This is a genomic window from Paenibacillus dauci, assembly GCF_000971985.1.
Classification (GTDB): Bacteria; Bacillota; Bacilli; order Paenibacillales; family Paenibacillaceae; genus Saccharibacillus; species Saccharibacillus dauci.
In genome coordinates this window covers 603,168-815,348 of record NZ_KQ040798.1, presented here as the reverse complement: position 1 = coordinate 815,348, position 212,181 = coordinate 603,168, and the positions used below count along the sequence as shown (strand labels likewise).

Here is a 212,181-nt window from a genome sequence, read left to right as displayed (position 1 = left end):
CAACATACAGGCAACAGCTTCTTCACGTGTCCTAACCTTTTTTTGAAATGTCCTTTACAAAGGGTACAGTTTATACAGCTATCCTCTTCTTTTATTGCGTTGTTTTGAGTACAGTATTTTACCTTATGGCATTCTTTTTCTCAGACCGTGCCCAACCCTATCCTTATAACCCCCATAAACATGCAGAAATAACACCTCCGTTCCCTCTGATTATTGAACAAACAGAGCGGTTTATTGCATACCTCAGCACAAGCGTAATGATTATCATATTAATGTAAGCGCTTTTATAAAATAGAAAAGAGGGATGTAATTGAGAAATAAAGCAAAGCTTCAACGTCGAATGCCTTTTATGCTGCTGAGTATCATCACTTGCCTGGGAACGTTATTTGGTTATGGAGGAGCTTCAGCTGCGCCATCGACGACGATTGTGCAGGATGCTACCCATGGCGTAACCAACAATTTCACTACCCCAGCCGTTACCCAGGATGTCTATACTCATCTGCCGACCATCTATCTGGCAGGCGATTCAACGGTACAGACTTACCGCGAGGCGCAGCGTCCGCAGGCAGGATGGGGGCAGATGATCGGCCAGTATCTGGATGATTCTATTGCTGTCAGCAATCAGGCAATCGGTGGCAGAAGCTCCCGTTCTTTTATCGAGCAGGGACGACTGGATACGATTATCAGTCAGATTCAGCCTGGAGATTATCTGATGATCCAATTCGGTCATAATGATGCTGACCGCAAGCCGGAACGATATACGCCTGTACAAGATTACCGCAACTACCTCAAAGTCTACATCCATGGTGCCCGCAGCAAAGGCGCAACTCCAATTCTGGTCACTCCGGTATCGAGAAGAGACTATAATGCTAGCGGTCAATTCAATGTCAGTTTCCCTGAATATGTAGCAGCGATGAAGCAGATCGCCGCCGAGACGCAGACGCCGCTGCTTGATCTCAGTGCACGCAGTGTGGCCTACTACAATTCGGTTGGTATAGAAGGAACTACTTCTATTTTCATGCATGTACAGCCGGGTCTGTATCCGTATTTCCCAAATGGTGTTGTAGATAATACGCACTTCCAGGAATACGGAGCAATGCAGATTGCCGGGCTGGTAGCTGAAGGCATCCGAGATCTGGGGTTGCCGTTGTCCGAGCATGTGCTGAATCCTGCTTTCAGCGCAGCTCAGTAAAGGTAACCGATCACTCACCCCGTCCTGTCGCAGCATTAGTTAGCAGCTCTACTTGGTTACAGGCAGGACGTATCTAACAAAAAGGGCAGGCCTGTGTGGGTACTATCCTTTTTGCTGCTGCCAGTCTATTCAAATACGTGTACATACCAATAGCAGAAAGTCTGATTTTTATTCGGTAATGTCATATAACATCGGTTCTTTCATTCTTCCTATTCCATCTACGGCTATCCATTATGAATGTATGATTTGCGAATAAATGAATTGTCAGTGCAGGAGAGTATACGTTAAAATACATTTAAAACCACGATATTCACCATTATTCCTGATGACACATTGTATAGGCTGCTTTCTGCCCATTATCTCCTGATAGTATCGTTATGCTCCATCTCTCTATTTATATGAACCTTATCCTGCGTTTCTGTAGTTCCATTCTCTAATCCTACTGTCGGTTCACTGCTGCTTTACTTGCTTACAACAACATATCGATGTTCTCACTATTTAATGAACGTTGTCTGTCTAATCTTCCATTCTGTTAACTATCCATTATATTGATTTATGAAAGAGGGAAGCCCTTGCGTAATCGGTTCTGGAATTCTGTTAATCGTCAGAAAGCTGTTAGCCGTCGAAAAGCTGGTGACCATCGGAAGAATATTAACCGCTGGGGTTCCGTTAACCGCCGATTGGGTCCTGTTGTACTGCTCGGTATTATGATTGTGAGTCTATGGTTTGCGGTAGGGGCTTCTACAGGTACGAGTGCAGGACATGGACGGCCAGTGATTTATATAGCAGGCGACTCTACAGTACAGACCTATACGGATGCCCAGCGCCCACAGGCAGGGTGGGGACAGATGATTGGTCGTTACTTTGACCAGGGAGTTACCTTTCGCAATCACGCGATTAGCGGCCGCAGTACGCGAACATTTATCGAGCAGGGGAGACTGGACACGATTTGGCAGGAAATTCAGCCGGGGGATTATCTGCTGATCCAGTTTGGACATAATGATGCCAATCAGGCGAAGCCGGATCGTTATACACCGGTAGCAGATTACAAGCGTTATCTGCACCAGTACATTCAGGGAGCGCGTGATCATGGAGCCGCGCCGATACTGATTACACCGATGGGGACGCGTACTCCGGATGCAGACGGACGCTTTCAGATCAGCTTCCCTGAGTATGTAGCGGCGATGAAGCAGGTAGCGTCAGATACAGCTACACCGCTGCTGGACCTGAGTGCGAGCAGTGTCGCTTATTATAATTCGATTGGAGCAGAAGCAACCAAGCAGCTGTTTTTGTATACGGCTCCCGGACAATATCCTGCTTTTATAGCAGGCTCGGCAGACGATATTCATTTTCAGGAGTACGGGGCTGATCGGATAGCACGACTTGTAGCCGATGGTATCCGGGCGCTGTCTTTAACGATATCTACCCATGTACAATAAATGTCTGTAGGCTGCACGGATGTGAATATTTTTAATCATCAGCCTGTAGTTCAATTGTCCTTATTAAAAGAATATTATGTTCTTTTATCGTAATTATTTATATGCGATCTGATTATATTGTTTGTGATGCTGCCAGCCGATCCGGTTGGTAGCTTTTATTTTTTGTGACACGAACTTCATCTAACTACGGATGTTTATTCATCTGGGCCAATTTTTGCCATACGATATTTTGCTAAATAGCTATATTTTGATATTCCTGAAAATATACATAAAAAAATAGGTCATTTTACCGATAATAGTACATATCAATGAGATGAAGCGGTAGTGAGTACAAAAGTGCGGATGATTAGTAAAGGCCTGACTAATATCAGCAGTATCCTATCGCCGGTTTGTTATGTATGTTACTCCAAGCCAGTTTGCAAGGCAGATAGCATACCCGTTCCTAGCCGTCCCCTCAACTCTTATGTCAGTCAATATGCCGGGAGGATTTAATAGTGAAAATGTTTAAACTGAATAACTGGAGTCTTAGCACCAAGATGTTGTTACCAGCAGCAATTCTTGTCATTGCGCTGATCGTCTTATCGGTGCTGGCGATCCGTAATATCGATAAAATGGGAGATAAGTTAATTACCTCTCTCTATACTGAAGCCTATCAGATTAATTATCTGGTACTGAATGCCGACCGTGATTATTATCAGGCAAAAATTGCTGAATTTATGCTAACGACGCTTCAAAATCCCAATGAAATTAAAGTTCAACAAGATGATTACAACGAAAATGTAAAGCAGACGTATGACCGTGTACAGCAGGCCAAAGCGATTATGGAGAATAACCATGCTGTATTCGAGAAATATACAGATCCCGAGACCAAAAAAAATGTATTCCAGCTGATTGAAGACTTCAATACCAATTACAACGCATGGAAAGGTCAATTCAACTACGAAGAACGTCGTTATGTGAATTCGACCGAATCCGGAGTGAAATTTGCAGCGTCGCGTCAGAATCTGGATCAAATTGAGAATATCATGGATCAGTACAGCAAGGACGCGATTGGAGAGAGTGCTGCTCTAAGTGGACAGATGCGTCTGGTTACGATTATCGAGCTGGCTGCTATCCTTGTTATTGCTGCACTGCTGATTTTCTTTATCGTACGCAATGTACGCAATCGTACCAAGGATACACTGAAGATGATCCACAAAACAGCGAATTTTGATCTGGCCTATGATGACAGCTATACCCGTTATCTGACAGAGAAAGACGAGTTTGCCGTCATTATTCAGGCACTCGGCGAAGCGAGAAAAGAGTTCAGAACCACTTTCGGTCGTGTAATCGAGGAAAGCCGCAATCTGCAGGGTACGATCCAGATCGTGGATGAAGAAATGAACAAGCTTGAAGGCGGCGTACAGGATATCTCGGCCACAACCGAGCAGCTGTCTGCCGGTATGGAAGAGACCGCAGCTTCTACGCAGGAGATGAATGCCACATCGACAGAGATTGAATCGGCGGTAAACTCCGTAGCGAGCAAAGCCCAGGAAGGTGCCCGCGCAGCCGAAGGGTTGACTGTACGTGCAGCTGATCTGAGCAAACAGTTCAAGCAATCGTACAATACCAGTACAACGACGTACAATCAAGTACGGGACAGTCTGGTACAGGCTCTGGAAGAATCCAAGTCCGTACAGCAAATTAACAGTCTGGTCTCTTCTATTATCGATATTGCTTCACAGACGAACCTGTTGTCACTGAATGCGAGTATTGAAGCGGCACGTGCAGGAGATGCCGGACGCGGCTTTGCCGTCGTGGCGAGTGAGATCAGTAAATTGGCTGAAGATTCCAAAAAAGCAGCCGATCAGATCAATGAGATTACCCAGGTTGTTGTCGGATCAGTAAGCAATCTGTCATCCAATTCCAATGACCTGCTGAATCTGTTCAGTACCAATGTTCGTACCGACTATGAGATGATGCTGTCTTCCGCCGATCAGTATGCTTCCAGTGCCCAGGAAATCGATGATATTGCCAATGACCTGAGCGCTACTTCCGAAGAACTGCTGGCTTCGATCGAGAATGTCGTCAAAGCAATTCAGGAAATCTCGGTTGCAGCCAATGAAGGTGCCGAAGGAACCAGCATGATTGCTGAGAAAACCGATGATATCGTACAACAGACTTCACGCGTAGCCGAGCAGATGAAGCAGTCCAAGCAGGGGATTAACGAACTGGCAGAGTCTGTAGCCAAATTCAAGCTGTAATAGCCTACTTGATACTCATTATCTATTCAGCTGTGAATAGACATGAGAGAGTACGAATCGCAGTATAAATATTGTTTCTGCTGTGGCAAGCCTACAGCAAAGGGAATTTATGAACCATTTATCGAATGATCAACAAGAAGAAGGATGCTCCTATAGCAGGGGCATCCTTCTTTTCTCAATCTTTTCTCAACAAATATTGAAAATCCACTTGATAATAATAATCATTGTTGATAGAATATAAAAAGAAAGAAGGAACTCGGCAAAGTCCCTTCTCATGATGTACAACAAATAGTAAGTATTATTTCTTTTCAAAAGTTTGGCAATCTGTTTCTTGAACTTCAGCAGTTTGTTCTTTTGCAGCAGCGTGACTAACTACAAAAATAGTGTCAGCGGTACATTTGTTTTGTTCCGCCCAGTGAGTGCATGCACTTACTTCACACAATACGTCTTGAGCCATGATGATTCACCTCCTGTGCTCATAATATACAGCATTTGACAGTCTCTTCGGCAAAAGAGGCTGTTTGTCGTTGTTACTTTTTGTAGTAACACTCCCAGTATACAGGACGTATACCGAATTTGGCAAATGCTTTTGTTCCTTTATTCCCCGATAAACGGGCGTATGACCCAAATAATCGTAATATATCGTAAAAAATCCCCTGTTTCTCCATTGTGGAGAGCAGGGGATTTTGTTTTGCTTCATTAATCAAGGTTTTTATTGACTTGTTTGTAATAGTTATTTGCGTAACAGGCTGAGATCGAACTCGGGTACCAGCCCTTCGCGAGCTGCCCGGCCGAGCAGTGCTTCGATCGCCCCGTAGCCGTCTTCACCCAGATTGCGGGTGAATTCATTAACATACAGATTGATATGGGAATCAGCTACGCTGGCATCCATCTCCTGTGCATGCTCCATCACATAATCGCGGGAAGCTTCGGGATGTTCCCAGGCGTATTCGACCGAGGAACGTGCCCATTCGGTAATCTGGGCGATATCCAGTGAACGACGGGCGATAATCGCACCCAGCGGAATCGGCAATCCAGTATCTTCTTCCCACCAGCTGCCCATATCCTGCAGCAGGGTCAGGCCGTAATTCTGATAGGTAAAGCGGGCTTCATGGATAACAAGGCCTGCATCGATCTGTCCATCACGTACAGCAGGCATAATCTGGTCAAATGGCATAACGACTACTTCGCCAATACCGCCAGGTACGTTCTGGGCAGCCCATAGACGGAACAGCAGGTAAGCAGTAGAACGTTCGCTCGGTACCGCCACCTTTTTGCCAGCGAGTGCAGACGCATCGGTCGCTTCGGGATTGGCAGTCAATACGAGTGGGCCACAGCCGCGTCCGAGTGCGCCACCACAAGGGATTAGTGCATAATCTTGCAGTACCCACGGCAGAGCAGCATAGGAGATTTTGAGTACTTCCGGGCCTTCGCCTTCGGCAGCCCAGTTGTTGGTGATATCGATATCTGCATAAGTGACTTCCAGTTCGGGGGCGCCTGGAATCAGGCCATGCACCCAGGCATGGAACACGAATGTATCATTGGGACAAGGAGAAAAAGCTATATTCATATTAGAGCACCTCCGGTAATAGGGAACTTGCTTGTGTCAAAGACTGCAGGGCTTCGGGGATACGCCAGCTGCTGCGGTCACGTGGTCCAACTTTGTTGGAGATCGCCCGGATCTCCAGCACTGGTATATTCATCAGCTGCGCCGCTTCGGCTACACCGAATCCTTCCATGCCTTCTGCCGAAGCATCAGGAATACGCTGGATCAGTGCGGCTGTGGTCTCTGCCGATCCGGTCGTCGTGGATACAGTGAGCACAGGTCCGGTATGTACCATGAGCCCTGCATCACGCATCACAGTCGCCAGACGATCCAGATGGGTAGTGTCCGGGAGGATAACGGATGAGCCAAATCCCAGTTCATCCACGGAAATAAATCCGTGCTCCGGTGTTCCCGAACCCAGATCGGCAGCGATAATCCGATTGGACAGCACAATAGAGCCGGGAGCAGCATGATGCTCGAATCCGCCGCCAATCCCTGCACTAATGACCAGATCATATGATCCTCGTGCCAGCAGCAGCGCTGTACGTGCTGCCGCCGAAGCAGGTCCCACACCAGCGAGCTGAACATCGTACCGTAGTTTATCCTTATCGCTGAGTCCTCTCTGTACCGCTTCGCGTTCAGCTTCGACCGCAGTCATAATAAGTATTCGATTAGATAATGTATTGTCAAGGCGTGAAGCCTCCATATCAGCGTACCTCCTTCAACCATGCTAGCTTTCTTGGACAAGCTTATCTTCTAACGTTACTCCTGTTATAGCAGATTGTAAAGGAAATGAAGCTAACAGAATACTGGCGCAAAAAGAAATAAGCAGGATCGTTCCAGCCGTATGGCAGAAGTTCCTGTTGCTAATTAATATGTATTTTCTTATATAATATACTCAATAATTACATATATGTGACGGCTTCGTGGAATAAAGCTCCGAAATAAACAGTAAGGCACGAACAGGCTGCATACTTTTACCATAAACGGGTAATAGGTTTCAAAATATCCAATTACTCAGACAGAGGTGAAGTGACACCATGAAGATGGATGATCAGCAGAATATTGTGATTCATGTCGATGGACAGTCGGTTGTGGCACAGCCAGGTATGACGATCGTTCAGGCGGTTAATACGGCGCCTGATCTGTATATTCCGCAGATCTGCTATAACGAACAGCTCGGTCCGATCAATACCTGTGATACCTGTATGGTCGAAGTGGACGGTGAGTTGATACGCTCCTGCAGTACCGTGATTACACCGGGAATGCGTATATCAACCCAGAGTCCGCTGGTCAAGGATGCACAGCAGGAATCCATGTCCCGAATTCTCCGCAATCATGAACTCTACTGCACGGTCTGCGATAACAATAACGGTAATTGCGTGGTACATAACACCACGGAAAAGCTGGGTATCGAGCATCAGACCTATCCTTTCCGCAACAAACCCTATGAGATCGACAACACCAATCCATTTTATCGCTATGATCCAGACCAATGTATTCTGTGCGGCCGCTGTGTAGAAGCCTGCCAGGATCTGCAGGTCAATGAGACGCTGTCTATTGACTGGAGCCGGGAACAGCCGCGCGTCGTCTGGGATGATGATGTACCGATCGACCAATCTTCCTGTGTCTCCTGTGGACACTGCGTTACGGTCTGTCCATGTAATGCACTGATGGAATCTTCTATGCTGGGAGAAGCCGGGTTCATGACCAATATCGATAACAAGCTGATGGAACCGCTGATTGATCTGACCAAAGCGGTAGAGCCCGGTTATTCGGGCATTTTCCAGATTTCTGAGATCGAGGCATCGATGCGCAATTCCCGTATTGAGAAGACCAAGACGGTATGTACGTACTGCGGTGTGGGCTGCAGCTTTGAAGTGTGGACCAAAGACCGTCATATTCTCAAAATCGAGCCTTCAATAGATGCGCCGGTGAATGGAGTATCTACCTGTATCAAGGGCAAATGGGGCTGGGACTTTGTTAACAGTGAAGAACGACTTACCCGTCCGTTGATTCGCCAGGGAGACCGGTTCGTGGAATCGACATGGGATGAAGCACTGGCGCTGATCGCGGAGAAGCTCGGCGGTATCAAGGCGCAGCATGGCTCCGATTCGATCGCTTATATCGCGTCTTCCAAATGCTCCAATGAAGAGAACTACATTTTCCAGAAATTTGCCCGTTCGATTATGGGTACCAATAATGTCGATAACTGCTCCCGTTACTGTCAGTCGCCTGCTACATCCGGCCTGATGCGTACGGTTGGCATGGGCGGGGATAGTGGTACGATGGTCGATATCCAGCAATCGGAGCTGGTCATCATTGTCGGTGCCAATCCGGCAGAATCCCATCCGGTACTCGCTACCCGGGTGAAGCGTGCGCATAAGCTGAATGGTCAGAAGCTGATCGTATCGGATATTCGCAAAAATGAAATGGCGGAACGTGCAGATATGCATTTGCATCCCAAACCAGGTTCGGATCTGGTCTGGCTCTCTGCGGTGACGAAATACATTATCGATCAGGGCTGGGAAGCGGCAGATTTCCTGAACAACCGTGTTGAAGGGTATGAGGAATATCGTGAGTCACTCGCTCCATACACACTGGATTATGCAGAACAGGTATCCGGTCTGACCCGTGAACAGCTGATTCGTACAGCAGATATGATCCATGAGTCCGGCTCTGTATGTATCCTGTGGGCGATGGGTGTGACCCAGCATCGCGGTGGTACAGATACATCGACAGCGATCTGTAATCTGCTGCTTGCTACCGGCAACTTTGGTCGTCCGGGTACAGGAGCGTATCCGCTGCGTGGTCATAACAATGTGCAGGGAGCCTGCGATTTTGGTACGATGCCAAGCTATTTCCCCGGATATGAGAAAGTAACTGACGATGCGGTACGTTCCCGTTATGAGCAGGCATGGGGCGTGGAACTGCCGATAGAACCGGGACTGGATAATCATGAAATGGTCGATGCGATCGAAGAAGGTACACTCAAAGCGATGTATCTGTTTGGAGAGGAAATGGCATTTGTCGATTCCAACTCCAACTTTGTGGAAGAAATGTTCGGCAAGCTGGAATTTTTTGTGGTGCAGGATATATTCTTCTCCCGGACAGCACAGTTCGCAGATGTTGTTCTGCCTGCTTCACCAAGTCTGGAAAAAGACGGCACCTTCACGAATACCGAGCGCCGGATTCAGCGTTTCCATCAAGTGTTCGAGCCGATGGGTGAATCCAGACCGGACTGGAGAATTATCCAGGATGTAGCCAATGCTCTGGGAGCTGGCTGGAATTATACCCACCCCGGTGAAATTATGGCGGAAGCAGCAAGCCTTGCTCCATTGTTCGCCGGGGTCAGCTATGATCGCCTGGAAGGATGGAATAGTCAGGTTTGGCCGGTAGAACCGGATGGAAGCAGTACAGAACTACTGTATACCGAGAAATTTGCTTTCCCAAGCGGCAAGGCACGTCTATTCCCGGTCAGCTGGACACTGCCATACGAGCCGGAAGCAGAATATGATCTTCATCTGAATAATGGCCGACTGCTGGAGCATTTCCATGAAGGCAATATGACGTATCAATCCCAGAATATCCGCCACAAAGTACCATCTACATGGCTGGAAGTCTCGCCGGAGCTGGCTGCCGAGCGAGGTATTGAAACAGGTGCCAAAGTGCGGCTCGTATCTCCATATGGTCAGGCCAAGCTGTCGGTCGTTGTTACCGATCGAGTTAAAGGCAAAGAGCTATATCTGCCGATGAATACCCAGAATGCAAGTGAAGCGATCAATCGTCTGACCAGCAGTCATACGGACAAAATTACGCATACGCCGAGTTACAAGGAAATCAGTGTACGGATGGAAGTACTTGAAGATCGGGGTGTATCGCCATTACCGCAGGTTAACCACCGGTTTGCCAAACGTCGTCCGCAGATCAGCGTACGGGTCGAGGACAAGTGGAAGCGTCAGGATTATGAGCCGATAGCAGATACCATTCGGAAGGAGCGTGCCCAGTATGGCCAGAGCCATTAACCGGATTGAACGCCACGAACCGACAGAAGCGGAAATACAGGCCGAATCGCTTACCCAGATTATCAAGGCACTTAGTGAAAATAAGGAAGCGATTCTCAAAACGCTGGATATTATCAAGGAACTGGATAACGCCGGCATGCTCGATATTGCCGGTGCCCTGCTCAAGAAACGGACAGAAGTAGGCGTACATGGAGTAAATCTGATCAACTCCCTGAATATTCCGCCGCTGATCCGCAATGCCTTTACCCTGAGTCAAATGGTCGGCAAGATTGATCCGCTGGAAATGGATCGACTGCTGAATGCACTGGGAAGCGGGTTAAGCCATCTCGGTGAAATGGACCCTGCGAACTCGAAGTATGGAGATTCACGGGATCAGGAACCGCCGGGAATGCTGCATCTGCTCAAAACGATGCGCGATCCGGATGTGCGTACGACGATGGCTTTTGGACTCCAGTTTCTCAAGTCAATGGGCGGCGAGCTGAACAAACCAAAACCCGATCCATCCGATTCTTTTGCTGATCCGCAGCGCAAAGAAAGTGAAACGCACAAGGAAGTATAACGCGATACAGGTAAAAGCAAACCAGCATAGAGGGCATAACAGAAAAAGGACGGATATCAAATGCAGCTCCGGGATGATACAAGGAGCTGCATTTTGGTATGTTCCGAAAGGGAAGTGGATTCCGGGAAAATAGCAGGATGAAGTACAAGCTGGAATAGAAGCTGGAATAGAAGCGCAATATTTTGAACATCAGATCGTGATATAACTGAAGCAGAAGATCATCAAATGCAGTCGGAACATACGAACCAGAAAGAAAGATAGATAGATAAAAGCAATAAACGAGAAATAAGCTACAGCACAAAACGGCAATAATCCGCATAAAGTAGAGTATATGTAATTTGGCAAAAGGAGGCCTACGATATGTCAGCAGATCAGCCCATTTTGTACTACACGTGGTTAAATGATAAACAGTGGCATCTCTATATCGCTGCGACAGTAGACGGGTTATGTTATGTCAGTTCACCGGATCAGCCGCTGGAAGAACTGGTATTGTGGGCGAGTAACCGTTTTCCGGGATACGTATTGGTGGAAGATGGGCAGCACATGGAAGGCTATGCAGCACCTATAATCCAGTATCTGCGTGGAGCAGCAGATGCACTGGATAACGTAAAGCATGATCTAAGGGGAACCCCTTTTCAGCTGGCAGTATGGGAAGCACTAAGCCGCATACCATATGGTCAGACTCTATCGTACTCGGCAGTTGCCGAAATGGCTGGCAGACCCGATGCAGTGAGAGCGGTAGGCGCGGCAATTGGGGCCAATCCTGTCTTGATCACGATTCCGTGTCATCGGGTTATCGGTAAAAATGGCAATTTGACAGGATACCGGGGAGGTATGCCGATGAAGCAGGCACTTCTGCAGCTGGAGCAGTCGGCTGGGAGCACTCCGAATATCGGTAAAGGAACTGTACCATCTAACCCTACTGCCGGTATAACAACCCCTCTTTCTTCTATATAAGAAGAAGCAGGCATGGATCAGATGTTTAAATCGACTTATTATGAATAAAGTATATATCATATCAATAAAGTATCTGGGTGATGTATACATGGGTAACAATACAAAAACCCCTTTGCCGATGATAGACAAAGGGGTTTTTATTTTCTTCAATTCAATGTTATATGAAGTTTGTTTATTATTTATCAAGCCTAATTAACCTTCGATAAAAGCTGTGAATAAGTACTGCAACGTTTAGGAGAAGGTGAAATCTTCAGTAACGATATTAATATACTTTGGCTGCTTGGTACTGTGCAGCGTCTTTGGCAAAGGGGATACTTTTGCCCTTTTGTTGAAGCGATGCATCTACAGTAGCATCCACAGTGACCCATTTACCGTTCAGATAAACTTCATTCCAGGCATGATATTCTTTAACTGCTGATGTAGTTCCCATTACCAGCTTGGCAGGAATACCCTGGCTGCGCAGCATCGCTGCATTCAGAGAAGCATAATCATAGCAGATGCCTTTACGAGAAGACAGTGTCTGCTGCGGATCAGGTACATAGACGGTTGGTAATGCGCTAGCGAGCTGATAATCGTATTTGATGCTGCTTGTAATATAATCGTAGATTGCCTGTGCTTTTTGCTGATCGTTTGCAGCATTTTGAGTTAGCTTGGCTGCGAGTGAAGTAACAGCAGGACTGTTTTTCCAATCGATATTTTGAGTGGAGGCCAGATATACACTGTTCTCATTGCTCAATTGTACCTGCAGCGAATCGGAATATACTTTTTTATAGTTGTTGCCGGATGTATTTTCCAGAACGCTTACCTGATACGTACCACTTCCCAGCTGCAATGGCAACGAAGTATCAGTATGGGAAGAAGAAAGATTGTACGTATAACTGGTATCATTCTTAGTAATCATAACTTTGGTACGTGTATTGGAAGGAGCTTCATAGTGAACAGCGACATAACCCTGATTGGCAGTGGAGCTGTCCAGCCAGCTGGAATCTTCGGCTGCGAATACAGATAATGGAGCTACTGCAAGCAGCGAAATGGTTGTCAAGCAAGTTAGCAAAAGTTTCTTCATGACGACAAATCCTTTCAAAGGGGCTTAGTCGATCAATGAAGGATCACATTAACTCACTGTTATCCGTCGTTTGACTAAACCATTATATTCTATAAAGTGTAATATTTTACAATCCATTCATATAAAAAGAGCCTTTCCGTTCGGTAGCTGGCTGCCAACCCCGGAGGGTAAGGCCCTTTAGCTTTGCGTCCCTATCTTTAGACAGGTTTGCCGTTATCGTGTAAAAGCTCTTAATAAGCAAGTTACATAGCAACAATATGCAAGATATACATATTATTGTGATTTATGGGTAAATAATAAGTTACTGGTTAGTTATAATCTTATAGTACCACAGCGATAATTCGACTAAAAGCGTCAAACAGAAATGTACGCGAAATGAATAATTTGCTATTCATTTATAGGATCATAGACGCGTACCGCATGTACTATAAGACGGTGGGTTGGATTGATTAGTGGGTCGCAGGTCACGAGTGTCAATTCTTCCGACTGATGATCGCTATCGAGTACAGATACTTCAGTGGGTTCTACAATTCGGATGCGATCGACCTGATAATTGTATTGTTGACCGGCAGATTCGATTTGGATCGAGTCACCAACTTTAACTTCGCCCAGACGATTGAATAAACGACCGGTTTTATGAGCGCGATGCGCAGCAACAGCGAAGTTGCCTTTCTGTCCCAGCTGGTCAGTCTCGGAAATATGAACAGCAGCGCTGCGCATATTTTCACGAGTGGCACCTTCTACGATCGGAAGTTCCACATCGATTACCGGGATATGAATCACTCCTAGAATCTCACCGCTTGCTGGTAGTTCTGTCTTACTATTTATATTATCGGCAGCAGCTCCTTCATTTAGTAGAGCATTTACCTCCGAATAGCTATTTTTTAAATTTTTTGTCGTATTCTGATGAGAAACGGCGGCTGTCTGCTCCGCTTGACTCAGAAGACGCTCCTGCTGCCAATCGTCATACCATTCATTTGCCTGAGGATAGATCATCACCAGGATGCCTGCAACGATTAGCATGTACGCCCATTTTTTCATATCTATATTCATCCTCCTGCCTTTGGATTTGTCGAAATTACACAGTTAATTTTAAGAATAACACTATAGGCAGGATATAAAAAGGATAAATTCGATATATATATTAATACCCATATACTGTAATTAAATATACAATATATGGGTATTTTAATCTGATGGATTTAAGAATTTCTGCTGTCTTGAGAGTTTGGAAATCTATTTGTAAAATTCGATATTTTAACTCGATAAGCATAATAACAATGATATAATGCAGATAGATAATAACATTATGATGTTTAAATGAATTGGGCTTATGAGTATAAAAAAGTCATAAAGGCAAAATAAGCACACCAAGAAAATCTACATACATTCAGTCAGCGTAGATACAAAACCAATCTAAATCGTATAGTGAAATGGAGATGGGTGTATGAATACGGGACAGGATAACAACAGCAGGCACACTGGGTCGGAGTCTGCAAAATGGTTCACGGATAGCCGGTATGGATTGTTTATTCATTTTGGACCTTATGCACAGTATGGACGCGGAGAACAGGTGCTGTTCCGAGAACATCTGGATCATCAGGAATATGCCCGGCAGGCGTGCAGCTGGAACCCGGAGCATTTCAACGCTTCGTTATGGGCACAGACAGCCCGCAAAGCAGGAATGAAATATGCATGTCTGACAACGCGCCACCATGACGGATTCTGTCTATGGGATTCACAGTACACGGACTATTCTACAGCCGCTCAGGCATGCGGGCGTGATCTGGTACGTGAATTTGTCGACGCATTCCGGGCAGAAGGACTACATATTGGACTGTATTATTCGTGGATGGACTGGCGGATTCCAGCTTTTTTTGACGGACCGGAGAAAGACCCGGATGGTTGGCAGGCGATGAAAGAATATATGCATAATCAGGTCGAGGAACTGCTGACCCAGTACGGACAGATTGATCACTTCTTCTTTGATGGGGTATGGCCGCGAACAGCAGAGGAGCTGGGCAGTGTAGAGCTGGTACGCCGAATGAAAGAGCTGCAGCCCGGTATACTGGTGAATAATCGGCTGGGTCCGTCGGATGGAACTCGTACTTACGCAGATGGTGGCGCCGGCGCTGGTGATTCGGAAGTGCTGGGTGACTTTGGTACGCCGGAACATCAGATTGTGCCTGATCCGAACCGGTTATGGGAGTCCAACCAGGTCACTACCTGGCGTCTATGGGGATATGCTGCCGGAGAACGCTGGCGTTCTGCAGATATGCTGCTGGATATGCTATGCGAATGTGCAGAGAAAGGCGGTAATCTGCTGCTCAATGTCGGTCCCCAGCCGGACGGCCAGCTGCCGCCGGAATTTGTACAGCGAGCGCTAGAGATTGGGGCGTGGCTGGAAGTGCATGGTGAAGCGATATACAAATCGGATAGTGGTGATCTGACCGAGTTTATTACACGGGGAAGACAGACCATTAGTGGGAACCATCTGTATTTGATTATTCGCTTCTGGGATGGGAAGCCGGAAATACGCCTTGCCGACCTGGTATCGCGAGTAAAACGGGTGACACTGCTCACGACCGGACAGGAGCTGGAATTTGAGCAGCAGGATCAGGTACTATGGATCAAAGGACTTCCCAAAGAGCGTCCTACAGCTCTTTTCCCCGTCATACGAGTGGAGTGTGATGGTGTGCCGGAGAGTAATATATGGGGCAAGCAGCGATTATGGAAAGGCGATCCATCGCGGATTGCGGACTGGGCGAGAACAAGAGGATCATCGGTGTATGTTGATGGAGAGAAGAGATAAGCAAGAGCAAATAGAGTTTCATTTTATAAGATTATTAGAAAAATAAAAGAAACATTATTGCTGTATGCAGTTTGTTGATCCCGCGCTACACTGGTATTGGTGAACAAGGGGGAGATACAAATGGCTGGTGTTATACTGCATGCTTTTATATTGGCACTGGGATTGATTCTGCCGCTGGGTGTCCAGAATGTATTTATTTTTCAGCAGGGAATGGTACAGCGCAGATGGTGGAAAGTGTTGCCGGTAGTGATTACCGCCGGATTATGTGATACGCTGCTGATCAGTCTGGCTATCGGCGGAGTATCGGTCCTGGTGCTGGGACTACCATGGGTCAAAACGGTACTGATGCTGGCGGGAGTACTGTTTCTGATTTACATGGGATATGTGACGTGGAAAAGTGCCGAGACTGTCCGGACAGCCGCGGTAGTAGACGGAGAAGAGCAGCCAAACCAAACGGCAGCTCTGCCCGCGCGCAAACAGATACTATTCGCGCTGTCGGTATCGCTGCTCAATCCGCATGCTATTCTGGATACGATCGGCGTCATAGGAACGAGTTCACTTCAGTATGAAGGTCAGCAAAAGCTGGCGTTTATGTGGACCTGTATTATCGTTTCCTGGCTCTGGTTTGCAGTGTTGGCTGCAGCAGGGATGGCGTCGGGGTATTTGATCGCAGCGGACGCTGGTTCTACTGGCTGAACCGTTGTTCGGCGCTGATGATCTGGGTGATCGCTCTTTATTTGTTAATATCGTTAGTAAGATAGAGTGCCGATCAAGGCTATCGTTAACTTAAAAAGCTGATTTCATCGCTGTCAGACAGTGGATGAAATCAGCTTTTTTGTACATATTTTATGCATGAATGAAGGGGGATCTATCTATGCTGAGTGTGCATCATCCATACAGTTTTCATCCTCTGCATAGGGGACATGCACGACAGCATACAGCGCGAGCAGCAGGATGCTGGCTACCCACTGCTCGCGCTGTATGCTGTGTCTTCCCATTATGGTATCCCTGTCAATTTCTAGACAGTGGCTTTGAATCCCTGGATAAACTCGACGGCCCGCCGGATATCCTGTTCAGGCTGTTGACCGACTTCGCGCTCGATTGTCAGGTAGCCGGTGTAGCCAATATCCTGCAGCGCTGCGAAATAGGCTTTGAAATCGACCTGTCCTTCGCCGAGTGCGACTTCCTGGAAGCCAATACTGCCATCCTCGAACGCTGCGATCTGTTCATGGCTCAGATTGCCGTATACATCATGCGGATTGACCTCGCGGTTGCGAATGCCGTCTTTGACATGGGTATGCACAATATAATCCTTGAGCGTGTATACACCCTGCACCGGATCGTCTCCGGTGACCATAACCATATTGGCCGGGTCAAAGTTTACGGCTACGCCTTTGCTGTCCAGGGAATCGAGGAACTGCTTGAGCCGGGCAGCCGGTTCCGGTCCGGTCTCGATCGCAAAGTAACCACCCATTGAAGAAGCGAATTCGGCCAGTTCATTACAGGCTTTTTGCATAATGGCATATTCGGGCGCATTGGTATCCTCAGGTACGATTCCGATATGAGTCGTTACAATAGGCGTACCCAGTTCCAGAGCGAGTGTGAGAATTTTTTTGGACTTTTCGATTTTCCAGATATTATCCTGTGCGCTATGGAAGCCGTTGCCACCAAAGTCCGCACACAGCGCCGATACTTCCAGCCCCAGTCCATCCAGATACTCTTTGAGATCCAGGCGGCGGTCGATGCCCAGATTATCCGGGTCCATCACGCCTTCGGTAGCCCAGATCTGTACACCGTCTGCACCAACTTCTTTTGCTTTGAGCAGATTCTCGCGAAGTTCCAGTTTGAATGCGTCTGCAATCACGCCAATTTTGCCAAGTTCTGTTGCCATGGAATCACTTCCTTTACAGTTTTGGTAAAAGAAAGACGAGTTTGCCGGTAAACAGGTATTCACGGCAGACTGTCCAGTATGAGGCGATATCCAGCTTGTATCGCTTAGACTTCGTCCCAGATTCGCTGTACATTTTCCATACCGATCCTCGAACCAGTCATGCCGTCTTCCATGCCTTCAAATTCAACCGAAATATATCCGTCGTACCCGGAAGCCTTGATCGTATGCAGAATCTTCCACATATCCAGATCTCCCTGCCCGATAATGGCACCGCGCAGATAGACGCCACTTGTACTGGTGAACCAGCCTGCACCGGGATTGCGATGGGAAGGACGCATATAAAAGTCCTTGATATGCACCATGGACGCAAACGGCAGATTTTTCTGTACGGCAGCTACCGGATTCTCATCTGCACATACAAAATTACCCACATCCAGCGTTGTTTTATAATTGGGGCGATCTACAGCCTGTATCAGAGCCTGTACCCGATCGGCATGCTGGATCAGAAAGCCGTGATTCTCCACACTGGTGGTTATCCCGTAATTGGCAGCGTGATCAGCGACCCGGCGACAGGCATCCGCCAGCCGACCTAGATGGCGGTTAAAATTGGCAATCGACACATCCGGCGAGGACGCTACATCATGACGCATCAGCTTCACGCCCAGTCTGGCGGCGATATCCACTTCGCTAATGACCCGTTCAATCTCGCGTTCATAGGCATCAGGATCATCAGTCAGAAAATTGGCACCGATTGCATAGTTGGACAGCTCAATCCCCTGCTGACGGGCGCGCTCGACGATCTGCATCGTCAGTTCCGGATTCTCGGACAGACTATAGCTGAGCGGCACGATCTCTACATGCTGCCCACCCAGCTCTGCCGTATAATCAATTACATCCAGTACGGTCATCGCACCGGAGCTGAGGGAACCGTGCAGGCTGTACGTGCTAAGTCCCAGCTTCACAGAATCACCTCCCGGCGCAGACGTGCCGATTCATAAATAGCCGTCAGCATCCGCATCATCTGGACGCCATCTTCGACCGGACTGATCGGCTGGCTACCGGTGCGCACACATTCGATAAAGTGACCAATCTCATTCTCGAATGCTCCTTCAAAATGGAAGCCCGGATGATCGGTCTGAGGCTGGATATTCAGCACGGTATTGTACTTTTCAGTCGTGATGGATACTGCAGGATCGACCTCGAATCCGCCCTTGCTGCCATACATGCGGATCATGCCTTCATTTTCCTTGGCATGAAGACTGAAGCTGACGTCTACCATGAGTGACGCGCCATTTTTGAAACGGATCATGACATTCGCCATATCTTCCACATCATTCTTGGTAGCGTCATAATCAGAAGCCTTGTAATGGGACAAATGCTGAATATGGGCACGATTGCCAAGCTCATAATACGTATTACCGCTGACCGAGACCGGTTCGGGACGCCCCATCAGATACCAGCATAGATCAATGACATGGACGCCGATATCGATTACCGGACCGCCGCCGGAGCGTTCAATATCGCTGAACCAGCCGCCAGGATTACCGAAGCGGCGGATATATGAAGCTTTGGCATAATAAATATCTCCAAAATCTCTCTGATCGCTGAAATGCTTGAGCATCTGTGCATTGTCATCATAACGACGTACGAATCCTACCATCAACAGCTTGCCGGATTCACGTACGGCTGCTTCGATCTGATGAGCTTCTTCCATCGTACGACAGAGCGGTTTTTCGACGAGTACATGCTTGCCTGCGCGCAGAGCAGCGATGCTGATCTCGGCATGGGTGTTGTTCCAAGTACAGATGCTGACGGCATCAATCTCCGGATCGGCGAGCAGTTCATTGTAATCGCTATATGCGCGTGCACCTTCATATTTGGAAGCGACGGTTTTGGCACGTTCTTCATTTTTGTCGCAGATACCCAGGATGCTGACGCCCTCATGCTTGGCATAAGGCTTCAGATGATACTCCGAGATGTTGCCGGTTCCAATGACTCCAATACCAATCGTTGTTTTCATATGCAGATTCTCTCCCATTCAGCGGAATATGTAGATTGAACCGATTATATAATCGGACTGCAGGCAGGGTCATGAATGGATTTGCGGTTTATTTGCACAATTGTGCTATCCCTGATTTTTACGTTATAGTTAATGGTGAAAAGAAAACCTACATATGTTGTAATTCCAGCGGAAATCATTGGATGACGTTCGGTAAGCCATGCCTTGTAGAGAGGGCGGGATCGAACGTGATCAGAGGAGGATGGTCCATGAACTGGCCGGTTGATTTGCAGGAACCGATGAGTATGCCTGACCCTTATTTTCCAATCAAGCTGAATTTCTGCAAGTCGTATGAATATGGCCAGGTGATGTTCCCGCATCACTGGCACCGTCATATGGAGTTTCTGTATTTTGAGAGCGGCGAAGCGATCATTGAATGCAATGCCGAGCCGGTGCATGTGCGAGCCGGTGATCTGATTGTGCTGAACAGCAATGATTTGCATCAGGGCACCAGCCTATCCAATCATCTGATCTATTATGCGCTGATTGCCGATCTGAACTCGCTGCAAAGTCCTTCACAAGATGCGGTGGAGACAAGATTTATTACGCCGATGACCCAGAGCAGGCTGCTGTTCCAAAGTCATATTAGTGGAGATCAACGTCTGCAGCGGTGCATGTCGGAGATTGTGGAAGAGTTCCGCAGCCGGGAGATCGGTCATGAATTATCGGTCAAATCGTATATGTACCAGTTATTATCCCTGCTCGTGCGCGGTTATGTCGCCAATGTCTCGGACTGGAAGCATACCGAGCACCGGATGAAGAATCTGGAACGTTTCACACCGATTTTGCAGTATATTGAGGAACATTATGCCGAAGAGATTACGATCGATCGACTTGCCGGATTGGCAGGTCTCAGCCGGTTTCATTTTAGCCGATTGTTCCATGAACTGACCAACCGTACAGTAACCGAATATATTAACCGTGTGCGGATCAACCGCGCGGAGTATCTACTGCTGAATACCGGTATGACCGTATCCGAAGTGGCTATGGCAGCAGGATATAATGATATTTCATATTTCAGTCGTACATTCAAAAAATACCGTAACTTTGCGCCTTCCGAGACGCGGATGCTGCTGTCTTGAGATTAATCCCGGTAGAGATGAGATGATCATCAGTACGAGGGCAGCTGAAGAAATGGCTTGAAGAATTGTGCTAATTCGAAGAAAAATCAGGGGGAAAAAGAAATATGAGTGTGTTAAGTACGTTGTTATGGGGTGGCATGATTTTTCTCGTGCTATCTGTACTGCTGAGCAGTCAGATACTCGGCGGTGGATATGCCAGATGGAATATGGATGAGCAGGCGGCAGAAGCCTATCAGCAGCGCAAAAAAGTACGTATGCGGTGGGCACTTCGCTGTGTACTGGTGGCGATGATTCTATTTGCTGCTGCTCTGCTCGTATACAATCTGTAAACGGATAGACGTTGACAGAATCTGGATAGCCGTATTATGATGTTGACAATTCAAAGGCGCCGATGTTATTCCTGGCAGCCTGCTATATTCAAAATACCAATGAACAGGAGGTCGTGAGCAGATGATGTATAATCCCGTATTGCCCGTAGAGATGACACAATTGGAACAGCTTCATTATGAACAACAGCGTAGTAGCTTGTATTCCAAATATGAGCGATTCACTCACGGACAATTACGGCAACGACAAATCATCCTCACCGGACCTCCAGAGATCGGGTGGCAGTAGAGCTATAGGCTCAGATGTGTACTGCACCCGTGTAGCTATTCTGGAATTACATATGTGAACGATCCTTTGCTTGAGGATATACGTGCATTCAGCGTATATTTCGGCAGGATACGCTGAGCAGATACCGGCCGTGGACTGAAGAGTCCACGGCTTTTTTTGCGCAGTTGGCGAAGTAAGAGCAGGAGAGGAGCAATATACGATGTATTTAACTGTCAAAGCAGCAGGCCCCCATGCCGGGATGATTTCACATCTGCTGGCCAAGAATCCACATAACCGATACGAGCGTAACGAAAAAGGTGCCAGGGTGCGCCTGATCTACTCGGCATTTGCTGAAGAGAAGATTGAATTTACTATTTTTGCTACGCCTGATCCGATCGATCTGGTTAAAGGAAGTCCGGATAGCTACGATATTACCCAGTATATCAATGACCGGGAATTTGTCGTCAGCAGTCTGTTCTGTTCCTATATCCGTCCTGCACTGGGCACAGCATTGAATGGCAAACCCAAAGCGGATTATGCCGATTGGGCGGAACATGTTTTTCCACTGGAAGTGACATTTGGTCCGGTTGCCTCCAATCTGCCGGATGCAGTGATAGAATCGCTGTTTACCGCTCTCGGGTATGAGGTGGATATTGAGCGTGGAGCGGCTGAGTATACCTTTGATCTGAAAAGTCGCAGCAGTGTCAGGAATATACGAGTGAGCGGTCAGGCAACGCTGCAGCAGATGCTCAGACAGTTGTTTATTCTGATGCCGGTATTGGACGATTACAAGCATTATTATATCGGGGCAGAGGAAGTCGATAAACTGCAGCGCTATGGAGAAGGATGGTTGCAGGATCATCCGCAGCAGGAATTGATTATCAAAAGAGCACTGCGATTCGCGCCGCTGATTGCGGATTATCGCAAGCTGGCAGGTGATAAGGTTCAAAAAGCAGCTGTAAACCTACTTGATACAAATACAAATACAAATACAAATACAAATACAAATACAAATACAAATACAAATACAAATACAAAAGATACAGATGCCAACACTTTGCAGCAGCCAGGAAATGAACAAATAACCACAGGAATAACAGCTTCACAACAAGGTGAGGCTAATACGTTATCTTCTTCTGCAGATGTTCAGGAGACGGCTGCACCACCGATACGTCTGAATGAACTGCGTTACCAGGCTATTGTAGATCAGGTAAGCATTTTGCCGAGCCGCCGTAGCGTAGTTGATTTTGGAGCTGGCGAAGGCAAGCTGTCAGTGCGTCTGGCAGGGATTGAGGGAGTCGAGCAGGTCTATGCGGTTGAGCCTTCGGCTTATGCCGGTCTGAGAGCGCTGGAGCGCTTTGGCAAATTGGAGCGGGAAGGACAGCAGATCGTACCCCGTCTGGTGACCGGTTCACTCTTTTACCGGGATGATCAATGGGCAGGACAGGACGTCATCATTCTGTGTGAAGTGATCGAGCATATCAATGAATATCGTCTCCCTCAGGTGATGGCTACACTGCTGGATGAGTATCATCCGGAGACGCTCATTATGACGACGCCGAATCGTGAATATAATGCCGTCTATGAAATGGAAGAGCAGGAGATTCGTCATACGGATCACCGATTCGAGTGGACGCGTGCCGAATGGGCAGACCATTGTCAGGATTGGGTATCCGGACGTCCTTATGAAGTCAGCTTGCATGGTATCGGAGATATCTCGGAAATACATGGACAACCGACCCAAATGGCGGTATTCCGCCGGAAAGGAGCATCATCCCAATGAATGAACAATCCTCAAACAAAACTATCCAGCTGCCTCATGCAGGAATCATTCTGCTGATGGGTGCTTCCAACAGTGGCAAAAGTACCTGGATTCGCTCGTTGATCGAGCAGGGAGTAATCGGTCCACATGAAGCGATCTCTTCCGATCAGTATCGCGCTGTTGTCGGGGATACGGACTATATCGATTGGCGGCGATCATCCCGCGACGAGAGTGAAGTATTGTACCAGCAGTATCGCCTGATCTCGGACAAGGCTTTTCGCGTTATGGAAGAAATTATCCGTTCACGCTGCAGGCTTAATTTGACTACATGGGTTGATGCGACGCATCTGCATGCGGAAGATCGAGCTGTCTATATTGAACTGGGACGCAAATATCATGTTCCTGTCACTATTATTGCACTGGATGTGCCCGAAAGAACCCTACTGGAGCGCGACCGTGAACGTGAGCATGCCCGCGGCCGCCAGCGGGTGAAGCAGCATTATCAGGTATTCCGCAAAAATATATTCACTCTGAAAAGTGAAGGCTTTCGTGCTGTCCATATTCTGAAGCCTCAGGATATGGAATCTGTAACCTTCGAACGAAAAGCGAGTCCCCTGGTTCATGATCTCGGTCAGGGCATCGACATTATTGGCGATATTCACGGATGTTACGAAGAAATGATGGAGCTTATCCAGCAGCTGGGCTATGAGCCGGATACAGACGGAATATATCAGCATCCCGAGGGACGCCAGTTGGTATCGGTTGGTGATATTATGAGCCGTGGTCCTCGCTCGCTGGACACTATGCTGTTCTGGCAGCGTCAAATTGCTGCTGGTCAGGGACGGATGGTTGATAGCAATCACGGCTGGAAAGTAGCTCGTTATCTGGAAGGTCGCAAGGTCACGATGAATCATGGTGACGAGAAATTCGCTGCCGAACTGCAAGATTATGAAGCCGAGCAGGGAATAGAAGCAATGAAGCAGCTGCAAAGTTCGTTAAAAGATATGCTGATGTCGGCTCCCTCGCATCTGGTGTTCCAGCATGATGGTGTTCGCTGTCTGGTCGTGGCCCATGCCGGGATTCAGGATCGTTTTATCGGCAAGCAATCACGGCGCATTGATGATTATTGCCGTTATGGGGATGTATCGGAGATCGGAGAAGGTGGCAAACCTGTTCGCAAAGACTGGTTTACCGACCATACCTCGGGTGAGATTATTGTATGGGGACATGATCCTCGTCCGCAGCCGACGATTGTGAACCGAACGATTAATATTGATCAGGGAGCCGTATTTGGCGGCAGACTGACAGCCTATCGTTATCCGGAGCAGAGCTTTGTGAGTGTAGAAGCGAGGGAAGACTATGCCCAGGACCCGGACAGTCCGTTAATCCGATGGCAAAAGCGCCGCTTTGCTGCGCCGAATCTGCGTCAGTTTATCGATGGATATACTGTACTAACAGACAGCTACGGTGAGATTGCCGTTCGTAGTGAGTTTGTTAAATCGGCACTGGATTCGACTTCCCATTATACAGTGCCGCTGGAGGAACTGGTCTATATTCCGCCTACCATGACGCCACCTCCTGCTCCAGCGGCAGCAGAGGGATATCTGGAACATCCGGCTGAGGCGATAGAATATTACCGCTCCCGTAACGTTACCCGAATGGTAGCCGAAAAAAAGCATATGGGCAGCCGGGCGATTGTGCTGCTGTTCCGCAATGAGCAGGCGGCTGTACCTTATGTGGGACGCCCATTGGCTGGCACTATCTATACCCGTACCGGCAGAGCTTTTTTCCAGACTACAATGGAGCAGATGGTTATTGGACAGCTACACAGTGATCTGGACAAAGCAGGCTATTTTGACCGTTATGATACAGATTGGGTACTGCTGGATACAGAGATCGTACCGTGGAATCTCAAAGCCCGTGAATTGATTGCTTCCCAGTATGCCCATGTATCCGAAGCGGCTGATATGGACCGGAGTTATATATTGGAACGTCTCCATGAAGCCCGTAGCGAAGGACGTGAAGTAGACGACTGGATTGCAGAATGGATGAACCGCAAGACCAATGCGGATATCTTCCGCGAGACGTTCCAGAAATACTGCTGGGATACCGAAGGAACAGAAGGACTGCGTATTGCGCCGTTTCATATTCTTGCTCACAGCAGCGGTTCCCTGATGGATCGCTCGCATGAATGGCATATGCAGCACGCCGCAGAGCTGGCAGAGTGTTCTGTCCTGTTTATGCCGACCGAGTATCGGGTCATGGATATTGAAAATAATCCGGACAGCGAACAGGAACTGATCCGCTGGTGGATCGAGATGACCGAGGATGGACATGAAGGAATCGTACTCAAACCGGAGTATATGACGATGTATGATGGCGATCGGCTGATCCAGCCTGCCATCAAAGTCAGAGGTCGTAAATATCTGCATATGATCTATGGAATGGACTATCTGCAGCCGGAGCATCTCATCAGACTCAAGCAGCGTAAAACCCGTAAAAAAGAACGTCATGCACTAATGGAGTTTGCACTGAGCCTGGAATCTGTAGACCGCTTTGTCCGCAAGGAGCCGCTAGAGCGTATGCATGAATGTGTACTGGCTGCGCTGAGCCTCGAATCGGATGCGATCGATCCAAGGCTTTAATATCAAATGATTCTGAAGGAAGAGAAAGGTGGGAATACAATGGCATTTCAAATTATTGATGGGGTACGTGTGTGGGGAGAACCTGATCCGGGAGCACTCAGTCAGGCGGTTACCTGCTCGCGTACCGGTAATGTGGTACAGACGCTATTAATGGCAGATCATCATAAAGGCTACAGTCAGCCGATCGGTGGAGTGGTCGCTTACAGCGGCCAGATTTCTCCTTCTGGTGTCGGTTATGATATCGGCTGCGGTAACAAGGCGGTTCGGACGAATCTGATGGCTGCGGATATCCGTCCGCAGATCGCCGCAATTATGGACCGGATCGCCGCCAGTATTTCCTTTGGCGTAGGACGTGTAAATCAGCAGCGCGTCGATCACGAACTGTTCGATGATCCGGACTGGGATGTGTATAGGTCTGCCGCCGGTCGTGAAGCTTATGACAAATTAAAGCGCCTGGCGCGTGAGCAACTGGGCACGGTCGGCAGCGGTAATCACTACGTCGATCTGTTCGAAGAAGAAGCAACCGGTCGACTCTGGATCGGCAATCACTTTGGTAGCCGCGGATTTGGGCACAAGACAGCCAGTGGCTTCCTTAATCTGGCTGCCGGACGGGAATTCCTCGGCAAGGCACCGGGTGAACATATGGATCAGCCGCCGGTACTGCTGGATCTGGACAGCGAGCTGGGAGATATGTATTACCGGGCGATGAAACTGGCTGGACGGTATGCTTATGCCGGACGGGATTATGTAATTGATGAATTGTTGAGACTGCTGGGCGCACAAGCAGATTTTGAAGTGCATAATCATCATAATTTTGCCTGGAAAGAACAACATGAAGGCCAGGAGACGATCGTTGTACGTAAAGGAGCTACCCCATCTGCACCAGGACAGCTCGGATTTATCGGCGGCAGCATGGGCGATATCTCGGTTATTGTCCAAGGCAAGGATAGTGACGAGAACCGCGAAGCGCTGTACAGCACTGTACATGGTGCTGGCCGGGTCATGAGCCGTACCCAGGCCGCCGGCAAAATGAACTGGAAAACCCGTACCCGATCTGGTGGTCAGGTGACCCGCGAACAGATGAAAGAAGCAGTATCCAGCTTTGGGGTAGAGCTGCGCGGCGCGGATACGGACGAAAGTCCATTTGCTTATCGCAAGCTGCAGACCGTACTGGATGCGCATAGCGAGACGCTCGATGTACTGCATGTACTCAAGCCGATCGGCGTATGTATGGCAGGGGCAGATGAATTCGATCCTTACAAAGACTGAATAATAATGAAACAGAGTCAGAATCAAGAAATACAGACACATGATCTTTTATTTCGGAAAAGAGCAGAGCGAACGAATGCTTTGTTCTTTTCTTCATAATAAAGAGATATCAGTGAAAAAAACGAAGAGCAGATAACAGATTGATTTTAAGATACTTAAAATAGATAATTTATACGCAATTACGTTATTATTATATGGATAAATTTCAATCGATCTATTAATATAATATTTAGGTGTATATGAAATTGGTTTACAATTTTTACTTTTTGGCTAGTCAACAAGGTTTATCCATGCGATACTTAAAATTGACAAAAGCGAAAAGAAAATCATATACTATTTTTAATTCAATTTAAATGGATATAATTACTATTAGAACAATTTAATACCATACATATTTAGCATTCCTATTGCATGTTCATACATACTAGTGTATTTAGACTGAATATTTAACTTTAATTTAAAGCGCTTCAAATTTAAAACCGTCACATATCCATTTATTTAGAAGATCAAGCATTGTTCAGAAAGGGATGGGGTTTTTGATAAGAAAATCGTTTTATATGTTATGGGGTACACAGACCGTATCGAATATTGCGGATATTGTGTACACGCTCAGTCTGGTAACGCTGGTATTTACAGCGAGTGGTTCATTGCTCACTACGATTTTTATTCCATTGTTCCGGATGTTGTCCAAAATGGTCAGTGGATTGGTAGCACCACTAATCATGTCACGTATCCGTCTGACGTCTATTCTGATTGGTTCACAGTTGGGACAGTTCGTTATCTTTACCGGACTGATCTTTTATCTGTGGCTGAGTCCCGAAGTATCGTATCCGATTATTTTTCTGGCTGTATTCGGAATGTCCTTTCTCGATGGGTGGACTGATCCTGCCCGTAATGCGTTAATTCCTAGATTGGCAGAAGACGAAGGACTGATGAAAGCCAATGGACTGATGTCTGTCAGCGATCAGGTAGTCAAATGCTCGGGTTGGGCACTCAGCGGGGTGATAGTCGCTGTGATTGGTGCGGTTCCGACGATGTGGATCGCGTCGGTTAGTTACTTTTTGGCGATGTTTTTTACTGCCTTTATCCGTGATCCGTATGCCGCTGCAGGGATAGGGAATGTTGATGCATCACCTGAAGCGTTTGGCGCAAAGGGGGCGCTTCGCAAGCCATCGTATGGAGAACAACTCTCCGAAGGCTGGAAAATTCTCGCTACCAATCGGCGTATTCGTACACTGGCGATTGTTGATAATATCGATACACTTGGAGGCGCAGCCTGGCTCGGCGCATTTATTCTGGCTTTTGTCGTGGAAGTGCTGCATCAGGACGCCAGTTGGTGGGGCTTTATGAATACGGTGTTCTTTATCGGCTCGATTGCCGGAGGCGTATTTATTGTAGCCCGTGTCAAAAAGCTGCAAAAAAATGCCTATCTGTGGATGTTGTTTAGCCTGCTCGCTTACGTCATGATCACCTTTTTCTTTGCCTTTAACAGTGTTCCCATGCTGGCGCTGATCCTGTTCGCTGTATCGGGACTGCCTGTACAGATTGCCGGCATCATCCGCCGTACACTGATCCAGCAGAATCTGACACCAGCCGAGACACCAAGTGCTATGTCTGCTCTCAGCGTGCTAAGCAATTTTACTTTTGCAATTGCCATGCTGCTGCTTAGCTGGATCGCCGACCGGTATGGGATGCGGGATATGTATGTGGTAGCAGGTGTAATGACGACTGCCGCTGTAGTGATTGGGTTCGTATATCGCTCGGCATTCCGCGAAGAATTGTCTCCAGCATATGCGTCAGAGGAGAATGTAGTTGTAAATAAAGCCTAAGTGACAGACAGGTTAATGGAGCTATAGAGCAGCATTTCTATCAACCATACAAGTAGCATTAACGATTGGGTAAAAGCATATAAAGGAAGAAGAAATATGCATAAGCATGTATAAAAGAAGGTAGCAGACAGATAATATCTTTCTAGAGCCATCTACCTTTTGGCTTGATAAAACGATCCAATGAAAAACAGAATATTACCTATACAAAGAACGAAGCAGACCCGCGAACGGTGCTGCTTCGTTTTTGTATACTTTTATAAAATCATATATAAGACTCTACTATAATACCAATAACTCTTCGATCCTGTTATCTACACACCGGAGTAAGCCATAAATCCACCATCCACCGGTACCACAATTCCTGTCACAAATCCCGAGGTGCGTGCATCGGCGAGCCAGAGCAGCGTACCCAGCAGATCGTCAGGTACACCGAATCGGTTCATCGGAGTATGGGCGAGGATCTTCTCGGACCGCGCAGTGAGCGAGCCATCGTCATTTTTGAGCAGCTTTTCATTTTGCGCGGTCAAAAAGAAACCGGGAGCAATCGCATTCACACGTATACCCGCATCGGCAAAATGAACAGCCAGCCACTGGGTAAAGTTATTGATTGCCGCTTTGGCAGCACTGTAAGCAGGTACTTTGGTCATTGGAGCAAAAGCACTCATCGACGAAATGTTAATAATCGTCGCTTCTGGACGGTCGATCATATGGCGCGAGAACACCTGGGTCGGAATCAGCGTACCGGTCATATTCAGATCAAGTACGTGCCGGAACCCGTCAATCCGAATATCGTAAAAAGTCTGCTTCAGCTCGTCATTGAGGTCCTCTTCGCGGAAGCTTTCTTCGGTCGTGTTGGCATCCGGACGATTGCCGCCAGCCCCATTGATAAGAATATCGCAGGGACCGAGCTGGGTAGTAACCGCTGTCTCCGCGAGGATCACACTGTCTTCGGAAGTTACATCGCATCCGACCGCTATTGCCTGCACACCCAGACTGCGAATTTCCTCTGCCAGTTGTTCACCTTTCTCCACGGTACGATTCAGGATAGCAATATGACAGCCTTGATGGGCGAGCTCCAGCGCCATTGCCCGGCATAGGATACCGGCACCACCCGTGATGACGGCTATTTTGCCATGAAGACCATCATGCAGCGGCAGAGGCTGGGTACTGGAAGCTGTCGGAGGCTCCTGTTCCTTGGCTTCTACCGAGTGAATGACTTCGCGCAGTGTTTTGTCTACCAGCGAATTACCGGTCGAGGGAGCTGCCGGAACAGTGGGCGTGATTGGTATGTCCGAAGCATACGGCAAATTGCCGCCTGGAGTCTGCTGTTTCTGTTCATTCATCGGCAGTCCCTTCCTTTCGTCCGGTCGCTGCTGTCAGAAAGGGGTTCCGGCGATATTGAAGGGAATCCCATAATCCCCATAAATACATAATGCCAAGTGCACGGTCATACAATCCGTATCCCGGACGGCACTGTTCGCCCCAGAGATGTCGTCCATGATCGGGTCGGCAATATCCGGTGAATCCTTCCTCATGATAAGCCTGCACAATACCGGCAATATCAACTGTTCCATCGATCGTACGATGCGAGGTCTCCTGAAAATCGCCATTGTCTTCTACTTTGACATTACGGATATGTGTAAATGGAATCCGGTCCGCAAATTCATGAATCATAGAGATAATGTCATTGTCCGGATTGGCACTGAGCGATCCGCTGCACAGGGTAATTCCGTGTGCTTTGCTGTCATACATGCCGAGGAATCTGCGAATATTATCCTGACTGCGGATAATACGCGGCAGCCCGAAGATCGACCAGGGCGGATCATCCGGATGAATGGCCATCTGAATACCATTAGCCTCGGCGACCGGAATAATCTCATCCAGGAAATACTGCACATTACGCCATAGATCCTCTTCCGTAAATCCTTGATATGCCTCAAACAGCTCGGTCAGATGGGAGAGACGCTCTGGCTCCCAGCCAGGCATGGTCAGTGCAGAGTTGGACTGAATCTGCATTACCAGCTCAAAGGGATCCATATTCTCGATTCGGCTGTTCTCGTAAAATAAGGAATTCGATCCATCCGGCAGCGGATGGTGCAGATCGGTACGGAGCCAGTCAAAAATCGGCATAAAGTTGTAGCAGATCACTTTGACACCGGCTTCACCCAGATGTTCAATGGTCTGCTTGTAGTTGGCGATATAGCGGTCACGGCTGGGAAGTCCCAGCTTAATATCCTCATGGATATTGACGCTCTCCACGACTTCAATATGTAAGCCATAACGCTCGCTGAGTTGTTTCATCTCCTGCACGCGTTCCCGCGGCCAGACTTCGCCCACGGGAAGATCATGCAGAGCCCAGACGATACCTTCCACGCCTGGAATCTGACGTACCTGGTCCAATGTTATGGTGTCATTGTTCTCACCGAACCAGCGAAATACCATTCTCATACGGTTCACACTCCATCATTGATATTATGCTGCGCATGGATGTCTTAGCCAGTTGTGTGTTTTATTTATACACCTGCCTCCAGAGGTTGACGCATCTGAAGATGGGTTTTGCGATAGTGACTTGGCGAGATACCCGACCAGCGCTTGAACTGACGGCTGAAATGGGCGATATCCCGGTAGCCGAGTGTCGTCGCAATATCCTGAATAGACATCTGTGGATCGGCGAGCAATAGCTTGGACTTGTGCAATACCAGATTGGACAGATAGCTGCGCGGCGAGATGGCAAAAACCTGATGGAAAATCCGGTTGCAATGTGAAGGGCTGATTCCCAGCTCTGCTGCAATATCGTCGATTCCGTAATGGGAATCGGGACGCTCGGCGATCTGACTCGGATTACGGTTTACAATACCCTGCAGGCGGGCAGCAATCTGATGAGCCAGCTCCATATGTGCATAGGTCGAAGGTGATACCTGTGCAGCTTCATTTAATAAAATCTCCCATAATACGCTGAACAGCTCAAACGAAGCTGCCTGCAGGCGAATTCGTCGTGTAATCATATGCTCGCTCTCATGCTCGGCAGCCTGCACAAGCTTCATGATGCAGGGCTGAATCTGCTGTGCAGCCATGCTGTCCTTGCGGAAGACAAGCTGATGCAGACGTTCCAGCAGAGACAGGAACACCCGATCCGTCATTTCAAAATGAATGCATACATAGACCAGTGACTGATCGCCGACACTCCGGCTGGTATGAGGAATACCCGGCGGAAGGATGACTACATCCCCGGCCTGCTGGGTATAACTGTGTGTACCCGCTTTCATTTGCTGGGTGCCCTGCAGTACATAATTGATCTCATACTGGTCGTGCTTGTGACTCGGGCATTCCCAGTCATGGCTAACCTCACGCAGATGAATTCCCAATAGATTAACCGTCGTCTGTACGTCCGGGCATATGGTCTCAGACAGGCTGATTCCCCATTCCGGTGATATAAAGGAAGTAGACATCGATAACCTCCAATCTCACATTTTATGCTGGATAGAGTGCTGGTGTAACAGGCTTGGATGAGTTGTAGAATATCGTAATAAAATAGATATGGGTAATTTTACTAGTACTATTATTCCCAGCATACATGGATATCATTAAAAATGAAAGGGTTTTCATTAATAACATTAAAATGAATACGGAGCGGCTGTATGACCTGTTAGCAGCGCTTTATCGTACTCTCTAAAGAGTTATCGCAAAACGTCTGGTATAATGGGTATAATTACGATAAATATCTACAATTATCTACAGAAAGGCTGTCTGGCATGGCACAATACCCGCAATGGTCCTACTCACAGTCCAGGGCCAATATGTTTGATGAATGTCTGCGTAAATATTACTTTCACTATTATGGTTCACATAACGGCTGGAATGAACGGCTGGGTTCGCCAGAGCAGGTGCAGGCCTATCGGCTGAAACAGCTGCGTAATTTTTATCTGCTGTTTGGCGATTTGGCGCACCGGATGTGCGAATCGGCGCTGCGGCAATGGGATGAATCCAAAAGCTCTCCACGGCCCGAATTTCTATTAACCACCATACGCAAGCTGCTTAACGACGCCTATGTACAGTCCCAGGATCGGGAAGGCTGGTTGCGTAACCCCAAGCATCATATGATGCTGTCTGAAATTTATTATGGCGACGATACCCTGAACAGCCGTATTGCCACAATTAGGCAGCGGCAAGAAGAGTGTGTCAGCCATCTTTATCATAATAAGACATGGCAGGAAATCACTGGCAGCAAGGTGAATATTCTGGAAATCGAGAAATGGGATACGATGATTCTGTTCGATACCAAAGTCTATGTCAAAATGGACTTATTATATCGCAAAGAAGATGGTACAGTAGTCATTGTGGACTGGAAAACAGGCCGCGAAGATGATTTCTCCGATCAGCTGTATCTGTACGCCTCCTATGTTCAGGAAAAATACAATATGCCTCTGGAAAAAATACAGATCCGGGTAGAGTACCTGGTCACCGGAGAGCATAAGGAATACAGCGTAACTCGTGAAGATATCTCCAAAGTCGAACAAAACATCGGCAGGTATATTGAGGAAATGCGTTCCTGTCTGGATGATGATTATTATAACCGGCCCAAGCCGGAAAGCTATTTCACCGCGATGCCGTCTCCGCGCAAATGCAAAGAGTGCAATTTCCGTGAAATCTGCAAGGACCGGGCAGTCTGATTATTGGATTGTCGGCATACTGGAACAGCTGACCGCACAGGCAGTTGTACGGAAGAAATACGCACTACACTCAAGGCATATCATTCAAAGGAGGATTGGTTCGTGGATATTTCGTCTGCACCAGGCATGTCTTTACTAACACATGTATATAAGCATATCCCGGAAGGGATTGCGATCTTCTCGCCTCAAGGTGAATGTCTGCAGGTCAATCCCGCTTTTTGCCGTTTACTGGATTATGAAGAGGAAGAGTTAAAAAGATGTTTGAATATACAGCAGCTGGCGGATAGCTGGCTGTATCAGCAGCAGAAGGATACAATCGAGCGGCGCCTGATGCGGCGCGATCAGGAGACTATCTGGCTGTCGCTGCAGGCTTCGCGCTATCCGGATGCACCGGATCAGCCGCTGGAGTATCTGGTGCTGTATGCCAGTGAGATTGCCGACCGGGAAGAGGAAGACCTGTATACAATGGTCGCCCGCAATGCTTCCAATGTAATCTCGGTCAGCTTGCCGGACGGAACAATCAACTATGTATCGCCTTCGATAAAAAAAATGCTTGGTTACGAGCCTTATGAAGTAATGAACTCCAAACGGATGGAATATTATCATGAGCAAGATGCCAAAGATATGCTTCAGCCTGGACTGATGTATAACGACAGCAAAACCTTCATCCGCCGTGCGAAGCACAAAGATGGGCATTATCTGTGGATCGAAGTATTCACCCAGACGATGCATAATGCGAATGGCGAAGTGGAGAGAATCCTCAGTATTGCGCAGGATGTCACCAAGCGCAAAGCCCAGGAAGATATTGTCTCCCGGGCGCATAAGCTGGCCCAGATCGGTGCCTGGGACTGGGATATGGTCAACAACCGTATTCATTTCTCCAAAGATATCCGGCGTATTTTCGGCAATGTAATGAAACCGGTGGAGCTGGATACTGATTCGTATATGTCCACGATTCATCCCGATGATGCCGAGCGGGTGATGAAATGTATTTTGGATGCACTTCATGAAGGTACTAACGGGGAAGCCCTGTACCGGATTGTACTGCCTGGCAATGTACAAAAAGTCGTACAGGCCTACTGGGAAGTCATTATCGACAAGGCCAGTGGTGCGCCGCTGCAGATTATCGGCATCGTACAGGATGTAACGGCCAGTCACCAGATGAGTGAGCAGCTCCGGCAAAGTGAACACAATTACCGTCTGATTACCGAAAATTCGCTGGATATGATCTCCCGACATCATGATGATCAGGCGTTTACTTTCCGTTATGTATCTCCGGCCAGCATGATTATTCTCGGTTATGAACCGGAAGAGCTGATCGGCAGCTCCTGCTACGAACTGCTGCATCCCGAAGATATCGACAAAGCGCGTCGTTTTCTGGAAGAAATCAAGGGCAAAGGCAGTCAGCATGATACGATCATCTTCCGCTATCGGCACAAAAAGGGCCATTATGTCTGGTTCGAGACCCTGAGCCGGTATGCCTATAATGAGCAGGAAGGCAGCTATGGCTATACCTCGATCTCTCGTGATATCACAGAGCGCAAATACCTGGAAATGGTGCTGCGTGACAGCGAATATCGCTACCGTTCTTTGTTTGAGAACAATCCGTCCGGCGTATGCGCGATGGATCTCAAAGGACATTTTCTGTCGGTCAACAGCAGTCTGGAGGAGATTACCGGTTTCTCCCGGCATGAATTGATCGGGCGACGGATTTTCAACTTTTTCTCGGCAGAGGATCTGGGCAAGATCAGGCATCATGCCCGCATGGCAGCAAGAGGTGTTCCGCAGACCTACGAGATTTCCGTACCGCGTAAAGACGGTTCCTTTTTCCCGGCAGATGTGATTAATGTGCCGATTATGGCGGATACCGAAGTTATTGGATTATACGGGATTATTACCGAGACTACCCGGCTCAAAGAGTATATCAGCCAGATCGAGAAGCTGGGCAATGAACGCGCACTAATTCTCGATTCGGTCTCCGAAGGCATATTCAGTGTGGATGCAGAAGGAGACGGTATCTTCATTAACCGGGCCGGCGCGGAAATGCTGGGATTGGTGATGCAGCAGCCGGATGGACAGGGATTATACAGTTCTCATGGCTGGAATCAGGCACTTTATGATGTGGATATCTTGAACGAGCAGTCGCCGATTATTCAGGCGATCCGGCAGGGAACCCCGCATCAGGTGGAAGAGACGATTTTCTGGAAAAATGACGGTTCCAGCTTCCTCGCCGCTTACCGGGTAACACCGGTATACGAGCAGGGTGAATATCGCGGGACTGTGATCGTGTTCCGCGATATTACGGATGAAAAGGAAATTCTGCGTGCCAAGGAATCTGCGGAAAAGGCAGATCGTGCCAAATCGGAGTTCCTGTCGGTGATGAGTCATGAACTGCGCACGCCGATGAACGGTATTATGGGCATGACAGGTCTGCTGGCAGATACGGAGCTGGATGAACAGCAGCGCAGTTATTTGGAAATTGTGATGAACAGCAGTGAGACGCTGCTACAGTTGCTAAATGAAATACTCGATTTCAGCAAGGCGGAAGCCGGTATGCTTACACTGGAATCCGAACCGTTCGAGACAACAAGAGTATTGGATTCTGTTGCCGAACTGTTCCGGGTAAGGGCTTCCGAGAAAGGAACAGAGCTTACCGTGGAGGTGGCTTCGGAAGTACCGGATGTACTCGTGGGCGATGCCGGACGAATCCGTCAGATTCTGATCAATCTGGTAGGCAATGCCGTGAAGTTCACGGAAGAGGGACAGATCAATGTCTCGGTTCGCGCCCTGGAACGCTCGGAGGGACAGACTGATCACCCCGGTGAAATCTGGCTGGAATTTGCAGTACAGGATAGCGGAATCGGTATTGCCCTGCATCAGCAGCATCTGCTATTTCAGCCATTCTCCCAGCTGCATCCAGTCTGGAACCGCAAGTATGGCGGTACCGGTCTGGGCCTGTCGATCTGCAAAAAGCTCGTGGAATTGATGGAAGGCAGTATTGGGGTGATTAGCGACGAAAACCAGGGTGCTTTATTCCGGTTTGTACTGAAGCTGGGTACGGTGACTGCTGATCAGATGGATGATTCTACCAATCAAGTGCCGGATATTCTCCTGAGCGAAAGTCGTTTATTAACAGCAGCCGGTTCTGATACAACTGAGCACATACCGGAACTGCGCATCCTGATCGCTGAGGACCATCCATCCAACCAGCGGGTACTGCTGTCGATGCTGCATCGTGAAGGATACACGGCAGAGCTGGTTATGAACGGAGAAGAGGCGGTTCAGGCTTGTCTGGACAAGACGTATGATCTGATTTTTATGGATGTGCAGATGCCTGGGATGAATGGACTGGAAGCTTCACAAATCATTCGTGGACATTTCAGTAATGAACAAACGCCTATCATTATCGGTGTAACGGCATTCGCCCGTCAGGAAGACAGGGAACGATGCCTGAATGCCGGCATGCATAATTTTGTCAGTAAGCCGGTGATGAATTCGGAACTACAGAGAGTATTGCAGGAGAGTGCGGATATGCTTCGCCTTCGCCGTCCGGTCATTGATCCGCAGCTATAAAGAACAAGTGCAGACCAGACCCTATACCATATAGAGGCTATCCTTCTATATTATGCAAAAGCGGATCACCGAGGCTCTCCCTGGTGATCCGCTTTTTGATTATGATATTTGATAAGAGGATTATACGGGGTCTACCTGTACCATGGATTGCTTGCCGCTGACCTGAATACCGGTTTGTGGTTTGCCGGCTTCTTTGAGATCGCGCAGCAGATCTTCGATAATCGCTTTGGCTTTGGCGGATTCTTTGCTGCCCTGTGTTTTGACGACGAGCATTACGGCATTACCCGATTGCAGGATGCGCAGTGCCTGATTTTTCTTGGTGTCATAATCATGATCCTCAATATGAGCAGTCAGGCGGATTTCTTTGATTTTGGCAGGTCTGTCGCTTTTGGTAGCCTGCTGTTTGTTTTGCCGGGCAGCGCCGGCGGCAATCAGCTGGCAGGGTGGCGGGCTGCTGAACAGTGAATTACAGACCAGATCCACTTTTAGCTTACGCGCCATTTGCAGGGCTTCAGCGGTAGGCATAATACCCAGGTCTTCGCCGTTCAGACCAGTCAGATGCACTTCGGATGCTTTGATTTTTTCATTTTTGATCATAGGTAATTCCTCCAGCATTTCTATTGGTTTTTCTTGTGTTATACATATCGTTAGCGATCAGGCTGTATTGTATCATATTCCTCTTCGGGTCAGACATAGCAGGCGATAGGGATAGCTAAATCGTATACATAGATATTTACATAAAATTACAGGATTATTTTACAAATACAAGACAAGCTGGGATAATGAAAGGGAATTTCAAATATGAAAGGAGCTAATCATGAAGAGAAAATTATGGATTACACTTCCACTGGTACTGCTGTTAATCGTATTGTCCGGTTGTCAAGCCGTTGGAAATCTGGATATCAAAAATGCCATGATTCGCAACCTGGATGTTAAATCGATAGAGTCCAGCCAGACCATATCGGTTCATCTGACACCTTCGGCTACAGCTGATGCAGAAGATATTCAGCTGGCCACCATTGTAAACGCATTGCAGCTGAATATTGATAGTGCCAAACTGCAGGCAGACGGCAAAATGTCTGTACAAGGGTCGGTACAATACAGCGGACAGAAACTGCCTTATCATATTTATCTGGATGAGCAGGGAATGACTATTGATCTGGAGGGCGCCAAACAGCCAATATACATATCTTTTGCCCTCAATGATTCCATGGGTCTGTCCGGACTGAGCGGCGGATTCAGTGCAGCTTCCCTCAAGGGAGAAGAACAGGAATTTGTTAAGCAGGTTATCTCCTTCCTGTATACCCACCTGCCGAATCCTGCAAATGTATCGGTGAACTCCGTACAACAGGATGTGTATGGTGAATCTCTGGATCTGACCCAGCTGCATGTCGAGCTGACAGGTGAAGAGCTGATTACACTGGTTAAGCCTTTCCTTGTGAGTGTCTCCCAGGACAAAGAAGGAATCCGTCAGCTGATTGGTGCTGTCTATGACTTTATGTCTACCACACTGGAACAGACAGAGCCAGGCTCAACCCAGTCCGTTATGGGCGGCAGCAGAGAAGAATTCGTAAATAATGGCTACAAAGAAGTAAATAAAACGCTGGATCTTGTCCTCAAAGAGTATGATAGCCAGCTGGCTGAACTGCAGGAGTCCAAAGAATTTAATACTGTATTTGGACCAAATACCCGTGTCAGCACAGATGTGTACTTCGACAAGGACATGTATATCCGTAAACAGTCGATGGAGATGACGATTGCACTGCCGGATACCGAATATACGCCAATTTCCTCGATCCGTGTGTCTACAGCAAGCGAATCATGGAATATCAATGGAAATGTGACTGCAGATCCGGTTGACACTACAGGTGGTGTACTGCAGGTATCGGAGAAGACAACGCCGGGTACTTTCCTGCGTAACTTTGAAAAGACTTCTCCGGTGTACATGCTGCTTAACAATATGAACGGCATTACCAAGAAAACGATCTACTTTGGATCTTATGGTGATTACGATGACACGATTACCCGTAATCATGTAACACTGGTTCCGGTCAAGGATCTGGCAGAAGGCCTTGATGCCAAAATGCAGTGGAATGTTTCTTCCAAACAGCTGACACTGACAGATGATATTACAGGTGCAGTGACTGTACTGAAGCTGAACTCCAATAAGGCAGTAGTGGATGGTCAGTCCCATACGTTGTCTTCCAAAGTCGTTAATGTCAAAGGTAAAGTCTATGTACCTCTGCGCTCGGTAGCCAATATTCTGGGTGCAACCGTAGCTGCTGATGGAAATAGCTTCACTGTAACCCGCAAGTAATAATTGCGGATTATTCCAATCCTAAAGCAATCCAAACAAAAGGACCTCATCCCGAAGCGGAGAGGTCCTTTTGTTTAATTAATTTTGAAATAAAAAAGCTGGTTATTTGTCGAAAATAGTCAATTAGAATGGAGTAAAAAGAATAACAAGGAAAATGCCGAAAAAAACAACCGTATTTCGGCAAAATACAGCGATGGAAGAACGAAAAATAAAAAAGAGATAAATGAGCAATTCGAATCATCCCAATTTCAAACGATGAAGTTAAAATTTATCCATAAATACTTTTTATTAGAAAAATATAGGAATTGTAGCGAAAATACTCCTCTGGTCTTAAAGAGACTGCTACATCGTTCTCTATAATGCGCATAACAACTGCAATTCCTGTATTTTTCGTCCGAAAAAGTATATCGGCGATCCAACTCCTAATTCGCCATCACAAAAGGGGGCCAGTAATAAAAAAATAAAATTGGAAAATTATAAAATAATATGTAATCAAGTGAGTCAACAATCCAAAATATGGTTATTAAACCGTCATGGAAATATCATTCATTTTTTCGGGGAGAAATGGATGTAGACAGTTCATCAATCTTCAAACTCAAACGGTTCTATGGGAGTGGAACTGTGATAGTACTCGATGATGTATTGCACTTCTACAGAAAGCTATCCCATCCGATTTACACACAGACATAAAGATGATTTAATTCAAAAGGAGAGATTTTAAAATGGGATTGCTTAATTTCAAAAATGGTATGGTACTGGCTGGCGCATTGTTTCTGGGGACTGTTTTTCAGAGTGGAACGGTGCATGCATTGCAATATGGCGGAGATATCGTTCCGACACTTAGCAGCAGCGCAGGCAGTAATGGTACAGCCAAAGCCAGTGTAGAAGAATCGGGTTATGAAGCATGGAAAGCATTTGACGATAATGGAAATGCAAACAGCTACTGGAGAGCGCCGGCAAACAGCACATCGAAGCTGTCATACGAGCTGAACCAGAAGCAAGTTGTTAATAAATATACAGTACAAGCAGATACGTATGATGCAGCAGATGCTCCGAAAAAATGGCAGTTTGCCGGTAAAATCGGCAATAACTGGCTCGTAATTGACGAGCAAGCCGGCCAAAGCAGCTGGGCACCTGGAGAAAAGCGTACATTCGAAGTAGACAACGATGTAGCTTATTCCGGTTATGCACTGTTCATCACAGGCAATAACGGCAGCAAATGGGTAGGCATTAACGATCTGGAACTGACTTCATTCGAAGGTAATACCAATGTGATTCCGGCGATGGGTGCGCCTACATTAAGCGCTGACAATGCGCCTGGTGCTGCTGCTTCGGTAAATGCAGAATCTGCCTGGAAAGCATTTGACCACTCGGTAAGTCAAGACAGCGTATGGACATCCGACTCGCAGCGGTATGCTGATGCATCTCTGTCTTATACCTTCTCCAGCCCGAAAGTGATCAAAGGCTATGCGATAGCAGTAACAGCCAAATCGACAGCACCTGTATCATGGATGCTGGTAGGTTCCAATGATGGTAAACAGTGGGATGAAGTCATTCACGAAGTGAAGTCTTCCATGCGCTGGGAACCAGGTCAGAAGAAAATCTATGCAGTAGATAACGATACGGCTTACAAATCCTACAAATTGATTATCAACCGTAATTCCGGTCCTACTCAAGTTGTAGTCAACGAATTTGAACTGTATCAATAAAAAGGAATGGGCAGTCCATCACACTGCCTTCCTTATCCATCCTATAGAAATGCAAAAGAAGCAGCAGCCTATGCAGGGGCTGCTTCTTCTTTGCTGTGATAAGAGTGGTTGTCAGAGCCAGCCACCTACCATGATCGAATTAGTGGGTAATGATACGATAGCTTGTGCTTATGTCCGCAACTGTGAGAACATAGAATAGAAAAAGAGCGCTATCATTAGACAGGAGGAAATAAAATGAACAAGATTATGCCACTGGCTCATCGCGGTATTTCCAGCAGTCGTCTGGCCCTCGGTTGTATGCCTTTTGGGGGCGGCTGGGATCAGACTCCATTTACAGAGGAGCATGTCAAAGAAGCAGAAGCTGCTGTCGATGCAGCACTGTCAATTGGTATCACGCTGTTTGACCATGCTGATATTTATACAAGAGGCAAAGCCGAGCAGGTATTCGGCCGTGTGCTGAATAATCGCCCGGAACTGCGTGACCAGATTGTGATCCAGTCCAAATGCGGTATTCAGCTGGGAGATGAGGAGCTGCCGGGTCGCTTTAATTTCTCCAAAGGACACATTCTGGATTCTGTCGATGGCAGTATGGAACGTCTTGGTACAGATTATCTGGATATCCTGCTGCTGCACCGTCCGGATCCGCTGGTCGAGCCGGAGGAAGTAGCAGAGGCTTTTGCATCGCTCAAAGCATCCGGCAAAGTACGTTATTTTGGTGTATCCAATATGAGTGCTGCACAGATCGCCTTTTTGCAGCAGGCGATTCCGGATTCCTTTGCAGTGAATCAGCTGGAAATGAGCCTGGGTCATCTGCACTTTGTAGATCAGGGGGTACATGTGAATCAGGCGGCAGGTACAGCAGTGAATTTTGCCGAGGGTCTGATGGAATACTGTCGTACCCAGAATATCCAGCTTCAAGCCTGGGGACCACTGGCACAGGGCAAATTCTCCGGTCGCGATGTGAAGGATCAACCTGAGCATATTCAGGAAGCAGCGAAGCTTGTACAACAACTGGCAAATGAAAAAGAAACGACTCCCGAGGCAATTGTTCTGGGCTGGCTGATGCGCCATCCGGCTATGATCCAACCGATTATTGGTACTACCAATCCACAGCGAATCAAAGCTTGTGAAGATGCAGAGCGCCAATCCCAGCTCATGACCAGAGAAGAATGGTATACGCTGTATGTAACCGCACGCGGCGAATCCATGCCATAATTCCACAAGAAACCAGCATAACTGTATATAAATAAATGTTGATTCTTATACGTAAGAGTCCGTTATACGATCTTTTTCTGCTCCATGTATATGGAGTAAAGAGATAAATAAAAAGCAAAAGAGCAGACTGTTCTATAAAGTCTGCTCTTTTTGTTATAGACAAAAGAAAGAAAATACATCGATTGTAGAGTAAAAAAGGATGAAGATGACATGAGAAGTGAGCAAAAGAAGTGATAAAAAAATAGTATTAAATTCAGATAGCCAAATTGGGAATATTTTAATTAGGTGTATAAATAGAACATATGATCTATAAGTGGAATAAATATCATATTTGATTACAACCAAATAACTTATGTAACAAAATTGTAATAAATAAGAACGCTTACTTTTTAGCTATGTAAGAAAGTTATCTAAACAAAAAAGTAGGAATAGACCATGATGATAAGTTAGCACATTTCCTTATGTTATAAGGGTTTATACAAACATTTTTACTTAAAATACCATAAATGTAAGATGAGAATCCAGATAGGACTAGGACTTTTGACATTTAGCGAATACTCGAAAAAAATAATTTATCTTAGTAATTGGAAAATTTATCATGTAAATTATTCGATTAGAGTATATAATATGTTACAAATCAATAAAGTTATTCAAAACGAATAACATTTGGGTAAAGGTAACAATGGGTTCATATGTTCAAGAGGAGACAGGCAGAGAAAAACAATCTGTCTGCTGATGGATCAGCAGCATGATCTTCTATCCTGATATAAAGATGGAGACTGCTGAAAAGAACGAGGTCTTACAGTAGATGTGAATGTTCGTATCGAAGAATGATCCGGATAGGAGGGTAAACACGTGCACACAGCATACGACAAAACTAAGTTAGTGAATAAGTCACTAATATCTGCACAACCTGTTCATTGCTCATCGCGTGCTACTCTGGAGAAAATCGATTCTGTCATTACTTATCCAAGCGGCTCCAGAGCCTATTTATGGCAGGGAGATACCAGTATTGATAAGACAGTTTCTTTTGTAGAATATTATCGCCACAGACTGAATAATTATATCAGTCAGCGAGATCGTCTAAAGCAGTACAGCGATCATCTGCGACAGGAGACACTTATTGATCCGCATATTCATTAATCCATACCAAATATTTCATATATGAATTATAAATACACCGATATCAGAATAATTAATCACCCGAAGGAGGTGCAGGCATGAGTGCAACAGCTGGAATCTGGGATATGGCAAAACGACATAGTAGTGAAGAATTGCAGCAGCAGGGCAACCGGATGATGCAGAGCATGGAGAGATATCCAGCCGATGCTTCAGGAATATGGCAGGGAGAACATCTTTTCCTTGGCTGTCATGATCAATGGGTCACTCCCGAATCGGTCCATCAGCGTATGCCTCATTACGATTCGGTTCGCCGACTGGCCATTACGGGCGATGTGATTATTGATAATCGGGAGGAATTGTTCAGCCAGCTGGGATTGAATGCTTCTATGCATGATATGCCGGATATTATGCTTCTGCTTCATGCCTACGACAAATGGGGTGAGCAGATGCCTCGTTATCTGAACGGCGACTTTGCTTTTGCAGTCTGGGATGAATCGAGACAGCAGCTCTTTCTGGCAAGAGACTGGTCCGGTAACCGTACACTGTATTACTATCAGACCGCCGAGAAGTTTATTTTCGCCAGCACAATGGAAGCTTTGTTCCAGACCGGTGATGTGAGCAAGAAATTGTCCACTCCGTGGATGGCGGAGTTTCTGACAACGGTAGCGATGGAAGAGTCGACCGATATTCAGGCGACGGTCTATGATCAGATCAAGCAGCTGCCGCCGGCACACGCGATGATGCTGTCTGCGGACAAATCTTCCATTTATCAGTACGGTACACTGCTGCCGGATGAACCGCTGCGACTCAAGTCGGATGAAGAATATGTAGAGGCGTTCAGGGATGTATATAGCCGGGTTATCCGTGCCAAGCTGCGTACCCGCCACGGTGTAGCAGCTACACTCAGCGGCGGACTGGATTCAGGCAGTGTCGTCAGTTATGCAGCCAAGATCCTCTCGGGTCAGAACAAGCCGATTTATACATACAGCTTTGTGCCGATTCCCGGCTTCAAAGACTGGACATCCTCACGACTAATGGCTAATGAACGACCATATATTGAAGAGACGGTCAGACACGTCAGTCAGATTCATCCGGTCCATGATCACTATATGGATTTTGCCGATCGCAGCCCACTCAGTGAAGTGGAACATTGGCTCTCCCTGATGGAGATGCCGTACAAGTACTTTGAGAATTCATTCTGGATTCGCGGCATTTTCGAGCAGGCCCAGCAGCAGGGGGCAGGAGTACTGCTGACAGGAGCACGTGGTAACTTTACTATCTCCTGGGGACCAGCGATCGAGTATTATGGCGAAATGCTCAAAAAGTTCCAATGGATCAAACTGTATCAGGAAATGAAAATGTACAGCCAAAATGCCGGTATCCGGCGTAAAAAGATTATCCAGCAGATTCAGCAGTCCGCCTTTCCCCGTCTGAGCCGCAATACCCGCGACCTGGGCCGGCCGGATGCACTGAAATGGATTAATCCCGAGCTCGCCGAGCGGACCGGGATGGCCGAGCGGGTACGTCAGGCTGAACTGAATCTGGTAGGCAGTGATACCATGAGTGATCAGGATATCCGGTTGGACAAATTCTCCAATCTGGCTACTGCCAACAAAGATGGGGCTGTAACGTCCAAAATATCCATGGGTTATGGTGTATGGGAACGTGACCCGACGAATGATCCACGCGTGATCAAGTTCTGTCTGTCCGTACCTTATAACCAATATGTACAAAACGGAATGGACCGCGCGCTGATCCGGCGTGCGACAGCAGGTGATCTGCCCGACAAGATCAGGTTGAACCAGAAAGTACGCGGTCTGCAGCCTGCGGATTGGGTACAGCGTATGCTGCCGATGTGGCCTGCTTTTACAAGCGAGATCCGTGAGATTTGTCAGGACTCGGCAGCTGCCCAGTGGATGAACACAGAGAATATTATGGAAGCTCTAAACGAAGTGGGCGAGTCCCCTTCAGCCGAAGCGGCATTTAATCCGGCTACACGCCTGCTGATGCGCAGTCTCATTATGGGACGATTCATTCGCAGCTTAGCATAGCAAGGTATACCCTATAAAGGAGGTGAATAATGAACATGACAAAAATGGAATGGCAAGCTCCGGAAATGCAGGTCCTGGATGTTAATGAGACAGCAGCTGGTAAAGGCTGGAAAGTCATTGACTGGGTTACTTACGATGACGCCGATCTGTACAACCCGGGCAGCTAATCGCCGCATGTTAAAGGGGTAAGTTGAACGACCATCTATCCAAAACATTTGAGGAGGAAATACTCATGAACCAAGAAAAAATGCAATGGCAAGCTCCAACGTTGGAAGTTTTGGATGTCAATGAAACAGCAGCAGGTAAAGGCTGGAAAGTCATTGACTGGGTTACTTATGATGATGCTGATCTGTACAACCCAGGCAGCTAATCCATTTCTATTCAAGTAACAGGCTCACCCCTGAATCCAAAACCTTTGAGGAGGAAATACGAATGAATCAAGAAAAAATGCAATGGCAAGCACCAACCTTGGAAGTTTTGGATGTACATCAAACAGCGGCAGGTAAAGGCTGGAGAGTCATCGACTGGGTTACTTATGACGATGCGGATCTGTACAACCCGAGCTGATTTTCATATTCAATCATTTTAATAAGGTATAAGGAGGAACACAGGATGAAACAAGAAAAAATGCAATGGCAAGCTCCAGCAATGGAAGTTTTGGAAATGAACGAAACTGCCGCAGGTAAAGGCTGGAAAGCAATTGACTGGGTCACTTATGATGACGCAGACCTGTACAACCCAGGTAGCTAATTAAATTAGCGCCAGGTCAAGGCTGAAAGGTCATCGACAACGTCGATTATAAATGATGCAGATTTGCGTAAGTCTTGCTGATTGTTTTTGGTAAGCGACCTGTGTTGCTTCGTAAGACCAGCAGTAGTGTAATTCTCAAAGTGACCCTTATACCCCAAAAACGTATAAGGGTCCATTTTCTTCAACAGGACCAGAGCATGATGGAATCACCGGTGTGCATTAAGTTCCGGAAGCGATCAGCCAGGGAACCTATCGGGAGGTTATTACTATTAACACGATCCAACAAACCGTATATCAAGCCTTTGGTCTGCGGATTAAAAGCGAAATTTCCTTGCCTGAGCTACAGCAAGTTAACAATACAAATAGATCAGCTGACGTGACCGTCCGTTTTGCGGATTTGTCCCAGTGGGCGGAAGCCATTTCTACCCGTGATACCAATTTTACGATGCAGCCGCCAGGCTTTATGTTCCAAATGCCCGATACAGGCATATTCTGTATTCACGAAGGTAACAGTATCATAATCGATCCTGCACCCCAGGTCAGTGAAGCCAAACTGCGCCTGTTCATACTTGGAACCTGCATGGGCATTCTGTTGATGCAGCGTGATATTTTCCCACTGCACGGCAGTGCATTATTAATCGAAGGTCAGGCCTATGCTTTTGTCGGTCATTCGGGAGCAGGCAAGTCCACGCTTGCAGCTACCTTTATGCAGGCAGGGTATCCGCTCATCAGTGATGATGTAATCGCCGTGAATTATGAGAATGGAGTGCCTCATGTATATCCGGCTTATCCACAGCAGAAGCTGTGGCAGGAAAGTCTGAACCATTTTGGTATCTCATCGGATCAATACTCTACGCTGCATGATGAATACGATAAATTCGCGATTCCGGTCGGCGATCGGTTTTATAACCAGCCTGTACCGCTTGCAGGAGTATTCGAATTGGTGAAGACGGATGCACCGGAAGCTAGTATTATAGAATTAAATCGGCTGGAACGCCTCCACATTATGCTGGCGCATACCTTCCGCGGTGCAATTGTTCCGCGTCTGGGTCTGAAGCAGCGCCATTTCTCCCAGTTTGCCGCACTGGCAGGGGAGCTTGATGCTTATCAGATTCAGCGTTCGACGACCGCTTTTACCGCACCTGCCATTATGGAAAAAGTCGTTCAGATCATCCAATCCAAAAATCACGCCGCATCCCGCTCGGGCAGCAACAGCTGAACCGTTACGGATGAATGTGCGAAGGAGATTAAATCACTCATTTAATCCATACCAGAACTAAACATATCAGCCTATCCATGAAAGGGGAAACGTTAATGTCTAACCAAATGATAAATAGCGAACAGAAAATCACCCAAAATTCCAACTATATCGCCAGCGATATGAATGGAGAGAAAGTCATGCTGGATATCGAGTCCGGTAAATATTACAATCTGGGCGCTATTGGAGGCCGAATCTGGGATATCAGTGAGAATCCTGTCACTGTAGATGAGATTGTAGCCGTACTGGTGCAGGAGTATGACGTAGCACAGGACGTATGCAAACAGCAAGTGAGTGTATTTGTAGAGAAAATGCTGCAGGAAGGGCTGGTTGAGGTCAATGGCGCTGCCGTTCGCTAAATTGTCCAAAGCAGCCAAACTGCGCAACTATCCGGCTGCGATGCGCAAGCTGATGCTGGAAGCTCTCTTTTACCTGGCCTGGGGACGCATTATGAAGATGCGCCCGTTTGCCAAAGTGTCGCCGTCACTGGGCGATTATATGCAGGAGACCACGTATGAATCGGATCGGGACGCTCACCGTCAGGCGGTGCAGATCTCCAAGGCGCTGCATCTGGTCAGCCCTCATGTGTTCTGGGAGACGGAATGTCTGGTTATGGCGTTTGCCGCGATGAAAATGCTTGAACGTCGCAAGCTGCCAAGCACGCTCTACCTCGGTATGCGCCGCGATGACAAAGGCAGCAATGCCGCACACGCCTGGCTGAGAAGCGGACGCTTCTATCTGACAGGTGCCAAGGAGATCGAACAATATACAGTCGTCGGACGGTTTGCCAAGCAGTTCAACTGACAACGATTGAATACAACATATAAAGGAGTAAGCCATGAATAAGGAATGGGGCCTTGATCTACGGAACTTCCCTGTCGAATTGAAACTGATGCTGGGTTCAATGAAGTCCAAGCCTGCTGACCTGTTACTGGCTGGCGGAGAATCTTCGCTGGACTGGCAGGAGTTCAGCTCGCTGTCCATGCATCACCGTGTCTATCCTACGATCCACGCGCATCTGTCAGCATACAGCGATTTGCTGCCGGCAGAGACGATGCAGTGGCTGAATCACCGTTATCACCATAATACCTTTACCATGCTGCAGCTCAGCGGCCAAATGCAGAAGGTCAGCCAGACTTTTAACAAGCAGAATATTCCGGCTCTCCAGCTCAAAGGCCCGGTGCTCGCTCAGCTATTGTACGGTGATCTGTCCCGACGCACGTCCAAGGATCTGGATGTACTGGTGCCGATGGACCGTATAGAAGCAGCCGAGCAGGCATTGCTGGAACTTGGTTATACCAAGACCCAGGAAGTCGATCGGACGCTGGATAAATGGAAATGGCGCTATAATCACGAATCCTATACCCATGAACGTACTGGCGTAGAGATTGAGCTACACTGGCGGCTGAATGGAGATGCCGGTGCCGAACAAAGCTTTGATGATCTATGGACACGTAGACAAACCATGCAGTTTGGCGGTACATCCGTGCATATGCTCGGCAAAGAAGATCTGCTGATCTATCTGGCTGTCCATGGTGCACGTCATGCCTGGTTCCGTCTGCGCTGGCTGGCAGATATCGATAAACTGGTGCGTATGGATATCGACTGGGAACTGCTCGCACGTCTGGTGCGTCAGTACAAGAGCAGTCATATTGTCGGTCAGGCATTCCTGCTGGCGGCTGCTTTATTGGAGACTCCGGTAACGCCGCAGATGGAAGTGCTGATGAATCAGCCGCGTGCCAGAGACCTGGCTCGTCGTGTGATTGTATTTATCCGGGAAAAGGTAAGCCTCTGTCCGGAACCGGAAACCGAGCGACTCGCACAGCAATACCGTTCCTATCAATATGCACTGCGTACCAACGGTCAAAAGGCATTATTCTGGTGGCGCAAGATGACACCGGATGCATGGGATATGCAGACACTGCCGCTACCGAAGCCGCTGCATTTTATGTATTATCCGCTGCACCCGTTTCTGCTGTTATACCGGCGGAATCAGCGGCGTAATGCATTGCAGCGGGAGGTGGGCCAGTGAATGAGCTGCGCAGCTATGTAAATGAACTACGCCAATATGGCGGCAAACGAATCTATTTCTATATTGGTCTGATGCTCGTCATCAGTCTGCTTGATATGGTCACGCTGTATATGCTTGTTCCTCTGCTCAGCCTGATTGGGGTATTCGGCGGTGCCGGCAGCAGTACACTGCCTATGGCTTCGCTGTTTGAGCCTCTCAAGCAGATGCCGGTTACGACGACGCTGATTATTATTTTATCCGTCTACAGTCTGCTGACAATTGTACAGGGACTGATGCAGCGCAAACAGGCGATTATGGGCGCCGAGATCCAGCAAGGATTTATCAAGAGCCTGCGTCTGCGTGTATATCGCTCGATTATGCGTTCCAACTGGTCCTTTTTCCTGCGTAAGCGCAAGTCGGATCTGAGCCATATGCTGACAACCGAGCTGGCCAGGGTAAGTCAGGGAACGAATCTCGTCCTGATGCTATCCACTTCGCTGCTGTTTACCGTGATTCAGATCGGATTTGCCATGGTGTTATCCTTCAAGATGACCCTGCTGGTAATGATCGGTGGCGGACTGCTGGCCTTGTATTCACGCAAGTTTGTCCGTAAGTCCAAAACCTACGGGGATAAAATGACCCAGCTGTCACAGGATTATTTCTCGGGTATCCAGGAGAATCTGAACGGAATCAAGGATATCAAAAGTAATATGCTGGAATCTTCGCACTTTGATTGGTTCCGCAATATGGCCAACAAGCTGGAATATAATCTGATCCAGCAGATTCGCCTGAATTCCGCTACCCAGCTGATCTACAAGCTGATCTCTGTCGTATTTATCGTTGGATTTATCGTATTGTCTGCGCAGGTATTCAAGCTGCAGCCGGAACGCTCGGTACTGATCGTACTGATCTTTGCCCGCTTATGGCCAAGATTCAGCGGTATTCAGTCCTATCTGGAGTATATCGGTGCACTGCTGCCTGCGTTCCGCGCGCTGTCCAAGCTGCAGACCGAATGTGAGCAGGCTGAAGAATCGTATCGTCCGGTTGGTTATGGACAAGGACCGGTACAGCCGCTGCAGCAGGGTATTCGCTGTGAGCAGGTATCATTCCGCTACAGTGAAGAGCATGACAATGCACTGAAAGATATTAATCTGTTTATTCCGGCAGGTCAGATGACTGCTGTCGCCGGACGTTCGGGAGCGGGCAAGAGTACGCTGATCGATATGCTGATGGGGCTGATGGAGCCGCAGGATGGCAAAGTGACTGTAGATGGAGAAGTACTGACCGGAGAGCGTCTGCTGTCCTGGCGCAACTCTATTGGTTATGTCGCTCAGGAGCCGTTTCTGTTCCACAGCAGTATTCGTGAGAATCTGATGCTGGTGAAGCCGGATGCGAGCGAAGACGAGCTGTGGGAAGCATTGTCCTTTGCAGCCTGTGACGAGTTCGTACGGAAGCTGCCGGATGGACTGGATACAGTTATTGGCGACCGCGGGGTTCGTCTCTCCGGGGGAGAACGCCAGCGTATCGTGCTGGCACGGGCTATCCTGCGCAAGCCGGAAGTGCTGATTCTGGATGAAGCGACCAGCTCGCTGGATACCGAGAATGAAGCCAAGGTACAGCTCGCGCTGGAGAAACTCAAAGGCAAGATCACACTGATTGTTATTGCCCACCGTCTATCCACAATCCGCAATGCTGATCAGGTGATCGTGATGGATCATGGCCAGATTGTGCAGCAGGGTGGATTTAACCAGCTGTCCAGTGAGACCAAGGGAACCTTCCATCAGCTGCTAGCCTATCAGACAGCTGCCCAGTAATGCGGTTCGATTTTATTTTGTCGGACAAAGTATAATCATGCAGAAAAGGAACAGATCGCTGCGATGCAGTGGGATCTGTTCCTTTTTTATCGTGCGGGTCGAATAATCAACGATAGGGTACAGCATTTCATGCAGATTGACATTTATTTAGAACGTTTGAAGGTTTAAAAGTTTAAAGATTCGCCAATCACTCAACATAATCGAAGATACGATCTACCTGTCCAGCGGATCACTGTATATTTGCAGGATTTATTTCAAATCCAGCCAATCCAGTTCTTCACGTGTCAGTGTAATCTGCGCACCTTCATCACAGGATAGCAGTTCTTCACGGTTCTGTGCTCCGATCAGAGCGCAGGTCGGAAAGGGCTGATTGAGTACATAAGCCAGCGCAATCTGGATCGTAGTACTCTGCTTCTGTCCAGCCAGTTCTCCAGCACGGCGCAGCCGCTCCCAGTTCTCATCGCTGTAGAATACGCGCACCAGATCTTCATTATCCCGAACCTCCGGGGTAAAGCGTCCGGTAAAGAAGCCCCGGGCCTGCGAAGACCAGGATAGCAGTGGTAGCTGGGTCTGTTCATGCCAATCCAGTGTTTCGCGGTCAGCGGAGACACAGCCCGCCCAGAATGGTTCATTGGCTTTGGCAAGACTTAGATTGGGACTACTGAAAGTAAAACCGGTTAATCCGTGGGAAGCGGCATAGTCATTCGCTTCCTGTAGCCGCTGCCAGGTCCAGTTGGAAGCGCCGATAGCGCCGATCCGTCCAGCCTCGACATGATCGTTAAGCGCTTCCAGAATGGAGCCTACAGGAACAGACGGATCATCACGATGCAGACCATACAGCTCGATAAAGTCGGTCTTCAGCCGCTCCAGGCTGGTCATCAGGTCGCTGCGGATATCCTCTGCATTCACACGTGGTCCATGCTGATCATGATGGGCACCCTTGGTCAGAATGACCAGTGCTTCAGGGTTACCGCGCTCCTGCATATATTGGCCAAGCACTTCCTCGCTCTCACCGCCGCAGTAAATATGGGCAGTGTCTATTGTCGTACCGCCAATTGCCAGAAAAGCATCCAGATTCGCAGCTGCTTTTTCATACGTATCATGCTTAAAATAGTCTGTACCTTTGATCAGGCGAGAGACTGGTTTGCGTGCACCTTCAATTTGGATATATTCCATGTCTTATATCTTCCTTTCGTATGAGGAATCGATTACCTGTATGTTGTGATTATAATGAATTCAAAAAGGCTTGGAAATGATAATATATTGAATAGGTTAACACAATATTGTCATTAGAGAGGATGAGGAAGATTAGACAGACCGTACTGCTTACTTTGCAGGAACAGCCATATTTTTGTCTGCCGGAATCAGTAGGGCATTATCATGATCAACCGGAACATTCCGTGTTGAGAGAAGAGGGTGCACTGAATAATTTTAATATACATTATGTAGCTGCCGGTAAAGGATATGTGGAAGTGGAGGGAACGGTACATGAACTGCGCAGCGGGCAGGCGGTACTTTATTTTCCGCATCAGCGTCAGCGGTATTACAGCAGCCAGGATGACCCGTGGGATGTGCGCTGGGTGCATTTTTATGGAGAGCGTCTGCATGATTATATGATTGAGCGTGGATTTCACCGCAATCTATTGTGGACACTGCGTCAGCGGGAAGGCTGGGAAGCCTCTCATCTGGCACTGCTGAATGAAGCGGAGCAGCACCGGATGCTGCATCCGTCACTATTATCGACACTGACCTATGCGGTGCTCGCCGAATTCGTGCATCAGGCGGTTCCGCTGAAGAATCGGCGTGCGGGTCAGGCGGAAGGCCGGATTCTGAGCCTGCTGCCACAGATGCAGCAGCAGGCCTGCGAACCTTTTCTCCTGCAGGATTGGGCGGAGCGGGCAGGGGTGAGCGAACATTATTTTTGCAGACTGTTCAAAAGTGTAGTCGAGATGACTCCAATGGAATTCATTACCCGTTCCCGCTTGCAGATGGCCAAGCAGTGGTTATTGGAACGGCCAGATCGCCCTGTGGGGCAGATTGCCGAGGATGCCGGCTATCCCAGTGCCAGCTACTTCAATCGTCAATTTCTCACCCGTGAAAAGATGACACCTACGGAGTATCGCAGACTGTATTGGAATTGAATACGATGCTGATCTTAGCGAATCAGCCAGAGATATTCAGACTGGCTGCCCCTGACAATTCCAGCGTCTCCATAATCAGCATGACCGATTCCTCTACAGACAGGAACTCGGTGTTAATAACCAATTCAGGCTGCTCGGGTACATCGTAGGGAGCACTGATCCCGGTAAACTGCGGAATCTCCCCGCTGCGGGCGTGCTGGTACAATCCCTTGGGATCACGCTGTTCACAGGCTGCCAGAGAGCAGTTCACATAGATCTCGCAAAAGTCTTCGGGCTGGAACATGTCCCGTACCATTTGCCGATCCGGAGCATGGGGGGAAATCAGTGCAGCGATAACAATCTGTCCACCATCCAGCAGGATGCGGGCGACTTCTCCCATGCGGCGAAGATTCTCGCGCCGATCTTCTGGAGCAAAGCCCAGATCGCTGTTCAGTCCCTGCCGTACCCGGTCCCCGTCCAGTACATAACAAGATTGTCCACGCAGGAACAGCTCATGCTCCAGTGCAAAAGCGAGAGTGGATTTCCCTGATCCGGACAATCCGGTCAGCCACAGTACACGTCCCTTTTGCCGATAAAGCCGCTCGCGGTCAGCGCGTGTAACCAGAGGAAATCCTGCTGCAGGCTGCTGTGATTCTGTCATAAATACGCTCCTTTGTACGATAAATTGGATTTATTTTATCATACCAGCAATAAGCCGGAATTGCCTGCATGACAAAAGTGAATTTGGCAGAAGACGAGTGAACCGGAGAACGATATAAAAAGCCCCTGTCCAAAGGAGTACAATCTCCTTGCGGACAGGGGCTTTTCGTATCGCTGTATGAATGTTATACGCCACAGGTTCGGCAATCAATCGCAGAACTTAGCGTTCGTCGTTCCAGAAGTTCAGCGGATGATTTTTTTTATCCAATATTTCAAAATGATAACCCTCTGCCTTGAGCTCTTTGAGTACTTTTGGCAGTACTTTGAGAGTGGCAGGTTGATCATGCATCAGTATAACCGGAGTAGCTCCGCGACGTTCTACTGATTTCACCTGGGTCATAATGTTGTTGTACACCTTCTGGTGATCTTTTTTGTATTTCCAGTCCAGGGAATCCACGTTCCAGTCCCACAGATGGAAGCCGCCGGTGCTCAGCATAATATCCCGGTAGGATTTTTTGAGATATGGTTTGCTGCCATAAGGAGTACGTACCAGACTCGTAGACTTGCCGGTTACTTTGTACAGACTTTCGTTGGCGCCCTTCATTTCCTTGTAGGCGCTGTACGGAGAACTGTAGAACTGGCTGACTACATGACTTACACCATGGAGACCAAGTCCGTTGCCTTCTTTGACAATACGTTTGGTCGCTGCCGGGAAGTGTTCCATATGCGGTCCAAGCATAAAGAAAGTCGCTTTGGCATTGTACTGGTCGAGGATATCGAGCAGCTGCATCGTATGTGCAGTCGGTCCATCGTCAAAGGTCAGATAGATCACTTTGGATGAATGTGCTTTGCTGCCGGATGACTGCGATTTGGCAGCGGTCGCTGTCTGAGGAATCAGAAGTACAGCGATGAGTAGTGCGAGTAACCATTTTTGCTTATGTAACATGAATAAGACGCTCCTTACCTGCAATTTTCTGTATTCATCATAACAAGACAGGAAGGAATGAATCTTCCGTAAATGGATACTATTGCATAACATTTTTGTTACATTAATCGGCATTAAACTACAAAATCGTCAAATTGTGAATATTGCAAATGAAAGAATTGGTTCCAAAGATAGAAAGGTAAGTAATTGGTCGCATACGAGAAGGCCAAAAATTAAATATCCATGAAGGATGAAAATACCTCCACATATTCTCCATATAAAAAAAACGAGACAAACGGAAAACAACGTCTGTCTCGATAGTAAATCGCTACTATTTATTTGCTTACCAGTGTCGACCAACCGGCATAATCATGGACAGCGATACCGGCAAAAGAGTCGTGCTTGCCCGCCTGCTTCGTCACACGAGCGAGCTGGTTGTTTAGGTAGGCGGCGCCTTCCTCATAAAAAGTGATAGTATTCCCCTCACTTGTAGGATTGGTCTCCACCCCTACATAGACGGGTGTACCGACAGCATCACCCTCGGCCAGCTGGGCTTCGGCAACATCCAAAATTCCGGAGGCACTATCACGGTAAGCCATGATCGTAATGGAATCGTACTGCTGCATCATCCAACTGCTGAGCGTTGCAGATTCGTCTGCGGTCAACAGGGTATGCAGCCAGAACGGGATATCGGCGGAAGCGGGGATATGCAGCGAATGAGCAGCTTGTACGACGCTCTCAACACTATGCTGCCAGCCTGCGATAACGGTTAACTGATCGGTGCGCCATTCGGGCAGCAGATAAGGTTCGATATCGATATGGATACCGCTGAACTTCTCATCGGCAGAGGCGCCCTGTTGATACGTGGTAATCCAGTCAAGCGTGGCCTGAAGTTCATGACGCCGGGAATCCAGCGCCCAAGAGGGGGCTCCATCAAGTGCTTGCACCGTAATGCCTTGGGCAGAAGCAGCAGCGATAAAGTGTTGATATACATTAGCATCCAGATCGGCATTGACCTGCAGGTAGATCAGGGTAACGTTCTGGCTGGCTGCAAAAGATAAAATACTGGCTGTAGAATTTACAATCAACTGTGTGTTCCACAGCCAGGTTGCTTTTTGAGGTGATTGAGCATAAGCGGGTGTCATCGTGAATCCTCCTAGCCACAGTAGTAATGCTATACAGAGGATACCCAATTGTAGGCGATAATATGCTGTTCTCATGATGTTGGACTCCTTCGAGTCATACCGCATCAGGTATTCATCGGCAACCGGCTATCCTAGCAAGACCCTGCCCATCATGCCTTAGACCCTTGGCTTTGCGTCTTCACCTTTCAGTGAATTTGCCCTGATTAAATATGATAAACAATAGGTTCAGCAGAGGTTGCTGTAGTATGCGCTCTTGTGGGATTGCATAACATATATATCGTCTATATAGCTAAGTTTCTAAATAGAATTTCGGTATTTTAACGACAAAAATTGACATTTTTTATAGAAGGGTATTGTCAAAGAAAGGTATAGTGCATAGGGAAGTATTATATACTGCCGCTAAGAATGGATTCACCTAATCATCACAGGTCCGAAAGGATCAAAAAAACCAGCGCTATGGAAAGCGCTGGTCGAATAAATCTTTTTATTTGCTTTTCTCGGGTTCCGGATAATCGACACCTTTGGTATCCACGGTTACCTTTTTCATGACAGGAGGAGTGTTCGGTTTGTCTTTCATATCTTTTGGCAGGTTGACGATCTTGTTGACTTCTTCCATGCCACTGATGACTTTACCAAATGCAGCATATCCTCCATCCAGATGCGGAGCATCGGCTACCATCAGGAAGAACTGGGAACCGGCGGAATTCGGATCGTCGGAACGTGCCATCGACAGTACGCCAGCCGTGTGCTTCAGGTCATTCTGTACACCGTTAGCTTGGAATTCGCCTGGGATGCTGTAGCCCGGATCACCGGTGCCATCGCCCTTGGGATCGCCACCCTGAATCATAAAGCCAGGGATAACGCGATGGAAAGTCAGACCGTCATAGAATCCTTTTTTAACAAGGGAAATGAAGTTATTGACACTGTTCGGTGCTGCTTTGGGATACAGCTCGATTTCAATCTTTTGGCCATCATCCATTTCGACGGTTACGATAGGATCGTTAGCCTGCTTGAAGTCGGCGGAATTATCAGTAGCGGATGGCGTCTGCGCTGTATCGGTTGCTGTAGAGCCGCTCTGGTCACCAGTCGTTCCAGTCGAACCGGTAGTGCCATTTGTTTCCGTACTGTTGGAAGTACCGGTCTGGCCCGTAGTGGAACTGCTCGTTCCATTGTTGTTACCGCAGCCAGCGATGATCAGGAACAAGGCTGCACATACGAGTACAAATACAACATTTTTACGCGGTTGGCGTAGCATAGAGGTCTTCACTCCTTAGTGGGTTGGTAATTTCCTCGGCACGTCATCGGACGTTAACCGATTTCAAGCCGGATGGATCATCCGAAAAGAAACGTCTAACGCCGGGATGGTACTGCAGGACATATACTATGACTTTAAACCAAGGTAGGGTTATGAAGCAAATATCTGTGCGAAAGGAAAAAAAGACCCTTTGAAATAGTGGGAAGATTAGCCATCATGCTTACCTACTTTCTATTTCAAAAGGCTTAGAGAAAAGAGAATATTTATTTGTTGCGTATTTGCTGGATCAGCTTAAAAGACAGCACCACAATTGCTGTCAAATACAAAGCCAGTAAAATATCAAAATAGAAACCACCATACATTAATCGATTAATTGCCAATATTGAAAAAGAAAACATAGTGATAAGCAGAATGGGAACCAGGTTGATTTTATTGGGAGTTTTCGATCGTTTTTGGATGATAAAAATAATAGCTCCTATAAGTACAGCATAAAATATAAAACCGCCTAATGCTCCCACTAACAGTAAAAAACTGTCACTCATTATCGTCCTCCTTTTATCATGTTAATCGCTGATTGACATATATCTGCTATAAATGACCGGACAATGCAATTACGGCCGTAATGGTAAATACATTCACAATCGTCGAAATAAGTACCGTCTGGGCGGCAAAGTCCGGTTCATTACGGTATTCTTCTGCCAGAATCGATGTATTTACACCTGTAGGCATAGCGGATGCGATCAAGAGCGCCTGTGCCGGAATCCCGTGCATATCGAGCAGCAGAATCAGCATCAATCCGATCAATGGACCGCCAAACAGTCGCAGCACCATACTGATATAGATATCACTGCGATAGAGCCGTAGTGGATATTTGACGATCTGCGCACCGAGCGTGATCAGTGCGATCGCGACCATGGACTGCTGGGCATAGGTGAGCGGCTGGGCGAGCACAGTCGGTAGCGGAATCGCGAGCGCATGCATGATCAGGCCAAGTGCCAGTGCATAGGGTACCGGCATTTTCAGGAATCCGATAATGACGCTGCGATAGTTGCCCTGCAGCCGGGAGCCCTGAATCGAGATAACTCCATAGGTAAAGGTAAGCAGGCTCTGCAGGGACATGATCAGTGCCTGCATCGACGCAGCCAGTGGTTCTCCACTGAATACAAGCTGATTGACAGGCAGCCCGTAATTGCCGGAGTTATCCAGCATAATGCTGTTGTTAAAAGCAGCCTTTTTCCCACCTTTGTATCCCATAATCCGGGAAGTGAGCGAGCCGAGAATATACAGGATCAGTATATACAGGGCATAGAACAGTACTACACTGCCCAGCAGCTCAGGATTCATATTGGAATGATACAGGCTCATAAATACGGTCGCCGGTGTAATGCAGTAAAAGTTGATTTTGGATAGCGTGTACAGATCCAGCTGAAAAATCCGCTGAAGTACCGAACCGACAACAATCAGTACAATAATCGGCAGTACGACGCTGTACAGGATAGTTATAAACAAGGAATTCACTTCTTTCTATATTGTCTCTCTCGGTGTGCACCAGTCAGATAAGTATGTAACACTCCTCAGCCGGAGTCTTCTTATTCCGGCAGTTCGACCAAAAGTATACCATAGTTTCCCGGTCAGAAAGGTGAATAGAAGGTAATCTGCCAAGAACAATGAATCCCATAGTCACTCTATATAGAGTAAGGGATAGATAAATATTCGGTCACTACAGTAGGCATAAAGAGCTGCAACAATCATCGCTGCATACACACAAAAAGGCAGAAGCCGTATTCACGGTCTCTGCCTTTTTTATACATCTAGTTGTCCCATGACTATATCCATACGAGTGTGTCCTTGGCATAACCGGCTGGCCAGTGTCCTGCTTCATACAGTTGGATAACTCTCTGCCAGCTGCTGCCGAGATCGTAATAACGTTCCATGGCATACTGGCGATAGGCATAACCGGCAGCCTGGCGTGCTGCTGTGGTGAAATCATGCGGTCTGCATTTCAGGGTATCCGGCCGGGCAGTACGGGTCTGGCGAAGTACGGCCTGATAGATTTGTTTGCGGATATCCAGCAGCTGCGGATCGGCAGACATCGCCGGGTAGAAAGGGTCTGGTTCTGTTGGAGAGGAGGGCAGCCAGCGTACAGCCGATTGCAGCTTGATCCATTCGGGCAAGGTCGGCTGTACAAAAGTCTCCTGTACATCCGGAAGCTGCATATAATGAAGAAAAGGCAGCTCGGGCTGCAGCTTGGCTGCAAATTCCTCGGCCAGCGGCTGACCCAGTGAAGAGAAAAAAGCTACTTCGCTGATTCGCTCCAGTTCCTGATGGAGATGGATCATACCGATGTATTTTTCTGAAGAGGAAGATACAGATTCATGCCCTCACTGCGAAAACGTTCGATCCATTCCTCTTCTTTATCCTGCAGTTTGTCCTTGATTCGATCATACGGGTTCTCCAGCGGCTTGAGCACTTCCAGAATGTTCACCTCGAACTGATCCTTGCCAAGACGTGTCCAGTCCGCCTGCAGCTCGCGGTGAATAAAGCTGCCCATTTCCAGAGAGAATAGCGAACCATTGATCGTACGCAGATTGGGTGTACTCGTCACCCATACTTTTTGTTCCGGCAGATTGCGTACTTCATAGATACCGGCTTCTGTCTTTATTTCCTTGTACTGCTCTTGCAGTTCTTTTCTACGGTTCATGTTATTCAGCTCCCATAATAGACTATCATCTCATTTATTTAATATAATATAGATAATATTATATATTGTCTATAAAATAATTAGACGGAAAGATGAAATTTAGAGGATGACGTCAATAAATAGGCAAATGGGTAATAATAAGCATTTGGCGATCAATTGTATTGCAAGATAGCGAGCGTTAAAATAAAAGAAACTCTGGTGCAGCACCAGTTCCTTCAAATTGTGAAGCTGCTTCTACTATATATAAAGCTGCTACCTATATAGACAGCACAAAATGAAAAAGCATATAAGGATGTGGAGTATTGAACAAATGGCTTAAATTGATCCTCCTGCTCATTGGATCGGCAGTGCTTACCCGGCTGATCCCGTTCTCTTCGTTATTCCGTAATCTGGACACGATGATTCATGAATTCTGCCATGCCATTGTCACGCTCATGACCTCGGGGAGAGTGAACCGGATCGAACTCAATGCAGATCATAGCGGAGTGACGTATTCCATGATCACCTCGGCATGGAGCGGACTGCCGATTGGATTGGCAGGGTATATGGGCTCCTCGCTGTTCGTGATCTGGCTATTTTATCTCTATCACAAGCGGCAGCAGCGGGTTGGCATTATCGTAACGGCGGTTATTGCGCTCATTATGCTGATTCTGTATGTGCACCATGGGTTCGGCGTAATCTGGCTGATTGGATTTGTTATTGTAAGCATTCTGATGCTGATCAGTCCCGAATGGCTGCGCAACGGCTATTATCTGCTGATTATGTTTTTGACGCTGGAAGAATCAGTGTTGTCCTCGTTAACTATTTTGATTATGGCGATTACCAGTCCTTCAGCTGCAGGGGATGCGACCGGTCTGGCGTATCAATTTATACTGCCTGCTGTAGTTTGGGGCATTATTTTTGCCGGGTTCTCCCTGTGGTGCGCCAAAATCTCTGCCCAGCTGTTTTTGCGCAAGCGCAAACCGCCGCGTACCAGAACATCTTCAACATCAGGAGGGTTTGCCGGATGAATGATCACCCTTATCGCAGTCGCCCATGGGCGATGCGGGGCGCAAGTATACAGATCGATCCACTATTTCCGTATTATGCGGATCGTTCCCCTGACAGTATCGCGGATGAGCTGATGCTCGCCGGGTATCGTACAGTGCATTACTTTGTAGTCAATGAGCAAAAAGTAGACCAGTGGCTCGTCGAAGCTCTCCAGAAAAGGGAAATCGCTGTCTGGGCGCTGGTGCTGGGCAACGGTACATTCAGCGTAGAACATGCTCCGCCATCCTGGTCTTCTTGGAAAATGGAGCTTCTGCGTCCAATCAATGATGGATTTGAACGCTTTTCCCATTTCTCGACCGATTATATCCAGTGGAAAAAAGAAGTGCTGTCCTATCTGCTGGAAAATGTGCCATTCGACGGCGTAGAAGTGGCCGAGCCATATTTCCCGGAATGGAATGGCATCGCGCGTGGTGTGTATGGAGATATCGGTCCGCTGGCAAGACAGGCTTTTCACGACAAATATGGCGAGCAGATTCCCGAATTTCTGGATGAATCGGCATCCAATTATTACAAGCGGATCCCGGATATTTACCAGGCCTGGACCGATCTGCGCGTTGATGCTGTAAATCATCTGATCGACGAGCTAATCAATGGGGAAAAAGGGGCAAGGCAGGTGCGTCCGGATATCAAGGTGGCGACCTGGTCACTGGCTGTCCGGGAAGCGGATGCTATAGAGAAACTGCGTGAATGGCAGGGACTCGATCCGCTGTCCATGATCGAGAAGGTGCGTCCGGATCTGCATGTGCTGCAGACTCACTGGCCGGACTGGATGAAACGGGGACTGGGCGCTGATTATATCCGCGAATATGAGCCGGTTGCAGCACCGATCCGGGAACGTTATCCGAATCTGCCGCTCGGTATCCAGGCAGATATCGGCTCCAAAGCAAGCATGATCAAAGGGCGTCGCTGGGTCGATGATTTTGAACATCAGGCTTATGCGCTTGGCTATCAGACGTGGACTGCTTACGAGTATCATATTGGCGGATATATGTATGCTGAGCCGCCGCTGCCTTCTTCGGGACTGTTGCTGGATGAACACGAGGTGATGATCACGTACAACAAACGGATTGATCCCGATTCGGTAGGCAGCGTCGTGCTGCATTTGTCGACCGGTCTGAGCAAGCCGCGTGAATTGAAAGTCAGCCACTCTGCTGTGGATGGCAATCGGCTGTTCCTGCGCTTTGCCAGAGCGCTGCCAACAACACCTTTTCAGCTGGAAATTCGCGATATTCGCGATACCCCGGATCTATGGCTGCTTAAAGGCCGTAAAGCCAATCGTACTCCCCGCAAAACACGGGTCACCGTGATTCGCCAAAAATAAAAAAACCATTTCACATCGTTCATTTCGAGAGAGTTATAGAAAAGAGGAAACAACATGATCGTGTCCAGTGTCGAATGGTTGATGCTTGCTCTGGTCCTGATAGCCATTATCGTTTTTATTATCAAACGTCCGTCCCGGGTAGTTAATTTTGCTGATTCTCCGCTGTACAAATGGAGCCGTGTCGATCTGAGCGGCCGCGCGGTATCGGGAGACGGATCTTCCTACTACCTGCTGACCAAGCGAGGCCGCAGCAATAATCTGATGGTGTACTTTTCCGGCGGAGGGATCAGTTGGAATCGTAATACAGCGACCAAGCCTTTTGGACTGCGTACACTGCTGCACAATCATGAGCTGGGTTATTATTTTGCCAATATTCCTTTCTACAAGCCAGATCTACTGGGAGGTATATTGGATAATCAGCGCAAAGACAATCCCTTCCGTGACTGGAATATTATCTATGTTCCTTATGCGACAGGAGATTTCCACATCGGTGATCATCAAGTGAAATACAAGGACCGTGGCAAACTCACATTCACCGCTCATTACAGCGGGCGTGCCAATACGCTCAAGGGACTCGACTGGATGTTCAAGCATGTGCCGGCACCGGACAAACTGCTGATTGCCGGAGCAAGTGCGGGGGGATTCGGTTCTGCCTTTTGGGCACCGTATATTGCCGAGCATTATCCACAGGCACAGCTGTATCATTATGCCGATGGAGCCTATCTGTCCTCCCACCAGTGGCCGCATATTATCGACGAAGTCTGGAAAGCGGACTTCCTGAAACGATATGGCTATGCGATCGAAGATGATATTATCGGCGCTGCGTTCCGGGCGAATCATCGGATGCTGCCTGAGGGAACCGTATTGCTGCAGTCCAACACTGTCTATGACAAAGTGCTGCCTTCCTACGAAGCCGTACTAAATGGACGAACCGAAGGACTCGTCAGTGATGATCTGGAGATTACCAATGAATGGTCACTCGGCATGCTGAACTCGGCACACCGCCTGCAGCAAGAACTGCCGGATTATTACTTTTTCATCACCGATTATGGAGTGGGCAGCGGCAAAAAAAGACGCGGTACTCCCCATACACTGTCACCCTACAAAGTATTCTATTCTGCTCAGGAAAGCGGCGTGAAGCTGAGTCGCTGGCTCGGTGATATCGTTAACGAAGACAAACGTTATTCGGTCGGCAAGGAGTTTGTCGAGTTTCCCGGACGGGAATAGAACCGCTGCAGTTCATGATTAAATCACTAATCGCGAAGAGAGAAGAGGGATCAGATAGGAACAGTGGACAAGCGGACTGTCTGATCCCGCGCACTAAATATCAGGAAAGAGGCATTGTATTCGTTAGGCGGGTACAATCCTTTTTTGTATAAATACTGCCGAATACAAAAGCTGGAATCTGGCTGAAATCTGTAGTGTTCGACCGCCGTGGCACCACCATCATAATCACTATCGGAAATGAGGGAATTATTATGCTGCATGCACTTGTCGCTATCGAGTCTTATCGTAATGCAGGTCCGTTGCTGCCATTCAGCACACCATGGCTGAATTATCTGGTGTCTGCCGAGGAACGGATCGTCAATCTGGAACGGGTGAGTACGCTGCAGGAGCTGAATGAGGCGAATCCGGTGCTTGATTATGTAGAACGCACCCTGCGTATTTTGGATCAACTGCGGGTATCATTCTGGCTGCGGGATATTGTGGAAGAGACGTTGATGTGGTCGGAGACAGCCAAAGGAGGATCGGTACGCGACCGGATCAGCTGGCAGGAGCAGGGGATCAACCTGTTTGTACATAATGAAGGATCAGCGGAGCTGTACGAACGTGCTGCTCTGGAGCCGGAACATGACCGAACCCGGTTGGTTGCTGCGCTCATTCGCACTCATGGACTGCTGGGGCAGTATCTGCGCGGAGAAGTGCCTTTTCATGAAAACCATGTGTTAACGGAGATTGTAGCTGAAGGCATATTGTCACCGGAAGAAATGAAGAGCACGCTGATGGTACTGAATCGCTGTGTGATTGAGGCAGTGTCGACAGAGCTATGGCAGCGTGTACGCGATGAATTGGTACAGCTGATCCATGCCATTGTCTATGGAGAGCAGCCCGAGAATGTAACTGTGCAGGATCGTATTCTGCGTCTGCGTACCGGTAGTGCTGCCTATGGAGAGAATACACTGGAACAGCTGGAGAAGCTACGCCGGCAGATTGATCTGGATCAGGCGTTCGAACAGCTGGCTGGTCGTACTTTCTGGTATGTAGAAGCTGCACTCAAGGATTTTTCGATGGAGGAATTCAGCAAAATCTTCCTGCTGATCAGCAGTCAGACTGGAGAGCAGATACGTCATATCAGCTTTGAGCGCATGATGAATAGCATGTACTACGATTATAGAGGAACCAAAAAGATCAATCTGTACAAAAAGCGTATTATCGAGAAATATCTGGCCGACTGGGATTGGGACGATCTGCGTTCTGGCCGGCTCGATCTGTCCAGTCCGCATCTGAAATCTGAATTGGCGATGGAACCGAATATTGCCGATACCGTCTTTTTTAACTTTATCTTTTCCCCGGCTGCCGAGAAGCTGATCGAATTCTGCATGGAAGCCGAGAAATCGCCATTGTATGAGAAAGCCGTGCTGATGCTGTTCGATCTGTTCGATCTGCGCCGTGATGCATACGACCGTTTCCATAATGAGGATAGTTATCTGGAAACGATGAATCAGACGATCGATTATAAAAAGCTGCTGCTGCGCGATGTAGTCGGACAGACCGTGCTGGATATCGGACCGGGCGGCGGCATTATGCTCGATCTGCTGGAAGCGGAGATGCCGGAGGTGCGTGCAATTGGTATCGATATTTCCGAGAATGTCATTGAGTCGCTGAACCGCAAAAAGCAGCGGGAAGGACACCGCTGGGAAGTGATCAAGGGAGATGCACTTGCTTTGCAGGAATATGTAACACCAGGCAGTGTAGATACGATTCTGTTCTCCTCGATCCTGCATGAGTTGTACTCGTATGTTCCTTTTAATGGACGCAAGTTCAATCTGGAGACCGTAGCTGCTGCCCTGCACAGTGCTTTTGAAGTATTATCGACCGGAGGACGGATTATTATCCGGGATGGCATTATGACCGAACCGACTGTGCAGCAGCGCAAGATTACGTTCCTGGAAGAAGGAGGAATGGACGCGCTGGAACGGTATGCCGAAGATTTTGAAGGCAGGGAAATCCAGTATGAGAGAATTGGCGATCAGCAGGTGATTATGCCGGTAAATGATGCGATGGAATTTCTGTATACGTATACGTGGGGTGACGAGGCGTATGTCCATGAGGTGCAGGAGCAGTTTGGTTATATGACACCGCTGCAGTATCGGAAATTGATTCATGATACGCTGGGAGAAAAAGCGAATATTGTGCATATGGAAGCCTTTCTGCAGGAAGGATACACCGATGCACTTCGTCACCGGATACAGCTGCATGATGAGTGGGATGAAGAGGTCCGCCTGCCGGATAGTACCTGTATTATTGTGATTGAGAAGCTGTAGTTCTGTGATAATCTGATGTATGTAGTTAATATGTAATATGCCAAAAAAAGCGATCCGTGCCTGTAAAAAGGCGGATCGCTTTTTGGTATATATAGTGATGTATAGAGTTGTCGTGGATCAGATCCATCCAAGATTCGCGAATCGACTGCTTAATCCACGTATCATTATAGATTCAATCTCAACCGCGAGTATCTTCATCGTCAATGTCTTCTTCATGCTCGGGAAGCTGGTTATCCCGCGGCAGTTCATTTTCAATTACACGCTTCTGTACTTCATCCGTACCGGAATCAGGAAAGGAATCTTCACGGAACAGTCCAAATTTGGGATCCGTATCCCGTTCGGTAACCAGATTGTCCTCATTGGGGTTCTGCTTATGTTCAGTCATCCTTTATTCCTCCTTGAATTTAGCGGTCGCGACGTTCAAAGCGATCCGGATCATCTTCGCCGGTAGAACCGTTGCGCAGATCTGTACCATGTGCATCCTGATCATACGAAGAAGGTACCGATGGATCTTCCGGCGTCTCGCCGCCATTCAGCTCATCTGCATCCGGAATATCCGGCAGAGGTCCATCTTCGATCATGGAATCGTCCTGTGCATTATTCATAATACCCTGATCTACGGCATTGGTGCCGGTATCCAGCTGATCAGCATGGGTATCCAGATCAATCGTATGACGATGCAGATCGATATCATCCGAAGCCAGACGAGGTTCCAGATCCTGTACCGAATTGTCCTCGCGAATTACCGGCCGGATGCCTTCTTCATCGCGTACAGTCGGATTGATCAGATCCAGATCATCTGCGGGAATGGCTTGCAGTTCTTCTTCATCCCGTGCGGTTACCGGGTCTATCGTGCGATAACGATTATACTCCTGCGCAGCAGCATCTCTGTTATTATCAAATTCGTTACTCATTATATTCATCTCCTCGGTCGGTATGGACGTTTATTGCGGTGGTCCATTTATTGTAAAAGTCGATTGTGTAAAATGTCTTAATCGTTCTTACCCCAAATTGTGCGGGATGACATCTTTCTTGCTAAATTCAGCGGGAAGCGTGAGTAATTGAGATGATTGAACGATATGTGCTGATTGGAATGGAAAGCTGAAATTGTTGGTGGAGTTGGTGAGAAGGTTGGGTGGTAGACCGCTGCGGAAAGGGATTGTCCTGCTTGCCTCCGGTTAAGATCGGATATTTGGAATCACCGCTGATCGCGGTAAATATCCGATCTTAAATGTCGGCCTGCAGGACAATTCCCTTTCCTTCGCTCTGTGCAATCCATTCCAATAGTTGAAACCGGTCTAATTGGAACCCTGACCATCCATCTTCAAAGCCAGCATTTTGCCATTCTGAATAAGTGCTTTTTCAGAATTTCTAATTACTCTCTCCGTGTGTGTCCCTTTTCTTTTATGAAATGAATAGATATAAACTACTAAAAAGCACCAGCAGTAACATTTAGCACGGAGCGAAGGGAAGGGAATTATCCTGCAAACCGACCTTTAAGCACCGGATATGTACCGCGGCAGCGGTGATTCAGACATATCCGGTGCTTAATCGGAGGTCAGCAGGATAATCCCTTTCCGAAGCGCTTTATCATTTACCCAACCCTGTATCATTCCGGAAGCCTAACGCTATAGACTGCTTCGAAGCAATATGCCACTTCTCAAAGCAAAATACGCCCTTCAATGATTTGGACTTTCCGTCAAACAAGAGTAAAATGGTCGATAATTGAAAGGATGTGTCTGCCTGGATGGAGTTTCCATGGAAAAGAAATCTCATTGTATTATGGCTTGGCGTATTTTTTTGTAGTACGGCGTATTCGATTTCTATTCCGTTTTTGCCGATTTTTATGGAAACGGAACTTGGAGTGACCGATCATCTGGAGATCTGGTCAGGCGTTGCATTTGGCATTACGTTTCTGGCGAGTGCATTGATTTCGCCATTCTGGGGATCGCTGTCGGACAAGTACGGACGTAAGCCGATGCTGATCCGTTCGGGATTCAGTCTAGCGGTTCTGTATCTGGTCAGCTATTTTGTGACCGATCCGTATGTATTCCTCGTGGTTCGTCTCTGTCAAGGGCTGTTGGCAGGGTTTGTACCGGCGTCGATTGCACTTGTCGGAACAAATACTCCCGAGAATAAAACTGGGTATGCGCTTGGCGTTATGGCAACTTCGGGAGCGACAGGAACGATTATCGGCCCGCTGATCGGCGGGGTGGTCAGTTATTATTTTGGTAACCGTAATGCCTTTTTGTTCTCGGCGTTGATCGTGCTGATTGCTGCTTTGATTGCGACGATCTGGGCCAAGGAGCATAATTTTAACCGGTCTGCCCAGCGTTCTCATGTGCTGGATGATATTAAGCAGGCGGCGTCCAATCGATTGTTCATGTCATTGCTGCTGCTGACAGGGGTAGCCAACTTCTCGGTGATGATTCTGGAACCGCTGATTACCATCTATGTAAAAAGTATGGGTGTCTCTACGAGTAATGCATCACTCAGTGCTGGCATTGTGTTCTCGGCTGTCGGTATTGCGACTCTGATCATGGCACCACGCTGGGGTAAAATAGGCAGCCGGATCGGATTTGGCAAAGTGCTGCTGATCGGACTGCTGGGCAGTGGCGTTGGTAATATGCTGCAATTTTTCTTTACGGATATATGGGGATTTGGCGCGCTGCGGTTTGGCTACGGATTGTTCTTTGCGGCTGTACTGCCGTCGATCAATGCAATGATTGTCCGGGTAACACCGGCAGATTTCCGTGGACGGGCATTTGGACTGAATCAGTCGGCATCCCAGATTGCTACAATGGCAGGTCCTGTGATTGGTGGAGTACTCGGGTCGTGGCTGGACATCCGGTTTGTCTTTATTATCAATGGACTGTTGCTGCTCGTATGTGCCTTTATGGTAACACGGCGCAGCTGGGAGATACCTGCTGCACCTGCCGAACCAGTTGCCAAAATACGTACCGAACAGCCATAATGGAAGGTACATAAATAGTCTGTGCATGAATATGTACAAGGACAGTCTGCGAACATGTGCAGGCTGAGGCAATGGAGGCATACAAAAGATATGGCAAAGTCAAAATATTATGTAGTATGGGAAGGGCACCAGCCCGGAATCTATACATCATGGCCGGAGTGCCAAAAGCAGACGAGTGGCTACAAGGATGCCAAATACAAATCCTACGAATCCCGTGCGGAAGCAGATAAAGCTTACAGTGAAGGCTGGAAAAAACACTGGGGACAGGGTAAATCCGGCAGTACTGGCAGTTCTTCATCAAAAGGAAGTTCCCGAACAGCAAGCTACGGCAAACGGACGGCTGCATCGACGAGCATTCCGATGGATCAGATCGATTATGACAGCATCTCTGTTGATGTAGGTACACGCGGCAATCCCGGACCGGTTGAGTACAAGGGAGTAGATACACGTACCGGCCAGACTATTTTTAGCTGCGGACCTATCGCCAAAGGCACCAACAATATGGGCGAATTTCTCGCTATTGTGCATGCTCTTGCCTACTTGAAGCGCCAGGGCAGCAGTAAAACGGTCTATAGTGATTCCGAGAATGCCCTGAAATGGGTTCGGCAGAAAAAGGCAGCTTCTACTCTGGTACGTGATGCTTCCACAGCCGAGATCTGGGATCTGGTCGATCGTGCAGAGCAATGGCTGCGCACGAATACGTACAGCAATAAGCTGCTCAAATGGGAAACACGTAGCTGGGGCGAAATCAAAGCGGATTATGGACGGAAATAACCAGCATTCCAGGTTGGGCGACATCGGTACGAAAAGACAGTGCACAGGCTGAAAGGTACAACATGTGCAGCTCTTATGCATGCTGCCATCCTACTTTAATGAATCATTTATTCAAATAAGCCGGAAGCGATCAGGATATCCTGATCGCCTCCGGCTTTTATTGAATGGTTGTACACTGGTTATTTTTTTATGCGGCTTCTATGTTGTTTTTATTTATTTTCGTCCATGTCTTCTTCACGAGCAAGTGCAGCATCAGATTCGATATCTTCCGGGTCGGCTTGCGGATGCATACCGGCATCTTCTTCGTCTGCAATACTCTCATATTCTTTTGGATCCATCCGTTCCGGCTGAATCACGGCAAGTTCTGCATCTCTTGGGAGTTCTACCTCTGCATCTTCCCCTGCAGGCTGTGAATCTTCATCATCCATCAGTGAATTTCTTGTTTTCCAGAATACATCATCATAGTGTTTGTTGTCTGTCATTATTCATCATCTCCTTCGGAATAATGTTCCAGAGGAAATCGGTCCCCTTATCAGAGGTTACCCTTGTTGCTATTCTGCCAAACATGGGGTGCTTGAGGATACCTGATACACTGACAACAGAAAAGGCTGTTTTTGACGAGAAATGACAGGTGGTGACGCAATTTACTCTGGCATATTTTTCATGTGTAGAATGAATTTTACTGATTCCTCCGTAATTTATGTGTATGCAACATGTACAAACAAGTATAATAATAGTTATGAAATAGCGCTTTATAAGGTACAATAGGGAAATATACATATTTATCAAAATCAAGTTCGTTCTGCTAACAATGAAGTATATTGGTATCACCAGACAGTATATGAATAATGAGGTGCACTATGAAGTTTATGCCCAAAGCCTTAATTATATTCCTACTCTTCATTATCATGGCGATGCTGGCATTGTCTTTGTCTGCCAATGCAAGAGAAGACCAGAAGTTCCAGCGTATCGATTATTGGCAGGTCCGATGGCAAGCACAGAACAGCTTCACCTCCAAGCCGTGGAATGATGATCAGAACAGCTACTGGACATCCTCACAGCTGATGAAAGACGGCAAGCCGGTCAACAGTTCCTCTGCATGGATACGGATTCCTCTTCCGGAACTGAACTGGAACACTTCCGGTCTGCTGATCCGGGAGCTGCAGGGCAAGCATGTAATCGTCTATCTGGATGATAATAAAATCTATGAATCGCGCCGCGGCTACGCTTATGAGCAGAACCAGCTGCTCCTGCCGCTAACCCAGCAGGATTCCTATAAAATGATTTATATCTGGGTCGAATCCGCCCGGGAGAAAATCGGTCTGACCAACGGCATCCTGATCGGCGACTATCAGGATATTCTAACCACTTATGTCAGCTCCGATCTGGTAGATGTGGTTATTGGGTTCTCATTTATCTTTGTAGCCTTTATTATGGCTTTTTGTTCCGTATTCCTGAAAGGACGCTCCCGCAGGATGTGGGTCAGTCTTTGTATCGTCATTTTGGCTCTGGGTAGCGTTATAGTGACTTATTCCCCGTTTCTGTTTACTTTTTATCCCGATGGGGACAGACTATATGCACTTGGGTTTGATGTCAGTCTATTCGTGCTCGTACCTGCCTTTTATGAGTTTTTTGAAAGTGTATTCGGCAGAGGCTACCGGGATATGATCTACAAGCTGAAGCGGGTGCAGTATGTATATTCGGGATTCTGTGTACTGGCACTGATTGCCAACGTATTGACTCATGATCGTTATTTCAAAATTTACTATGTAATATCGGTACTGATCCTGGGATTGTTCATTCTGGCAGGATTGATTCTGTTTATGATTATTACGATCCGTTATGCACTGCAGAAGAACCGGGCAGCGATTATTTTCGCTTCCGGATTTACCACTTTTGCGCTGATTACGGCCAGCGAGCTGATCTGGTTCTATCTGGAAGATGGAGATTACAAGCTGTTCCTGTGGAAATGGGGCGTCATCTTCTTCGTTATTTCCCTGATCGCTATTATGGGCAGAGTGTTTGCAGAGAATCAGCGGCAGGTGCTCCAGTATTCTCAGCAGCTGGAATTGTTCAATAATGAACTACAGCGTTCCGAGAAAATGGATATGATCAGTGAATTGGCAGCTTCGGTAGCCCATGAAGTACGTAATCCGTTGCAGGTGACCCGTGGCTTCCTGCAGCTCACCCAGATGAATACGGATGACAAGGGCCGGGAGCATCTGAGGATGGCATTGGAGGAACTGGATCGCGCAGCCAATATCATTACGGATTTCCTTACCTTTGCCAAACCGCAATTTGAGAAGACAGAGACGCTTAACCTGTATGAAGAATTCCAGCATATCGAGAATATTATGCGGCCACTGGCCAGTCTGCAAGGAAGTGTACTGCAGATTCAGGTGCCGCAGCATCTGCAGATCCGGGGCAACTCTTCCAAGTTCAAACAGGCCTGCATCAATATCATCAAGAACAGTATTGAAGCGGTACACAAGGAAGGGTATGTGCGGGTATGGACAATCGAACACGAGAATCATATCGAGCTGCATATCAAGGATAACGGCTCGGGTATGACGGAGGAAGAACTGGCAAGACTTGGGGAACCTTACTTCTCCAATAAGACCAAAGGAACCGGACTTGGCCTGATGGTCACCTTCCGGATTATTGAAGCCATGGATGGCAGTCTGGAATTTTATAGTAAAAAAGGTGAAGGTACCGAAGCCATTCTGACTTTTCCACTCGCGACACGCAGCTGATGCGTGTCCTGACCGGAAAAGCAGAATGGCTTTTTCGTATGGAATCGTAATTATCCGCTTAAATATAGCAGAATATTGAAAGGGTATAGCAGAATAGTGTAATAAAAAGCATAAAGAAAACGCTTACAATAAAAGGGTAAACCATACCGATACCCAATAGCCCATTTTACACCTGACTCCCTGAGCCAGAGCACAAAGGAGGAATCATTCATTGGATACCGCAAAATCAATCCCTGCCGTGCGTGTAAAACGTTCCCGGCGCAAGCAGTTTCACAATAGCCGTGTGCTCTTGCTAATGTGTTGTCCGGCAGTCATTTTCTTCTGTATATTTGCTTATTTACCGATGCCCGGCCTGTATCTGGCATTTGTGAAATACAATTATACAAATGGCATTTTTGGCAGTCCATTTGTTGGATGGGATAACTTCAAATTCCTTATCATGACCGGGGATCTATGGAGACTCACTTTCAACACGATCGCCTATAATCTGGCTTTTATCCTGCTTGGCAATATCGCGCAGATTACCGTAGCGATTTTGCTGAATGAAATCCGCAAGAAATGGTTCAAAAAAGTATCGCAAACGCTGATGTTTCTGCCTTATTTTATATCGGCTGTACTGGTGGGTCTGCTCGCCTACAATATCCTCAGTTATGACTATGGTCTGCTGAACGGTGTACTCGGCGCGCTCGGCATGGACCCGGTCAAAGCTTACTCGGAGCCGCATCTGTGGCCATTTATCATTATCATTACCTATCTCTGGCAGACAACAGGCTATGGTTCAATCATTTACTTTGCCGCTATTATGGGACTGGATACGGAGATTGTGGAAGCCGCGGAGATTGATGGAGCGAATGCCTTCCAGCGGATTGTTCATATCGTTATTCCATGGCTCAAGCCTACATTCATTATTCTGCTGCTGTTCTCGCTCGGAGGTATTCTCAAAGGCAATTTTGGACTGTTTTTCAATCTCGTGGGTGCCAATAACACGGCATTGTACGCCAGCACGGATATTATCGAGACCTATGTATTCCGCTCGCTGATGACCAATTTCAACTTCTCGATGGGTAGTGCCGTCAGTCTGTATCAGTCCATATTCGGATTTGTTGTCGTACTGACTGCCAACTGGATCGTCAAAAAAGTTTCCCCGGAAAACTCATTATTCTAGGAGGTGCACAGCGATGGATATCAACAGCAAAATGGACCTGATTGGCAGTAATCCTCCGCGACCTGCACGTATCCGGCAGGATAAGAGTGAAATTATCGTACGCTGGGCCGGTTATATTTTTATCAGCCTGTTTGCCATTTCATGTCTGCTGCCATTTCTGCTTATTCTGGGCACGTCCTTTACGAGCGAGAGTGCAGTCAAGCAGCATGGATTCAATATTTGGCCGCATGAATTCAGTACCTTTGCCTATCAGATTGTATTCGAGAATCCCAAGCTGATTATCGGATCGTATCTGGTCACGATGGGCATTACCGTTGTCGGTACGATCGTTGGTCTGTTTATTGTGGCGATGACCGGATATGCACTGCAGCGACCGGATTTCTCGTACCGAAATCGTATTTCCTTTTTTATTTACTTTACGACTCTGTTCTCCGGCGGACTGGTACCGTTCTACCTGCTGATCACCCAGTACCTGGAACTCAAGGACAACTATCTGGCGGTGCTGCTGCCGGGACTGCTGACCCCATTTCTGATTATTATGATGAAAAGCTTTGTTCGCTCTATTCCACATGCGATTACCGAATCTGCCAAAATTGACGGAGCTGGTGACTTTACCATTTTCCTGCGGCTGATTCTGCCAATGTCTACACCGGCACTGGCAACGATCGGGCTGTTTATCGCCCTTGGATACTGGAATGAGTGGTACCATGCGATGTTATTCCTGTCGCCGGATATGGATTATCGTCCGCTGCAGCTGTTCCTCTACAATGTGGTCACCAGCGCCGACTTTATCCGTAATTCGGCGGCGTCCTCCAATGTGGCGATGAGTGATGTGCCACTGGAAACGATGAAGATGGCAACAGCAGTCGTCGCTACCGGACCGGTCATTTTATTCTATCCGTTCGTTCAGCGCTATTTTATCAAAGGGATTACCGTCGGCGCGGTCAAAGGCTGAATGTATCCGGGCAGTATGGTTTTAATTTTGCAATGATTCCAAAGGGGGCTAATGTATGTGGAAATTCCGTAAGCTGATCTCGGCACTGATGGTGGCTGTTATCGTTCTGTCACTTGCTGCCTGTGGCGGCAGCAAATCCGGTGCTGGTGATGATCAATCGCAGTTTGTTACGGTTACGTTTGTAGCGCTGGGCGACAAGCCCAAGAACGGGCAGTTTGAGAAAGTGATGGAAAAGGTCAATACGATCATGAAGCAGAAAATCAATGCTGAAGTGAAATGGAAGTGGGTAGAATGGGCAGATTGGCAGACCAAATACAATCTGCTGCTCGCTTCCGGTGAATCGGTGGATCTGATTACCATCGGTACAGACTGGCTGGATACCTGGTCCAATGCGCAGCGTGGCGCTTTTATGCCGCTGGACGATCTGCTGCCCAAGTATGCTCCGGTCACCTGGAAATCGATTCCTGCTGAGGATTGGAATCAAAGTAAATACAATGGCAAAATCGTACTGATTCCCGAGAACGATTATACTCAGTGGATTAATCATGGCTTCTTCTATCGTGGCGACTGGGCCAAACAGGCCGGTATCACCGAGCCGATCAAGGACTGGGATACGATCGGCAAGTACCTGCAATGGATCAAAGATAATAAACCTGGCGTAATTCCATGGGATGCGCAGTCCAGCACCAGTATTTTTGGAGGCTGGGTCCAGTCGCATACGCCATATCTGGAGCTGCCAATGTCGACAGGCTATCTGCCGGTGTTCAATACCAAATCCTATGATGACCGGTATACAGTAGTCAGCCCGATCTTCGAAGATACGTTCCTGGATTTTGCCACTACGATGAAAGATTGGGCGGATAAAGGCTACTGGCGCGAAGATGTACTGAACAACAAAAACGATACCCGTGTCGCCCTGCAGGCTGGTCAGACAGGTATGGATCAGCATCATACCCAGACTTTCTCCGGTCTGCGTGTGCAGATGGACAAAAAGCAGCCGGGTTCGGAACTGCAAATGTTCCCATTCTCCCGTCAAAGCGGCAATCTGCTGGAAATGCCGATCACTCATGGCGGTGTATCCCTGGGGGCCCACAGCAAAAATCCGGAGCGTGCGCTGATGGCCTATGATCTGATCCGTAATGACAAAGAGATCTACCAGCTGATCAATTATGGCATGGAAGGTGTACAATACGATATCAAGGACGGCAAGCGTACGCTGCCAGCCAACTATAACGAAACCAATGATGCATTCTACTCTGACTTCTGGGCAGGACGGATGGATGAACACGAGATTCCAAGCGACACTACCTGGGACAAGATTGATACGCTGTACAGCGAATATGACAAAATCAAAAAGCCGTATCCATACGGACAATTTGTTTTTGACAAAACGTCTGTCGAATCGGAACTCACTGCTATTTCGCAGGTTACAGCAGAGATGGGACCTGCAATCACTTATGGCAAAGCAGGAGATCCGGCACAGGCCGTGCAGGATTTCCGCGATAAGCTGAAAGTAGCCGGTTATGACAAAGTCATGGCGGAACTTCAGCGTCAGCTGGATGCCTACAAAACGCAGCTGGAGTCTGCAGGCACCAAATAAATATTTTTACGATCCCATTATTAATATTCTGTAGATTATTAAAAACCCCTGAACAAAAAGGCTGTCATAGCCTGCCATGTTCAGGGGTTTTTGGTATGAGTATCTCTTTGGATTAGGCGTGCAGCATGGAAGCAGCTGCGGCATGATTCGCCGATTCACGCAGCATAGGCCGGGTCTGTACGTGAACGACCTGATAGGGCTGCTCCGGATAGCGAATCCGTGACAGTAGCATCTCGGCGGCTTTGATACCCATATCACTGCTGTAAATATGCACGGTAGTCAGATGGGGCTCTACGATTTTTGACGCAGAAGCGTTATCAAATCCGGTTACGCCAATATCGTCCGGGATAGACAAACCGCTCGATTTGAGCGCTTTCATCAGACGGATTGCAATAAAATCATTGGCACATACAAAGGCATCCGGCAGTTCATCCAGCTGCTTTAGACGCTGTTCCATCCAATCATTCTCAAACAGGAAAAACCGGTCTTCGTCCAGGATAGAAAAGGAGGACGACATGGATAAACCTGCTTCCAGCAGCGCACGGTTGTAGCCCATCCATCGTTCGCCAAAGCTTTTACAATGTCGGTAATCGCCAACAAAGCCAATACGATCGTATCCATTATCCAGCAGGCTGCGGGTTAACTGGTAGACACTATGTTCATTTTCCATTAACAGAATATCCGCTTCAAAACTGGAAAAGTCGATATCGGACGCACAATCGACGAAGATCACCGGAATATTCAAATTATTCAGCAGCTCGCTGTATTCCCGGTCAAACAGCTCGATACATACGATTCCATCCACCGCCGATACATCAAAATTATTGGGCAGCCGCAGGGCATCACGCTCGTCTTCCCGGACAATATGGATAGACAGATTATAGCCTTCCGCGCTGACCCGTTTCTCCAGACCGCTGATCACAGGAGAGCCAAAGTGCGAACTATCCGGCATATTGGTGGTGAGCAGGGCAATATTACCGGTTTTACGAGGAAGCAGTCCGTCACTTTCCATATAGGCAAATTGCTTGTATTTTAGCTCAATAGCTTTGCGGATGACTTTACTGCGTGTCTCATCCGGGATGCCTTCATTTCCATTCAGCGCTTTGGAAGCCGTATTGCGGGAAATACCCAGTGCATCGGCAATATGCTGAATGGTTACTTTTTCCTTGGTCATGGATTAAATCCACCTTTGTACTGTCAAATTTGCTGTTCTGTCAGCAGAACAGGGAATATCCCTCTTACATTACTACATATCTATCTAAAATATAAAGGAGATTACTTTTAAAAGCAATCTCTTATGTGCAAATGGAATGTTATAAATGTGCATATGCATACCATATAATTATAAAAATCACCACTTTTGTTTACATTTATTATTGACATATGAACAACGGATCGTATAAATTGTAAAGGAACAAGCTTACAAATGAAAATGTAAGCACTTACTTTCAGTCTTTAATACAAACTGTTGTAGGGGAAACAAGGGGCAAGGGAATAGCGAAATGGAGGGACAATCATGGAAAGTTCAGCAAAATCCGGCAGACCAGGCGCTCATCCTGTACATACAGAGAAGCAGTCGGTCAGCAGAACACGCTGGGAGCATATCCGCAAAAACAGCTTTTTGTATATTCTGCTGGCACCGGCGCTGTTTCTGACACTGCTGTTCAAGTATGTACCGATGTATGGGGCAGTCATCGCCTTCAAGGATTTCAGTCCGATTCGGGGAATCATGCACAGTGACTGGGTAGGACTCAAGCATTTTGAGAAATTCCTGACCTCGCCCAATTTTGAAGTGATTTTTATGAATACGCTCAAGCTGAGTGCGTTTGGCCTGATATGCGGGTTTCCGATTCCGATCCTGCTGGCACTGATGCTGAATCAGGTTCGCCGCAAAGGAATCAAGAAAAATATCCAGCTGTTTCTGTATGCTCCCAATTTTGTATCAGTCATTGTTATTGCCGGGATGCTGTTTATTTTCCTGTCTCCTACCGGACCGATCAATCAGATCGTTAGCTGGATCAGCAGTCAGCCTTTGATGTTTATGACCGATCCCGAATACTTCCGCTGGGTATATATCTTGTCGGATATCTGGGCTACAGCCGGGTGGGCATCCATTATCTATGTAGCGGCACTGGCCAATGTAGATCCCGAGCTGCATAATGCAGCCAGTCTGGATGGAGCGAGTCTGCTGAGGAGAATCTGGCATATCGATCTGCCGACGATCAAGCCGATTATGGCTATCGTGTTCATTCTGGCAGCAGGTGGCATTATGTCGATTGGTTTTGAAAAGGCTTACCTGTTACAGACATCGATGAATTTGCCTGCTTCAGAGATTATCGCGACTTATGTCTACAAGATTGGTCTGCAATCAGGAGATTATGCATATTCGGCAGCCGTTGGACTATTTAACTCGCTGATCAATGTGATTCTGCTGCTGGGTGTGAACTTCATTGTGAAGAAGCTCAATGATAACGAGGGATTGTACTAGATCACAGGATTTGTACAGAAAGGAAGGAAGACCATGGTTGTCAAAAACTCTCCGTTTGACCGTTTGCTGCTCATACTGAACGGGCTGTTTCTCGGGCTGGGCGTACTGATCGTTGTCATTCCGTTTGGCTATATTATCGCAGCTTCGTTTATGGACCCAACCGTGCTGCTGAATCGCGGATTTTCGTTTCAACCTGCTGATTGGAGTCTGGAAGGCTATCGCAAAATCCTGGGCAATGAAGCAATGATTCGCGGGTTTTTTAATTCGGTATTGTATGCGACAGGATTTGCTGTGGTGACAGTATTGGTGTCTATCTGCGCTGGTTATGCGATGGCCGAAGATTCGCTGGTTGGCCGCAAATGGTTTATGACTTTGTTTGTGATTACGCTGTTTTTTGGTGGCGGACTGATTCCGACGTATTTGCTGGTACGGCAGCTTGATCTGCTGAATACCCCATGGGCGCTTATTATTCCGGGAGCAGTGAATGTATGGAATATTATTCTGGCCCGTACTTTTTTTAAAGGCATCTCCAAAGAACTCAAAGAAGCAGCCAATGTGGATGGAGCTTCGGAATGGACCATTTTCACCCGTATCGTGATTCCGCTGTCCAAGCCGATTATGTTTGTGCTTGCCCTCTATGCGTTTGTAGGGCAATGGAATTCCTACTTTGATGCGATGATCTATCTGGATGATCCCAATCTGTTCCCGCTGCAGCTTGTTCTGCGCTCTATTCTGATCCAGAACCAGGCAGCACCAGGCATGATTGGCGATCAGCAGGCTATGGCCGAACTGAAACGGCTGTCCGAGATGATCAAGTATTCTTCAATTGTGATCTCCAGTCTGCCGCTGATCGTAATGTATCCGTTCTTCCAGAAATATTTCGAAAAAGGCGTTATGGTCGGCTCACTCAAATAAACCCAGACTGAAATATAAGATTCGGGAGGCAATATTATGCGCAACACAAACGGTAATTCCAAAGTACGCAAAGCGGCTGTCGCATCGGCTTTATCCATTATTCTACTGGCAGCCACAGGCTGCGGGGATGGAGGCAATGAACCGCAAAAAACAGCAGATGGCAAACCGATTCTGCATATTATGACTTCCAGTTCGCCACTGGCACCTGTCGATCCCAACGACAAGCTGGTCCTGCAGCGACTGGAACAGAAAACCGGCGTTCATGTGGAATGGAAAAGCTATACCAGTGATGTTTTCGCAGAAAAGCGTAATCTGGCTGTCGCCAGTGGCGAGCTGCCCGATGCCATCTTCGCAGCAGAGTACAGTGACTATGATCTGCTCAAGCTGGCCAAGGATGGAGCAATTGTTCCGCTGGAAGATATGATCGACCAGTATATGCCCAATTTCAAAAAAGTGCTGACCGAACGGCCGGAATACCGCACGATGATTACCGCGCCGGATGGACATATTTATTCCTTTCCATGGATCGAGGAGCTTGGTACGGACAAAGAACGTATTCAATCGGTCGATGATATGCCCTGGATCAATGTGAAATGGCTCAAAAAGCTGGGACTGTCGATGCCTACCACTACCGATGAGTTAAAGCAGGTATTGACTGCTTTTAAGACACAGGACCCGAACGGCAATGGACAGGCTGACGAGGTTCCGCTGTCCTTTATCGACAAGCCGGGTGGAGAGAACCTGACGTTTCTGTTCGCTTCCTTTGGATTGGGCGAGAATCCCGATCATACGGTCGTAACCGATGATGGCAAGGTCGTATTTACCGGCAATCAGGAAGGGTACCGGGAAGCCGTTAATTATGTGCATGATCTATACAGCAGCGGATTGATAGATATCGAATCGTTCCAGCAGGACTGGAACACCTATCTTGCCAAAGGCAAAGATCAGCGCTATGGATTGTACTTCACCTGGGACAAAGCCAATATTACCGGTATGAATAATGATTATGAACTGATGCCACCGCTAGCGGGTCCAGATGGCGAAGTGAACGTAACCCGCAATAATGCCATGGGCTTTTTCCGGGGCAGTATGGTCGTCACCAGCAGCAACCAGCAGCTGGAACAGACAGCCAAATGGGTGGATCAGATGTATGACCCGCTGCAGTCGGTGCAGAATAACTGGGGAACGTACGGTGATCCGAACCAGCAGAATATTTTTGAATATGATGAATCAAAAAAGATGCTGAAGCATCTGCCGCTTGAAGGTTCAGCGCCAGTAGAAGTGCGTCAGAAGACCAGCATCGGCGGACCGCTGGCAGTGTTGAGCGATTATTTTGGCAAATATACGACGATGCCCGATGATGCCAAATGGCGTATGGATCTGATGAAAAAAGTACTGGTACCGCATATGAAGGCCAAGCACACTTATCCAAATGTATTTTTCAGTATTGAGGAACTGGATCGTCTCTCCACGATCGAAGCCGATCTGTTCCCTTATATGCTGCGCAAGCGGACAGAATGGTATCAGAATGGACAGGCTGATCAGGAATGGGCTGCCTATCTGCAGGAGCTGGATCGTCTCGGTCTGCAAGAGTGGCTGAAGATCAGACAGGATGGGTACGACCGCAGTAAACAGCAGAGCGCTGAACATACAACAGGAGGCTGATACAATGTCACTTCAACTACAACCGGATTACCGGGGAGTCTATCATTTCTCCCCGTCTCGCAGCTGGATGAATGATCCCAATGGAATGGTCTATCTGGACGGGGAATATCATTTGTTTTTTCAGCATCATCCGCATGGCGATACCTGGGGACCGATGCACTGGGGACATGCCATCACCCGTGATCTGGTGCACTGGGAAGAACTCCCGATTGCACTGGAACCGGATGAGCAGGGTACGATTTTCTCGGGCAGCGCAGTCGTGGACTGGCAGAATACGACCGGATTTTTCCCCGAGGAACCGGGGCTGGTCGCGATCTTTACCCATCATGATGAACAGCCGGATCATCCGGTACGTCAGAGCCAGAGTCTGGCATACAGTCATGACCGCGGCAGAACCTGGCACAAGTATCAGGGCAATCCGGTACTGACATGTGATTATCGTCCCGATTTTCGCGACCCCAAAGTATTCTGGCACGAATCCTCCGGACGCTGGACCATGGTGCTCGCCTGCGGACAAAGCATAGCATTATATCATTCGCCGGATCTGAAGAACTGGACCGAAAGCAGTATATTTGGCGAAGGCATAGGCTGTCATGATGGAGTATGGGAATGTCCGGATCTGTTCGAACTGCCGATTAACAATGCCCCCGAGCTCAGCCGCTGGGTGATGCTCGTCAGCATTGGCGATAATGGCCAAGGAGCAGAAGGCTCGCGTACCCAGTATTTTACCGGGCATTTTGATGGAGCGATATTCCTGCCGGACGAAGCATCACGGCAAGTACGCTGGCTGGACCATGGACGCGATAATTATGCTGGAGTGAGCTGGTCGGATATTCCGCAGCAGGATGGTCGCAGACTATACATCGGCTGGATGAGCAACTGGCGGTATGCCAATCATACGCCTACCGGCAGCTGGAGAGGGGCAATGACAATCGTCCGTGAACTACAACTGGAGATGACCCCCACCGGCGTACAACTGCTGCAGTGTCCTGTTGATGAAATGGAATCTATACGCAGACCTGTTCTCCTGTTGGAACATGCGCCACTGGTTCAGGTTCAACAGGCGATAAAGGAGCTGCGGCTGGAGAGCTATGAACTGATTGTTCGAATGGACAAAGAGGTCTCCTTTGAACTTCAAGTGCGCGCCGGGACGGCGAGCTGCACACGCATTGGAGTGAATGCCGGTTCGGCGCAGCTGTATATCGACCGTACAGAATCAGGACAAAGCGATTTTCATAACGATTTTGCCAATCATCATACTGCACCACTGCAGACGATTCAGGAAGAGAGGGAACTGCGTATTCTGGTGGATGCTGCTTCGGTGGAGGTGTTTGCCGATCAGGGGCGGACGGTGATGACCGATCTTGTTTTCCCGGAGCCGAATGCTGACCGGATCAGATTGACTGCTATGGAGCAGGACATAGTAGTATGTCGTGTGGAGATATATGATCTATCCGGTTCTGTATCGTAATCCATTCATCGGGAGGAATGAAGATGCCATCCAGATTATCCAAATTAGCAGTTACCACACTGGTGATATTGTTGGCGGATATCTATATACCTGCTCGTGGCACAGCAGCAGCCCAGCCATCTATCCGCACTTTACCCGCAGGTCAGGAGGACAAGATGAATCCATCATCCGGCAAGGATAATGAAGAGACTACAGCAGACGATACAACGATTGTGTGGAACAGTAACCTGACGGGCGAGCATACACATGGTACAGCTGTCTGGGCGCTGGACGAACGTGGTATGCGAGGGAGCGCCAATGGTAATGCAGCCGGCATACGCACCTATACTGCTCCTGCCGAAGCAGAGAACATGGTGATAATGACAGATCTAATGCCGATAGATGAACAGATGCAGGCCGGTTTGTTTTTCCGTGGCACAGCGGATGGGCGGCAGGGATACATTGCTCTCTTGGTACGCGAAGATCAACGGGTCAAGGTCAGATTGCAGCAGGCTGATGGTACGGTTATCGCGACGTCTGCACAGGATTATTACAGTGAAAATGGAACAAGGCATCGACTGGAGATTCATCTGGAGGGTGAACGTATCCGCTTATTTCTGGATGGCTATGCAGATCCGGCGATAGAAGCCGACGGAATTGCCCGCCCAGGAACAGCATCGGGAATAGCTGTACTGCAGGGCTCGGCTTCTTTTCAGGATACGTATGTACTGACTGCCGAGCAGTTCTATGGTGAAAAGTATCGGCCAGCCTATCATTACTCTGCTCTACGCGGCTGGGCGAGCGATCCGAACGGAATGATTTATTACAAAGGAGAATATCATCTGTTCCATCAGGATGGTGGACGATGGGCACATGCAGTCAGCGAAGATCTGCTGCACTGGAAAAACCTCCCCTTTGCACTGGAATGGAACAAATGGGGACATGTCTGGTCGGGATCGGCGATTGCTGATGATCGTAATGTATCCGGTCTGTTTGACGAGTCGCCGGAAAAGGGTGGATTGATTGCTTATTATACTTCCTACACGCCTGAGCGTCCCAATGGCAATCAGAAAATCGGGATTGCCTACAGCATGGATCGCGGTCGAACATGGCATTATCCCGAAGAGCATTCCATCGTAATCCAGAATCCCGGACAGACCGCCGATAATCCAGGCAGCTGGGATTTCCGTGATCCCAAGATCGTACGGGATGAAGAGCGGAATCGCTGGGTTATGGTCGTATCGGGAGGTGATCATGTACGACTGTTCACTTCAACCAATCTGCTGGACTGGACACTGACCGATAATTTTGGATATGGCGATTATATTCGCGGCGGAGTATGGGAGTGCCCCGATCTATTCAAACTGCCGGTACAAGGAACAAATCAGAGCAAATGGGTACTGATGATCAGCACCGGCGCCCATCCGAATACCGGAGGCTCGAATGCCGAATATTTCGTCGGACAGCTGAGCGACGAAGGCCGTTTTGTCAACGATAATCCGCCGGGATTGGTACTCCAGACCGATTGGGGCAAAGAGTTCTATGCTTCCATGACGTTTGCAGGGCTCTCTGATCGGCGCATTGCGATGGCATGGATGACCAATTGGGATTATGCATTTGATCTTCCGACCCAAGACTGGAAAGGGATATTGAGTGCTCCAAGAGAGTTGTCGCTTGTATCCACCACATCGGGTGTTCGACTCGTACAGGCTCCGGTACAGGAGCTGAATACACTACGTACTCCACTGCGCAGTGTCCGCGCTGTCAAGGTAGATCATTCTTCTGCCAATATACTCAAAGGTCTATCTGCCGGCAGTTATGAGATTGAAGCCGAGCTGGAATTGCCTGCACAGCAGCCCGCAACCCATTTGGGTTTCCAGCTGCGAACCAATCGTAGCGGCAGTCAGTTTACTGATGTAGGTTATCAGGTGGATACCGGTCAATTGTATATCGATCGTACTGCTTCAGGGATAACGGATTTCTCCGACAAGTTCAGTACCCAGCAGACTGCCGATGTACAGCCGGAGAACCGGCGGATCCGGCTGCGAATTCTGGTGGATGAGTCTACGGTCGAGATTTTCGCAAATGGCGGCCAGCGTGTATTCTCGAGTGTGATTTTCCCGGATCAGGGAAGTCAGGGCATGTCTTTTTATGTAAATGGCGGCCAGGTCAATCTGGTCTCGATGGACGTGTACCAGCTGAACAGCGTGTGGAAATAATCACTACTTTACGGTTTACAGGTTCAATCTTATCTATCTGCTCAGGAAGACTGACAGGATTGTTTCTCATAAAAGCTGCTACGGTACAGGGAAGGACTGATACCAAAATGGCGGGTAAATTTGCAGGTGAAATAGGTCTGCGAATTAAATCCCACTTCATAGGCAATCTCGCCGATATAACGGGTAGTAAAACAAAGCAGATGTTTGGCCTGCTCCAGTCTTAGCCGCAGTACCGTATCCATAATAGTCTCGCCGGTCTGTTCCTTGTACAAGTGGGACAGATGTGATGGAGACAGACATACATGCTGAGCCAGATGTTCAATACGAATATCGTTTGTATAGTGGAGATACAGGTATTGAAGGACTTCATCAATGCGCGGATCAGCAGGATAAGTATCCGGACGTGCACCGGCAGCGAGCAGCAGCAGCAGTTCACTTAGCAAATGATAGGAAAGTTTGCGGTAATATGTATTATGCGATGAAGCTGCATATTCCCGCATACGCTCCAGAATATACGCGATTTGCTGGCATAAGGAACAGTCTTCCAGCCACAGTGGTTGTTCCGGTAGTCCGGTCTGCAGCTTATGCAGCAGCAGTGTCCACTGGGAATGGGCAGTAAATTGACAACAAACCTCTGTCAGCGGAAGCAGATGTAAATATAATGCGATTTTGCCGGGAGGGAGCAGGTAGATCCGGGCTGTTGGACCATCCAGGGTTTCTTTATTCTCGGCTGCATACAGCAGGGTCCATTTATGCGGATGCAGACTGGAATAGGCAGGGAAGCTGAGATCAATATCATGTTCAATCATGAATTCAGTATTCATCAAAGGCCTCCTTTTCATCAGGTAAATACGTGAAGTGATCTAATACGATAATAATGTAAGCGCTTTATTAATAGAATAATCAAACTGTCTATCGCCGACAAGGGAGAAAAGACGCAGTAGCATATAAAAAAAGCGCAATCCTGCTTTGCAGAGGATTGCGCTTTTTTTGGTATTTCCATTTGGATCGTTAATAAAACCGCTGTCTGAGCCAGTTACCAGGCAGCTTTGACGTTTATCCGGGCAGATGCAACCATTTCGGAAGGCTTGGGCGGAATGACCAGATAAATCTCCTCGGCAGTTTCCTGAATCGTCTTCAGCTGTACGTTCTCCGGAAGCGTAATTCCCATTACATCGTACAATGCCTTTTTGGGATCGCTTTTGAGCAATTCCATAAAGTTTGGATCTTCCCATGCTTTTTGAATGACCTGCGAGTGTAAAAGGGCTTGGCTGGACATGACCATCAATCCTTTCGCAAAATGGTTATATTTTCCTATTAGTCTAGCACGGCATACTGGAAAAATCTATAACAATTTAGGGGGATTGACGTAGTAAAAAAGGCTTCCTTGTTGAAGCAGCATATTACGGCTTGCTTCTATAGCAGCAGCGAGCTGATCAAGCTGCTGTAGCAGTTCCTCACAGAATTGCAGCAGATCCATATTGTCTGCTGGACGAGCCGGTTGCGAATAGTACTGCTCATGAGCGAGATTGGCGTAGTGGCGCAGAATATTCCGGTCGTAAATATAATGGCGTACTGTCTGTTCATCAAGTATGTAAAAGGCTTCAGGTGGGTGGTCGGCAGCAGGCACGGCTTCTTCATGAATAAGGGACAGCAAGCAATTATAATTGTGCAGACGCAGATCTTCCTGCCAATCCGCCGCATCATCATTCATTTGCAGCAGCAGCAATGCCAGATCCAGCTGCTGTAAAATACCGGGAACGAGGGCAGGAAGTCCTGCTTCCAGCAGCATGACGACAGCAGACAGCCGGAGTGGACTGGCTCTGCCGGTGATTAGAGGAAGATGATCCATAAAATGACCGGGGTGCTGTTCGTGTTGGACAGCGCGTGCCCAGTCGTAAGTATACTGACGGCGGTACAACCAGTATTCCGGCCGGTGTCCGGCAATTCGGGAAAGAATACCGGTGTATTCCGCATGCAGCAGCTCACTCAGCGGAAGAAGGCGCCGCAGATTCTGTATTAATGCAGCCCCATTATCTTCGGTAGCTGTCGCGGAAGCATCTATCAGGTCATCATGGATAAAGTAATGTAGCATACCCATAATATTGCCAGCGGCGATACTTTGGGCAATCTGCTGCAGATGTTCCTTCCGTTCAGGCGCCAGATGAAGGCTGCTCATGCGCTCCAGCCAAAAGGGGAGCAGATAGCAAATATAGTTATGTATGCCATCTTTCACCCGAATATCGAATCCCTTCAGATAATTCAGCCCTTCATGATTCAGCGGAGCCGGAAATTGTCGTATACGCTGAGCCGCTTCCTCAAATGCTGCATGCATATGCCTGTCGAAGTCATTCAGCCAGTGCATATCTTCACGCTCCCTCAGGATTTTATCTCCATTATAACTATCCAGTTATTGTATGACTAATAAAAATAATGGCTATTGAATCCAAGCCTCCAAATCGGTGTAATCCATTAATATCACTGGTTTTTTGATGCTGTATGCCTGATGATAAATAAGATTATATCCTGTCTGCATTATTTTTTTTGAATAGGTGTGATATAAAAATCCAAACCCGTGCGTCTTTCTTATAGCTGCAGCGGAAAGGAGCATGCAATACATGAACACCCCGGAACCGGAACAGTTCAAACAGATATTTTATGAGCATTACCCGACCGTTAAACGAAAATTAACTGCGCTTTTGCGCGATCAGGCTATTGCAGATGATCTGGCACAGGAGGTGTTCCTCCGTTTGTATCGTAATCCTCCCGATAATCCGGAGGCCATCGGTGCCTGGCTGCATCGTGTACTGACACGAATCGCCTATGACTATATGGATAAAAAAGCGCGTGAGCGCCGGCTGCAAGAAAAGCAGGAACAATATTATGATCTGGAAGGTCATTCTCCACCGACGGGAGAGGAGATCATGATTCAACAGCTGGAGCAGGATGAAGTCCATCTGCTGCTCGACCAGCTGCCACCGCGTGACCGGCAGGCGCTGCTGATGAGGTATTCGGGATACAGTTATGCCGAGATTGCCGAGCAGCTTCAGCTAAGGCCGCCGCTGGTAGGCACCCTGCTGCACCGGGCCACCAATAAATTAAGAAAAAAGATGCTAAAATCCACCTGAATGACCGCAAAGGTAAACAGGTGAGTAAACACCTTGCAGCATACAAGGCGTAGAACCGAGAGCTTGAAGTCAAAGGAGGACGTTACACGTGACAAGACATCCGCTGGATCATCCCGATCAACGGGAATACCCACAGGCAAACCATACAGCAGAAGAGCATGATCAGGATGCCGAACGGCATGCTACAGATCAGGCATGGCAGAATATGCAGGCTCTTCTCACAAAAGAAATCCCACATCCCAATTGGGAAAAGTGGTCGGACCCTTCGTTCAAATCCAAGCCTGACAAGGCATCTGCAAATTTATCCAATCCGAGAGGAATGAATGCAATCATGAATCCAATAAAACCAAATGATCAACAGGAACCTCAGCGTCAGGAATCCCCTGCTACCAAGTCATCTGCACGCCGCAACAAAATGAATCCGGTTCGCCGCAGATGGGTGACAGGTATAGCTGCCTGCGTGGTCGCTGGTGTAGTCATTACCACACCATTTGGCAATAATGCATTAGCTGCACTACTTGGTCAGTTCCGTATGCAGGAAATTACCACTGTGAACGACAATGATTTGGACCAAATGTTCGATCGTTACAAGGAAAGCGGTATGACTGACGAAAATATGAACCGTTTTGGAACATTTACCGATACGACCGGCAAGGTAGAGGGATTATACTATCCAAAGAAAGCAGCGGAAATGCTGGGTTACACCGACCTGAGCAAAATGATAACGGAAAAAGATCTTAGAGTAGGCGTCCATCCCTCCCGCACCAGTACGGTACGTATGAACATTGATGAAGTCAATAAAGCGATCCAGCAACTGGGTGGAGATACACTTCTTCCCGAATCGATGAACCAGAAGCCGATTAGCATCAAGATACCGGAAAGTATTACTTATCCATTATCACCTGAGGATTCATCCACTGATGAGAACACCGGCTTGCTGACGCAGATGGGTCTGCCAAGTGTAGAATTTGATCCGTCAATCAATACGGAAGAAGCATTCAATGCAATTATGAATCTGCCTTTCCTACCGGAAAGTGTGAAAACCATGCTGCAAAAGGAAAAAGTACTGAAAGGCGAACTTCCTCTGCCGGTGATCTCCAATGCTCGGATCGAAAAGGTTACGATTGGTGGTATACCTGTTATTATCGGGACCCAAAATTATGACAATCAAGACGGAGACAACGTTACAAACTATACGAATTACACTGCTTATTGGATCAAGGATAATCAATTATTCATGCTGGATGGAGATATATTTTATAGCCGTGAAGCACTGATCAAGAAAGCGGAAGAGCTGATAAAACTATGACAGTTACAGCAATCGATATTCAAAATCTAACTAAGGAATACAGTAATGGCAAGGGTTGCCGGAATGTAACGATTACTGTTGGAGAAGGGGAAGCCTTTGGCTTCCTCGGCCCCAATGGTGCCGGCAAAAGCACCCTTGTTAAAATGCTCGTTGGACTGATCCACCCGACAGATGGTGAAGCACGTTTGTTTGGTGACCCTGTAGGCTCGCTGGCAGCAAGGCGGCATATTGGCTATCTGCCCGAATTGTATCGTTATCAGGAATGGCTGACCGGCCAGGAAGTTATTCAGCTTCATGGACGGCTGTGCGGCATGAGCAAGCAAGAAGCGGATGCACGCATCCCGATGCTGCTGGAGCGGGTAGGACTGGGGAGCCGTGGCAAGGACAGGGTCAAACATTATTCCAAAGGAATGCAGCAGCGTCTGGGCCTCGCCTGTGCGCTAGTAAATGATCCTCCGATACTATTTCTGGATGAACCTTCTTCGGCACTTGATCCGGTAGGCCGGATGGATGTACGTCGTCTGCTGCAAGAGCTCAAGCAGGAAGGCAAGACGATCTTTCTGAACTCTCATCTGCTGGAAGAAGTCGAGACAATCTGCGACCGAATCGCCCTGCTCAATAATGGTGTTATTTTACGGCATGGACAGGTGCATGAAGTACTTTACGCACAGACCCGCTGGCACTTCAAAGTCGGCGGATTCACGCCGGATATCATGCCCTGGCTGACAGAGACCAGTGGTATTCCGCTGCAGATTCTGCAGTCCGGTCATCCTGGTACAGGAGCAGTTACTGCTTCAGATTCCCTGCAGGATACCGTATGGCTGGGAGCTGTGATCGATAACGAAGAGCAGGTAGGATTTATCAATACACTTATCGTCAATCAGGGGATGACCCTTTATCAGGTAGAGCCTGTCCGGGAACGATTGGAAGAATGGTTTATGGAAGCTGTATCGGGGCTCAGTCACAGGGGGGAACACGAATGACAGCTGTAATTGGAATGACATGGAAAGAACTGCTGCGCAAAAAAGTTTTATTAATGACGGTACTGATGACCGTTTTGTTTTTGATTGTATTCTGGTTTATTGCACGGACGATTGGAGCTTCAGAGATAAGCAACTCCTCCCCTTCGGCCCAGCTGGTAGAGCAGTATGCCCATGGAGCTGCGCTATTGACACTCGGTTTTTTCTTTGGCAGTTTTATTCTGGCTTTTCTGATGATTTTTAGTTCGTTTTCTTCGATTTCGGGAGAAGCGGAGACCGGAATCATGCAGTCGATGCTGACCCGACCGATTCCACGCTGGCAATGGTACCTGGGAAGATGGTTGGGTTATACGCTATTTGGAATTCTGTATGCGCTGATCCTCTATATTTGCGTTATCGTTATTGCCGATATTCATGCTAGTATACCAAGAAATATAGCAGTACATACCCAGTCTTATTTGCTGTTTGCGTTGACTGTACCCATACTTGTCACGCTCAGTCTGCTGGGTTCTACCAGCTTTTCGGCAATTGGCAATGGAGTATTTATGACCATGTTATATGGAGCAGGCTGGCTGGGCGGTATGGTAGAGAAAGTCACTTCTAGTATGCAAATGGACCCACAGGTACTGAAGACGCTGTATAATATTACTGGTCTGATCTCGCTGATTATGCCGGTGGATGCGATTCAGCGCAAAATGCTGGCTCTGCTCCTGGGTCTGCAGGAACTGGCGGGTATGCTGGATATGAGCGGATCGATGACCGCCGGCTTTGGATTGGGACAGATTCCCTCGGCCTCTTTCATTGTGTATGCTGCGATTTATATGCTTCTATTATTGGCATGGGGAATCCGCCGCTTTTATAAAAGAGACTTTTGATATTTTCAAAAAGACACTGCAGCTTTACAGACCACTCTGTAGCGCAGTGTTTTTTATTTGCTTTTGCACGAGTATCTCTGGTTCCGTATGCAAGAGAAGCAGAGTCAAAAAAAGTGAAAATATATGGTACACTGGCAGAAGTACTGATTTGGCCTTGCTGGCCGGGTTATCAGGCATACGAGACGTATGGACAACATCACGAGGAGAGGAAGATCATCATGATCCATGAATTTATACTGGATGCCGACTGGAAAGGTGGGCGCAACAGTGAAGGTACCATTTCCACCGGTAATCTGAATACGGTTATCTCGATTCCGCAACCTATGGGCGGTCCGGGTACAGGTACCAATCCGGATGAGATGCTGCTTGGCGCAGCAGCGACCTGTTATATCATCACACTGGCTGCGATGCTGGAACGTTCGAATATTGATGTAGATCGTCTGACGATGCGTTCCGAAGGTCATGTCGATGTAACCAACAACATATTCACTTATCAGCAGATTATTCATCGTCCGCAGATCGTACTGGCTGCAGGCACCGGTGAACGTGAACAGGAAAAGGCACTGATGCTGGCTCACAAAGCGGAGCAATCCTGCATGATCTCGCGCGCAGTGGCCGGTAATGTGCAGCTGTCGACCGTACCGGATATCCAGATTGCCGAAGAACTCTAAGATCTCGGGAAAATGTGTACGCCCTATCGCTTAATCTACTATTACAGAAAGAAGGTATTTGACCATGACTACCCAATTACCCGTATCGCCTATCGTAGCTGCACTTGGACTGAAGCCGCATGAAGAAGGCGGATGGTACAAGGAAATGTGGAAAGCTTCCTTTGAGATTCCGCAATCCATTTTACCTGAGCAATATTCGGGTCCACGCTTCTCAGCGACATCGATTTATTTTCTGCTGCATGCGGATGAAACGTCCGACTGGCATGTAGTGCATTCGGACGAACTGTGGCTGATTCATTCCGGCAGCCCGCTGGAGCTGACGCTTGGCGGCAGTGGCGAGCATCCGGAAGAAGGCGAGAAATTCATCCTTGGTCTGGATCTGGAAGCAGGTCAGCTGCCTCAGGTGCTGATTCCAGCTGGAGTATGGCAGATGGCGCGTCCATTGGGAGATGAGCCGGTATTCGTATCCTGCGTAGTAGCACCGGGCTTCCACTACGATGATTTCAAACTGATCGAACGTTAAGCAGTACGATTTTGTATTCCGATCCGGAATCGCTGCACAGTGAGGTGCGAAGATGAACTGGTATACGCTTGGACAGATGCTGTCTGCTATCCGTCTTGGTCAAAAAGCCCGCACGATGGATGGCATTCGCATAGTCATACGGACAACAGACGGCCTGCTCTGGGCCGAAGGTCGTTTATCCGGTCAACGTGTGAGTCTGCAGGATTATCTGTTCACCGATCTGTGGACCATCTACGAAGATGAGGATACGGTATCCTGGCTGCCACAGCGTGACTCCTATGAGCAGCGCGAGCGCGAGATGCTGGAGAACCAGTATCTGGAGTGGCGTGCGGAGCGCAGAACGGAATAGACGGATAATACACGGATAATAGACGGTGGCTTGCATAGGCAGGTTCGCTATCATTTTGAAAATAGATTCAGTTGCCGATTATGGTGTGATGTATACGTTAGACCCTGAGCTGCTTGGAAGCGGCATCAGGGTCTTTTTGTTGTTGGATTTATTTAACCAGCTTTAGTACAATAAATATTAGGTAACTTTTCCATAAATTAATAGTATTGTTTATAGACTGAATGCGTCTTTTTTTTGTGAAAATGCGGTGTGGAACCATGAAGTTCATGGTATGATACAGAGAATAGAATCGAACTTTGTCGATAAATTAAATGCAGCAACAATGAATAGATGACAAGTAAAGCCAGAAGAGGTATTATTGCTAAGTTCAATCAGGCCCAAAGACAGAATGCCACGGAAAAATGAGGTAATTATTGCGGCTTATTCTTTGTAAAAGCGCTGATATAGATGGGGGTAAATTTGCTAATATGAAACAACGCAAGAGCCTGTTGCCCAAACCGTTCCCGGTAACTGTATATATACTGGCTGTAATGGCTATCGTGCTGATTATCGTAAATACAACGTATTACGTATCCACACGCAGAGCCCTTATTTCTGTCCAGGAACAGAATATGCGCGTTATTGCAGATCAGGTCCGCTCCTCGATCAAATTGTCTCAAAGTGGTGAGACATTTGTAGAGAATCTGACCGGAGAAAATCTGAGAATGGCTGCACAGGCGGTCAAATCATCGCTGGGTCCGAATCTTAGCGAGATTACAAATAAACAATTGTCCGATATGAAGACTCGCGTAGGTGTTGATCATATTACTTTGCTTAAGGCAGACAGAGACGATATTGTGCCGGTCAAATCTTCCGATCCGACAGAGTTGTCCAGTAAGGAGAGCTGGCGTCCCGAATGGCTCAAAGCAATCCGGCAGCTTCTACGCGGACAACGACCGGATGTGGCGGTAGGTCAGGCATTGCCCAATTTCTGGGGAGCGCCGATGATCGGAGCCGACAATATTAACACACCGGGTAGTGAGAAGTGGGGCTTCTATTATGACGGAACCACCGATTATATTATTGGTGTGTATACGAACGATGAAGCGGTCCGTGCCTATCGTGAGGATACGGGCGTAGAAGCAGTGATCCGCGAGATCCTGAATGGAGAGACGAATCGTCAGACCCGGGGCATAGCTATTTTTAACCCGCCGATTTTCCTCGATCAGGCCAATCAGTACAATTCGCGTGGCGTAATCTGGTACGACGAGAACCAGACACTGAACAATGATTATTCCTACAAAAGCGATACCGATCGCGATAATATCCGACAGGCGAGCCAAACAAGTCGCATGATCTCGCTGACCGAAGAATACAAAGAAATGCCGGTGCTCAAAACGTTTATTCCGGTTAAGCTAAATTATCCAGCGGTGATTCTGATTGTATCGGATTTGACCGGAGTACAGCAGACGCTGAATGATCAGCTGGTTCGTCTGACACTGACTATTTTTGCCTGCTCGCTGGTCATTATCGGCCTGGTGCTTGGTATGATTGCTCTGTGGAATCGTCGTACCGAAGCTGTAGCGCAGAGTGTACAGAATGTATATCTCGAAAATATCGATGCATTGTTCAACTCGATCAAAGAGCAGCGGCATGATTTTAACAACCATGTGAACACGATCCAGCTGCTCGTCAAAATGAAGAAATATGATGATCTATCGGAATATACTGCCGAACTGGTAGGCGAATCGATTGCGATGAATCAGATTATCAATATTAATCTGCCAGCTTTGTCAGCGCTTATTCAGGCCAAGACGACACAAGCCTATGATCGCAAAATCAAATTCGAATACGAGATTGCGAATCTCAAATCGGTTCAGTTCGGTACTGTAAAATCGACCGAGCTTGTCAAAATTGTCAGCAATCTAATCGATAATGCATTTGACGCGGTGATGGAGACGGAGCATCCAGAGAAAATTGTCCGGGTGACCGGTCAGATCCGCGGCGAACAGCTGACATTCACGGTCGGCAACAATGGCAACCCGATTCCCGACAAGTTAAAGCAGCAGATTTTTGAAGCGGGATTCAGTACAAAAGCGCTGAATCGCAAAAATTCAGGACTTGGCCTTGCCATCGTAACGAAGATTCTCAAAAAACACCGTGGTATTATTCTGGTGGAGAGCGACGAAGACTGGACCGAATTCTCTGTTCGTCTACCGCTCTAACGGATAGAATACAGGTATTATATTGGGGAGCTAGAACTGAATATGTCTTTTGCAGAATGACCCAATTTGGTTTTTTCCAAAATAATAATCTTCTTGATATGACTATAATAAAAGACCGCCTTTTCCTGTACTGCAGGAGGGCGGTCTTTTTGTATTATAGTTCGGTTCGTTATACCCATCATCGTACTTAGCTTTGATCTACAGCATGCTGGGAAGCTAGCGAAGAGGCGTATCCTGCAGGACACCACTTCCCGGAGTGGATTTGCGTTTGCGGGATTTTTTGCCTGCCGATCCGGTCAGCCACTGTCCGCCTGGCAGACGGGAGAGCAGACTGGTTAGCAGAATCGCTGCCGGAGCAACGACTGCAAAGCTGAGAAAAGTAACCGGCAGATGCATACCAGTCAGTACGAGCGGCCGCGTTACGTAAGCAACTCCTGCCAGAATCAATGCATGGGAGAGGTATCCACCGAATGAGTAGCGCCCACACCATTTGAGAAAGCGGACAAGCACATGATTTTGCCGGGACAGCAGCAGTGCCAGTCCATAGATAAGCAGCATATGCGAGATCACAATTACAAATGTCGTCGGTTTCAAATAGGTCGATACATTAAGATTTACTGCTTCAGTCGAATGCCGCAGCAGATCATAGCCGAGCCAGATATACATAATCAGGAATACCAGCGTGCTCCATGGTAGCAGACGGATGACTATGTCGCGCCAGCGTTGAATGGCTGAACCGCATACTCCGCCCAGCATAAAGTAAAAGAAATAAAAAGGGAATTCGCTGGTTCGATGCTCCAGCAGAATCTGCCAGATTCCCTGGAAGCTCCAGCCAGGCAGTACATAATAACACATCCACATTAGCCAGCTGTACACGACAGCGAGCACGAGCAGCATGCTGATAACAATCTGTTGTTGTCGACTGTCTGTTCTTCCATCCAGATAACGATTGCTGAATTGTCGGAACAACCAGCGGAACAGCGGGAACAGCAGATAGAACTGGAAGATCATAATCACAAACCACAGATGATAACCATTGGTTGGCGCAAACAACTGGGTTAGTATACTTTGCCAGGTACCGGGTCCCCAAAGAGGATGGTGATCGGCGAGCTGGACTACGATCCAGTAAATGAGTGTCCATATCACAAACGGCACATAAATATCGCCAATACGACGTACCAGTGCAGAGCGATAAGAACGTCCGTCGCCATACTGGTAAAACAGAATCGCCCCTGCGAGGAAAACAAAGGTCAATGTGCCAAAGCGGGTAAAATGATACACCATTCCAAGCATGATCGAGTCTGCCGGAATAATATCACTCCGGTAAATGTATTCTCCAATGCAGTGCTGCATAACTACCGCAAGGAAGCATAACCCCCGTAGCAGTGCCCACTCATCTATTCGTTCTCTTGTCATGTATTCACCTCTGCCTTCAATAACGAAGAATGATAGCCAGTGAAACATTATATCAGAGTAATGTGAAGAGAATATGAAACCAAGACCAAATACCCATTTTTACCGAACTTATTTGACAATTGGAAATTTGTGTAGTTATCATTAAGACATATTAACAAGAAGGGAGGTTGGAAATTATGACCCTGGGCAAGAATGAAATTACGAATCAGCAGACGACGCACTATATTGGACAGACTATTCGCCAGCACAGCTTTTTGACAATTCCATATACTTGCTCCATATTTTCCAACCTCTTACGGACGACATAATCTTTAGTCAAAAGAATCGTACAGCAATCACTGGCATATTATGCCTGTACTGCTGACTGGAAAAGGGATCAGGTACCCAGGTACCTGGTCCCTTTTGTGGATCGTATAACCGGCTGCTGCCACATTCGCCAATCTGCAGGATTATTGCAGATCAAGCAATCGACAGAGCCTTTGCAATATGACAATCTCATATTCAGCCGGTATACGGTTCGCGATTCTTTTTATCAAGATCATTGCCATATACCGCTGCTGTAGGAATAACAGATATAATCGCCAGATGAATCAGTTGATGCTCCAATCCTCAACCCAACCAATTGGGGAGAAGCACAGATGATTGATCCCGCGTGTACCCTGTTATTACCGACCAACCAGCCGCAGACCGTAATTCAGGGTCTGCGGCTTTTCTGTATTGGTATTCGTAATCTCGCTACATCATAGACCGGATGAGAATACGCCGGATGTATACAAAATCGGACGAGAATACGTCGAATTCATAGAATCAATAGTAGTATGGCACAGCGACATCTGTTAGCGTGGCATACCCAAAAATACACTACGACAAAGGAGTGATACCTATGCAAGTCAGCCAGGAGATCACACAGACCATTCAAAATGAACTGAAAAGAATCGAAGAGGAGCAGCAGGTCAAAATTTTGTATGCCTCTGAATCAGGCAGTCGGGCATGGGGATTCCCTTCCCAGGATAGCGACTATGATGTGCGGTTCATATATGTGCATCCACCAGAATGGTACCTGTCCATCTTTGAACGTAGAGACGTCATCGAATATCCGATCAGTGACCAGCTGGATATCAACGGTTGGGATCTGGTCAAAGCACTTAATTTATTTCGCAAATCCAATCCACCACTGCTGGAGTGGCTGCATTCACCGATGATATACAGCGAATCGTACCCACTGGCCGAACAGATTCGTGCCATGTCACCACTGGGATTTTCGCCGCGATCCTGCATGTATCACTACCTGAATATGGCCAAAGGCAATTTCCGTGGATATTTGCAGGGAGAGAATATTCGGATCAAAAAGTACTTTTATGTACTGCGTCCGATTCTCGCCTGCTACTGGATCGAACAAAAAGGCACTATGCCACCGATGGGATTTCAGCAGCTGGTTGCAGAACTGCTGCCTGAAGGACAACTTCGTCAGGATATCAACCATCTGCTGGAGCGCAAAATGGCAGGAGAAGAACTGAATCTGGAATCGCCAATTTCATCCATCCACAACTATTTGGAGACGGCTATTGCCGATCTGGAAATCAAAGCATCCAAGCATCCTGCTTCGCAGCAGAATCTGGATCATACACTCGACCAACTGTTCCGCGATACGTTGCGACAGGTCTGGTCATAAGAAGTCATTATTTTATACGAAAGAGGTTTAAACCTTTTATGATATCGAACAATAATCCTTATATTCACCAGGTCAAACTTCCGGCAGGTGACGTGAATGTCTATGCCAACTCGGAGCTGTTTGCCGGTCTGGACTACAAAGTATTTGCTATGGCCAATAACAATCTACAAATTCCCGGCATCCGTTATATGGGCTACACTCCCGATGTGCATGTGGGTGTCGGCACCTGCATCGGAACGACTGCTGTATGGGACGGAGAAGAAGGCTATGTATCGCCTTCTATCGTCGGTAGCGATATCGGCTGTGGGATGCGTGTGCATCTGACCAATCTGCACCGCGATGATCTCAAAGAGGTCAAACTACGCCGCAAGCTGGTCAAAACCATTGAGAAATACCTGCCGATGGAATCCCAGCAGCGAGGTCATTTCTCCGATCTGCGTCTTGAAAATGTGGTCAGCAAAGGGCTGCATGGATTGCAGGGCAAATATGTTCCGGATAGCTACACTCCCAAGAAATCAACTTCCTTGACCCATGTAGAAGAAAGCCGCTTCAAATTTGATGAGAATGTACTGAACAATGTCAGCGATCGTGCCTGGCATCGCGGTCACCGACAGCTGGGTACCCTGGGCGGCGGCAATCATTTTGCAGAGATTCAGACGCTGGAGATTGCAGAGGAGAATCGTGCGATCGCTGAGGCATGGGGCATGTATGATGGCCAGATCGTCGTCATGATCCACTCCGGTTCCCGGTCATGGGGCGGCGGGATCAGCCAGGAGAGCAATCCGGCGATGATCGCAGCGATGCACCGATTGGGACTCGGAACGGCTGATCCGAAGCTGGCTTTCCTGCCACTCTCGCATCCGGAAGCACGACATTATGTGAATCTGATGTATTCGGCGCTTAATTATGCGACTGTGAATCGTCATCTGATCGCCTATGCAGTTCGGGAGGCTTTCCGTGATGTATTCGGTAGCCAGTGTGAACTGCGTACGTTGTACGATCTGATGCATAACTATGCCTGGTCGGAATATCGCGGAGAAGATACGGTATTCGTCCATCGCAAAGGAGCGACCCGTGCGCTGCCAGCCGGACATCCCGGCAATCCCAAGCCGTATATGGAGACCGGACATCCGGCACTGATCCCCGGCTCGATGGGGACTTCGTCTTATATCATGGTTGGTCTGCCGGGTGGAGAAGACAATTATTACTCGATCTGCCACGGCGCAGGACGGGCGCGTTCCCGCTCCGCTACCAAACGTCTGGTCAAAGTCGATGAATTCGCCAGCTCGATGAAAGTAGGAACAGATGACGAGATCGTAGTGAACCAACGCTCACTGGAAAGTATTCTGGATGAGTCGCCGCAAGCCTATAAAGATGTGGATCAGATCATCGAGAGTGTTACCGGAGCAGGACTGGCTGCTGTAGTCGCCAAATGTCAGCCGCTCGCAGCCATCAAAGGCACCAATTAAATCGATTCCAATTGACTGCAATTACCTGTTTGATGGATAAAAGCGTATAATTGAAATAGAGAATATGAGTTGTAATGAATAAAAAAACTACCATTTTATATAAGATATCCAAAGGAGGATAACGGATTGGATTCTATCTACCCTACTCAAGAAGAGTCGCTGCAGGCGGCCGCAACCAAACAGGACCCTGCAGTGATTGTATATAACAAAGAAGAAAAAGGTATGCCTTCCCAATACGCGGACTATGCGCGTGTAATTCAGGGAATCGCTACGAAGCTGCAGGAACGTTATGGTGTGGAATATCGTCTGTATTCCAGTGATGATCCGAATATTGAATACTGGGACCTGTTGGAAGATGATCTGCGTTCCGGCAAAGCAGGCGTGGAGCATGTGATTCGCATTTATGATCGCCTGGAAGAATGGACTTTTGTGTACGACGGAGACAAGCCAGAGCCGGATTATGGCGTACACCGTTCCATGAAAAATAATGTATTTGCCTATCCGGAAGCAGGGGTGGCCATGGCGCGGATGCCGGTTTTCCGTGATCATGGGATCAGCAACGATGATCTGGTATTTGCGGTCAGCGATGAAGCATTGCTCGCATTTCTCGGTGAAGTACGTATTCGCCAGCGGGAACAGAGTTTGCGACGGGTAACCGTATTTACAGATGGAAGACATGGTATCAACCGCCAGCTGGAGCCGGTCAGCCGGGCAGTCTCCCGTGACGATGTCATTATGCCGTCCGAGATCAAGCAGGACATTTACCGCTCGCTGGATCGTTTCTTTGCCGAAGATCGGGGCTTTTACAAAAAGTATGATGTACCTTACAAGCGTGGAATCCTGCTCTATGGTCATCCTGGCAACGGTAAAACAACACTCGTCAAATCAATAGCAGGCAGTGTACCCGGACCAGTCGCCTACTGGCAGATCACCGAGTATACGAACAGCGAGTCGATTGAAGAAGTATTCGAAGCCGCTGGACGCATGGCTCCGATGGTACTCGTTATCGAGGATATCGACTCGATGCCTGCCGAGTCCCGTTCCTTTTTCCTGAATACACTGGATGGTGCGACATCCAAGGAAGGTATTTTCCTGATCGGCACAACCAACTATCCGGAGAAAATCGATCCGGGTCTAATGAACCGAGCCGGACGATTCGATCGTGCGTACGAGATCAATCTGCCGAATGAAGATCTGCGTCTGGAGTACTTCCGCCGCAAACGGCTGCATGAATTTGCCGGTGACGAAGTGGTAGTCGAAGCAGCACGCCTGACTGAAGGATTTACTTTTGCCCAGCTGGGTGAACTGTACGTCTCGGCAGCACTGCGCTGGCATGAAGAAGGCCGCCTCGATATGCGCGAAGTTATTCAGGGACTGCGCGGCGAGCTGGACAAGAGTCGTAAAGGGGTCTGGCTGCACAATAGCGATGGACGCGTCGGCTTTCATTTCTGATTCCGTGAAGATTGAACCAGGGCTGGGAGAAATTCGCTGCCGCTGGTATAATGAACGGAAATGGATAAAAAAGGAGTTCGATCAAGCCCATGTTGATGCCTATTTTGCAAGTGAACAGTGAAGATATTCCGGAATATGCTATTGTCTGCGGTGATCCGAAACGAGCAGCAGGAATTGCTGCCCAGCTGGACAATCCGCGGGAACTGGCATTCAGCCGGGAATACCGCAGCTTTGTCGGTACCAGAGATGGCGTAGAAATGGCTGTCGTCAGTCATGGCGTCGGTTCGCCGGGAGCAGCGGTATGCTTTGAGGAACTGATTCGTGCAGGCGTGAAGACGCTGATCCGCGTCGGTACAGCCGGTTCGTATTCGGCTGATCATCCGGCAGGAAGTCTGATCGTCAGCACTGCTGCTGTGCGTACAGATGGACTGACCCGTCAGCTCGTACCGGAGGCTTTTCCTGCTGTAGCAGACAGCGAGATTGTTGAAGCGCTGTATCAGGCAGCCCGTCAGAGCGAAGGCATTGTGCAAAAAGGCATCACGGTGACGCTGGATGTGTTCTTTAACGGCGTCGAAGAATTCCCTCACCAAAAGTTCAAGCAGGCAGGTGCGCTTGCAGTAGAGATGGAGATCTCGGCACTGTACATTATTGCATCCCTGCGCGGCGTGCGCGCAGGTGCGATTGTGGCACTGGATGGTTATGCGGATGCCGATCTGGCTGCCGAATATGATCCAAATACCAACGTGGTAGCCGATGCGGTACAGCGCGAGATCCAGGCAGCGATTACGGCTGTCGTGACGCTAGCCAAGCGCGAAGTCTAAGCTATATCAGAGCCTGGTTTAGCTGTAATGCAGCCATTTACCAAGTGTTGTACATGAATAACCTGACTGTACAGCAGTTTACTGTAGCTGCTATGCAGTCAGGAAGCATCATAGAAGTCTGTTCCGTGCAAGAGGAACAGACTTCTATTTGTATAAATAAGATATAAAACACCATTTGTCTACTTATTTACAGCAGAAAGGCGAAAAATAGCGATTTTTGTTGACAAAAGATCGACTCCTACCTATTCTAAGGAATGAATATGATAATCATTATCATCAAAAGGGAAAAGGGGTTATATCATTTATGTCATATCAACGTCAAAGGTCTGCTATTCCGGTATTGGCAACATTACTGGCTGTACTGCTTCTGCTCGCAGGCTGCAGTAATACAGGCAACAACACCGCATCATCCAGCGCTTCCGATCCGGCAGCTTCTGCCAAATCGATTACCATGTCATGGCCTCGGGATATCGGTACCATGAATCCTCATACATACAATCCGTCGCAATTGTTCGCGCAGTCAATGATCTATGAGCCTCTTGTTAGTTATGAAAAAGGCGGCAAGCTGGAACCTGCACTGGCCGAATCATGGAAAATATCAAAAGATGGCAAAGTATATACATTCAAGCTTCGCCAAAACGTGAAGTTCTCCGATGGCAGCGATTTTAATGCCGAAGTTGTGAAAAAAAACTTTGATGCTGTAATGAAGCACAAGGATACACACAGCTGGCTCGGTATCGTAAGTGTGATCGACAAAACCGAAGTCGTAGATGATCATACGTTCCGTCTGACATTGACCGAACCATATTATCCGGTACTGCAGGATCTGTCGGTAGTCCGTCCGTTCCGCTTCCTGGGTGAAGCCGGATTCCCGGATAACGGTGATACATCCGAAGGAGTCAAAGCAGCAGTGGGCACAGGCCCATGGATGCTCGCTGATTACAAACAGGATGAATATGCTGTGTTCAAGCGCAACCCGAATTACTGGGGTACTGCTCCGGCGATCGATCAGGTTACTGTCAAAATCATCCCTGATGCCGAGACCCGTGTAGCCGCTTTTGAAAAAGGTGAACTGGACCTGATCTACGGTGAAGGCGTGATCAGTCTGGATGCGTTCCAGCAGCTTCGTGAAAATGATAAGTATGTCACTCAATTGTCCGATCCGGTCGGTACACGCAGTCTGCTGCTGAACTCTTCCAATCCCAAGCTGGCAGATGTTCGGGTGCGCATGGCTCTTCACGAAGGATTTAACAAGCAGGCGATGGTACAAGGAATCACTTCCGGACTTGAAGAACCAGCCGATTCCGTCTTGTCCAAAAACTATCCGTATACCAACGTCGATCTGAAGCCGATTCCATACAATGTAGAGCAGTCCAAAGCATTGCTGGATGAAGCAGGCTGGAAACTTCCAGCAGGCGGTACCGTACGTGAGAAAGATGGTCAGCCGCTGGAATTCGATATGATTTTTGACAAAACCGATCCGATTCAAAAAGCGATGGCAGAGACCATTCAGGCTGAATGGGGCGAGCTGGGCGTGAAGGTGAATCTGACAGGTCTGGAACTGACTGTACAGATCAAGCGTCTCAAAGCCAATGATTTTGATTTGTATTTCTGGTACAACTATGGTGCACCGTATGATCCGCATTCCTTTATTAATGTAGTTGCCAGTTCGGGCTTCGGAATCTCGGAGACACTGAGTGCCATTCCGACGAAAAAACAGCTGGACGAGCAGGTTCGTCAGGCATTGTCCTCTACAGACGAGACCAAGCGCCAGGAACTGTATCGCTCTATTCTGACTACACTGCAGGAGCAATCGGCAATCATCCCGATCTCCTATATCAAGAAAACGGCAGTCTATCAACAGAAAATTGCGCATTTTGAATTCCCGGCGAGCCGTGATGATAATCCGTTCGAGGGTATTCAGGTAACGAAGCCTTAAATAACAGTCAGGTCCGTATCGTTGACTGAAGGGGGGAAGGTCAGTGATCGGTTATATTGGTAAACGGATGCTTTCGGTTATTCCAATCATTTTCGTAGCGACACTCGTTATGTTCGCATTGATTCATATTTCACCGGTCGATCCGGCAGAAGCTTATCTGACGGCTGCTCATATCTACCCGACAGAGGAAGTGCTGGAGCAGAAGCGTCATGAGTTTGGACTGGATCAGCCGCTGCTTACCCAGTATCTGCATATGATCGGCAGGATGGCTACGCTCGACTTTGGCACATCCTATCTCACCAATCAGCCGGTGTGGACAGAAGTAGCGGCAAGACTGCCGGCGACCGTGGAGCTGGCATTGTGGAGCATGTTGTTCGCGGCCGTAGTCAGCATTCCGCTGGGTATCGCAGCTGCGGTATACCGGAATAGCTGGATCGATATGCTGAGCCGCTGTATCTCTTATCTGGGCGCATCGATGCCGCAGTTCTGGCTTGGGTATCTGCTGATCTTCTTTTTCTCGGTCAAGCTGGATTGGCTGCCTGTGGAAGGGCGCGGAACATGGCAGAATCTGGTGCTGCCGGTCATTACTCTGTCGCTCGTACTGATCGCTGTCTACACGCGTCTACTGCGTACGAGTGTGTTGGAGCAGATGCAGCAGACCTATGTGCAGTATGCGCGGGTACGGGGACTCCGTGAACGGATGATTATGCTCAAGCATGTGCTGCGAATGTCCATGATGCCGCTGATCAGCGGCATGGGGATTAATCTGGGCAAGCTGCTGACCGGTACCATTATCGTGGAGCAGGTTTTTTCCTGGCCGGGATTTGGGCGATATTTTGTGGATGCAATATTTAATCGGGATATTCCCGTGATTCAGTGTTATGTATTTTTTGCGGCCTGTCTGTTTATTCTCTGCAATCTGCTCGTTGATCTGGTGCAGCTGTATATGGACCCGCGAATCTCATCGAAAGGACGGGCGGAGCATTGATCCATACATGGCGGTCGGCATTCAGGGGGCAGTACGCCATCCTGATCTGCTCGATCATTATAGCGTTATTTTTCATTGTTGCCCTGCTGGCACCATGGATCGCTCCCCATAGTCCGATCAAGGTGGATCTGCTGCAAAAGCTCAAAGGTCCATCGATGGATCATTGGCTGGGAACCGATCATCTGGGTCGTGACAATCTGACCAGATTGCTGTATGGAGCCAGGATTTCACTCGGGTTTGCGACGATGATTTTCCTGTCATCGCTGTTGATTGGTATTCTGGTCGGTTCGGTATCCGGTTATATCGGAGGCTGGGTAGATAGTATACTGATGCGTCTATGCGAAGGAATTATGGCTTTTCCGAACCTGGTACTGGTACTGGGGATCGTTGGTATTTTCGGACCGGGACTGATGCAGGTATTGCTGGCATTGATGCTGGTGCAGTGGGTATATTATGCACGGATCTGCCGGAATATGGTTGTCAGTCTCAAAGAGCGCCATTTTATCGCGGCAGCCCGGATCAGCGGATCGTCTTCCTGGAAAATTATCCGTCGTCATATTATCCCTAATGTGCAGCGTCCGATCATCGTAATCGGCACACTGGAAATGGGTTGGGCGATTATGGATATATCGGCGCTGTCCTTTTTGGGACTTGGTGTTCAGCCACCCAATGCGGAGTGGGGTGCAATGATTCATGAAGGTACCAGTTATATCCGCAGCCATCCGGAACTGATGATTTATCCGGGAATTTTGATTCTGATTGTGGTAATTACTTTCAATATTCTGGGTGAAGCATTATCCGAGCGGTATGGCGTTACCCGTCGTTAAACAAGCAGCAGGCTGGACAGCACAGGGAGGCAGAGAAAGTGGAGAATAGCGGGAAGGTACTGGAAGTAGACAATCTGCAGGTAGGTCTGAATAACAGGGAACAGCCCCAACTTCTGCTGGAAAATATCCATCTGACCCTGGAAAAAGGCTCTATACTGGGTCTGGTCGGAGAAAGTGGCAGCGGCAAATCATTGACCTGCAACGCGATCCTGCAGCTGCTGAATCCCCGGCAGATGGCAGTCTCCGGCAGTATTCGTCTGCATGGACGCGAGCTGACTTCTCTGCCGGACAAAGAGATGCGGCGCATACGGGGACGGGAGATCGGATGTATTATGCAAAATCCGATGAACGCGTTCACGCCGGTCTATACGATTGGCTCGCAGTTTATGGAGACACTGCGTACTCATTATCCCAACCTGTCCAAAGCACAGGCGAGAGAACAGGCCATCTCTGCACTGGCAGATATGAACCTGCCCGAACCTTCGCGGTTAATGAAGTGCTATCCATTTCAGCTAAGCGGTGGTATGCTGCAGCGGGTCATGATCGCGATCTCGATGTGTCTGCGTCCCGCGCTGGTTATTGCAGATGAGCCGACGACAGCGCTCGATGTGGTCAATCAGCTTCGGGTACTGCGTGAGCTGCACCGATTGCGTACAGAATGTGGTACGGCCATTTTGCTCATTTCCCATGATCTTGGCGTAATTTCCCAGCTGGCAGATGAAGTGGCAGTCATGCAACAAGGCAGAATCGTCGAGCAGGCAGAGGTTCATCAGCTGTTTAACCATCCTGCCCATGCCTATACCCAGACTTTGCTCAATGCCCGTCCACTTACAGCCCTAAGCGGCAGTAGACATGCAGCGAAGCAGAAATAACAGTAGCAGGAGGAGCAACTATGCTTGAAGTACGCGAGGTAAGTCACAGCTACCAACAGCGCCGCTGGTTCCGTCGCGCAGATCATACTCCTTCTGTGCTGACAGATATCTCATTCACTATCGAAAAAGGTTGCTGTCTGGGACTGCTGGGTACAAGTGGAGCAGGTAAAAGTACACTGGGCAAAATTATCCTCGGCATGCAGCGGCCCAGTCATGGACAGATCCTGTTCGAAGGGCAGGATATTTACCGGACGAGCCGCCATATGAGCAAGGCGATGCGGCGCGATCTGCAGGTGGTTTTTCAGGATTGTTATTCTGCGGTGAATCCAATGATGACAGCTGCAGAGATTATCGGTGAGCCGCTGGATAATTATGAGCGTCTCGGTACAGCTGAGCGGCGGCGCCGGATCGGTGAACTGTTGGAGCAGGTAGGTCTCTCTGCTACAGATGCGGGTAAACGTCCCGATCAGTTCAGCGGCGGGCAGCTACAGCGGATCAATATCGCCCGAGCGATTGCACTGAAACCCAAACTGATTGTGCTGGATGAATCGGTCAGCAGTCTGGATATGGTGAATCAGACGCATATTCTATCCCTGCTGGCAGAGCTCAAGGCTTCCCATCAGCTATCCTATCTGTTTATCACTCATGATATCCGCGCTGCAATGACGCTGTGTGATCGGATAGCAGTGATGGATCAGGGCAGACTGGTACAGCAGGAAGCAGATGGTGAAGCATTGATTCATTCTGCACATCCTGCTGTACGGCAGCTGGTCGATTCCATTTTGCCTGAGCATCCGGCCAATCGTTTGGTCTGGGACTGAATCCAGGTAGCGATGCTTGGCTGTTCAACCATACAAGACAGCTTTTCCCTATCAAGGGGAGAAGCTGTCTTTTTATTACTACCCGTTTATTAAAGCGTTTTCTTAAATCGGGATTTGCGTTATATTAGATGATGTTCCTATCATCTCATCTAATAATCAAATACGCTTCGAAGGGAAGGCCGTTATGCGCAAAATGTTATGGGTGTATGCTGTGCTGGTCGTAGCCCTCATCATTTATATCGTACAATATCAGGCACAGGAGACTTCCTCCGCCTGGAATGAGCAGGGAATGAAAGGGAATATTAATGAAAAGTATGTCATGATCACTTTCCAATCCGGTATTGAATACTGGAAAAGCGGACTCAAAGGATTCGAGGATGCAGCCGAAGCGCTGGATGTATCGGTCGATTATCAGGGTTCTACCCGCTATGACGCACGTGAACAGGCGATGATTGTCGAGCAGGCCATTGCCAAAAAGCCTGCCGGAATCGCTATCTCCGCTATTGATTCGCCGCTGCTCGTACAGGCAGTGAACAAGGCGGTCGATGCCGGTATTCCTGTGGTCATGTTTGACGCGGAATCCCCCGGCAGCAAGTCGTATTCCTTTTTGGCGACAGATAACCGCAATGCAGGCGATATTGCTGCCGGACAAATGGCAGAACGCACTGGCGGCAGTGGACAGGTCGCGATTATTACGCTCGGCAATCAGCAGAATCACAAAGACCGGAGCGGAGGATTTGAAGAAGCGATTCGGGAGCGGTATCCACAGATGAAGGTTGTAGCCGTCGAGAATGATAACGGTGATGCTGTGCTGGCCGAACAGCTGACGACCAAGCTGCTCACCCAATATCCCAAGCTAAAAGGAATCTTCATCACTGAGGCGACCGGTGCATATGGCGTCGGTTCGGCAGTGGAGCAGCATATGCAGTCCGGTACCGCCAGCAGTTCCAATAAGCCGGTCATTATCAGCTTTGATACCAACAAGGAGACACTGGATATGATTCGCTCCGGAACGATAGAAGCGACGATTGCCCAGGGAACCTGGAATATGGGCTACTGGTCGCTGCAGTATCTGTTTCATCTGCATCATGGATTGACGGTACCTGCCCCCTCGCTGAGCGGGATCGTCTCGCCGGTACCGGTGCGGGTGGATACGGGAGTATCCGTAGTGACTCGGGAGAATGTAGAGGATTATTATGCCAAATAAGAACACCGACGGACGTCTGCGAAGCTGGCTGCAACAGGATTGGCGCCGCTGGCATCCAGAGAATTTGCCACTGCGGGATCAGCTGATTGCGCTGTTCCTGCTGGTGGGTATTTTGCCTGCTATTCTGCTGGGCATCATGGTCAACTGGACGTCTGACCGGATTATTGAACATCAGGTAACCGATAATACGCTGCAGCTGATCAGCAAGGTCAACCAGACGATCGATACGTACATGCAGCATATGCAGAGTATTACCTATCTGATCAGCTTTGATACGGATGTGGATTCTTTTATGAATGGAAAGACCGAAGCCCAGACGCTGGCAAAAGATAACAAACAGCCTGCCGGGTCGGGTTCTTCTTCGTCTAATGATAACAGTCGATTGACGTCAAAAGGACAACAAAGGGTATCCAGACAGTCCTCATCCGGCGCTGCAGCCGGTAATGATCTGAGCAGCAGCGAGCTAGCCGGAACGGCTGGCAACGGTACGTTGTCCGGTACATCTATTTATCAGATTCGCCAATTCCTGCAGGGGTTTACGACTGTCTATCCGGAGATTGCCGGGATTCTGATCGTGAATAGCCGGGGAGAATATATCAGTAACGAAATGTATGCCCGTTCACCGGAAAGTCTCACACATGAACAATGGTACCGACAGGCGGTAGAGCATCAGGGTATATTCACTATTGTGGGGCACCCTGCCGGTCGCAACGCAACCAATCATACCAATTACCGGGATAGTGAAGTGATCTCGGTCGCCCGTTCGCTTAATGATCCGAAAACCGGAGAAGTCCGGGGTGTGGTACTGATTGATCTCAAGCTGCGGGTTATCGCCCAGGCTGCCAAAGATGTAACGCTGGGCAAAACCGGCTATCTGATGGTTACCGATTCGCGTGGGCGGCAGATCTATGCACCAGAAGGCCCCTTTGAGCAGACGGTGCCGGCGAAGCTGGCTGCTGCACTCGCAGGGGGGCAGCAGAATGTATTTACCGAGGAGATCCAGGGTCAGCAGCTGCAGTTCGTGTATACCACTTCCAGTTATACGGGATGGAAGACGGTAGGCGTATTCCGGTTTAGCGAATCAGTAGCCGAAGCAAGAACGATACGCTTTTATGTAGTGATCTTCCTGTTCTTTGTCTGCCTGTTTGGACTGACTGCATCGTATGGATTATCCCGCTCCATTTCCCGGCCGATCTACCGTTTGTCCTCATTGATGCAAAAGGCTGAAGCAGGCGATATGACCGCACGTTATATGAGCAGCCGCCGGGATGAAGTGGGCATGCTCGGACGCAGCTTTAACCGGATGATTAATGAAATACGCAATCTGATCCAGCTCAACAAGCAGCAGGAACAGCAGAAAAGAGAAGCGGAGCTGCGCAGTCTGCAGGCGCATATCCGCCCCCATTTTCTATATAATACACTGGACACGATTCAGTGGATGGCCCGCCGCAAAGGCGCAGAAGATATATCCGGCATGATCGATTCCCTGTCCAAGCTGTTTCGGATCGGACTCAGCCGGGGGAGTGATATTATCACATTGTCGGAAGAGGAACAGCATGTACGGAGTTATTTGCAGATTCAGGAGACACGCTACCGGGACCGGCTTAATTATCGGCTGGAGGTAGACGAGTCGATCCGCAATGTCTATGTGATCAAGCTGCTGCTTCAGCCGCTTGTGGAAAATGCCATCTACCATGGGATCAAAGCGCGGCGTGGTCCCGGAACCATCCGCATCCGGGCAGAGCAGCAGGAAGACAAACTGATTTATACTGTTGAGGATGATGGTGCCGGGATTAGCGAAGAGCGTCTGATCTGGCTGCGCAGACAGCTGGAGCATCCGCTGGAAGTGATAGGGAGTCAGGGACCGGAACCGGCAGGCAGCTATGGCCTGCTGAATATTCAGGCACGGATCCATCTGGCCTATGGCACTCGCTATGGACTGACGATGGATCATCGGGAAGGCGGCGGGACGATCGTACAAGTTACCCAGCCGCTGCTGTGGCAGTTCCCAACATCCTTAATTCGCCAGGGAGATGAAGAATGATGAGTACATTGCTGAATGTAATGATTGCCGATGACGAACCGATTATTCGTGAAGGAATACGTGATGCGGTAGACTGGAGCAGTCTGGGCATGATCGTGGCGGCAGAGGCGGAGGATGGCGAAGAAGCACTGGAGATTGCACTGCGGCAGGATATTGATATTCTGCTCGTGGATATGAATATGCCATTCATGAATGGCATCTCGCTGATGAAGCGGCTGCGGGAGGAACGTCCTGGCTGCCGATTTGTAATTATTACCGGTCACGACGAGTTCAGTTATGCCCAGGAAGCGATTCGGCTGGGAGTCAAGGATTATATCCTCAAGCCGGTTGATCCGGTGCATCTGCAGGAAGTACTGGATCATATCCGTACCGAGCTCAATGGGGATCAGCAGCAGGAGGAATATCTCAAGCTGGCGACCGATCAGATCCAGCGCAATATTCCGCTCCTGCGCGAGCAGTTCTGTCTGGAATGGCTGAATGGACGTCTGCGGCAGGAGGAGATTCGGCGCCAGCAGGAATTTCTCGGGTTACCGGCAGCCCAGCCAGCGGCACTTACGTTGATACGCTGGTCGGGACAGGCAGAAGGACGTCCGCCGCTCAAAGAACAGGATAAACAGCTGCTGCTGTTTGCGATCGGCAATATTGCTGCCGAACTATTGTCCCATATTCCACTCGTGATCTGCCGTGAAGATTCCGGCACGATCGTCTTGTTCCTCTGGGAAATACCTGCTGCCCATATGGAAGAACGTATTATCGCGGCTGTTCGTGATCATATCGGTCTGCATGTGCAGGTCTGGACACAGCCGGTCACCAATGAAGAAGAGCTGGAAGATATACAGCCATCAGAGCTGCTGCATGAGACGTATCGCCAGCTTAAGCGTGAATGGAAGGAACATTCCGGTCTGTCTCCACTCGTGCGACGAGCACGCAGCTATATTATGGAGCATTATGCCGATCCAGAGCTGACGCTGGAACAGCTGGCTGATACTCTGCAAGTATCCTCTACTTATCTTAGCCGAGTTATGAAAAAGGAGCTGGGACAGTCCTTTATCCATGTGCTGGTGCATGCCCGGATACAGCGGGCTGTACAGCTGCTGGAAGAAAGTGACCGATCGATTCTGGAGGTGGCGGAAGAAGTGGGATATGAATCGCAGCATTACTTCAGTACGGCCTTTAAAAAGGTTATAGGCGTTTCACCTAATCGCTATCGTCGTGATGTTTCATCTGGCTAAATAGAGCGCTGTTACTTGCTGTCTATCTGCGGGTATAGTATAATGGACGAGGTATTATAGCCTATCGCAAGCTGAATCCTACTTGTCGACAGGATCAGTGCCATTCCTTTTAATAATCGAATACATTGGAAATACCGGAGGAGCCTGTCATTACAGGCTCCTCTTTGTCTTTTTTCGGACATAGGGATGGAAATCATCGGTAATTCGCAGGTACCTGTTTATGGGTACTATAGGAGGACGGGGTTCTGTAGAAGCTGGTGGTCTATTGCAGCTTCTGCTGTTTTGTCGACAGACAGGAGGAATGTTTGTTTCCGGCAGCTACAAGCCGCGACAGACTGATATATATTATGGATTTGGGGGTGCTTACAAGAGTGTATTTACTGCATGCTGCTATTTTGGCTCCATTTGTGCTGGCTGCACTGGTACCAGCCATTCGGAAAGGTACCAAAAAGATACATACCGGCTGGATTGTACTTATATTGCCGGTGCTGCTGTTTCTGAATTTCCTGCGGTATCTTCCGGTTGTTCGCAACGATGTAAGCGAGACATTCTCGCTACCGTGGATACCTTCACTTGGTATTAACTTTACGGTCTATCTGGATGGGCTGGGATTGTTATTTGCCCTGCTGATTACAGGGATTGGTGCATTGGTTGTACTGTATTCCATCTATTATCTGAACCCGGAGCAGGAAGCGATTCACCGGTTTTATCTGTATTTGCTTCTGTTTATGGGAGCAATGCTGGGAATTGTGCTATCGGATAATATGATTGTGCTTTATACCTTCTGGGAATTGACGAGCATTTCGTCCTTCCTGTTGATTGCTTTTTGGTATGAACGTGATCGTTCGCGTTATGGGGCGCTCAAGTCTATGCTGATTACGGTGTTCGGTGGTTTTGCGATGCTGGCGGGATTTGTTGTTCTGCATCATATGACCGGTACATGGAGTATTCGCGAGACGATCGCTATGGTCGGAAATGTACAGGGGCATCCACTGTTCTTGCTGGCGATGATTCTGATCCTGCTGGGAGCCTTTACTAAGTCGGCCCAGTTTCCTTTTCATATCTGGCTACCGGATGCGATGGAAGCCCCGACACCGGTCAGTGCTTATCTGCACTCGGCGACGATGGTCAAGGCAGGGATCTATCTGGTTGCCCGCTTTAGTCCGGTATTTGCCGGTCAGGCAGAATGGTTCTGGATCGTCTCACTGGTCGGTATCATTACGATGTGTTACGGATCGATACTGGCAGTAAAACAGACGGATCTCAAGGCGCTGCTGGCCTACTCGACGATCTCGCAGCTTGGTCTGATCATGTCGCTGTTTGGCGCAGGGTCGGCAGCGGTGTATTACGGATATGGCGAAGAGTCGATGATCTATACGGCAGCGACAATGGCAGCCATATTCCATCTCGTCAACCATGCAACATTCAAGGGCGCACTATTTATGGTTGCCGGAATTGTCGATCATGAGACAGGTACGAGGGATATTCGCCGTCTGGGTGGTCTGATTTCACTGATGCCGATCAGCTTTACCGTTGCCTGTATCAGCGGATTCTCGATGGCTGGAGTTCCTCCTTTTAATGGGTATCTAAGCAAGGAAATGTTCCTGGAAGCAATGGTGGAACTGACCCATCTGCATATCTTCGAACTGGGAACATGGGGCATATTGTTCCCGATCCTTGCTTTCCTTGGAAGTGTATTCACATTTGTGTACAGCATGATTCTGATCTTCAAAACATTCCGTGGACCGCTGCAAAAAGAAAAGCTCGGTATAACGCCGCATGAAGCACCAGCAGGTATGCTGATTTCTCCGGTAATCCTGGCGGTCTGCGTGGTTGTACTCGGATTGTTCCCAAATGTGCTCTCCTACAGCATTATTGAGCCGGCCATGCGGTCGGTATTGCCTTCGCTGGTAGCACCAGGAGAACATTTTGATGTGCATATCTCGTTCTGGCATGGATTTACCCCGGCATTGTTTATGACGATGGGTGTTATCGTACTGGGAACTGTACTGTATCTGTTGCTGAATCGCTGGAAAGGTATCTATGCGATATATCCGGACAAGCTGAGCTGGAATCATATGTACGACAGTCTGCTGCGTTATGGAGAGAAAGCTTCTCGCATGCTGACGGATGCTTATATGAACCGCTCCGCTCGCAATTATCTGGTCTATATTTTTGGATTTATGGTCATTGTGCTCGGTGCGGCGCTATGGCGAGCGGATGTATTATCGCTTATGACGCCGGATACGGCACCTATTAATATTTACGAGATTGTATTGATAGCCCTGCTGGTTATTTCGGCAGTTGCGGTTCCTTTTGCCCGGCAACGGCTGATTGCAGTCATTATGACCGGCGCAGTCGGCTATCTGGTTACTTTGTTCTTTGTCCTGTTCCGTGCTCCGGATCTGGCTCTGACACAGATGATTATCGAGACGGTATCGGTTGTGCTGTTCTTGCTCTGCTTTTACCATATGCCGGAACTGCGCCGTGAAGTGAGCAGCCGCAAATACCGTTCGCTGAATATTATAATAGCTGTCAGTGTAGGTGTGGTTGTAACGTTAATCTCGCTCAGTGCAAGTGGCAGCAGCAGCTTTGAGAGTATTGCCGATTACTTTGTCAAAAACAGTCATGATCTGGGCGGCGGCGATAATGTAGTCAATGTTATTCTCGTGGACTTCCGTGGATTTGATACGATGCTGGAAATTACGGTGCTTGGTATTGCTTCGCTGGGAATCTACTCGATGATTCAGCTTCAATTACAGGGCAGGGACGCAGGAGCACGTATTCTATATTTGCACCGCAAAGTAACACTGGCTCCCAAAGTACCGATCGGACGTACACGTAAAGAAACGGCCACAGTCGCCAAAAACATGAAACAGTTCAAGAGCAATGATGTCATTTTGGAGACGAGTACCAAGGTTATTGTATTTATTATCCTGACATTTGCCCTGTATCTGTTCTTTGCCGGACACAACAATCCGGGTGGCGGTTTTGTCGGTGGTCTGATGGCATCATCGGCACTTGTGCTGCTCGCACTGGCATTTAATGCGGAGACGGTAAGACGGGTGCTTCCGCTGGATTATCGTGATATTATGGCAGCCGGGCTGTCTGTGGCTTATCTGACAGCGATAGGTTCATTCGTATTCGGAGCGCCTTTCCTGAGTCATGCTTTTGGTTATTTTGATATTCCATTCCTCGGAAAGACCGAACTTGCTACGGCACTGATTTTTGACCTGGGTGTGTTCCTGACGGTATTGGGTGTCACGATGACAATTATTTTACAGATAGGAGAGGATCGCTGATATGGAAGTATGGATGTCTATCGCTATCGGTATACTATTCGCTGTAGCCGTGTATCTGATTCTATCGCGCAGTCTGCTGCGGATTATTCTCGGCACATCGATTCTGACGCATGGGGTGCATCTGCTGCTGCTGACCATGTCACGGCTAAAGACCGGAGCCCCACCGCTGCTGGGAGAAGAATCCGGTACGTATGTCGATCCGCTGCCCCAGGCTTTAATTCTGACTTCTATTGTTATTAACTTTGGAGTCACTGCTTTTTTCTTTGTACTGGCGTATCGTTCCTACATACGTCTGAAGACAGACGATATGGAGGAGGTGAAGCGCAAAGGTGGCCAATAACCTGTTGATTTTCCCGCTGCTGATTCCGCTGGTAGCGGCGGTAATTCAGATTTTTGCTCGAAATCATATAGCTGTACAGCGCATTATTGGTGCGATTGCCGTGCTGGCGAATATCGGTATTGCTGTTTGGCTCGTAGCCACGGTGCAGATGCACGGTATTCAAATTCTGCCGATGGGCGGCTGGGCAGCTCCCTACGGAATCGTATTTGTTGCAGATATGTTCGCTGCACTGCTTGTACTGACGACTTCGATTCTCGGTGCGGTATGTTTGTTTTATGCGTTTGCCAGTATCGGAGAGGAGCGGGAAAAGTATCATTTCTATCCGTTCTTTCAATTTTTGCTGGTCGGTGTATACGGATCGTTCCTGACGGGCGATTTGTTCAACCTGTTTGTTTGTTTTGAAGTCATGCTGATTTCTTCGTATGCGCTGATTGTACTGGGAGGTACACGTCTGCAGTTACGGGAGACGCTGAAATATATTTTGATCAATATTATTTCTTCTTCTTTCTTCGTCGCCTCACTGGCTTATCTATATGGAGCAACCGGTACGCTGAATATGGCGCATCTGTCCCAGCGCGTAGCTGAAGTGGGACAGACCGGCATTCTGAGCGTAATTGCCTTTTTGTTCCTGATTGTATTCAGTCTCAAAGCGGGGATGTTCCTGTTCTTCTGGCTGCCGGGTTCTTATGCGGCACCACCATCGGTCATTACGGCTATTTTCGCTGGATTGCTGACCAAGGTGGGGTTGTATGCGATTTTGCGAACTTTTACCCTGATTTTCTATCATGATACCGGATTCCTCTATACGTTGATCGGCTGGATGGGTATTGCGACGATGATCCTTGGTGTGATCGGTGCGGTGGCTTACCGAGATGTGAACAAGATTCTGGTCTATAATGTCGTGGCTGGTGTAGGACTGATCGGATTTGGTCTGGCAACGGCCAATACGGCAGGTATGGAAGGCGCAATTTTCTATATGCTGCATGATATGATCCTCAAAGCGCTGTTGTTCCTGCTGGCCGGTATTATGATCGGAGCAGCGGGCACATCCAAATTGACACAGATCAGTGGACTGATCAAGCGAATTCCTGCTACAGGCTGGATGCTGTTCGTAGCCGGGCTCGCTCTGGCAGGTGTACCGCCGCTGAGTGGATTTGCCGGCAAACTGCTGATTGTGCAGGGCGGTATGGAGCGCGGTTGGTATGCGATGACCCTGATCAGCCTGGCTGCCAGTCTGCTGATGCTGTACTCGATTATGCGAATCTTCATGCTGGGATTCTGGGGCAAGGACCGTCCGCTGGCCGATGAACGCAAAGAGCTATCTGACGACATTTATCAGGAATGGGCTGCAGAAGAGGGGCATCCCGACCTACTGCCGGATGATCGTGATGAGCTGCTGGATTACCGCTGGTCGTCGTTTCGTCCGAAGTGGCTGGTAACTTCATCTTCGGTATTGTTCGTACTGGTCATCCTGATTGGACTGGGTTCGGGCTGGGTGTATACGTATGTTGCAGAGGCGGCATCGGTACTGGAGAATCCGGCTGTGTATATTCAGGCTGTGCTGGGAGGCGGTAAATAGATGGCTTTTCAAATTGTACTCAACCTGCTTATCGCCGTCGTCTGGATGTCTCTGCACACCACCTGGGATGCGCTGAATTTTATTATTGGTTATATGATCGGACTGCTGCTTATTTTCGCCATGAAGCGATTTTTCCCGGATGATTTCTATGGTCACAAAGTATGGGCTGTCTGGAAGCTGCTGCTGCTGTTCTTCTGGGAGTTGATTAAATCGAGTGTCGTCGTTCTGCGTCACATTGTCTCTCCGCGGCTGAATATCAATCCGGGTATTCTTACACATCGTACAGATCTAACGTCTGATTGGGAACTGACACTGCTATCGACACTGGTCACTCTCACACCGGGTACCATCCTGATTGAGGTATCCCGAGAACAGCAACTGGTCTATATTCATGCGATTGATATTCAGGATGAAGACAAGATGTCGGAAGATATTCGCAATACCTTTGAAAAAGCGATCAAGGAGGTGACGCGGTAATGCTGCAAATATCCCTATTTATCGCGCTGATCCTCCTGTCGCTGGGTGTCGCGGGCTGTATGTATCGTGTCCTGCGTGGTCCATCCATGGCAGACCGAATTACTGCACTGGATACGGTGGGTGTAAATATTATTGCTATTATTGCTGTCCTCTCCATGATGCTGGATACACAGGCTTATCTTGAAGTCATGCTGCTGGTTGGTGTGCTCGCGTTTCTGGGTACGGTTGCTTTTGCCAAATATATTGAGAGAGGGGTGGTGATCGAGCATGAACGAGAAGACCGAGATGATATCGACGATTCAGATGATCGCTGAACCCGTTATTGCGATACTGGTGCTGATTGGCGCTGTTTTGAGCGTACTTAGTGCCTTTGGTATTATTCGTTTCCCCGATGTATATCTGCGGTCACATGCAGCGACCAAAAGTGCGACGCTAGGCGTTCTATGTGTACTGCTGGGCGGGTTCCTGTTCTTCTGGGTTTTTGATGGATATCCGAGTATGCGGATTCTGCTGGGGATCGTGTTCGTGTTCATCACTGCTCCGGTGGCTGGACATCTGAATGCCCGGGCTGCTTACCGCACGGGCGTACCCCTCTGGAAGCTGGCCAAGGATGAACTGAAGCCGGCGCTCAAGAAAAAAGGGATCGACCGCGAAAAGGCAGAGAAGGAACCGCTGAATTAGAAATGGGTTTCCTTGCACCTCTGAAGAAATGAAAAGCGGCAAACGAATTCTAATAAACACAACAGTATATAAGCATTATCAAGAAAGCATGGCAGCATAGAGAGGAATTAATTTCTCTGACTGCCATGCTTTTTTTGCTGGTGCGTGTAGTTTTTGATTCGATGACTTCATGATTGAAAGTAGCTAGAATCGATCACCGAAAATAAACGATATTGGAATAGACGGAAAGGTTCTGCTATAATCCGATTGTTAACCTATTAATTTAAATTTGGTTAACAATAAAAAAGTGAAGGTGACGTATGATCAATCAAATGTCTACTCAATCATGGAATGAACTGGCAGTACAGGCTATACATAAACAACAGATTTCCCGCGAACAGGCGATGCATGTACTGCGTGCCGAGGATGGTGAGCTGTTGCCGCTGCTGCATGCAGCGTATGCAGTACGCCATCATTTCTATGACAACAAGGTCAAGCTCAATATGATTATCAATGCCAAAAGCGGCTTATGCCCGGAAGACTGCGGCTACTGTTCGCAATCGATTGTCTCTACAGCACCTGTCAGCAAGTACAGCCTGTTGGATAAGGAGACCCTGCTGGCAGGTGCGCGGGAAGCCATGAACCGCCAGGCAGGCACTTATTGTATTGTTGCTTCCGGCAGAGGTCCATCCCGCCGTGAGCTGGATCAGGTGGTCGAAGCTGTGCGGGAAATACGGGAAACAATGCCGCTCAAAATCTGTGCCTGCCTTGGATTGCTGCAGGAAGATCAAGCCCAGCGATTGGCGGAAGCGGGTGTGCACCGTTACAATCATAATCTGAACACAAGCAGTGAGCATTATACCTCTATCACAACCACTCATACGTACGAACAGCGGGTCAACACGATCGAGCAGGTTAAGGGAAGTGGTATGTCTCCATGTTCGGGGGTGATTATCGGAATGGGTGAAAGTGACGAGCAGATTGTCGAAATGGCTTATGCCCTGCATCAGCTGGATGCAGACTCGATTCCAGTTAACTTTCTCAATCCGATTCCCGGCACACCGCTTGCTGATCAGCAGCGTACCAATGCCCGCAAAGCACTGAAAGTACTATCGCTGCTGCGGTTCATCTGTCCGGATAAGGAGATTCGTGTCGCTGGTGGTCGTGAGCTGAACCTGCGTACACTCCAGCCTTTAGCATTATATGCGGCCAATTCGATCTTTGTCGGGGATTACCTGACAACACCGGGACAGGAGGCTGCGCTGGATTATCAAATGATTGAAGATCTCGGTTTTGAGATCGAACATAATGCGCTGGTATAGCTGTGAAGTTATATAGATGGTGGATATCATTAGCTTATTGATGGGGACTGCGCTTAGTGATTGGTTGCGGATGTTTATCCAACGCTGATGTGCATACACTCCAGAAAGGAATAAGGAACATGACTCCGGTTAAGCCTGGAGATCCTGAATGGGATATAGTAAAGGGGGATCTCCCGGCTTAAAGGTCGTCTTGTTTCCTTATTTCCTTTCTTGCGTTCCGTGCTTTTGTGTGAGGGTTGTGCTGAATCTATGCAAATAGCCTCCTGCCTGCTTATACAGCTGCTGATTGAACAGACTGCTAAGGGGGAGGAGGCTATGGTTACTGTGAAGAGTTGACTGTAATAGTATGGACCAGCATTCGCACTACAGGCATTACGATATCATCATAAGCGACGGTAGTGCCGTAGTCGGGCAGGCGGGTCATACTCATTCGCTGGAGTACACCCATCAGGGTTTGGAAAATAAAGAAACCGCTGTGTACCGGGTTCAGGTGGCTGGACAGGGAACCATCGGCGATGCCTTGTTCCAGAATAGGCTGCAGAAAGCCCTGACGACCTTCGGTATTAATGAACTGCTCGTATTGTTGTTTGAGTTCCGGGCTGGCTGTGCCGGAATCATAGTACAGATCGAACAGTGTAATAAAGCGCAGCTGACGAGGATAGTTTTTGGCATAGTCCACCCATCGGTACAGGATAGCTTCCAGCTGCTGTCTGCCTGAACCGGATACTGAGGAATCGGGCAGTATATACTCGGTCATCTGCTGCATGATGCTCATCTGTACTTCGAATACGAGCTCATCCAGTGAACTGAAATGTTTGTAAAAGGTAACCCGGCTGATTCCGGCGAGCTGACACACTTCGCGGATATTCACGTCGGGAAAATTCCGCTGCAAAAATAGTTCCCTGCCGGCGGTAATGATTTCTTCGCGATGCTGATTTTTGACCTGCTGATGCCAGGATTCATTCATGTTCAACGACTCGTTTCCTGAGTGATTTGCGTCGCTGACGGGTCAGTCCGATCGCAGCGAGCAGAATAAAAGCACCCACAATATACGGCAAATGAATCTGCCTGTCAAACAGCGTACCTGCCAGAATCGGGCCGGCAATATTGCCAATGCTGCCATACGTGGTATTCAGCCCCGCGACAAATCCCTGCTGATCGCCTGCCTCATGCGACAGCAGCGTATTCACTGTTGGACGTAGCAGGGCATTAAAAGCGAAAAACAGTGAAGACACAATCAGCAGATAGGCAAAGTTAACCGGAATCAGCATAAGCAGAAGTGCCAGCGCGGTCATGAACAGCGACAGGCGGATCAATCGATACTCGCCGATCCAGCGGATACATTTGTCCAACAGTCCAACCTGAATAATAATGCCGATCAATGCACCAAGCGTAATCAATATAGCGATCTGCTGAGAAGTAAATCCATATTTCTGTTCTACATACAGTGAGTAGACCGTCTCATAATTGACCAGCCCAAAAGTCATCACGAGAATCAGCATCAGGTAACGGAAATACGGCGTATGAAACGACTGCAGCAGCTCGCGAACCATAGATGGCTGCGAATGTTCCGCAGTCCGGGCCAGCTGCCTTTTGGCGAGACTGAGCGTCTCCGGCAGCAGCAGGGTCAGCAGCGTAGCAGCCAGTCCTAATCCTGCTGCCCAGTAATAAGGCATGCGTATGCCGTACTGGGCGATGATTCCGCCGATTCCCGGTCCGAGCACCATACCCAGATTCATGGCTGCACTGATATAGCCCATCCCTTTGGCACGGGTATCGCGAGTGGTCACATCCGCTACATAGGCAAGCACGGAAGGTACCATAATTCCAAGCCCGATTCCACCGATAAAACGTGCCAGATACAGAATCGGCAGCTGATGCGACACGGCAAACAGATAATCCGATATCACAGTGAAAAATAAACCGGCTAAAATCATTTTCTTACGTCCGTACCGGTCGGACCAGCGTCCGCCAATCGGAGAAAATAAAAACTGGGCCACGCCAAAAGCAGCTACCATATAACCGGCAGCCGTACCCGCCGCATCAAACTGCCGCAGATAATCCGGCAAAATCGGAATAACCATTCCCTGACCCAGCAGGGCAATAAACAGATTCAGCATCAAAATGCTGAGGGGGAGCATGGTCTTGAGTGATGTTGACATAGATTCCTCCTGAATCATTAGGTTTACACAAAGTAATCATTTACTATATGTAAACCATTATAGGATTCCAGAGATCTATTTGTAAACGATATTCACCTGACAGGTATAGCGAAAATATACGATTGTACTCGATAAAATAAGAAATAAAATAGAGAGTAACTTGTGATAGGATACAGGTTACTCTCTCTTTTAAAAAAGGAGGTGGAGTAATGAAAGAAGATCGGAAAATAGCAGCCGTCATTCTTGTCGTTGTACCTATCCTTTGTGTTGCTTATCTGATTTTTAATAGTGAGCTGCTGATCCCGCCCGGATATAGCCAGGCATTGGATGGATATGTCATCTCCCGTACGTTAATAATTATATTTGGTTTGTATTTGGTAACCAAGTTGGGCTACTTTATATTGAGCATGACCAAAAAGGACTAGTCTGCGACTGGTCCTTTTTGGTATACATATTGGTTTGTATAGATCTTCGTCTGCTCAAGACTTCCTGCTGAATAGCAGTTTATTGATTTTCTTTTTCCAGACCCTCTACCTGCAACCCTCGTTCTTCAAAAATCCGTTTGGCGACAAATACAGCGTTCAGCACACGGGGGAATCCGGTGTATGGCACACAGTGCATGATCGCTTCTACAATCTCCAGCGGCGTCAGTCCCACATTGAGCGAAGCGTTAATATGCACGTCCAGTTGAGGTTCACAGCCGCCCTGCGTTGTAAGTGAAGCGAGTGTAATCAGTTGCCGCTGCTGCGCATCCAGCCCCGGACGAGTGTAGATATCGCCAAAGGCAAATTCAATAATATACTTGCCCAGATCCGGTGCAATCGACTGCAGCGACTGAATAACCTGTTCTCCGCCATGTCCATCAATTTCACCGAGGCGTGCCCATCCTTTTTCATAACGTGTTGTATCCATTGTTATTTCCTTCTCCAGGTTTGGCATGTACATTGTCCGGGAGTACATACCGTGAATTCTGTCTATTCGTTGTCTCAATGATCAACCGACAGGATCAGCTTATCGCTTAGAGCGCGCTCAAAGGCAAGGCTTATTTTTGGTAGGTAGAGAGAATAGCGGAATCCGGTGTATTCGCAGTGAGATAGAATGATATAATAATCCCTATGGAAAATACCTATACGATTCAGCAAATTGCCGTCATGACCGGACTCAGCACCCATACATTGAGATACTATGAGCGTATTGATCTACTGCATCCCATCAGCCGGGATTCGATTGGATATCGCTACTACACGGATGGCGATATCGCATGGATCGAATTCCTGATACGTCTGCGCCAGACCGGGATGCCGATCAGCGAAATGAAGCAGTTCTCCGAGCTGCGCAGCCAGGGCGATCATACCGCCGGACAGCGCCGGGAGCTGCTGGAGCAGCACCGTCTGCATATTCACGAGCAGATGAGCAGACTGCAGCAGGATCTGTCGCATATGGAAAAGAAAATCGACTACTACCGAGATCTCGAAGCAGAGCAAAAGGAAGTATCGCCAATTCCATCCCAACACCAATAACAACCTGCCGTCAATAAAGCAAAAACAGCAGAGCAAATAACAAAGCAGTATACAGGAGGGGCCACCCATGAATAGAAAAGTCGTCAATCATATTAGCGAACTGGTCGGAGATACGCCGGTTGTACGGCTGAATCGCCTGACTGAACCAGAGAGCGCTGCCGTATATGTGAAACTGGAATATTTTAACCCGAGCGGCAGCGTCAAAGATCGGGCAGCACTGAATCTGATCGTCCAGGCAGAACGAGATGGTCATCTGCAGCCCGGCAGTACGATTATCGAGCCGACCAGTGGCAATACCGGGATCGGTCTGGCAATGAATGCTGCAGCCAGAGGATACGGCGCAATCATGGTGATGCCGGACAATATGTCCCAGGAGCGGATCAGCATTCTGCAAGCTTACGGTGCACAGGTGGTACTCACCCCGGCTGCCGAGAAAATGCCCGGCGCGATCTGCAAAGCGGAGCAGCTGCTGACCGAGATTCCCGGCAGCTATATGCCGCGCCAGTTTGACAATCCCGCCAATGCCGATGCTCATCGCCGGACGACAGCGCTGGAGATTCTGGAGCAGATGGAGGGGGAACTGGATACCTTTGTCGCTTCATCCGGAACCGGAGGCACCATTACCGGAACCGGCGAGACACTGAAGCAGCATCTGCCCGACCTGCGTATTCTGGTTGTCGAACCCAAAGGCTCTCCAGTATTGTCCGGCGGTCAGCCGGGCTCGCACAAACTCGTGGGTACGAGTCCGGGATTTATTCCTTCGATCCTTAACACTTCGATTTATGATGAAATTATTCAGGTCGCCGATGAAGATGCTATTGCCACCATGCGCCAGCTTGCAGCAGTGGAAGGCATACTGGTCGGTCCTTCTTCTGCAGCTACCGTATGGACGGCTATGCAGGAAGCGAAACGGCTGGGCCCCGGTCACAAAGTACTCTGTATCGCACCCGATAATGGCGAGCGCTATCTAAGTATGAATCTGCTGTAACCGGCTGGACGAGACACTACATCCATAGCTGACCGAATCCTGAATCAACAGGTAGACGAGCAGCAGTTGAATAAAGATAGCGCATACATGCTTTTGTCTGCTACAATATTGCCGCTGGAAAATAATAAGGCATCATGAGGGAGGCACCATATATGAATAACCGTCCGCTTGGCAAGACAGGACTACAGGTCAGTGAAGTCAGCTTTGGCACATGGGCTATCGGAGGATCATGGGGACAGACCGATGAAGCCGAATCGCTGCGTGCACTGGATAAGGCAATGGATGAAGGCGTGAACTTTTTTGATACTGCCGATGTCTATGGCGACGGGAAGAGTGAGCGATTACTTGCCCGCGCGACCAAAGGCAAAGAAGACCGGATTCATATCGCTACCAAGTTCTGCCGCCAGGGAGATATCTCCGATCCTCACACGTATTCCGAGCAGCAGGTACGCAAATGGTGCGAAGATAGCCTGCAGCGACTGGAGCGGGAGACGATCGACCTGTACCAGATCCACTGTGCACCATTCGAGATTCTGCAGCAGGGTGCTGTATTTGAAGTGCTGGATAAGCTGCAGCAGGAAGGCAAGATTCGCGCTTATGGCGTAAGCGTAGAGACTGTGGAAGAAGGATTATTCTGTCTGGAGCAGTCCGGTGTGCAGGCGCTACAGATTATCTTCAATATTTTCCGACAAAAACCGATTGCCGAATTGCTGCCGCGTGCCGCTGAGCGTGAAGTGGGACTGCTGGTTCGTCTGCCGCTCGCCAGTGGACTATTGACCGGCAAATTCTCCGCAGATACGCAGTTTGAAGCGGAAGACCACCGCAATTTCAACCAGAATGGCGAAGCATTCAACGTTGGCGAGACATTCGCTGGTCTTCCTTTCCGCAAAGGAGTAGAGCTGGCTTCCCAGCTCGATTGGATCGCTGAAGGACGTGGCAATATGACCCGCGCTGCACTACGCTGGCTGCTGGATCACGAGCAGATTACCGCCGTTATTCCGGGCTTCAAAAATGTACGTCAGGTCGAAGACAATTTGGGCGTACTGTCAGCCAAGCCGTTCAGCGCGGAAGAACATGAACGTCTGCGCAGGTTCTATAATGAACAGATTCATGAACATATTCGCGGAGCATATTAAGATTAGCCGTGACGACTATACAATGATCTATCGTAAATGATTACAAAAAGCAGGCGGACTCTTCGGAGTTCGCTTTTTTTGTTGTCTGCTGATTCTCGCGTACCTAATTTTGCGAATGCGCCGGCACAATTATGTTTCTCGATAGACTCATTTTCCAATATAAGTCGGATTTTTATAAAAAAGGTCGTATAAGTGAAAAGACGGCTAGCAACCTGCAGTGCTATTATGCTTAAAGAAAGCGTTATCAATACAATTTTAACCAAATAATATTCATCGTAATGGACAGAAAGGAGCGTCTCTAATGAAACGGGGAATAATGCTGATACTGGTTACCCTGATGGTATTTACCCTGAGTGCCTGCAATCTGGCAGAAAGCGGCAGCGGCAGCAGTGACAAGGGTTATATCGGTATTGCGATGCCAACCAAGTCGTCTGCACGCTGGGTCGCGGACGGGGAGAATATGGTCAAGCAGTTCCAGGCTAAAGGATACAAGACGGATTTGCAATATGCGGAGGATGTGGTTGAGAACCAGATTTCGCAGATTGAGAACATGATCACCAAGGGTGTCGATGTTATTGTCGTCGCAGCGATTGACGGCAACACGCTCACCGATGTCATCGGCAAAGCACATGCCGAGGGCATAGCAGTCATCTCTTATGACCGACTGATTATGAATACGCCGAATTTAAGCTACTATGCGACATTCGATAACTTCAAGGTCGGTGTATTGCAGGCTTCCTATATTGAGGAGAAACTCGGCCTGAATAAAGGCAAAGGCCCATTCAATATCGAACTGTTCGGCGGATCGCCGGATGATAACAACGCCTACTTCTTCTTCAACGGGGCCATGTCAGTGCTTCAGCCTTACATAGACTCCGGCAAGCTGGTCATTCAGAGCAAGCAGACTACCATGGCCCAGATCGCTACACTCCGCTGGGATGGATCGCTTGCCCAGGCACGGATGGATAACCTGCTGAGTGCCTACTATGGCAGCGAGAAACTGGATGCAGTTCTCTCCCCATATGACGGTATCAGTATCGGGATTATCTCTTCACTCAAAGGCGTAGGTTATGGCTCTGCCGACAAACCACTGCCGGTTATTACCGGACAGGATGCCGAGCTGGCTTCAATCAAGTCGATCGTATCCGGCGAACAGACACAAACCGTGTTTAAGGATACACGTAAGCTGGCCGAGAAAACCGTCGGCATGGTCGACAGTATTCTCAAAGGCGAAAAAGCCGAAGTGAATGATACCAAATCGTACAACAATAATGTGATGGTCGTACCGGCTTATCTGCTGGACCCGGTATCTGTTGATAAATCGAATGTGAAAAAAGAAATTATCGAGGGTGGCTACTACACCGAACAGGAAGTATACGGCGACGAAGCACCTGCAAAATAAACAGAAAGGGGCAGAGCAACCATGTCCGATATCATTCTGGAGATGAAAGGCATTACCAAAACCTTCCCCGGCGTCAAAGCCCTGGAGAACGTGAATCTCAAAGTACGCAAAGGCGAGATTCATGCACTCTGCGGCGAGAACGGCGCAGGCAAATCGACCCTGATGAAGGTACTGAGCGGTGTGTATGGTCACGGTACCTATGAAGGCGACATTGTTTTCGAAGGCAAGACCTGTGAATTCAAAGGCATCAAAGATAGCGAAGAGCTGGGTATTGTTATTATCCATCAGGAGCTGGCGCTAATCCCGTATCTGTCGATCGCCGAGAATATTTTCCTCGGTAATGAACGGCAAAAAGGCGGTGTCATCGACTGGAACGAGACCCTGCAGCGTACTCAGGGATTGCTGGATAAAGTAGGCCTGAGCGAATCCCCGAACACACTGGTTACCAATATCGGAGTCGGCAAGCAGCAGCTGGTCGAGATCGCCAAAGCCTTTTCCAAACGGGTGAAGCTGTTGATTCTCGATGAACCGACAGCGGCACTGAACGAAGATGACAGCGAGAATCTGCTGGAGCTGATGCTCGGCTTCAAGAGCCAGGGAATCTCCTGCATTATCATTTCTCACAAGCTGAATGAAATTGCCAAGGTCGCTGATTCCGTTACGATTCTGCGGGATGGACAGACGATCGAGACACTCGATATGCACAAGGATCAAGTAACCGAAGATCGCATTATCAGCGGTATGGTCGGTCGCGATCTGACCCACCGTTATCCGGAACGTCAGCCGAAGATCGGCGAAGTTACACTGGAAGTGAAAGACTGGAATGTCTACCACGAGCATCATGCCGATCGCAAAATGATCGACAATGTCAATCTGAACCTGCGGCGCGGCGAGATCGTCGGTATCGCTGGTCTGATGGGCTCCGGTCGTACAGAGCTGGCGATGAGTATTTTCGGCAAATCCTACGGGAAAAATATCAGCGGTACCCTGATCAAAGACGGCAAGGAAATCCGCAATAACGATGTGACTCAGGCGATCAAGAACGGATTCGCCTATGTCACCGAGGATCGCAAAAATTACGGTCTGATCCTGCTCGATGATATCAAGCGCAATATCTCGCTGACCGGTCTGGAGAAACTAACCAAATCCACGGTCGTGAATGAACACGAAGAGGTGCTGGTAGCCGAAGACATGCGCGGACAGATGAAGATCAAGACGCCGAATATCCTGCAGAAGACCAGCAATCTGAGCGGCGGTAACCAGCAGAAAGTCGTACTGGGCAAATGGATCTTCTCCGGTCCGGACATCCTGATTCTCGATGAACCGACGCGCGGTATCGACGTTGGTGCCAAATACGAGATCTACACGATCATTAATCGATTGGCGGATGAAGGTAAAAGTATCCTGGTCATCTCTTCCGAGCTACCCGAGATTCTCGGAATCTGCGACCGCATCTATGTAATGAATGCGGGTCAGATTACCGGCGAAGTAAACCGCGCCGAAGCGACTCAGGAAAAACTGATGACCTACATGACCAAACACAAAGCCAAGATATAACGACTAATTATCAACTATTTATTAACTACCCATATCACCAAAGGTTTTGACCTGCTCTATCCCGAACTTTCTGCACGTAGCGGAGGTAAGGGAATCATGCCAGAGACCGAATTAAAGAATGGATATTTACCGCTGCAAGCGGTCATTCCAAATATCCATTCTTTACCGGAGGCCGCCGGCATGATCCCTTACCGAAGCGGTGCCTACTTAGTACGAAGGGTCAGAACAAACCCACTATTCCATTCGAAAGGGGCTAATCAGCATGTCCAGCATAACCAAGCCGGTCAAAGGCAACGATAACGACAAAGGAAATGCATTTAGCAGGTTGTTCAAAGGAAATATCCGTCAATACGGTATGATTATTGCACTCGTATTCATTATGCTGCTTTTTGAAATTCTAACAGGAGGTCTGCTGCTCAAGCCGATCAATATCACCAACCTGATCCTGCAAAATAGTTACATACTGGTGCTGGCAATCGGGATGGTACTGGTTATCATCACCGGGCATATCGATCTGTCGGTCGGTTCGATCGCTGCCTTTGTCGGAGCGATCTCCGCGATCTTCATGGTCAACTGGCAAATGAACCCGGTGCTCGCGGTTATCCTATCCATCGTCATCGGCGGACTGATCGGCGCATGGCAGGGATTCTGGGTCGCGTACGTGCGAATTCCCGCCTTTATCGTTACGCTAGCCGGGATGCTGCTGTTCCGCGGTCTGACGATGGTCGTGCTGGAAGGGCAGTCCATCTCGCCATTCCCGAACGGCTTCCAGAAGATCAGCTCCGGCTTTGTACCTGACTTTACCAATGCAGCAACGAATATTGTAGCGATCATCGCCGGTATTGCGCTGTCTGTACTGTACATTGTGACTGAGCTGCGCAACCGTGCTTCCCAGCGCAAATACAACTTTGCGACCGGTTCACAGGGACTGTTCATCGCCAAGCTGATTGCAGTGGTTGCGATTATCAACCTGTTTACCTTTGTACTGGCAAGTTATGCAGGGATTCCGACGATCCTCGTCCTGCTGTTCCTGCTGATCATCATCTACTCCTTTGTAATGAATAAAACGGTTATGGGTCGTCATGTCTATGCGATCGGTGGTAATGAGAAGGCAGCCGGACTGTCCGGTGTCAAAACGAAAAAAGTAACGTTCTGGGTATTCGTAAATATGGGCGTACTCGCAGCGATCTCCGGTCTGATCTTCGCAGCACGTCTGAATGCAGCAACACCAAGAGCCGGTACCAACTTTGAGTTGGATGCTATCGCAGCCTGCTTTATCGGCGGCGCGTCTGCTTCCGGCGGTATCGGAACCGTATTCGGAGCCATCATCGGTGGACTCGTTATGGGCGTACTGAACAACGGTATGTCTCTGGTCGGTCTCGGTATCGACTGGCAGCAAGGTATCAAAGGTCTGGTACTGCTGCTGGCGGTAGCATTCGATATCTACAACAAAAACAAAGGTACAAGCTCCAACTAATACCAGGTCCACTCAATGGATCGATAATAGCAAAACCTAATTAAATCATGCACAGATACACTCCAGGACAAAAGGTTGCGTTCGTATGAACAGAGAACCTTTTGTCCCGGAGTGTTTTTTTGCATACGCCAAATTTAGAATCATGTAGTCGGTATTTCTGGGCTGGCTAGGGCTACCCGAAAAATGAGACACCCAAAACGAAATATGGAACCTTATAACTCTTCTGACATCTGGGTATAATTGAACCTATAAATGTAATCGCTTACATAATTGTAAAAAGGAGGTCGTTGTATGGAGACCGAGGTGAAGACCGGCTCGGATACAAAGCGCAAGACAGGCACTTCCACATCCGGTAGAATGCGCAGATGGTTCCGCCGTCTGTATACCCAGCGTCATCTACAGGTTATGGCTCTGCTCGGTGTAGTCTGGATGCTCGTATTCAACTATATTCCAATGTACGGCATCATTATTGCTTTCAAAGAGTTCAATATTGTCGAAAGCATTGCTGCCGCCCCGTGGGTCGGACTGGAACATTTCCGTGCCTTTATGGAAGACGAGAACCTGCCGGATGTAATCCGCAATACCCTCGGTATCAGCCTGATCAAGCTGTTTATCGGCTTCCCGCTGCCGATTCTGTTCGCCTTGTTTCTCAACGAACTGCGTTCGGTCCGATTCAAGAAATCTGTACAGACCATCTCGTATCTGCCGCATTTCCTGTCCTGGGTCATCCTGGGCGGGATCTTGACTACATGGCTGGCAGATGTAGGTGTGATCAACAATGTACTGCTGGCGCTGCATCTCATCGATCAGCCGATCTCGTATCTGGCAGAGTCGCAGTACTTCTGGGCAATCGTTATTATCTCGGATATCTGGAAAGAGCTCGGCTGGTCTGCAATCATCTATCTGGCCGCCATGGCAAGCGTCTCCCCGGAAATGTACGAAGCCGCCACAATTGACGGTGCCGGACGTTTTCAGAAAATGTGGTATATCACGCTGCCGGGTATCCAGAGCACGATCGCGATCCTGTTCATTCTGGCGGTAAGCGGCGTACTCAATTCCAACTTTGACCAGATTCTGGTGCTGCGCAACTCGCTGAACGAAAGTGCCAGCAACGTCATCGACATTTACGTGTACCAGACCGGTCTACTGTCCGGACGGTTCTCATATTCCACTGCGATTGGACTCATCAAGTCCATCATCGCACTGATTCTGCTACTCATTGCGAATCAGGTGACCAAGCGGCTGAACAACACTTCACTGTTCTAACGAATTGCAGTGTATGGAAGCGAGTGCTGATGTGATCTAAGACGACAATTGGAAATTATGTCTGAAAAGATGGCGAGCCTGAGATCAGACGCTCCGAAATTGGATTTGTCTTCTGCCCTCCGTTAAGATCCGATATCCCTGAATTCCGCTTGCAGCGGAGGATATCCGATCTTAAATAAGGCCGCTCCGCTGCTGAATACAAATTCCAATTCCTTCGCTCCGTGCAGGGAGGACAGGATGTGCTTCTTAGAAATTGAGCCGATAATCAAAATCTAACGAGAATCAAAATCCAGTCTGAGATCAGGAGTTCACTAAAAGTATTTGTGCAATAAAGATACAAGTAATGCGGTCATCAGCCATTACAGCCGTACAGCTAGCTAGCCATCCTTACCATAAACAAAAAAAACAAAAAAACCAAAAAAGCACTGGACACAGCTCAATATCCATTCACAATTAACCAGCAACCAGCAACCAGCAACCAGCAACCCCAGCAACCAGCAACCAGCAACCAGCAACCAGCAACCAGCAACCAGCAACCAGCAACCAGCAACCAGCAACCAGCAATCCCTAGCACCAACTAATCAATAACACCAATCCATCTCCATCATCAATAGCATCACCCAATAATCCCTGTACATCTATATGTTTCAAATGTACAACCCACAACAACAGCTTGCAGAAGCCTTTGCGAGTGGGGGCAGGAGAGGCGTAGATGGGGTGAGGCACGGAGCGGAGGGAAGGGAATTGGGGAAAAGGGCGACATTTAAGCCTGGATATCCACTGCTTTACCCCATTTCAGGATATCCAGGCTTAACAGGAGCCCGCTCCCCAATCCCTTCCCGCAGCGCTTCCCCTCAGCCCAGCCAACCGCCACTCCTAACCTCCCACTCGCAAAAGCGCCGAAAGCAGCATATTCTCCAAGGAAAGGAGCCAGTGTGATGTTAAATGCAGCCCGTCGCACACGCGGCGAAGCGATATTCGATACCTGCAATATGATTTTGATGCTGGCGATCTGCTTTTTGACCCTGTATCCCATCTGGTACGTGCTGATTAATGCACTGAATGAAGGTACGGATGCCATGCGGGGAGGAATTTACTGGTGGCCGCGTATATTCAGTCTGGAGAGCTTCCGTGCGGTATTCCAGAGTGAAGGTATTATGCAGGCGATGTGGATTACCGTCGCCAAGACGTTGATCGGTACAGTGATCCATGTATTTTTCACCGCGATGGTCGCCTATGCATTGTCCCGGCGCGGACTGATCGGAGGCAAGGTATACATCTGGATCGGTACGGTAACACTGTTTTTCAGCGGTGGCCTGATTCCGACATTCCTGCTGATGAAAGATCTCAATCTGCTCGATAATTTTCTGGTGTATATTATCCCGGCGATGTTCAGCTTTTTTGATCTTATTATCTTTATGACCTTTTTCCGGGAGATTCCTGAAGGGCTGGAAGAGGCAGCACGAATCGATGGAGCGAATGACTGGGCGATTTTCCTCAAGGTGGTCCTGCCGGTCTCGATGCCGGTTATCGCTACCATTGCGCTATTCCATGGTGTCTACCAATGGAATGATTATTTTACCGGGATGATCTATATGAATGATACGACACTGCAGCCGATTCAGACATATCTGTACCGCGTGGTCGCCGAATCCAGCTCTAATCAGATGCTGGCAGCTGTCCCAGGCGGCATCAACCGGTCGGTAACTTCCCAGTCGATCAAGCTGGCGACGATGGTCGTTACGACTTTGCCTATCGTATTCGTCTATCCGTTCCTGCAAAAGTACTTTGTCAAAGGTATGATGATCGGTTCCATCAAGGGCTAAGCTTCGAATGGAGTCGTAGATACGTAGCCGATTGGACCGCATGACCAGCATTTTGTATATATACATTCATCCGTTACACACAGAGAGGGGTAATTGTATGAAAATTAAAGCTTCCCGATGGTACAAACCAGCACTGGCTGTCGTAACCGCGAGCCTGCTGACGCTGACAACGGCCTGTTCCTATTTTGGTGGCGGCAGCCAGAGCGCCAGCGAGAATGCTACGCCTGTCAAGCAGGCATCCGCCAATGAACCGGGCTGGAAAGCAGATACGTCACCGATTACATTTGACTGGTATATGAACTTCTCCTGGTACACCGGGAGTGACTGGGGCAAAGATCCAACAAGCCAGTATATTACCAAAAAGACCGGTGTCAGCCTCAATTTTATCGTCCCGGCAGGAAATGAAAACGAGAAACTGAATACGATGATCGCCTCCGGCAAGCTGCCTGATTTTATTACACTTGCCTGGAGTGAAGATGCGGTGAAGAAGATGATCGAAGGCAAACTGGTACTGCCGCTCAATGAACTGGCCGACCAGTATGATCCATACTTTTACAAAGTGACTGATCCGGCTAAATTGTCCTGGTACACCCAGCCGGATGGCAATGTATATGGTTATCCAAATGCTTCCTCATCACCGGCGGACTTTGCCAAGTACGGCAAAAACTATCTGTCCAATCAGGTGTTCGTCGTGCGTAAAGACATGTACGAAGCGCTGGGCAAACCGGATATGCGTACACCGGAAGGCTTCCTGAAGGCATTGGAAATGGCTAAAGAGAAGTTTCCGCAGGTGAATGGTCAGCCGCTGATACCGCTTGGTCTGCATGAATTTACCGAGAACGGCAATTATTCGCTGGAGGGCTATCTGCAGAACTTCCTCGCACTGCCAATGGAAAAAGACGGCAAGCTGTATGACCGGACGACCGACCCGGAATATCTGCGCTGGCTGAAGACGCTGCGCCAGGCGAATCAGCAAGGTCTGCTGGCCAAGGATATCTTTATCGACAAGCGGTCACAAATGGAAGAGAAAATTGCGCAGGGACGTTACTTTGCGATGTTGTATCAACGCAGTGACTTTAATACCCAGCAGAACGCGCTGTATGCAAATGATCCCAATTCGGTATATATTGCGGTAGATGGACCTGCCAATGCGAATATGGATGAGCCGGTATTGAATGGTCCGGTAATCTCCGGTTGGACGCTGACCCTAATCTCCAAGGACGTTAAAGATAAGGCAAGAGCGATCCGGTTCCTGGAGTATATGATCAGTGAAGAGGGACAAAAAGATATGTACATGGGTGAAGAAGGCGTAACGTACGATATGGTGAATGGCAAGCCGCAATTCAAGCCGGAAGTACTCAAGACGCTGAACAGCGACCGTTCGGCTTTTGATACCAAGTATGGCGCTTCCCACAAATACTGGATGGAGATGAACACCAATATCACCGACCAGTGGAAGCCGGAAAGTGTCGAGCCGTTCAAACAGATGGAAGAGTGGACCAAAGGCAAAACAGTCAGCCGCTCCGAGTTTGACCAGCTCAATCCGACCGGTAATTCTCCGGAAGGTATTATCAATACGAAGATCGGACAGCTATGGGGCAAGACACTGCCCAAACTGCTGCTGGCTTCCTCGGACGCCGAGTTCGACCAGATTTTCCAGGATTATCTGAGCAAGCGGGAAGAATACGGACTGTCCAAAGTTCAGGCATATCAGCAGGCTGAATACGAGAAGAATCTGGCCAAGCTGAATAAAAAATAATCCGGTTCGATGCTTGCCCATGTTCCTATATTGTAGCGGACGGGGTGGCATGACCAGCCTAATCCATACGGACAATGCAGTACGATCAGAACAACCAAAAAATACCGCTGAAGTAGTCTGGACGACTGCTTCGGCGGTATTTTGGTATTAATCGATTTTTTGGCTCTATTTATACATGATGTGCCAACTTGGTATGCTGATCGGCTGCTGCAGTTACATTACTTTTTGCATGTGGAGCAGCTTTGCGAATGCCTGAATATTGGTATTAAAATCAGGTACCGTCTGAGACTGTTCCGCGGCCTGAACCAGCTGAACGACTTTATCATTAAATGGAGTTGGAATCCCATGTACGGCAGCAATACGCGGCACGACTCCATTGATATACTCGATTTCGGTTTTGCGTTTCTTTTCCAGATCCTGCAGCATGCTTGCTTTTAGCAGGCGGGATGGTTCCATCACCATGCGGAACGTTTGAATTCGCTCGGGAATATCTTTCTCGCTGTGCACTTCCAGAGAAGCGATATCGAATCCGCCCATTTTGGCAAAGGTCACACCGGCTGCATGTCCTGCCTTGATCGTCTCATCCGCGATGTGAACGGCACTGGTGATCGCTGTCTCGTGATCCAGAATGTCACCGTATTCCCCGTTCAGTGCTGCCGACAATCCGCTAAAAGCGTTATTGATCAGCAGTTTGGACCATTTGGTACCTACCAGATTATCGGAAATATGCGTTCCGCCGACCAGCTCCAGTACAGATTGGATACGCTGAATACGTTCGGTCATTTCGCCATTCAGTTCACCGATCTGGAAAGCGTAATTTTTGAATTGGGTATATTCGGTGGTCAATTTGGAAATGCCCGGTTCCATAAAGGTAGCCCCAAATTCTACCGAGCCTGCAATTACACGGTGTTCACCTACGATTGCAGCAACATTTTGCTCGGGAATCCCGTTTTGCAGCGAACAGACTACGCTCTCCTCATGCAAGAAAGGCAGAAGTTCCTGGAGAACCGAGTCATTATACAGCTGCTTGGTCAATAGCAGAACCAGATCATATTGTCCGGATTTGTGATCGGGAGTTACTGCTTTGACAGGGGCTACGAATTCGGTTGTACCGACTACTTTGGCTCCTGTCTGATTCAGGGCATTCACATGTGCCTCATACGTATCGATTAATTCAACATCCACACCGCCGGCGCTCAGATACGCTCCGACGATAGTTCCAAGGGAACCTGCTCCCAGTATAGCTACTCTCATCTTCAGTTCCTCCTTATTTATTCTCCAGATAGTTATATACAGGCCGTGCCGCATTCAGTGTCAGATCGGTCAGGATATGAGAAGCCGAGACAATCTCCCGTACCGGCAGATCAGCTAGCGGGGCAAGAGCATGCTCGAACAATTGCAGCCGGGCTGGGCCGCTCCAGGCACCTTTGACAGTGATATCGGTAATCTGTGTGCGTACCAGATCGCAGATCCGCAGTTCACCTGCATAATCGGTAGCGATTTTTACCATAAAGGTAGGTCGGCAGATTTCACGCTTGGCAGCTTCCTTATCCATCTCAAAATGCTTGAAGCCCATAGTTGCGGTAGCAACGCGCAGACTGCCGTAATCTAGTGTGCCTACTAGTGTATCCGAATCGATATAGAGCTTGGGCGCGCCCAGCTTTTTGGGATAGGCGGTAAGCTCGCGGCCGCTGGCAATCGCCGGGAAATTATCTACATACATAGAATGTACGTAATCACCATCTTCGCCATTGTAGCGAACCGGAATCACCTGTCCTGCTTCGGTATAGGCGCCGAGTCCGGAGACATCAGGCATCCACATAACTTCGAATTTTACCAGCGGATCTACAATCTCCAGTGGTTCCGGAACCACTTCACGCAGCGCTTTTTCATCTGTGCGATAAATAATGTTCAAATACTCACGGTTAACGAATTTGTAGGTTGGAACAGGATAGGCCGGTGCGGTTAATGGAGTGTTAAAATTTTCGAATGTATTATTCACATCAATTTTCATCAGTACACGCTTCCTTTCGCCTGTTTATTTGCTGCCCAGGGCAGTCATCTATAATGCTGTTTCTATATTGTCTTTCTTTATTTTACGTCTTTATTTACATATAATCTAATACATAATAAAGTATAACTACATTTATCAGGATAAATAAGGAGAGTGTATCGATTGGAATTGCTGCAGCTTAAATACTTCCAGACCGCTGCGTATACCGAACATATTTCCAAAGCGGCGAGGCAGTTAAATATTGCTCAGCCTTCCTTGAGTCTGACGATCAAAAGACTGGAAAATGAACTGGGAACCAGCCTGTTTATTCGAAAGGGAAGGAATATTCAATTAAGTGCTTCCGGACAAATTCTGCTCCGGCATGTGGACCGGATTTTTATGGAGCTGGAAAATGCACAGAAAGAAATACAATCCGAGGAGCAGCTGATTTCGAGTACGATTCGTATTTCCATCTCCAATCCCCGATTCCTCTCCAAATTGATTACCGAATATATCAATCAATTTCCGGCAGCCAATGTTCATCAGGGAATCAAAATGAAAAGTGATATTATCTCCTGCCTCAAAAAAGGAGAAATTGATCTGGGCATCGCAGGTCACCCCACCGAAGATGAGGAGATCGAGAGCTGCTTACTGGTGGATGAAGATATTGTACTGGTGTTGCCTATAAATCACCGTCTGTCCGGCAAAACGGAACTTTCGTTAACCGAAGTAGCCCAGGAGCCTTTTATCTCGCTCGCTGACAATGAAGAATATAGTGCATTTATCAAAAATCTGTGTGAACAAGCAGGCTTTGTTCCCAACAGTATTTTCGAGGTGGATTCCTACCTGCTCTCCGAAATTATCAAGATGAATCAGGGCGTTACGCTGCTGCCGGTTTCGGTCTGTCGACAGTTGCAGCTGGATTATATTCAGATTGCTGATTTATCGCCCACGTATTCGGTCAGCCTGTTTTGGGTCAAAAATAAATTGCTGTCTACTTCAGCCGGCAGCTTTCGTGATTTTATTATCCGGTACTATCGGGACAATCAGGATATGTTCAAGCTGCATTAAATAGATCCTGTCTGTACAAGAACCCCATTTTCTATAATCCGCAGCATATATCTATTCTCAGGGAGCGTCAGCTTAATTTTTTACTCTTTTTACAATATATTGAGTTACAATAGGAGTATAATGTAAGCGTTTATATTTGATGGAAAGGAAGCTGCCGTTTTGAATTCATTGCGTAACAGGCTACGAGACCTGTTCAGACGGCTCAACAGTCTGTCGCTGCAGGTTCGGCTGATTATCGCCTATATCGTTGTCATTTTGCTGCCTACGGCAGGCATTTCCTATTATTCCTATCAGCAGATCAATACGACTTATATACAGGATACCCGGCTCAAAAGTATGGATACCCTTCAAAACGAGAAGCAGACCATTATGACGCAAATCGAGACGATGGAGCGGGCGGCACAGCTGGCAGTATCGGATCAGGAAGTTATCCAGTATCTGACCGAGGATGAAGATACTCCTACAGCCGAATTGATCGAATTCAATGCTAACTCGTATGCGCGGCTCGCCCAGATCCAGATGAATAATCCATCGCTGCTTCATCTGCGGCTGTACAGCAACAGTACGAATACGTATGAGATCTGGCCGATTATTCTGCATGAAAATCGTATTGTTAATGCGCCCTGGTATCGCCTGGCCAGAGGGCTTGGTGACCGGGAAGCCTGGTACATGCAGCGGAGTGATCTGTCACTTGAGCGGGCAGACAGCAGCCGCGCGCTGGAACCCGATCCGCCCAAACTGTCGCTGCTGCGGGAGCTGGAACTGCCGCGTGGTCATCATGCGGGCATGATTCAGGTCGATATGCGCCTGTCTGATCTGGCTCCACTGACTTTTGGTCAGAGTCAGGAAGATAACTCGCGAATGCTGCTGCTTGATGCAGGAGGAGGTCATGTCTCGCCCTATACCGAACAGAATCTGTATAACCGGCTGGCAGATCGCCTGTTCACTGCTGCCGATTCGCAGCGTCTATCAACCGGTGAACTATCTGCCCAGTACAGGGCAGATGGGCAATCCTATCTACTGACGAGTATACCGGTGGAGCGTCTCGGTGCCCGTCTCGTCTATGTGGTATCCCTGGAGAAAATGCTGCAGGATACCGGACGGGCTCGCAATCTGATCATACTGGCGACGGTGGGATTTATCGTACTGGTGTCGCTGATTACGTATGCAGCCAACTCGCTTATTCTCAAAAATCTGCGCAAACTGACTCATGCGATGAAGCAGATGCGCAGAGGTGAATTTCCGCCCGTCGTTCAGGTAGATGGCGGCGGGGAGATCGGAGAGCTGGTCTATCATTTTAACCGGATGAATGGAACGATTAATGAACTGATTGCCCAGGCTGTACGCAAGCAGGCATTAATGAAGGAAGCCGAACTGCGAACGCTGTACAGTCAGATTGATGCGCATTTTCTGTACAATACGCTCGAAAATATCAAAATGTTGGCCGAGATCGAGAACCAGCGGCAAATCTCGGATGCACTTACTTCGCTGGGCGGCATGATGCGTTACAACTTCAAGTGGACCGGAGAATACGTGAAGCTGGAAGAAGAGCTGCGCCATATTTGCAATTATATAGATGTAATGAATATACGCTATGACGAGCCGGTCGAGTTGGAACTGGATATTGCCCCGGCTGATCGGGAATTGATGCTGCTCAAGATGTCTTTGCAGCCACTGGTGGAGAATGCTTTCAAACATGCATGGGAGGAGTCGGCGGACGTTCGTTATCTGCTGATCCGCTCTGTTCAGCGGGAGGACGGAGTCATAACGATCATCGTCCAGGACAATGGAAAAGGCATTCCAGGGCCGGAACTGGAACAGCTGCGTGCACGTATACGTGAAGCCGGAATCCGTCAGGAAGAGCTTCATGATGAACCGGTCCTACAAGCACGGGGAACTACGGGTATTGGTCTGCAAAATGTAGAGCGGCGAATACGATTATTCTATGGGGAACAATATGGTCTGCAGGTTCATAGTATGGCCGGATTGGGCACGCAGGTGGAACTGATCCTGCCCAAACGGATTCAGGCAGGAGGAGGTAACTGATATGAGACAATTATTGATCGTGGATGATGAGAAGAATATCCGGCAGGGACTACAGGTAATGATTGAACGCGAATTTCCCGGCCGCTATGAGACTCACGGTGTTCGTAATGGTCAGGAGGCATTGGAGCGACTCCAAGTGCAGCCGGCAGATATCCTTATCACAGATATCCGAATGCCGGTGCTGGACGGAATCGGCATGCTGGAACAGCTGCGCGCGATGAGACAATCGATTGTACAACCCTGTGTCATTGTATTGAGCGGCTATGATGATTTTGAATATGCCAAAGCCGCGATCCGTTATCAGGTACGTGAGTATATGCTTAAGCCGATCCGCCGTGAAGATCTGTTTGAAGCGCTGCAGCGTATTAGTGAAGAACTGCAGCAGCAGGATCTGGTCGGTCGTCAGCTGGAAGAGGCCGCCCGATATCGGCAGCAGCTACAGGAAGAGCAGCTATGTACTTTGCTGTATGAGCACCCTGTCGATAATAGGCGATCTACGGAATCTACAGGATCAGCGCATATGCTTCCGACGGATTATCATGTCTGTGTATTTCAGTACAGGGATATCCAGGGTCAGCCGGTCAGCCGTCAGGAATTAAAGCTGCTGCTGGAACGACTGGCTGAACAGTCTCTGTCTGCTGTAATAGAATTGCATGACCGGGAGGAACGGTTGGTGTGGATCGTACCCGAGCAGGAGCAGACTCTGATGCAGTCATTGGCGGAAGCGGCTGTTCGTAGAGAAGTATACGGATTACAGTTTGGTATAAGTACAAGAGGACAAGGGACGGATCGGTTGGCACATTATTACCGGGAAGCCTGTATGGCGCTGGAGCAGGGCTTTTTCTATCCGGGAGTCTACCTGCTTGGTTATGAACCTGCCAAGACAGATCCGATTTCGCTGGAACTGCCGGATGAGCAGATCCGGCTGCTTGGCAATATTCTTGGTACGGGGCGTAATCAAGAGATCAGCAGTAGATTGCAGGCGATTTTTCATGTCGATGATCTGCCCGGACTGACTGTTCGTTATGTAGAGGAAGTATCCCGTCAGATCAACGAGTCGATCATGGATGAGGTATTCCGTCATTATGGAGAGCCTTCTATTGAAATTATACGATTGTATCAGCGAACGTGCAGCTTGCAGCGTTACCGGTATTTTCGGGAATATTACCGGGATCTGGAGAGTCTGCTTATTTGTCTGGATGACTATATCAGTAAGCTTCGGCTTGTACACAGTGAACATCGTCAGCTTCGGGAAGCGGTGGAGTTTATACACTCCCATTATGACCGGCCGCTGAATATGGCGATGGTGAGCAACCACGTATCTTTGAATTATTCTTATTTTAGTGAAGCATTCAAAGCCTATACCGGCGAGAACTTTGTGCTGTATCTCAAAAAAATACGTATTGGCAAAGCCAAGGAGCTGCTGGCGGACAGTCCATGGAAACTGGCGGATATCGGTGAAATGGTCGGCTTTGAGAACACCCGTCATTTCTCCCGTGTATTCCGTGAACTAGAAGGCATCTCACCACAGGACTATAGGGCTAAAATGCTGCTGCGCTCTACATTATAAGAAATTTTGACCGACATATTAATCATACCTAATTATGAAATATTTGGAAAAATATTTACTTATTGATTATTCGTTTGCAATATAAATTATTTGAAGTAAAATAGTTGGGTAACCAACAAAAGCATCTTTGTCTGTGACAGAGTGACGAATATTGAGAACATACTGGAGGCGTTCTTGTGCTTAGAAGCGCAAAGTGGAGTATACGCACCAAGATTGTAGCCGGTTATATTGTCATTATCCTGTGTCTTGGCCTTGTATTGACGATGATGTCCAGCCGGATGAGCCAGCTGGAAGCAGAGAATCGTTATATCAATGATCATGATCTGGAAGTGCATAATCTGACCAACGCACTGGAAAAGCATGTGCTGGATATGGAGACCGGACAACGCGGCTATGCGCTGACTGGCGACGAGAGCTATCTGACGCCATATAATGATGCTGCCGTGCAGTGGGAGTCGGACTATAACGAGCTGTATTCCCTGGTAGCAAATAACTCTCTACAGCAAAGCAATCTGGATACAATCAAGGCAGGTATTCAGAAATGGGTCAATGAAGCAGGGAACAAAGTGATTGATCTCAAGCGTGAAGGAGATAATGCCGCAGTAACGGCATTTTTCGCCAGCGATCCCGGCAAGCAGCAGATTGACCAGCTGCGGACAGAGCTGGATGCATTCCGCACCAATGAGAAAATGTTAACAGCAGCACGAATTGAGGATACGGCAGCCAGCAATGAACGACTGCTGAATATCATGATGATATTGTGGGCGGTACTGGCTGCAGTATCGATTGCTACTGCGCTGCTGATCTCGAACCGGATCGTACGGACGATCAAGGATGTTACCGAGACGGTCAATGATATCGCTTCCGGCGGTAATCTGAACAAGCGGGTAGAGATCAAGACTGCGGATGAAGTAGGAGATCTGGGAGAAGCGGCTAATGGATTGCTGGATCATGTACAGCATGAGAACTGGGTCAAGGACCAGATCGCTATAGCAGCTACCAAGTTCCAGGAATCAACAGATATTCATGTATTGTCTTCGGTACTGCTGACCAAAGTAAACAAATGGTTCAAAGCACCTTATGGCGTCGTTTATGTCGATCAGGGCAAGGAAGATTGGAACAAAACGGCTTCGTTTGCAGTAGAAAGTCATGATGCGGATATCGCCCTTCAGCATATTCGACAGGGCGAGGGGCTAGCCGGTCAGTGTATTACCGAACGTCGTGTACTGGAGATGTATCCTTTACCGGCAGGGTATACCCGAATCGTCAGCTCGGGACTGGGTAGCACGGAACTGCAGGCAATGATCGCTGCTCCGATTATTTTTGAAGGCAAGGTTATCGCTGTGGCTGAATTCGCTCTCGTTAATCCGCTCACTTCCGAAGAGCATGCACTTCTGCAGCAGCTAATCGATATTTTTGCAGTTACCCTGAATTCGGTCAAAATGCGTATGGAAGTGGAGCAGCTGTATAGAGATTCCCAGTCGCTGAACCACGAACTGCAGGTGCAATCGGAAGAACTGCAAGTGCAGTCCGAAGAGCTGCAGGCACAGACCGAAGAACTGCAAATGCAAGCAGAAGAACAACAAATACTCAATGAACGTCTCGAGCAGGGCAAGCTGGCGGCCGAGAGTACAGCGATCGAGCTGGATAAATATGCCCAGCAGCTGCAGGTCAGCTCGCGCTACAAATCGGAATTTCTGGCAAATATGTCGCATGAGCTGCGCACGCCGCTTAACAGCATGCTGATCCTCTCCCAGATTCTATCCGAGAACAGCAGCAATACACTCACTTCTAAAGAACAGGAATATGCTTCGATCATTCACTCTTCCGGTAAGGATCTGCTGAATCTGATCAATGATATTCTTGATCTGTCCAAAGTAGAAGCCGGTAAAATGCAGATCGAGATCAATCCGATCAGTATGAGCTCGATGGCAGAACAAATGGAGCGAAGCTTCAAGGAAACGGCCTCCCTGCGGGATCTGTATTTCAAAGTACATGTGGAAGATAATGTACCGGATATCATCTATTCGGATGAGCTGCGTATTCAGCAAGTACTGCGTAATCTATTGTCCAACGCATTCAAATTTACTCAGACCGGCGGCGTAACCATGACCGTCGAGAAGGTAGGCCGGGTGCAGACTTCTGAGTATCAGAGCAGTCAGCCGATGATCGCCTTTAGTGTGAGCGATACAGGTATCGGTATCTCTTCCGAGAACCGTCAGGTGATATTTGAAGCATTCCGTCAGGCTGATGGTGCCACAGCCCGCAAATACGGCGGTACTGGTCTGGGACTGTCGATCTCTTCCCAGCTTGCCCATCTGCTCGGCGGCGAGATCAATGTAGAGAGCAAGCTGAACGAAGGCAGTACATTTACATTCTATATCCCATGTGCGGTCACCGATCCGCATACGGAGAATGAGATGTTCGACCTTAATGAACCGCTGCATCTGAATCGCACAGTATTTATGGATGAAGGTCATATGGTATCGGCGGATTCATACGAAAATTATACATTTACGTATGAATCGGAAGTACGCGAAGCGGAGATTGTAGAAGAAGAGATTACACTTGCCGAGCGTCCGACCACCTTTGAATCTGTGCAGGATCTGCTGACTCCACAGCCGCCAGCAGAAACACAAGAGATTCTGGCAGGCAAAAAGATCCTGATCGTCGATGACGATATCCGTAATGTCTATGCGCTGACCAGTATGCTGGAGCGCTATAATATGAATATTGTCATCTCCCAGAATGGCCGGGATGCACTGGAAATTCTGCATATGGATCAACATATCGATCTGATTCTGATGGATATCATGATGCCGGAGATGGATGGCTATGAGACGATGAAGACGGTTCGTAACCTTTATGGTTATGCAGATGTACCGATCATTGTACTCACTGCCAAAGCAATGAAGGAAGATCGAGAGAAGAGTATCCAGGCTGGAGCAACCGATTATATGAGCAAACCGCTGCAAATGCAGGAAGTATTACAGCGAATTCGTTACTGGCTGCACCAGACCAATGTTCGATATTCTACACGTTAATACACCACAAGCGAAGTTTGTGCGACCTTTTGGGTCCGCAAACTTCTTTTTTTATGGACAATCAGCAAAAATTATCGTTAAATATACAAAATGACTTAGTTACTTATTAAAAAGTTTGAATATCATCCGATAATACAATTGTAGGTCTAAATACCCTAATTCATTCACGAATATATGGGCTTAAATGACTACAGATTGGAGTGGGTGAACGGAAGTATTATTATTTTCGATTATCTAAACAGGGGTTGGATAATAGCTGAATAATAAGAGGAACCTTCTCCGGCTAATATTACCGAAAGGAAGAATCAGTATGAATATAAGCTCTGCCGTTAATTATCCATCTTCCGGTACATCCTCTTACTATCCCAAAAACACAGTAAGTACTGAATCGCAGTCAGATACTGTCTATACTGCAGGGACCGAAGATCCGCAGGTACAGGCTGAAAAGGCCAAAGAACAAAAAGCCAAAGATCATAAGATGGAAGATCAGAAGAATCAGGATAAGCAGGCTGAAGAGCATAAGCTCGAAAAACAGACACGTTACAAAAAGGAAGATCGTATCAAAGAAACCAAACAGAAAGATAGCGATCAATTCCTGCAGAATCAGCAGAAGCAGAATGAAGAGAGTAACGAAATTGCTTCGGATATGCTGGTACAAAACGCCTATATTCAGATGGGCGCGCAGGCTAATCTCCCGATCACCAAAGATAATTACGAAGAAGCTGTCAAACACCTGGCTGCACGTGGATTCCAGGTCAAGCTGGAAGAGGATAAGCTTAGTATCTCTTCCAAGCTGCATCAGCTCAAACTGGAGATCAGCAAGCAATCCTATGATCAGTATGTCAATACTTCTTACAGTTCCGCACCAGCAGAAGAGAGTGCCGACATGCGTACCGAATCTTCAACTGGCTCATCCACTAGTGTTACAGGTGGTTATTTATCAACAGGTACGTATACTCCGCCAGCAACAGCTTCACCATCCCATGAAGCAGAAAATGACAAAGAAGGAGCTATGCAGCCTTCCCGGCAGCCGGTAACGCGTACAGCCGATGAATCGTCAGAGCCTGCTGCAACTTCTGCCACCCCACAGGCTGAATCTACAACCTCTGCACCTGCATCAACAGATACAAAAAGCAGCCCGACTGCGTCTACTTCTGGCAATGAAACTGCTACAAGCGGAACAAAAGGAACAAATAATGGCAAAACCACATTAATACCGGGTCTGTTGTAATTTATAATTCTGTAGAATAGCATTTTTCATTTTATTGTAGAGCTATAATCATGCATTGAAGAATATGTATATGGCAAGCCTCATGTTGATCCTGTTAGGATAATGTGAGGCTTTTTAATATAGATTATTATTATAAGTCTTAAGAACTACATATGCTTGACGATTTATAGTGAAAAGAAAAGTTTTTTTCGAAAAAAATACCGTCATTTTTCGACTTTTGAATTGCATAAGTGTGTACAGTCTATTGAAAACAAGAATGAAAAAGCAAAAATAATTTTCCAAACCCTTTCCAGTAAAGGGTTTTACATCGAATTATCAAAAATGGTTAATAATTACAATTTATAGACTAAAGTCCCTTGATAACCAACTGGATAAATAGTAAATTATTACCAATATAAGTGGAACAATATACCTGTTATGTATATTAAATAGAAATACGCATTATCTTTATCCTTAGCCGCCTATCCAGAATTGGATTCATATATTAACAACCCAAAGGAGAATAACCCCATGAATATCACATCTGCAGCAAGTTACAATGTCAGCAATTCTATTCGGCCATCCTATATGTCCCAGCAGCAGGATATGGCAGATCCAATCAAGGCAAACCCAACCGATACGGCAGTCGCAACAGAAGAGAAGCTGTCTCCTGTTGAACAGAAAATGGAAGATAAAAAGCAATACCGTGAAGAAATGAAGCAAAAAGAAAGACGCGACACCGACCGGGATGAGTTTTTTGACAAGCAGCAAAAAAGAAATCAGGAAATTGCTACCCATATGAAGGAAGCATTCACCAGTCATCATTTTTACGATATTGGTAATGATCATGATCTGGCTCTGAATAAAGAAAACTATGAAGAGACGGTTAAAGATCTATTCAGTAAAGGATTTAAAGTGCAGGCCGATGATAGACAGATGACGGTTACTTCCAAGCTGCATCAATTGAAGTTGGAAATGAGCAAGGAATCCTACACTAAATACGTGGAAATGGCCTATGGTCAGAAATTCGCAGAACAGGTTACGGGAACCAGCTCTGCTGACAAAAAATCTTCTGCTGTTAACAGTGCAGGGATTTATACAAATCAGATTGGCAGTGCAGCGGTCAAAACAGCCAGTGCTGCAGTGAGTTCTGTATTAAATGGAACGCTGCAGGGAGTAGCTTCTACAACGATTGGGACCCAGACGGAGAGCAAGATAGCAGGTGCAACTGAAGCTGTCAAAGTCGAAGCCTATACGCCACAACATCAGGAAGCCGCAGCAGTTGTTCAGCCGCAACCGGTTAATAACACTGCGCAGGAGTCCACAGCCAGCCAACCAGCAGCTTCTAATTCAACTGCACCTACATCAAACTCCAGCACAACAGAAGGCACATCAACAACCATAAGCAGTGGTAATACAGCCAATACAGCACCAGCTGCAGAGACGTCTTCACCTGCAACGAGCAGCCAATCCGGCCCAGTATCTGCTGCTGTAACCAGTATCACGCCTGAGCCAACACCGGTAGTTACCAGCCCGGCACCAGTATCCACTACCAGTAGCAGCCCGACTGCAGCTGTACCAGTAGCATCCACGACTATACCAACGAGCAGCACAACAGTACCGGTAAGCTCTACAACTACTCCAATCAGTACAACAACGTCTACCAATACAACAACGAGCCCGGCACCGAGCACCGCTACATCTACCAGCACTGCATCAGCCAGTCCTGCTACAACACCAGCACCAACAAGCACTACAACAGCAGCGCCAACAACTATTACGGGTACATTGACAGGTGTCGTCAATACCACGGTGACAGCGACAGCGACTACAGTGAATACGACTACTTCCGCAACCAAGAATCTGGTAGGTGGACTGCGTAAATAAAATGAATATATCTTTCTTGAAAAAGCCTGTATCGCTAACGGTAAATCACCTTCGGTCATGAAGGAGAACCGGTAGAGATACAGGCTTTTATAATTAAAAAATAGTCTTCGAAAAAGAAAGGATACTCCAAAGAAAAAATACCCCGCGATGAACCGGCAGCTGTATTACCCGGTAGGCTCCTGTGAGAGTAAGCAAACTCTTCGCGTTACTTGCTTATACTAAACCACCCCGGCATGGCCTGTATAATTTGTAAAAGTTTTTCCGGAAGTGCAATACGGGAAATATTCAGCTCGGAAGTGATCTCGGATTCGCGTCCGGCTTCTATCTTTTCCACCCAATCGGGATTCATGATTAAGGTATGTCCGAGAGCAATAAGAGTCAATCCCGCTTCGATATGTTCGATAGCCTGATCGGCGGTGACTACAGAACCTGCTGCGAGTACAGGCACTCTGCCGTCGGCCTTTTCCAGAATCAATTCAAGTCTTGTTTTATCATCCTGGCTGTCTACAGGCTTGGAGGATAAATGATCCAGCGAAGCATGGATGTAATCCAAATCCTGTTTGGCCAGGAAATCTATTAATTCGTAGGTATCTGCCATACGCAGGCCATCGGGTTTGGATGATTCTTCTGGTGATAGGCGATATCCTATCATAAACGGACGGGTGGCATGCTTTTTGATTATCGCCTTGATTTCTTCAATAATCGCCAGTGGAAAACGAAGCCGGTTTTCAAGCGTTCCGCCCCATAAATCTGTCCGTTGATTAGTGGAAGGAGACCAGAAATTCTGGATCAAAAATCCATGTGCTCCGTGAATCTCTACGCCATCAAATCCCGCTTCAATCGCTCTTCTCGTGGTATCTCCAAATGCCTGAATGATCGAGAGAATCTCTTCATGGGACAGTTCTCTTGCTGCTGCTGTTGCGCCTAGCGCAGTCGATTCAGCCGGTAGCGTACTGGCACTCACCACATCCAATTCGGGCAAGGCTTTATTGCCTGCATGGAAAATCTGTAATAGGGAAGGTGCGCCTCCACTTTTGGTGGCTTCCGCCAATCTTCGCAGACTTGGTATAAATGTATCATCATATCCAGCAAATTCATTCGTAAAACCCTGTCCATTCGGAGTAACATGCGTACATCCGGTAATGACAAGTCCCACGCCCTGTACCCGCTCTTGATAATAGCGGATTTCTTCATCCGATACGGTAAGATCATCGTTGCTTGCCCATGTTGTCATAGGCGCCATAACGACTCTGTTGTTAATGGTTATTCCACTTTTAAAAGTAAGTGGCTCAAATAATTTGCTGTATTTTGTATTCATACGGTTATCCCTCTTTATTTTATATTTTCCTGACAATAACGATTGTAGAAGGTTGACTATAGGGGAAGTAAAGCTTATTTTTTTGTGGCTTTGGAGCACTATACATAGCTTTATATTTGATTATCATGCTATGCTCTAGTTACAGTTACTGTAACTAGAAGGAGGTATCATATTGGTGTATTCAATGAACTATGTAGTGGAGAATATCAATATTTCTGCCAAAACGCTAAGATTTTATGAAGAACAGGGCATACTGCGTAACATATCCCGGGATGAAAAGGGCAGAAGAATCTACACCCAGCAAAATATGGACTGGATTGCTTTTATCCGTTGTCTCCGCGAAACAGGAATGTCGATCGCCAAAATTAAAGAATACCAGAGGCTTTTTGAAGCGGGGAATGCCACCTTTGTGGAAAGACAGGAGATGCTAAAGCTTCATAAATTAGAAATACAAAAACATATCGAAGAAGAATTGAAGCATCTGGAAGAAATCAATTACAAACTGGCCATGTATGATCTTCAAAAAGACGAGATCGAGAAAAATCCAAATCATGTCTTTAAATGCCATGGCATGGGATCAAGCGCTTTGAATTGAGGATACTCCGATCAAGTTGTCTTCGAAGTCTGACTACACAACAAATAACCCTGCATGCCAGCTATACGAGAATAAGCATGCAAGGTTATTTGTATTGGAATAACGGTAGGCGGCAATCGTCGAACCCGATCAAGCTTCGGCGGCATCGTGTCCGGCCTGTCTGGCATGCCGATACAATTCGGCATAAATCCCGCCTTGTGCCAGCAGCTTCGCATGAGTCCCCTGTTCGACAATCTCGCCATGTTCCATGACCAGAATCCGGTCGGCATGCATGATTGTGGACAGTCGGTGAGCGATGACGATCGTCGTCCGGCCTTCGGAGACGGTCTGTAGGGCTTCCTGAACGAGCTGTTCGGTATGGGAATCCAGATTGGCGGTAGCTTCATCCAGGATCAATACCCGTGGCCGGAAAACAACAATCCGGGCAAAGGAGATCAATTGACGTTCTCCTGCAGATAATCCGCTGCCCCGTTCGGATAAACGGGTATCATACTGCTGGGGCAACTTCATAATCATCTCGTGTGCACCCACAAAGCGACAGGCTTCAATGACCTGTTCACGGGTGACCTGTTCCTGGAACAGCCGTACATTGTCGATGATAGAGCCGGAGAACAGAAAGGGCTCCTGCTGAATCAATCCCACGATCCGGTGCAGTTGCTCCTGCGGAATCTGGCGAATATCCTGATCATCGATTGTTACAGAGCCCTGCTGCACATCATAGAACCGATTGAGCAGTGCAATCAGTGTACTTTTACCTGCGCCGGTCGTACCGACGACACCTACCATTTCACCCGGGCGAATATGCAGATCCAGATCGGGCAGAATCGTCTGACCTTCGGTGTAGCCAAATGTAATATGATTAAAGTCTACTTTACCCTGAACCTGTTCCAGCTGTACACTAGCTGCCTGCTGCGGTTCGGGATCGCGAATCTCCGGTTGAATGCGCAGGATGCGCCAGATTCGGTCCATCGATACCATAGTGGACTGAAATGTATTCCACTGCATCGTAATCTGGTTGATCGGCTGGAAGAACTGACGGATATAGCTGATAAAAGCGTACAGCACGCCGACTTCCATCTGTTTGTCGAATACCGCGACGCCACCCAGCCAGACCATCAATACCAGCGCAATATTGCCGAGTACATCAAAGGTACGATTGAACAGTACATTGGATTTGAGCTGCTGCACATTGGCCTGCCAGTAATCGCTGTTGAATTCGGTGAACCGGCGGGTCTGTTCCTTTTCCTGATGAAAAATCTGGATGAGTCCCATCCCGGACAGATTCTCCGCGGTAAAAGCGACCAGCCGGGATAGTCGGCTGCGTGCATACTGATATACTTCACGCAGCCGTTTACGGAACAGAATGGCCAGTGTAGCAATAATGGGCAGTGTCAGCATGGAGTACCAGGCGAGCGTCGTATCCAGCCGGAACATGAAATAAATAATAAAAACAAGCATCATACCATCCCGGATCAGACTGAGCAGCACCTGGGTGAAAAACTGACTGATCGTCTCTGTATCACTGGATACATTGGTAACCAGTCCGCCGCTGCTGGAACGGTCAAAAAAACTCATCGATAGCCGGGAAATATGCCCAAACAAATCTTTGCGGATACTGGCAACAATATGCTGTCCGGCATATTGAAGCAGGTTGCTCTGAATATAGGTGAAGATCAGACTGACGATGGCGAGTCCCAGATAGATCAGCGCCATACCGGTCAGAAAGGGCAGTCCGCTCTGTCCGACTGCGATATGATCATCGATTACGATACTAACCAGATAAGGCTGCACCAGATCGGCAGCGATAGCGAGTATGGTAGCAAAGAATATTCCAATAAAGGTCAGCCGGTGCGGCCGGGCATACCGCAGAATGGCCCGTAATGCTTCGTACCGCGAAGCATCCGGCGGACCGGAGTTTGATTTGCTCATGAATGCAGACCTTCTTCCTGTAGCTGATACATGGATGCATAGATACCCTGTTCATTCAGCAGCTGCTGGTGTGTGCCCTGCTGTACAATCCGTCCTTCATCCATCACGATAATCCAATCCGCCTGTTTGACTGCACTGATCCGGTGCGCAATGATGATCGTCGTCCGGCTCTGGCGTTCCTGCACCAGATTCTGCAGGATGCCGGTCTCGGTGACGGCATCAACAGCACTCATACTGTCATCCAGGATCAGGATCGGTCCGGTTTTGGCGAGACCGCGTGCCAGGCTGGTACGCTGGCGCTGTCCACCGGACAAAGTAATGCCGCGTTCACCCAGCCGGGTCTCGAATTGCTCGGGAAAGCGGGTAATTGGTTCGTAGATCATCGCCTGGCGGGCATGATTTTCTACTTTTTCCAGCGAAATATCCCGGTCGCTAAAAGCAATATTGTCACGGATCGTTGTACTAAACAGGAATCCATCCTGCGGTACATAGGCGATCCGGGAACGCAGGCTGTTGATGGAGATACGGCGCACATCGGTCCCGCCCAGCAGAATCGTACCGTCAGGCGGATCGTAGATGCGCAGTAGCAGCTTGACGAGAGTCGTTTTGCCGCTGCCGGTTTTGCCGACAATGCCGACGGTCTGTCCGCTGGCAATATGCACATTCAGACCGGAGAGAGCAGGACGCTCACTGCCCGGATACGTAAAGGTCAGATCGCGCAGCTCCAGATCGGGCGAAGCCGCCAGCGGCAGCGCGTTCTCATCATCCTGAATATCCGGCTGTTCGCCGAGCAGGCGGTTGACCCGATCGAGCGAGGCACTGGAACGCTGCATCATATTGATCACGTTACCAATCTGCTGGAGCGGACCGGACATGATGCGCAGATAGAGCGTCAATGCGATAAAGTTACCGATCGTAATGTCACCCTGAATCGCCAGATAACCGCCGTACATGAGCGAGATGACCAGTGATAAAGCTCCCAGAAAAGGCACAGTCGCTTGAAAAAGCGAAGACATACGTACCAGATGCAGCTGATTATCCCGGATCTGATCGACGGTACTGCCAAACCGCTGCCGGGCAGTGGGCTCAATGGCAAAAGTCTTGGTGACCCGAATCCCGCGCAGCTGCTCCTCAGCCGATTCGGTCATATCCGCCAGCGATTCCTGTACGCTCATCGACCGTTTGCGAATACGTGGTCCAAAATACACGACCAAAAACGGAATCGCCACCATCGGCACGATGCTGACCAGAATCAGATAGAGCGGAATATGGCTGAGCAGCATCATCACAAGACAGGATAGAAAAAGAAAAATCGCATTGGTCGTCATGGTAATTCCATTTGAGATGGATTCACGAACCGAGGTGACATCATTGGTCATGGAGCTGAGCAGCTTGCCTGTACCCTGGCGGGAAAAGTAGTGCTCGCTCAGTGTAGCAAATTTGCGGAACAGGCTCTGCCGCATCGCAAACTCGAATTTGCGTCCAAGACGCATAACCGAGAACTGCCCTGCTCCGAACAGCAGATTGTAGGCGATCCCGATCCCTGCGAGAATCAGGCTGTAGTCAATGATCATCTCATAACGGATACTTCCGGCGAGTAGGGCATCCGTAAATTGCCCGAGCACTCTCGGCAGCGCAGCCTGGGCAATATTGGACAGAATGATCAGCACAACCGCCATAAGATAGTGTGGCCAGTGTTCACGTACATAATCTGTAAGTATACTTCGATCCTTCATAGGCTTCCTTCTTTCTGCGAACTGATCCAGTTACCTTTCTCTATTCATTTAAACCAAAATGGGACGGAGGATTGCAGTTTTATCGCATTGGAAAAAGAAGCCTGCGAACAGGCTTCCTGGAAAAGAATCAGAATGCCGGCAAGAAGGCTTCATAATAGGCAAGAGGACATGGAGAAATGCGTGTAACTAGCTGTCACAACTTATATAAAATATAATCCGTACATATAAGGCAGTGGGATAGCAGGGACCGATATTCCTGCTTCCTGTATGGCAGTGGAAGATGGATCAAATAACAGAGAGCACAAAGCCTGATTGCCCGGGACAGGATAAGAACCCTGCGGAGTATGAAGCATATAGTGACGGTCTTCGTCTTCAATAGAGAAATATATTGAAGCATGGTCAGCTGCCGGATCGGCGATCAGACCGGTTTGGGCGAGCAGTGTATTTCCGCTGGCCACCATCACTGTCCCTCCATTCGGAATAATGGATATGGCTGCGCCGACATCCTGTACTATCTGGATCATCGCCGTTTCCTGCCAGGGGATCGAAGCAGTCAGAGAAGACAGGGTATACGAGGAAGTAGCGTCCTGCCAGAGCGCAAGTACAGCTTCCTGCTGACCGCCCCATTCCAGTACTTCTCCACGACGTTCTGCTGTAGATGAGGCAGAGTCGGTGGGATGGGAAGCCTCTGTATTATCAGGCGGTATGGAGAAGATGCTGACAGCGGCAATATTATTTTGACCCGGAGCTGTAGCTACCCGGATATGCTGTTGCTGGTCACGAATATGGGCGACAGGTGCAGCTTCAATCAGCTGCTGCAGCTCGGCCAGACTCATGTGCACGTAAGAGCTATGCGACCGGAGAAGCGTATGAACAGCAAAAATATCTTCTGCCTGCATATCCCGCACCTCCCATGAAGAAGAGGTTGGCAGATCCGTCAGGCTGTCCGATGAGAGAATCGCCTGACTAATCTGTCCGAAAAATTGGCTGCCTGCACGGGTATACAATGACCGGTCGCCGGAAATAAACAGGAGGGATGCTCCCGATTCACGGGCATGTTGACGGCATCGCTCCAGCAGTTGTCCAGCCAATCGCTGACCGCGATAATCCGGATGGGTACATACCGCTCCAATCGAAAAAGCAGATAATACATGCGCACCCGCCTGAATCTGTACCGGAACCAACCCCATAAAGGATACCAACCGGTTCTGTTCAGTAAATGCACCGTAAGAATGACTCATACCGGGATGGAACAGAGTAGGGAACGATGTCTCCATATGACGATGATCCGGCTCGCAGAAAATATCATTTGCCAGCTCGGCAGCCTGCATCAGTTCGTGTATATGTACTCTTCGAATCTGTATCATGGTAGGACCTCCTGGTTGTCGGTAATAGAGAAGACTATCCAATAGACAGACCGGATAGTCAATGTTAAAGCGCTATAACTCTAGCATACCGTAGTTGATCCCCGAATACGATCCTATCCGGCAAAGTTTCCCAAAAAAAATCCTGTTCTCCATAAGCAAGAGAACAGGATTATACTAGCTGACACACCAAGCACCAAGCACCAAGCACCAAGCACCAAGCACCAAGCACCAAGCACCAAGCACCAAGCACCAAGCACCAAGCATACTTTGGAGAAGCAGCGGTTTGCGTCAGGTCTCATTTAAAGCAAAGATGAACCTGGCATAATTAGTCGCACATCTGGAAATGAGTACTCTGTACCTTTATATAGAGACTAGATAGAAACAGGAGGCTGATAGTGCATCTGCACGATACCCGCACGTACAGGACGAATCGCAACTGCAGTCACCTTGAAGCCTGGCATCTTGCAATAAGGATCAAGCTCCGGTGGAGTGGCTTCATTCACGTTCTGGGTACCGCCCCAGTGCATGGGAACGAATAATGTATCCGGACGGATCTGGTCGCTGATTCGGCAGCGAACAAAAAAGCGACCGTGTGCCGACTGAATCTCTGTCCATTCTCCATTCTGCAGATGATGCTGGCGAGCAGTTAGCGGATGAATCTCGACGAAATTCTCTAGCTCACGGGCGGCGAGTGAGGCGCTGCGCCGGGTCTGTACGCCAGTCAGATAATGAGACAATACCCTGCCGTTCGTGAGAATAAGCGGATATTCCGGTGAACGCTGTGGTCGTATGGCATGATGGGCTATGCCGGTGAATAGAGCTTTGCCGTCCTCATGAGCAAATCGTTCTGCGAACATCAGCGGCACACCCTGATGCTCCGGTGTTGGGCAAGGCCAGTGCACGCCCTCTTCCTGGCGCAGCCGCTCATAGGTGATCCCGTAATAATCAGCTGTGCCACCCCGACTCGCTATCCGCAGTTCATCAAAGATCTCTTCGACTTCCCGATAATCGAAATAATGCCCTCGGCCCAGCCGAGCAGCCAGTTCGCATAATATACGCCAATCATCCTGCGCTTCGCCGGGTGCAGGAGATGCTGCTTCGCGCAGCAGTACCCGTCCCTCCAGGTTGGTAAGTGTACCGGTATTCTCCAGATAGGATGTAACCGGTAGCACAACATCTGCCATGCGGGCTGTTTCTGACAGGAACATATCGGCAACGACCAGCATATCCAGATTTTCCAGCGCAGAGCGAACGAGCGGGATATTGGGATTGGAGACGACCGGATTGGAGCCCATCACGAATAAGGTACGAATCTCCTGGCGGTTAGCCAGTTCCATCATTTCGTAGGCGGATACGCCTTTGCCTGGAATCTCGTCCGGATCGACCTGCCAGACGGAGGCGATGTATTCACGATCTGCCGGATTCTCGATCGAACGGTAGCCGGGCAGCTGGTCGGCTTTTTGACCGTGTTCACGTCCGCCTTGACCGTTGCCCTGACCGGTGACTGCTCCATAGCCGCAGCCTGGACGTCCGATTTTGCCGGTAGCCAGTACCAGATTGATCAGATAACGTACAGCGAGGTGCCCATCGGTCTGCTGCTCCACTCCGCGGGCGGTGAGAATAATCCCGGTAGCGGCCTGTCCGTACCAGCTGGCAGCCTGACGAATCTGTTCGGAGGGAATACCGCATAACTCCGCCACCTCTTCTGTATCGATACCATCAAGCAGAGAGGTGAGTTCATCATAACCATTGGTGCGATTATGGATAAAGGATGTATCGATCCAGCCATTTTCGATAATAATATTCAGCAGCGCCAGTGCCAGTATGGCATCGGTACCCGGCCGGATCTGCAGATGAAGGTCTGCAATTGCGGCGGTTGCGGTCTTGCGGGGATCGATAACGATCATGCGTGCTCCATTGGCACGGGCTTCATTAAAATAAGGCAGCAGGGTCGGCTGACACTCCGCGATATTCGTTCCGGCGAGAATAATGCAATGAGCCAGCGGAATATCTTCCAGTCGGCAGGTCATGCCGCGATCCAGTCCGAACACCTTGCTGCCGGCAGAAGCTGCTGCCGACATGCAAAAGCGTCCGTTATAATCGATATATTTTGTTTTCAGACCGATCCGGGCAAATTTGCCGAGCAGATAGGCGGTTTCATTGGTCAGCGAACCGCCGCCGTATACACCGATAGAGTCCGTACCATACTGCCTCGCAGCAGATTGGAAATGGCTGCTGATTCGATCGAGTGCTTCTGCCCATGTCGCTCTGACGAGATGTCCATTACGGCGGACCAGCGGGAACATCAGCCGTTCCCGATTCATCGCATGCTGATGGGCATTCATGCCTTTTACACAGATACGTCCCTGGGAAGCTGCATTGGGTGTACCTTCCGCCTGCCAGCTGGTATGGCGGCGATCGGTCTGCGGCATACTGGATGGGAGAGTGGAAGCTGCTGCGGATTCTTTGTAATTCAGGGTGATTTTACATTGTACGCTGCAAAAAGGGCACTGCGTTTTCATCATGTTCATAGCTGATTGCTCCTTCCATTCCGGATTCAGAGTGCTGTTCGTAATATCGGTTCAATATCTGTTCGCGGACATTTGGCAGACTGGTACGCTCCAGCCACTGCCATACTGGTTCACCATAGTCGGATTGTTCATAATAATAGTGAATGCAGAGAGATAACAGGCGGATCGCTTCGTAAAAAGAATCCATTTGGGCAATCAATTCTGCTCTGCGAAAGGAACCTATCGAACTGCCACCAGCATAGATCTCCCAACCCGCAGGAGAGCTGCATACTGCCAGATCATACAGCAATACACCTGCCGGTCCATCAGAGTGAACAGCTGCAGCTAGTTGCAAAGGAACAGCTGGTACGATTATCTGCCATCTGCTATATAATTGTTGCAACAGGTCGCCACTGTCCGGCAGTTGTTGCAGTAATGCAGGATCGGCATGAAGCAGCAGGGAAGCTGAAAGGGAAGTGCTCATGAACGAAGATACTGCAGCGGCTGGCATTGTATTTGTCCATGTATGCTGTGCAAGATTACCCGATACGTGATGACGATTTTCCAGCAGTCGATGATCGATTTCCATTTCAGCAATATCTGTAGGGAAATACTCCAGATTAGCGGACTGTATCAAGCGGCGGGTATTCAGATAATAATGAATAGCAGGCAGGCACTGTAAACAGCCATCTGCCGTTTTCCAGTTTAGCTGCTGCCTAACCTCGGCAGGGGTCTGCCAGCCCTGTTGATGGATCTGTAAGCGAAGCCCCTCATGAGAGAGGGAAGTGCAGCTGCAAATAGCAGGAATCTCTTCAGCTGCAGGAGCATGTTCAGCCGCGACTGGAGCGGATTCCGTGATCCCGGCAGCATGACAACGTACGAGCGCTTCTACCGTAGGACGACAGCCGCCGCATGAGCCGGAAGCACGGGTATGCTCCCGGACTTCATCTGCTGTCTCCAGCTGAAAATTGGTCATGGTATCCAGAATCATGCATTTGGTCACTGCATTACAGGCACAGACAACCGAGTGCGGGGACAGGGCTATCGCTGCTGCGTCTGCCGGATTCATGGACACATGCGCATCCGTGCTGTTTAATGCGAGCCATTCCTCGGCAGATTGACCACGGCGTACTGCTTCGACCAGAGCGGTTCCTTCAGCAGTCTCGCCGTATAATATGGCACCGCTGATGCTGCCGCGGGTAGCCAGCACTCGGCGATAGGTGCGGCGTACACCATCATACTGCTGCACGATATCCTCGGCTTCTGGAGCTTGGATATCGCCAATCGAGAAGACATGTACACCGGAGATTTTGAGCTGGGAGTAAGGGATAGAGCCCTGATAACCGGCCGTTGGCTGTTCACACAGATGAGCAGCCAGTACCTGTGCCTGCTCATATAGAGGAGCAACCAGACCATAAGAGATACCGCGATGTTCTGCACACTCGCCGATTGCATAAATGCCAGGCTCGCTGGTCTGCATTAGATCGTCTACCAGAATAGCGCGTCCCGTCTGAATGCCTGCCTGTTCAGCCAGGCGGATATGGGGACGAATACCAACTGCCATCACGACCAGATCGGCAGCCAGTCGATCACCCTGATCAAAGCGCAATCCCTGCGCTCGGGTCGTGCCGGTAATTTTCAGTGTATTGCGATTGAGATGGAAGATCATACCCTGCTGCTCCAGCTCTTGTTGCAGCATGCCGGCTGACAGTGCATCCAGCTGACGATTCATCAGATAGGAAGCGTTATGTACAACATGCGCCTCCATGCCAAGATGCAGTAGACCACGCGCCGCTTCCAATCCAAGCAGACCACCGCCGATAACCGCGGCGCGGCGGTACTGGCTTGCATACTCGGTCATGATCTGGCAGTCTTCCATACTGCGAAAAGAAATTACGCCTTTTTTATCCGAACCGGGTATCGGAGGGATAAAGGGAACCGAACCCGTAGCGATAATCAGCACATCATATTCTGTCTGCATGCCGGAAGCCGTATGAATCATCCGCTGCTCCGGATCAATCCGCACAACCTGTTCGCCGGAGTGCAGTTGAACTTCATGCTCCTGATACCAGTCCAGCGAATGCAGAATAATATCCTCAAACCGGCTTTCACCCTGAAGTACTTTGGACAACAGAATCCGGTTATAGTTTGGTCGGGACTCCGCACCAAATACCGTAATTTTGAAATGTCCGGGCCGCCGCTTCACTATTTCTTCCACACAACGCATTCCTGCCATTCCATTACCAATCACGACTAACTTTGAAGGCATATGATTTCCTCCTTTATCCATCCTGATATCTGTCTCTATTTGGGTATACATCTTACTATTCAAGCGTTTATCTACAATAATTTTGCAATTATCCATCCAATTTCATCATTTCTTATACTTAATGTTAAATTACCTTACATATTTTAAGTGGTTACGCATCCTTTTCATAATCAAGTTCATCTTTTGGCAAAGACAGCATATTATCATATCGATGTATAAACGAGGTGGAAATAAACAGAAAAAGCCCTTTTCTGCTGAATTAACAACAGGAAAAGGGCATCATTGCCACCAATTAAGATCACACGTCTTTGTGTGAAAGTTATAAAGTAACAGTAAAGGATTCTAAAATTTATGTCAATATAATTAACGTATAATCATTTATTATGCTCTAAAATTATTAATGAGTTATATAATATAACATTAATGAAGTATTTTAAGGATTTTACATAGTATAAGAGACTTGTATTATAGTTTAATTACTTAGTAGTTTCTGCCGATAAAAAAAGAATTATCCCTATTACACATACGAAGGAGCAGCTCTCGCTATGCCATACAATCCGAATCACTACCCAAAGAAAAAAATGCTTAAAATAGGTCTGCTTGGTACGCTCACAGCGACGGCATTTCTAACATGCTCCGGTGCTATTATCACTCCTTCTGTGGAGGCTTCGGATGTGTCTTCCAGTGTGCAGACCATGAATTCAAAGTCTGTCCAGTACCCGGCATCAAACGTATATGCTGTACGCGGAGTACGTAATGATGATCAAGTGTTGTCTGCAGCGAATGCCAATCATTACGAGACCAGACATTTTCAGATATTGTGGGGGAATGGAGATCTTAATCAACAGGTTACTCCTGAACTGCTGGCACAGGCAGGTCAGATGCTGGAACAATCGCTGACTTTCTATATGGACAAACTTCATATGCAGCCACCTTTCACTTCGGTCTTATCGAGCGCCAATACTCATCCATACAAAATTAACGTGGTAATTATGGAGACTGGACTTCCGTTATATGAGAAAGGCTGGGCTTTCGCAGGAATGGATACCGATGGGTACCCTTATCTGATGATGGCACCAGATGCACTAAAAAATGATACAGTTGTTCCTCATGAATTGGGCCATGCTGTGCAATTTGCCCAGTCGAATAACAGTTGGAGAGATAATCCTTATCTTGGTCCGTGGTATGAGACCATTGCCAACTGGTTTCGTGAAGAATATATTACTAGCGCTGACTACCAACAGAGTGGCGGCACAGGTGTACCCGAGCTGACACCTCCATATGTAAGAGCTTTATCCCTAACAGCCGTTAACGGACGCGCCTATTATGAAGCATGGCCGTTTGTGAAATATCTGGAGGAGAACCCGGATCAACTGCCGGGATATGGTGAAGGTTTTATGGCCAAACTGCTCCGTTCCGGCAATCCGCAAAATCAGCAGGAGTCTTTTTACGAACTAATCGCCCGTGTTAATCCTCAAACTAATCTAAGGGACACGATCGGACGTTACGCAGCTCATATGGCAACATTCGATTTTCGTGAAAAAAAGAGTTATAACGAGCAGATTCATCGTCTTTTGCAAAATGGCGAATTGTATGAGCAGCAGTTATACACCATGCTGAATGCAGTGCAAGGACAGGCCAACCTTTATGAGGTTCCGCCAGAACGTGCGCCTCAGGCAGCTGGATATAATATCATCCCGCTGCAGGTACGGATTCCAGCCGGACAGAATTCGGTGATTGTGACAGCCCGACTGAACGGTTTGACCCAGGCAGCAGACGCCAACTGGCAAGCGTATCTAATCGTTGAGGATAACCATGGAATCAGCCGCTACAGCAAGCCATTTGGCAGCGGCGAGATAGTGCAGCAGTCAATCACAACAGGCGAAAAAGCCTATATCAGTGTAGCAGCTACACCGTCACTTTCAATCATGAGCCAGTCGAAAATGGGCATTGGCAGCTGGGATCAGACTTTTTCGGAAAAGAACAAACCTTTTGAATCCAAACCTCGTTATCCGTATACACTTCAATTGGAACATGCCGAACCCAATCTGTCGCCAATCGGTATAGACTCTGGAGTCTCCGGACATCGTCATGGAAATGGAGGAGGTTTTGTGGCGGACAGTGCTTTTGTCGATGCAAGTGTATATGTCGCACCCAATGCCCGGGTGCTGGACAATGCAGTAGTGAAGCAAAATGCCCGAATTGAGGACAATGCCATTGTACGAGGCGATGCACAGATCAGCGGCAATGCGCGCTTAACCGGTCATGCAATGGCGCAAGGCAATGCAGTAATCGATGGCTCTGCCTGGCTGAGTGACTATGCTATTGTGGATGGATATGCAGCCGTTACCGATCAGGCGCATGTAAGCGATCGGGCGATCGTTCGCGACGATGCTGCTATATCTGGCAGTAGTAGTGTAATGGAAAGCGCACTTGTAGGTGGGTATTATACCGTAAGCGATCATGCTGTCATCAAAGGGATGTCTATTGTGCAAGGCGGCGAAAGCAAGGAGAAGCATGGCGGAGCAAGTGGAAATGCAATAACGTACGGAGACTTTTACGACGATATGGGCTACAACCTTGTTGACGGATCATTCTCGGGCTACCTGAGTATCGATGCTTCTGTGAACACATTCAAAGATGGCTATGCCATCAAAAGTGGAAGCGGGTATGCACGCTCTCCAATCAAGTAAAATTGATTAACCCAAATCATTTGGATGTGGAAGAATGTTCTATCTGCAACTTAACTTTATTGTTTTTGAAAAGAAGCTCACGCACGTAACGAAAGAAAGGAAATAAGAGCAAAGGACGACATTTAAGCCTGGAGATCCTCATGTACTCCAATCCATAAAGGATCTCTAGGCTTAACCGGAGGACATGCTCTTATTCTTTTCTGAAGTGAATGATGAAGAACAGACCAAGCCCTGTTCAACGAAACCACAACCACAATCAAAAGCCCCTGTAACCACACCTACAGGGGCTTTTACTATAAAATGATAAACTCACCATGCCACTTCAACCGTATCCATATCCAGTCATACGCCTAACTACTTCTAACTATCACCCAACCCTTACAGCTTGCGCGAAGTCAATTTCGCCTGGGTGAACAGCAGCAGATAATCATGACCGCCAGCTTTGGAATCCGTACCCGACATATTGAATCCGCCAAATGGCTGCGCACCTACCAGCGCACCCGTACATTTGCGGTTTACATACAGATTGCCGCAGTGCATCGTCTCCAGCGCTTCACTGATCCGCTCCTCATTGGTAGAGAAGAATGCACCGGTCAGTCCAAACTCCGTATCATTATAGATCTCGATTGCTTCCTGATAATCTTTGGCGGAGCACAGAGCCAGTACCGGGCCAAAGATTTCTTCCTGCATGAGGCGGGCTTTGCGATCTACATCCGCGAACACTGTAGGCTGGATATAGTAGCCGTTGCCCTCTGCTTTGTTACCGCCTGCGACCAGACGACCTTCGTTTTTGCCGATCTCGATGTAATCGAGAATTTTATTATAAGAGGCTTCATCAATAACCGGTCCGGATGGATAGTTCTCTTCCGGTAGACCGATAGATAACCGTCCGGTTAGCTCGGTTACTTTTTCTACAATCTGTGGATAGACGGATTCCACGATTACAGCGCGTGAGCCTGCCGAGCATTTCTGACCCTGGAAGCCAAAGGCAGAAGCAACAATCGCCTGGGCCGCTGCATCCAGATCGGCCGTCTCGTCGACCACGATTCCATCTTTGCCGCCCATTTCCGCGACCAGTCGTTTCATCCAGATCTGACCTTCTACGGTATCAGCGGCGAGACGGCTGATGCGCAGACCGACTTCCTTGGAACCGGTGAAACTGATAAAGCGTGTCTTCGGATGAGTAGTCAGATAATCGCCGACTTCGGCACCACTGCCCGGAATAAAGTTGATCACGCCCGGTGGCAATCCGATTTCTTCCATGAGCGCAACGAACATATGAGCGATGACCGGTGTAGTAGAAGCAGGCTTGAGCAGCACGGTATTACCGGATACTACAGCAGCTGTCGTCATACCGACACAGATGGCCAGCGGGAAGTTCCACGGCGGAATAACAATACCTACACCGAGAGGAATATAGGTCAGTCGGTTATCTTCACCGGGGATAGGGGTCAGTGGCTGGGTCTCATTAATCTGGTCCAGACGTAGCATCTCGCGGGCATAGAACTCCATAAAGTCAATCGCTTCTGCTGTATCAGCATCGGCTTCAGCATAGTTTTTGCCGGCTTCCAGAATCATCATCGCCGAGAATTCATGCTTGCGTTCGCGCATCAGGGCAGCTGCTTTGAACAGATAATCGGCACGGATACGGGCAGGAACCTTTTTCCATGTCTCAAATGTCTCCAGCGCTGTCTGCATCGCTTGTTCAGCGAGCTGCTGATTGGCTTTGCTCATATAACCGATCACTTCATCCTTGTTCGCAGGATTGATAGAAACGATTTTGTCTTCGGTTACAATCTTCTGGTCTCCAATATGCAAAGGAAGAGTCTGGCCAAGTTCTGCGCGGACGCGGGCAATAGCCTGTTTCATTGCTTCACGATTGTCCGGTTGGCTGAAATCTACAAAAGGTTCATTGGAAAATGTTTGGATATTTGTTGTTTTACTCATTGATTTATCTCCTCTCAATATGGAAGCAGAATACAATCATAATTTGTAAGCACATACATTTAATTGGATTATACACTTTTATCATTTGAATTGTACAATTTAAACAAAAGTACTTAAATAATTGTTCAATAATGAACATTTAGCTGGAAAGTATATTAAATACCCGAATCCATCACTTTCATCAAGGGAGGCCTATTTTTTTAGTAATGATCCATTTCTTTACGGGACAATCAACATTCATTTCAGATCTATAACAGAATAGATCGAAATAGCCAAATCTGTCATATAGTTGTCAGTAGAGGGGCAGCCATGTTAAATTGTTACTAAATTACATGGAGTGAGAGATTATTATGTTCAATAATGAACAATTACAAATAAATGAAAATATAACCCAACTGCCGCAGCAGGCAGAAGCGCAAAAGGTAGTCGAATTACTGCTGCAGGACCAGGCAGTCTGTATACGTTATAACCGTAAGACGTACCTGTTTACATCCGAGGATCTTCAGTTCTGGCAGGAGACGGCAGGTTCTGTCGAGAGTTCTCTGGCTACCTGTGAACCTTCGCCTATGGTAAATAGAGAAATAATAGAGCAAGCAGACGATAAATGGATCGATCAGCTGCCCGATTCGCTGAGTCGCCCGATTGTATTCACAATGCCGGATGGGCAGGCAGCAGGCTATCTTCATGGTGGTGATCTTCTGCGCCAGCTGCATCATCAGAAACGCAAAGCCGAGATGTACCTGAATGGACTGCTGGATACCGTGACCGATGCCGTAACCGCAGTGGATCAGGAGGGCAGGGTTATCTGCTGGAATGATGCGGCTGCGCAGATTTACGGTATTCCGTATGAACGTATTATGGGCCAGACCATTGGTGAGCATTTTGATCCGGAATCGATTATGCTGCTGCGCGTACTGGATGAAGGACGCAAAGTCCGCAACATGTATCACAAATCTTCCGAAGGTACTCACGTATTGATCAATGCTTCCCCGGTACTGGATGCATCGGGTCATGTCGTAGGCGGACTGTCTTCCGAGCAGGATATCACTCATCTGGTCAAATTAAACCGGGAGCTGTCCCATGCCCAGGCGAGCATTCTCGATACAATGCCGCGTAGGAGTGATCCGTTTACCCTGATGGATGGACAGAGTCACAGCATCAGCAAGGTTGTTCGGATCGGCAAAAAGATCGCTGAGCTGAATACACCAGCGCTGCTGTATGGAGAAGCCGGTTCCGGCAAGGAACAGCTCGCCCGGGCGATCCATTTGGCCGGCGTCCATGCAGAATCTCCATTTCTGTCCCTGAACTGTGGTGCCGTGCCGCCGGGGATGCTGGACAGTGAACTGTTCGGCTTTATCGGCGGTACGTATTCCGGTCAGGATATTCAGGAAGCGGGCAAGCTGGAGCAGACAGGGGAGGGTACCCTGTTTCTGAATGAAATCGACAAGCTGCCGCCGGATATCCAGAATAAGCTGTACCGTGCGATCAAGACGCGTTCTTTCCGCCGTTATGGAGGTCAGGAAGATATTCCGCTTCATGCACGGATTATCGCGGGTACGCGGACCGCACTGGATCAGCGTGTCACCGATCAGCAATTCAGCTCCGAGTTGTATTATGCGCTGGGTGTCGTTACAATTACGGTACCTCCGCTGCGTGAACGCAGGGAAGATCTATCGATACTGGTGCATATGTATCTGCGCGAATTTGCCGTACATTACCAGAAGCCCGTACCGCGAGTAGCACCGGAAGTCATGCTGGCATTTGCCCGTTATGACTGGCCGGGTAATATTGCCGAATTGCGTGCCGTCATTGAACGCTGTGTGATTCTGAGTGAAGGGGATTCCCTGCTGCTGGAGCATCTGCCCGAATCGCTGCAGGGAGATCAGCCTCCGGCATTTACAAGGGAAAAGGAAGATATCATTGTCTCCGAATCTTCTGAACCTTTGATAGCGCACAGCCTCAAAGCCCGTGTTACCGAAGAGGAAGAAAAGCTGCGCATCGAAGAAGCGATACAAAAAGCTGCTGGTAATAAGAGTATCGCTGCCCGGATTCTCGGCATCTCCCGTGGTACCCTGTATAACAAAATGACCAAGCATCAGTTGTAAACTGTTGCTGCACCAGGCTTGTCTGAAGAGCGTATTCGCTCACAGGCAAGCCTGTTTGGCTTTACTTGAACAGGTTTTTGAGTACAAACCATATATTGGCCGGACGCTCTGCCAGCCGGCGCATGTTGTAACCGAACCAGTCACGTCCATACGGTACATATACACGTACCTTGTAGCCGTCCTGCACAAGTCGTTTCTGAAGGTCTTCGCAGATGCCATACAGCATCTGAAATTCAAATTGATGCAAAGGAATATGATGACGTGTAACTTCCTCGCGCACATAGCGGACAATTTTCTCATCATGAGTAGCGATCGCTGTATAGTTGCCGTTTGTCAGATGCTGGCTAATAATTTTGCAGTAATTGCTGTCGACATCTTCTTTGGCAGGAAAGGCGACAGACGGAGGCTCTTTATAAGCACCTTTGACCAGTCTCAGATTGGCACGGTACTCATTCAGATCTTGAATATCCTGCTCGGTGCGGTATAGATAGGCCTGCAGTACAATACCTACATTATCGAACTGCTGGCGCAGCTCACGGTAGATATCAATAGACATCTGGCAGTGGGCGTAATCCTCCATATCGATCCGCACGAAGTTGCCATAGCTTTGTGCTCGTGTCAGGATAGAGGTCATATTGTCGATACAGAGCTGGCGGTCGATATCCAGACCGAGTGAGGTCATTTTGAGTGACAGATTGGACTGTACTCCACTGCGCGAGATGGCATCCAGCGTCTCCAGACACATCTGGGTAGATTCCATCGCTTCTTCGCGAGTCGAGATAAACTCTCCCAGATGATCCAGTGTAGCCAGTCGGCCATCCTGATTGAGTGTACGAACGGCCTGCACAGCTTCTTCAATCGTTACGCCGGCAACAAAACGTCTGGCACCGAAGCGCAAACCATACTTTTTAGCCATTTTATTGGCGGAAGGATTTTTGGCCAGTGACTGAAACAAATTCCGAAGCACGGTCTCCATGCTACCCCTCTTTTCATGAGAACTGGTTGAATATGTCATTATTCTAATCAATACAATATGGATTGTATATACAAAACGTATATTTTTGTACAAAATATTTTTAAAATTAGATTATTTTTATTTAAAGTGTTCAATAATGAACATATTAGTATGTGGATGCATATCTTTAACTGGAAAATCGGATCATAAAAAGCTAAGTACAAAAGAGAACCGATTTGAAAAAAGAAAGAAGTAAAGGAATCGCACGAATCGAAGAGGAGGCCAATATGATGAATAATAAGTTATGTATAATTATATGTTATATTATATGACTCATAAAATTATTTTCTTATAATTTTGTTAATTTAATTGACACACGAATAAAATATTCTTATAATTTGAAACAAATTCACTATCCGGTGATTCATAAGTTTACATATTCAAGCACAATGATGTGCAAACGCAGGCAATGAAGCCGCAATTTTATCCTTTGATTCCAAAGGGGAAATTGCGGCTTTTTGTATGGACTTATGCAATCAACAAACATGCCGGATCATCGAAATCAGTACATTATCGAATACAGAGGAGCGAGAGAGATGGAGAGAAAAAGTTTCTGGCAGAGCGGGCATAAGCCTACATTATTTGGTTCTTTTTTGTACTTTGATATCAGCTTTATGATCTGGGGATTGATTGGGCCCTTAAGTGTCGTTATTGCGCAGGATTATCCGATGGATCCTGTGCAAAAAGCACAGCTGGTCGCTCTTCCGGTACTCGGAGGTTCCATTTTACGGCTGCTGCTCGGATTTCTGTCCGACTATATTGGCCCCAAACTGACAGCGCAGCTGGGAATGATTGTTACGTTGGTGCCGCTGTATCTGGGCTGGCAATGGGTACAGTCGCTGGATCAACTGTATGTGGTTGCGTTGCTGTTGGGAATAGCTGGTGCGTCTTTTGCTGCGGCACTGCCACTGGCAAGTCAGTGGTATCCCAAGGAGCATCAGGGTCTGGCTATGGGCATAGCTGGCGCCGGTAATAGTGGTACGGTGCTCGCCACCCTGTTTGCCAATCGGTTGGCCCAGTATTTTGGCAGCTGGGAAGTCGTATTTGGTATCGCGATGATTCCAATCGTTATCGTTTTTATCTACTTTAGTATTTTTGCCAAGAACAGCCCGGATCGTCCCGCACCGAAAAAGCTGTCCCAGTATGCTTCCATTTTGAGTCAGCGGGATGCGTGGGTGTTCTGTGCCTTTTATTGTGTGACCTTTGGCGGTTTTGTCGGTCTGGCAAATTATTTGACTATTTTCTTCAATACACAGTATGGATTGTCTGCTGTTCATGCAGCGGATATTACAACCATCTGTGTAATTGCCGGCAGCTTTTTCCGTCCGGTCGGCGGGTATCTGGCAGACAAAATCGGCGGTACACGGATGCTGATGTATCTGTATACCGGAGCCGGGGCAATGTTGCTGTGCGTTTCTTTCCTGCCGCCGCTGCCGGTCGTGGTGGTGCTGCTGTTTATCGGTATGATGTGTCTGGGAGCGGGCAATGGTTCAGTGTTCCAGCTGGTTCCGCAGCGTTTCGGCAATGAGATCGGTCTGGTCACCGGGATTGTCGGTGCCGCAGGAGGACTCGGCGGTTATGCGCTGCCGCTGGTTCTTGGCAATCTGTACAAAACAGCAGGCTCTTACACGCCTGGATTTATCGTACTGGGTACGGTGGCCTTCTGCTCGCTGGTGCTGCTGGTCGTGATGCAGACCCGGTGGCGCGGTAGCTGGCTGCGCAGTGCAGCAATCAGTGAATCGGCACGTCAGGCTGGATAAGGGAGATAGATGTGTGAATCCGTGACTATAAGAAAAAAGGAAAGTTTATTTTTAGTAGATTGAACATACTGGCATAGCTCTATGATGCATAAAAAGGCTGATCTTCTTTTCCGGAGTGGAGGAGAATATCAGCCTTTTTTGATATTTTTATGGCGGAAATATAACAGTTCTCTCCTCTTTAAAAGCCTGTCCGCATATAAGGATCGCAACCGATTGGATTATTCGGATAGTGTAGGCTGGCATGTTAAGGAGTATAATAAGTAAGTCTGTATCATCCAGTGGTCAATTTTACACTTTGAATAGCCGCATTTTCAAAAAGAATATAAACCAATCTGCTTCACTTCTTCTTTCTGCACATTTGCTGGAATTTATGGCAAGTTAGTTTATTTCTATTGTACAAAGCGGAACATTAATTGCTGTAAATGGATTTAAATGAAACAAATAGTTAGATCCACTGGACTACTTCTGTGATAGCAAAGGGGCTGAGCACAATGAATTCTTTTACAACCATGCTGCAAAAATATGCTGAACTGGTCATTCAGGTTGGCGTAAATATCCAGCCAGGTCAGGTGCTGATTGTCAATGCACCTCTGGAGACGGCTGAACTGACAAGGCTGATTGTAGCTAAGGCCTATGACGCCGGTGCCAAATACGTCATGGTCGATTGGGATGACGAGCAGGTCACCCGTATCCGCTACGAGCATGCAGCCGATGATACGTTTGGCTATTATCCGCAGTGGCATGCCGACATGATGGAGAAATTCGCCGAAGAAGGCGGAGCTATTCTGCGTATCAAAGTACCGAATCCGGAGCTGTTTGATGGTATTGATTCCTGGAAAGTATCCGCTTCGGTCAAGGCTACAGCGATAGCCAATGAGAAATACAGCGTCTACACACGCAACAGCCGCATCAGCTGGTCGCTCATCAAAGCACCGACTGCAGCCTGGGCGAACAAGGTATATGCCGATCTACCCGAAACAGAGCGCATCCCTGCGATGTGGGAAGCGATCTTCATGATGAACCGGGTTACCGCAGACAATGATCCGGTAGCCGCCTGGCGCGAACATATCGAGCATCTGCGTAAAGGCAAAAATCTGCTGAATGGCAAAAAATACAAAAGCCTGCATTACCGCGCGCCTGGAACAGACTTGCATGTACAGCTGCCGGAAGGCCATATCTGGCGTAGCGGCGGTGGCGAGAATGACGCGGGTACTTACTTTGTCGCCAACATGCCGACAGAGGAAGTATTCTCGATGCCTCATCGCACCGGTGTAAATGGAACGGTGAAAAGCACGATGCCGCTGAACCTGAACGGCCGCTTGGTCGAAGGCATCACACTGACATTCAAAGATGGCAAAGTCGTGGAATATGATGCGGCAGCCGGACGCGAGTACCTGACCGATCTGCTGGATACGGATGAGGGTGCTTCCTATCTTGGAGAAATTGCGCTTGTTCCATACGACTCTCCGATTTCCAGATTGAATCGTATTTTCTACAATACGGGTATTGATGAGAATGCATCCTGCCACTTTGCGCTGGGTAGCGCCTATCCAACCAATATCAAAGGCGGTACGCAGCTTAGCAAAGAAGAGCTGGTACAGCGCGGCGCCAATGTCAGCCTGACCCATGTGGACTTTATGGTCGGCTCGGCAGAACTGGATATTGACGGCGAACTGCCGGATGGCACGATTGAACCGGTCTTCCGTCAGGGCAACTGGGCATTCTGATTTTCCGAATTCTTTTCATAGATGCATCATCAACCAGACGGGGTCATTAGATCCCGTCTTTTTGCTGTATCTTCCTGCTGATGCAGTAAAAGAAATTGCCCATTTTTTTTGAAATCAGTTGATTTGGATGATCGGCATCTAACAGAAGATAGGTACAACTATAAGTCGATAAAATGCAAAAAGAGAAGACAATAAATAATTTTTTATGGCATAAAGTAAAATTTTTAATCATTTTTAGACAGGTATCCCCTCTTTAAAGCAGAAGTACTAACACAACACCATTGCCAATACTCCAATAAATTAGACATTCTTTGCTAAAAGCTGACACGAAAAATGTACGTCAACCATTCTCTCAACAAAAGGGTAAAGGGTGATTGCCATCATGATCTATCAAGATGCAACGTATTCGCTGCAGGAAAGAGTACAGGATTTATGTTCACGAATGACCAGGGAGGAAAAAGTCGGGCAGCTGGTACAAATATTCGGCTGGCAGACATTTGAACGCAATTCTGACGGTACGATTACATTAACCGAAGAATTCAGACAGCAGATCCGGGAAGGCCGGATAGGTGCGCTTTACGCAGCACTGCGTGCCGATCCATGGACAGAAGTTACACTGGAGACCGGGTTGTCTCCGCGTGAGGGAGCAGCTGCGCTGAATACCATTCAGAAGTATGCAATAGAGCAATCCCGGCTGGGCATTCCGCTGATGTTTGGCGAAGAGTGCTCGCATGGACATATGGCGATCGGCGCTACCGTCTATCCGGTGCCGCTGCTGGCTGCCAGCACATGGAACACCGAGCTGTATGAAGAGATGTGTCATGCGGTGGCGATAGAGACGCGCAGTCAGGGCGGAGTGGCCACCTATTCACCAGTACTCGATATCGTACGCGATCCGCGCTGGGGGCGTACAGAAGAGACGTATGGCGAAGATCCTTATCTGGCTGGCGAGCTGGCTGCAGCTGCTGTAAGAGGACTACAGGGTCGGGGGCTGGATGCACCGGACAGTGTAATGGCTACACTCAAGCATTTTGCAGGCTATGGCGCTTCGGAGGGTGGACGCAATGCAGCGCCTGTACATATGGGGATGAAGGAACTGCACGAGGTGGATCTGGTTCCTTTTCGCAAGGCCGTAGAGGCGGGAGCTGTATCGGTCATGACCGCCTATAACGAGATCGACGGTGTGCCGTGCACATCCAGCGAGTATCTGCTGGAAGAGGTACTGCGCAGACAATGGGGATTTGACGGATTCGTCATTACCGATGCCAGCGCCATGAATATGCTGGTACACGGATATAATATTGTAGAAAATGGCGAGCAGGCAACAGCACTCGCACTGAAAGCAGGCATTGACCTGGAGATGTCCGGTTCCATGTTCAGCCGGTATCTGAATTCTGCGCTGGAGCAGGGAATCGCCGATGAAGCACATCTGGATCAGGCGGTGCAGCGTCTGCTGGAGATCAAGTTCCGACTGGGATTGTTTGATCATCCTTATGTAGATCCTGACCGGGCGGAGCAGCTCATTCATTCGCAAGAGCACATTGAGCTGGCACGGGAAGTCGCCCGCCAGGGCATTATTTTGCTCCAGAACAAAGAGAATGCGCTTCCAATCCAATTGGAGACAGCTGGTAAAATTGCAGTTATCGGTCCCAACGGCAACACGCCGTATAACCAGCTGGGTGATTATACTTCGCCACAACCGGAAGGCAAAGTTATTACTGTGCTGGAAGGCATTCGTCAATATCTGGCAGCAAAGGGGCTGGATGATCAGCTTCTGTATGCGCCAGGCTGCCGCATCCGTGATGAATCGGAGGAAGGGTTTGCATACGCATTGGAAGTGGCAGGGCAGGCAGAGACCGTAGTGATGGTGCTTGGAGGTTCGAGCGCAAGGGACTTTGGCGAAGGCACCGTCGATCTGCGTACCGGCCAATCTCTGGTACATAATTCCGGAGCGAGCGATATGGAGAGCGGCGAGGGCATTGACCGGGTAGACCTCAATCTGACCGGTGTACAGCTAAGACTGTGTCAGGCGGTTCATGCCCTGGGCAAAAAGCTGATCGTCATCTATATCAATGGTCGTCCGATCGCAGAGCCGTGGATCGATGAGCACGCAGATGCCATTATCGAAGCCTGGTATCCCGGGCAGGAAGGCGGACATGCGTTGGCCGAGATTCTGTATGGAGAGGTGAATCCTTCGGGACGATTGACCATCTCGGTTCCCCGTCATGTAGGACAGCTGCCGATCTATTACAATGGCAAGCGCACACGAGGCAAGCGATATCTGGAAATGGATCTGCAACCTGCATATCCATTTGGGCATGGACTGAGCTATACGACTTTTGCCTATAGTGATCCTGTTGTCTCACCGGCATTGATTCATCCCGATCAATCGGCGGCGGTTACCGTGCAGATTACCAATACCGGCAGCCGGGCAGGGTGGGAAGTCGCCCAGCTGTATCTGACCGATCTGGTATCCTCTGTCACCCGTCCGGATAAAGAGTTAAAAGGATTCTATAAAATATGGCTGGAACCGGGTGAGAGCAGCGAGGTCACCTTTACCCTGACACCCGAGCACCTGGAACTGGTCACCTCGCAGCTGAACAGGGTCGTTGAGCCTGGAGAGTTCCGAATTCAGGTTGGTGGCAGCTCTGTAACAGGCAAGTCTGCCGTTCTGACTGTTATCGCTGCAAAGTAACGGATACGGTTCAACCGGCATATTTTACAGGGGGATCTGCTATCTTAAGCTGTTCTCTATTAAGAAGCAGGAGGAGCCAATATCCAAACTGATCAATAGTAATGAAGTATTTGAAATAGAACACTTCACATTATGAATAAAATACGCTAACCATGCCGTCTTTTCCCTGCACGTCACTATACTACCATCAGCACACTATACGCAGTTTTTGCCCAAGGAGGCCCACTATGCATCGTATGGAACGATTTGTGAAGCATCTTGCCGAACGACAATGGCTGGAACAGATAGAACTGACTGACTGGACGATCGAAGAGGCACGTTATATTACAGCAGGACGCTATGAGACATTGTCACCCCGCCGTCAGAGTAATATGACGCTGCAGGGGAAGCACGGGATTACTTATTTATTGGAAGCCAAAGTGTCGCTGCCTGCATCCTGGGCAGAGCATCCGGCTGGACTGTTGTTCAGCGCAGGCGGCGGTGAAGGACTGCTGCGGGTGAATGGAGAGTTCTATCATGGTCTGGACCGCAATCACACTTTTGTTCCTTTACGTCCGGAACACGCCGGTCAGACGCTGCAGCTGGAGATTGAATTGTATGATCCGATTCCCGAACCGCATGACCCTCTGAACGGACAGCCGGAAAAGGTAATACCGCTTACCGGATTCACTGCCAGCCTGGTTAGTGTAAATGCCGGATTACGCAGTCTGATCTACAGTCTGCGGCTATTGATGGACTCGGTTCGCCGTCTGTCGGAAGGAGAACTGCGCCGATTACATATGACGGAGGCACTCGAACAATGCATGAATGCCGCCTATGATCTACCGGAAGATTCCTGGCAACTGGAAGAGCCGTGGAGTCAGCTGGAACAACTGCTGCGTGAGCAGACCGGACCATATACTTCGTCACAGGAAAATAATGGACGCATGATTATGGTCGGACAATCGCATATCGATATTGCCTGGCTATGGCCGATTCGGGAGACGGTGCGCAAGACCAGCCGTACGTTTTCAACGATGTGTACGTTGCTGGAGCAATACCCGGAATTTATCTATACCCAGAGCCAACCTCAGTTATTTGCCTATGTGAAGGATCATTATCCCGATCTGTATGCCAAAGTAAAAGCCTATATTGCAGAGGGGCGTTGGGAACTGGTCGGTGGCATGTGGGTGGAGCCGGATCTGAATATTCCAAGCGGTGAATCACTTGCCCGTCAGCTGCTGTACGGACAGCGATTTTATCGGGAGGAATTCGGTGTGACTTCGACGATCGAGTGGCTGCCGGATACGTTCGGTTATGCGGCATCATTGCCCCAGCTGCTGCGCCAGGTGGGGATTGACTATTTTATGACAACCAAGCTCAACTGGAATGATACGAATATTTTTCCGTATGACCTGTTCCAGTGGGTAGGTATTGACGGTACGCCGGTATTGTCTTACCTGAATCACGGGGTGAATGAGTCGACCAGTGTCAAGGATATCGATGAACACTGGCAATCCTACCGTCAGAAAAATATCCACCCCGAGCAGATGCTGCTATACGGTCACGGCGATGGCGGAGGTGGCGTCACCCTCGATATGGTGGAGTACGTGCAGCACGCAGAGATGATGATCGGTCAGCCGCAGGCGTCTTTTGGAACAGCAAAGGAATTTTTTGACCATACTGCCGAAAAGGCTGACGAGCTGCCGACCTGGCATGGAGATCTGTATTTGGAGCTGCATCGGGGAACCTACACGACTCAGGCACGGAACAAGCGATACAACCGCAAAGCAGAAGCATTGTACCGGGAAGCGGAAGTATGGGAGCGGCTGGCAGCTGTAAGGTTGAAGCGTTCTAGCCTAGCTGTACAACCACATGAGGCAGAGAGCCATCCGGCGACAGGGTCACTTGTGTCCTCAGTAGCAGCTGAGAGTGATACAGATGGGTTATCAAATATCTCTGATAATTTACAGAATACGGTGAATGCAGCCGATTACTCGGTCAGTCCGCTCATCTGGAATGGAAGCCGTGAAGCGGCGGGCCCGGTGATCACTGCTGAACGGTTCCGTGAAGGATGGACAGGTATTATGCTCAATCAGTTCCATGATATCGTGCCCGGTTCAGCCATTACCGAAGTCTATAATACGTCGGATGTGGAGTACGAAGAGATTATGCGAATCGGCCAGGGAGCACTGGATCAGGCGCTGGATCTGTGGATCGATGCGCTAAATCTGTCGGGTGAAGGAACAGCCTGTGTTGTATTTAACAGTCTCGGCTGGGAACGTGGTGAATGGCTGGAGATAGAGGGAGGCAAGGAGCTGCAGGGAATGGCTGTCTATGATCAGCAAGGGCAACGTCTGTCCAGCGACATCGTTCCTCGGGAAATAACCGAATCTTCCTCAGAGACGACAGGAGAGCCTGTTCTGCAATTCACTGCTGCCCGGAAGCGTCTGCCTGGTATTGTCCCACTGGATTCAGTTTCCACATCGGATCAGCAGCTGTCTTCTGGTCCGGATGCGGATGCCATAGAAGAAGTATTGCAGCCTGCTGAGACGGCAGAAGCGAGCTATCTGCTTCGCGTATACGTCCCATCGATCCCGGCATTTGGCTGTCGAGCAGTATGGCTTCGTCCGCAGCAGGAAGAGGTCATAGAAGCAGCCAACGCAGTTCATATTGAGGTGGCAGGCGAATACGAGCATGAGGACGATGTGACAGGTCCCGACGATATTGTACTGGGAGCTGGCGTTCCACCGGTCTGGGAGACGCCATTTTACCGGATCGCTTTTAATGAACGCGGTGAGATCAGTTCCCTCTATGATCTGCGTTATGATCGTGAACTGATTCAGAGTGGGCATACGGGTAATGCTTTTGGATATTATCATGATCGTCCGACGCTCTGGGACGCCTGGGATATTGATCCGCTATTTGCAGGGCAGTCTGCTGGCAAAGCCCAGCTGCTATTTTCCCGGGTGATCATGCGGGGCAGTACTGGTGATATTTTACGGTTCAGCTGGCAGATCGGACAGTCAGAGATTACGCAGGATATGTATCTGTACGCAGATCATCCGAGAATTGATTTCAAGACACAGGTACAGTGGCGGGAAAGTCATAAACTGCTCAAGGTCAATTTCCCTGTAGATCTGGTGGCAGCCTCGGCCACTTACGAGATTCCATTTGGTGCATTAGAACGGACAATGAGCAGCAACACTTCATGGGAACAGGCTCAATTCGAGGTCTGCGGACACCGCTGGGCCGATATATCTGAAGGCAATTATGGAGTCAGCCTGATGAATGACTGCAAATACGGCTATGATATCAAAAATGGACATATGCGCCTGTCCCTGCTGCGTGCTCCCAAATGGCCGGATGTACAGGCAGACCAGGGGACTCATGAGTTTACGTATTCGCTACTGCCGCATGGTGGCAATTGGCGGGAAGCCCATGTAGTTCGTGCAGCAATGGAGCTTAACCAGCCTGCACCATACCGACTCGCCAAGGCGTTCAAAGCTGCTCCTTCCCAGACAACAGTATCAACGGAAGATGATTCTGCTGTAGCTCCGATACCGGCAGGACAGCCGCTGCTGCATTATGAAGCCGATCATATTATTCTGGAAACGATCAAACCTGCCGAAGATGGCGACGGTACGATTATGCGATTATACGAGTCTTCAGGCAGCCGCGGTCAGGTGAAAATGGGCTGGATCATGCCAGGTGATCCGGCTACCGGATCAGCAAGCGGCGATCAGGTAATGCTCACCAATCTGCTGGAGGATGAACTGGAACCTGTATCTGTAATTGACGGTCATATCACTCTGTCGTTCCGTCCATATGAGATCAAAACCCTGAAGTGGAAGAGAGGTATTGTATCATGACTCAATCCATGGCAACTATTCATATGCCCGAACTTTCCCTGCCGCCTGCTGTGAAAAAGGTTCTTCAAGAAGCCGAGGAGCGTTTGGCGCATCGTCCGCGCCTGGCAGAGCAGTTTAAAAATTGTTTTCCCAATACGCTGGAGACAACTACCAAGCTGCTGGATGATGATACGACCTTTGTCATTACCGGCGATATTCCTGCACTCTGGCTTCGTGATTCGGTGGAACAGTTGATGCACTATGTACCGATCTGCGGAGAAGATGAAGAGCTGCAGCGTATTATTCGCGGTTTGATTCGCCGTCATATGTTCTACTTGTCTGTAGATCCTTATGCCAACGCGTTCAATGAGACGGCAAATGACTGGCACTGGGACCCCGCAGATGAGACAGATATGGGACCATGGGTATGGGAGCGCAAGTTTGAACTGGATTCGCTTTGCTTTACCGTCCGGCTGGCCTACCATTATTGGAAAGCAAGCGGCAAGTCCGATATTTTCGATAGTGGATTCAAGCAGGGACTGCGCAGCATCTATGAATTATGGCGTACGGAACAGCATCATATGGAAGAATCACCGTACCGTTTTACCCGGCGTAATTGTCCGTCGATTGATACGATTCGCAATCAGGGCAAAGGGATGCCGGTCAACTATACAGGCATGATCTGGTCGGGTTTCCGTCCAAGTGATGATGCCTGTGAACTGCATTATAATATTCCATCCAATATGTTTGCCGTTGTCTGTCTGCGCCAGATGCAGGAGATGGTGGGTTTTGTATATCGCGATCTGGAGTTTGCTGCAGAGCTGGAGCAGATGGAAGAAGAAGTGCAGCATGGCATCGAGCTGTACGGTATTTACCGTCACCCGCAGTATGGTCCTATCTATGCTTACGAGACAGACGGATTCGGCAACTATTGCCTGATGGACGATGCCGGTACACCAAGTCTGCTCTCTATGCCGTATCTGGGCTACTGTGCAGTAGATGATCCGATGTATCTGCAGACCCGGCGTTTTATTCTCAGTACGGAGAATCCATTTTATTTTGAAGGTAAAGCAGCAAGCGGCATGGGAAGCCCCCATACCCCACCAGATTATATCTGGCATATGGGACTATCCATGCAAGGACTGACAGCCAGCACCGACGAAGAAATGCTCGCCATGATCGATATGCTGGAAGCCACCGATGCCGACACCGGCTATATGCACGAAGGCTTCCATGCCGACGATCCTGCTACATTTACCCGTCCATGGTTTGCCTGGTCAAACAGCCTGTTTTCCCATCTTGTCTACACCGCCATGCAAAAAGGTCTGCTGGACAAGTAAGTGATAAGGATGGACGTTTGCCAAAATGCCGCTGATCATGCCTTTACAAAAATCAAGTAACAACATCCACCCAGCGTAGAAAAGGGAATTGGGGCAAAGGACGACTTTGGACCCTGAGAATCAACCTGCTCTCCCATTCCAAGATTCTCAGGGTCCACCGGAGGACGTGTCCCAATCCCTTTTCGCAGCGGCTGAACTTTCACCATCCCAACCAACAACTATCACCGCAAAGGAAAACATTCAACACAGCACAATAACACATCACACAGTAATGCACCGCATACGTACAGCCTGCTCACAATGATCATTCCACGGAGGCGATATACCATGAACGATCAACCAATCAAGGATACAGAATTAAACGTACCCGATGACCAGCAGCCTGCCGTCGTACAGGATGGGGTTCACAACTACAGCAGCGAAGAATCATGGGTGAAGCCGGAAGATCCGGTTCTGCTGGAACGCTTGGAGTGGTTTAAGGATCAGAAGCTGGGTTTGATGATGCACTGGGGACCCTATTCCCAACTGGGCGTTGTTGAATCATGGGCACTCAGTGATGAGGATGGAGACTGGTCACGCGATGGAATTGACTGGCAGGATGATCCTCAGGAGCTCAAGCGTGAATACTTTGATTTGAACAAGACCTTCAACCCGATCCGGTTTCAGCCGGAAGTATGGGCAGATCTGGCGAGTGAAGGCGGCTTTCGTTATTTGAACTTTACGACCAAGCATCATGATGGCTTTTGTATGTGGGATACGCATACAACCAATTACCGGATTACAGGCAAAGACACGCCGTTTCATCGACATAAGTATGCCGATATTGTTGGCCATCTATTTGATGCTTTTCGTGCAAAGGGACTAGCGATTTCGGCTTACTTTTCCAAGGCGGATTGGCATACTCCCTATTACTGGGCAGATGGGATGGAGCGTGGGCAGTACAGCTGGCGTGGTCCAACGTATGACCCGCATAAGTATCCATGGCTATGGGAACAATTTGTGCAGTTTACACATGATCAGATTACAGAGCTGCTTACTGCATACGGACGTATCGATGTACTCTGGCTGGATGCGGGATGGGTACGTCCCGGGAAGAGAGGACAGGACATTCGTCTGGGTGAAGTAGTGGACCGGGCCAGACAGCATCAGCCGTGGCTACTGGCAGCAGATCGTACCGTCGGCGGTGCCTACGAGAATATTGTAACGCCGGAACAAACTGTGCCCGAGCATCCCATGTCGATTCCATGGGAAAGCTGCGTGACCATGGGCACGTCTTTTTCTTTCCGCTATGAGGACCAGTACAAATCGGTTCGTGAACTGGTACATCTACTGATGGAGATCGTTGCCAAAGGAGGCAATCTGGCACTTAATGTGGGTCCACAGCCAGACGGTCGCTTACCCGAGGGAGCAATTCATCGTATAAAAGGACTGGGTGCATGGCTGAACGTATATGGAGAAGCAGTGTATGGGACTCGCAGCTGTGAACCTGCTTATACGGGAAACTGGGCTTTTACAGCGAAGATGCCGGAGCACAAAGTATACGCCAGTCATTTATATACCGACGAGCATACGAGTATTCCGGCAACTCATCTTATTCCGTATAAAGGAAGCGTACAGTCTATTGATCTGCTGGGAGAAGAGATCACCGCATCATTGATTTTCCAGCAGACAGCAGAAGGTATCGAGGTTCATTTGCCACTGGCAGTACAGAATGAAGCACAAGCCCCCATTGCTCATGTTTTTCGATTGCATGTACAATAAACACCCGAATAGGTGAAGAGTGATTGGATCAGGCTGAACTTATTCCAGGTTCATTTCACATAGCAAGTTGTGGTTAGAGGGACTATCTGTTACATACAGGTAGTCTTTTTATATTCAAAAAAACCACCAGTTTCAGCATTACCCTTTTTTGAAAAGAGTCATCATGTGCTGTTTAACTGATGGTTTGAATGATTAGCTGTTGTCATATTTAAATCATACGTCATACATTAATAGAAAATATAGAATATCGACTTCAATTACTTGTTCTTATCTACGATCATATCCGCCAGCACTCCGATTTGTCCGACAATTGATGTTGGATCATAATAAGAGAACGTATCATAAGGCAGATCGTAGACCTGACCATTTTTGACGGCGGGCAGACTGTTCCAGACAGCACTATTTAATACGGATTTTTTCTGAGCTTCCGTCGTTCCATCATTAAAACAAATGAAAATCCGATCAGCATTGAGGTAATCGGGTAAATTTTCCATCTGGATCGGCAGAATTTGCTTGCGGCTGTCGATTACGTCTTTTTTGACATTGTCTAGCGGTTTGAACTGCAAGGCATCATACAATGCATATCCACCGCGTCCATAATTGTCGCCAAGAATAGAAATATTCTTTTCTCGTACATTGATCAAAACGGCAGTTTCGCCAGGTTTAACGACGTCTTTGATTTTCTCCCGGGCAGCACGAGCAGCTTCATCATATTGGGCTAGCCATGCTTGAGCTTGTTCTTCGCGTCCCAGTAATTTGCCAAACATCTGAATCTCTTCTTTGGGATTATTGTATGCGGTGTAAGGAACATAGAGAGTCGGTGCGATCTGGCTGAATTGATCATATGATTTGACATCAAAATCATTAATGACGATCAAATCGGGATTCAGCGACATGACTTTCTCTATGGAAGTTGGGGTACCAACATCCTCTATGCCTTGCTCCTGTTCTTTTAGAAAAGGGCTGCCCATCCACCATTCTTTGGTGGCGGCGACCGGTTTTAGACCCAGGGCAATCAATGTACCATGATAATAAGTTGATACAATACGCTCCGGATGAGCAGGGATCGTAATTTTACCTTTTGCTGTATCAATCGTACGTTCTGTTGCTGTGTCTGTACCAGCATTGGTGCTTGTGTCGGTATTTGTTGTTGCTATACTGGATGAAGCTGTTGGAGCAGTAGATTGTCCGCAGGCAGCGAGCAGCAGACAAGTCACTATCATCATCGCTATCATACAGGCTGGCTTAGTAAGCAGCCGATTATTCATTGTCCATTCCTCCAATTTGCTAATTGATAATGATTATCAAATAGAATCATATCAACCGGCTGTAGGTTCGTCTATGGACAATAGTGATCAATTCTTATGGCAAATATGATGCCAGACATTGCAGCCACTGATCTAACTGCAGTTCCTGGGAAAAAGGATCAAATCCATAAAAAATATGCGGGTCCATCATGTACACGTTTCCAGCCTGTACAGCAGGGAGCTGATTCCACCAAGGTGAATTCATTACAGACAGGGGAGTCTGCCTGGGCTCGCGATCCTGGTGCTCGATCGGATAATAAATAACAATCATATGATCGGCAGCATAATGATCTAGCTGGTGAAGAGGCACTTCCATATTTAACAGTCCCTTATGAATAATCTGCTGGCGAACAGATTCTGGAGCTTCACAGCCCAATCCATCGTAGATTAACGGACCGCCCATGCTGCGCAAATTGCCATATACATATACTTTTTCAGCTACAATCTTATAAATGCCTACTGTTTCGCGTTTGGCCAGCCAGGGTTGTATGTTCTGTCTGGCTGCTTCCAGTCGGATGTCCCAGCTCTGCAGCCATGCCTGAGCTTGAGGCTGGCGTTGGACACGTTCGGCAAGCCAGAGCCACTGTTCACGCCAGTTATAGTGCTCAAGCGAAAGTCTCTGAATCGGTGCGTATTCATTCAGCTGCCCTATATTCGGATGGTCTTCATAAGCGAACAGGAGGTCAGGCTGGATCGTTTGAATCCATTCTGAAGAGGGAGCAGGCAGATTCTCCAGATGGGATAGCTGTAAATAAGGCTTTGTCTCTTCTGCTTCACTTGATGAGCCGCCTGGTTTGGCGCTGGACAGCGGCCAGAAATGCTCCTGCCAGCGGCGAAGCATATTGATATCGAGATAACCTGCGGCTGGCTCGATTCCCAGATACAATAACATGGCTGTTAGCGGGATATCACAGGCAGCATACTGCTTGGGTGACGTTCTGTATTGACTGGGAGGCAGGCCGAACTGCTGCTTGAATTTGCGGCTAAAATAATGCACATCGCTGTATCCGCATCGCCGGGCGATCGTATCTGTACTCGTCTGTGACAACTGAAAATCCAGTCGTGCCTGATTCAGCCTCACTGTGGATAAATAGGTACTGAAAGAGCATCCTTTGTAACTGCGAAACAGGCGTGAAAAATGTTCTGGAGTTACTCCCATCTGACGTGCAAGTTCATCGCGACGCAGATTCTCGCGATAATGCGTCAGAACATACTGAATTATTTGTTCAAAAGTCAGATGATCATTTTTGACAGTAACTACGGTTTCCATACATAACAATTGCAGCAGCTCATAAAAATTTCGATAAAAGCCCAGCATTTGTAATGGCTGATGCACATGATATTCACTATATGTATTCAATTCTCCACACAGTCGACGGATTTCTGCAGGAGATTGGATATGTAAAATAGCTGCGGATTCGCTCCAATCTCCTTTTCCTACAGCAGACAAAAAAGAGGGCCGTGTTGCAAGCTTAGTCGATGTTGTCGTGGCAAGCGGGTAGTCTGCATCAGTAGGAATCTCCTGTAATACCAGACAAAATAACTCCAACGGTTCATGTCCGGCATTACCAAGATGAACACCTGCACCTTCCGGGCAAAAAAGAATCTGCTGCGCATCCATATTCGCTGCATGTCCTCGAATCGTCACTCGTGCGCTGCCTTTGCCAATCATGAACAGGGTATCATGATCAGCTACCATCCATTCGGATGTAGAAGATGCATCAAAACACATCGATGTAAACGAAACAGGTCTCCACAGAAGAGGGATGCTGCCTGGTACAGCCGCTGGACGGTGGGGCTCTGAATGGGGCTTTATCGTAGGTATGGAATCGGTTTGGTAAGGTTCAAGCGAGCCTTCTCTCAATTGTCTGCGAACATTCGCTGCCTCTTCATCATCTAGTCGTCCCAGGTAACGAATCGTTTGATGTCGCACTTTGCCATCAGGATCGCGATACGATTCGACCAGTCGATAATAGGTATAGACATGCTGTCCGCGCTTGATCACTTGCTTTTTCAAAAACATGATTACCGTCACACTCCAGTTGAGGTCTACAATGAGAAGTTGGGTCTACATCGTACTTGTATTTTGCCGCAGATACGGGAGAAAGGAAAGAGGAATACATAAAACAATAAAAGATTGAAACGAGTTCATACCCTGAGGTGGGTGAGAACTGTATGAACATTTCCCCAAATGCATCGTTTATGGTACATTTATAAGCAGAAAAGTCTGGACTTGCAACCTGTCCAAACAAGAAATGAGGGGAATGGTGGATATGGCTGTTGATGAGAACTATCAGCGGAAGCTGGAGGATCAGAAGCGGTTATTCAAGCAGCTGGGAATCAAGTTTGATGCACTTACAATTCACGAAAAAGATTTTACCAGCAAAATGAGAGGGTACTCTCAGGAAGAAGTGGATTTTTTCCTGGATGATGTCATCCTCGATTATGAGCGTTTCTACAAAATCATTACGGATCTGCTCGATAAATATAATGAGCTACAGCGCCGCCAGACGTATGAAAAAGAGCGTGCCATGGCCGAAAAGGAACGCGTTCATGAAGAGAAGGAACGTGCTTTTGCCAGAGCCCAGGCGCTGGAGAATGGCGTGGACAAGAGCGTAGTAACCGAAGCCATTGTCAGTCTGGAGCGTACGATTGCCCAGATGCGTGCGCGTCTGCAGGAAGACCGTTCAGACCAATACTGATAGAGTCATTATCCGGTATCCTGCTATTTACGCTTTACATTACATATGCCGGTAATGCTGCAATTTGTAACCGATACACCAAAAAGGCTGTATTCCTCGGAAGGGAATACAGCCTTTTTGCATACATTTCTGTTCAAAGCGGGGTTATACCGCCAGTATTTTTTGGAGCCGCGTACAATCATCGGTGAATACCGACTGCTGTTCCAGAAATTGCAGCATGGCTTTGATCATGCCAGAACGGCGCTGCGGATCGGCGATTTCCTGTTCCAGTGTAGAAAGGACCTGCCAGATTTCTTCTTTTTCCTGATCCGGTAGATTCAGATGGTGCAGACTGCGTTTCAGACTGAACATCAACTCATGAATCATGATCCCCTTGAATACCGGACTGTCTTGGACATATTGATTGCCAAGCTGCAATTCGTTATAATCCCAGATCGGTTTGTAGCCATGATCAAACATATTTTTGGCCATTCCATCTACCATTTTGGCAAGATAGTCGGATATCTCGGACTGATCCAGATTGGACTTGATCCCGATGACCGGCAGGAACATGTATTGCATAAGCAGCCCACGGATCAGGAAGATAATATCATATACATAAGGCTTCACCTGATCGCCATAGATATCTACGAGACAGTCCGTACTCCATTGATTCAGCCGATATTCCAGCAGCAGACACTCTTCCAGCAGCTTTTCATTTTGCAGGATGCTTTTGTCATGAACAGACATCATCACGGAATGGATTTTGCTTTCGAGTGTGCTTTTCATATGGACCTGAATAAAGCTGGATATCTTTTGCTGCGGTTCGTCATCCGCTGTAGCATAGAAGCTGAAAATATGTTCTTCCACTGTCTGCGAATGCATTTTGACTGTCGCAATCAGTACATCTTCCTTACTCTGAAAAAACTTGTAAAATGAAGCTTTGGCCATTCCGCTTTCTTTGGCAATTTCATCGACAGATGTTGCCGTATATCCTTTTTCGGAAAAAAGTCGAACCGCAGCCTCGATAATATCTTCTTCTTTGCTTTTCAAGGGCGCTTCTCCTTCCATATATAATAGGCCTGTAAAATATCGAAAACGGACCCTTGCTGTAGCAGTCCGTTTTCGATCCGGCAGAGTAGGCATCGGAATACCAGTCTCTGCCGTCTATATTTGAGGTAGTATCTGTCTATCCTGATTACATTTTTGGAGCAGCTTTTAACTTTTCTGCTCTCCGTTGTTTACGTTCCATTTTACGGGCTTGGCGCTTGTCTTTGGAACGGGCGACAACCATATACAGAGACGGAACAACGAACAGAGTCAGAATGGTGGAGAAGATCAGACCGAAGATAATAACAACCCCGAGCGGACGGAACAGCAGCTCGCCGACCGTAGCGATAGGAATCATACCCACAATCGCAGTCAGGGAAGTCAGCAGGATCGGACGGAAACGGGCGGAGGCCGCCTGGATAATCGCTTCCTTCAATTCCATACCTTCATGTCTGGCGTCTTCGATAAATTCAATCAATACAATACCATTCCGAACGACAATACCTGCAAGGGCGATAATACCCATAACCGACATAAAGCCGATTGGTGTACGTGTCAGGAACAGACCGAGAATACCTCCGGCTGCCGCCAGATAGACGGTGGTCATAATGATGATCGGAATCGACAGAGAGTAGAACTGGATAACGATCAGGATAAAGATCAGGAATACCGCTACGATGAACAGTTTACCCAGGTCACCGAAGGTGTCTGCCTGGTTAGATGTTTCACCGCCAATTTCCCACGTATAACCTTCCGGGAAATTCATCTGCTGCAGTTTTGGCTGGATCTCCTGCATAACTTCTGTAGCTGTACGTCCATTGACATCTGCTTCGATCGTATTTACGCGCTGCAGATCATAACGGTCAATCTGCTGGATCGAGAATGTTGGTTTCATACTAACAATCTGAGACAGCGGGATCTGCGCTCCAGCAGAGTTGGTCACATTGACCTGCTGCAAGAGAGAAGACGGGCTGGCAGAACTGTAACCCTTCATATAGACTTTCATATCGACCAGATCTTTACCATTATCAAAGTCACCGACGTTCATACCACTGCCCATCATCAGCAGGGTCTGGGTCAGATTGCTGTAGGTAACCTTGTAACGGTCCATCGCTTGTTTGTTAACAACAAAATCAAGAGCATAGTTATCGATACCCATCGTATCTGTAATGCCATACGTACCTGGTGTATTACCGATAATCTGCTTGATCTGATCGGTCAGACTGCGGATTTCCTCCAGATCGTCACCGAGAATACGGATCGATACCGGTTTACCGACGGATACCCCGAGATCGGTTCCGCTAACGGAAGTCTGGATACCCGGATAATCTTTTTTGAGTGTATCTGCCCATTGATCGGTCGTCTGGCTGATATTCATGCCATGCTTACCGGTGACCAGAATCTGCCCGGCATTGGTACTACTGCCGCCGAGGCCACTCAAGTTGGTGAACAGCTGTGGAGCGGCGCCGCCGGAAGCGTACGCCATATTTTCGACTTCAGGCTGCTTTTTGAGCCATGCTGCCATGCCTTGTACGACCCGATCTGTTTCCTGCAGCGATGTGCCGGACGGAAGATTAATGTTGATCGTAATCTGTGGATCTTCGGAGGTCGGGAACAGTTCCACCGGAGTGAATGCTGCTAGACCATAGGCGAATGTACTGACGACCAGACCGATCAATGCGATCAGCAGAGGACGTTTCAGTACTTTTGGCATCAGGCGATGTGCATAACCATTGCTGACGGCCTGAATTTGCCGTCCGAGTAGTCCGGCAGGCTTGTCAATATGACGTTTGCCGCGTTCGATCTGACGTTCTTCGTACCACTGACGGAAGATCGGAATAATCGTCAGGGACATGATCATTGACGCCAGCATACATAGAGAGATAATCGTCGGAATCGGCCGGATAAAGGCACCCATATCACCCTGCAATACCATCAGCGGCAGGAAAGCCGAGATCGTTGCCAGCGTAGCGGTAATAATGGAGATGGCCACTTCCTTGGTTCCTTTGATCGAAGCATCCGTCGGATTCTCACCGAGTGTGGACAGCCTTCGTTCAATATTGTCGTTGACGACGACCGCGTCATCGACCAGAATCCCGAGTACGATAATCAGACCAACAATTGTAATCTGATTCAGTGTAATACCAAGACCCGGCAGGAAGATCAAGCCGAGCGCAATCGAGATTGGAATGGCCAGTGCGACAAAACCGGCAGTCAGCAGATTCATCCCGAGCGTACAAATCAGGATAACCGCTGCAATAGCGATCAGCATTTCCTTGATCAATCCGCCGAAGATCCGTTCAACCTCGTCATTTTGTGCAAAGAGGGAGACGATTTTTACATTGGCTGGCAGTGTCTTTTTGAGAGAATTCATTTTCTCGGTCAGGCGTTCATTCATCGTTGGTACGTCAGAGCCAGTCTGGCTGCTGATATCCAGTGAGATGGAAGGTACACCATTGTAGTAGCTGAGATAGGACTCGGTTTCTTTGAGCAGCTGTACATCAGCTACATCTTTGAGATATACAGGGATACCGGCTTCGGTCTGGAAGACCACAATATCCTTGAGTGCATTGTAATCGGTTGTTTTATCAACAGTCAGCTGATACGAACGATTCTCATAGGTGAGATTACCTGTAGGAACGCGGTTGTTCTCTGACTGGATCGCCTGACGAACCGTTTCCCATGAGATGTTGTACTGTTGCAACTTGGCCATATCCAGATCGATACGTACCTGCTGATCCGGAATACCCTGAATCTTTACGCTGGTGATACCCGGTACCGAACGAAGCTGGTCACGCCAGGTATTCATCAGATCGCTAAGTGCATAGATATCTTCTTTGGTTTTACCGTAGATGGCAAAGGACTGGACAAAGGTGGATGTCAGGTTATCATTGACGACCGGTGCATCGGCATCGGAAGGCAATTCCGCCTGAGCATCTTCAACTTTGCGCCGTAGTTCATTCCAGGTATCTTTGGCATTCGCATCATCCTCGGCCTGAACGGTAATCGTCGAGATGCCGTTACCCGAGGTAGAAGAGATCGTTTTGAGATTGGTGACCTCTTTGATCTTCTGCTCCAGTACTTCCGTGACGGTCTGTTCCATCAATTCCGGTGTTGCACCGGCGTATGTAGTGGTAACAAGAGCCGTTTTGACAACGATGTCCGGCATGAGCTGCTTCGGCATCTGGGACAACTGTGTGACGCCGAAGAGGATGAGCATAACGAAGAACAGTAAAGTGATTTTACGTTTGCGGACAAAGTAATTAATCATTAGCTTTGGCCCCGCTATTCGCATTGTTGGTAGCTGCCGGTGCAGCAGCTTTGTTGTCCTGTGCCTGGCCGACTGTCAGATCATCTCCGTCAAAGAGACGGTCTGCACCGCGGGTAACGACTTTATCGCCTACTTTCAGCCCGCCGGTGATTTCGTAGCGGTTATTGTACAAATTGCCGAGTTTGACGGTCGTTTTAACTGCTTTGCCATTTACTTCTTTGAATACATACGGATCACTACCGGAGCTGATAACGGCTTCAACCGGCAGCAGAATTCCCTGTTTGGAAGAAGCCTGGCGGGAAGCGCTCACGACTTGACCGGGTTTCCAGTCTGCATTGGGATTGCTGATGGCTACTTCAACATTAATAGAACCTGTATTTTCGTTGGTTTGCGGATACAGTTTGGCGACTTTGCCGGTGCGGACTTCATCGTAGAGACTGATGCTGACCTGCTGACCGACTTTCCACTGGGCAATCTCACTATCCGGGATCGGCAGCAGCACTTTGAGACGGTTGATTTCACCGATGCTGAATACTTCGGTACCGGCACTGACAGTCTGTCCGTCCGAAATCTGCTTGGTCAGAATAACACCGGAAGCCGGTGCTTTGAGATTGGCGCGGGACAGCTTGAGTTTGGCTGTGTTAAGCGCAATAACTGCCTGATCATAGCTAGCCTGGGATTGTTCTACCCCGGCTTGAGCTTGTTCTACAGCTGCATTGGCTTGAGCAACGCTGGCCTGTGCATTTTCAATACCTACCTTAGCCTGTTTGACAGCTGCCGCAGCCGAAGCACGGTCTGACTGGCTGGCTCCTTCGAGAATAAGGGAAAGTTGCTCCTGAGCATCTTTGAGGCTTTCACTTGCGTTGGCAAGAGTCGTCTGCGCCTGCTCGTTTTCCTGCTGGCTTAACAGACCATTATCAAAAAGGGTCTGTGCGCGGGTAGCGGCCGTTTTGGCTTGATCATAAGCAGTTTGAGCTTTGGTTACAGCATTTTGAGCCTGTGCTTTTTCCTGTGGACGCTTGCCGGATAATACGCCCTGCTCACTGGCACGGGCACTTTCAACCTGAGCCTGTGCAGAAGCAACTCCAGCAGCAGCAGCCTGCTGGCCCGCTTTGGCATTAGTCATGGAAGCACGTGCGCTTGAGAGCGCAGCCTGTGCGGCAGCAACGGATTGATTGGCATTTTCGACTTCAAGTTGAATGTCTGCCGTATCCAGCTGTGCCATCACAGATCCCTTATTGACACGGTCACCTACATCACCATTTACGGAAGAGACCGTTCCATTAATCTGAAAGGAAACAGGTGTCTTATCATAAGCAGCGAGGGTACCGGACAGATCATAAACAGCATCCAGTGATTCTTGTTTGACAGTGGCAACCTGAACCGTAGTGCTTGCCGGTTCCACTGCAGCATTTTCAGTTGAACAAGCAGTCAGGCTGACTGCCAGTAGAAGTGCTGTAAAGGCCATTGGCCAGCTCTTCTTCATAATTTCAGTATCCTCCTCTAAACTCCCCAGTTTTTTTTGTACTCTCTAGTTCATGGGTGAATTATAGAATCAATCCACACTACTTGTCAATTGTAACAACCGCCGTTTTCTATGTACTCAATCCCGGGATGTAGATTCAAACTATCAAAAATACGTCCTCAAACCGATGTTAAAATAAAAGCACTTCATAATAGAAGAAAGATAACCATCTCCTTTCGCAGATACTTTTCCATTTAATGAAAGAAAAAGAAACGAATATTGTGAATATTATGTGAACGTAGATCAGTTTGTTGTATAATCGAGATACAAAATATGGAAGGAATGGTGTTGCACATGAGACCGGATGAAGATCGGAACAGACAGCATGATGGCGAGGAGCAACCTCAATACCTGGCTGTAAAGCCGCCCATATTACGTGAACGGATGCAATTACTGATCGCAGCAGTGCTGCTTGTAGCTGTTGCGATTATACTGATCGAGTGGCAGTGGTAGTCTGAACAGAGAGTCATAGTACGGATATCACCATGCGGGATTCTGGGTATTACATCAGAGTCCTGCTTTTTGGAATGAAGAGAAATAGCAGAGCATTTGCTGAAAGAGAAGGCAGGACGGATAGCATCGTATACAAAATGGATTCGTGTAGTCTGATCCGCTAAAGTGGGTTATACTAAGAGGTGGGCCTTTTAAAAGTTTACCTCATTTATAACGATTATGGTTGATTTATTTCGTTAGGAATGCTAAATTAATTTTATTAGGAATACTAAATGTTTTTGTTTTTTCACACAACCCGTTATATTATTTGATGAAATATAGGAAAGAAGGTTATTGGTATATGAAAAAAGGAATGGTAGGTGCTTCTGTGTTTGCAATGCTGCTTGCAGCAGCGCAGCCGGCGGTACTCGTACACGCAGCAGACAGCACAACAGCAACAACAACCACTACAGCTAACGGAACAACCCCAACAGCAGACGGTACAGTAACAGAACAGGCGAAGTCCCAGATCTCCGGTGTAAGAGAACCGAAAAAAGTAGACAGCCTGAATCTGGAGAAAGTGATTGATCTGGCGATCAATGACTCTTATAATCTGGAACTGCTGCAGTTGAAATATAAAGTGCTGGATCAACAAAATGCCAGCCTGGGTATCGACTATGTCGATTATACCAATGCTTCTCCGGGTCTGACGTATACACCGAAAAAAGGCAGTAATGAAGTAGAACTGTCCCAGGGTTCCCAGACCGGCCAGACACTGGAAGACAACCTGCGTGATCTGGATACCCAGAAGCTGAACACACAGCTGCAGGTAGATGAAGCCAAAGAAGGTACAAGACTGGCGATGACCGGTCAATATGTACAGCTTCTGTCTTACCAGAAACAAATTGCCCTGTCCCAAGAGCACATCCAGGTGCTGACTCGTGATCTGCAGCGTGCACAAACTCTACAATCCCTGGGTTCCGGTACACAGGAAGATATCGATACAGCAGACCGCGCGCTCAAAACAGAGCAGGATAACCTGACTACACTAAAAGATACGTACCAGAAAACACTGGCAACCCTGTGTTATGATCTGGGTATCGTATATGATCCTAATCTGCCACTGGAGCCAATCAAAGTAACACTGGAGCCGGTTCCTACAGTAGATGCAGATACACTGCTGGGCAAATCCTACCAGATCCAGTCTCTGGGTAACAGTGTAGCCAAAGCACGTACAGATGAAGACAAAAAAATTACCGGTAACAGCTTCGACGAGCAGGCACTGAAAGCTACAAGACAGATCGCCGAGCAGCAGCTGGAGCAGGGTAAAGTAACGTATGCCAAAGCGATTCAAACGAATCTGCAGGATATGGATACTGCATTCAAGGATGTTCAGACTTCCCAGCGTCTGGCACAGGATGCCAACGTTGATGGCGTGAATATGCAGATCCGCTATAATGCCGGCGTAACTACCAAGTACGATATGGAGAAACATCAATATCAGGTAGATGCAGCACAGGCCAAAGCGGAACTGACATTGATGCAGTACTTTGTACAGCAATCCAAAGTAAAAGCAATGAGCAATGGTTATATCGCGAACAGCAGCGCTTCAGGAGCATCCGCTTCTTCCCAAGGCTAAGTATCGTTCCTTTTGACCTGATGAATCTAAATAAAAAACACCTGTCCGATGGACAGGTGTTTTTTGTGCGTTATAGGTTATGCAATTAAGCAGAAGCGCCATTAGTCCATTCATTCAACTTGCGATCGGATGGCAGCAGGAAGGTAAGTGCGCCAAGCAGCGGCAGGAAGCTGCAAATCTGCATAACGGGCGAGATTCCGATAGAATCGATCCAGCTGCCGAGTACCAGTGCGCCAACCCCGCCTAATCCAAAAGCCAGTCCGGTGATGAGTCCCGATACGGTACCGATCCGTCCAGGTACCAGCATTTGGGCATAAACGACAGTCACAGAGAAGCTTGATGTAATAATAAATCCGATAACTGCGAGCAGAATACCGGTCCAGAGCAGATTGGCATAAGGCAGCAGTAGTGCAAGCGGCACAGCTCCAGCCATGGAGAGGAAAATCAGATTCCTTTTGCCAAAGCGATCGGCCAGCGGTCCGCCAAAAAAGGTACCCACAGCACCAGCAGCCAAAAACAGAAATACATACAGCTGGGCGTCACCTACACCCAGTCCAAACTGCTCGATCAGGTTGAAGCTATAATAGCTGCCGATCGAAGAGACATACCAGGAACGTACAAATACGAGCAGGATCAGAATCACCATGGCAAAAGCGATCCGGCTGCGCAGCTCCGGACGAATCTTCTCGGCAGTCTGACGCTTTTTGTGCAAGTTCTCGTTTCTCAGGGCGCCACCGTACCAGCGGGCAATCAATATCTGTACCAGAATACCGAGAGCTGCTACGCCAGTGAATCCAATCGCTCCAAACTGTCCGTACGGAACAAAAATCAGCGTCGTCAGCAGCGGAGCAAGTGATTGTCCGGCATTACCGCCGACCTGGAAAATGGACTGGGCAAGACCACGACGATCACCGGAAGCCAGATGGGAAACTTTGGAGCCTTCCGGGTGAAAGGTAGCCGAGCCCAATCCAACGAATACAACGGCGATCAATACAGCAGTATAAGAACCGGCAAGCGCCAGCAAGAGCATACCGGTAAATGTAAATGCCATACCGATCGGCAGAAGTGCCGGGGTAGGCCGTTTATCCGAGAAAAGGCCGATAAACGGCTGCATGATGGAAGCGGTGAAATTAATCGTAAATGCAATCCAGCCAATTTGCGTATAGTTGAGATTCATGGTCTCTTTTAGAATCGGGAAGATCGCCGGGATTACAGACTGCATAGAATCGTTAAACAGATGAACCAGTGAAATAGCAAGCAGAACTCCGAATATCGTCTGATTGGCAGCAGGCGGGATATTCCGCTTTTTGGATTTGGCAGCAGAAGAGGATGCCGTTGGGAAAGACACGGGACAGGACTCCTTTTAAATAAAATAATAGATGGAACAAAAACATGACTATTGTTCATCGTACGCGTAATCTGTATTTCAGTATATCAGAATTTGATTCATTACTGAGTCCTGAACGCAAAATACTTTGTGTGACAAGTAAAAAAAGAAAAGTCGATAACCAAAATTATATTCAAGCGCTCTATATGAAACTATGTATCTATGCAGGGTGAAACTATATATCTGTTTGGAATTGTTTCTTTGCTGCTGTATTAGATTATCAGGCGTATCCTATCAAAACGCATCCGAGTGCAGCAGGGCACCGGATGCGCTTAATGATTACTTTGAAATATTCTGTCCCATGCTACAAAGTTAATTTGCTCAGGAACGACCCAGCATTTTGACTACGGCTTCGGGTTTGAGTACTTCCGCCAGCTTTTCCAGTGCAGTTAGATACAGAAATCCATTACCTTCCGCACGGGGAGAGTAGCCCAGGGGAATCGTGCGTCGAACGAGCTGTGCGTACAGCTCCGGCTCGGTCAGTTCACGTTCGAAGCTGCGATTGGCGATGACTTTGATTAGTGCCATCGCTCCGGATACGTGCGGCGTCGCCATGGAAGTACCACTTAGTGTGGCATATTTGCCATCGAGATAAGTAGATAGAATATCTTCACCCGGTGCAACCAGATCCACCTCGGTATTGGTATTGGAGAATTCGGATGACTGTCTGGACAGATTGACCGAACCTACGCTGATCACTTCATTATAATAACCCGGATATCCGTATTCATCGGTAGATTCCTGACTGTCTCCTTCATTGCCTGCAGCGCAGATTACCAGAATATTCTGGGCTACGACTTTTTGGATCGCTTCATGCATGGCAGGTACATCTTCCGGGCCACCAAGCGACATGGAGATGATATCTACCTTTTGCTCTACGGCATAATTGATTCCGTTAATAATCCATTCATACTGCCCGGACCCCTGATGATCCAGTACTTTGAGAATAAGCAAATTGGCTTCGGGAGCTACGCCGACTACGCCGGAATCATTGGCAATACCGGCAATCGTTCCTGCCACATGGGTACCATGACCATTGTAGTCTTCATAGATATCCGGATTCCCTTCATCATCTCCTGTAAAATTACGACCACCCTGAATTCTGCCCTGCAGATCCGGGTGATCGGTATCGCAGCCCGTATCAAGAATCGCAATTGTAACCCCTTCTCCGCGGCTCTGTTCCCATACCTGTGAAGCCTGAATCAACGAGACTCCCTGTGGAGTCTCATGCACCTGTTCTGCCTGAGTAACAACCTGGAAAGGAATAACTCTCATTTGACCTGCCATTTTCGTTTCCTCCTGTCGGAAATACGGATGATGGAGCAGCCCAGCGTATGCATAACAGTAAGATGTGGTTTGGTATATTTTAACAGTAAAAGTAGCAGTAATCCATAACCAGTTCTTTATGGGACTAATCAGCTGAAGAAGTTGAAAAGCTTTTTAGTTGTGAGTAGTTGAAATGCTAATGTCACATTAACTAACTTACATTCAGAGGTAAATCTTTTTAATTATTTATAATTTGGATTTAAAGTAAGAATATATTACATAAAGTAAAGAATTAGCTATGGTTACAAATGTAAACGTCACTTTTAGTGCACGATAATAGAAAATAAAGCTTTGTATGTTAAATTTATTGACGTAATTATAGAGCGCATTCTATACTCCGTGTAAATAAAGTTGCGATACAGTCCGAAAGGAGCGCATGAATATTGGGCCAGGAACAGGAAATCTACGATGCAATCAAGCAGGCTATTATTGAGCAGAAGATGCGTCCCAATATGCAGTTGGTAGAAGAAGTGCTGGCAGAGTCATTTGGAGTTAGTCGGACACCGGTGCGTAATGTAGTTCGTCGTCTGGCAGCAGAGAAACTGGTAACTATCATTCCTTACAAAGGAGCATTTGTCTCCTGTCCGACGATCTATGAAGCCAGACAGATTTTTGAGATGAGACGTGTTATAGAAGTCGCTGTTGTACAGAAGCTATGTCAGGAATTCAAGAATGATCAGTATATCCGGCTCAGTCGTTTGATCCAGGAAGAACACGCAGCTCAGCGTGATGGACGTATTCTGGAAGCGATACGGATAACAGGCGATTTTCATCTCAAGCTGGCAGAAGCTTCAGGAAATTCTTATTACTATCGTTATCTGGAAGAGCTGATTTCTCTCTCTTATGTAGTGATTGCCCTGTATGGAGAGCAGAAGACCAAGTGCTGTCAGGATCATCAGCGAATCCTGGAAGCGATTCGGCAAGGAGAAGCGACTTTGGCCGAACAGCTTATGCTGGATCATCTGGGAGAGATCGAGCAGGAGTTGAACTTTAATGAACAGCATGCACGTGCATTATCACTGGCAGATATTTTGCAGGAACAGCGGCAGGCAGGCGGACAAACCGTATAAACTTCTGTCTGCTATGGATTGTATACAATGTTGGATGCCAAATCCGATACAGATTGTACCCAAAGGAGAGAAGCCTGATGAAATTAATCGTTGAAAAGGTACGCAAAAATTTTGGTGAGCGGACGATTCTGCAGGATGTGGATCTGACTATTCATGAAAATGAATTTATCTGTATTCTCGGACACAGCGGCTGTGGCAAATCAACACTGCTGAATATGGTAGCGGGGTACATATTTCCCGATGAAGGCGAGATCAAGATTAATGGCGAGAAGATTCAGGGACCGTCCCGTCAGCGTGGTATGGTCTTCCAGGATCATGCACTTTTCCCTTGGTGTACGGTACTGGAGAATGTAGCTTTTGGTCCGGAAGTACAGGGGATGCCCAAAAAGCAGGCACGCGAGACCGCCAGGGAGTTCCTCGGTCTGGTAGGGCTGGAAGCATACGGAGCCCATTATCCGGCAGAGCTGTCCGGCGGCATGAAGCAGCGGGTTGGTATCGCCCGGGCACTGGCAAGCCATCCGGATATCCTGCTGATGGATGAGCCGTTCGGCGCACTGGATATTCTGACACGTGATATGATGCAGCGTGAACTGCGAAGACTGTACGAGAAGCTGCATACGACAATTTTATTTGTCACCCACAGTATTAGTGAAGCCGTCTATCTGGCAGACCGGGTCGTCGTGATGAAACATGGAGTTGTTGCCGAGGTATTCGAGATTGGCATTCAGCATCCTCGTTCCTTTGATTCTCCAGGATTCGCGGATATGATGGCGCGGATCGAACGGCTGCTCATGGAAGATGAAGAGGAGGTTATCGTATGAATGAAATTCAGACCACCTTATCCAAAACCGGGGAGGCTGCTGCACCGGCGCTCCAGCTGAATACGGTCCGCAAGCGCAAAGGTACGGGCTTGCAATCTACTATGGGTATGATCAAAAATGTAATTCCATATGTGCTATTTTTTGTAGTATGGGAGCTGTTCTCCCAGCTGAACGGTCGTATCCAGATGTTCAATCCATTGTTTCTGCCAGCGCCATCCCTGCTGGTTCATGACGGCTGGGAACTTGCCCAAACAGGCATTATTACCGACAGTCTGCTCGCCAGCTCCATGCGTATCTTTTTCGGGTTTGCCTGTGGGGCGACAGTGGCTGTGCTGCTAGCGGTATTAATGAGCAAGTTCTCCATGCTGGAGCGCTGGATGTCGCCTTTTCTAACGCTGGTAAGCCCGATTCCTTCGCTCGCTCTGCTGCCGTTGTTTATTATCTGGTTTGGTATTGGTGAATTCCCCAAAGTGCTGCTCATTGCATGGACGACATTTGTCCCGGTACTGGTCAATACGGTAGAAGGATTCAAATCCGTACCTTCGACGCTGATTCGCTCGGCGCTCAGTCTGGGTGCTTCGCAGCGTCAGGTGTTTACCCGCATTATGATTCCTTCGGCTATTCCGAATCTGCTGATCGGTGCGCAGATTAGTCTGGGACTTTCTTTTTCCGCATTGATCGTATCGGAGATGATGGGCGCCGATTCGGGTCTGGGCTATCTGATCGTGGATGCGCGCAACTATTTTAAAGTAACGAATATGTTCGTAGCGATTATTCTGATCGGTATCGAATACAGCCTGTTCGCCCTGCTGCTCAAGCTGCTGGAACGCAAAGTACTGGCCTGGCGTCGTGGCGGTATTGGAGAAGCAGTAGAAAAAGTCAGATAACAATGGGAAAACAACAACGAAATTACAGGAAACAAGCAATGTCGGGATAAATACCTTAACAGCCAGAACAACGTAGCAGGAGGTATCCATATATAAGATACAATCCATTCTATATTCAAGGGGGAAACAGAAATGAAGAAGAATTGGCTGCAAATGATAACGGGTCTGGCGATGGTATCGGTATTGGCAACAGCATGCTCCAGCGGAGGAACAGCAGACAAAGAAACAGCCGCGGCGAGTGGTACAGGGGCAGCCACCGGTCTGGAACAGACGGATATTATGCTGGTCGGTGTACGGGATGCGCAGATCTCTTCGCAGCAGATTATTGCGGACAAGCTGGGTTACTTTAAGGAAGAGGGGCTGAATGTCGAGAGCAAGCTGATCGAGAGTGGCCCCGATATTGGTCCGATGATTTCCGGCGGCAGTGCGCCAATCAGTATCCAGACCAACTTTATGGATATTATCCTCAAATCCAATAATATCGGTGTCAAAATTGTCGCCCCTCTGGCTCAAATTGCCGGTACGCAGGCCGTAGTCGGTTCCTCCAAATTGCAGCTTAGTTCCGCCAAGGATCTGGAAGGCAAAACGATCGGTATTCCTAACGGAGCCGATGTCAAAATTGCGATTGATAATATGGGCAAGGAACTGGGCGTGGACGTTAGCAAAATCAAATTCGTCAATCTGGCACCGAGCGATGCGGTAGTTGCGCTGCAAAATGGCGATATTGATGCGATGGCAGCCTGGGAGCCTTTTATTACCAAAGCAGTGCAGGGTGGTGGCAAGTTCCTGTTCAGTGGTACGAAGAGCGAGCTTCCCGACAACAAAGGTGATGTGAACTGGATGAGTGTACATACCACTGTTCAAGTCACTGACAAGTATCTCGAGGAAAATCCGAATACAGTGAAAGCCGTGCTGCGCGCACTCGACAAAGCAACCGATTATATTAATGATCATCGCGAAGAAGCAATCAAAATACTCGCTCCCGAACTGCACTTAAGCGAAGCTGAACTCAAGGAAATCATGAATCGTAATGTCTATTCCATGAAAGTGGACGATACGTATGTAAATGGAAGTAATGGTCCGGCGGTTGGTAATTACCTGCAATCGGTTGGCAATATCACTTCCATCCCGGCGCCGGCATCCTATCATGATCTAAGCCTGCTCAAAGATGTGGATTCTTCCCTGGTAGAGGCAGATATCAAGTAACCGATAGTGAACAATAATAACCAACAGGATAATCGGTCAATAGTGAGTAAACCTGCTGAATCCTTATAATGAGAGCCAACAGACTTGCAGTATCTGGCGGGAGACATCATGAGTACAGGATGCTCTCCCGCTGTACATAATCATCTCGCAGACAGGAGCGTGCAGCCCATGTATTCCTATGATCTGGTATTTACAGGCGGAACCGTGGTTTTCCCGGATAAGGTGCAGCAGACCGATATCGCCGTCGATAAAGGCGTCATTGTGCATATTGGCAAGCTTTCTTGCGAGGATATCGAGAGCGCCAGACAGCTCGTGAACGCAGAAGGTTTGTATATTATGGCCGGTATGATTGATGCGCATGTGCATCTGAATGAACCGGGATTTGGCGATTGGGAAGGATTCGTGACTGGATCGGCAGCACTGGCTGCAGGAGGATGCACCACGTATATGGATATGCCGCTCAATGGCGTTCCCCCGACAGTAACACCGGCCGCGCTGCAGCAGAAAAGGGAATTGGCAGTGGGTCATTCCCATATTGATTATGCCTGCTGGGGTGGGTTGGTACCGGGCAATCTGCAAGAGCTGGATGCGCTCAGTGAGCAGGGAGTATGCGGATTCAAGGCATTCATGTCGGCGCCCGGTGACCCGAGTGAAGAAGCTTTTCGCAATGTCGATGATCTTACTCTGCTTGAAGGAATGAGGCATATTGCCCGTATGGGCCGCGTACTCGCGCTTCATGCTGAAAGTGAACCTATCGTCTCTGCGTGGACAGCAGCCTTGTTGGCTGAAGGACGCACCACAGCTGCCGATTATTCCGCATCCCGCCCGATACAGGCAGAGCTGGAAGCAGTACGTACAGCACTGGAGTATGGCAGACAGACCGGCTGTTCACTGCATTTTGTACATATCAGCAGTGCAGCAGCAGTACGGATGATTCAGGACGCCAGACAGGAAGGCATGGATGTGACTCTGGAGACCTGTCCTCATTATTTGACGCTAACAGATGTTGATCTGGAGCAGATTGGTCCGGCTGCCAAATGTGCACCACCGCTGCGCAGCCTGGATGAACAAGAACTGCTGTGGCAGTGTGTCGCAGCAGGGGATATAGATATGATTACTTCGGATCATTCGCCATGTCCGACTGTACTCAAGACCGCTGCTGCCGCCGATATGTTCGACGCCTGGGGAGGCATCTCGGGAGCCCAGCATTCCCTGGAACTAATGATTAGTGAAGGATACAAGAAGCGAGGTTTGCCGCTGCCGCTAATCAGCCGGATGCTGTCCCAAGCACCTGCACGCCGATTCGGATTATATCCGCAAAAAGGAGAAATACGAATCGGTGCAGATGCAGACCTTGTGCTGGTAGATCTGAATACAGCGTATACCGTACAATCCGAACAGCTGCTCTACCGGCATAAGCATAGCCCATACGTAGACAGGGAGATGGGCTGTCAGGTCAGTATGACAGTTGTACGCGGACATATCGTTTATACCCGCGAAAAAGGTGTGCATGATCATGCTGTAGGAAAGTCACTGCACATCCGAAATGAAAAACCGCTTAGTCTCTTTTGAGTAGTATTCCGGACTTTACAAGCAAGTGAAAGTGAGGTGCGGTTAACAATCACGGGTTCAATAAAGTAGAATAAAAAACAGTAAAGTAGAATAGTAAACAGCAAATTATATAAACTGCAAAAAGGCGCCATTCCATATTGGAACAGCGCTTTTTTTATTGTGTAAAAGTATAAAAATTTATTCGGATGACATTACCGGACGAACAGAAGCGGTCTGATCCGTGTCACCTGTGTAATGACCAATTCGCCATTGAAGCAGAATCATAACGCTGATAACAACAGCCAGCACCAGATAAGCAGGCAGGAAGCTATGGTAGCTGTCATATAACCAGCCAATCATTAGCGGACCCATAGCGCCAATCAAATAACCTACACTCTGATTCATGGCAGATAATGCATTGGCCTGTGCCGTATCCGGTGCCTCCTGAATAGGTAGCATCAGTGCCAGCGGGAATAATCCACCTGTACCTATACTTAACAAAATTACAGCGAGTACAGGCAGATTTCCCATTACTAGCAGCGTTAGTGCGATAAGCTCCATAATACTGCATCCAATCAACCACCATTTGCGGCGACCGAATCGGTGAGCACCAGCCGGAATCAGAAAACTCACCGGAATCTGTGTCAGAGTGAACAGTGTCACCATATAACCGGCCTGCAGCTGGGAATATCCGATATGCTGCATAATCGGAGATAACCAGGCGGTAAAAGAATAAAAAATAGACGACATTAGACCAAAGAATACAGTCAGCAGCCAGGCACGTTTTTGGCGAAAAGGCATACGTGTTCGTTGGATGCCTTGCTCCGCAGCAGGTATGTTGACATGGATCACCAATTTAAACCAGAAGACGGCTGCGATCAGAGCCAGTAGGGACCAGCAGGACAGAGCGATAGACCAGGAACCCCCTGTCCAGTTCTGCATGGGAACCGCCAGACCGGAAGCAATCGCAGCACCAATCACCATCGATACCGAATATAGACTAACCATGGCTGCAGGATGAGGGAAATATTTTTTGATAAAGCCGGAGAGCAGTGGACTGATCATTCCGATGCCTGCACCAGCGATCAGAGCACTGCCCAGCAGCAGTCCTGGTACATGTGCCCAGCTGCGCAGAAAAGTAGACAGACCAATCAGGATAAGGGAGCACCAGATGACTTTTTCCATTCCCCAGCGCTGACTCCAACGTAGAGACAGCGGAGCGAATGTCCCCATTCCAAGTACCGGCAGAGTGACCAGCAGACTGGCGATTGTTCCATTCAGTCCCAGATCGGCTCGAATACTCTGCATTAGGGGAGAAATAGAAGTGATGGCAGGACGCAGATTGAGCGCTGCCAGAATTAATAGGATGATATAAAAACTGTACCGCATGATAAAAGCTCCTTTTCCCAGGTTTAAGCAAGAATTGATAGCCTCTTTCATGAGCCATCATCTATCCAGCATAAAACAGAGAAAATGATTGTACCATACTATTATTTCTATAATAATAATAGTATGAAACGATGATTACAGTGTGATTCCTGAGAAATTAATCTCAAAAAGTGAAATAACAAGTGGAGGAGGAGCAGAATGGAACTGCGACAGCTTCATTATTTTGTAGCAGTATGCGAAGAACTTCATTTTACCCGGGCTGCTGATCGACTGAATATCTCACAGCCTACACTGAGTCAGCAGATCAGGGTACTCGAAGACGAACTTGGCACACCGTTATTCGATCGCATTGGCAAAAAGACAGCGCTGACCGAAGCAGGCCGATTGTTGTATCATTACAGCACCACAATTCTGCGTACTATGCAAAATGCACGTTCTTCTATTGCTGAGCTGCAGGTACAACAGCGGGGAACCCTGCGCATCGGTGTATTGCCATCGGATCTGGATTATCGCCTAAATGAATTATGGATTGAGTTTCACAGTCGTTTTCCTGGAGTTCGGCTGGAGATTATACCCACTATTGAAGTGCACAAGTTTATTTTTGAAGATAAAGTGGATATTGGTATCGGACTGGCCGAACGTCCGGATCATCGCCTCGTTCAAACCCTGCTGGGCGAGGAAAGCTACAGTCTGTTCATGCCTGCCGTTCACCCTCTTGGTCAGCAGAAAGTCATTGAATTGGAGCAGGTGAGAGAGCTACCGCTTGTCTTATATCCACAGGGATTTCTAGGAAGGATACTGATCGAACGATGCTTTCAGGAAAAAGGGTGGGAGCTGATAACCGTGATGGACAATGGATCGGCGACTTCCCAGCTGCGTATGGTACAGGCAGGGATCGGATTCAGTATCCATCTTCATGATATGCTGGCAACCCTGCTGGATAATGTTCTCACTGCCGTCCCTATCGTAAATCCGGCTCCTGTACGAAAGATCGAGCTGGTGTACCGTACCGATCGTTATATGGGAGTAGCGGCAAGAGCCTTTATGGAAATGACCCGGCAGTATTTCTCACAGCCTGAAGATGCTGACACTGGATCACTGTACTGACAGGTACATAAGCATACCGTATAACGAACCCATACAGGAATAAGATACTCAAAACAAAAGCGCACGTTCTTCTCTGTGAGGCAGAAAAGGACATGCGCTTTTGGATAAGGATGGAGTTAATAAGATACATAATATAGCGATTATACATAAGAGATTTATACGCTGCAAAAATTAGCGGTTATCAATAGTCTCCGGATACATATCATGGTTCATCATGCGATGCTCGGCCATTTGCTCATACTTGGTGCCCGGTTTGCCGTAGTTGGTGTATGGATCGATCGAGATGCCGCCACGCGGGGTGAATTTGCCCCAGACTTCGATATAACGAGGGTCCATCAGTTTCACGAGATCGTTGAGGATAATATTCATGCAGTCCTCATGGAAATCACCGTGATTACGGAAGCTGAACAGGTACAGCTTGAGCGATTTGCTCTCTACCATTTTCACATCTGGGATATAGCTGATATAGATGGTCGCAAAATCCGGCTGGCCGGTAATCGGGCACAGACTGGTGAATTCCGGGCAGTTGAATTTGACAAAGTAATCACGATACGAGTGTTTGTTATCAAAGCTCTCCAAGATACTTGGATCGTACTCAAATGTGTATTTGGTACCCTGGTTACCGAGCAGGGTGAGGTCTTGCATTTCATCTTGTTGTCTTCCTGACATATGGGAATCTCCTTTTAATTACGAATTTGAGAATAGAGCTAGTTGAATGGGCAAGGCGCTTCGGAAATGATTAGCTCTTGCGGTCGCTGGTAAGCCCGGATATTTTGAAATAAGGATTACAATGGTATATATCCGGGCTTAAAGGCGACCTTTCGAGCTATTCATTCCCTCCGCTGGCGTATGGAATTCATCAGGTGCATTACTATAAGAACCGAAATCATAAAAAAGATATTCAAGCCTGCGGCTGGCATGTGGGGAATAGAGTGGCAGTAAAATCACTCGTCCTCATATGAAATATTGCTGTCCAGGCTGGCATCCTCGTGTATTGCTGAAATTAAAGTACAGTCTCGTCTACACGCCGCGTTTGTTACCCCATACGAGAGTATGCAGCTGGGGTAGAATACGGGCATCGTTAAAGGCTGGCATGTCCATAGCCTGGTCGATCAGCCATTCGTAGCGATGCAGCAGAGAAGAAGCAATATTGTCGTCGGCACTGGTAACGTCGGGATTACCGGTCTGCATGTAGAACGGTACATTCGGGTAGCGCTTGTGTACCTGTTCCGCATATTTCAGATCGGCTTCGTCGAAAATAACGACTTTGAGGCTGATCGATTGATCGACAGGTGCCTGTTCGTCCGAGTCGGCATAGATGATATCCTGCATCATCTGATTGATCTTATTTTGGCGCAGTTTGCGGATCATACTGTCCAGGATCTCGAAGTTGGTCTCCATCCCCGAGCTTGGCGGTTTGGGCGAGATGGTTACATCGTTGATATCCAGCAGCCAATCCTGCCAGCGGGAACCCTGTGTCTCGACAGCTGTACGAATTCCATCGTGGCGCAGCAGCTGAACCAGTTCACCGATGGATACCAGCAGTGCCGGATTGCCGCCCGAAATAGTGACATGGTTGAAGCGGTCACCACCGATGGCTTTGAGTTCATCGTATACGTCCTGAGCACTCAGCTTGCGGATCTGGTCTTTGGCGCTGCCGTCCCAGGTGAAGGCAGAGTCGCACCAGCTGCAGCGGTAATCGCAGCCTGCAGTACGTACGAACATTGTTTTTTGACCAATGACCATGCCTTCGCCCTGAACCGTTGGTCCGAAAATCTCCAGTACCGGGATAGTGGCTGTAGGACGGCTTGCCTTAGCAACAGATTCATTTCCACGACTGGCTTGCTCATTTTCGCGGCCTGTATGATCATTTTTATTTGTTGGCGCTTCGTTACTGTTTACTTGGTCGACGATCATATCGCTTGGTTTGTCGGTAAGGATGCGGCTCATGATTCCATCCACTCCCGTCTGGCTTCGGCATAGCTGGTTGGTGTCTCATACAACTGCACGAATTCGGTGCGTCCGCCTTGTACCTGATCGCAGTACGGATCGCTTTGCAGCGCTTGCTCCATCTGCTCGTACAGCCAGACAACCATGTTCTCGGCAGTTGTATTCATTGGCGGCAGCGTCTCGTTCAGGTAACGATGATCCAAATAAGGCTCGATGCGTTCTTTCCAGATGTTCTTGATATCGCCAAAATCCACAACGATACCATTCATGGATGGAATGCCGCTAATACCAAAAATTACTCGATACGTATGTCCATGCAGATTCATGCACTTGCCTTCGTAGGCATGCAGATGATGGGCTGCATCGAACGTAAATTCCTTGTTCACCAGCACCCGTTTGCGATGGTAGCGAAGCTGGTCATGCTGAATGTCGGTGCCATATTGCTGCAGTTTCTCGACAATACGAAAAGGTCCGGGTTGATTCGTCATTGTTGTCCACCCCGTGCAGCAGAAGTGTCGGATTCATCCAGTTCAATCATAATACGGCGGGCTGCCGGTGCAGTATTACGCTCCTGTACATATTTGTCCAGTCCTGCCTTGCGCAGCTTGCACGCCGGGCATTCTCCGCAGCCATCACCGATGATGCCGTTGTAGCAAGTGAGCGTATTCTCACGAATATATTGGAAGGCGCCCAGTTCGTCCGCCATTTTCCATGTCTCGAATTTGTCCAGCCACATCAGCGGCGTATGAATAACAAAGTCATAGTTCATGGACAGATTGAGCGTCACATTCAGGGATTTGACGAAAATATCACGGCAGTCCGGGTAGCCGCTAAAATCGGTCTCGCATACGCCGGTAATCAGATGACGTGCGCCTTTTTGCTTGGCTAGGATCGCAGCGAAGCTCAGGAACAGCAAATTGCGTCCGTCGACGAATGTGCTCGGGAGCTCTCCTTCTTCGTGGGTGATCTCGATATCTGAACGGGTCAGTGCATTGGGAGCGAGCTGGTTCAGCAAGCTCATATCCAGAATCGTCTGCTGGACTCCCAATTCTTCGGCGATTTGCTTGGCGACTTCGATCTCGGCGCTATGACGTTGTCCGTAGTTAAACGTAACTACCTCTACCTCGGCAAATGTCTGTTTTGCCCAGAACAGGCAGGTCGTACTATCCTGGCCGCCGCTGAATACGACAACCGCTTTTTCATTTTTAAGCATAAAAAAATCTCTCCATTTCCATCAGGGGATATCAGAAAATACAGCCGGGTTATGAAAGATATCGCTGCATAAGAAAATTCGGCACTAGCCAAACATCCGCAGGCAGGATATACAACCTATCCGAGCGTGGTTTCTGTTGTCCTTTGGGAAGAAGAGAGTTCCATGAACTTGATCTATAGTAGCATTCTGCAGCATCATGTTGTGTAAATGAAATACTCATCAATGAATCGGATGTATACAAAATGCTCAAGCAAAAACAAACCTGCAATTGCGGCTTTTTGAAAGTCAGATAAGTTCCAACAGACCTCATGATTATTCTGCGAGAACGGATTGTTCTAGCGAATAGGATGTGGAGTCGGTTCCTATACCTGCTTCGTAAGCACCTGCAATGAGGCGGTTTTAGTTTTTTATAGAGGGAGTTCGCGAACCTCTCCCGCGTTGTACTGCACAGAACTTCCATTTCTACCAAAATAGAAAGAGTAGTTCCTATCAGAACAACCACGGACTTTCTTCTGTTCAGGATGCGGCTTGAAAACCGCTTCATCAGTATAGCATATTCAAACCGGATTACTAGGGGGATTTATGAAATCAATCCCACCAGAAATACCAGATATTCTGCTGCTTCAGATAACTGGCATATTCACCAATCGTATCAAATCCTTCCAGTACATATGGGCAGAATAGTGTATGTTCTCTGGCAAGGTTCAGTGCCTGTTCATCCGTCTGTGGCCGCTGAAGAGCGTGCAGAATCCATGTGCTATCATTCACTGCAATCGGAATGGCATGATACTGCTGCTGCCATTCCCGGAACACAACGGATTGCAGCAGCGGCTCGGGACACTCATTGAATCCGCCCATTGGAATGATCAGCGGTGCATAATACTCCTGTCCCTGCGGCAGCGTTAGCCAGAGAGCACAATCTTCCGCACGTTCTTCTGTCCATGAGGCATCTGGCACAGGAAGTGTTTTATCCGTGGCGATCAGCTGTTCATCCAGATCATCGCGAGGACCTTCCAGCTCAGCCAGATAGCGATAGGCCTCATATAATTCCGCCGTGGATAATGAAGTTAGCGGCTGGTAGTTTACCGGAAGTTCACTTGATTCCAGCAGCCATACCATACAGCGCGCCAAAGCTTGCGTCAAAGAAAGTGTATCCGCTTCAGCGGACTGCCGGCTTACATATTCAGTGGTGGATTGTGCTGTATCGATTGCTTCTTCCATATGTTCCTCGATATTGTCATTGGGCAGCACCAGTAGCCGGTGAGCTCCATCAGGCTCTTCCCGGTAGATGACATCTGCAGGTTCAACAGTTTGAGTAGGATAGGCTTTCAGCCATTGCAGCATCACTTCGTTCATGATCAAAACTCCTTTTACGTGAAAAATGTAGTTAATTCCAATCGGATCTGCCTATGTAGGTATCAAAATAGTACTGACAGTAATGATCAAGCTATACGACAAACACACGTTGCCGTATGCTTGCTTCATTATTGTATATGTTATCATGCTGCATTCCTATGGGCTTATTCGGTTACATTGCTGGAATTGGCTACTTCGGCTGATTTACGTTCGATATGTTCCGGTTCGCCCAGATAGAAGCGGCGGATAGGCTGCACATTCTCGTCCAGTTCATAGACCAAAGGAATACCTGTAGGAATATTGAGTTCGGTCAATGTTTTCTCATCGATATCTTCCATGTATTTGATCAGTGCCCGCAGTGTATTACCGTGCGCAGAAATAAGAATACGTTCCTTTTTGCGAATCAAGGGTACAATGCGATGATGCCAGAATTCCCCAACCCTATGCACGGTATCCTGCAGACTCTCACCAAGCGGAAGATCATGCTCGTTAATATTCTTGTATCGTTCTTCCATACGTGGACTGCGCGGGTCATCGGGACTCAAGAGAGGGGGACGTACCGTTAGACTCCGCCGCCATAAATGCAGCTGTTCTTCACCATATTGGTCTGCTGTATCGGACTTGCTGAGCCCTTGCAGAGCACCATAATGTCGTTCATTCAGCTTCCAGGCTTTTTGCTCGGGAATCCAGAGTAGATCCAGCTCATCCAGAATGTAATGCATAGTCTGGATGGAGCGTTTCAAGACAGATGAGAAAGCCAGATCAAAGGTGTACCCTGCCTCGCGAATGAGCTGACCCGCTTCACGCGCCTCATGAATTCCCCTTTCACTGAGTGATACATCCGTCCAGCCAGTAAACAGGTTTTTGCGATTATATTCACTTTCTCCATGACGAACCAGAATAACGTGATACATGAAGTAGTTCCCCTTTCAGCAGATAAGAATAATGGGATGAGCGATACGTTATAAATGATGTATAAGCTATGCTGAAGTGAGCAAATAAATGGCTTGCCGGATAGTGAGGAATCCAGTACCAGGATGAGGTTATATGCTTGCTCTCTATTTGAATTTTTAACCAATACTGTCTGGTGAAAATCATGTCGATTATTTCATCAATTATTCCTTGCTGGTGTAAATGATAGATAACTTCTTCACATTGATTGGCAAGGACTCTACATTCGTGTTATTTTAAAGCAGACAGCAATTATCTATTCGTATATCTGTATGAATTACTGCGAATTAGCAGGAAGAATGCTCTAACGATCTGATTGTCTCAAACTATCTATAAAGGAGATTCATCCATGAATATTACAATCCGCAGCGCCAAGCTGGAAAAGCTAGAAGAACCGGAAAAAGGCTTTGTCGGTAAAGTCGAACTGGAAGTCGAAGGACATGCCGAACCTTACGAACTCACTCTGTTTTCCAAACGGGGCACTGACTGGGATTACAGTCTGCATTTCCTGAACGAATCCGGCAAAGAAGAAGAGATTGAAGCATTAGAGACGGTTATCGAGGAAAATGATGACGAATTCGACCGCATCATTGATGCAGCATGGGATGCCTGCGACGTGGCAGACATTCCTCCGCATGTGCAGCGCGAACGTGAAGAGGCAAGTGCTTCCAACGACTAATTAACAGCTGCTCCATCTCCTATGAATGTGTATAAACTCAATACCAAAGCTTGCATAGTCGTGTGAAGCTATCTGCCTTATAGCCATCCTGTATCTGATACAGTGTATGGCTATTTGCGCTGCAATCCATTTTTTTGCTCTACCTGCTGTGTTATAGAACAGGACTTTTCACTGCGGTCAAGGCACAAAGTCATGCTCTTCTACATACCAATGACCTGTTATGTTCAGAAAAAGTCGAAATCACTTAAAAAGTTGATATTTAAGCTGTTTATGCATTAAAATGGATAGAAAAATAGGTAGAAAAGATTTTCAAGGTTAAATTTAATGGGTACTAATAACTAATAATTGCATGAAGACGTATGTCGATTGTGACAAATATCTTCAAATTTTGAATAACGGAGTCTTTAGACTCAGGATTTTGAAAGTGCAATCCTGTTACACTAAAATATGCTCTGTGATACGCAAAGTATCCGTATAAACCAGATTGGAAACATGACATCAAGCATACGAGCAGGAATGGCAGTTCCCCTGATGTGATTTTTAACAAACTTATACAGTCACTCATTTTACAACCAAAGTTATTTTGCAAAATAGATGCGAAAGAATAGTTGAAGCGCGACGAAAAAGGCCGTTAAACAATGCCAATCTGAAGAATATATAACAGAGAGGAGATTAATAATGATCAGTTTTTTTCGCAATAAAACGATTCCGTTAGCAGATCAATGGAATAAGCTGCAGGAAGCAGGCATTGTGCTAAATGCAGACGTGGACATGAACCAGATTATTGCTGGCAATTCACTGTCCTGGTATGAAGAACGGCCGTATACCAATCTGCTAATTTCTCTGGGAGAACAGATCTGTGCAGATGGTGAATGTATCTATCCTACGAACCAGCTCTGGTATGTCGATCTGCAGGAGATCGAGAATACCGATCTTTACACCCAGCTGGCAGAACGTATGGTAGCCATGACCGGAGATCAGCTGGATATGAAGTTTATCCGCAGCTGTCTGGATCATGAGCGGGAAGAAGTACTATTTTCATTTCTGTATCATGGCGACAAGGTCGAGTGGGATATCCGGTATTACAATGAATGGGTGGACAAAACATTCTTTGACCGCATGATCCAGCTGGATATGCGTCGCGGTGGCGAGCAGCAGTTTGTCTATATGGCACTGGGTCAGCATCTGCTGATTGGTTATATGGATCAGAAGCAGTATAAAATGCTGAACAAGCTGGTCGAGCCACGCTTTGAACTCTGGAAATCATAATTACCTCTCAAGTGGTTTTCATTCTTTATCATGGACGTATACGAATATATAATAATCAGATGCCTTACTTTTGGTGGATACCAGGAGTAGGGTTTTTTTATGTATCAAAATAGAAAAAACTTCTTGATCTGTGGTGGTTGCACCAGCATTATCATTACTTTGTCTTGTGTTATCAAGTCATGGTGTAGCTACCTTGGCCGGTGATTTTGTCAAAACATCTGTCAAGGTAGCAGAATACATCGTGAGCTTTGTTCTAGATGAGCAAAATTATAATGTGAAAGAATTTTGGAATATTATGGTAAAGCACGGGTTTATACATATTTTTAAATGTTAAAGATCGAAATATCAGCCTTATTCCGGCACAAAAAGGCAGAAACACGAATGAAAACGTTATATCGAATTAAATGTAAGAAATTGATAGCTATTTCTGCATTATGGTCATTTTGTTATCGTTTTCAGTAGATATTTCAAATTTTAAGAGTTGATTTTACTTTTTATGGTAATAGAATAGATATGTACTCTTTTCCATATTTACATGTAAATACAGAAAATATCATAAGCACACCACAAAAAGGAGATGGACAGATTGAGTACGACTACCCGAACAGAGAGAGAGAATATGATGATCCCAACTGAACAGTCTTCAGAAGCGCAAACGACAGATTCCTCCCACAATGAAATGGCGGCCGCCGCCAAAACAAAGGCAAAAACAGGGGCCGATATGGTCGTGGATACCCTGATTGCCCAGGATGTACAGTATGTATTCGGTATTCCCGGAGCGAAGATCGATCCGGTATTCGATATACTGCAGGATCGTGGTCCTCAGCTAATCGTATGCCGTCACGAACAGAATGCTGCGTTTATGGCGGCAGCGATTGGCAGACTGACTGGTAAGCCCGGTGTATGTCTGGTAACATCCGGTCCTGGCGCATCCAATCTGGTCACTGGTCTGGTAACCGCCAATGCCGAAAGTGATCCTGTCGTTGCTCTTGCTGGTGCGGTTCCCCGTACAGCCAGTCTGAAGCGCACCCACCAATCGATGGATAATGCCGGGCTGTTCCAGCCGGTTACCAAATATAGCGTCGAAGTCGGACATCCCGACAACGTCGCCGAAGCGATTACGAATGCTTTCCGTGAAGCTTCTGCTTCGCAGCCCGGTGCATCCTTTGTCAGTCTGCCTACCGATGTACTGCTGCATGAAGCCAAAGATTTCAATTTCTATCAATCACGTATGCCTCAATTGGGCACTGCACCTGCAGAACTAATCGAATCGGTTGCCCGGCAGATTCGCCAAGCCAAAATGCCGGTTCTGCTGCTCGGTATGAAAGCAAGCTCACCGGCAGTCACTTCTGCAGTACGTGAACTTATTCGTGATACAGATCTGCCTGTGGTAGAGACTTTCCAGGCTGCAGGCGCTATCTCGCGCGATCTGGAAGATCATTTCTATGGACGTGTCGGTCTGTTCAGCAACCAGCCGGGCGATATTTTGCTACAGCAGTCAGATCTTGTATTAACAATCGGTTATGATCCAATCGAGTATGACCCTTATCAGTGGAATAAAGGGCAGAATCGTCTTGTTTTCCATTTGGACAACCGCAAAGCCGATATTGATCAGGATTACCAGCCAGCCGGCGAGCTGATTGGCGATATTGCGATGAACGTGAATGCATTGACACCATTATTAAAAGGATTGCGTTTTTCCAGTGAGGCACGCAATGCGATGCGCCGCCAGCAAAACAAATTGACCCAGGATGATATTGCGATTACTCCATCCGATTCAGGACGTGTTCATCCGCTTTATTTTATCCGCACGCTGCGCAAGCTGATCAGCGATCAGGTAACGGTTACCTGCGATGTGGGTTCCCACTATATCTGGATGGCACGCTACTTCCGCTCTTATGAGCCGCGTCGTCTGCTGTTCAGTAATGGGATGCAGACATTGGGAGTTGCTTTGCCATGGGCGATTGCTGCCGGACTGGTGAAT

At 48.1% G+C, this 212,181-nt stretch carries 167 protein-coding genes, 1 pseudogene and 3 riboswitches (1 of these 171 cut by a window edge); of the genes and pseudogenes, 111 read left to right on the top strand and 57 right to left on the bottom strand.

The genetic code is table 11. The features are described from left to right. Positions 1-310 precede the first annotated feature (310 nt). The 3 genes from WH46_RS03485 (at position 311) to WH46_RS03475 (ending at position 4,874) form a co-directional block, all read left to right on the top strand. Positions 311-1,192, top strand: a complete 882-nt coding sequence (locus WH46_RS03485; protein ID WP_052714096.1) for a rhamnogalacturonan acetylesterase — start codon at positions 311-313, stop codon at positions 1,190-1,192. Positions 1,193-1,764: 572 nt separating this feature from the next. Continuing rightward, positions 1,765-2,631, top strand: coding sequence for a rhamnogalacturonan acetylesterase (locus WH46_RS03480; RefSeq protein ID WP_052714095.1), 867 nt, complete (start codon positions 1,765-1,767; stop codon positions 2,629-2,631). A gap of 500 nt (positions 2,632-3,131) precedes the next feature. Then, on the top strand, positions 3,132-4,874 hold the full coding sequence (locus WH46_RS03475; protein WP_231584278.1) for a methyl-accepting chemotaxis protein: 1,743 nt from the start codon (positions 3,132-3,134) through the stop codon (positions 4,872-4,874). A 298-nt stretch (positions 4,875-5,172) separates the two neighbouring features. Here the strand turns inward: WH46_RS03475 and WH46_RS23750 are convergent, their stop codons facing one another. The 3 genes from WH46_RS23750 to WH46_RS03465 all read right to left on the bottom strand — a co-directional run bounded on the left by WH46_RS23750 (position 5,173) and on the right by WH46_RS03465 (position 7,126). Further along, positions 5,173-5,331 carry a DUF1540 domain-containing protein gene (locus tag WH46_RS23750; protein WP_082208294.1) on the bottom strand — a complete coding sequence of 53 codons (159 nt, stop codon included), beginning with the start codon at positions 5,329-5,331 and terminating at the stop codon, positions 5,173-5,175. A gap of 276 nt (positions 5,332-5,607) precedes the next feature. Further along, positions 5,608-6,444 (bottom strand): 1,4-dihydroxy-6-naphtoate synthase, encoded by an 837-nt coding sequence (locus tag WH46_RS03470; RefSeq protein ID WP_046225689.1) that lies wholly within the window; start codon positions 6,442-6,444, stop codon positions 5,608-5,610. A gap of 1 nt (position 6,445) precedes the next feature. Then, a complete protein-coding gene (locus tag WH46_RS03465; RefSeq protein WP_046225688.1) occupies positions 6,446-7,126 on the bottom strand; it encodes a futalosine hydrolase in 681 nt (226 codons plus the stop codon). Positions 7,127-7,460: 334 nt separating this feature from the next. Between WH46_RS03465 and fdhF the strand changes: the two genes are divergently transcribed. The 3 genes from fdhF (at position 7,461) to WH46_RS03450 (ending at position 11,961) form a co-directional block, all read left to right on the top strand. Next, positions 7,461-10,445: a formate dehydrogenase subunit alpha gene (fdhF, locus tag WH46_RS03460; protein WP_046225687.1), complete on the top strand. Its 2,985-nt coding sequence runs from the start codon at positions 7,461-7,463 to the stop codon at positions 10,443-10,445. Continuing rightward, the gene (locus WH46_RS03455) at positions 10,429-11,004 is read left to right on the top strand and encodes a helical membrane plugin domain-containing protein (RefSeq protein WP_046225686.1); all 576 of its coding nucleotides are present in this window, start codon (positions 10,429-10,431) and stop codon (positions 11,002-11,004) included. Before fdhF ends, WH46_RS03455 begins: the two co-directional genes overlap by 17 nt. 360 nt (positions 11,005-11,364) lie before the next feature. Continuing rightward, complete coding sequence (locus WH46_RS03450; protein WP_046225685.1) at positions 11,365-11,961, top strand: methylated-DNA--[protein]-cysteine S-methyltransferase; 597 nt, start codon at positions 11,365-11,367, stop codon at positions 11,959-11,961. 262 nt (positions 11,962-12,223) lie between these two features. Here the strand turns inward: WH46_RS03450 and WH46_RS03445 are convergent, their stop codons facing one another. Next, complete coding sequence (locus WH46_RS03445) at positions 12,224-13,027, bottom strand: transglutaminase-like domain-containing protein (protein WP_046225684.1); 804 nt, start codon at positions 13,025-13,027, stop codon at positions 12,224-12,226. Positions 13,028-13,166: 139 nt separating this feature from the next. Beyond that, a riboswitch (cyclic di-GMP riboswitch) is annotated at positions 13,167-13,249 on the bottom strand. Between the two features lie 165 nt (positions 13,250-13,414). After that, positions 13,415-14,068: a class D sortase gene (locus WH46_RS03440; RefSeq protein ID WP_017811581.1), complete on the bottom strand. Its 654-nt coding sequence runs from the start codon at positions 14,066-14,068 to the stop codon at positions 13,415-13,417. A 406-nt stretch (positions 14,069-14,474) separates the two neighbouring features. Between WH46_RS03440 and WH46_RS03435 the strand changes: the two genes are divergently transcribed. Both WH46_RS03435 and WH46_RS03430 read left to right on the top strand, forming a co-directional pair. Next, positions 14,475-15,839: an alpha-L-fucosidase gene (locus WH46_RS03435; protein WP_046225683.1), complete on the top strand. Its 1,365-nt coding sequence runs from the start codon at positions 14,475-14,477 to the stop codon at positions 15,837-15,839. 120 nt (positions 15,840-15,959) lie between these two features. Continuing rightward, positions 15,960-16,600: pseudogene (locus WH46_RS03430) on the top strand (LysE/ArgO family amino acid transporter). 111 nt (positions 16,601-16,711) lie between these two features. On the opposite strand, the gene WH46_RS24465 reads toward WH46_RS03430, so the two are convergent. From WH46_RS24465 to WH46_RS03415, 4 genes are all read right to left on the bottom strand, one after another. Further along, on the bottom strand, positions 16,712-16,837 hold the full coding sequence (locus WH46_RS24465) for a hypothetical protein (protein ID WP_269430590.1): 126 nt from the start codon (positions 16,835-16,837) through the stop codon (positions 16,712-16,714). Positions 16,838-16,857: 20 nt separating this feature from the next. Continuing rightward, complete coding sequence (locus WH46_RS03425; RefSeq protein WP_017811577.1) at positions 16,858-17,730, bottom strand: sugar phosphate isomerase/epimerase family protein; 873 nt, start codon at positions 17,728-17,730, stop codon at positions 16,858-16,860. Positions 17,731-17,834: 104 nt separating this feature from the next. Then, positions 17,835-18,692, bottom strand: a complete 858-nt coding sequence (locus tag WH46_RS03420; RefSeq protein WP_046225682.1) for a sugar phosphate isomerase/epimerase family protein — start codon at positions 18,690-18,692, stop codon at positions 17,835-17,837. Next, positions 18,689-19,750, bottom strand: coding sequence for a Gfo/Idh/MocA family protein (locus WH46_RS03415; protein WP_046225681.1), 1,062 nt, complete (start codon positions 19,748-19,750; stop codon positions 18,689-18,691). The genes WH46_RS03420 and WH46_RS03415 overlap by 4 nt, the downstream gene beginning before the upstream one ends. Positions 19,751-19,998: 248 nt before the next feature. Here WH46_RS03415 and WH46_RS03410 point away from each other — a divergent pair, with 248 nt between their 5' ends. The 7 genes from WH46_RS03410 (at position 19,999) to WH46_RS03385 (ending at position 28,970) form a co-directional block, all read left to right on the top strand. Next, a complete protein-coding gene (locus tag WH46_RS03410; protein ID WP_046225680.1) occupies positions 19,999-20,871 on the top strand; it encodes an AraC family transcriptional regulator in 873 nt (290 codons plus the stop codon). A 104-nt stretch (positions 20,872-20,975) separates the two neighbouring features. After that, the gene (locus tag WH46_RS03405) at positions 20,976-21,200 is read left to right on the top strand and encodes a hypothetical protein (protein ID WP_017811573.1); all 225 of its coding nucleotides are present in this window, start codon (positions 20,976-20,978) and stop codon (positions 21,198-21,200) included. Positions 21,201-21,321: 121 nt separating this feature from the next. Continuing rightward, a complete protein-coding gene (locus WH46_RS24005) occupies positions 21,322-21,486 on the top strand; it encodes a hypothetical protein (RefSeq protein WP_017811572.1) in 165 nt (54 codons plus the stop codon). Positions 21,487-21,685: 199 nt separating this feature from the next. Next, positions 21,686-23,248 carry a methyltransferase domain-containing protein gene (locus tag WH46_RS24325; RefSeq protein WP_046225679.1) on the top strand — a complete coding sequence of 521 codons (1,563 nt, stop codon included), beginning with the start codon at positions 21,686-21,688 and terminating at the stop codon, positions 23,246-23,248. Next, positions 23,245-25,872: a polynucleotide kinase-phosphatase gene (locus tag WH46_RS03395; protein ID WP_017811570.1), complete on the top strand. Its 2,628-nt coding sequence runs from the start codon at positions 23,245-23,247 to the stop codon at positions 25,870-25,872. Before WH46_RS24325 ends, WH46_RS03395 begins: the two co-directional genes overlap by 4 nt. A 39-nt stretch (positions 25,873-25,911) precedes the next feature. After that, on the top strand, positions 25,912-27,141 hold the full coding sequence (locus tag WH46_RS03390; RefSeq protein ID WP_017811569.1) for an RtcB family protein: 1,230 nt from the start codon (positions 25,912-25,914) through the stop codon (positions 27,139-27,141). Positions 27,142-27,677: 536 nt separating this feature from the next. Beyond that, complete coding sequence (locus tag WH46_RS03385; RefSeq protein WP_036629266.1) at positions 27,678-28,970, top strand: MFS transporter; 1,293 nt, start codon at positions 27,678-27,680, stop codon at positions 28,968-28,970. Between the two features lie 311 nt (positions 28,971-29,281). On the opposite strand, the gene WH46_RS03380 is transcribed toward WH46_RS03385, so the two are convergent. The 3 genes from WH46_RS03380 to WH46_RS03370 form a co-directional block, all read right to left on the bottom strand. Further along, on the bottom strand, positions 29,282-30,313 hold the full coding sequence (locus tag WH46_RS03380; protein ID WP_017811567.1) for an SDR family oxidoreductase: 1,032 nt from the start codon (positions 30,311-30,313) through the stop codon (positions 29,282-29,284). After that, positions 30,306-31,418 carry a mannonate dehydratase gene (gene uxuA / locus WH46_RS03375; RefSeq protein WP_046225678.1) on the bottom strand — a complete coding sequence of 371 codons (1,113 nt, stop codon included), beginning with the start codon at positions 31,416-31,418 and terminating at the stop codon, positions 30,306-30,308. The genes WH46_RS03380 and uxuA overlap by 8 nt, the downstream gene beginning before the upstream one ends. A gap of 65 nt (positions 31,419-31,483) precedes the next feature. Continuing rightward, positions 31,484-32,419 (bottom strand): AraC family transcriptional regulator, encoded by a 936-nt coding sequence (locus tag WH46_RS03370; RefSeq protein WP_017811565.1) that lies wholly within the window; start codon positions 32,417-32,419, stop codon positions 31,484-31,486. A gap of 303 nt (positions 32,420-32,722) precedes the next feature. Here WH46_RS03370 and WH46_RS03365 point away from each other — a divergent pair, with 303 nt between their 5' ends. Continuing rightward, positions 32,723-33,640, top strand: coding sequence for a PD-(D/E)XK nuclease family protein (locus WH46_RS03365; RefSeq protein WP_017811564.1), 918 nt, complete (start codon positions 32,723-32,725; stop codon positions 33,638-33,640). Positions 33,641-33,742: 102 nt separating this feature from the next. Continuing rightward, positions 33,743-37,213 (top strand): PAS domain S-box protein, encoded by a 3,471-nt coding sequence (locus tag WH46_RS03360; RefSeq protein WP_046225677.1) that lies wholly within the window; start codon positions 33,743-33,745, stop codon positions 37,211-37,213. A gap of 120 nt (positions 37,214-37,333) precedes the next feature. Here WH46_RS03360 and infC read toward each other — a convergent pair whose 3' ends face one another. Next, entirely contained in the window at positions 37,334-37,810 is a 477-nt protein-coding gene (infC, locus tag WH46_RS03355) for a translation initiation factor IF-3 (RefSeq protein WP_046225676.1), read from the bottom strand. A gap of 220 nt (positions 37,811-38,030) precedes the next feature. Here infC and WH46_RS03350 point away from each other — a divergent pair, with 220 nt between their 5' ends. The 14 genes from WH46_RS03350 to WH46_RS03305 all read left to right on the top strand — a co-directional run bounded on the left by WH46_RS03350 (position 38,031) and on the right by WH46_RS03305 (position 51,460). After that, positions 38,031-39,530, top strand: a complete 1,500-nt coding sequence (locus WH46_RS03350) for a copper amine oxidase N-terminal domain-containing protein (protein ID WP_046225675.1) — start codon at positions 38,031-38,033, stop codon at positions 39,528-39,530. 722 nt (positions 39,531-40,252) lie between these two features. Next, positions 40,253-41,239 (top strand): hypothetical protein, encoded by a 987-nt coding sequence (locus WH46_RS03345; RefSeq protein ID WP_046225674.1) that lies wholly within the window; start codon positions 40,253-40,255, stop codon positions 41,237-41,239. A 234-nt stretch (positions 41,240-41,473) separates the two neighbouring features. Further along, positions 41,474-42,454, top strand: a complete 981-nt coding sequence (locus WH46_RS03340) for an aldo/keto reductase (protein ID WP_046225673.1) — start codon at positions 41,474-41,476, stop codon at positions 42,452-42,454. A gap of 855 nt (positions 42,455-43,309) precedes the next feature. Further along, positions 43,310-43,597 (top strand): hypothetical protein, encoded by a 288-nt coding sequence (locus tag WH46_RS03335; RefSeq protein ID WP_046225672.1) that lies wholly within the window; start codon positions 43,310-43,312, stop codon positions 43,595-43,597. 77 nt (positions 43,598-43,674) lie between these two features. Continuing rightward, positions 43,675-45,627, top strand: a complete 1,953-nt coding sequence (locus WH46_RS03330; protein ID WP_052714094.1) for an asparagine synthase-related protein — start codon at positions 43,675-43,677, stop codon at positions 45,625-45,627. A 29-nt stretch (positions 45,628-45,656) separates the two neighbouring features. After that, positions 45,657-45,794, top strand: a complete 138-nt coding sequence (locus tag WH46_RS24000) for a paeninodin family lasso peptide (protein WP_017811556.1) — start codon at positions 45,657-45,659, stop codon at positions 45,792-45,794. Positions 45,795-45,859: 65 nt separating this feature from the next. Further along, positions 45,860-45,997 (top strand): paeninodin family lasso peptide, encoded by a 138-nt coding sequence (locus WH46_RS23995; protein WP_017811555.1) that lies wholly within the window; start codon positions 45,860-45,862, stop codon positions 45,995-45,997. Positions 45,998-46,059: 62 nt separating this feature from the next. Next, positions 46,060-46,194, top strand: coding sequence for a paeninodin family lasso peptide (locus tag WH46_RS23990; RefSeq protein ID WP_017811554.1), 135 nt, complete (start codon positions 46,060-46,062; stop codon positions 46,192-46,194). A gap of 45 nt (positions 46,195-46,239) precedes the next feature. Continuing rightward, positions 46,240-46,377 (top strand): paeninodin family lasso peptide, encoded by a 138-nt coding sequence (locus WH46_RS23985; protein WP_017811553.1) that lies wholly within the window; start codon positions 46,240-46,242, stop codon positions 46,375-46,377. A 376-nt stretch (positions 46,378-46,753) separates the two neighbouring features. After that, positions 46,754-47,596: a hypothetical protein gene (locus WH46_RS03325; protein ID WP_017811552.1), complete on the top strand. Its 843-nt coding sequence runs from the start codon at positions 46,754-46,756 to the stop codon at positions 47,594-47,596. A gap of 95 nt (positions 47,597-47,691) precedes the next feature. After that, a complete protein-coding gene (locus WH46_RS03320) occupies positions 47,692-47,994 on the top strand; it encodes a lasso peptide biosynthesis PqqD family chaperone (RefSeq protein WP_046225670.1) in 303 nt (100 codons plus the stop codon). After that, the gene (locus tag WH46_RS03315; RefSeq protein WP_407944395.1) at positions 47,975-48,439 is read left to right on the top strand and encodes a lasso peptide biosynthesis B2 protein; all 465 of its coding nucleotides are present in this window, start codon (positions 47,975-47,977) and stop codon (positions 48,437-48,439) included. Before WH46_RS03320 ends, WH46_RS03315 begins: the two co-directional genes overlap by 20 nt. Positions 48,440-48,473: 34 nt before the next feature. After that, complete coding sequence (locus WH46_RS03310; RefSeq protein ID WP_046225669.1) at positions 48,474-49,667, top strand: nucleotidyltransferase domain-containing protein; 1,194 nt, start codon at positions 48,474-48,476, stop codon at positions 49,665-49,667. Next, a complete protein-coding gene (locus tag WH46_RS03305; protein WP_017811549.1) occupies positions 49,664-51,460 on the top strand; it encodes an ABC transporter ATP-binding protein in 1,797 nt (598 codons plus the stop codon). The genes WH46_RS03310 and WH46_RS03305 overlap by 4 nt, the downstream gene beginning before the upstream one ends. A 249-nt stretch (positions 51,461-51,709) precedes the next feature. Here WH46_RS03305 and WH46_RS03300 read toward each other — a convergent pair whose 3' ends face one another. Further along, positions 51,710-52,636 (bottom strand): aldo/keto reductase, encoded by a 927-nt coding sequence (locus tag WH46_RS03300; RefSeq protein WP_046225668.1) that lies wholly within the window; start codon positions 52,634-52,636, stop codon positions 51,710-51,712. Between the two features lie 122 nt (positions 52,637-52,758). On the opposite strand from WH46_RS03300, the gene WH46_RS03295 reads away from it, so the two are divergent. Further along, positions 52,759-53,601, top strand: a complete 843-nt coding sequence (locus WH46_RS03295; RefSeq protein ID WP_036629249.1) for an AraC family transcriptional regulator — start codon at positions 52,759-52,761, stop codon at positions 53,599-53,601. A gap of 22 nt (positions 53,602-53,623) precedes the next feature. On the opposite strand, the gene cysC is transcribed toward WH46_RS03295, so the two are convergent. The 8 genes from cysC to WH46_RS03255 all read right to left on the bottom strand — a co-directional run bounded on the left by cysC (position 53,624) and on the right by WH46_RS03255 (position 60,266). After that, entirely contained in the window at positions 53,624-54,241 is a 618-nt protein-coding gene (gene cysC / locus WH46_RS03290) for an adenylyl-sulfate kinase (protein ID WP_046225667.1), read from the bottom strand. A gap of 219 nt (positions 54,242-54,460) precedes the next feature. Continuing rightward, a complete protein-coding gene (locus tag WH46_RS03285; protein WP_017811545.1) occupies positions 54,461-55,186 on the bottom strand; it encodes a polysaccharide deacetylase family protein in 726 nt (241 codons plus the stop codon). A 314-nt stretch (positions 55,187-55,500) separates the two neighbouring features. Next, a complete protein-coding gene (locus tag WH46_RS03280) occupies positions 55,501-56,310 on the bottom strand; it encodes a hypothetical protein (protein WP_052714093.1) in 810 nt (269 codons plus the stop codon). 114 nt (positions 56,311-56,424) lie between these two features. Then, positions 56,425-56,519: riboswitch (cyclic di-GMP riboswitch) on the bottom strand. A 275-nt stretch (positions 56,520-56,794) separates the two neighbouring features. After that, a complete protein-coding gene (locus WH46_RS03275) occupies positions 56,795-57,565 on the bottom strand; it encodes a peptidylprolyl isomerase (protein WP_046225665.1) in 771 nt (256 codons plus the stop codon). Between the two features lie 263 nt (positions 57,566-57,828). Further along, complete coding sequence (locus WH46_RS03270) at positions 57,829-58,107, bottom strand: hypothetical protein (RefSeq protein WP_046225664.1); 279 nt, start codon at positions 58,105-58,107, stop codon at positions 57,829-57,831. Positions 58,108-58,153: 46 nt separating this feature from the next. Then, the gene (locus WH46_RS03265) at positions 58,154-59,074 is read right to left on the bottom strand and encodes an AEC family transporter (protein WP_046225663.1); all 921 of its coding nucleotides are present in this window, start codon (positions 59,072-59,074) and stop codon (positions 58,154-58,156) included. Positions 59,075-59,391: 317 nt separating this feature from the next. Further along, complete coding sequence (locus WH46_RS03260) at positions 59,392-59,904, bottom strand: hypothetical protein (RefSeq protein WP_046225662.1); 513 nt, start codon at positions 59,902-59,904, stop codon at positions 59,392-59,394. Then, on the bottom strand, positions 59,901-60,266 hold the full coding sequence (locus WH46_RS03255) for a GIY-YIG nuclease family protein (protein WP_046225661.1): 366 nt from the start codon (positions 60,264-60,266) through the stop codon (positions 59,901-59,903). Before WH46_RS03255 ends, WH46_RS03260 begins: the two co-directional genes overlap by 4 nt. 302 nt (positions 60,267-60,568) lie before the next feature. On the opposite strand from WH46_RS03255, the gene WH46_RS03250 reads away from it, so the two are divergent. The 4 genes from WH46_RS03250 (at position 60,569) to WH46_RS03235 (ending at position 66,182) form a co-directional block, all read left to right on the top strand. After that, positions 60,569-61,276, top strand: a complete 708-nt coding sequence (locus WH46_RS03250) for a M50 family metallopeptidase (protein WP_046225660.1) — start codon at positions 60,569-60,571, stop codon at positions 61,274-61,276. Then, positions 61,273-62,637, top strand: coding sequence for a hypothetical protein (locus WH46_RS03245; protein WP_046225659.1), 1,365 nt, complete (start codon positions 61,273-61,275; stop codon positions 62,635-62,637). Before WH46_RS03250 ends, WH46_RS03245 begins: the two co-directional genes overlap by 4 nt. A 54-nt stretch (positions 62,638-62,691) precedes the next feature. After that, positions 62,692-63,864: a pectin acetylesterase-family hydrolase gene (locus WH46_RS03240; RefSeq protein WP_046225658.1), complete on the top strand. Its 1,173-nt coding sequence runs from the start codon at positions 62,692-62,694 to the stop codon at positions 63,862-63,864. A 251-nt stretch (positions 63,865-64,115) separates the two neighbouring features. Then, positions 64,116-66,182 carry a class I SAM-dependent methyltransferase gene (locus tag WH46_RS03235; RefSeq protein WP_046225657.1) on the top strand — a complete coding sequence of 689 codons (2,067 nt, stop codon included), beginning with the start codon at positions 64,116-64,118 and terminating at the stop codon, positions 66,180-66,182. Between the two features lie 178 nt (positions 66,183-66,360). Here the strand turns inward: WH46_RS03235 and WH46_RS03230 are convergent, their stop codons facing one another. Further along, on the bottom strand, positions 66,361-66,567 hold the full coding sequence (locus WH46_RS03230) for a hypothetical protein (protein WP_017811534.1): 207 nt from the start codon (positions 66,565-66,567) through the stop codon (positions 66,361-66,363). A 19-nt stretch (positions 66,568-66,586) separates the two neighbouring features. Then, positions 66,587-67,096 carry a hypothetical protein gene (locus tag WH46_RS03225; RefSeq protein ID WP_046225656.1) on the bottom strand — a complete coding sequence of 170 codons (510 nt, stop codon included), beginning with the start codon at positions 67,094-67,096 and terminating at the stop codon, positions 66,587-66,589. Between the two features lie 833 nt (positions 67,097-67,929). Here WH46_RS03225 and WH46_RS03220 point away from each other — a divergent pair. Further along, the gene (locus WH46_RS03220) at positions 67,930-69,156 is read left to right on the top strand and encodes an MFS transporter (RefSeq protein WP_046225655.1); all 1,227 of its coding nucleotides are present in this window, start codon (positions 67,930-67,932) and stop codon (positions 69,154-69,156) included. Between the two features lie 90 nt (positions 69,157-69,246). Continuing rightward, complete coding sequence (gene rnhA / locus WH46_RS03215) at positions 69,247-69,930, top strand: ribonuclease H (protein WP_046225654.1); 684 nt, start codon at positions 69,247-69,249, stop codon at positions 69,928-69,930. A 209-nt stretch (positions 69,931-70,139) separates the two neighbouring features. On the opposite strand, the gene WH46_RS03210 is transcribed toward rnhA, so the two are convergent. Further along, on the bottom strand, positions 70,140-70,412 hold the full coding sequence (locus WH46_RS03210; RefSeq protein ID WP_017811530.1) for a hypothetical protein: 273 nt from the start codon (positions 70,410-70,412) through the stop codon (positions 70,140-70,142). A 387-nt stretch (positions 70,413-70,799) separates the two neighbouring features. On the opposite strand from WH46_RS03210, the gene WH46_RS03205 reads away from it, so the two are divergent. From WH46_RS03205 to WH46_RS03190, 4 genes are all read left to right on the top strand, one after another. Continuing rightward, positions 70,800-72,683, top strand: a complete 1,884-nt coding sequence (locus tag WH46_RS03205; RefSeq protein ID WP_231584266.1) for a sensor histidine kinase — start codon at positions 70,800-70,802, stop codon at positions 72,681-72,683. Between the two features lie 295 nt (positions 72,684-72,978). After that, positions 72,979-73,848 (top strand): ABC transporter permease, encoded by an 870-nt coding sequence (locus tag WH46_RS03200; protein WP_231584276.1) that lies wholly within the window; start codon positions 72,979-72,981, stop codon positions 73,846-73,848. Between the two features lie 13 nt (positions 73,849-73,861). Continuing rightward, positions 73,862-74,803 (top strand): carbohydrate ABC transporter permease, encoded by a 942-nt coding sequence (locus WH46_RS03195; protein ID WP_017811527.1) that lies wholly within the window; start codon positions 73,862-73,864, stop codon positions 74,801-74,803. A 55-nt stretch (positions 74,804-74,858) separates the two neighbouring features. After that, positions 74,859-76,403, top strand: a complete 1,545-nt coding sequence (locus tag WH46_RS03190; protein WP_046225651.1) for an ABC transporter substrate-binding protein — start codon at positions 74,859-74,861, stop codon at positions 76,401-76,403. A gap of 112 nt (positions 76,404-76,515) precedes the next feature. On the opposite strand, the gene WH46_RS03185 is transcribed toward WH46_RS03190, so the two are convergent. Further along, positions 76,516-77,577, bottom strand: a complete 1,062-nt coding sequence (locus WH46_RS03185) for a LacI family DNA-binding transcriptional regulator (RefSeq protein ID WP_046225650.1) — start codon at positions 77,575-77,577, stop codon at positions 76,516-76,518. Positions 77,578-77,919: 342 nt separating this feature from the next. On the opposite strand from WH46_RS03185, the gene WH46_RS03180 reads away from it, so the two are divergent. Genes WH46_RS03180 through WH46_RS03160 form a run of 5 tightly spaced genes read left to right on the top strand, consistent with a single transcriptional unit; the run spans position 77,920 to position 85,140 of the window. Next, complete coding sequence (locus WH46_RS03180; protein WP_046225649.1) at positions 77,920-78,891, top strand: ABC transporter permease; 972 nt, start codon at positions 77,920-77,922, stop codon at positions 78,889-78,891. A gap of 33 nt (positions 78,892-78,924) precedes the next feature. Continuing rightward, positions 78,925-79,806 (top strand): carbohydrate ABC transporter permease, encoded by an 882-nt coding sequence (locus tag WH46_RS03175; RefSeq protein WP_017811523.1) that lies wholly within the window; start codon positions 78,925-78,927, stop codon positions 79,804-79,806. Between the two features lie 36 nt (positions 79,807-79,842). Beyond that, the gene (locus tag WH46_RS03170) at positions 79,843-81,471 is read left to right on the top strand and encodes an extracellular solute-binding protein (protein WP_046225648.1); all 1,629 of its coding nucleotides are present in this window, start codon (positions 79,843-79,845) and stop codon (positions 81,469-81,471) included. 4 nt (positions 81,472-81,475) lie between these two features. After that, on the top strand, positions 81,476-82,942 hold the full coding sequence (locus tag WH46_RS03165; protein WP_046225647.1) for a glycoside hydrolase family 32 protein: 1,467 nt from the start codon (positions 81,476-81,478) through the stop codon (positions 82,940-82,942). A gap of 23 nt (positions 82,943-82,965) precedes the next feature. Further along, positions 82,966-85,140 carry a glycoside hydrolase family 32 protein gene (locus WH46_RS03160; protein ID WP_052714092.1) on the top strand — a complete coding sequence of 725 codons (2,175 nt, stop codon included), beginning with the start codon at positions 82,966-82,968 and terminating at the stop codon, positions 85,138-85,140. 41 nt (positions 85,141-85,181) lie between these two features. Here WH46_RS03160 and WH46_RS23235 read toward each other — a convergent pair whose 3' ends face one another. From WH46_RS23235 to WH46_RS03145, 3 genes are all read right to left on the bottom strand, one after another. Beyond that, positions 85,182-85,964, bottom strand: a complete 783-nt coding sequence (locus WH46_RS23235; protein ID WP_052714091.1) for a helix-turn-helix domain-containing protein — start codon at positions 85,962-85,964, stop codon at positions 85,182-85,184. Positions 85,965-86,176: 212 nt separating this feature from the next. Next, entirely contained in the window at positions 86,177-86,419 is a 243-nt protein-coding gene (locus tag WH46_RS03150) for an NHLP leader peptide family RiPP precursor (RefSeq protein ID WP_017811518.1), read from the bottom strand. 66 nt (positions 86,420-86,485) lie between these two features. Beyond that, the gene (locus tag WH46_RS03145; protein WP_046225646.1) at positions 86,486-87,505 is read right to left on the bottom strand and encodes a hypothetical protein; all 1,020 of its coding nucleotides are present in this window, start codon (positions 87,503-87,505) and stop codon (positions 86,486-86,488) included. 253 nt (positions 87,506-87,758) lie between these two features. Between WH46_RS03145 and WH46_RS03140 the strand changes: the two genes are divergently transcribed. The 8 genes from WH46_RS03140 to WH46_RS03105 all read left to right on the top strand — a co-directional run bounded on the left by WH46_RS03140 (position 87,759) and on the right by WH46_RS03105 (position 95,179). After that, positions 87,759-88,268, top strand: a complete 510-nt coding sequence (locus WH46_RS03140) for a sigma-70 family RNA polymerase sigma factor (protein WP_017811516.1) — start codon at positions 87,759-87,761, stop codon at positions 88,266-88,268. Between the two features lie 88 nt (positions 88,269-88,356). Beyond that, positions 88,357-89,577: a hypothetical protein gene (locus tag WH46_RS03135; RefSeq protein WP_046225645.1), complete on the top strand. Its 1,221-nt coding sequence runs from the start codon at positions 88,357-88,359 to the stop codon at positions 89,575-89,577. Next, positions 89,574-90,560: an ABC transporter ATP-binding protein gene (locus WH46_RS03130; RefSeq protein ID WP_046225644.1), complete on the top strand. Its 987-nt coding sequence runs from the start codon at positions 89,574-89,576 to the stop codon at positions 90,558-90,560. The genes WH46_RS03135 and WH46_RS03130 overlap by 4 nt, the downstream gene beginning before the upstream one ends. Next, positions 90,557-91,432, top strand: a complete 876-nt coding sequence (locus tag WH46_RS03125; RefSeq protein ID WP_046225643.1) for an ABC transporter permease subunit — start codon at positions 90,557-90,559, stop codon at positions 91,430-91,432. The genes WH46_RS03130 and WH46_RS03125 overlap by 4 nt, the downstream gene beginning before the upstream one ends. Positions 91,433-91,650: 218 nt before the next feature. Beyond that, positions 91,651-92,103, top strand: coding sequence for an OsmC family protein (locus WH46_RS03120; RefSeq protein WP_046225642.1), 453 nt, complete (start codon positions 91,651-91,653; stop codon positions 92,101-92,103). Between the two features lie 64 nt (positions 92,104-92,167). Then, positions 92,168-92,626 carry a cupin domain-containing protein gene (locus tag WH46_RS03115; RefSeq protein WP_017811511.1) on the top strand — a complete coding sequence of 153 codons (459 nt, stop codon included), beginning with the start codon at positions 92,168-92,170 and terminating at the stop codon, positions 92,624-92,626. Between the two features lie 52 nt (positions 92,627-92,678). Continuing rightward, on the top strand, positions 92,679-92,975 hold the full coding sequence (locus tag WH46_RS03110; RefSeq protein WP_046225641.1) for a hypothetical protein: 297 nt from the start codon (positions 92,679-92,681) through the stop codon (positions 92,973-92,975). Positions 92,976-93,442: 467 nt separating this feature from the next. Next, on the top strand, positions 93,443-95,179 hold the full coding sequence (locus tag WH46_RS03105; protein ID WP_046225640.1) for a sensor histidine kinase: 1,737 nt from the start codon (positions 93,443-93,445) through the stop codon (positions 95,177-95,179). Between the two features lie 216 nt (positions 95,180-95,395). On the opposite strand, the gene WH46_RS03100 is transcribed toward WH46_RS03105, so the two are convergent. Next, positions 95,396-96,595: an acyltransferase gene (locus WH46_RS03100; protein WP_046225639.1), complete on the bottom strand. Its 1,200-nt coding sequence runs from the start codon at positions 96,593-96,595 to the stop codon at positions 95,396-95,398. A gap of 883 nt (positions 96,596-97,478) precedes the next feature. Here WH46_RS03100 and WH46_RS03095 point away from each other — a divergent pair. From WH46_RS03095 to bioB, 19 genes are all read left to right on the top strand, one after another. Next, positions 97,479-98,267 (top strand): nucleotidyltransferase domain-containing protein, encoded by a 789-nt coding sequence (locus WH46_RS03095; protein WP_046225638.1) that lies wholly within the window; start codon positions 97,479-97,481, stop codon positions 98,265-98,267. A gap of 38 nt (positions 98,268-98,305) precedes the next feature. Beyond that, positions 98,306-99,736, top strand: coding sequence for an RtcB family protein (locus WH46_RS03090; protein ID WP_046225637.1), 1,431 nt, complete (start codon positions 98,306-98,308; stop codon positions 99,734-99,736). A 222-nt stretch (positions 99,737-99,958) separates the two neighbouring features. Beyond that, the gene (locus tag WH46_RS03085) at positions 99,959-101,188 is read left to right on the top strand and encodes an AAA family ATPase (protein ID WP_046225757.1); all 1,230 of its coding nucleotides are present in this window, start codon (positions 99,959-99,961) and stop codon (positions 101,186-101,188) included. 89 nt (positions 101,189-101,277) lie between these two features. Further along, complete coding sequence (locus WH46_RS03080; protein WP_017812721.1) at positions 101,278-102,009, top strand: nucleoside phosphorylase; 732 nt, start codon at positions 101,278-101,280, stop codon at positions 102,007-102,009. A gap of 304 nt (positions 102,010-102,313) precedes the next feature. Further along, positions 102,314-103,948, top strand: coding sequence for a nickel ABC transporter substrate-binding protein (nikA, locus tag WH46_RS03075; protein ID WP_046225636.1), 1,635 nt, complete (start codon positions 102,314-102,316; stop codon positions 103,946-103,948). Positions 103,949-103,991: 43 nt separating this feature from the next. Next, a complete protein-coding gene (nikB, locus tag WH46_RS03070; protein WP_046225635.1) occupies positions 103,992-104,936 on the top strand; it encodes a nickel ABC transporter permease subunit NikB in 945 nt (314 codons plus the stop codon). Continuing rightward, the gene (gene nikC, locus WH46_RS03065; protein ID WP_017812724.1) at positions 104,933-105,763 is read left to right on the top strand and encodes a nickel ABC transporter permease subunit NikC; all 831 of its coding nucleotides are present in this window, start codon (positions 104,933-104,935) and stop codon (positions 105,761-105,763) included. The genes nikB and nikC overlap by 4 nt, the downstream gene beginning before the upstream one ends. 38 nt (positions 105,764-105,801) lie before the next feature. Next, positions 105,802-106,635: an ABC transporter ATP-binding protein gene (locus tag WH46_RS03060; protein WP_046225634.1), complete on the top strand. Its 834-nt coding sequence runs from the start codon at positions 105,802-105,804 to the stop codon at positions 106,633-106,635. A gap of 20 nt (positions 106,636-106,655) precedes the next feature. After that, positions 106,656-107,456 (top strand): nickel import ATP-binding protein NikE, encoded by an 801-nt coding sequence (nikE, locus tag WH46_RS03055; protein WP_046225633.1) that lies wholly within the window; start codon positions 106,656-106,658, stop codon positions 107,454-107,456. 184 nt (positions 107,457-107,640) lie between these two features. Further along, positions 107,641-108,663 carry a substrate-binding domain-containing protein gene (locus WH46_RS03050; RefSeq protein WP_046225632.1) on the top strand — a complete coding sequence of 341 codons (1,023 nt, stop codon included), beginning with the start codon at positions 107,641-107,643 and terminating at the stop codon, positions 108,661-108,663. Further along, positions 108,653-110,707 (top strand): cache domain-containing sensor histidine kinase, encoded by a 2,055-nt coding sequence (locus tag WH46_RS03045; RefSeq protein ID WP_052714089.1) that lies wholly within the window; start codon positions 108,653-108,655, stop codon positions 110,705-110,707. The genes WH46_RS03050 and WH46_RS03045 overlap by 11 nt, the downstream gene beginning before the upstream one ends. Further along, the gene (locus WH46_RS03040) at positions 110,704-111,939 is read left to right on the top strand and encodes a response regulator (RefSeq protein WP_082208290.1); all 1,236 of its coding nucleotides are present in this window, start codon (positions 110,704-110,706) and stop codon (positions 111,937-111,939) included. The genes WH46_RS03045 and WH46_RS03040 overlap by 4 nt, the downstream gene beginning before the upstream one ends. 371 nt (positions 111,940-112,310) lie before the next feature. Then, positions 112,311-115,241, top strand: a complete 2,931-nt coding sequence (locus WH46_RS03035; protein WP_046225754.1) for a Na+/H+ antiporter subunit A — start codon at positions 112,311-112,313, stop codon at positions 115,239-115,241. Between the two features lies 1 nt (position 115,242). Then, positions 115,243-115,581: a Na(+)/H(+) antiporter subunit C gene (locus tag WH46_RS03030; protein ID WP_017812731.1), complete on the top strand. Its 339-nt coding sequence runs from the start codon at positions 115,243-115,245 to the stop codon at positions 115,579-115,581. Then, positions 115,571-117,160 carry a Na+/H+ antiporter subunit D gene (locus WH46_RS03025; RefSeq protein WP_046225631.1) on the top strand — a complete coding sequence of 530 codons (1,590 nt, stop codon included), beginning with the start codon at positions 115,571-115,573 and terminating at the stop codon, positions 117,158-117,160. The genes WH46_RS03030 and WH46_RS03025 overlap by 11 nt, the downstream gene beginning before the upstream one ends. Continuing rightward, a complete protein-coding gene (locus WH46_RS03020; protein WP_017812733.1) occupies positions 117,161-117,637 on the top strand; it encodes a Na+/H+ antiporter subunit E in 477 nt (158 codons plus the stop codon). Then, positions 117,637-117,951 carry a Na(+)/H(+) antiporter subunit F1 gene (locus WH46_RS03015; protein ID WP_017812734.1) on the top strand — a complete coding sequence of 105 codons (315 nt, stop codon included), beginning with the start codon at positions 117,637-117,639 and terminating at the stop codon, positions 117,949-117,951. Before WH46_RS03020 ends, WH46_RS03015 begins: the two co-directional genes overlap by 1 nt. Beyond that, the gene (mnhG, locus tag WH46_RS03010; protein WP_026136125.1) at positions 117,905-118,318 is read left to right on the top strand and encodes a monovalent cation/H(+) antiporter subunit G; all 414 of its coding nucleotides are present in this window, start codon (positions 117,905-117,907) and stop codon (positions 118,316-118,318) included. The genes WH46_RS03015 and mnhG overlap by 47 nt, the downstream gene beginning before the upstream one ends. Positions 118,319-118,617: 299 nt before the next feature. Continuing rightward, positions 118,618-119,619 carry a biotin synthase BioB gene (gene bioB, locus WH46_RS03005; RefSeq protein WP_046225630.1) on the top strand — a complete coding sequence of 334 codons (1,002 nt, stop codon included), beginning with the start codon at positions 118,618-118,620 and terminating at the stop codon, positions 119,617-119,619. A 319-nt stretch (positions 119,620-119,938) separates the two neighbouring features. Here bioB and WH46_RS03000 read toward each other — a convergent pair whose 3' ends face one another. Together WH46_RS03000 and WH46_RS02995 are read right to left on the bottom strand one after the other, a co-directional pair. After that, on the bottom strand, positions 119,939-120,586 hold the full coding sequence (locus WH46_RS03000) for a TetR/AcrR family transcriptional regulator (protein WP_046225629.1): 648 nt from the start codon (positions 120,584-120,586) through the stop codon (positions 119,939-119,941). Then, complete coding sequence (locus WH46_RS02995; protein ID WP_046225628.1) at positions 120,579-121,781, bottom strand: MFS transporter; 1,203 nt, start codon at positions 121,779-121,781, stop codon at positions 120,579-120,581. Before WH46_RS02995 ends, WH46_RS03000 begins: the two co-directional genes overlap by 8 nt. 209 nt (positions 121,782-121,990) lie before the next feature. On the opposite strand from WH46_RS02995, the gene WH46_RS02990 reads away from it, so the two are divergent. Next, a complete protein-coding gene (locus WH46_RS02990; RefSeq protein WP_046225627.1) occupies positions 121,991-122,206 on the top strand; it encodes a hypothetical protein in 216 nt (71 codons plus the stop codon). A 79-nt stretch (positions 122,207-122,285) separates the two neighbouring features. Here WH46_RS02990 and WH46_RS02985 read toward each other — a convergent pair whose 3' ends face one another. Further along, a complete protein-coding gene (locus WH46_RS02985) occupies positions 122,286-122,693 on the bottom strand; it encodes a carboxymuconolactone decarboxylase family protein (protein WP_046225626.1) in 408 nt (135 codons plus the stop codon). A gap of 203 nt (positions 122,694-122,896) precedes the next feature. Here WH46_RS02985 and WH46_RS02980 point away from each other — a divergent pair, with 203 nt between their 5' ends. From WH46_RS02980 to WH46_RS02940, 9 genes are all read left to right on the top strand, one after another. Next, positions 122,897-123,301 carry a MerR family transcriptional regulator gene (locus WH46_RS02980; protein ID WP_046225625.1) on the top strand — a complete coding sequence of 135 codons (405 nt, stop codon included), beginning with the start codon at positions 122,897-122,899 and terminating at the stop codon, positions 123,299-123,301. A 67-nt stretch (positions 123,302-123,368) separates the two neighbouring features. Next, entirely contained in the window at positions 123,369-124,289 is a 921-nt protein-coding gene (gene cysK, locus WH46_RS02975) for a cysteine synthase A (RefSeq protein WP_046225624.1), read from the top strand. A gap of 152 nt (positions 124,290-124,441) precedes the next feature. Continuing rightward, positions 124,442-125,425, top strand: a complete 984-nt coding sequence (locus WH46_RS02970) for an aldo/keto reductase (RefSeq protein ID WP_046225623.1) — start codon at positions 124,442-124,444, stop codon at positions 125,423-125,425. A gap of 301 nt (positions 125,426-125,726) precedes the next feature. After that, complete coding sequence (gene chvE, locus WH46_RS02965) at positions 125,727-126,827, top strand: multiple monosaccharide ABC transporter substrate-binding protein (RefSeq protein WP_017812744.1); 1,101 nt, start codon at positions 125,727-125,729, stop codon at positions 126,825-126,827. A gap of 21 nt (positions 126,828-126,848) precedes the next feature. Beyond that, the gene (gene mmsA, locus WH46_RS02960; RefSeq protein WP_017812745.1) at positions 126,849-128,384 is read left to right on the top strand and encodes a multiple monosaccharide ABC transporter ATP-binding protein; all 1,536 of its coding nucleotides are present in this window, start codon (positions 126,849-126,851) and stop codon (positions 128,382-128,384) included. Positions 128,385-128,646: 262 nt separating this feature from the next. Next, positions 128,647-129,861, top strand: coding sequence for a multiple monosaccharide ABC transporter permease (gene mmsB, locus WH46_RS02955; protein ID WP_017812746.1), 1,215 nt, complete (start codon positions 128,647-128,649; stop codon positions 129,859-129,861). Positions 129,862-130,218: 357 nt separating this feature from the next. Continuing rightward, on the top strand, positions 130,219-131,127 hold the full coding sequence (locus WH46_RS02950; RefSeq protein WP_231584273.1) for an ABC transporter permease: 909 nt from the start codon (positions 130,219-130,221) through the stop codon (positions 131,125-131,127). A 938-nt stretch (positions 131,128-132,065) separates the two neighbouring features. After that, positions 132,066-132,953 (top strand): carbohydrate ABC transporter permease, encoded by an 888-nt coding sequence (locus tag WH46_RS02945; protein ID WP_017812750.1) that lies wholly within the window; start codon positions 132,066-132,068, stop codon positions 132,951-132,953. A 97-nt stretch (positions 132,954-133,050) separates the two neighbouring features. Beyond that, positions 133,051-134,712, top strand: coding sequence for an extracellular solute-binding protein (locus WH46_RS02940; protein WP_046225621.1), 1,662 nt, complete (start codon positions 133,051-133,053; stop codon positions 134,710-134,712). A gap of 213 nt (positions 134,713-134,925) precedes the next feature. Here the strand turns inward: WH46_RS02940 and WH46_RS02935 are convergent, their stop codons facing one another. Together WH46_RS02935 and WH46_RS02930 are read right to left on the bottom strand one after the other, a co-directional pair. After that, the gene (locus WH46_RS02935) at positions 134,926-135,966 is read right to left on the bottom strand and encodes a ketopantoate reductase family protein (protein WP_046225620.1); all 1,041 of its coding nucleotides are present in this window, start codon (positions 135,964-135,966) and stop codon (positions 134,926-134,928) included. A gap of 13 nt (positions 135,967-135,979) precedes the next feature. Further along, a complete protein-coding gene (locus tag WH46_RS02930; protein ID WP_046225619.1) occupies positions 135,980-136,726 on the bottom strand; it encodes an acetoacetate decarboxylase in 747 nt (248 codons plus the stop codon). A gap of 162 nt (positions 136,727-136,888) precedes the next feature. Between WH46_RS02930 and WH46_RS02925 the strand changes: the two genes are divergently transcribed. From WH46_RS02925 to WH46_RS02900, 6 genes are all read left to right on the top strand, one after another. Next, positions 136,889-137,776, top strand: coding sequence for a LysR family transcriptional regulator (locus WH46_RS02925; protein WP_046225618.1), 888 nt, complete (start codon positions 136,889-136,891; stop codon positions 137,774-137,776). Positions 137,777-137,935: 159 nt separating this feature from the next. Continuing rightward, positions 137,936-139,822 carry a cache domain-containing sensor histidine kinase gene (locus WH46_RS02920; protein ID WP_046225617.1) on the top strand — a complete coding sequence of 629 codons (1,887 nt, stop codon included), beginning with the start codon at positions 137,936-137,938 and terminating at the stop codon, positions 139,820-139,822. A 1-nt stretch (position 139,823) separates the two neighbouring features. Further along, positions 139,824-141,392 carry a response regulator gene (locus WH46_RS02915; protein ID WP_046225616.1) on the top strand — a complete coding sequence of 523 codons (1,569 nt, stop codon included), beginning with the start codon at positions 139,824-139,826 and terminating at the stop codon, positions 141,390-141,392. 176 nt (positions 141,393-141,568) lie between these two features. Next, the gene (locus WH46_RS02910) at positions 141,569-144,436 is read left to right on the top strand and encodes a CHASE3 domain-containing protein (RefSeq protein WP_046225615.1); all 2,868 of its coding nucleotides are present in this window, start codon (positions 141,569-141,571) and stop codon (positions 144,434-144,436) included. 310 nt (positions 144,437-144,746) lie between these two features. Then, positions 144,747-145,667, top strand: coding sequence for a hypothetical protein (locus WH46_RS02905; RefSeq protein WP_046225614.1), 921 nt, complete (start codon positions 144,747-144,749; stop codon positions 145,665-145,667). Positions 145,668-146,177: 510 nt separating this feature from the next. Continuing rightward, the gene (locus tag WH46_RS02900) at positions 146,178-147,533 is read left to right on the top strand and encodes a RodZ family helix-turn-helix domain-containing protein (protein WP_046225613.1); all 1,356 of its coding nucleotides are present in this window, start codon (positions 146,178-146,180) and stop codon (positions 147,531-147,533) included. Positions 147,534-147,738: 205 nt separating this feature from the next. Here the strand turns inward: WH46_RS02900 and WH46_RS02895 are convergent, their stop codons facing one another. Then, the gene (locus WH46_RS02895; RefSeq protein ID WP_046225612.1) at positions 147,739-148,851 is read right to left on the bottom strand and encodes an NADH-dependent flavin oxidoreductase; all 1,113 of its coding nucleotides are present in this window, start codon (positions 148,849-148,851) and stop codon (positions 147,739-147,741) included. Positions 148,852-149,035: 184 nt separating this feature from the next. On the opposite strand from WH46_RS02895, the gene WH46_RS02890 reads away from it, so the two are divergent. Further along, a complete protein-coding gene (locus WH46_RS02890) occupies positions 149,036-149,446 on the top strand; it encodes a MerR family transcriptional regulator (RefSeq protein WP_231584271.1) in 411 nt (136 codons plus the stop codon). Positions 149,447-149,575: 129 nt separating this feature from the next. Here WH46_RS02890 and WH46_RS02885 read toward each other — a convergent pair whose 3' ends face one another. From WH46_RS02885 to WH46_RS02865, 5 genes are all read right to left on the bottom strand, one after another. Further along, entirely contained in the window at positions 149,576-151,375 is a 1,800-nt protein-coding gene (locus WH46_RS02885) for an ABC transporter ATP-binding protein (protein WP_046225610.1), read from the bottom strand. Then, positions 151,372-153,111 carry an ABC transporter ATP-binding protein gene (locus tag WH46_RS02880; RefSeq protein ID WP_046225609.1) on the bottom strand — a complete coding sequence of 580 codons (1,740 nt, stop codon included), beginning with the start codon at positions 153,109-153,111 and terminating at the stop codon, positions 151,372-151,374. Before WH46_RS02880 ends, WH46_RS02885 begins: the two co-directional genes overlap by 4 nt. Before the next feature lie 200 nt (positions 153,112-153,311). Next, entirely contained in the window at positions 153,312-154,478 is a 1,167-nt protein-coding gene (locus tag WH46_RS02875) for a GNAT family N-acetyltransferase (RefSeq protein ID WP_046225608.1), read from the bottom strand. Between the two features lie 371 nt (positions 154,479-154,849). Then, positions 154,850-157,009: a molybdopterin oxidoreductase family protein gene (locus tag WH46_RS02870; protein WP_046225607.1), complete on the bottom strand. Its 2,160-nt coding sequence runs from the start codon at positions 157,007-157,009 to the stop codon at positions 154,850-154,852. Beyond that, entirely contained in the window at positions 156,963-159,257 is a 2,295-nt protein-coding gene (locus WH46_RS02865) for an FAD-dependent oxidoreductase (protein WP_046225606.1), read from the bottom strand. Before WH46_RS02865 ends, WH46_RS02870 begins: the two co-directional genes overlap by 47 nt. A gap of 545 nt (positions 159,258-159,802) precedes the next feature. Here WH46_RS02865 and WH46_RS02860 point away from each other — a divergent pair. Then, positions 159,803-161,950, top strand: a complete 2,148-nt coding sequence (locus WH46_RS02860) for a DUF6055 domain-containing protein (protein WP_052714088.1) — start codon at positions 159,803-159,805, stop codon at positions 161,948-161,950. A gap of 378 nt (positions 161,951-162,328) precedes the next feature. Here WH46_RS02860 and pruA read toward each other — a convergent pair whose 3' ends face one another. Continuing rightward, positions 162,329-163,897: an L-glutamate gamma-semialdehyde dehydrogenase gene (gene pruA, locus WH46_RS02855; protein ID WP_046225605.1), complete on the bottom strand. Its 1,569-nt coding sequence runs from the start codon at positions 163,895-163,897 to the stop codon at positions 162,329-162,331. 350 nt (positions 163,898-164,247) lie between these two features. On the opposite strand from pruA, the gene WH46_RS02850 reads away from it, so the two are divergent. After that, on the top strand, positions 164,248-166,002 hold the full coding sequence (locus WH46_RS02850) for a sigma-54 interaction domain-containing protein (RefSeq protein WP_046225604.1): 1,755 nt from the start codon (positions 164,248-164,250) through the stop codon (positions 166,000-166,002). Between the two features lie 61 nt (positions 166,003-166,063). Here WH46_RS02850 and WH46_RS02845 read toward each other — a convergent pair whose 3' ends face one another. Beyond that, positions 166,064-166,978 carry a proline dehydrogenase family protein gene (locus WH46_RS02845; protein ID WP_017812771.1) on the bottom strand — a complete coding sequence of 305 codons (915 nt, stop codon included), beginning with the start codon at positions 166,976-166,978 and terminating at the stop codon, positions 166,064-166,066. A 575-nt stretch (positions 166,979-167,553) separates the two neighbouring features. Here WH46_RS02845 and WH46_RS02840 point away from each other — a divergent pair. The 6 genes from WH46_RS02840 (at position 167,554) to WH46_RS02815 (ending at position 180,130) form a co-directional block, all read left to right on the top strand. Beyond that, positions 167,554-168,777: a nitrate/nitrite transporter gene (locus WH46_RS02840; RefSeq protein ID WP_017812772.1), complete on the top strand. Its 1,224-nt coding sequence runs from the start codon at positions 167,554-167,556 to the stop codon at positions 168,775-168,777. Between the two features lie 491 nt (positions 168,778-169,268). After that, on the top strand, positions 169,269-170,504 hold the full coding sequence (locus WH46_RS02835) for an aminopeptidase (RefSeq protein WP_046225603.1): 1,236 nt from the start codon (positions 169,269-169,271) through the stop codon (positions 170,502-170,504). A gap of 382 nt (positions 170,505-170,886) precedes the next feature. Next, positions 170,887-173,199 (top strand): glycoside hydrolase family 3 N-terminal domain-containing protein, encoded by a 2,313-nt coding sequence (locus WH46_RS02830; protein ID WP_046225602.1) that lies wholly within the window; start codon positions 170,887-170,889, stop codon positions 173,197-173,199. Positions 173,200-173,426: 227 nt separating this feature from the next. Further along, positions 173,427-177,050 carry an alpha-mannosidase gene (locus WH46_RS02825; protein ID WP_046225601.1) on the top strand — a complete coding sequence of 1,208 codons (3,624 nt, stop codon included), beginning with the start codon at positions 173,427-173,429 and terminating at the stop codon, positions 177,048-177,050. After that, positions 177,047-178,369 carry a glycoside hydrolase family 125 protein gene (locus WH46_RS02820; protein ID WP_046225600.1) on the top strand — a complete coding sequence of 441 codons (1,323 nt, stop codon included), beginning with the start codon at positions 177,047-177,049 and terminating at the stop codon, positions 178,367-178,369. The genes WH46_RS02825 and WH46_RS02820 overlap by 4 nt, the downstream gene beginning before the upstream one ends. 327 nt (positions 178,370-178,696) lie before the next feature. Continuing rightward, positions 178,697-180,130 carry an alpha-L-fucosidase gene (locus WH46_RS02815; RefSeq protein WP_046225599.1) on the top strand — a complete coding sequence of 478 codons (1,434 nt, stop codon included), beginning with the start codon at positions 178,697-178,699 and terminating at the stop codon, positions 180,128-180,130. Positions 180,131-180,387: 257 nt separating this feature from the next. On the opposite strand, the gene WH46_RS02810 is transcribed toward WH46_RS02815, so the two are convergent. Both WH46_RS02810 and WH46_RS23230 read right to left on the bottom strand, forming a co-directional pair. Further along, complete coding sequence (locus WH46_RS02810) at positions 180,388-181,398, bottom strand: ABC transporter substrate-binding protein (RefSeq protein ID WP_046225598.1); 1,011 nt, start codon at positions 181,396-181,398, stop codon at positions 180,388-180,390. 94 nt (positions 181,399-181,492) lie between these two features. Continuing rightward, complete coding sequence (locus WH46_RS23230; protein WP_052714087.1) at positions 181,493-183,460, bottom strand: AraC family transcriptional regulator; 1,968 nt, start codon at positions 183,458-183,460, stop codon at positions 181,493-181,495. A gap of 250 nt (positions 183,461-183,710) precedes the next feature. Here WH46_RS23230 and WH46_RS02800 point away from each other — a divergent pair, with 250 nt between their 5' ends. Then, positions 183,711-184,139, top strand: a complete 429-nt coding sequence (locus WH46_RS02800; protein WP_017812780.1) for a DivIVA domain-containing protein — start codon at positions 183,711-183,713, stop codon at positions 184,137-184,139. 144 nt (positions 184,140-184,283) lie between these two features. On the opposite strand, the gene WH46_RS02795 is transcribed toward WH46_RS02800, so the two are convergent. From WH46_RS02795 to WH46_RS02785, 3 genes are all read right to left on the bottom strand, one after another. After that, the gene (locus WH46_RS02795; protein WP_017812781.1) at positions 184,284-185,171 is read right to left on the bottom strand and encodes a TetR/AcrR family transcriptional regulator; all 888 of its coding nucleotides are present in this window, start codon (positions 185,169-185,171) and stop codon (positions 184,284-184,286) included. Between the two features lie 145 nt (positions 185,172-185,316). Next, positions 185,317-188,439, bottom strand: a complete 3,123-nt coding sequence (locus WH46_RS02790) for an efflux RND transporter permease subunit (RefSeq protein ID WP_046225597.1) — start codon at positions 188,437-188,439, stop codon at positions 185,317-185,319. Next, positions 188,432-189,925 (bottom strand): efflux RND transporter periplasmic adaptor subunit, encoded by a 1,494-nt coding sequence (locus WH46_RS02785; RefSeq protein ID WP_046225596.1) that lies wholly within the window; start codon positions 189,923-189,925, stop codon positions 188,432-188,434. Before WH46_RS02785 ends, WH46_RS02790 begins: the two co-directional genes overlap by 8 nt. A 333-nt stretch (positions 189,926-190,258) precedes the next feature. Here WH46_RS02785 and WH46_RS23980 point away from each other — a divergent pair, with 333 nt between their 5' ends. Together WH46_RS23980 and WH46_RS02780 are read left to right on the top strand one after the other, a co-directional pair. Continuing rightward, entirely contained in the window at positions 190,259-190,417 is a 159-nt protein-coding gene (locus WH46_RS23980; protein WP_017812784.1) for a hypothetical protein, read from the top strand. Between the two features lie 340 nt (positions 190,418-190,757). Then, positions 190,758-192,035 (top strand): TolC family protein, encoded by a 1,278-nt coding sequence (locus tag WH46_RS02780; RefSeq protein WP_017812785.1) that lies wholly within the window; start codon positions 190,758-190,760, stop codon positions 192,033-192,035. A gap of 85 nt (positions 192,036-192,120) precedes the next feature. Here WH46_RS02780 and WH46_RS02775 read toward each other — a convergent pair whose 3' ends face one another. Further along, complete coding sequence (locus WH46_RS02775) at positions 192,121-193,383, bottom strand: MFS transporter (RefSeq protein ID WP_046225595.1); 1,263 nt, start codon at positions 193,381-193,383, stop codon at positions 192,121-192,123. 360 nt (positions 193,384-193,743) lie between these two features. Next, on the bottom strand, positions 193,744-194,709 hold the full coding sequence (locus WH46_RS02770) for a S8 family peptidase (protein WP_046225594.1): 966 nt from the start codon (positions 194,707-194,709) through the stop codon (positions 193,744-193,746). A 422-nt stretch (positions 194,710-195,131) separates the two neighbouring features. Here WH46_RS02770 and WH46_RS02765 point away from each other — a divergent pair, with 422 nt between their 5' ends. The 5 genes from WH46_RS02765 to WH46_RS02745 all read left to right on the top strand — a co-directional run bounded on the left by WH46_RS02765 (position 195,132) and on the right by WH46_RS02745 (position 200,304). After that, a complete protein-coding gene (locus WH46_RS02765; RefSeq protein WP_046225593.1) occupies positions 195,132-195,818 on the top strand; it encodes a GntR family transcriptional regulator in 687 nt (228 codons plus the stop codon). A 77-nt stretch (positions 195,819-195,895) separates the two neighbouring features. Then, a complete protein-coding gene (locus WH46_RS02760; protein WP_046225592.1) occupies positions 195,896-196,639 on the top strand; it encodes an ABC transporter ATP-binding protein in 744 nt (247 codons plus the stop codon). Continuing rightward, complete coding sequence (locus WH46_RS02755) at positions 196,636-197,526, top strand: ABC transporter permease (protein ID WP_046225591.1); 891 nt, start codon at positions 196,636-196,638, stop codon at positions 197,524-197,526. Before WH46_RS02760 ends, WH46_RS02755 begins: the two co-directional genes overlap by 4 nt. Before the next feature lie 132 nt (positions 197,527-197,658). Beyond that, positions 197,659-198,732, top strand: a complete 1,074-nt coding sequence (locus tag WH46_RS02750; RefSeq protein WP_046225590.1) for an ABC transporter substrate-binding protein — start codon at positions 197,659-197,661, stop codon at positions 198,730-198,732. 168 nt (positions 198,733-198,900) lie between these two features. Then, a complete protein-coding gene (locus WH46_RS02745) occupies positions 198,901-200,304 on the top strand; it encodes an allantoinase (RefSeq protein ID WP_046225589.1) in 1,404 nt (467 codons plus the stop codon). A 177-nt stretch (positions 200,305-200,481) separates the two neighbouring features. Here the strand turns inward: WH46_RS02745 and WH46_RS02740 are convergent, their stop codons facing one another. Continuing rightward, the gene (locus WH46_RS02740; RefSeq protein ID WP_046225588.1) at positions 200,482-201,672 is read right to left on the bottom strand and encodes an MFS transporter; all 1,191 of its coding nucleotides are present in this window, start codon (positions 201,670-201,672) and stop codon (positions 200,482-200,484) included. Between the two features lie 198 nt (positions 201,673-201,870). Here WH46_RS02740 and WH46_RS02735 point away from each other — a divergent pair, with 198 nt between their 5' ends. Next, a complete protein-coding gene (locus WH46_RS02735) occupies positions 201,871-202,779 on the top strand; it encodes a LysR family transcriptional regulator (protein ID WP_046225587.1) in 909 nt (302 codons plus the stop codon). Between the two features lie 171 nt (positions 202,780-202,950). On the opposite strand, the gene queF is transcribed toward WH46_RS02735, so the two are convergent. The 6 genes from queF to gpmA form a co-directional block, all read right to left on the bottom strand. Continuing rightward, positions 202,951-203,448: a preQ(1) synthase gene (gene queF, locus WH46_RS02730; RefSeq protein WP_046225586.1), complete on the bottom strand. Its 498-nt coding sequence runs from the start codon at positions 203,446-203,448 to the stop codon at positions 202,951-202,953. A 351-nt stretch (positions 203,449-203,799) separates the two neighbouring features. Next, positions 203,800-204,729 (bottom strand): 7-carboxy-7-deazaguanine synthase QueE, encoded by a 930-nt coding sequence (gene queE, locus WH46_RS02725; RefSeq protein WP_082208288.1) that lies wholly within the window; start codon positions 204,727-204,729, stop codon positions 203,800-203,802. Continuing rightward, complete coding sequence (gene queD / locus WH46_RS02720; RefSeq protein WP_017812797.1) at positions 204,726-205,217, bottom strand: 6-carboxytetrahydropterin synthase QueD; 492 nt, start codon at positions 205,215-205,217, stop codon at positions 204,726-204,728. Before queD ends, queE begins: the two co-directional genes overlap by 4 nt. Beyond that, entirely contained in the window at positions 205,214-205,942 is a 729-nt protein-coding gene (gene queC, locus WH46_RS02715) for a 7-cyano-7-deazaguanine synthase QueC (protein ID WP_046225585.1), read from the bottom strand. The genes queD and queC overlap by 4 nt, the downstream gene beginning before the upstream one ends. Before the next feature lie 393 nt (positions 205,943-206,335). Further along, positions 206,336-206,379, bottom strand: a riboswitch (PreQ1 riboswitch). A 151-nt stretch (positions 206,380-206,530) separates the two neighbouring features. Continuing rightward, positions 206,531-207,298 (bottom strand): DUF4253 domain-containing protein, encoded by a 768-nt coding sequence (locus WH46_RS02710; protein WP_052714086.1) that lies wholly within the window; start codon positions 207,296-207,298, stop codon positions 206,531-206,533. 164 nt (positions 207,299-207,462) lie between these two features. Continuing rightward, positions 207,463-208,212 (bottom strand): 2,3-diphosphoglycerate-dependent phosphoglycerate mutase, encoded by a 750-nt coding sequence (gpmA, locus tag WH46_RS02705; RefSeq protein ID WP_046225584.1) that lies wholly within the window; start codon positions 208,210-208,212, stop codon positions 207,463-207,465. A 386-nt stretch (positions 208,213-208,598) separates the two neighbouring features. Between gpmA and WH46_RS02700 the strand changes: the two genes are divergently transcribed. From WH46_RS02700 to alsS, 3 genes are all read left to right on the top strand, one after another. After that, positions 208,599-208,928, top strand: a complete 330-nt coding sequence (locus WH46_RS02700) for a hypothetical protein (RefSeq protein WP_046225583.1) — start codon at positions 208,599-208,601, stop codon at positions 208,926-208,928. A 678-nt stretch (positions 208,929-209,606) separates the two neighbouring features. Continuing rightward, positions 209,607-210,197, top strand: coding sequence for a hypothetical protein (locus WH46_RS02695; RefSeq protein WP_046225582.1), 591 nt, complete (start codon positions 209,607-209,609; stop codon positions 210,195-210,197). Positions 210,198-210,876: 679 nt separating this feature from the next. Beyond that, positions 210,877-212,181: the 5' portion of an acetolactate synthase AlsS gene (gene alsS, locus WH46_RS02690; protein WP_046225748.1), read on the top strand. The gene runs 372 nt beyond the window's last position; the window shows 1,305 of its 1,677 coding nt (coding positions 1-1,305); it begins with the start codon at positions 210,877-210,879; the stop codon falls past the right edge of the window.

Excerpts from the sequence above, each read along its gene's own strand:
- WH46_RS03160 (WP_052714092.1), top strand. The coding sequence starts at position 82,966 with ATGCCATCCAGATTATCCAAATTAGCAGTTACCACACTGGTGATATTG.
- WH46_RS02740 (WP_046225588.1), bottom strand. The coding sequence starts at position 201,672 with ATGCGGTACAGTTTTTATATCATCCTATTAATTCTGGCAGCGCTCAAT.
- WH46_RS03300 (WP_046225668.1), bottom strand. The coding sequence starts at position 52,636 with ATGGAATATATCCAAATTGAAGGTGCACGCAAACCAGTCTCTCGCCTG.
- WH46_RS03280 (WP_052714093.1), bottom strand. The coding sequence starts at position 56,310 with ATGACACCCGCTTATGCTCAATCACCTCAAAAAGCAACCTGGCTGTGG.
- WH46_RS02980 (WP_046225625.1), top strand. The coding sequence starts at position 122,897 with ATGGAAAATACCTATACGATTCAGCAAATTGCCGTCATGACCGGACTC.
- chvE (WP_017812744.1), top strand. The coding sequence starts at position 125,727 with ATGAAACGGGGAATAATGCTGATACTGGTTACCCTGATGGTATTTACC.
- WH46_RS02930 (WP_046225619.1), bottom strand. The coding sequence starts at position 136,726 with ATGAAAATTGATGTGAATAATACATTCGAAAATTTTAACACTCCATTA.
- WH46_RS02810 (WP_046225598.1), bottom strand. The coding sequence starts at position 181,398 with ATGAATAATCGGCTGCTTACTAAGCCAGCCTGTATGATAGCGATGATG.
- WH46_RS02995 (WP_046225628.1), bottom strand. The coding sequence starts at position 121,781 with ATGTCAACATCACTCAAGACCATGCTCCCCCTCAGCATTTTGATGCTG.
- WH46_RS03180 (WP_046225649.1), top strand. The coding sequence starts at position 77,920 with ATGGAAAGTTCAGCAAAATCCGGCAGACCAGGCGCTCATCCTGTACAT.
- WH46_RS03275 (WP_046225665.1), bottom strand. The coding sequence starts at position 57,565 with ATGCTACGCCAACCGCGTAAAAATGTTGTATTTGTACTCGTATGTGCA.
- uxuA (WP_046225678.1), bottom strand. The coding sequence starts at position 31,418 with ATGAGAATGGTATTTCGCTGGTTCGGTGAGAACAATGACACCATAACA.
- WH46_RS03395 (WP_017811570.1), top strand. The coding sequence starts at position 23,245 with ATGAATGAACAATCCTCAAACAAAACTATCCAGCTGCCTCATGCAGGA.
- infC (WP_046225676.1), bottom strand. The coding sequence starts at position 37,810 with ATGATCAAAAATGAAAAAATCAAAGCATCCGAAGTGCATCTGACTGGT.
- WH46_RS03315 (WP_407944395.1), top strand. The coding sequence starts at position 47,975 with ATGGCGCTGCCGTTCGCTAAATTGTCCAAAGCAGCCAAACTGCGCAAC.
- WH46_RS03255 (WP_046225661.1), bottom strand. The coding sequence starts at position 60,266 with ATGAACCGTAGAAAAGAACTGCAAGAGCAGTACAAGGAAATAAAGACA.
- WH46_RS02970 (WP_046225623.1), top strand. The coding sequence starts at position 124,442 with ATGAATAACCGTCCGCTTGGCAAGACAGGACTACAGGTCAGTGAAGTC.
- WH46_RS03030 (WP_017812731.1), top strand. The coding sequence starts at position 115,243 with ATGGAAGTATGGATGTCTATCGCTATCGGTATACTATTCGCTGTAGCC.
- WH46_RS03230 (WP_017811534.1), bottom strand. The coding sequence starts at position 66,567 with ATGACTGAACATAAGCAGAACCCCAATGAGGACAATCTGGTTACCGAA.
- WH46_RS03040 (WP_082208290.1), top strand. The coding sequence starts at position 110,704 with ATGATGAGTACATTGCTGAATGTAATGATTGCCGATGACGAACCGATT.
- WH46_RS23235 (WP_052714091.1), bottom strand. The coding sequence starts at position 85,964 with ATGAATACTGAATTCATGATTGAACATGATATTGATCTCAGCTTCCCT.
- WH46_RS03260 (WP_046225662.1), bottom strand. The coding sequence starts at position 59,904 with ATGATCCATCTCCATCAGGAACTGGAGCGAATCAGCGAAGTAGCTTTT.
- nikE (WP_046225633.1), top strand. The coding sequence starts at position 106,656 with ATGCTTGAAGTACGCGAGGTAAGTCACAGCTACCAACAGCGCCGCTGG.
- WH46_RS03415 (WP_046225681.1), bottom strand. The coding sequence starts at position 19,750 with ATGAAAACAACGATTGGTATTGGAGTCATTGGAACCGGCAACATCTCG.
- queE (WP_082208288.1), bottom strand. The coding sequence starts at position 204,729 with ATGAGCCGCATCCTTACCGACAAACCAAGCGATATGATCGTCGACCAA.
- WH46_RS03455 (WP_046225686.1), top strand. The coding sequence starts at position 10,429 with ATGGCCAGAGCCATTAACCGGATTGAACGCCACGAACCGACAGAAGCG.
- WH46_RS02870 (WP_046225607.1), bottom strand. The coding sequence starts at position 157,009 with ATGAACATGATGAAAACGCAGTGCCCTTTTTGCAGCGTACAATGTAAA.
- WH46_RS03410 (WP_046225680.1), top strand. The coding sequence starts at position 19,999 with ATGAACTGGCCGGTTGATTTGCAGGAACCGATGAGTATGCCTGACCCT.
- WH46_RS03240 (WP_046225658.1), top strand. The coding sequence starts at position 62,692 with ATGATCGTGTCCAGTGTCGAATGGTTGATGCTTGCTCTGGTCCTGATA.
- WH46_RS03210 (WP_017811530.1), bottom strand. The coding sequence starts at position 70,412 with ATGACAGACAACAAACACTATGATGATGTATTCTGGAAAACAAGAAAT.
- WH46_RS03175 (WP_017811523.1), top strand. The coding sequence starts at position 78,925 with ATGGTTGTCAAAAACTCTCCGTTTGACCGTTTGCTGCTCATACTGAAC.
- cysK (WP_046225624.1), top strand. The coding sequence starts at position 123,369 with ATGAATAGAAAAGTCGTCAATCATATTAGCGAACTGGTCGGAGATACG.
- mnhG (WP_026136125.1), top strand. The coding sequence starts at position 117,905 with ATGAACGAGAAGACCGAGATGATATCGACGATTCAGATGATCGCTGAA.
- WH46_RS02900 (WP_046225613.1), top strand. The coding sequence starts at position 146,178 with ATGAATATCACATCTGCAGCAAGTTACAATGTCAGCAATTCTATTCGG.
- bioB (WP_046225630.1), top strand. The coding sequence starts at position 118,618 with ATGATCAATCAAATGTCTACTCAATCATGGAATGAACTGGCAGTACAG.
- WH46_RS03170 (WP_046225648.1), top strand. The coding sequence starts at position 79,843 with ATGCGCAACACAAACGGTAATTCCAAAGTACGCAAAGCGGCTGTCGCA.
- fdhF (WP_046225687.1), top strand. The coding sequence starts at position 7,461 with ATGAAGATGGATGATCAGCAGAATATTGTGATTCATGTCGATGGACAG.
- WH46_RS23980 (WP_017812784.1), top strand. The coding sequence starts at position 190,259 with ATGAGACCGGATGAAGATCGGAACAGACAGCATGATGGCGAGGAGCAA.
- WH46_RS03080 (WP_017812721.1), top strand. The coding sequence starts at position 101,278 with ATGTTGATGCCTATTTTGCAAGTGAACAGTGAAGATATTCCGGAATAT.
- WH46_RS03235 (WP_046225657.1), top strand. The coding sequence starts at position 64,116 with ATGCTGCATGCACTTGTCGCTATCGAGTCTTATCGTAATGCAGGTCCG.
- WH46_RS02915 (WP_046225616.1), top strand. The coding sequence starts at position 139,824 with ATGAGACAATTATTGATCGTGGATGATGAGAAGAATATCCGGCAGGGA.
- WH46_RS03370 (WP_017811565.1), bottom strand. The coding sequence starts at position 32,419 with ATGTCTACTTCCTTTATATCACCGGAATGGGGAATCAGCCTGTCTGAG.
- WH46_RS02845 (WP_017812771.1), bottom strand. The coding sequence starts at position 166,978 with ATGGAGACCGTGCTTCGGAATTTGTTTCAGTCACTGGCCAAAAATCCT.
- WH46_RS02785 (WP_046225596.1), bottom strand. The coding sequence starts at position 189,925 with ATGAAGAAGAGCTGGCCAATGGCCTTTACAGCACTTCTACTGGCAGTC.
- WH46_RS03020 (WP_017812733.1), top strand. The coding sequence starts at position 117,161 with ATGGCTTTTCAAATTGTACTCAACCTGCTTATCGCCGTCGTCTGGATG.
- WH46_RS03450 (WP_046225685.1), top strand. The coding sequence starts at position 11,365 with ATGTCAGCAGATCAGCCCATTTTGTACTACACGTGGTTAAATGATAAA.
- WH46_RS03330 (WP_052714094.1), top strand. The coding sequence starts at position 43,675 with ATGAGTGCAACAGCTGGAATCTGGGATATGGCAAAACGACATAGTAGT.
- WH46_RS03130 (WP_046225644.1), top strand. The coding sequence starts at position 89,574 with ATGACAGTTACAGCAATCGATATTCAAAATCTAACTAAGGAATACAGT.
- WH46_RS24000 (WP_017811556.1), top strand. The coding sequence starts at position 45,657 with ATGAACATGACAAAAATGGAATGGCAAGCTCCGGAAATGCAGGTCCTG.
- WH46_RS02760 (WP_046225592.1), top strand. The coding sequence starts at position 195,896 with ATGAAATTAATCGTTGAAAAGGTACGCAAAAATTTTGGTGAGCGGACG.
- cysC (WP_046225667.1), bottom strand. The coding sequence starts at position 54,241 with ATGACAGAATCACAGCAGCCTGCAGCAGGATTTCCTCTGGTTACACGC.
- WH46_RS02875 (WP_046225608.1), bottom strand. The coding sequence starts at position 154,478 with ATGATACAGATTCGAAGAGTACATATACACGAACTGATGCAGGCTGCC.
- WH46_RS02935 (WP_046225620.1), bottom strand. The coding sequence starts at position 135,966 with ATGAGAGTAGCTATACTGGGAGCAGGTTCCCTTGGAACTATCGTCGGA.
- WH46_RS03045 (WP_052714089.1), top strand. The coding sequence starts at position 108,653 with ATGCCAAATAAGAACACCGACGGACGTCTGCGAAGCTGGCTGCAACAG.
- WH46_RS02770 (WP_046225594.1), bottom strand. The coding sequence starts at position 194,709 with ATGGCAGGTCAAATGAGAGTTATTCCTTTCCAGGTTGTTACTCAGGCA.
- WH46_RS02755 (WP_046225591.1), top strand. The coding sequence starts at position 196,636 with ATGAATGAAATTCAGACCACCTTATCCAAAACCGGGGAGGCTGCTGCA.
- WH46_RS02850 (WP_046225604.1), top strand. The coding sequence starts at position 164,248 with ATGTTCAATAATGAACAATTACAAATAAATGAAAATATAACCCAACTG.
- WH46_RS03365 (WP_017811564.1), top strand. The coding sequence starts at position 32,723 with ATGGCACAATACCCGCAATGGTCCTACTCACAGTCCAGGGCCAATATG.
- WH46_RS03475 (WP_231584278.1), top strand. The coding sequence starts at position 3,132 with ATGTTTAAACTGAATAACTGGAGTCTTAGCACCAAGATGTTGTTACCA.
- WH46_RS03145 (WP_046225646.1), bottom strand. The coding sequence starts at position 87,505 with ATGCACTGGCTGAATGACTTCGACAGGCATATGCATGCAGCATTTGAG.
- WH46_RS03000 (WP_046225629.1), bottom strand. The coding sequence starts at position 120,586 with ATGAATGAATCCTGGCATCAGCAGGTCAAAAATCAGCATCGCGAAGAA.
- WH46_RS02695 (WP_046225582.1), top strand. The coding sequence starts at position 209,607 with ATGATCAGTTTTTTTCGCAATAAAACGATTCCGTTAGCAGATCAATGG.
- WH46_RS02880 (WP_046225609.1), bottom strand. The coding sequence starts at position 153,111 with ATGAAGGATCGAAGTATACTTACAGATTATGTACGTGAACACTGGCCA.
- WH46_RS02710 (WP_052714086.1), bottom strand. The coding sequence starts at position 207,298 with ATGAACGAAGTGATGCTGCAATGGCTGAAAGCCTATCCTACTCAAACT.
- WH46_RS03390 (WP_017811569.1), top strand. The coding sequence starts at position 25,912 with ATGGCATTTCAAATTATTGATGGGGTACGTGTGTGGGGAGAACCTGAT.
- WH46_RS03345 (WP_046225674.1), top strand. The coding sequence starts at position 40,253 with ATGGGATTGCTTAATTTCAAAAATGGTATGGTACTGGCTGGCGCATTG.
- WH46_RS02820 (WP_046225600.1), top strand. The coding sequence starts at position 177,047 with ATGACTCAATCCATGGCAACTATTCATATGCCCGAACTTTCCCTGCCG.
- mmsA (WP_017812745.1), top strand. The coding sequence starts at position 126,849 with ATGTCCGATATCATTCTGGAGATGAAAGGCATTACCAAAACCTTCCCC.
- WH46_RS03200 (WP_231584276.1), top strand. The coding sequence starts at position 72,979 with ATGTGTTGTCCGGCAGTCATTTTCTTCTGTATATTTGCTTATTTACCG.
- WH46_RS24325 (WP_046225679.1), top strand. The coding sequence starts at position 21,686 with ATGTATTTAACTGTCAAAGCAGCAGGCCCCCATGCCGGGATGATTTCA.
- WH46_RS02885 (WP_046225610.1), bottom strand. The coding sequence starts at position 151,375 with ATGAGCAAATCAAACTCCGGTCCGCCGGATGCTTCGCGGTACGAAGCA.
- WH46_RS02950 (WP_231584273.1), top strand. The coding sequence starts at position 130,219 with ATGCGCAGATGGTTCCGCCGTCTGTATACCCAGCGTCATCTACAGGTT.
- WH46_RS02865 (WP_046225606.1), bottom strand. The coding sequence starts at position 159,257 with ATGCCTTCAAAGTTAGTCGTGATTGGTAATGGAATGGCAGGAATGCGT.
- WH46_RS03470 (WP_046225689.1), bottom strand. The coding sequence starts at position 6,444 with ATGAATATAGCTTTTTCTCCTTGTCCCAATGATACATTCGTGTTCCAT.
- WH46_RS03245 (WP_046225659.1), top strand. The coding sequence starts at position 61,273 with ATGAATGATCACCCTTATCGCAGTCGCCCATGGGCGATGCGGGGCGCA.
- WH46_RS02750 (WP_046225590.1), top strand. The coding sequence starts at position 197,659 with ATGAAGAAGAATTGGCTGCAAATGATAACGGGTCTGGCGATGGTATCG.
- WH46_RS02700 (WP_046225583.1), top strand. The coding sequence starts at position 208,599 with ATGAATATTACAATCCGCAGCGCCAAGCTGGAAAAGCTAGAAGAACCG.
- pruA (WP_046225605.1), bottom strand. The coding sequence starts at position 163,897 with ATGAGTAAAACAACAAATATCCAAACATTTTCCAATGAACCTTTTGTA.
- WH46_RS02940 (WP_046225621.1), top strand. The coding sequence starts at position 133,051 with ATGAAAATTAAAGCTTCCCGATGGTACAAACCAGCACTGGCTGTCGTA.
- WH46_RS23230 (WP_052714087.1), bottom strand. The coding sequence starts at position 183,460 with ATGTTTTTGAAAAAGCAAGTGATCAAGCGCGGACAGCATGTCTATACC.
- rnhA (WP_046225654.1), top strand. The coding sequence starts at position 69,247 with ATGGCAAAGTCAAAATATTATGTAGTATGGGAAGGGCACCAGCCCGGA.
- WH46_RS02745 (WP_046225589.1), top strand. The coding sequence starts at position 198,901 with ATGTATTCCTATGATCTGGTATTTACAGGCGGAACCGTGGTTTTCCCG.
- WH46_RS02860 (WP_052714088.1), top strand. The coding sequence starts at position 159,803 with ATGCCATACAATCCGAATCACTACCCAAAGAAAAAAATGCTTAAAATA.
- WH46_RS24465 (WP_269430590.1), bottom strand. The coding sequence starts at position 16,837 with ATGGGAAGACACAGCATACAGCGCGAGCAGTGGGTAGCCAGCATCCTG.
- WH46_RS02835 (WP_046225603.1), top strand. The coding sequence starts at position 169,269 with ATGAATTCTTTTACAACCATGCTGCAAAAATATGCTGAACTGGTCATT.
- WH46_RS02895 (WP_046225612.1), bottom strand. The coding sequence starts at position 148,851 with ATGAATACAAAATACAGCAAATTATTTGAGCCACTTACTTTTAAAAGT.
- WH46_RS03405 (WP_017811573.1), top strand. The coding sequence starts at position 20,976 with ATGAGTGTGTTAAGTACGTTGTTATGGGGTGGCATGATTTTTCTCGTG.
- WH46_RS03095 (WP_046225638.1), top strand. The coding sequence starts at position 97,479 with ATGCAAGTCAGCCAGGAGATCACACAGACCATTCAAAATGAACTGAAA.
- WH46_RS03015 (WP_017812734.1), top strand. The coding sequence starts at position 117,637 with ATGCTGCAAATATCCCTATTTATCGCGCTGATCCTCCTGTCGCTGGGT.
- queF (WP_046225586.1), bottom strand. The coding sequence starts at position 203,448 with ATGTCAGGAAGACAACAAGATGAAATGCAAGACCTCACCCTGCTCGGT.
- queC (WP_046225585.1), bottom strand. The coding sequence starts at position 205,942 with ATGCTTAAAAATGAAAAAGCGGTTGTCGTATTCAGCGGCGGCCAGGAT.
- WH46_RS02790 (WP_046225597.1), bottom strand. The coding sequence starts at position 188,439 with ATGATTAATTACTTTGTCCGCAAACGTAAAATCACTTTACTGTTCTTC.
- queD (WP_017812797.1), bottom strand. The coding sequence starts at position 205,217 with ATGACGAATCAACCCGGACCTTTTCGTATTGTCGAGAAACTGCAGCAA.
- WH46_RS03150 (WP_017811518.1), bottom strand. The coding sequence starts at position 86,419 with ATGTCCAGCCAAGCCCTTTTACACTCGCAGGTCATTCAAAAAGCATGG.
- WH46_RS02890 (WP_231584271.1), top strand. The coding sequence starts at position 149,036 with ATGAACTATGTAGTGGAGAATATCAATATTTCTGCCAAAACGCTAAGA.
- WH46_RS03165 (WP_046225647.1), top strand. The coding sequence starts at position 81,476 with ATGTCACTTCAACTACAACCGGATTACCGGGGAGTCTATCATTTCTCC.
- WH46_RS03190 (WP_046225651.1), top strand. The coding sequence starts at position 74,859 with ATGTGGAAATTCCGTAAGCTGATCTCGGCACTGATGGTGGCTGTTATC.
- WH46_RS03195 (WP_017811527.1), top strand. The coding sequence starts at position 73,862 with ATGGATATCAACAGCAAAATGGACCTGATTGGCAGTAATCCTCCGCGA.
- WH46_RS02990 (WP_046225627.1), top strand. The coding sequence starts at position 121,991 with ATGAAAGAAGATCGGAAAATAGCAGCCGTCATTCTTGTCGTTGTACCT.
- WH46_RS02825 (WP_046225601.1), top strand. The coding sequence starts at position 173,427 with ATGCATCGTATGGAACGATTTGTGAAGCATCTTGCCGAACGACAATGG.
- WH46_RS03110 (WP_046225641.1), top strand. The coding sequence starts at position 92,679 with ATGAACTGGTATACGCTTGGACAGATGCTGTCTGCTATCCGTCTTGGT.
- WH46_RS23750 (WP_082208294.1), bottom strand. The coding sequence starts at position 5,331 with ATGGCTCAAGACGTATTGTGTGAAGTAAGTGCATGCACTCACTGGGCG.
- WH46_RS02815 (WP_046225599.1), top strand. The coding sequence starts at position 178,697 with ATGAACGATCAACCAATCAAGGATACAGAATTAAACGTACCCGATGAC.
- WH46_RS02905 (WP_046225614.1), top strand. The coding sequence starts at position 144,747 with ATGAATATAAGCTCTGCCGTTAATTATCCATCTTCCGGTACATCCTCT.
- WH46_RS24005 (WP_017811572.1), top strand. The coding sequence starts at position 21,322 with ATGATGTATAATCCCGTATTGCCCGTAGAGATGACACAATTGGAACAG.
- WH46_RS03225 (WP_046225656.1), bottom strand. The coding sequence starts at position 67,096 with ATGAGTAACGAATTTGATAATAACAGAGATGCTGCTGCGCAGGAGTAT.
- WH46_RS03270 (WP_046225664.1), bottom strand. The coding sequence starts at position 58,107 with ATGAGTGACAGTTTTTTACTGTTAGTGGGAGCATTAGGCGGTTTTATA.
- WH46_RS03090 (WP_046225637.1), top strand. The coding sequence starts at position 98,306 with ATGATATCGAACAATAATCCTTATATTCACCAGGTCAAACTTCCGGCA.
- WH46_RS02945 (WP_017812750.1), top strand. The coding sequence starts at position 132,066 with ATGTTAAATGCAGCCCGTCGCACACGCGGCGAAGCGATATTCGATACC.
- WH46_RS03085 (WP_046225757.1), top strand. The coding sequence starts at position 99,959 with ATGCCTTCCCAATACGCGGACTATGCGCGTGTAATTCAGGGAATCGCT.
- nikA (WP_046225636.1), top strand. The coding sequence starts at position 102,314 with ATGTCATATCAACGTCAAAGGTCTGCTATTCCGGTATTGGCAACATTA.
- WH46_RS03380 (WP_017811567.1), bottom strand. The coding sequence starts at position 30,313 with ATGAATGAACAGAAACAGCAGACTCCAGGCGGCAATTTGCCGTATGCT.
- WH46_RS03220 (WP_046225655.1), top strand. The coding sequence starts at position 67,930 with ATGGAGTTTCCATGGAAAAGAAATCTCATTGTATTATGGCTTGGCGTA.
- WH46_RS03310 (WP_046225669.1), top strand. The coding sequence starts at position 48,474 with ATGAATAAGGAATGGGGCCTTGATCTACGGAACTTCCCTGTCGAATTG.
- WH46_RS02780 (WP_017812785.1), top strand. The coding sequence starts at position 190,758 with ATGAAAAAAGGAATGGTAGGTGCTTCTGTGTTTGCAATGCTGCTTGCA.
- WH46_RS03465 (WP_046225688.1), bottom strand. The coding sequence starts at position 7,126 with ATGGAGGCTTCACGCCTTGACAATACATTATCTAATCGAATACTTATT.
- WH46_RS03100 (WP_046225639.1), bottom strand. The coding sequence starts at position 96,595 with ATGACAAGAGAACGAATAGATGAGTGGGCACTGCTACGGGGGTTATGC.
- WH46_RS23995 (WP_017811555.1), top strand. The coding sequence starts at position 45,860 with ATGAACCAAGAAAAAATGCAATGGCAAGCTCCAACGTTGGAAGTTTTG.
- WH46_RS02985 (WP_046225626.1), bottom strand. The coding sequence starts at position 122,693 with ATGGATACAACACGTTATGAAAAAGGATGGGCACGCCTCGGTGAAATT.
- WH46_RS03185 (WP_046225650.1), bottom strand. The coding sequence starts at position 77,577 with ATGACCAAGGAAAAAGTAACCATTCAGCATATTGCCGATGCACTGGGT.
- WH46_RS03295 (WP_036629249.1), top strand. The coding sequence starts at position 52,759 with ATGAGGAAGATTAGACAGACCGTACTGCTTACTTTGCAGGAACAGCCA.
- WH46_RS03120 (WP_046225642.1), top strand. The coding sequence starts at position 91,651 with ATGATCCATGAATTTATACTGGATGCCGACTGGAAAGGTGGGCGCAAC.
- WH46_RS02840 (WP_017812772.1), top strand. The coding sequence starts at position 167,554 with ATGGAGAGAAAAAGTTTCTGGCAGAGCGGGCATAAGCCTACATTATTT.
- WH46_RS03285 (WP_017811545.1), bottom strand. The coding sequence starts at position 55,186 with ATGTTACATAAGCAAAAATGGTTACTCGCACTACTCATCGCTGTACTT.
- WH46_RS03140 (WP_017811516.1), top strand. The coding sequence starts at position 87,759 with ATGAACACCCCGGAACCGGAACAGTTCAAACAGATATTTTATGAGCAT.
- WH46_RS02830 (WP_046225602.1), top strand. The coding sequence starts at position 170,887 with ATGATCTATCAAGATGCAACGTATTCGCTGCAGGAAAGAGTACAGGAT.
- mmsB (WP_017812746.1), top strand. The coding sequence starts at position 128,647 with ATGTCCAGCATAACCAAGCCGGTCAAAGGCAACGATAACGACAAAGGA.
- WH46_RS23985 (WP_017811553.1), top strand. The coding sequence starts at position 46,240 with ATGAAACAAGAAAAAATGCAATGGCAAGCTCCAGCAATGGAAGTTTTG.
- WH46_RS03340 (WP_046225673.1), top strand. The coding sequence starts at position 41,474 with ATGAACAAGATTATGCCACTGGCTCATCGCGGTATTTCCAGCAGTCGT.
- WH46_RS03205 (WP_231584266.1), top strand. The coding sequence starts at position 70,800 with ATGCCCAAAGCCTTAATTATATTCCTACTCTTCATTATCATGGCGATG.
- WH46_RS03105 (WP_046225640.1), top strand. The coding sequence starts at position 93,443 with ATGAAACAACGCAAGAGCCTGTTGCCCAAACCGTTCCCGGTAACTGTA.
- gpmA (WP_046225584.1), bottom strand. The coding sequence starts at position 208,212 with ATGTATCACGTTATTCTGGTTCGTCATGGAGAAAGTGAATATAATCGC.
- WH46_RS03440 (WP_017811581.1), bottom strand. The coding sequence starts at position 14,068 with ATGAAAAAATGGGCGTACATGCTAATCGTTGCAGGCATCCTGGTGATG.
- WH46_RS03350 (WP_046225675.1), top strand. The coding sequence starts at position 38,031 with ATGAAGAGAAAATTATGGATTACACTTCCACTGGTACTGCTGTTAATC.
- WH46_RS03115 (WP_017811511.1), top strand. The coding sequence starts at position 92,168 with ATGACTACCCAATTACCCGTATCGCCTATCGTAGCTGCACTTGGACTG.
- WH46_RS03425 (WP_017811577.1), bottom strand. The coding sequence starts at position 17,730 with ATGGCAACAGAACTTGGCAAAATTGGCGTGATTGCAGACGCATTCAAA.
- WH46_RS03435 (WP_046225683.1), top strand. The coding sequence starts at position 14,475 with ATGAATACGGGACAGGATAACAACAGCAGGCACACTGGGTCGGAGTCT.
- WH46_RS03050 (WP_046225632.1), top strand. The coding sequence starts at position 107,641 with ATGCGCAAAATGTTATGGGTGTATGCTGTGCTGGTCGTAGCCCTCATC.
- WH46_RS03445 (WP_046225684.1), bottom strand. The coding sequence starts at position 13,027 with ATGAAGAAACTTTTGCTAACTTGCTTGACAACCATTTCGCTGCTTGCA.
- WH46_RS02735 (WP_046225587.1), top strand. The coding sequence starts at position 201,871 with ATGGAACTGCGACAGCTTCATTATTTTGTAGCAGTATGCGAAGAACTT.
- WH46_RS03125 (WP_046225643.1), top strand. The coding sequence starts at position 90,557 with ATGACAGCTGTAATTGGAATGACATGGAAAGAACTGCTGCGCAAAAAA.
- WH46_RS23990 (WP_017811554.1), top strand. The coding sequence starts at position 46,060 with ATGAATCAAGAAAAAATGCAATGGCAAGCACCAACCTTGGAAGTTTTG.
- WH46_RS02800 (WP_017812780.1), top strand. The coding sequence starts at position 183,711 with ATGGCTGTTGATGAGAACTATCAGCGGAAGCTGGAGGATCAGAAGCGG.
- WH46_RS03320 (WP_046225670.1), top strand. The coding sequence starts at position 47,692 with ATGTCTAACCAAATGATAAATAGCGAACAGAAAATCACCCAAAATTCC.